This window comes from Agrobacterium sp. LEGMi-208b (assembly GCF_059511785.1).
The window spans coordinates 447,586-669,512 of the sequence record NZ_CM183445.1 but is presented as its reverse complement, the minus strand read 5'-3'; the positions used below and the strand labels follow the sequence as shown (position 1 = coordinate 669,512).

The following is a 221,927-nucleotide window of genomic DNA, read 5'->3' as shown; positions in this document are numbered from 1 at the left end:
CAAAGCGGGAGCACTGCAAAGCCCGGATTGCCAAGGGCGAACTGACATGGCGCATGGAAAAGCCGAAAAAAACCGGCGTCAAGAATATCCGCAAGACGTGCTGCAGGATTGCCGCGAGAAACGCGGCGGAAAGGCGCATGAATATGTCAACGACCGGCATAATACGGCCAAAAAGTGATATTGCAACGCGAAATGGCGCATCGCAGCCATGCGTTCGATTTTCGGAACATTTTTTCAGTTGACGTAATACATGAAATGTATTTGAGATTTACTCAAGTCTATTGTGATTTTTAGTAATGCGAAATAAAAATCCACACATCAGCAAAGTGAAGTTAAAAGAAAATCAAGCGATGCGTTTTTGTGGAAAAAATATTCAGAAAGAGGTTTTTTGAAGGTATTTTCATACTGTTTTGGTTCGGGCGGCGGCTCTGTCGCCGCCCGTTTCGCAATCAGGGTCTCACACGGCATCCCTGCCGGCCACCTTCAGCGCGAAGGCATATTCGAAGGCGATCTCTTCCAGCCGCTGGAAACGGCCGGACTTGCCGCCATGGCCCGCCGCCATGTTGGTTTTCAGCAGGATGGGCGCTTCCCCCGTCGTCTTTTCGCGCAGCTTCGCCACCCATTTGGTCGGCTCCCAATAGGTCACGCGCGGGTCGGTGAGACCGGATAGCGCCAGAATCGGCGGGTAGGGCTTCGCACCGACATTGTCATAGGGGCTATAGGCGGCGATCCACTGATATTCCTCCGCCGATTCCAGCGGGTTGCCCCATTCGGGCCATTCGGGCGGGGTGAGCGGCAGCGTGTCATCGAGCATGGTGGTCAGCACGTCCACGAAGGGAACGGCGGCGATGATGCCGGCGAATTTCTCCGGTGCCATATTGGCGACAGCCCCCATCAACATTCCGCCGGCCGAGCCGCCTTCGGCGATGATGCCCTGATAGGAGGTGAAGCCTTCCTGAACCAGATGATCGGCAGCGGCGATGAAATCCTTGAAGGTGTTCTGCTTGTGCTCCATCTTGCCGGTTTCGTACCATTCGAAACCCTTGTCCTTACCGCCGCGAATATGGGCGACGGCATAGACGAAACCACGGTCGGCGAGCGACAGCGTGGTGGTGGAGAAGGAGGCGGGGATGGTGATGCCGTAAGCGCCATAGCCATAAAGCAGGCAGGGGGCGGAACCGTCGAGCGCCACATCCTTGCGGTAGAGCAGGGAGACCGGCACCAGCTCACCATCATGGGCAGGCGCCATGATGCGGCGGGTGATGTAGTCATCCGGATTATGGCCGGACGGTACTTCCTGCGTCTTCAGAAGGGTGCGCTCGCGCGTCACCATGTCGTAATCGAACAATTGGCTCGGCGTCGTCATCGAGGAATAGGAGAAGCGGATGACATCGGTGTCATATTCCGCCGCACCATGCAGGCCGAGCGAATAGGCCTCTTCGGCAAAGGCGATGGAATGTTCCTCGCCCGAGCGGCGGTCGCGGATGACGATGCGCGGCAGGCCGTCACGGCGTTCCAGCCAGATCAGGTGGCGGGCATAGGCATCGACGGAAAGAATGAGACGGCCCGGCTCATGCGGCACGACTTCTTTCCAGTTTTCCTTGCCCGGTGCGGTGACCGGCGCTTCGACAATGCGGAAATCCTTGGCGTCGCCGTCATTGGTGAGGATGAAGAAGACATCGCCGCCTTCGCACATCGAATATTCGATGCCCTCTTCGCGTTCCGCCACCACCTTTGGCTCGGCCGTCAGGTCGCTGGTGGAGAGAATGCGATATTCGCTGGTCTCATGGTCGTGAATGTCGATGAAGATGAAATCGTCGAGCACCGACGCACCGACGCCCATGAAGAAGCCGGGGTCCTTTTCCTCATAAACCAGCCGGTCGGCCGATTGCGGCTCGCCGATAATGTGGTGAAAGACCTTCGAGGGGCGGTGGTTCTCGTCCTGCAGCGTATAGAAAAAGCTCTTGCCGTCCGGCGCCCAGGCACCGCCGCCGCCGGTATTTTCGACGATATCGGCAAGGTCCTCGCCGGTCTCAAGGTCGCGGATGCGCAGGGTGAAATATTCCGAACCCTTGTCGTCATAACCCCAGATGCCGTGACTGTGATCGGAAGATTGGTCGAGACCGGACAGGCGGAAATAATCCTTGCCCTCGGCTTCCTTGTCGCCGTTCAGCAGCACCTGTTTTTCGCCGCCATCGCGCGGCGTGCGGAAATAATGCGGCTGCTCGCCGCCGGTCACGAACAATGTGCCATAGGCATAGGGGCCGTCCCTGACCGGAACGGAGGAATCATCCTGCTTGATGCGGCCCTTCATTTCCTCGAACAGCTTTTCCTGAAGCGCCTTGGTGTCGCCCATAGCGGCTTCCATATAGGCGTTTTCCGCCTCCAGATGCGCGCGGATGGCGGGGTCGAGGATGGAGGTGTCCTTGAACATGGCCTGCCAGTTATCGGCCCGGAACCATGCGTAATCGTCGGTGCGGGTAATGCCGTGATGCGTGTCCTGAACGGGCCGTTTTTCGGCGGTCGGGGCAGCGGGGAGATTCTTGAAAATCGGCAAGGGAAACTCGCTTTCGTATGATGAGCGGCGCTAGGAAAGATTCGTCGGCAACGACCCTAACATTTTTTTGCACCCCGCCTCACCCTTCGATTGGTACTTGCCAGGTTTCGTGGTTGTGACTGATTTTCCAAGCCAGCAAGTGGTCAATTTCCCCGCAGAGTGGTTATTGAGTTCCCGCGATACACATCACGAGAATTTTAGCCTTCTTCGTGACCGGATCATACAGAGGAACAGGCTCTTCATACGGTTGTATCAAACCGTGCATCCCCGGGCACAGTCGCCGTGCTTTTACGTAGGAGTCAACCTGCTTGGAAACTCCCGCCTGTTTCGGATCTTTAGTATTCGGTTTTCGTTCGACGTTTTCTAACTCTATGATGTAATGTGATAATTTCGCGTAGGTTTTGTCAGTTGGTTTATGCGAGATCGGGTAGGTTGTCGCAGATACGTTCTGCGTAGCTTTTTCCCAAGCTTTTGCTTTATATTCTGCATCCGCAGCTGCCACCTGCATTGCGAGCTCTGGTCCCAAAGTCGCGTTGGCAAAAGAGTTTGAGAGTTTATATTTAAAGTTCTCCTCCTGTGTTTTGGTACATCCAGCCAAGAGGGTGGTAATTATTATTAAAGAAATAATTGATTTTTTCATAATTTACCTAAGTATAAATTAGTGTTTATGTTTTTTGATTGTTATCAATAGTTACGATTATGAATAATAATACAATGATTTGGCAAGTCCATTCAGCTTTTAAGGGCACGTGTTGAAAATCAAACCCGATCAGTGTGCTCTCCCAGCCGATCAAGTTTCAAATCTCCACAGGCGGAATGCAGCTCGGGCACAATTTCGTCAGCTTTCGATCACATTTTGGCAATATCCGGCAAATCAGCGATGATGGATGCAGGCCGTTCGGCCCGCCGCCCACCACAAGAACAAACGAAAAAACTGACAGGATCCCATGCGAAAGCTTCTTCCCGCTGCCCTTTCTGCCTTTTTCCTTGGCTTGCAGACCGTCACACCCGCTTTCGCGATCGATGCCAGCGTCATGCGGCAGTTGAACGCGCTTGCCCCCGAGGAGCGGCTGGAACAGCGCTGCGACATCGAGGCGATGGAAAGGATAGCGACCGAGCAGAAGGGCATGCGGCCGGACAAGGTCATCGCCTATACTTTTGGCGATCCCGAGGTGGGCAAGAACTCCATCAAGGCGCCGGGCGCGGTCTTCAGAAGTTCGGGCGAATGGTACAAGCTCAAATACAAGTGCCAGCTCAAGAGCGACAGTCTCAGCATCCAGTCCTTTGATTACCGCGTCGGCGACAGGATTCCCGAAGAGCAGTGGAAGAAGTTGTATCTTTATGACTGAGCACGGAATTTTTCGATTTCAGGCCGGCGTTTAGCCGCCGCTTTGTTGCCGCGCCATCAATGGCTCTGTAACCCTGACTTCCGATCGAAGTGAGGGACATAAACATGGCGACACGATTCAAGGGACTTTCTGCTTTTCCGATCACGCCGGCCGATGAGACCGGGCGGGTGGATGTTGAGGCTTTCTCCGCCCTGATCGAGCGGCTGGATGCGGCGGCGGTCGATTCCATCGGCATTCTCGGCAGCACCGGCATCTACATGTATCTCACGCGCGAAGAGCGGCGTCGCGCCGTCGAGGCAGCCGCCGCCATCCTCAAGGGCAGGCGCATTCTCATGGCTGGCGTCGGCGCGTTGCGCACCGATGAGGCCGTGGCGCTGGCGAAGGATGCGGAAGCGGCCGGCGCCGATGCGCTGTTGCTCGCGCCCGTCTCTTACACGCCGCTGACCCAGGAAGAGGCGTATCACCATTTCGCCGCCGTGGCGGGCGCAACGGCGCTGCCGCTTGCCATCTACAACAACCCGACGACCACCCGCTTTGCCTTCAGCGACGAGCTTCTGGTGCGGCTCGCCTATATCCCCAATATCCGCGCCATCAAGATGCCGCTGCCGGCCGATTCCGATTATGCGGGTGAGCTTGCACGGCTGCGCCCCAAGCTGTCGGATGATTTCGCCATTGGTTACAGCGGAGACTGGGGCTGCGCCGACGCCACGCTTGCCGGCGGCGACACCTGGTACAGCGTGGTTGCCGGCCTGCTGCCGGTTCCGGCCCTGCGGCTGATGCGGGCGGCTCAGGCCGGCAATGCGGAGGAGGTAAAAAGGCTCGATGCGGCCTTCCAGCCGCTCTGGACGCTGTTCAAGGAATTCGGCAGCATCCGGGTGGTTTATGCCGCCGCCAATATCCTGTCGCTCACCGTCAGCGAGCCGCCCCGGCCGATTCTGCCGCTTACCAGTGCGGAACGCCAGCGGGTGGAAGAGGCGCTGGAGGCGCTCTCCGCGCTGGAAACCGCGCCATAATTCGGGCGCTTTGCAGGCGGATTGCCACGTCCTTACACTTCGGAAAACCAAAAATGCTGCGTCGCCTGTTCATTGCCGCCCTGTTAGTCTCCGCCTCATCCGCCGCCTTTGCGGGAACGGGCCTTGTCGAGCCGTCGCTGAAAATGACGCCGCAGCATGACGGCAGGGTGCGGGTGGCGATGACGCTCGATGCCTGCATGGGCAAGACCGACCACCGCATTCTCGATACGCTGGTGCGTGAACGCATCCCCGCCACGATCTTCGTCACCGCCCGCTGGCTGAAGCACAATGGGGAGGCACTCGCCGTGCTGATGGCGCATCCGGATCTGTTCGAAATCGAAAACCACGGCGAAAACCATGTGCCGGCGGTGGACAAGCCGGTTTCCATCTATGGCATCGCGGCTGCCGGATCCGAAGCGGCGGTCGAGCAGGAGGTGGAAGGCGGCCGTCAGGCGATCGTCGCCGCCACCGGCCTCCAGCCGCAATGGTTCCGTGGTGCGACAGCCAAATACACCAAGTCATCCATGGCTACCATCAACCGGCTTGGCATGCGGGTGGCGGGTTATTCCGTCAATGGCGATGGCGGCTCGCTGCTGAGTGCGGCCGCGACGGCAAAACACATCGCGGCGGCGAAGGATGGCGATGTCATCATCTCTCACATCAACCAGCCCACCCATGAAGCGGGCGAGGGCGTGGTGAAGGGCCTTCTGGCGCTGAAGGCGCGCGGCGTAATTTTCGCACGGCTGGACGACCCTTCCTTCGCACCGCCGGGGAATTGAAGGGGAAACTTTCCTCATTCCTGTGCTTGTCACAGGAATCCAGCCAGCCCAAGTCCTTGGGCTGAAAGGACTCTCCCCGCCGCGCAGACGCGCGCCGGCTGGATTCCTGTGACAAGCACAGGAATGAGGGAAATGAGCCACATCCACGCCCGTTTTTCGGCGGCATGCCGCTCGAAATTGCGCTAGCATCCCCCCATGATGCTGTTCAAACGCCCCGACACCGAAACGCTCTATTCCGCCCTTGTGAACAAGGACCCCGCCTATGAAGGCGTGGCCTATGTCTGTGTGACCTCCACCAAGATATTTTGCCGCTTCACCTGCACGGCGCGCAAACCGAAGATCGAGAACTGCCGGTTTCGCGAGACCATCGCCGAATGCCTGGAGGCGGGTTTCCGCCCCTGCAAGCGCTGCAAGCCGATGTTGTCCTACGGCACCGCAGATGAAACCGTCACCTCACTGCTGACGGCGCTGGAAAACGACCCCGCCCGCCGCTGGCGCGAGGAGGATGTCGTGGCGCTCGGCCATGATCCATCCACCGTGCGCCGCACGTTCAAGCGCCGTTTCGGCATGAGCTTTCTGGAAATCGCCAGATTACGGCGGGTAGGCGGCGCTGCGGAAAGCATCGCTTCCGGCGAAGCGGTGATCGGCGCGCAGATCGATGCCGGCTACGAATCCGGCAGCGGCTTCCGCGCCGCCATCAACCAGTTCTTCGGTGCCTCGCCCGCCGCCATGAAAGGCAAGGGGTTTTTGAAGGGTGACTGGATCGATACGCCGATCGGCCCGATGCTTGCCGTCGCCGACGATCATGCCCTGCACCTCCTCGAATTCGCCGACCGGCCGGCGCTTGCCGCCGAACTGAAACGGCTGAAGACACGCACCGGCGCGGATATGGTGCTCGGCCGCACGGCGGTGACCGGCCAGATCGAAGCGGAACTCAGGGCCTATTTCGCCGGGCATTCGGCCGCCTTCGAAACCCGGCTTGCCGGTCACGGCACGCCCTTTGAGCGCGATGTCTGGAGGAACCTGCGGGAAATCCCGGCGGGCGAGATCGTCAGCTATTCCGCGCTCGCAACCTCCATGGAAAGACCGTCAGCCGTGCGTGCGGTGGCGCGCGCCAATGGCGCCAACCAGATCGCCATCGTCGTGCCGTGCCACCGCGTGCTGGGTGCGGATGGCAGCCTCACCGGCTATGGTGGAGGCCTGTGGCGGAAGAAATGGCTGATCGAGCACGAGCGCCGCATGGCGAGCGAGCAGGGGAGGAAGCTCGCTTCCTGAGCGGCCTGGCTGTTGGTTTTCAGGAGGGTGTTCATAGATAATGGGGCGGGGTGCTTGGGGCTTTACCCCCCTCTGCCCTGCCGGGCATCTCCCCCTCAAGGGGGGAGATCGACCTGCGGATAGGTTTCGCCCATCTCAACGTTTGCTAATGAAGCGGCGGTAGCGCCGCTTGCTGATCTCCCCCCTTGAGGGGGAGATGCCCGGCAGGGCAGAGGGGGGTAAACTCCACGCGCCCGCCGCCAAAGGACAATCCCCCAGGAGCTCAAACCCGGAGCGATTTCGCTTTTCTCCGAATCACGAAAATCCTCAAACTCCTCGTTTTTCCGGCCGGAAAGCCGGTGTTCAATCCGGCAGGTTGGGCACCACCCGGCGCGAGGGAAACAGCTCCCGCGTCACCGTCATGGCGATCAGCGAAAGCGGCAGCGCCAGCATGGCGCCCGCAGCGCCCCACATCCACGTCCAGAAGATGATCATCACGAAGACGAGGAAGGGGTTGATCTCCATGTTGCGGCCGACAACCGCCGGAAAGGCGAGGTTTTCCATCAGCAGGTGAATGGTGAAGAAAATCGCCGCCGGCAGAAGCGCCAGAATGATATTGTCATGGGTGATGATACCGGCCACCGTCAGCGAAATCGTCATGGCGGTGATGCCGAGAAACGGCACGAAGCTGGAGAGAAAGGCGAACAGCCCCCAAAGCAGCGGCATGGCGAGCCCGCCGAAATAGGCGATGACCACCATCGTCACGCCAAGCCCGGCATAGATCAGCGCCGCCGTGGCGAAATAGGTGCCGAGCACCTCTTCCACCGAGCCGATGATGCGAATGGTGCGAAGCCGCTGGTGGCGGGCCGGAAAGGCCATGATGATCGCCTTGCGCAGTCTTAAGCGGCTATAGAGAAACATCAGCAGGGCTGCGAGAAAGATCAGGCCCTGAATGACGGCCGGGGTGATGTTGGAGCCGAGCACGGAGATGATTTCGCCGCTGCGGGAAATCAGCGATTCCATCGACATCGACCCCATGCTGAAACTCGCCGCCGAAATATTCAGCCATCTGAGACTTTGCAGATAGGGCAGGAAACGGTCGATGCTGCGCTCCACCAGCGCCGGGCCTTCCGAAGCAAGGAGCGAGAGTGGTTCGGTGAGCGAATTGATGACGAAGAACATCACCGCCGCCACGAGGCTCGACAGAATGAGCGCGACGCCAAAACCGGGAATGCCATAGGAGCCGAGTTTTTCGGCGGCGATGCCGAGGATCATGCCGACCACGATGGCCATCACCACCGGAATGAGAATGAGCGACAATTCGTGGATGACCGCCATCAGCATGATGAGGAAGATACCGATCACCGACCAGGCGACGACCACATCGAGAGCTTCGCGGCCAAGCGGCTGCTGGCTGCGCGCATCGTCGCGGCGCGATGTGGATGGCGGGGCCTCCAGCGGGTCCGCCCTTTTTGCCTGAACGCTTCCGGTCGTGGCCCCGGCGGTGGCGGCCAAACTGCCGGTCTTGTCCGGTCTGGCATTTTCATTCATCGAACGGTCCCCCAATCAGGTGACAAACGTTCGAGAAATGTGGCGGTTCCGGGGCGGCAGAAATTTCTGCCGCCCCTTTTTGCGTTTATGCGGAAAGCTTTAGCCCGATACCCCATGGATCTTTGAGGACAATGCCGTCAGCCTGCCGTTCGGTGGCGATTTCCAGCCGGTCGAGTGCGGCAACCGCCTTGTCGAGCGCCGCCGCCTCGTTGAATGTCAACGAATAGCCGGAAAGGCCGGTCATATTGTCCTTGCGGGCCGCAGCGCCCCGGCTGTTCCAGATATTGGCGGCGACGTGGTGGTGATAGGCCCCGGAGCCGAAGAAGCTCGCACCCGGATAACGCGCCATGATCTTCAGCCCCAGCACATCCTGATAAAACTCATCCGCCTGCGGAATATTACCGACCTGCAGGTGGATATGGCCGATGGCCGTTCCTTCCGCCGCACCGGTAAAGGCCGTCTTCGGCGCGCTGTCGTAAAGCGCCTGAAGGTTGAGGCTAAGGGTGGCCATGTCAACCGTGCCATCGGGCTGGTAGGTCCATTCGTCAGGTGAACGGTCGCGATAGACCTCGATGCCGTTGCCTTCCGGGTCGGCGAGATAGATCGCCTCGCTCACCAGATGGTCGGATGCGCCCTGAAACTGGACATTGTTATGGGCGGCATGCGCCAGCCAATGGGCCAGGTCATCGCGGCTCGGCATCAGGAAGGCGGTGTGGAACAGGCCTGCCGCGTTGCGCGGCGCGCGTTCCGCCGTGTTGGACGTGGAGAGCGTCAGAAGCGGCTGGCCGCCAACCCCGAGCACTTCACCGCTCGGGCTCTTTTCAAGAACGGAAAGACCGATGATCTTCTGGTAGAAATCCGAAAGGCGCGGCAGATCGTGAACGACGAGATGCGCCTGGCCGACATAGGCCGGCCGCGTCAGGGCGAATTGTTTGATTTCACTCATCATGATCTCCATATTGAATCCGAGGCGCCCTGGGGCGGATCGGTCGCCGATGATATCGGCCGACGCCGCTTTGCGGCGTTTGTCGAAGGCGAATATGGGCTGGTTTCGTCGTTCAGCAAAGATCGTGGTCTGGCGATTGACTGTCCACTATTCGTTGACAATGCCCTGTTCCGGCCCGGCTCCGGCTTTGACTTCGATCAAGGTAAAGGCCGTGCCGACGGGGAAATATGAGCCTAGCCCGACACGCTAAACGGCGGATCAAGCCAAAGGAGACAGCCATGTACAAGAAGATCATCGTACCGGTAGACCTCAGCGCCACCGACAAGGGGGAAAAGATTCTCGAAAAGGCCAAGGCGCTGCTGGATCCCGATGGCGAGATCGTTCTCATCAACGTTGTCGAGGAACTGCCGGGCTATATGGCGATCGACCTGCCTGTCGACCTGATCGAAAACGCCATCAAGGACGCCAAGGCCAAGCTTTCCGACCTGAAGACCAAAGCGGGTTTCAAGGGCGGTCAGGAAATCAGAAGCGGCGCGCCCGCCCGCGAGATCATCGCCGCCGCCGAAGAGCACAAGGCCGACCTCATCATCATCGCGTCGCACACGCCTGACTTCAGCAATTATTTCATCGGCGCCACCGCCGATCGCGTGGTGCGCCACGCCAAATGCTCGGTGCTGGTGGATCGGTAAAAGCCTGAGATTTTAGGGTTGCGGGCGGGTTTTCCGCCCGTACCGGCTGGAGGAAAAGACCCATGAATATCGAAAGTTACGAGAAAATCCTGCGCGACCGCCAGCGCGAGCTTTATCGCCGCCTGCATAAAATCGAGGCCGATTTCGAGGAGCCTCGCAATCCCGATGACGAGGATCGCGCCACCGAACGCAGCAATGACGAGGTGCTGGACGAGCTGGGGCAGGTGGGTCAGGACGAGTTGCGCGCCATCGACGCAGCCCTTGACCGCGTCACGAGCGGCACTTTCGGCATCTGTGTCAAATGCGGCAAGAAGATTTCGGAGGATCGGCTGAAGGCGGTGCCCTATACGCCGTTTTGCCAGGAATGCGCTGCGGCTTTGTGAAATAATTTCGCGGTGACGCGTTGCGCTCACCCTTTTCACCCTCATCCCTGTGCTTGTCACAGGGATCCAGCCAGCCCAAGTCCTTGCGCTGAGAAGGGTCCTTTCGCCGCGCAGACGCGCGTCGGCTGGATTCCTGTGACAAGCACAGGAATGAGGGAAACAGTGGACCTCTCCTTTCGCAACAGCCTCGAACGCAATTTGATTGCCGTTAACCGGCTGCTGTCTTGTTCCTGTCTAATATTGTCTCCATGCTTTGTTGAAAGCACGCAGACGGGAATGAACCATGAGCGAGATGTGGCGGTTCGGGCGCCAGTATGATTTTCACGAGATTGTCGCCGATGGCATCGTCCACGGTGTCGGCATCGTATTTGCGCTTATCGGTGCCACGGCGCTGATTTTCTATGCGATGGTCTGGGGTACGCTCAGCGCAATCGCCGCCGCGTGGATTTACGGTCTCGGTCTCGTCGCCTGTCTCTCCGTGTCCTTCACCTATAATATCTGGCCGCACTCCAGGGTGAAATGGTTCCTGCGCCGGCTGGATCATTCGGCGATCTTCATCCTCATCGCCGCCACCTATACGCCCTTCCTGATGCGCGGCATCCACGATCCGCTGATCGCCGTCATGCTGGGGCTGATTTGGCTTGCGGCGCTGTGCGGTATTCTCCTCAAATGCCTGTTTCCCGGCCGTTACGACCGGGTCGCCATCGGCCTTTATCTCGCCATGGGCTGGAGCGGCGTGATGGTGGTCGGGCCGCTGTCGTCGCACTTAGCGCCCGTCACGCTCTGGCTGATCGTCGCCGGCGGCGTCATCTATTCGCTCGGCGTCATCTTCCATGTCTGGGAAAAGCTGCGCTTCCAGAATGCCATCTGGCACGCTTTCGTGGTCGCCGCGGCCGCCGTTCATTATTTTGCCGTGGTCACCTCCTTCAGCCTCGTGCCGCTGGCATCGTGAAGAATGCGTCCCGATGGCGCATGGGTACTGGACAGCCATTCGCATCATCGCCTAATCCTCCTGCTGAGGGCGGCCGAAAATACCGCCGCCGCAGGCAGGAAAAAGGGTGAACGACAATGAGCGTGCAACTGCGCGACGCGACCGTGGACGATCTCTCCGGCATCATGGAGATTTACAATGATGCGGTGGTGAACACGACGGCGATCTGGAACGATGTGTTGGTCGATCTGGAAAACCGCAAGGAGTGGTTCGCCGCCCGCAAGTCACGCGGTTTTCCGGTCATCGTCGCAATCCTGGACGGCAAGGTCGCGGGCTACGCTTCCTATGGCGACTGGCGCGCTTTCGACGGTTATCGCCACACCCGCGAACATTCGGTCTATGTGCATAAGGATGCGCGGGGCCACGGCATCGGCAAAAAGCTGATGCAGGCGCTGATCGATCATGCTTCCGGCAACGACGTGCATGTGCTGATCGCCGCCATCGAGGCGGAAAACACCGCCTCCATCCGCCTGCATGAAAGCCTCGGTTTCAGGGTCGTCGGCCGGTTTTCGGAAGTCGGCACCAAGTTCGGCCGCTGGCTGGATTTGACCTGCATGGAGCTGAAATTAGGCTAGCAGGCTGGCCGAGTTTCCTTCAGATGGGGCGCCGGGCGAAGGCAAGCATGACGCCGAAGGCCATCATCATGGAGCCGCTGATCCGGTTGACGCGCTTCAAGGCTCGCGCATTGCGCATGAGACCGGACAGTCGTGAGCCGACAAAGGCATAAACGGCAATCGCCACCACCTCGAGCAGAAGGAAAATCACGCCGAGCGTGGCGAAACTCTGCCAATAGGCGTCCTGCTGGATGAATTGCGGGAAAAAGGCCGTGAAGATCAAAATAGCCTTGGGATTGCCGGAGGCGACGAAAAATTCCTGCCGCAGATAGGTTTTGAGAACATTGCCGTTGGCCGAGGATACATCGGGGGCGGCAACCTCAGCCTTCGAGCGGATGAGCTTGAAGCCGATCCACAGCAGATAAACAACACCGATCCATTTGATCAGTGAGAACATCATCTCGGACGCCATCAAAAGTGCGCCGAGCCCGAGTGCCGCAATCGCGATCATACCCGCAAAAGCGACCAGCCTGCCGCTTGCCGCCATCACCGCCGTCGCCATGCCGTAGCGCGCGCCCACCGTCATCGACAGAAGATTGTTCGGCCCGAAGGCCATGTTCAGGGCAAAGCAGGCGGGAATGAAAATGAGGATGGTTTCGAGCGTCATGGCGATGATCCGAAAGGAGTGAGGCCGTGATGATCTCACTCTCCGGTCCGGCTGTCGAGACGGCCTTTTCTGCGATGAAGGCCGGCAGGCGCAGCCGGCGTTTCACCGCATCTTTCATCAAACCGGCTCGAACACCATCGAATGGCCGTTGATGCAATAACGCAGGCCAGTGGGCTTCGGGCCGTCCGGGAAGACGTGGCCGAGATGGCCGCCGCAATTGGCGCAGCGGATTTCCGTGCGCACCATGCCGTAGCTGGCGTCGCGATGTTCCGTCACGGCGCCCGGCTTTACCGGCTCGAAATAGCTCGGCCATCCGCAGCCGGCATCGAATTTCGTATCCGAGAGGAACAGCGGCTCGTCGCAGGCCGCGCAGCGATAGAGGCCTTTCTGGAATGTATCCCAATAGGGTCCGGTGAAGGCGCGCTCGGTGCCGTGTTCACGCAGGATGCGATATTGTTCCGGCGTCAGCTGCTCACGCCATTCGGCATCGCTCTTTTTGATTTTTGGGGATGTCAGATCGCTCATGGAATGATCCTTTCTGTTCCCGCCTCAAATAGTCATCGCCGTCGCCGATTGAAAGGGGCGACGCCTCATAACGCGTTCGTTATGGGCCGGGAGTACCGATTTGGGTTGAGATGGCTTTGTCTATGCCTTAGAGCATTTCCAGGAAAAGTGGAGCCCGGTTTTCCGTTCGGAAATGCGCTCTAACTGAAAAAACGATTTGAAGAAGAACGCCATTCATTGGCGCGCAGGGGTGGGGGACATCCCGGGAGATGTGAATGACATCCGATGTCACGCCGCTGACATTCCTGTCGCTGTTTCTGCCGTTTCTGGCAGCGCTTGCCGCACCCGTCCTGGTTAAAAGGTTCGGTCACAATGCGGCGTGGGTCCTGGCGATTGCGCCTGCGCTCGCCTTTGCGCATTTTGCGCTGATGCTGCCGCAGATTGCGGCGGGCGGCGTGGTGACCGGCGGTTATGCCTGGGTGCCGAGCTTCAATCTCAGCTTCTCCTGGTTCATCGACGGCCTGTCGCTGACCTTTGCGCTCTTGATCACCGGCATCGGCCTGCTGATCGTGCTTTATGCGGGCGGTTATATGAAAGGCCATCCGCAGCAGGGCCGGTTCCTGTCCTTCCTGCTGCTCTTCATGGGCGCGATGCTGGGTGTCGTCGTTTCCGACAGCCTGCTGATGCTGTTCGTTTTCTGGGAACTCACCTCCATCACCTCCTTCCTGCTGATCGGTTTCGACCATGAGCGCGCCGCCTCGCGCCGCGCCGCGCTGCAGGCGCTGGTGGTGACGGGCGGCGGTGGCCTGCTGCTGCTCGCCGGGCTGATCTTCATCTGGGACATCAGCGGCATGACGCAATTGTCGCTGCTGGTGCGCGGCGGCGATGTCCTGCGCGACAGCCCGTTTTATCTGGCCGCGCTGCTTCTTGTGCTCGGCGGCGCCTTCACCAAATCGGCGCAGTTTCCTTTCCATTTCTGGCTGCCCAACGCCATGGAAGCGCCAACGCCGGTCTCCGCCTATCTGCATTCGGCAACCATGGTGAAGGCCGGCGTCTATCTGCTGATGCGGCTCAACCCGGTTCTCGGCGATACCGCCGCCTGGCAGATCCTGTTGCCCTTCTTCGGTGGGCTGACCATGCTCACCGGCGCGCTGCTGGCGGTGCGCCAGACCGATCTCAAGCTGATGCTCGCCTATACGACGGTGTCGTCGCTCGGCCTGCTAGTCATGCTAACGGGTTTCGGCTCCGACCATGCCATCGAGGCGGCGGTGCTTTATCTGGTGGCGCATTCGCTGTTCAAGGGCGCGCTCTTCATGGTCGCCGGCATCATCGACCATGAGACCGGTACCCGCGACGTGACGAAGCTCGGCGGCCTGCGAAAAGCCATGCCGGTCACCTTCGCGGCGGCGCTGGCGGCTGCGATTTCCATGGCCGGCCTGCCGCCTTTCTTCGGTTTTCTCGCCAAGGAAGAGATTTATTACGCGCTGGCGCATGGCAATCCGCGTGCCGTGCTGTTCACCGGCATCGCCATCCTCGGCAACGGGCTGATGTTCGCCGTTGCCTTCGCAGTGGCGCTGAAACCCTTCCTCGGCAAGCCGGTAAAGACCCCGAAACACGCGCATGAAGGCCCGCTGCTGCTCTGGCTCGGCCCGGCGCTTCTGGCGCTGAAGGGGCTGACAATTGCGCTCTTCTCCGGCATCGCGCATGTCTACATCTCCACCCCGATGGCGAGCGCCATTGCCGGCGAGGTGCGCTCGGTGGAAATCTCGCTCATTCCCCATATTGGCGTGCCGCTCGGCCTGTCGCTGCTCACCATCGCGCTCGGCATTGTCCTCTACACGCAGCTTTCCGCCGTCCGTGGACTGATCGACCGCACCTTCAAGGCGCTGGGGGCAGGGCCGGACAGGGGCTTTGACGTCTTCATCGACATGCTGGTGAAAGTCTCGTTCCACATCACCCGGCTCATCCAGCCGGGCAGGCTGGAATTTTACGTCACCGCCACCTTCGCCGTCATCGCCGCCGTGCTGCTGGTGCCGCTGTTCCTTTGTGGCGAATTGCCGTCCATGCCGTCCTGGCCGCGCGATATGCCGGTCCATGAGCTGACTTTCATTGTCATTGCCGTGGCGGGCCTCATCGCAGTGCTGACGGCGTCGAGCCGGCTCACCGCCATCATCGCGCTCGGCATTCAGGGCTTTGCGGTGGCGGTCATCTTCCTGCTCTTCGGCGCGCCCGATCTGTCCTTCACGCAATTCATGGTCGAAACGCTGTCGGTGGTCATTCTGACGCTGGTGATGACGCGGCTTCGCCTGTCGCCGTCAGACCATCGCGGCCTTGGCCAGAAGCTGCTGGACAGCACCATCGCCATCGCCTGCGGAACCGGCTTCGCCTTGTTCCTGATGCGCGCGACGCAGGCGAGCTTCGACAATCGCCTGACGGATTTCTACAACACCTATTCCAAGGTCATCGCCCACGGCGCCAATGTGGTCAACGTCATCATCGTCGACTTCCGCGGCACGGATACGCTCGGTGAAATCGCGGTCGTGATGATAACGGGTCTTGCCATTCTCGCGCTGATCCGCATCCGCCCGGCCGCCGTCAAGGGGGTCGCCGTCAAGGGACCGGCCAAAACCGCGAAGAAGAAAGGAGCGCGGGCATGAATACGCTCATTCTGCGCACCGTCGCCCCTGTCGTCACCAGCCTCATGGTGCTGTTTTCCATCTTCGTGCTGCTGCGCGGCCATAACGAGCCCGGCGGCGGCTTCATCGGCGGCCTGATCGCGGTCTCGGCGCTGGCGATCTATGGCATCGCTTATGGCGTCACCGCAGTAAGGCGCGCCATCCTGTTTCATCCCCTTTCGATTGCCGGGGCGGGGCTGCTGCTGTCCATGCTCTCCGGCCTCGTTTCCATCGCCGCCGGCGTGCCCTTCATGACCGGGCTCTGGGTCTATCCGAGCCTGTTCGGTGTCGAAATACCGCTCTCCACCGTCATGTCCTTCGATATCGGTGTCTATCTCGTCGTGGTCGGCGCCATCACCTCCATTGCGCTGGCGCTGGAAGAAAGGGAAAGCGACTGATGGAAGCGGTCTTCTCCATTCTCGTCGGCATCTTCTTTTCGGTGGCGATCTATCTCATGCTGTCGCGCCACAGCATCCGCATGCTGCTCGGCATCGCCATTCTCGGCAATGCGGTGAACCTCTTGCTGTTCACGGCGGGCAGGCTGACGCGCGAAGTGCCGCCGATCATTCCGCCCGGCATGGATACGCTGCCCGCCGGCGCCGCCAATCCGCTGCCGCAGGCGCTCATCCTCACGGCGATCGTCATTTCCTTTTCCTTCTTCTGTTTCCTTCTGGTGCTGACCTGGCGTGCGTTTCAGGAACTGCAGACCGACGACACGGATGAAATGCGCACCGCAGAACCCGCAGGCGAGCCCTTGCCGCCGCTCGGTTATTGAGCGGCGAGGCTGAGACACCATGGCATCCTCCACCACCTCCGCAGTCACCGATCTTTCCGCAGCGCTCGTCATGACGCCCGTGCCGCTCGCCGACTGGCTGATCATTCTCCCCATCGCGCTCTGCATTGGCGCAGGCGCGGTGCTGATGATGATGCGCCACGCCATCCGCCACCACGCGGCCGTTGCCATCGCGGCGCTCTTCCTGCTGGTGCTGCTCGATGCCGCGCTTTTGTGGAATGTCGCCACTCATGGCCCGTTCACCATGGTCATGGGCCGCTGGCTGCCGCCCTTCGGCATTGCCTTTACCGCCGATCTCACGGGCGCGCTGCTGTCGCTCGCCGCCGCCATCGTGGCGCTTGCGGGCGCCATCCATGCCGGCGCGGATATCGACGCCAGCGGCAGGCGATACGGTTTTTATCCCTTCCTGATGCTCTTGATGGCCGGTGTCACCGGCGCTTTCCTGACCGGCGACATCTTCAACCTCTATGTCTGGTTCGAGGTGCTGCTGATCTCGTCCTTCGGCCTGATCGTGCTCGGCTCGACGCGCGAGCAGATCGATGGCGCGCTGAAATACGCCATTCTGAACCTCATCGGCACGACGCTGTTCCTGATCACCGTCGGTTACCTCTATGCCATCTTCGGCACGCTCAACATGGCCGATATCGCGCAGAAGGCGACCGGGCTGCGCGGCACGGCGCCGCTGATGACGCTGGCAAGCCTCTTCGCGCTCGCCTTCGCCATGAAAGCGGCGGCCTTTCCGGTGAACTTCTGGCTGCCCGCTTCCTATCATACCCCACGTATCGTCGTTTCCGCCCTGTTCGGCGGCTTGCTCACCAAGGTCGGCATCTATTCGCTGCTGCGCGTCATGGTCATGCTGTTTCCGGTCGAGCGGGAAGAACTCAGCATCGTCATCGCCATTTCGGCGGCGCTGACCATGGTGCTCGGGGCCATGGGCGCGCTCGCCCAGAACGATATCCGCCGCATGCTCGGCTACATCGTCATATCGGGCATCGGCTACATGATGGCCGGCATCGCCATCGGCACGCCGTCGGGCGTCACTGGCGCCATTTTCTACGCGCTGCATTCCATGGTGCTGATGACGGCGCTTTATCTCGCCGCCGGCCATGCGGCGCGCCTCGGCGGCGGTTTCAGCCTCACCTCACTCAGAGGCCTTTACCGGCAGGCTCCGTGGTTTTCGGCGCTGGCGCTGGCGCTGTTTTTCGCCGGTTCCGGCCTGCCGCCCTTTTCCGGCTTCTGGCCGAAGGCGGTTCTGGTCAAGTCGGCGATCGATATCGGCGCCTGGTGGCTCGCCGGTGCCATCCTCGCCTCCGGCTTCATCGCCACCATCGCTTTCGGGCGGATTTTCCTTTTATGTTTCTGGCGTCCGTTGGCGGCATCCCCCGGTCAGCCTTCCCTGCCGCAAGCGTCGCCCTCTGCAGCGCCGTCCTTCGCGCCGCTGGTGGGACTGACGTTGCTGGTGGTATTCTTCGGCCTGTTTCCGGAAAGCCTGCTCAATCTCAGCCAGCAGGCGGCCGCAGGCCTCGGTGACCCGCAGGCCTATATCCAGTCGGTCTTTTCCGAAGGGAGCAAACCATGAGCCTCTATCTCGTACAGTTGCTTTTCGTTGCCGTATGGCTCGCCGTGACCGGCAGCGTCACGCTCGCGAACATCATTTTCGCCCTTGTCGTTTCGACGCTGGCGCTCGGCATCATCCGCCACCAGCTTCCGGGCGGGCGTAACCACTGGCTCAGGCTTGCCCGTGTGCTGTCGCTGGTGCTGCTGTTCTTCAAGGAGCTGGCGCTCTCCGCCTGGAAGGTCGCCGTGCTGGTGACGCGGCCGAAGCTCGATGTGCAGCCCGGCATTTTCGCCTATCCGCTGACGGTGACGACGGATTTCCAGATCACGCTGCTCGCCAACCTCATCACGCTCACGCCGGGCACGCTCTCGGTCGATGTTTCCGCAGACAGGACAATGCTCTACGTGCACGCGATCGACTGCAGCGATATCGAGGCAACGAAAAACGACATCCGCAACGGTTTCGAAAGAAAGATCATGGAGGCGTTTCAGATATGACGCCGGAACAAATAGCTTCATTTGCAACTATACTTGCATCGGTTGTTCTGTCGGCCGCCTTTTTGCTGACAGTATATCGCGTCGTCGTCGGCCCCACCTTGCCGGACCGTATCGTTGCGCTCGACATGCTGGTCGGCATCGCCATCGGTTTCATCGCGGTCATCGCCATCCGCACCGGCTTCAATCTTTATATCGATATCGCCATTGCGCTCGGGCTGGTCGGTTTTCTGGCAACGGTGGCCTTCGCCCGCTTCGTTCTGTCGCGCGGCGCGGACGGCCGACGCAGGCCGGCGGCAGTTCTCGATGGCGAAAGGGCATCAGAAGCCATTGAAAAAACACCGAAAACAGGTGTCGCCAACAGAAAAGGAAAGGGCAGGGAATGATGGCTTGGATCGTGGCTATTCTCGTTGCGGCGCTGTTGGTCTCAGGCGCCCTTTTCTCGTTGATCGCGGCAATCGGGCTTAATCGGCTGCCGGATGTCTATACCCGCATGCATGCGGCCTCCAAGGCGGGAACGGTGGGGTCCGGCCTGCTGCTTCTGGCGGTCGGCATCCATTCCATGGAAATATCGACGCTGGCACGGGCGCTGGCCGGTTTCTTCTTCTTTGTCCTCACCGCGCCGGTCTCGGCACATCTTCTTGCCATGGCGGCACACAAGGCAGGTTATCCGCTGGCCGATAAATCGGTAGTTGATGACCTCAAGAAAATTTGAAGTTGAAAATCCCCCCAATAATTGGGGGTATTCATTTTCAATTACTACTTGGCATAGTATTTTATTACCCGTAATTTTTTGTATTCCGATTAGACTGTTTTGAACTGAAAAAATCACAATAGGAATTTGACTTTTGCTGTTTTGCTGTTATCCAAATTAAGTGTAAAGTTGCTAATCGCGATTTGCATCTAGCCTCTTCATAGTCGGCATAGGCATTTTATTAATGTCTAATCTATGGCCCATCGGACCATTGCTGCCCATGTCGCGGGCCATAAGTTGAATCTCGGACCAATTCGTTTCCGGTTTTCGCTCGAAATCTAGGGGTAGGTTTCACGTTGGTTTCAACAAGGCGAAGGTGGGGCACCGGGTAACTTCACATCGCTCGATGCGGCGTTCGTCCGCGTGAGGGGATCAATAAACAGGAGATACTTAAATGACGGAAACTGCATACGGTAACGCCCAGGATCTGCTGGTCGAACTGACTGCGGATATTGTGGCTGCCTATGTTAGCAACCACGTCGTTCCGGTAACAGACCTTCCCGGCCTTATTTCGGATGTTCACACGGCGCTCAGCGGAACATCGGCACCGGCATCGGTGGCGGTCAATGTCGAAAAGCAGAAGCCTGCCGTCTCTGTCCGCAAGTCGGTTCAGGACGATCACATCGTCTGTTTGGAATGCGGCGGCTCGTTCAAGTCGCTCAAGCGACATCTCACGACGCATCACAGCATGACGCCGGAAGAATATCGCGAAAAATGGGACCTGCCGGTCGACTATCCGATGGTTGCGCCCGCCTATGCCGAAGCCCGTTCGCGGCTCGCCAAGGAAATGGGTCTCGGTCAGCGCCGCAAGGCCAGCCGCTGATTTTAAAGACGGTCCGGCGGGGCCTGGTTCTTCTCCCCGCCGGGGAGAAGGCGGCCCGCAGGGTCGGATGAGGGGGCTAGCTCTCCGCATATTGCTACCCTCGCCCCCCTAACCCGCTGCCGCGACCTTCTCCCCGGTGGGGAGAAGGCGCAAGCCGAAGCCGATCGGTCCAGCCTTTGGCGATGCGGGAAGTGTCTGTTCCATTCAAATCTATGCCCAGCCGGTCCTTCGACCGGCTTTTTTATTGCCGCGCGGAATCTTTATCGAGGAAAAAAATCCTTAATCGCGCATATCGATTTTGCAAAAATAAAGCCGTATCAATCTCATAATTGTCCCATTCAAATTCGGGCTTCCCCATGTGGGCTCTCAGGTGTATGAATTAATTCCTATTCGTAGAGGAGTTGCATATGCCGTCGGATACTGTGTTTCTGTCTGCCGCCGCGCGGCCTTGCGTGCAGGTCGGTGATCGTTCTTTTCGTCATTGGCCGTCTGCGGCCGGGCGGGATGAAATTTCCCGTCTTTGCCGTCTGGTACGGCAGCTCACCGGCGAGATGGTGCAATTGACGGGGGACCGAACGCTGGTGCGCCGCGACAGCCGGCGCATGGAATGCCATATCCGCCAGATTGCCATGTATGTTTGCCATGTGCAGCTCGGCATTCCCATGTCGGATATCGGCCCCTGCTTCGGCAGGGACAGGACGACGGTGGGCCATGCCTGCCAGGTGGTCGAGGACCGGCGTGACGAACCGGCATTCGATGAGTTCGTCGCCGCGCTCGAGCGGCTTACCGGCAGTATTTTCAACGTCATGAAAGGGGCGAGGGATGAGTGAGATGAAACCCGTCCCGGCTGTTTCCCCCAATCCTCACCTCCTGCGGCTGTTGCGTTGCATTGCCTCGGGTGCGGTCGAGATTTCGCGGGACGGCAGCGATATTGTCCTTCACCGGGCGCGCGCAGGGCATCCCGCCCTCCGGTTTCCTGCTCTGACGGTAAGGCTTGCCGTGTCTTCCGGACTGATCGAGCAGCGGGAAAACAGCCTGTCCGCCGCGCCGCCGCTCGCCGCCTATCTGAAACGCGCAATGGCGAAAGACCGCGACGAGGTTTTTCAGGAACAGCACCGGCACATGCAGACGGTGGTTGTGGATGTCGGTGATGCGAAGCAGCCGGCGCGACGCAACCTCAACACGTCCCCCCTGACCAGCCTTGCACGGCTGAAGGAGCGGGACGGCGCGGCATTTTTCCCGGCGGATGCTCTGGAGGCGGGCGAGCGGCTCGCCGCCGATTTTCATCGCGGCCACCTCAACCCAAAGGTAACGGCGACATGGGAGCCAAGAATAGCGAACCGCACGAAAGGCGAGGCGGGAGGCGCGCTCGATCTCACCGAGGCGGCAATGGCGGCAAGAACGCGGTTTTCCCGCGCGGCCGATGCGATGGGGCCTGAACTGTCGGGCGTCGCCATCGATATCTGCTGCTTCGAAAAGGGGCTGGAGACGGTGGAGCGGGAAAGACAATGGCCGGCGCGTTCGGCAAAACTGCTGCTGCGCGCCGCACTGCTGGCGCTTGCCCGCCATTATGCGCCGCCTGCGGCCCGCGCCGGCAGGAAAGAACACCATTGGGGCGATGCAGATTATCGCCCGTCAATGATGAAATGAAGGTCAGGCGGCCAGCAGTCGGCCTTCCTCGCGGATGCGCTTGATCATCGAGCGCAGGCCGTTGGCGCGCTGCGACGACAGATGCTCCACCAGTCCGATCTTGTCGAACACTTCGATGGCGTCGAGACCGGCGATTTCGGAGGCTCTCTTGCCGGAATAGACGGCGAGCACGATAGCGACGAGGCCGCGCACGATATGCGCATCCGAATCGCCCTCGAAGGTCAGGCGAGGATCATCGGCGCCGTCGCTATGGCTGACGAGCCAGACCTGGCTTGCGCAGCCATGCACCTTGTTCTCGGGCGTGCGCTTGCTTTCCGGCAAATCGGGAAGCGCCTTGCCGAGTTCGATGACATAACGATAGCGATCCTCCCAGTCGTCGAGGAAGGCAAAGTCGTCAAGGATCGTTTCGAGAGAGGCCATTTGCGCGCCGTATCATCCGTTATTGCAGGTCTTTGTTAGGATATAGGCGAAGTGCGGGCCGTTTTGAACCATGGGCCACGAAAAAGCCCACGGAAAACGGGTTTCCGTGGGCAAGTCAGGCAGGCAGTCGGCAGCCGGATATCTTCGGCTGCAAAAAAGTCGCGGCGCGGTGGCCGGCAAGATCGGGGGCAGCAGGATCAGGGCGCGGGGCGCTTCTGCGGCAGGGGGATGACGGTGCCGGTCTTCAGCATGTCGGCATCCTTCGGAAATTCGACGCTGACGACCGGGGCTTCGGCCAGTTTTTCGGTCTCGGCCGCGAGTTCGGCGGCGGCGGCGGGCTTGTCACCGGAAGCAAGCTGCTTGTCCAGCAGCTCATAGGCGACCTTCGCGCCTTCCTTGGCCCGTTCGCCGAGCGCATGGAAGGTTTCGGCGCCCTTGACGCAGACGTCGGGCTTTTCGATGCAGATGGCGCTGACATAACGATAGGCTTCGCCGGCGGCCGAAACGGCGCTGGGAATATCGAAGGCCGAAGGTTCCTTGGCCGGATCGTTGCTGCTGCCGAAATAGGACAGCGCCACGAGCACCAGCGAAAACCAGAATGTTCCCTTGATCAGAAACCACATTGTCAGACACCCTGCCAGATGATCTTTGTTTTCTAAAGCCCCGCCCGGTTTCGGGTCATCGGCCTTTGTCCCGTTTTTCGGGCTTGTGAAGAAGCTACACGCGACCGGCGAACAGCCGATTGCAAAAAGCGACGCAATTTAATTCAAATTGTATCTATTCTCCTCGTATCGGGACGCCTGCCGAGAATTCATTCGCATTTTAACAGTCCATGTTAAGCATAATTGCGACAGAGGCCGCGCGTTCCGGGCGAAAGCGGCCGCCCGCTTTGCCACAAAGGTTAATACGATGGCAAAAATGAAGCGAAATCCGTCGCTTACCCGTCATTAACCATGATTGGCAAAGCTTCGAATAAATGCCCCGTAATGGGACTGCGGCGCATTTGAGAGGCTTTTGAGGCCATTCTTTTTATCCATTCCTTAAGCCGCCGCCTTCTATTGTCGGAGCCGTTGGAACCGCCTCAGGGATTCGGTGTTGGTATTGCGTAATATGAGAGAAAAAGCGGTCGCATTGGTCGACCATGCCGCGGGCAGATGGCTTGCGCGCATGGAAGAGGACGCCGAAAGGCGTGCCGGAACCGTTGCACGCCTGCGCCGGCTGATCGCCTTCAGCGCCGTCGGCCTTTTTGTTGTACCAGCCCTGTTCAGCCTCGTTTTCAGCCCGGCCATCGCGCTGCCCATCGGGGCTGCGCTGGTTGTGGCGCTGTTCCTGTCCGCCGCCGCGCTGATGATTGCCTTTTCGCGCCCGGCACGCGGCGCGTCCTCCTCTTCCGCCCCGTCTGGCGATAATGACCTGATCGCCGCTTCGCAGGTGCCGGGGCTCGTGCTCATGATCGGTGAAACCGGCGTCGTCGAACATGTCTCCGGCCGCGATCTCGCGACATTTCCGGCCGATCTTCAGGCCAGCAAGGGCCATATCCTCGTTGAATATGTCTATGTCTCCGACCGCCTCGAACTGATGCAGGCTTTCGACCTGCTGCGGCAGGGTGAAGACAGGGCATCGGCCGAGCTGCGGTTCGAAACGGGTGCGAAATCGCGCCAGGCGCAATTCATGCACGCCCGTATCGAAATGACCGCGATCCGCAGCGCCGGCGGCCGTCTGCGCCGCATCGCCGCCCAGCTCTCCGATGTCACCGAGATGGAACGCCTGCGCCGCGATGTCGCCCGCAAGGCGGCAGAGGCGGAATCGGCCAATGATGCCAAGTCGCGTTTTCTTGCCGCCGTCAGCCACGAGCTGCGCACGCCGCTCAACGCCGTTCTCGGTTTTTCCGATATTCTCGCCGGTGAATATTTCGGCCGGCTGGAAAACGATCGCCAGCGGGAATATGTCGGCCTTATCCGCCAGTCGGGCGCCCATCTTCTGTCCGTCGTCAACACCATGCTGGACATGAGCAAGCTGGAAGCCGGCCGTTACGAGCTGATGATGGAAAGCTTCCCGATTGCCGAGACGATCTCGTCCTGCGAAGCGATGCTCGGCCTGCAGGCGAAGGAAAAGGGCCTGACCCTGACCAGCCGCATCCAGCGCGGTATCGGCGAAATCTCGGCCGATCAGCGCGCCATCCGGCAGGTTCTCATCAATCTCGCCGGCAATGCCATAAAATTCACCGATGCCGGTGGTGTGGTGTCGATCGACGCCGCGCGCGAGGGTGCAATGCTGAAGCTGACGGTGAGCGATACCGGCATCGGCATCGCGTCCGACAAGATCGAACTCCTGGGCCAGCCCTTCATGCAGGTTCAGAATGAATATACCCGTCGCTATGAGGGCACGGGTCTGGGATTGTCCCTGGTCAAGGGGCTTGTGGCATTGCATGGCGGCACGTTCGCCATCGCCAGCGAGCCCGGCGAGGGAACGGTCGTAACGATCACCTTGCCTGCCGACGGCTCCGGCATGGCGGGTGAGGGCCAAAGCGCCGAAGCCGAAAGCACGGTGGAGTTTCCGCCGCGCATCCGGCAGCTCGGCGACATGGCTGCAATGATGAAAAAGGATGGTGACGATGGCCCCGCGAAAGCGAAAATCGCCTAAGAAAACAACGGCCCAGATTGGCGCCGGGCTTGTTTCCTTGGTGGTTTCGGCCATCGGGCGCGAAATCCTGCGCCATCCGAAACTGGTCGGCAGCTGCGGTGCCTTCGCGGTCGTCTTCGGTTTTGTCGCCGCCAACGCGCTCTGGTATCAGCCGGGCGTGCACCCTTCGCCTTTCCTGCGCACGCGCGATGCGGAAAACCCGAACGGCATTGCCGGTTATCGCCCGGCCGAGCCGCTCGGCACGCAGGGCAATGTCACCACTTTCCGCATTGAACGACCGGCCGAGACGCAAAACGCGCAGCAGCCTGCGGCCGAAACCCCGGCGCAACCCGTTGCCGAAGCCCAGAAGCCGCAGCAGATCGTTGCCGATATTCAGGCCGAGTTGAAGAAACGCGGGCTTTATGAAGGCGAGGCGGATGGCCGCATGGGGCCGAAGACTGCCGCCGCCATCATGTTCTTCGAAGAAACGCTGGGCATGGAACAGACCGGCGAACCGACGACCCGCGTGCTGGCGGCGCTCAGGATCGATGGCGCGACGGTTGCGGCGATCCCCCGGGACCGGCCCGCCGATAGCAGCGGCGGCGTCGAGATCGACCCGGTCGCGGCTGCCATCCGCAAGGCGGAAGCACCGCGCCCGAAGGCTGAGCCGGCTTCCCTCAACAGTGCCGCCAAACCGGCAAGCCGCGATCTCATCGCCAAGATCCAGCAGGGGCTGATCAATATCGCCTATGCCGACGTGAAGGTGGACGGCGTGGCCGGCCAGCAGACCCGCAACGCCATCCGCGCGTTTGAAAAACACTATCGCCTGCCGGAAACCGGCGAGCCGAGCGAGGCCGTGCTGAAGAAGCTGAAGTCGATCGGGGCGCTTTGAGGTTTGATTGACAGTGGACCGAAGGTGCTTGGGGCTTTACCCCCCTCTGCCCTGCCGGGCATCTCCCCCTCAAGGGGGGAGATCGATATGCGGCGAGGTCGCGCCCATCTCAACGTCAGCGAATGAAGTGGTGGTAGTGCCGCTTGCCGATCTCCCCCCTTGAGGGGGAGATGCCCGGCAGGGCAGAGGGGGGTAAAGCCCCAAGCACCTTCGGCAGCGTAAAATTGAAAGCACACCCATGCGCCTAAAATCCGAAATGTTCGTCTCCGCCCTCATCCGCCGCGTCTTCGCCGCCGGTGGATTTGCCGCTGTCGAAAAGAAGGGTGCGGAGGAGGCCGGCGCGATTTTCATCCGCCAGCGGCTGCGTGATGGCCGCGAAAACCTCTATGGACCCGCGCCGCAAAGTTTCGCCGATGAGGAGGAAATCCGCGCCGAGCGCCGTTTCGAAACGCGTCTTGCCGGTGCTGAAGGCGAGGAAAGTACCGCTCTTCTGGAAAGGGAGCGGCGTTTCGACAGCGACCTGTGGGTCGTGGAAATCGAAACCGACGAGATCGGAACATTGCTGACGCTGGTGGATCAGCCCAAAGCCTGGAACCAGGAAAAGTGAACCCCGGTTTTTCGTCCGCGAATGGCCCGCATCGGTGAAGACGCAAGGCCAGCCGCGCTTACCCTTACGTCCCGGTTCTCTGCGCAGCAGCCGGTGTGCCGTGGACCGGCCGTTCGCGGCCATGCGTATAGCTGTCGGCCCGCCGCCAGCTTTCCAGCCGCTCTTCGCATTCCACGATATCGAGACGGTCGAGCAGGGCTTCGGCACGGCTCATGTCGCCTTCGGCGGCGGAAAGATGCGGATAGAAGCATTGCAGCACGAAGGCCGCCTCGGAAAATTCCATGCCAAGGCCCGTCAGCGTCGTCGCAAGCTGCGCGCCTGATATATCGAGCATGATGCGCTCCGACAGCCAGTAGCTCGACGACAGCGAATCCGCCAGCGCCACCGCGAATTGCCGGGCATTGCGCTCGCGGGCGAAACGCACCAGCAGCGCTTCCTGCACGTCGCTCAGGCGGCGAAGGCCGAGAATGTCGCTTTCCGGGCGGTTGAGGTGATGCGCCATCTGCTTGATCCGCTGGCGCATTTCCTCTTCGAGCGCGGAAGCGGCGGCGATGTTGTCCGTCTTTTCTTCCGCTTTCGGCTCTTCGGCGCTGACCGCCGCCTGCGGTTCGGCAGCCGCCGTCTCTTCATCCGGCCGTTTCAGATCTTCCGCATGACGCAGCCCGACAAGCGCATCGATGACGGTGGGGGAGAGGTCCTCGCGGCGCACGATGGCGCGCGCATGCGCCGCGCCTTGCGTGCGGGCAATGGTGATCAGCGTGTCGTCATCGAGGCATTTCGACGAAATGAGAAAGGGCGCCGCAAGCGAAATCGGCTGGCAGGCGATGAAGAAGGCGACGGCCGAAGGCACGCTCGGATGCTGGGAGAGAGCGGCGATCGCCTCCCGCTTGGCTTCGTCGGTGGAGGCGTTGAAAAGCGGCATGAAAAGTTCGGCGAACTGCCGAAGGTCCGTTTTTGACGGATGGGAGACATTCTCGAAATTCGTCACCGTGGCCATCAGCACCACATCTTTCTTCCTAATGGCTCTTGGCCTCTCAAGTTCTCGAAACCGGTCGGTCAACGCACTACCCAACAAACGCAAACACAATATCGGCTCAAATTAGAGCAAATGCGTTGACGTCCTGTTAACTATGGGGGGTGGCAAGAGGGAAACTGCGTCTATCAACAAGGAAATTTTAAAACCTTGATGACGGACGAAATGCCGTGGAACTTTACCGCAGGGCCTTGGTTTTCAAGGGGTGCGGCTCCGGCAGGAATAAGTTGAGCCCCGGCAATTAAGGTTAACGGATCATTAACCTCTGTCTGTTTGTAATTTCATGGGCAGTATTAGGATTCCATGTTATTCTTATCGACGGAATAAATGCAAAAATGGCATGCGAAGCCTGAATCTGCGCACGATCGCCTTATAAGAATCGATTTAGATTTTTGGATCGTGCGAAAACCAGTCTGTGGACTGGCCTATGCGCAATGTGATGGTGATGACATTCCCGACGCAAGACGAGGCTTGCGCGGTTCCCATGGGCAACATTCACAATCATGTCCCGAAGAGGAGATGAGCATGGCAGAGATTATTCCAATCGGCGACGCCCGACGAAGCCTGCGCCCCGCTGGCGCGGTCGGACATGTTATCGGCCCGGCGAAAGTCGTGCTGTTTACCGGCGTGCGCTATGAAAAACGCGATACCGAGCCTTCAGGCAAAGTCGCGCGCAAGGGCAAATCCGCAGCGGAAACCGCCCTCAAATCCTGATTGCAGAGAATACCGACGTTATTTCCATGGCGTCGGCTGGCATTTCGCCTCGTTCAGGAACCGTTCCGCCTCTTCGCCGAAACTCGGCTGCGGCACCATGGTTCGCAACACCACATATCCTTCCGTCTGATCCGATTCCGCCAGAATGGCCTGTGAAAGCGCGGGCGGCTGCGCCTTGCGGATGGCGGCGATCTGCACTGCATCCGCCACCAGAATATCCATCACTCCGCCGGCGGATGTGCGGTCATTCATGCTGAACACCTCATTCGAGGCCTTGTCGTAAACCGCGACCGACCAGAAGGGCACGGCCCCGATGGCGGTCAGCCTCACCGGCTTGTCCTCGATATCGAAGGTGCAGACAGCAACCCGCATGAAGGGATCGCCGCTGCCAAGCGTCTTTTTCTCCGTCGTCTCTTCGAGCAGATGAAACAGATGCGGCTTTCCTTCAGCAACCGCGCGCGTATAGGCGTCGCGATTGCTGAAATGCGGTATCGCCAGAAGAATGATGACGTGAAGCACGGCTGCGCCGACGAGACCGGTGAGGATGGCGAGCAGGACCCTAAGCATTGCCACACCCCAGCTTGCGGATTTGCGGCATGGAGATATCGATCAGGCCGGAACTGCCGGCAACCGGCGTGTCGAGCAGGGTCATGACCAGCTTGAAGGTCTGGCCCTGCGGCACTGACAGCCAGTTATAGGTCTGGGCGTCCGCGGCGATGGTGATGTCGATGCCGCCATCGGCGCTGCGCAGAAGCGTGCGGGAATTCAGCGCGAAGGGCCGCCCGGCATCTTCGGCCAGCACATTGCCCTGCTGATCGGCGGTGTAGATCGTCCAGAAACGGGCGGGCGGCACGGCGCCCGCCAGCCGGTATCGGCACTCGCCGCTCAGGCGCTGGCCGTCGCTGTCGACGGAGGCGGTAAAAGCCAGCCCCTCGGCGGTTCCGTAAAGCAGCTTGCCGGCGTCGGCGCGGTGCGATTTGGCGTAAGGGTCGGCCTCGATCGTCTGCGCTTCGGGAAACGCATCCCAGGAGCCGATGCGGATCGATCCAAAGCCGGATGTCGCCTCAAGGGCTGCCAGCGTCGCGGCAATACCGCCGCCAAAGGCGATCAGAAGGGCGATGCCGACAAGGAATGGAACTCGGAACACGCTGTTTTCCCGTTTATGAACAGGTCGAGGACTATCACTGATTCCCTGTTTGGAAAATGGCGTGGCTTGTTTAGTCTTGGTGAAAATGATCACAACCGGGGATATTCCATCATGTCGCGACAATCCGCAATCGCCCGTGCCGCCGCCTGTTTCGACGATGGCAGCTTCGAGCGGGATCTGTCGCGCCGCGTTTTACGGCGGACCGAAAGCCAGAATGAGGAGCAGGGTGCGGAACTGACGCTTTATCTGGAACAGGAAATGTTGCCCGCTTTCGCCGCCATGGGGTTTTCCTGCACCATCCTGCGTGACCCGACGGCGGATTTGCCGTTTCTGCTCGCCGAGCGTTTCGAAGGCGACACGCTGCCGACCGTGCTGGGTTATGGCCACGGCGATGTGGTGCGCGGTCAGGACGAGGGCTGGGCCGAGGGTCTTTCGCCCTTTGTGATGTCCGAGCGCAATGGCCGGTGGTATGGGCGCGGCACCGCCGACAATAAGGGGCAGCATTCGGTCAATATGGCGGCGCTGAAAGCCGTGCTCGAGACACGCGGCAGGCTCGGTTTCAACGCCAAATATCTGATCGAGATGGGTGAGGAGAGGGGCTCACCCGGCCTGCGGGAGATTTGCCGGAACCATGGCGAGCGGCTGAAAGCCGATCTTCTGATCGCCTCCGATGGCCCGCGGCTGAATGCGGAGCGGCCGACGGTCTTTCTCGGCGCACGCGGTGGCATCACCTTCGATCTGGTGATCGAGGCGCGTGCGGGCGGCCATCATTCCGGCAATTGGGGCGGGGCGCTCTCCAATCCCGGCGTGCAACTGGCCCATGCCGTCGCAAGCCTCGTCGGCCCGACCGGCCAGATCCGCGTGCCGGAACTGGTGCCGGACGAGTTGCCACAGGCGGTGCGCGAGGCCCTTGCCGATTGCGAGATCGATGGCGGGCCGGACGGCCCGAAGATCGATCCGGACTGGGGTGAACCCGGCCTTTCCACCGCCGAGCGGGTTTTCGGCTGGTGCGCGCTGGAAGTGCTGGCTTTCGAGACCGGCAATCCGCGCGCGCCGGTCAACGCCATTCCGCCACGGGCATGGGCGCGGCTGCAATTGCGTTTCGTCGTCGGCATCGATCCGGACGCGGTTCTGCCCGCCGTGCGGCGTCACCTCGACCGGCAGGGTTTCGGCATGGTGGAAATCGCGCCTGCCGGCGACGAGATTTTCCGCGCCACCCGGCTCGATCCGCAGGACCCGTGGGTGGATTTCACGCTGCGCTCCATTGCCCGCACGACGGGCAGGAAACCGGCGCTTCTGCCCAATCTCGGTGGTTCGCTGCCCAACGATATCTTTGCCGATATCCTCAAACTGCGCACCATCTGGGTGCCGCATTCCTATCCCGGCTGCTCTCAGCATGCGCCGAACGAACATCTGCCGAAGGCGATCGCCCGCGAGGCGCTTACCCTTATGGCCGGACTTTATTGGGATATCGGAGAGGGGGATAGGCCGCCGCTTTAGGCGCCCATGACGAGCTTGAGGGCGATGGCCCACATGGTGACGGCGATGACGCCTTCGAGAATGCGCCAGGCGGAGGGTTTCTCGAAGATCGGCCGCAGCCAGCGCGCGCCGTAACCCAGCGAAAAGAAGAAGACCAGCGAGCCTGTGGCCGCGCCCGCCGCGAAAGTCTTTTCGAAGCCGGGAAACTGCGTGGAAATGGTGCCGAGCAGCACGACGGTATCGAGATAGACGTGCGGATTGAGGAAGGTCAGGGCAAGACAGATGGCGAGCGTCTGCCATAGGCTCGCCTCCTGCCGCTCGGCGACCGAAAGCGCCGCCGATGAACGCAATGCTGAATGCAGGCTTTTTGCCCCATACCAGATGAGGAAGGCGGCGCCCGCATAACGCATGATGGGATCGAGCGCCGGCATGATGGCGCTGATCCGCTGAAAACCGAAAACGCCGACGGTGATCAGCAGCGCATCGGCAATGGCGCAGGTGGCGCAGACGGCAAAGACATGCGAGCGCGCCAGACCCTGCTTCAGAACGAATGCATTCTGCGCGCCGATGGCGACGATGAGGCTGAGGCCCATCGTCAGGCCGGTGAAGAAGATCTGAATGTCCATGCGCGTCGCGGCCCCTGCCTCTGTCCATGTGGAGTGGCCGAAGGCGTTGCTTTCGGACCGAGTGCTTGGATATTTGGGAAGAATGGTTTAATCCAGTTAAATAAACTCAATCCAGATAAGTATTGCTAATGTCCTGTCATGTCATTTCGCAGACTGCTTTTCTGAGGCGCTGCCTCCCCTCAACCCTCATTCCTGTGCTTGTCACAGGAATCCAGCCAGCCCAAGTCCTTGGGCTGAAAAGACTCTTCCGCCGCGCAGACGCACGTCGACTGGATTCCTGTGACAAGCACAGGAATGAGGAGAGGAGAGCTCCGCACCAATGGTCTGTAGCGGCGCGCCAGCCGCATCAGTTCCAATCTCCTCAGCCGGTGTCCTAATGCTCGACTACCCCTCCATGCGGGCCGTGGCGCTCGTTGCCCAGACCGGCAGTTTCGAAAAGGCGGCGCAGGTGCTGTGCGTCACGCCTTCGGCCGTCTCCCAGCGCATCAAGCAACTGGAGGAGCGGCTGGGCGTGGTGCTGATCGTGCGCGGCAACCCCTGCGTGGCGACGGAAAAGGGCGAATGGCTCTGCCGGCATATGGACCATGTCGGCATGCTGGAAAGCGAATTGTTCCGCCAGCTTCCGGCATTGGCGCAAGCGGGATCGGCGCAGGAGCGTGTGACGCTCAACATCGCCACCAATGCCGACAGCCTCGGCACCTGGTTTCTGGACGCGGTGTCGAAATTCACCGGCGGCAGCGATTATCTCGTCAATATCGCTGTCGACGATCAGGATCACACCGTGGAATGGCTGCGCGGCGGCAGGGTGCTTGCCGCCGTCACCGCCCATGCCAAGCCCGTGCAGGGTTGCCGGGTCACAGCGCTCGGTGTGCTGCGTTATCACGCCACCGCCAGCCCGGATTTCATGGCCCGCCATTTCGCCGGCGGTGTGACACCCGCCGCCCTTGCCCGCGCGCCGGGGCTCACCTTCAACCAGAAGGACAGGCTGCAGGCGAGCTGGATCAGGCAGGCGCTGGGCGAGGAGGTCTCCTATCCCACCCACTGGCTGCCTTCGACGGACGGCTTCGTGAAGGCGAGCCTTTCCGGCATGGGCTGGGGGCTCAATCCGGTTCAGCTTGTGGGGGAACATTTGAGGGAAGGGCGGCTGGTGGAGGTCGTTCCCGGCACGCCGCTTGACATTCCGCTTTACTGGCAGGTGAACCGGCTTGCGGCGGAGCGGCTTGGTGGGCTTACGGCGGATGTGGTGGCGACGGCGAGGACGGTGTTGTTGCGCTAGGTTGTGGTTTGGAAAAGCGGTGGCGATGGAGTGCGGGGCTTTACCCCCCTCTGCCCTGCCGGGCATCTCCCCCTCAAGGGGGGAGATCGATCTGTGGCACGCTCTCGTCCATCTCAACGCTTGAGAATGAAGTTGTGGTAGCGCCTCTTGCCGATCTCCCCCCTTGAGGGGGAGATGCCCGGCAGGGCAGAGGGGGGTGAGCCCCGAACTCCGAAAGCACCCTCTACACGCCCCAACCTCACCGCCGCGCCGCATCCTCCGCGCCTTCCCGCAACGATGCATCCGCCACCTTCTGCGTCGTCACGCTAAGCGCCGAAGCATCCTTCATCTTCCTGGCGATGGAGCGGATCACACGCGTGGCTTCCGCCGAGAGCGAGCGCGGGCGGGTGAGCGCCGGCATGGCGGGTGTGTTGGCGGTGGCTGCTGCCACTTGCGCGGCGGGTTGCGGGCGCGCGCCCGTCGGCAGCGGGTTCTGGATGCCGGGAATCGGGCGCAGCTCCATGCCCTGATGGGCATAATCCATCAGCCGCTTGAAGGTCATGGCCGGAAGCGCGCCGCCGGTCATGTTGTTCATCGGCGTGAAATCGTCGTTCCCGAACCAGACGGCCGTGGTGTAGTTGCCGGTGAAACCCACATACCAGGCATCACGATAGGCCTGCGAGGTGCCGGTCTTGCCGCCGGAAACGATGCCGTTTTCCAGCGCGCCGCGCCGGGCCGTGCCCATGACCGGGATGGTCACCAGCATCTGGTTCATCTTCGAATTGGCGTCTTCGGAAAGCACCCGTTTGGCGGGCGGCTCGTTGTGGCTGAAATCGTAGAGAACATTGCCCTCGTAATCCAGCACCTGCTCGATGCCGTGGCGGCGGGACTGCATGCCGTCGGCCGGGAAAACGGCATAGGCGGTGGCCTGATCGAGAACCGTCACTTCTGATGTGCCGAGCGGAATGGTCTTGTCGCTGCGCAGCGGCGTGGCGACACCCATGGACTTGGCGGTATCGACGATGACCTGTGTGCCGAGCACGTCCTTCGCGAGCCGGACCGGCACGGTATTGTAGGACTTGGCGAGCGCCATCTGCAGGGTCACCTTGCCGGCATAGGAGCGGCCGTAATTCTGCGGCGACCAGCCGCGCCAGGTTACCGGCGCATCTGATATCAGCGTCTCGGGCTTCATGCCCTTTTCCATGGCGGCGGAGTAGGTGTAAACCTTGAAGGAGGAGCCCGGCTGGCGCAGCGCCGCCGTGGCGCGGTTGAACTGGCTTTCGCCATAATCACGCCCGCCGACCATGGCGCGCACGCCGCCGCCATTCTCGATCATCACCATCGCGCCCTGCTTGACGCGGTAACCTTCGCCGAATTCGCGCAGGCCCATTTCCATCGCCTGTTCGGCCGCCTGCTGCAGGCCGGTATCGATGGTGGTGCGCACGACGACGGTGTGATCCCTGAACTTGCCTTGCGCCGCCAGCCGCTGCACTTCGTCGAAAGCCCAGTCGAGGAAATAATCCGGCGCCTTCACATCGGCGCGGTCGATGACGGTGGCCGGGTTGCGCCTCGCGCCGATCACCTGGCCCTCGGTCATCAACCCGCTCTGTACCAGATTGGAAAGCACGGTGTTGGCGCGGGCGCGGGCCGCCGGCAGGTTGACATGCGGCGCATATTTGGCCGGCGCCTTGAACAGCCCGGCCAGAATGGCGGATTCAGCCAGCGTCACGTCGGTGAGGTTCTTGCCGAAATAAAATTGCGCCGCCGCAGCAGCGCCGAAGGTGCCGCCGCCCATATAGGCGCGGTCGAGATAAAGGCTGAGAATTTCCTTCTTCGACATGTTGGTCTCGAGCCACAGCGCGAGGAAGGCTTCCTTGATCTTGCGCTCCAGCGAGCGCTCATTGGTGAGAAACAGGTTCTTGGCGAGCTGCTGCGTCAGCGTCGAGCCGCCCTGCACCACGCCGCCGGCGCGGGCGTTTTCACTCATGGCGCGGGCAAGGCCAATGAAATCGATGCCGAAATGGTCGAAGAACCGCCGGTCCTCGGTCGCCAGAACCGCCTTGATGAAATGGTCAGGCATCTGGTCGATCGGCACGCTGTCCTCATGGATGATGCCGCGATGACCGATGGTATTGCCGTAGCGGTCGAGGAAGGTGACGGCGAAATCGCCGCGATAACGCCAGTCCTTCTTGGTTTCCTCGAAGGCGGGCATGGCGAGCGCGAGAAGCACGACGGATCCCGCCGTTCCGAAGGTCAGCGCGTCGCAGGTGAGGTTGACGAGAAGCTTCTTCCAGCCACGCACATGCAGCTTGCGGGAGGCGATGGTGACGTCTTCCCAGAAATCCACCAGCCGCGCCGCAGCCGTCCACAGACCGGAGTCGATGAAGCTATCGATCCGGAGCAGGATATGCCGTTTCTTACGGCCTTTTTTATCGTCTTTTTCTTCCTGCACCTGGCGATGTTTTCCTGTTCAACGCAACGCGGCCATCGAGATGTCTGCCCGATATTCTGTACTTCAACCTATTCCCGACGCAAAACCATGGCATGTCTGTGTCGGAATTGCTTGACGTGGTGGCTTCTTACGGGCCAATGACCCTCTGCCGCCCGCCAATCTCCATAAAATATCGTACAAACCAGCCCTTGGCGATACGATATAAAGGATTAGGGACCGGTTAAACACTCCCGTCCAAGAGATCAAAATGAAACGGAAATGTTAACGATGAATGACGCGCCGTTCTGGAAAACCAAATCACTCACGGAGATGACCGGCGAGGAATGGGAAAGCCTGTGCGACGGCTGCGGCCTCTGTTGTCTGAACAAGCTGGAGGACTGGGACACCGGCGAAGTGGTGTTCACCTCGGTCCGCTGCGTGCTGCTCGACGGCGAGAGCTGTCGATGCTCCGATTACGAAAACCGCCGCGCCACCGTGCCGGACTGTATCCAGCTCGACCTGAAGAAGGTGCATGAGATCGGCTGGCTGCCGCCCACCTGCGCTTATGCGCTGGTGCGCGACGGCAAGGATCTCTACTGGTGGCATTATCTCGTCTCCGGCGATACCGAGACGGTGCATGAGGCCGGCATTTCCGCACGCGGCCGCACCGTCAGCGAGGCCGACGTGGATGTTGACGACTTCGAGGATTATGTGGTCGACTGGCCTCTCACGGTGGGTGAGACGGTCGGCGCGAGGGCGGGCGAAAAGGAACGGACTTGATGGAGAGAGTCAATTTTCGGTTTGGTCCTATTCCTGCCCCATCGTTCCCTTAAGGCAGTGTCGCCCGAAAGCGTGTCACGGTTTCGGGGTACGACTTGTCTGAAATCAAAGACAGCTTCCGGCCATTCCGGCAAATGATCCGCAAAAGCGGACGAGGGACATCAAAACGCATGCGCTACCGGCTGCCCGCCATCGTTCTTTCATGCCTTGCCCTTCCGGGGCTCCTGCCGTTTTCCGCTGATGCCCAGCAACAGCCCCAGGCCTTTGAATGCACGCTGGTCACGTCCATCGAGACCGGCGCCATCATCAACCAGCAGGGCGCCTGCGACCAGCGCGTAGCGCCGGCCTCCACCTTCAAGGTGCCGCTGGCGCTGATCGGCTACGACGCCGGCATTCTTCAGGATGAAAAGACGCCCGCCTGGGACTGGAAACCCGGCACCGAGGCGCGCGCTTCCGACCGCAAGACGGTCGATCCGACGATCTGGGAGCAGGATTCGGTGCTGTGGTATTCGCGCGAAATCACCCGCCGCCTCGGTCCGGAAAAATTCGCCGCCTATGTGAAGCGCCTCGGTTACGGCAATGCCGATGTTTCCGGTGAGCCGGGCAAGAATAACGGGCTCACCCATTCCTGGCTCGGATCGTCGCTGACGGTCTCGCCGGTGGAACAGGTGGGCTTCCTCCGCCGCCTTCTGGCCGGCAATCTGCCGGTCTCGCGCGATGCGCAGGCCAAGACCAGGGCAATCGTACCGGTCTTCGATGCGCCGGAAAGCTGGGCCGTGCACGGCAAGACCGGCACCGGCTACATGCGTGACGAAAAGGGCAATCCCGACCGCAACCGCCCCTTCGGCTGGTTCGTCGGCTGGGCGGAGCGTGAAGGCCAGCACATCGTCTTTGCGAGACTGCGCGTTTCCGACAAACCATCCAACGAGCCGCTCGGCCCCGCCGTGCGCGATGCCTTCCTGCGCGATATTCCCCGGCTGGCCGTGCACCGGTAGTTGCGCAGCCGGTATGACCTTTGCCCGAAAAGGAAAAGCATATGCCGGATGCCTCTCGTGACGTCATCACGATCTACAATGAACACGGGGCCGATTTCGACAGGCAGCGTGGCCGCTCCCTTGCCGAAAAACCCTGGCTCGACAGGTTCATCTCGCTCTTGCCGAAGGGCGCGTCCATTCTCGATATTGGCTGCGGTGCCGGTGAGCCGATCGCCGGCTACTTCATCGCCAGCGGTTATGACGTCACGGGCATCGATGCGTCCCTGCCGCTGGTCGAGCTTTGCCGGAAGAGATTTCCCGGAAACCTCTGGGCGGTTGCGGATATGCGAAAGCTGGCCCTCGGCCGCCGCTTCGACGGGCTGATCGCGTGGCACAGTTTTTTCCATCTGACGGTGGGCGATCAGCGCCGCATGTTCGACATTTTCCACCAGCATGCCAATGACGGCGCGGCGTTGATGTTCACGTCCGGACCGGATCACGGGGAAGCCATCGGCACCTTTCAGGGTAGGCCGCTTTATCATGCGAGCCTCGCACGCGATGAATATGAAAGCCTGCTCGCCGGGCATGGTTTCCGGCTTCTCGATCATGCCGTCAACGATCCCGAATGCGGCGGCGCCACGGTTTATCTGGCGAGACGCGTCGCCCTCTGAACGCGCGCTTGGGAGGCCTCACCCGGTAGCGGGTCAACGGGGCCGCATGATCGCTGCGAACGCGATGTTTTACGGTGGGGGCCGCACTCACGATTGTGTGTTCAACAAAAACTTTGCGCTTCCCTTGACCTTCCCATCATGGGAATCTCTACATAGGGTCTCGAAAGGGGATTTCCCATGAACGAGACAGTCAAACACGCCCATCGACATGAACCGGTTTCCATTCCCGTGGAAGGCATGACCTGCGCCTCCTGCGTGCGGCGGGTGGAAACGGCCGCGGCCAAGGTGCCCGGTGTCGTCTCGAGTTCCGTGAACTTCGCCACGAAGAAGCTCACGGTTGAACCGGCCGAAGGTTTTTCGGCCAAAACGCTTGGCGCCGCCATCAAGAAGGTCGGTTACGATATCGCACCGGAACGGCAGGAATTTGCGGTGGAAGGCCTGCGGGGCGAGGCGGATGCCGAAAGGCTGAAGGCCGTTCTGGAAGCGGTCGCCACCACAATCGCCGTCAAGGTCGACGCGGCCTCCGGCAAGGCTTCCGTGGAGACGATTGGCGGCCGGCGTGAACGGGATGCGCTTGTGGAAACGGCAAAGCTCGCCGGTTTTCTGCTGAAGACGCCGGGACCGCGCGACCATTCCGCCCATCAAGGTCACGGCCAGCGCCACGGACATCATCAGGGCCACGGCCAGATGGCGGCGGCTGACGAAAGCGGCGGCCATGACCATATGCACCATGTGGGCGAGGAGGGCGCGCTGAAACGCGACCTGACGATCGCCGCGATCCTGACCGCACCGCTTTTCGTGCTGGAAATGGGCGGTCATCTCTATGAGCCGATGCATCACTGGCTGATGGGTATCATCGATACGCAGAACCTCTATTACATCTATTTCGTGCTGGCGACGGCGGTGATTTTCGGACCGGGCCTGCGCTTCCTCAAGACCGGTTTTCCAGCGCTGCTGCGCGGCGCGCCGGAAATGAATTCGCTGGTGGCGCTGGGCGTCACAGCGGCCTATCTTTATTCCGTCGTGGCGACCTTCGCGCCCGATCTGCTGCCGGCGGAGGCGCAGTTCGTCTATTATGAAGCGGCAACCGTCATCGTCACGCTGATCCTGACCGGACGGCTTCTCGAAGCCCGCGCCAGCGGCCGCACGGGAGACGCCATCCGCAAGCTGATGAGCCTGCAGGCGAAGACCGCCCGCGTGGAGCGCGACGGTGCCACCATCGATATTTCCCCCGAGGACCTTGTGGCCGGCGATATCGTCGTCATCCGCCCCGGCGAGAGGCTGGCGGTGGATGGCGAAGTTGTCGAAGGCTCGTCCTATGTCGATGAATCCATGATATCGGGTGAACCCGTGCCGGTGGAAAAGGCGGTCGGCGCAACTGTTGTCGGCGGCACCATCAACAAGACCGGCGCCTTCAAGTTCAAGGCAACCAAGGTCGGCGCGGATACCATGCTGTCGCAGATCATCCGCATGGTGGAGGAGGCGCAAGGCTCCAAGCTGCCGATCCAGCTGCTGGTGGACCGTGTCACCGCGCTCTTCGTGCCCGTCGTCATCGCTATTGCGGTGCTGACCTTCATTGTCTGGGCGATATTTGGTCCCGAGCCCGCCTATACTTTCGCGCTGGTCAATGCGGTGGCGGTGCTCATCATCGCCTGCCCCTGCGCCATGGGTCTCGCCACGCCGACATCCATCATGGTCGGCACCGGAAGGGCGGCGGAACTGGGTGTGTTGTTCCGCAAGGGACAGGCGCTGCAGGAACTGCGCTCGGCTGAGATCGTCGTGGTGGACAAGACCGGCACTGTCACCAAGGGCCGTCCGGAACTGACCGATCTGGTGGTTGCGGAAGGATTTGCCGACAATGAGGTGCTGAGGCTGGTCGCCGCCGTCGAGGGCCGCTCGGAACATCCGATTGCCGAAGCCATCGTCCGGGCTGCGGAAGAAAAGAAGGTGGTGGTCCCTGCAGGACTCGAACCTGCAACCGTGGAAAACTTCGAAAGCGTGACTGGCTACGGTATCGCCGCCACCGTCAATGGCCGCAGGGTCGAAGTCGGCGCGGATCGTTACATGGCCAAACTCGGCCATTCCGTGGATATCTTTGCCGACGCCGCCGCAAGGCTGGGCGACGAGGGCAAGACGCCGCTTTATGCCGCCATCGACGGCAGGCTGGCGGCTGCGATTGCCGTCGCCGATCCGCTGAAACCTTCGAGCGTCACCGCCATCCGGGCGCTGCAGGCCATGGGCATCGAAGTGGCCATGGTGACGGGCGACAATGCCCGCACGGCGAATGCAATCGCCCGGCAGGTCGGCATTTCCCGTGTGGTGGCCGAAGTGCTGCCCGAGGGCAAGGTGAAGGCGATCCACGAGATGCGCGAAGGCGGCAAGGTGCTGGCCTTCGTGGGTGACGGTATCAATGATGCGCCGGCGCTGGCCGAGGCCGATATCGGCATCGCCGTCGGCACCGGCACGGATGTCGCCATCGAAAGCGCCGATGTGGTGCTGGTCGGCGGCGATCTTCTGGGGGCGGTCAATGCGATCGAGATGAGCCGTGCGACCATGCGCAACATCAAGGAAAACCTGTTCTGGGCTTTCGGTTACAATGTGGCGCTGATACCGGTTGCGGCGGGCGTGCTTTATCCGGCCTTCGGCATCACGCTGTCGCCGATGATCGGCGCGGGCGCGATGGCGCTCTCCAGCGTCTTCGTTCTCGCCAATGCGCTGCGGTTGAAACGGGCGAAGGTGGCCCATCGGGAGGTGACGTCGTGAATATCGGCCAGGCATCGGAAGCATCGGGCGTTTCCGCCAAGATGATCCGTTATTACGAGCAGATCGGTCTCATCACCCCCGCCGCCCGCACCGGCAATAATTACCGGGTTTATGGCGAGCAGGACGTGCACAATCTGCGCTTCATCAAGCGGGCGCGCACGCTCGGTTTTTCGCTCGAAGAAACCGAGACGCTGCTGAAACTCTGGCAGGACAAGAGCCGCGAGAGTTCGGCGGTGAAGGAAATCGCGCTCGTCCACATCGCCGATCTCGAGCAGAAAATCGCCGAGATGAAGAGCATGGTGAAGACGCTGTCCCATCTCGCCCATTGCTGCGGCGGCGACCACCGGCCCGACTGCCCCATCCTCGACGATCTCGCGGGCGCCGATAAGACCGACGCCCGGCCCGCGAGAGCCCACTGACCTTTAATGACATCCGGCGCGGAAATAGTGGTGCCGGTCAAAAGGAGAAAACCATGAGCGCAACCACCTTCCTCATTCCTGATATGACCTGTGGCCATTGCGAAAAGACGCTGCGCGGCGCTCTCACGGAGGCGCTGCCCGGCGCGTCCGTCAGCATCGACCTCGATGCCCACAAGCTGACCGTGACAGGCGACGCCGCAACCGCGGAAGCGGCGATCCGCGAAGCCGGTTATTCGCCGGAACGGGCGGGTTGAGAGACGGCTTCCGTTTGCGCAGGTCCAAAAATGTGCTACATATGTTGCACAAAAATGGAGCGCAGACGGATGACCGTAACGACGAGAATAAGACGTCAGGGCGGTGCGGCGGTGATGACTATCCCGCCCGCTCTTTTGAAGATGCTGGGGCTGGAAATCGGTGAGCAACTGACGCTCGAGGTCGATAACGGCGCGCTGGTCGCCAGCCCGGTTCGGCAGGAAAAGAAGCGCTTCACGCTTGCCGAACTGCTGGAGGGTGCGGATGAAGTCGCTGCCCTCAATGCCAGTGCGCGGGAGTGGGACGAAGCGCCGCCAGTCGGCAAAGAAGCCCTTTGATGGTCCGCAGCCAGATTCCGAAACGTGGCGACGTTTATCTGGTCGACCTGAACCCTGTCATCGGCAGCGAAATCAGGGACGAGCATCGTTGTATCGTCATCACGCCGAAAGAAATCAATGCAGTTGGACTGTGCCTTGTCGTTCCCGTGACCACGGGCGGAGTATTCACACGCAGGGCAGGGCTTGCCGTGAACATATCGGGCCACAGGACAACCGGGGTTGCATTATGCAATCAGGTGAGAAGCATGGACATTGTTGCCCGTGCCGCCCAGAAGAAAGCGAAATATATCGAAACCCTTGACGATGCGACGATCGACGAAATCGCCGGTCGTGTCATCAGCATGATTGATCCCGCCTGAGAACGCCAATTGGAATAATAAGCGATATATGCTACTGAGTAGTATGATCTTTCCTGTCGAGGGAGTGCCACAATGTCCGTCAAGGCGTCAGTTTCCATCTCCGACCAGCAGGACAGTTTCGCCCGCAGGCTGGTGGAAGAGGGGCGTTATGCCAGCCTCAGTGCCGTCGTCCAGCGTGGGCTGGAACTGCTCCGGCAGGAAACGGAACTGAAGGACGCCGAACTTGCCGCGCTTCGTGATTTGCTGGCCGAGCGTGGGCAGGGCGACTTCGTCTCCCTGGAAGACGGCAAAGGCAGAACCGCAGCGATGATAGCAGCCAAAAAGGCTGATTATGGCCTTTAAGGTCGTGCGCTCTACCCAGACGGATCGGGACCTCGGCCTCATTCTCGACCATCTCATTCAGTCCTATCTCGACCTTGGTGACGCCTTGCCGGGGGCTTTCGCGCGCGCCGAACGACGCGTGGTGTCAATTGAAGCGGATATGGATGCGCTTCACAAATCGCCTTTTCAGGGCACATTATTGCCCGAAATATTGCCCGGCCTTCGCCGGGTAACGAAAAATCAGGCTGTCTTTTATTTCGATGTCGAGGAGGGTGAAAAGACCGTGCGTATTCTCGCGGTGTTTTTCGGCGGGCAGGACCACCTGCGCCATACGCTCACGCGCCTTGTCTCCCGTCGCGCCCCGGACCTTCCCTAAACCTCGTCGAAAGCCCCGCCTTCCCGCGAAGGATTGCGGTTGATCACCCGTTCCTCGGCATCGTCTGGCAGGGCCTCGTCGCTTTCCTGATAGGGATCGTCCTCGCTTTCGGCCTCTTCTTCCTCGATTTCCTGTTCGATGGATTGTGGAATTTCTCCCCTGGCGGGAAGGGCGTCGATGTCGAGATCGAGCAGGTCCTCGTCCATGGCGTCTTCGTTGCGGGGCATGATTTTCTCGCGGTCCATGACGGTATCCTTTCTGTCTGTTCATTCGACAAACGGCCCGGAGGGGCGGAGGGTTCCTGCTGCCGAAGAATTCCTTCAGGGCAAATGACGTGAAAAGGTGTCTTGACCTCAATGGCGCTTGAGGTTCTAGTTTGCCCGCCGTACCCGAAAAAATGGAAAGGATACGGCTTTGACGAGTATGGAAATGGCGGAAAAAAACGGCTGGGGCGAATTGCTGAGCGGGGCGAACCTCTCGCTTCTGACCGTCATCTCCGCCGGTATCGGCCTGCACGCCTTCAACCAGTTCGCGGTGGTGACGGCCTTGCCCGTCGCCGTCAACGACATCGGCGGCGCGGGTTTTTACAGCTGGGCCTATAGTCTTTATTTCGTCGGCTCCGTGGCGGGCGGCGTCACCGCCGTGCTGTTTCGCGAGCGTTTTGGCGCCCGCGCGGTGCTGCTTCTGTGCTGCCTGATCTTTTCCTTCGGTTCGGTCCTTTCGGCAATCGCCGGCGACTTTTTGTGGGTCGTCGTCGGCCGCGCGTTGCAGGGGCTGGCGGACGGGCTGATCGTCGCCGTATGCTACAGCCTCATTCCCGCCGGTTTCCGCTCCGGCCTGTTGCCGAAGGTCTTCGCCATCGAGGCGGCGATCTGGGCGGTCGCCTCCTTCATCGGCCCGCTGACCGGCGGTTTCGCCACCGAACATATCTCCTGGCGCGCCACCTTTCTGCTGTCGGCGCCGCTGATCCTGCTGCTGCTCGCCTATACTGTCGTTGCCGTTTCCGCCGAACGGCCGGTGGCGGCGACGCGCAAACCGCTGGTGCCGCTGCTGCTTTGCCTTGTCGGCGCATTGGCGTTTTCCGCGCCTTCCGCCTTCGAGGATGCGAGCCTGCGCGCCCTTTCCCTGCTCGTGGGGGCGGCGCTGCTGTGGGCTTCGCTGCGCGCGGGCATCCGGCCTTCCATCGGCCTTTTCCCGAAGGATTCCTTCCGGTTGAAGACGGTGCTCGGCAGCGGTTTCTGGGTGCTGTTCCTGATGTCCTATGCCCATGCGCTGGGCAGCGTCTATCTCGCTTATGTCGCCATCAATCTCTGGCGGCATGAACCGACCTTTGCCGGTTTCATCGTGGTGACGATGCCGCTTGCCTGGAGCTTCGTGGCGATGCTGATCGGCAGCCTGCGCTCGGCCCGTCTTCGGGAGATTTACCTGCATTACGGCCCTTACCAGATGGTGCCGGGCTGCGCGCTGCTCGGGCTTGGGCTTGCGACCGGCAACTGGGGAGAGATGCTCGTCGGGCAAATCCTGATCGGATCGGCCTTCGGCATGTCCTGGGCCGGCATCAGCCAGGCCGCCATGGAGGCGGCGCCGGAAGAGGAACGCAAGATGACGGGTGCGCTGCTGCCGACCGTCGCGACGCTGGGCGCCGCTGCCGGTGCCGGCGCCAGCGGCACAGTCGCCACTGCCACCGATCTGGTGGCGCAGATCGAGCGTGCGGATGTGACGATGCCGATGGTTTATCTTTATGGGCTGGGCGTGGTCGTGTCGCTGCTGGCGATCATGACCGCCAGCGGCTTACGCGGCGAACGGCGCTAAGGTGCGCGCGTGCCGCGGTCAGGACTGGGTTGTGGCGATGGTGATCGCCGCCAGGTAAACGACGAAGGACATGATCGCGATCGCGCCGATGATGATGACGATGCCCTTGCCGGCGCGTTTTTTCTCGGCCTTGTTTTCATTGGCTTCTGTCGGAAACAGGATCGGATCGCTGGTGTCGCGGATTTTCGTCATGCCGGTTCTCCTTTCGACGGATGTGTCGGGCGGTTTCGGTCTATCAACCGCCCAATCCGCCAAAAGGTTCCTCACGGTTTCAGCGCCCAGCTGGTGGCATGCACCACCGCGCCGGGTGCGGCCTTCAGAAGCGCCGAGCGCACGGGCTCGAAACCTTCAATACGCTTGGTGCCCACATATCGGCCGCGATTGGCGAAGACTTCGATGGAGCCATAATCGAGGAAGATGCGGATGCGGGATGCCTTCGCTCCCTTGGCGATATAATGCGGCGAGGGGCCGTCACGCCCGTCTTCGTGGCGGATCCACAGCCCCTCTTCATCGGAAACGACGCCCAGCCTGACCGCCGGATGATCGAGCGCCAGTTCGAAGGGCGCGCCGGGCGAGGCAAGCTCGAACAATATTTCCACCGCCCCGTTGATGAAGGTGACGCGTTCGCCGGCGGCAAGCCGCGTGCGGTCCAGAATATGACTGCGCAGGCTTTCCGCCGCACCGATGGGCGGGGTCAGAAGTTCGCCATTCACATAATGCAGGCGGCGCGGCAGCGTCATCGAGGTCGGAAAATCGATCTCCGGATTGGCGTCCGCCCAATTGGCCAGCCAGCCCATGCCGATGATGCTGTCGCCATCCAGAAAGGCCTGGAAGGCATAATTATCGGTGCCGAAATCCAGCTCCTGCCCGGTCTCCTTGGTGAAGACCTTGCCGTCGAACCAGCCGACATCGGCCATGGTGAGGTTCTTGCGGCCGGTTTCCGGGTCTTCCGAATGCATCAGACCGTAGACCAGCACCCAGCGGGTGGAGCGGGCATTGGCCGGGCCATCGAGCGGCAGCAGGCAGGGGCATTCGATGGCCGTGGTTTTATAGCGCGTTTCCACCCACAGCTTGCCCACATAGGTCCAGCCCGATGCGGCGGTGGGATCCAGCGTCTCGTAAAGCAGGATGACGCCGCCGCCATCGCTCTGGCTGCCGAGCACCATTTTCCACAGGCCATCGGGACCGCGAAAGACGTAAGGATCGCGGAAATCCGGCGTCAGCCCCTGTCCGTCCGGGCGGTGGCCCAGAATGACCTCGGCCTGTCCGGCCATGATGAGATCGGAAGAGGTGGCGGTGAGCTGGATCTGCTGTTCGGGAATGCGGTCCTGCACCTGCTCGGTGAAGAAGACGCGGATGCCCGTGCCTTCCACCAGCGGAATGGTGGAGCCGGAATAGGCACCGCCGCGCTTGTCCGGCCGTGTCGTCAGATCCTCCGACGGGAAGAGGAAGATCGGCAGGTGCCGCCAGCGCAGATAATCCGACGAGACGGCATGGCCCCAATGCATGGTGTTCCAGCGCAGCCCGTGCGAATAATGCTGATAGAACAGATGCGGCCGCCCCTCGAAACGGCCGAAACCGTTGGGGTCGTTCATCCAGCCGAAGGGCGGGCGGAAGTGATAGCTGCCGGGAAGTTCGGGTGCGGCATTGTCCGGTTTGGTATGGACGACGGTGATGCCGGTTTCGAGCACATCCGACGCTGTGAACCAGTAGATGACGGAAACGGCTGTTGTGACCGTGTCGTAACTCAGCTCCACATGGCCGCCGCCGAAAACCTGATAGATTCGAAAACCGAACTCTTCCGTGTTGACGCTTGAAACTTCGGCGAATTTTCCGTTCTGATTGGAAAAGGACACAGCGCCGGGCTCGGCATCTTTCTTCGCCTTCAGCCAGACATGGAAGGTGGCGTTGACCGGCAGGTCGGTGTGGAGGGTGCGGATGGCGCTTTCCGGCTCGGCGGTTACGGCTTCAACGACGGTCATTCCCGTTCCTTTCGTTGCGGCTATTTTCGTTCAGGAAACGCAACGAATGGGACGAAAGAAAGTTCAACCGCCGCAGCTTTCACTCAAGCCCGCCGTCCGGCCTATTCCTGTGCCGCAGTTTCGTATTTGCCGTCCAGTTCGAACACCAGCCCGTCCGGATGGTAGAAGGTGCGGCCCTCGCCGGAAAAATAGGCCGCGACGATCTGGTTGGTCAGGCGCGAGCCGAAGCCCGTGCGTTTCGGCGCGCTCACCGGCGGGCCGCCCGTTTCGCGCCAGCGCAGTTCGAAACGGTCGTCGCCGTCCAATGTCCAGCGAATGTCCACCCTGCCGCTTTCATTTGAAAGCGCACCGTATTTCAGGGCATTGGTGGCCAGTTCGTAAACCGCCAGCGACAGGCCGAGCGCCTGTTGCGGGGCAATCTCCACGTCCGGACCGGAAATCGTCACCCGTGCCCTGTCATCGAGATGCGGATAGACGGAATCGCAGACGAGGGCGATGATGCCGGCGCCTTTGCCCGAAGCATGCATGAGGTTCTGGGCGTTGCCCAGCGCGGCGATACGTTTCTTTATGGTGTCGCGTGCCTCTTCCAGCGTCTGCGAATGGCGCATGGTGGCGCTGACGACGGCGGTGGTGATCGCCATGGTATTCTTGACCCGGTGGACGAGTTCCCGCCGCAACAGCTCTTCCCGCTTGCGGCTTTCCACCGTCGCCGTCGTTTCGATCGTGATGTTGATCAACCCGGCGACCTTGCCGTTATCGTCATAAAGCGGGCTGTAGGAAAATGTCCAGTAGGTGTCTTCCGGATAGCCGTTGCGATCCATGATGAGATGCAGGTCTTCGGCAAATGTGCCCTTGCCGGACAAGGCGGTCTCCACAAAGTGCTTCACATCGTCCCAGACATCGGACCAGATGACATGGAAAGGCTTGCCGAGCGCCTCCCGTTCCTTGAGGCCCAGAAACGGCCGGTAGGCATCGTTATAGATGATGTTGAGGTCCGGCCCCCAGAACAGGCAGATCGCGTGGCCCTGCTTGAGCATGGTCTGCACCGTGGTTTTCAGCGCAACCGGCCATGTGTCCGTGGGTCCCGCCGCCGTCGATGCCCAGTCAAAAAGCCGGATGGCTTTGCCCATTTCACTATCGTCATCGGGGAAATGCGGCACGAACTCATCCTGTAGCACGGGGCTGATTACTGCATCTATGTAGGGACTAATACCCCCCGAGTTCAAACTGAATTTCTCTAAAGCTTGGCGCGGCCTGTCGAATTTGCCGCTGGCACCCTCGCAACCGGGCGCAAAAACCGCCATATCAGGCAAAAGCAGGGAGTTTAACCGTGATCAGATTCGACAATTCCTATGCCCGCCTGCCGGAACGGTTCAGCGCCGCCGTGCTGCCGACGCCGGTGAAGGCGCCGCGCCTCATCGCCTTCAATCGCCCGCTGGCCGATGAACTCCTTCTCGATGTGGCCGGCCTTGACGATGAAAGGCTGGCGGCGATCTTTTCCGGCAATGTCGTGCCGCAGGGGGCAGAACCACTGGCCATGGCCTATGCCGGCCACCAGTTCGGCGGTTTCGTGCCGCAGCTCGGCGATGGCCGCGCCATTCTGCTCGGCGAGGTGATCGACAAAAACGGCAAACGCCGCGATATCCAGCTCAAGGGCTCCGGCCCCACGCCGTTTTCGCGCAGGGGCGACGGGCGTGCGGCGCTTGGCCCCGTGCTGCGCGAATATATCGTGTCGGAGGCGATGTACGCGCTCGGCATTCCCGCCACGCGGGCGCTGGCGGCCGTTCTCTCCGGCGAAAGGGTACAGCGTGAAGTCGGCCTGCCGGGCGGCGTCTTCACCCGTGTTGCGGCAAGCCATATCCGTGTCGGCACCTTCCAGTTCTTCGCGGCGCGCGAGGATGACGAGGCGATCAGGAACCTCGCGGATTATGTGATCGACCGCCATTATCCCGAGGCGAAAGGCGCCGATAATCCCTACCTCGCCTTGCTGCGCGGCATCGCTGACAGGCAATGCGACCTCATTGCCCGCTGGATGATGGTGGGCTTCATCCATGGCGTGATGAATACCGACAATATGGCGGTTTCCGGCGAGACCATCGATTTCGGCCCCTGCGCCTTCCTCGATGAATACCACCCCAACAAGGTCTTCTCTTCCATCGATGCGCAGGGCCGTTACGCCTTCAACAATCAACCCGGCATCGCGCAATGGAACATCGCCAGGCTGGCGGAATGCCTGTTGCCGCTGCTCGATCCGCAAGTGGAAAAAGCCGCCGAACGCGCCAATGCCGTTCTGGCCGATTTCGCCGCCGCCTTTCCCAAACGCTGGCTCACCGGCATGCGCGAAAAGCTTGGCCTGACGACAGAGGAAGAGGGCGACATCGATCTGGTGCAGGCGCTGCTGGCGCTGATGCAGGCATCGGAAGCGGATTATACGCTGACCTTCCGGCGCCTCTCCCATGCGGCAAATGGCGATGCCGAGCCGTTTCGCGGCATGTTCATCGATATTGCCGGAGCGGATGAATTTCTGGCGCGCTGGCGGGAGAGAGCCGGGCGTGAAGAACTCTCCGATGCCGACAGGTCAAAGGCAATGCTTGCCGTCAACCCGGCCATTATCCCGCGCAACCACCGTATCGAGGAACTGATCGAAGCGGCGGTGGAAGAGGATGATTTCGAACCCTTCCATGCCATGCTGGCGGCACTGGCGACGCCCTTCGAGGAGCGGCCGGACAATTTCGTCTATATGCAGCCGCCGATGAGCCATGAGCGTGTGTTCCGGACGTTTTGCGGGACATGAGCGCAAACTGGTCCGCTGCTTTCGAACGAGCGGGCGCCTCCTTCGCCTTCTCCCCGCCGGGGAGAAGGTCGCGGCAGCGGGATGAGGGGGTGAGGGTAGAGATATCAGGAGAGCTAGCCCCCTCATCCGACCCTTCGGGCCACCTTCTCCCCGGCGGGGAGAAGAAACCAGAGGCGATGCTGTGTCCTTAAATCACCCAACCTTGGCCAGCGGCTCATGCGAGCCATAATACCGGCCAAACCGGTTCTCGAGGAATTTCGGCAGGGCCACTTCCTCCTGCCGCACAAAACCCTTCTGCGGCAGGGTGCCTTCGGCCAGCAGATCGAGAACCGTGCAGATGCCGGCGGCGGTGGTGATCTGGATGGCGCTCATCATCCGGCCGGAAACCGGGCCGGCATAGACCTTGTTGGCGTAGGTTTCCTGCAGGAAGCGGCCGTTGCGGGTGCCGCAGACGGTGACGAAGACGATGACCACGTCCTGCATGGTGCCGGGCAGGGCGTTTTCGAACAGGTCCTTCAGCACGTCGCGACGGTTGCGCAGGTTGAGGTCGTTCAGAAGTGCCTTCATGATCGCCACATGGCCGGGATAACGGATGGTGCGGTAATTCATCGTCCGCACCTTGCCCTCCAGCGTGGCGCAGAGTGTGCCGAGGCCGCCTGACGTGTTGAAGGCCTCGTAGGTCACGCCGTCGAGCGAAAATTCCTCGCGCTCCTCCAGCGCCGGAACGGCGGTGAGGCGGCCTTCGACGATGGCTTCGCAGGGCTCGATATATTCGTTGATCAGCCCGTCCGTGCTCCAGGTGAGGTTGTAGTTGAGCGCGTTGGACGGATATTGCGGCAGAGCGCCGACGCGCATCCTGACGCTGTCCAGCTTGTCGAACTTGGCGGCGAGATCGGCGGCGACGATGGAGATGAAGCCGGGCGCGAGACCGCATTGCGGAATGAGCGCCGTCTGCGCCGTTTCCGAGAGCGCCTTGACCTTGCGGGTGGATTCCACGTCTTCGGTCAGATCGAGATAATGGGTGCCGACGGCGACGGCCGCCTCCGCAATGCCCGCCGTCAGGTGGAAGGGGGCGGCGGAGAGCACGGCGAACTTGCCCTTCAACAGTGCTTCCAGAGCGGGACGGTCGGTGATGTCGACGATTTCGGTATCGACGCGTTCATGCGCCGGCACATTCGCCAGCTGATCGGCCGAACGGTCGGCGACCGTGATGCGATAATCGCCCGATGCGGCCAGCATCCAGGCGATGGCCGAACCGATATTGCCCGCGCCGATGACGACAATGTTTTTCATGTTTTTGTTCCCCGCAGTAAATTCGCATGTGTCTGCGCAACGAATGCGCTTCAAAGACAGAATGCCAGCTTTTATTGACGATTCGCAGCTTCATTATGCGCAGATGGTGGTCTATTATTGAACAGTTAGACGACAGGATTGGTCACTATGACGATCGCCGACAAGGACCGGGCGCTGCTCGCCCTGCTTTCCGAAAATGCCCGCATGCCGGTGGCGGAACTGGCGCGCAAACTTGGCCTTTCCCGCACCACCGTGCAGGCCCGCATCGAGCGGCTGGAGGCCGACGGGGTGATCGCCGGTTATGGTCTGAGGCTTTCGGAAAGCTATCTTTCCGGGCTGGTGCGCGCCCATGTGCTGATCACCATCGCACCCAAGGCGCTGCCCGGCGTGACGGCCGCACTTGCCGCCATCAAGGAGGTGACGACGCTGCATTCGGTGAGCGGCACGTTCGATCTGATCGCGATTTTGGCCGCCCCCTCGATCCTCGATCTCGACCGGTTGATCGACCGCATCGGTGCCTTGGACGGCGTGGAGCGCACGCTGTCGTCGATCATTCTGTCGACGCGGATTTCGCGGTAGGGGATTTTGGGTGTGCGGCAGGCGCAGCGCTGGCTGTTACTCCGGGCGCTCTCTTCCTCCTCATCCCTGTGCTTGTCACAGGGATCCAGCCGACGCGCGTCTGCGCGGCGGAGAGAGTCCTTTCAGCCCAAGGACTTGGGCTGGCTGGATTCCTGTGACATCCTCGGGCTCGTTCCGGGGAACAGGAATGAGGGACGTATCGGTAGCCGCGCCTCCATTTAAGCCACCGCCCGCTCATCATAGGCCTTCTGCGCCGCCAGCACCGCGTCCATATTGCCCTCCGCCCAATGGGCAATCGCCGCGACCGTGTCGGTCAGCGTCCGCCCCAGCGGCGTCAGCGAATATTCCACCGTCACCGGCACGGTCGGGAAAACCTGCCGGGAAATCAGGCCGTCGCGCTCCAGTTTCTTCAGCGTCTGCGAGAGCACCTTCTGCGAAATGCCCTTGATCTCCCGCCGCAGCAGGTTGAAGCGCACGGCGTCCACCCGCAACCGGTCGAGGATCAAAAGCGCCCATTTGTCGGCGATCCTGTCCAGCACCATGCGGGTGGGGCAGCGGTCTTCATAAACGTCATAGATGCGTTCCATGGTCTCGTTCCGTTGTTTCAGGGCATCCTTCGGGAGAAAGCCGGTTTCCGCAAGGATACCAGATAACCGAAAAGTGCTCTCTTTTCATGATTTCTCCAACGCAGTATCTGTGTTTTCGAAACATGGTTTCCATTAGATACTAAGGAGATTTGAGATGACAGGCAAGATACTCGTAATCGGTTCCACCGGCACCATCGGCACACCGCTGGTGAAAACGCTCCTTTCCAGGGGCGAAAGCGTGAAGGCGGCCTCGCGCAGTGGCAACGCCACGGGCGGCGCGGAAGGCCTGCGCTTCGATTATACCGACCGCGCCACCTACGCTGACGCCTTTGACGGCGTTGACCGTCTGTTTCTGATCCTGGCGGGCGGACGTCTGGATGCCATCGATGCGCTGACGCCGGTGGTCGAGGAGGCCGCGCGCCGTAAGGTGAAGATCGTCTTCCTCAGCGTCCTCGGCGTCGATGCCGACGATTCCATTCCCTATCGCCAGATCGAGCTGAAGATCATCGCTTCGGGCACGTCTTACGTCATCCTGCGCCCCAACTGGTTCGCCGATAATTTCCACAGCTACTGGAAGGCCGGCATCGACCACGGCCAGATCGCCGTTCCCGCCGGCGAGGGCAAATCAAGCTTTATCGATGTGCGCGATATCGCCGACAGCGCTGCCGCGGCGCTGACCTCTGACGCCTTTAATGGCAAGGCCTTCAACCTGACCGGTCCGAAAGCCTTCGGTTACGGCGAGGCAGCCGCGATCATTTCAACGGCGATCGGCAAGCCGGTGTCTTACGCCGCCGTTTCGGATGAGGTCTTTATCGGCATTCTCACCGGTGCGGGCGTGCCGAAGGATTATGCCTCTTTCCTGGCCTCGATCTTTTATCCCGTGCGCGAAGGCTGGACGGCGGTGGTGACCGGCGATGTCGAAACACTGACCGGCCATGCGCCGCGTTCGCTGGACACCTATATCGCCGATAATCTGGACCGGCTGAAGGGCTGAGGCTCAAGGCAGGCCCGCCGCGCTCACGCCGGATCGGTGGAGCCGCGGCGGGCCTTGAAGAACATCTTCAGCCGCTGGATCTCCTCGGGGCTCCAGCCGCCCGGCGCGGTCACTTCGGTCCATGCATCGATATAATGTTCCGGTGCATAGACATGGCCATAGCCTATCGGCGCCGTGGTGGCGGCGGCGACATCGAGGCCGAGCTGCAGCAGGGTGACGACCGGGAACCAGCGGAAGGATGTGGAAACGTCGGGCCCGTGATGCGCCATCCATTGCGGCCGCCGGTAAAGCGAGGCGGCCTCGAAGAAGGTGATCGGGTCGCTCGCATATTGCAGATAGACGATCCGCATCGGCCCCCACGCCGCATCGGGCATATGGGCGGTCGTATATTGGTTGGCGAAGCGGATGACGGAGGAATCGCGGAAACGCGGCAGCCATTCCGGCGTGCCCTTCACCCGGCCATTGGTGGCCATGCGCCATGTCGGGCTGGAAAAGGGCGGGCCGCTCCACAAAGCGCCCTGGAAGGGGTCGGAGAGCACATCGTAAAGATCGGAGGATTTCTGCGAATTGAGCGAACCGAGGCTGAGGCCATGCAGGTAAAGCTTCGGCCGCGTTTCCTTCGGCAGGGTGGTCCAGTAGCCGTAAACCGCCTCGAACAAAGCGCGCGCCGTCTCGACACCGTAATCCGGCTCGGTCAGCAGTGCGATCCAGCTGGAGAGATAGGAATATTGCACGGCGACGCTGGCGATATCGCCGTCATGCAGATATTCGACCGTATCCAGCGCTTCCGGGTCGATCCAGCCGGTGCCGGTGGGAATGACCACCAGCAGCACCTTACGCTCGAAACCGCCGACCCGTTTCAGCTCCTCCAGCGCCAGGGCCGCCCTTGCTTCCGGTGTCGAAGCCGAGTTGAGGCCGGCATAGACCCTGAGCGGCTCCTTTGCCGGACGATGGGTGAAGGCGGATATCTCTGTGCCATCAGGGCCTTCGGCGACGAATTCACGCCCGCGCCGACCGAGCGATTCCCATGTCATCAGTGAGGCGCTGCTGCCGGTTTTGAGCGCATCCGAGGGACGCGGCACGTCGGGCTCGATCAGCGCATCCACCTGTTTCAGCGAGGAATCGGCAAATCTGAGGCCGATATCGAAAATCAGCCCATTGAGCAGCATCCATGAGAGTATGATTGCCACCGCGATACCGAGCACATTGGCGAGCCGGCGCGGCAGGAAATGGCGGCTGCGCGCGGCAAAAAAGCGGCGGATAAGCTGGAACAGCCGGCCCGCACCGATAAGGATCGCGGCGACCAGCACCGCAAGGCCGCCGGTCTTGGTGGGATGGGCGCTGGGCAGCGGATCGAGTTCCATCAGCACGCGGATGGAATTCTGCCAGTCCTTCGCCTGCCACAAAAATGCAATCGCGGTGATGGCGGCGGCAAGCGCGATGAGAAAACGAATGCCGCGGACATTGTGACGCGAGGGTTCGGGCAGTTCCAGATAGGTCCAGAGTGCGTGCAGGGCGACGCCGATCAGATAGCCGATGGCAAACGAAAATCCGCACAACACGCCCTGCATCAGCCATGTGCGCGGCAGCAGCGAGGGGGTGAGCGAGGCGCAGAACAGAATAGTGCCGAAGACGATACCGGTTGCCGAAAGACCCGCAAACAACCGCTCAACCCATTGTTTCACCAACTTGACTCGCCCCTTCTATCCACCGCTTGCGGCGCGAGTGTAATATGTGGCGGGGAAGGGTGCAAATCCTGTGAGAAGGATAAAAATCACAATCATAGGAAAATAATCCTTTACACCGTGACGGTGATTTGATAGTGTTTGGTTACGGTCGGAGATTTGCGGCTGAACGGTGATGGTTGTCCTTGGATTGCCTGTGGCGCTTTCTTCACCACCTCATTCCTGTGCTTGTCACAGGAATCCAGCCAGCCCAAGTCTTTGGGCTGAAAGAAAGTCCCTCCGTCGCGCAGACGCGCGCCGACTGGATTCCTGTGACAAGCACAGGAATGAGGGTGAGTGAGGTGCATGCAAATGTGCCTTGTGCCCACGCTCCTCTTTATCTGCTCTTTCTCTCGCAGGCCAATCCCATGACAATGTCCAACAATTGCGATCCGGCGCTCTACGGCGTCTGGCCGGAAACGCCCGCCTATGCGGGTGAGGACATGCCGGAAGCCGCGCCCGAGACCAAATCGCGGGCCGACAGGCAGGCCGCCGAAGATGCGGCGCGCAACGGCAGCCTGCGACAGTTGCTGAACGAGCTGACGGAGGAGATGCGCGATCAAGTCTGCATGTATCGCAATCTTCGGCAGTCGGGCGAGGCAGGGCTTCTGCCTGATGCCGACGATACGGACGCCAAGCAGGCCCGTACCGATGTGAAAGTCGCGACGGATCAGCTGTCGCTCATCGTCCGCACGCTGGAACGAATCGACGCCCTGCAACGGGTGCTGGCGGAGGAGAGGCAGGCGCTTATGGGCGAGGATGAAACCCGGACGCAGGATTACGAGGCGGCGGTGGCGCATTTCCTCAGCCGCATCGATGAACTGGCCGAGCAGAAATGCCGCGAGAGGCTGGAGGCGATGGCTGCGTCCGACACTGGGGCGGGGGTCTGACTGAAGCATGGCCGAAGTTTTGACCGAAGCGCGCCTTCAGGCGCAGGTCTTCAACCTCCTGCGCGACTGGCGTTTCATCGGCAACCTGCCGCAGCAGCCGCCGGAGGGCGACTGGCGGACGTGGCTGCTGATCGGCGGGCGCGGTTCCGGCAAGACCCGCGCTGGAGCGGAATGGGTGCATCATGTCGCTTCCACGGGCAAGCAGTCGGATCTGCGCATCGCGCTCGTTGCGGAAACGCTGGGCGACGCCCGCGAGGTGATGATCGACGGCATTTCCGGCATCTGTCGCATCGCCCGCCGCTGCCGTCCCGCCTTCGAGGTGTCGCGCCGGCGGCTCCTCTGGCCGAATGGTGCGTTGGCGCAGGTATTTTCCTCGGAAGACCCGGAAAGCCTGCGCGGCCCGCAGTTCCACATGGCCTGGGCGGATGAGTTGGGCAAATGGAAATATCCGCAGGAAACCTGGGACATGCTGCAATTCGGCCTGCGTCTGGGTGAGATGCCCCGGCAACTGGTGACAACCACGCCACGGCCCATTCCGCTTTTAAAGGCGCTTCTTGCCGATCCCTCGACGCGCGTGGCACGGATGCCGACGGCTATCAATGCACGCAATCTCTCGCCCGGATTCCTCAAGGCCATGCAGGACCGTTACGGCGGCACGCGGCTGGGGCGTCAGGAAATCGGCGGTGAACTGATTGACGAGCGCGACGGCGCGCTGTGGAAGCGCGCCGATCTGGAAGCGATCATCGAGGCCGCACATGAACCGCTGGCGCGGATCGTGGTGGCGGTAGACCCGCCGGCAGGCGTCGGTGAACATTCCTGCTGCGGCATTGTCGTGGCAGGGCTCGGCATGTCCGGGCGTCTGACGGTGCTTGCGGATTGTTCGGTGGAAGGCGAAACGCCGGCCGGCTGGGCCCGGGCCGTGGTTGCCGCCTTTCGTCGCCACGAGGCGGACCGGGTGGTGGCTGAAGTCAATCAGGGCGGCGAAATGGTGCGTGCCATGCTGCAGAGCATCGACGCCAACCTGCCGCTGACCCTGGTGCGCGCCAGCCGCGGCAAATTCACCCGCGCCGAGCCGGTCGCCGTACTTTACGAACAGGGCAGGGTGCGCCACGCCGCACGGTTTGAAAAACTCGAAGACCAGATGACGGATTTCGGGCCGGATGGTCTTTCGTCGGGGCGTTCGCCGGACCGGCTGGATGCGCTCGTCTGGGCGATAACGGCGCTGACGACGATGGTGGTGAGTGAACCGAAGGTGCGGGGGATGTGAGGTCGGTGATTATTGGCTCCCGCGAATGAGAGCCAATGACCGGTCGAGCGGATGCCCCCTGTTTCTTCTCCCCGCCGGGGAGAAGGTGGCGCGCAGCGCCGGATGAGGGGCCACGGTCAATATATGCGGAGACAGTAGAGATATCTGGAGATGTTGCCCCCTCATCTGACCCTTCGGGCCATCTTCTCCCCGGCGGGGAGAAGAAAAGTGAGGCACCGTCATTGCCCGAATTCGGACGCCTGACGGGTCTTATTTCTTCGGAGACTGCGCCGGCTTCGGCTGGGAGCCGGTCTCACGCATCTGGCGCCACTCGTTTTCGAGACGGTCATAAACGGTCTGGGGGATTGTCGCTGTCATGGTGGCATTCCTCCTTGAATGGTTAACGCTGCGGAATTGCGCGGTGAATGGAGTTAGCGCGCTAAGGTTCCGGAATTCAAGGAATTTTTTACCCCAAAACCCCGGCCTGCGGATTAAAATCGATTAAGGTTTTTTCAAATCGATTTAGTTCCGGCGGCCCGGATGTGGAAAAACCGGGCGTCATATCGCCCATCATTTTCAGGAGCTGTCATGGCCTATGACGAGGCGCGATTCTTCGCGTCGGCGCGGATTTCCATTTTCGGCGGTCGCCTGCGCGTGGCCCAGCTTGCCGGCACGAAAACGATGCTGGCAGGGTTCGAAAAGGCGATGCCGGGCGGCGATCCGCGCTGGCTCGCCTATATGCTGGCGACGGCCTTTCACGAGACGGCGGCGACCATGCAGCCGGTGCGCGAGACATTGGCGGCAAGCGATGCCGAGGCGATGGCAAGGCTCGACCGCGCCTTTGCGGCGGGCAGGCTGCCCATGGTGCGCAAGCCCTATTGGCGGCCGGACACGGAGGGGAAAAGCTGGCTGGGGCGCGGCTTCGTGCAGCTGACCCATCGGCGCAATTACGAGGCCATGTCGGTGCTGACAGGCGTTGACCTTCTGGAACGTCCCGAGCGGGCCATGGAGGCGGAGGTGGCCACCGCGATCCTGATCCACGGCATGGCGGGTGGCGGCTTCACCGGCCGCAGGCTCTCCGATTTCTTCGGTGACAGGCGCGAGGATTGGGACGGTGCACGCGCCATCATCAATGGCTGCGACCGGGCGCGGCTGGTGGGCGGTTACGGGCGCGCATTTCATCATGCGCTTGTCGCGGCGCGGATTGAACCCGGGCGGGCCAGATGATAACCCGTTACACGGTGCCGAAAGGCCGTCTTCGAAGTTTGCATGACAGGTGACACCGTGATCCGCCATATCGTCTTTTTCACCGTTCCCGAGGAAAACCGCGACGCCGTGCGCAGGGGGCTTTCCGGCCTGACCGCGATACCGCATTCGCTGAAACTTGAAATCGGCGAGAACGTGAAGAAGGACCAATGGGGCAACTCGGTCGATTTCATCGTCTATGGCGAGTTTGAAAACGAGGCGGCGCTGGCGGCCTATAAGGCCGACCCCGCCTATGATCTTTCGACCCGCACGGTAAAGCCCCTGCGCGAAACCCGCGTTGCCGCCGATTTCGACAGCGATACGGCGGTGAAAGCGCCGATCCGGTAAACGTCCGGTTTCGCCGAAGTCGGCGCGAGATATTGCCGCTGTGCGGACAGGGTGCCTTACGCGCGACGTCATCCTTGGGCTTGTCCCAAGGATCTGATCACGTCCAATAAAATCGAGACGTTGCAGATGCTCGGGAAAGGCCCGAGCATGACGAAAGAGAGCTTTCAGGGCTTCGTCAGAAATTTCGGGGTCTAGCCTGTCGGTGAAAACCCCACACGGGCGACGCCGCAGGACTCGACGCCGCGCGCCATCAAAAAAAGGACAACCCAATGCGATTTCCCTTCTCCCTGCCGCGCAAGCGCCCGGCGGATGGCAGAGCCGTGCCTGAAGGCCGGAAAATGGCCGAAGGCTTCATGGCGGTTGCGGTGCAGGGCGGGCAGGCCTTCTGGTCCGGCCGGTCCTATGCCGCGCTTGCCCGCGAAGGCTTCATGAAAAACCCGGTCGCGCACCGCGCCGCCCGCATGGTGGCGGAGACCTCGGCTTCCGTCAGCTGGCTGCTTTATGATGGCGAAGAGGAACTGGCCGACCACCCGCTGCTGGCGCTGCTTTTAAAACCGAGCGCCCATATGGGCGGGCCGGATTTTTTCGAGGCGCTTTACGGCCACCTCATGCTGGCCGGAAATGCCTATATCGAGCCGCTGACGGTGGGCGGGCGGCTGCGCGAGCTGCATCTCCTGCGGCCCGACCGGGTGAGCATCGTCGAAGGATCGGATGGCTGGCCGGTGGCCTATGATTACCGCGCCGAGGGCCGCGCCTTGCGCCGCATCGCCGCCGAGCGCGACGGGCTGGGGCTGCTGCATCTGAAACTTTTCCATCCGCTGGATGACCGGGCGGGTTTTGCGCCGCTCGCCTCTGCCGGTGCCGCTCTCGATCTGCACAATGCCGCAAGCCAGTGGAACAAGCGCCTGCTCGATAATTCCGCCCGGCCCTCCGGCGCGCTTGTCTATCAGCCGAAGGAGGGCGGCAATCTGTCCACCGAACAATATGAGCGGCTGAAGCGCGAGCTGGAGGAGGGCTATCAGGGGGCGATGAATGCCGGCCGGCCGCTGCTTCTGGAAGGCGGGCTGGACTGGAAGGCCATGGGTCTTTCACCGCGCGACATGGATTTTCTGGAGGCACGCAACGGGGCTGCCCGCGATATCGCGCTGGCGCTCGGCGTGCCGCCAATGCTGATCGGCATTCCCGGCGACAATACCTATGCGAATTACCAGGAAGCGAACCGCGCCTTTTATCGCCTCACCGTCCTGCCGCTCGTTTATCGCACGGCGGCGAGGTTGTGCGGCTGGCTTTCTCCGGTCTTCGGTTCTGGGCTGAGGCTCGAACCCGATCTCGACAGGATCGCCGGGCTTTCCGGTGAGCGCGATGCGCTCTGGGCACGCATCGGCACGGCCTCGTTCCTCAGCGACGAGGAAAAACGCGAAGCCGTCGGTTATTGAGCGGGCGAAACCGCGCCCTCAAAGCGGGTTGCGTCTGCTCAATCATTTTCTGAAGAAGCGGACTCTCCTTGTGAGCTCTTCCGCCCAAGCGATTCCGAAGATTCGCAAAAACACCCATCGCAGGCGCGCAAGAAGCGCCTGCGGGCGGCGCGGTGCGTGCGCCCGGTTTCAACATTCTAGAACGGAATGATTACCCATGTCTGAATTCGCCAATGAGGCCGGCATCTGGGCCGCCCGCATCACCGGCGCCGTGGCGGGTGCCGGCGTATCGCTCGTTTATCTCCTGCCGAAAAGCAAACGCGAGGCCGCGAGCCGTTTTATCACCGGGGTTTCCTGCGGCATGATCTTCGGCGGGCCGATCGGCCTGTGGATCGTGCAGCAGCTCGATATTGCCGGCGCGCTGTCGGGCCGGGAAATCATGGTGGCAGGCTCCGCCGCCGCCAGCATGGGCGCCTGGTGGGGGCTGGGCGTGCTGGTGCGCATCGCCGACCGCTACGGTGCGCGCCCGCGCGCCTGATACTTCCTTCACATCGCAGGAGTTTTCCATGCACGTTTATCGCGGGCCGCGTCCCGCCACGCGCAAATTCGCCAATCTGGAGCTGCGCGGCATCGCCAGCGACGGCACCTTTTCCGGTTATGCCAGCGTCTTCGGCGAGGTCGATCTCGGTCAGGATGTCATCGAGCGCGGCGCTTTCCGCCGCTCCATCGAGGAGCGCGGCGCGGCCGGTATCCGCATGCTTTACCAGCACGATCCCACGGAACCGATCGGCGCCTGGCGCACCATCCGCGAGGATGAGCGCGGCCTTTATGTCGAGGGTGTTCTGGCACCGGGCGTCGCCCGGTCGCGGGAGGTGCATTCGCTGATGAAGACCGGCGCACTGGACGGACTGTCAATCGGCTTTCGCACGGTGCGTTCCAGTAAAGAGGGGCGTTCCGGTAAGGAGGCGCGCTCCGGCAAGGCGGCCGGCTCAGGTGTCCGGCGCATCCTGGAAGCCGACCTCTGGGAAATCTCGGTCGTGACCTTTCCGATGCTGCCTTCGGCGCGGGTCTCCGATGTCAAACACGCCCGCTTATTCCGCGACCGCGAGACCGAGCTGGTGCGCAGCATGCGCCGCGCCGCCCGCTCGCTGTTCGAAACGACATTCAAACGCTGACTTCCGGACAATCACCCACAAGGAAACGATATGACAGAGCAGATGACGAAACCCGCCCCGATGACCGTCGCGCCGCAGGTGAAGGCCGTGCCCGATACGGTGACGGCCGCCTTCGACGAATTCATGGAGGCCTTCGAGGCCTTCCGCGAGACCAATGACCAGCGGCTTGCCGATATCGAGCGCAAGATGGGGGCGGATGTCGTGACCCGCGACAAGCTCGACCGCATCGACAGGGCGCTCGACGATAACCGCAGGATCATGGACGATCTCGCGCTCAAAAAGGCGCGCCCGGCGCTCGGGAAAAAGGCGGCGCTCTCGCAGGATGCCGAGGAGCACAAGGCGGCTTTCGAGGCTTATATCCGCCGCGGCGAGGAGAGCGCGCTGCGTGATCTGGAGGCCAAGGCCTTCGCCGGTTCGACCGGAGCCGGGACCGATGGCGGCTTTCTGCTGCCGAACGAGACGGATGGCGAGATCGGCCGGCGCATGACGGCGATTTCGCCGATCCGGGCGCTCGCCACCGTGCGGCAGGTTTCCGCCGCCGTGCTGAAAAAACCCTTCGCCGCCGGCGGTCTCGCCACCGGCTGGGTCTCCGAAACGGCGGCGCGCCCCGAAACGGCGACGCCCAAGCTTTCCGAACTGACCTTCCCGACCATGGAACTCTACGCCATGCCCGCCGCCACCCAGGGCCTGCTGGACGATGCCGCAGTCGATATCGAGGCGTGGATCGCCTCCGAGGTGGATATCGCCTTTGCCGAACAGGAGGCCGCCGCCTTCATCGCCGGTGACGGCGTCAACAAGCCCAAGGGTTTCCTTTCCTATACCGCCGTCGCCAATGATGGCTGGAACTGGGGCAATATCGGTTATGTCGCAACCGGCGTCTCGGCCGGTTTCGCCTCGGCCGGGCCGATGGACGTGCTGCTAGACGCCGTTTATGCGCTGAAGGCCGGCCATCGCCAGAACGGCACCTTCCTGATGAACCGCAAGACGCAAGGGGCGCTGCGCCGCTTCAAGGATACCAGCGGCGCCTATCTCTGGCACCCGCCGGCCGCCGCCGGCCAGCCCGCCTCGCTGATGGGCTTTCCGGTGACGGAGGCGGAAGACATGCCGAATTTGGCGGCCAACAGCTTCGCCATCGCCTTTGGCGATTTCCGCGCCGGTTATCTCGTCGTCGATCGCACCGGCGTGCGTATCCTGCGCGATCCCTATTCGGCCAAACCCTATGTGCTGTTCTACACCACCAAACGCGTGGGCGGCGGCGTGCAGAATTTCGAGGCGATCAAGCTGGTGAAATTCGGGGTGAATTGACCGCAGGCCTTGCGGCCCTTTCTTCTCCCCGCCGGGGAGAAGGTGGCCCGAAGGGCCGGATGAGGGGGCTAGCTCGCCGCATATCTCTACCGTCGCCCCCTCATCCCGCTGCCGCGGACTTCTCCCCCTCGGGGAGAAGAAACAAGCGGCACCCGCTCGCTAATGCGACTACCTTTCTTCCGGAGACCCCATGACCTATGCCCTCATTCATCCGCCGCTGACGGAGCCGCCAACGGAGCCACTGACGCTCGCCGAGGTGAAGGCGCATCTGCGTCTCGACGATGGCGATGAGGACGTGCTTCTTGCCGCGCTCATCCGCACCGCCCGCGAGCATCTGGAACGCACGACCGGGCTTTGCCTCATCCGCCAGACCTGGCGGCTCTATCTCGACCGATGGCCTGAGAACGGCGTGATTCTGATTGGCAAGACGCCGGTGCAAGCCATCGAAACGATTCTGGTTTTTGACGGTGAGGGGCGCCCCTCAGATATCACCGCCGGGGAGAAATTGCTCGACGGGGCAGCGCGCCCGGCAAGGCTGTGGCTGCGCGATCCGCCGGCCCCCGGACGGGCGATAAACGGCATCGAGATCGATTTCATTGCCGGTTTTGGCGAAGCCGCAACGGATGTGCCGGACACGCTGAAACGCGCCATGCTGATCCATGTGGCGCAGATGTTCGCCTTTCGCGGCGTAGTCGCCCCGGAAAACCAGCCTGCCGCCATTCCCGCCGGTTACGAGCGGCTGGTGGCGCCCTTCTGCCGTCTGGGGCTCTGAGACATGAACCTGGTTTTTCTCGATCCCGGCAAGCTGACGGCACGGCTGGAACTGGAAGTAAGGGCCGACACCTCGGACGGGCAGGGCGGCGCGAAGGAAAGCTGGAATTTCCTGCGGTCGCTCTGGGCTGCGATCGAACCCGTTTCGGAGGCGTCGCATGAACGGGCCTCGGCCGAGGGCGTAACGATCACACATCGCGTCTGGCTGGCTTATCGCGGTGACATCACCGCCGGCATGCGTTTTTGCAAGGGCCGCCGCATTCTGGCGATCCGGGCGGTGATGGACCCGGATGAGACCCGCCGCTTCATCGTCTGCCGCTGCGAGGAGGAAAGCCGATGAGCGCCGCCAACCCGCTTCTGCAGGCGATTTTCGCAAGGCTTGGCAGCGATGCGGCGCTGATGGCGCTCATCCCCGGCGGCATCGTCGACCGGCTCCTGCCACGCGCGGTGTTGCCCTGCATCGTCTTCGGCGACCTAGAAAGCCGTGACTATTCCACGGCGACGGAAAAGGCCGAGGAGCATTTTCTGTCACTGCAGATATGGAGCGATGCCAATGGCCGCAGGCGCGCAGGCGAAATCCTCGAACGGGTGAAGAACCTGCTCGATGATGCGGCGCTGCCGCTTGCCGGCGTCTCTCTTGTCAATCTGCATCTTCTCTCCAGCCGCTCGCGGCGCGAGGCGAAGACCCGGAATTTTATCGCGGAAATGCGCTTCAGGGCGGTGACGGAGTAGCGCCTTTTCAGGAACCCTGTCTGCGCACGGTTCGCCACAGAACGATGAGCAGCAGAAACGAAATGCCGATCAGCACGGAGGCGATGGTGAGCATGGCGGATACGCCGCCGCGATCGAGCGCCAGCGTAAAAATAACCGGCGCAACGGCAATGGCGAGGTTCTGTGGCAGAGAGATACGCGCGGCCTGAAGCCCATAGTCTTCCGGGGAAAATACCGCCAGCGGCAATACGGCCCGGCTGACGGTGAGCACACCCGCACCAAAACCGAAGAAAACGATGAAACCGATGAAGGCCGGCATGGCCGGGGCAAAAACGAGCAACAGCAGCAGGGAGAACAGCAGCAGACAGAAGCCGATCATGGCGGTGAGGAAGGGATTTCCATGTTTCCCGAGCAGGAAATCCAGCCCGCGCGCCGTAATCGCAAGGACGCTGCGTGCGGATGCCAGCTGCACCGCAAGCGACTGTGTTGCGCCGGCCTGAACCAGAAGCAGCGGCAGGAGCGGTGAGAGGCCGAAGGTGGTAAAGGCGCTGATCGTCGTCATAGCGGCCAGCAGCACGAAGGCGCGCCGTGTATCGATCGGGGAGGGCGATATCGCGGCCGCTTCTTTCGGCATCACCGCTTTTCGGGCCGGACGGCCGGGAAGCACGAAGAGATAGAGCGGCAGCAGGATGAAGATTTGCAGACAGGCATAAGCGGCAAGCGTGCCGCGCCAGCCGAGATACTGATCGGCAAGTGTGGTGACCGGCAGAAAAACCGCCGCCGAAAGCCCGGTGAACAGCATCAGCAGCGTCAGCAGCCGGCCGCTTTCCGCGCCCACACGTTCCACCACGGCCGCATGGGCCGCCGTCGTCAGGCCGCAGGTCGCGGCAAAACCCATCACGGCCCAGCCGAAGAGATAGCTCACTGTCCCGCCCGCAAAGGCGAGCACGACAAAACCGGCCGAGAAGAACACGGAGCCGGCCGCCAGCACCGGCGCCGCGCCGTGGCGCATCAACATTCTTCCAAGCAGCGGGCCGCACAGGGCGCTGATGGTCATCATGATCGTGAGGCCGGCGAAAACCACGCCGTTGGTGATGGCCAGTTCCTTGCCGATCCGTGGTCCGAGCACGGCCAGCATATCGAAACCACTGCCCCAGCTCACGATCTGCCCGACCGCAAGCACGCCGATAAGGCGCGCGCGGGACGTCAGGGCGGTGGCGTCGGACATGGTGAGATCGCGGGGTGCGAGGTGCAGGAATGCTTTTGGTAGCAGGCGCATCGTGGCCCCGCAACAGCAATCGAGACGAAAGGAAACATCATGGTGGCGCAGAAGGGCAAGGACCTGCTGCTGAAGATCGACAATGCCGGTTCCCCCGCGACCGTCGCGGGGCTGCGAACAAAGCGGTTGGCCTTTAATGCGCAGGCCGTCGATGTGACGGATGCCGAAAGCGCCGGGCGCTGGCGCGAGCTTCTGTCCGGCGCCGGCGTGCAGCGGGCATCGCTGACGGCCTCCGGCATCTTCAAGGATCAGGCGAGCGATGCGCTGGTGCGCGGCGCGTTCTTCGCCGGGACCATTCCGGGCTGGCAGATCGTCATTCCCGGTTTCGGCACGATAACCGGGCCGTTCCAGATCGTGGCGCTCGAATATTCCGGCCGCCACGATGGCGAGGTGCAATTCGAGATCGCGCTGGAATCGGCCGGTCTCCTCACATTCGGAGCGCTGTGATGGCTGAGCGTTTGCGTTACGGGCGGGCGAACCGCCATCGCGGCGAGATCGAGGCGCTGATCGACGGCGAAAGGCGCATTCTGTGCCTGACGCTCGGGGCTCTCGCCGAACTCGAAACCGCCTTTGCAGCCGATGATCTGACCGCGCTCGCCCAACGTTTCGCGAGCGGCCGCATGAAGTCGGCCGATATGATCCGGGTGATCGGCGCGGGCCTGCGCGGCGCGGGCAACGTCTTTTCCGACGAGGATGTGGCCGCCGCCACGGTGGAGGGCGGCATTGCCGGCCACGCCGCCATCGTCGCCGATCTTCTGACCGCCACCTTCGGCGGGTTGAAAGGCGAGACGCCGCCGGACCCTTGAGCGCCGCAGCAGGCGAAGCGACGCCGCGCCCGTTCCCCTGGGCGGCGGTGATCCATGCCGGCTTCTGCCTGCTGCGGCTTTCTCCTGAAACCTTCTGGCTGATGACCCCGAGGGAATTCTTCGCGATGACGGGCGGCAACACCGTTCCCCGCGGCCCGGACCGTCAGGCGATGGAAGCGATGATGCGGCGGTTTCCGGATGGATAACGACGTCAGGGCATTTTTCGCGGACGGCCGCCCTTCGCGCCGTTCGCCCGACTGGCTGCCGTCTTGGCCGGAGAGCGGGATTGCCCGCCCTTTCGCTGCGTTTCCATGAATGTGCGACTGCCGAAAATACCGTTCATCAGGCCGCTGATCGTATAGTCGACATCGAGGGTTTCCCAATGCAGGCCCGTCTCGCCGAGCAGCTCGACATCGGAAAGCTGTTCGGCGGTCGCGTCTTGCAAGCCTTCGACCGCTCGTGCGGGAAACATGAAGCAGGCGCCGTTGGCGAAATCGACGATGATACGAGCCGAGGCCGTTTCGAAACGCACGGAAACCGGAATGGGACGCCCGGCGCGCTCATTTTGCCAGCGTTCCCTGGCGGCGGCGAGTTCGGCGTCGCTGATCTCAACCATGATATCGTCTCCAGGTTTCCATAAACAGCATCCGGTTTTCCTCGATGACGGCGACGGCGCGTCGCACATCCCGGTCCGACATGCCGCCCTGCGTGAGAACGGTGAGGCTGACGATGTCGATACGGGCTTCACCCTCTCCATAATAGACATGGGCATGCGGCGGCTCGTGATCGGCCGTGTAGATGACAAAACGCATGCCATGCTGGCGCAGAACCGTGACCATGAGAACCATAACCCAAGAAGTTGGGTTTTAAAAGAGTGTGGGTTGAAACAGCGGTTTTTGAGAGCTGTTTCAGCACCATGCATTCCCCAGTTGAATCAGAAAGGCAAGCGCGATGGCGGGCGAAAGATCGATGGCGGAGAGCCGGGAAGAGGCGGAGGCGCTTTCCGAGGTGATGGGGGATCTGGAACGGCGCTCCGAGCGATTTGGTGCTGCCTTGACCTCGGCCCTGCAGGCGGCCGCGATGGGCGGCAAGGGGCTGGACGATGTGTTGCGCGGGCTTGGGCAGCGATTGTCGGGCATCGCGCTTTCGGCCGGGTTGAAGCCGCTGGAGAGCATGATCGGCAACGCCGTCGGCGGGCTGCTGAATGGCGGCGGTTCGCTGTTCGCCTTCGCCGATGGTGGGGTGCCGGGACGTGGCATCACGCCTTTTGCCGATGGCGGCGTGGTCTCCAGCCCCGCCTTTTTTCCGATGGGCGGCGGGCTTGGCCTGATGGGGGAGGCGGGGGCGGAAGCGATCCTGCCGCTGAAGCGCGGTTCTGATGGCGCTCTCGGCGTTGCCGCACCGTCCGGCGGCGGCGGGGCGCAGATCGTTTTTAACGTGACGGCGACGGATGCTGCAAGCTTTCGGAAAAGCGAGGGCCAGATCGCCGCCATGCTGGCGCGCAGCGTCGGGCGTGGCCAGCGGGGATTGTGACGCACGCGCTCCCTCCCGCTTTTCAGGACCATCGAAAAGAATCCAGGAACAACGACATGGCGGCATTTCATGAAGTGCGGTTTCCGCTGCGGCTCGCGCTTGGCATAAGCGGCGGGCCGGTGAGGCGGACGGATATCGTCAACCTCTCCAATGGCCGGGAGAGCCGCAACCAGCGCTGGCGGAACGCCAGACGCAGCTATGATGCCGGATCCGGTATCCGCTCCGTCGCCGATCTTTATGAGGTGCTCGCCTTTTTCGAGGCGCGGCGCGGCGAGCTTTACGGTTTTCGTTTTCGCGATCCCGTGGATTGCAAATCCTGCCCGCCGGGAGAGACGCCCGCCGCGACCGATCAGAGGATCGGCACCGGTGACGGGGTGACGGTGGGTTTTCAGTTGCTGAAGACCTATGCCGATGCGGGCGGCGCGTTCTCGCGCCGGATTGAGAAGCCGGTCGAAGGCTCCGTCATGGTTTCGGTCGAGGGGGTGAAGGTCGAAGCGGCCGATGTGGCGGTCGATCCTGTTACCGGCATGGTCGCGTTCCGTGCGGGGCGGGCGCCGCCCGCCGGCGCCGCGATCCGCGCCGGTTTTGAATTCGACGTGCCTGTTCGTTTCGGGATCGACCGTATCGATGTGAACCTGACCGCTTTCGAGGCGGGCCGCATTCCCTCCATTCCACTGATGGAAATCCTGCCATGAAAACCATTCCTGCCGCCCTTGCCGGGCATCTCAGGCAAGATGCGACGACCACATGCCATTGCTGGAAGGTGACACTGAAGGACGGCGTGGTGATCGGCTTTACCGATCATGACCAGGCGATATCCTTTGCCGGCACGTCCTACCTTGCCGCCAGCGGCTTTATGGCCAGCGATAGCGACGGCGAAACAGGGCTGGGCGCAGGCGCCGGGGAGGTGACCGGCGGTTTTTCGAACGAGGCGATTGCGGAGGGGGATCTCGCCGCCGGGCGTTTCGATGGCGCAAGGGTGGAGCTTTTCCTCGTCAACTGGCAGGCGCCTGAGCAGCATGTGCTGCTGAACAGGCGCGAGATTGGCGAGGTGACGCGGGCCGGCGGGTCGTTTCGCGCCGAACTCCGCAGCCTTGCCCATCGCCTCGGCCAGCCGCAGGGCAGGGTCTATGGGCGACGCTGCGACGCGGCACTGGGTGACCGGCGTTGCGGTGTCGCTCTGGCGCGGTTTACCCACCATGGCAGCGTTACGGCGGTGGGTGCCCCGGGCGATCTGTTCGTCTCCGGGCTCGATGCTTTTGCCGATGGTTACTTCAGTCGGGGGAAGCTGCATTTTCTGACCGGCCTGCTTGCGGGCAAGGGGTTTGATCTCGACGGGCATGCCCGGCGTGACGGCGGTGTGCTTCTGTCCTTCTGGCTGATGCCGGAACAGATGCCTTCGCCGGGAGACAGGTTTTCCATCACCGCCGGTTGCGACAAGAGTTTCGCCGCTTGCCGGGAAAAATTCACCAATCATCCGAATTTTCGCGGCTTTCCGCATCTGCCCGGGGCGGATTTCGCCTATTCCTATGCGAGCGGCGGCCAGAGCCATGACGGTGGAGCGCTGTTCCATGATTGACACCGGAGAAAGGGTGCTGGCGCTGGCCGAAGACTGGATCGGCACGCCCTATCGGCATCAGGCCTCGTTGAAGGGGGTCGGTTGCGATTGCCTTGGTCTCATCCGCGGCATCTGGCGCGACCTTTACGGTCACGAACCGGAATCGCCGCCGCCTTACGCGCCCGATTGGGCCGAACGGGGCGGGGAGGACCGGCTGATGGCTGCCGCCCAACGGCATTTTCTGATGGTTCCGGGCATGGAAGCGGCAAGGTCGGGAGACCTGCTTTTGTTTCGCTGGCGGGCCGATGCGGCCGCCAAACATCTCGGCATCCTGGCCGGCCCGCAGCATTTCATCCATGCCTATGAACAGGCGGCGGTGGTGCGTTCCGCGCTGGTGCCGGGCTGGCGGCGGCGCATTGCCGGGACTTTTCGTTTTCCCGATCCCTGATTTTTCGAGGCAGGCATGGCGACAATTGTTTTTCAGGCGGCGGGCGCAGCACTCGGCGGCATGTTCGGCCCTTTGGGCGCAATGATCGGCCGGGCGGCCGGGGCGCTGGCGGGTAACGCCATCGACCGCACGCTGCTTTCGAACGGACGAACGGTCGCGGGCGCGCGGCTTTCGACGGCGCGTATTCCGGGGGCGGAGGAGGGCGCGGCGATCAACCGGCTTTACGGCACCGCAAGGATCGGCGGCACCTTGATCTGGGCGACGCGTTTCGAAGAAAGCGTCGAGGTGGAACGGCGTGGCGGCAAGGGCAATCGCGGCCCGAAAGTGGAGAGTTTTCGATACTTTGCCAACCTCGCCATCGGCCTATCCGAAGGTGAGGCGGCCATGGTGCGGCGTGTCTGGGCCGATGGGCGGGAACTGGACCTGAGCGCCATCGAGATGCGCTTTTATCCCGGCAGCGAAACGCAATTGCCCGATCCCTTGATCGAGGCGAAGCAGGGGGCGGGCAAAGCGCCCGCCTTTCGCGGACTGGCCTATGTGGTCTTCGAACGCCTGCCGCTCGACGGCTTCGGCAACCGCATCCCGCTCATGCAGTTTGAAGTGGTGCGGCCGGTCGGCCGGCTGGAAAAATCCATCCGCGCCATCACCGTCATTCCCGGCGCCACGGAACACGGTTACGCCACCGCGCAGATTTCCGAGCGGATGGGGGTCGGCCAAAGCCGCATCATGAACCGCAACGGTCTGACCGCCGCAACCGACTGGCAGGCGGCAATCGACGAATTGCAGGCGCTGTGCCCTAATCTTGAGAGCGTGGCGCTGGTGGTAAGCTGGTTCGGCACCGACATGCGGGCGGGTGAATGCCGCATTCTGCCGGGCGTGGAAGTGGCCGGCCGGGATGGGGAAACCACGCCATGGTCCGTCGCCGGTGTTTCGCGCGGCGCGGCGCATCTCGTCAGCCATCATGGCGGTGGCCCGGCCTATGGCGGTACGCCGAACAACGAGAGCGTGCTGCAGGCCATAGCCGATCTCAAGAGCCGGGGTCTGCGGGTGTGCCTTTATCCCTTCGTGATGATGGATGTGCCGATCGGCAACGGCCTGCCGGACCCCTATGGCAAAAGCGAGCAGGACGCCTATGCCTGGCGCGGGCGCATCACCTGTTTTCCCGCACCCGGCAGGGCCGGCTCTCTGGATCGCAGCGCGGGCGCACGGGCGCAGGTCTTCGCCTTCTGCAACCGCGATGAAGGCTATCGCCGCATGGTGCTGCATTATGCGGCGCTGGCGGCCCGGGCGGGTGGGGTGGATGCTTTCCTGATCGGCTCGGAACTGCGCGGGCTGACGTCGCTCAGGGACCAGCACGATGCCTTTCCCTTCGTTGAGGAGCTGGTGCGGCTGGCGGGCGATGTGCGCACTATCCTGGGGCCGGCGGTGAAACTGACCTATGCGGCGGACTGGAGCGAGTATTTCGGCCACCAGCCGGCAGACGGTTCGGGCGATGTGTTCTTCCATCTCGATCCGCTCTGGGCGAGCCCCGATATCGACGCCATCGGCATCGACAATTACATGCCGCTGTCCGACTGGCGCGACGAGGATGCCGCAAAGGGCAATCCGGATGGCATGACCGGCCCGGACGATGTGAGCGCCTTCCGCCGCGCCATTACCGCAGGGGAAGGCTTTGACTGGTTTTATGCCAGCGATGCGGACCGCGCCGCGCGCAGGCGCACGCCCATTACCGACGGGCTGAAGGCCAAGCCGTGGGTGTTCCGCTACAAGGACTTGCGCAACTGGTGGGGAAACCTGCACTACGACCGGGTGCGGGGACAGGAGAAAGCCACGCCGACGGCATGGGTGCCGCGCTCGAAGCCGGTCTGGTTCACCGAACTCGGCTGCCCGGCGGTGGACAAGAGTGCGACGCGCCCCAATGTCTTTCCCGACCCGAAATCGGCGGAAAACGCCTTTCCCTATTTTTCCCGCCGCAACCGCGCCGACAGCCAGCAGCGACGGTTTCTGGAGGCGCATCTCGAGCATTGGCGGGATGGCGATGCGGCGATGGTCGAGGCAGGCCGGGTGTATCTCTGGACCTGGGATGCACGGCCTTTTCCGGCCTTTCCGCAGAATGGCGCGGCATGGAGCGATAGCGGCAACTGGCGCACCGGCCACTGGCTGAACGGGAGGCTGGGTACGGCAACGCTCGCCGATGCCATCGCCGCCATCCTCACCGATCACGGCTTTTCCGACTTCGACGTTTCCGCCGTCAGCGGCGATCTGGGAGGTTATGTGCAGGGCGACGTGACCTCGGCCCGCAACCTGCTGGAACCGCTGATGGCGGCGTTTCAGGTGGATGTGGCGGAGGATGGCGGAACCCTGCGCTTCCGCTCCCGCAACACGGCGGTCTTGCCGGTCCGGGATATTGCCGTGCTGGCGGATCTGGAGGACCAGCCGCTCTGGTCGGAACATCGCGGCCATGACAGCGATTTCGCCGCTGAAGCCGTGCTGACGTCTTTCAACCCGGCGCTGGATTACGAGCAGGCAAGTGTACGGTCGCGCCGCATCGACAATGCCGGCAGCCGGGTGATGTGGCTCGATCTCAACGCCGCCCTGCCTGCGGAAACGGCGGAAGCCGCTGTCGAGGCGTTGTTGCGCGACAACCGGCAGGCGCGGCGCAGCCTGCGCTTTGCTCTGCCGCCTTCCGATATCGCCCTTGAACCGGGTGATTGTATCCGCCTGGCGGAAAGCGCCTTTCCGCAGGCGCCGGCAGGGCGGTTTCTGGTCAGCCGGATCGAGGACGGCGCGGTGCGGCAGGTGGAGGCGCGGGCCTTTTTCGCCGCCTTTCCGGCTTTCGCGGGCGGTGCGGAGGCGCGGCGCAGCAGCGGCGCAAGCGGTGCCGAAGGTTTCGCCCCGGAGGTACTGTTTCTCGATCTGCCCTATCATGACGGCACCGCACCGGAGGATTCGGCGCGGATTGCCGCCCTTGCAAAGCCCTGGCGGCCCATCGTCGTTTCTTCATCGCCCGGCACAGAAGGTTACCGGCAGCGCGTGCTGCTGGACCGGCCCGCAATGATCGGCACGCTGGCGATGCCGTTGACATCAGGCCCTTCCGGCCGTTTCGACCGGCAAAACACCATCCTCGTCGATCTGCCCTTCGGCGAGGTGTCATCGACCGTGGAGCTCTCGGTGCTGAACGGTGAGAACCGTCTTGCCATCAAGGCGGCGAACGGGGTCTGGGAAATCGTTGCCTTTGCCAGGGCCGAGGAAATCGCACCCTCGCGCTGGCGGCTTTCCGCTCTTTTGCGGGGACTGGCCGGCACCGAAGACGCGCTCGCCGCAGGCGCGCCGAAAGGCGCACCGGTGGTGGTTCTGGATGCGGCGGTGCGGCCGCTCGGTCTTGTCGCGAGTGAGCGCGGGCGACGCCTGAACTGGATCGTGGAAGCCGCGGGAATGGCGGGCGCGCCGAGCGGCCCCTTTGCCTTCGAGGGCGGCCTGCGGGCGCTGACACCGCTCGCGCCGGCGCATCTTGCCGCCGAGCGGCGCAGGGACGGCGTTTTCATCAGATGGAAACGCCGGGGCCGGGTGGAGGCCGATGGCTGGGATGCGAGCGATATCCCGCTTGAGGAACCCTTCGAGCTTTATCGCGTCGAGGTGCTGGATGGCGAGGCCGTGCGGCGTATGGCGGAGGTTTCGCAACCCTTCTGGTTTTACCCCGCCGCGGATGAACTCACAGATTTCCCGGCATTGCGGGATCACATTTCCGTGCGTGTCCGCCAGCTCGGCCGCGCGGTGCCCTCGGGTGTGGTGGCGCAGGCCACCCTCCCGATATGACATGTGCCTGAAAAACAACGCAAAGGATGAGATTATGGACAGCACCAAAGCATGGTATCAATCGCGCACGATCTGGGGTGCCCTGGTCGCGGTTTTCGCACCGCTTTTCAGCATCGCCGGCCTTGAACTGCCCGCCGGTCTGCAAGGAGAACTTGCGGACGGGCTGGTGACGGTTGCGGGCGGAATCGGTGGCCTGGTCGCACTTTACGGCCGCCTTTCGGCGACCAGCGCCATTCGCTGGCAGCCCCCGAGACGACGCCGTTCCCGCCTCGCGCCCATGCGGCGGGGGCGGCATTCATTTGCCATTCAGACGCTTTGCGCTACATATTCGGTCACAATACGGTTCGACACGCACCCGGTTTTTTGGAAGTTTGTGCAATGGCATCACCTCTCATCATCGCGACGCTTGCAGCCGGGCTTTCCGGTTTCACGGCGCCCGAGGCTGATCTGCAGGGCCATTACATTCTGGCGGCGAGCGATTGCGGCGCAGCCGTCGCCCGCGTGGTGCGTGAAACCGGCGGTCAGCTGCTTTCGGTCTATCCTTCCGGTGACGGTCAGTCCTGTGTCGTCACCGTTCTCGTCCAGGGCAATGGCGAGCGCCCGCGCAAGGTAACGATGCGCGTGCCGATGTAGCTTGCCCGCATCGCCGAAATATCGGAAAACAATCCGACACATGCAGCATGACCGGCCACGCGCGCGGGCCGGGGACACAGGAAAGGGCGGACAATGCGTATTCTCGTTGTTGAGGACGATGCCAATCTCAATCGTCAGCTGACCGATGCTCTCAAAGAGGCCGGTTATGTGGTCGATCAGGCATTCGACGGCGAGGAAGGCCATTATCTCGGCGATACCGAGCCCTATGACGCCATCGTTCTCGATATCGGCCTGCCGCAGCTCGACGGTATCACCGTCGTTGAAAAATGGCGTGCGGCCGGCAAGGCCATGCCCGTCCTCATCCTGACTGCCCGCGACCGCTGGAGCGACAAGGTGGCGGGCATCGACGCCGGCGCCGATGATTATGTGACGAAGCCTTTCCATGTCGAGGAAGTGCTTGCCCGCGTGCGCGCGCTCATCCGCCGCGCCGCCGGCCATGCGTCTTCCGAACTGGTGTGCGGCCCGGTCCGGCTCGACACCAAATCCTCCAAGGCGACCGTCAACGGCACGACGCTGAAACTCACCTCACACGAGTTCCGGCTCCTGTCCTATCTGATGCATCACATGGGCGAGGTGGTTTCGCGCACCGAGCTGGTCGAACATATGTACGATCAGGATTTCGACCGCGATTCCAACACGATAGAGGTCTTTGTTGGCCGCCTGCGCAAGAAGCTCGGGGTTGATCTGATCGAGACGATCCGCGGTCTCGGTTACCGGATGCAAGCGCCGGCAGATGCGAAGTAATTCCCTCACCGCCCGCGTTCTGCTGCTCGCCTCGCTCTGGTCGGTGCTGGCGCTGGTGGTGATCGCCGTCGTCATTTCGACGCTTTACCGGCAGGGAGTGGAGCGCAGCTTCACCGATCTCCTCAGGGCGCAGCTCTATAACGTCATCAATTCCGTGACGATTTCCAACGAGAATACGCTGGCCGGCAGCCCGCAGCTCGGCGATCTCCGGTTCTCGCAGCCCGATACCGGCTGGTACTGGGTGGTGGAGCCGCTCGGCAATTTCCAGACCGCGCCGCTGGTTTCCTCCTCGCTCGGCGTCTCGACGCTGCCGGTGCCGAGCATTCTCGATGCCCCCTTTGACAACAGATACGAGCGTTTTTACGCCGTCACCGATGAGGCCGGCAACAAGGTGCGGGTGGCGGAAACCGAAGTCGTGCTTGACGGTGAGGGGCGCGCAGCGCGATTTCGTGTTTCCGGCAATCTGAACGTCGTGGAAGACGATGTTCGCGATTTCTCCAACAGCCTTTATCTGGCGCTGGCCGTCTTCGGTGTCGGCAGTCTGGTCGTCAACGGTCTTGCCATTCTCTACAGTCTGCGGCCGCTCGATCAGGCGCGTGTCGCGCTTGGCAAGATCAGGGGCGGGGAGGCGGAAAGCCTCGAAGGCGAATTCCCGCGTGAAATCCAGCCGCTCGCCAATGAGGTCAATGCGCTGATCGACAGCAATCGCCGCCTCGTGGAGCGCGCCCGCATGCAGGTGGGCAATCTTGCGCATTCGCTGAAAACGCCGATCGCCGTTCTTCTCAACGAAGCCCGCACGCTGGAGCCGCAACATGGCGATCTGGTGCGCGCGCAGGCCGACGCCATGCAGGCGCAGGTGCAATCCTATCTCTCCCGCGCCCGCATCGCCGCGCAGCGCGGCTCTATCCTTGCGCGCGTGGAAGCGGAACCGGCGCTGGAACGGCTTGTGCGGGTGATGCGCCGCCTGAACCCCGACAAGCAGTTCGTGCTGAATTTCGAGCAACCCGGCGCCGTACTCGGCATGGAACAGCAGGATCTGGAGGAGGTCGTCGGCAATCTTCTCGAAAATGCGGCGCGTTTTGCCCAGACGCGCGTGGTCGTCACGCTTGCGACCGGCACCCACCCGTCTTCCGATGCGGAAATTGCCCGTCGTTCTTGGGTGGAGCTGACGGTGGAAGACGATGGGCCGGGGCTTGAGCCGGAACAGATCAGCGAAGCAATGAAGCGCGGGCGGCGGCTGGACGAGAGCCGGCCGGGCACGGGCCTCGGATTGTCGATCGTTTCCGAGGTGGTGTCAGAGTACCATGGCCGGTTTTCGCTGTCGCGCAGCGCCATCGGCGGGCTGAAAGCCGATCTGATTTTGCCGGGCCTCTCGAAAGAGCTTGCGTGAAGCAAGAAAAAAGGCAAGAAATTCAACGGCGCCATATTAGAGCATTTCCAGGAAAAGTGGATTCCGGTTTTCCGTCCGGAAATGCGAAAACGCTCTAGGTGCAATGCGGTAGGAAAGAGGACAGGGTTTGGTTGACGTGTATGATGGCTGCCGCTCCGTGACAATGCGTTCGCTGGTGTCACGCCCGGCACTTCTCTCGATCCTGTGCGTTTCGATGCTGAGCGCCTGCACCACCACGGGCACCCGCCCCGCGGGTGGCGGCCTCTTTGGCCGTTCGTCACAGCCCTCGACACCTTTCCTTGCCAATCTGGAAGGCGGCATTGTCGGGCGAAGTGGCGTTGAGCTCGGCAGGGGTGACCAGACCAAGGCGCTGGAAGCCGAATACAAGGCGCTGGAAACGGCTCCGGTTGGCACGCCTGTGTCCTGGACCGGCGATGACGCCAAGGGCCAGGTGGTCGCCAATGCGCCCTATCAGGTCGGCAACCAGAACTGCCGGCAATATTCCCATACCCTGACTGTCGATGGGCGCGAAACCAGGGTGCGTGGTGCGGCCTGCCGCAATGCCGATGGCAGCTGGTCGCCGCTGACATAAAAAGTTTGACGTAAATCAAGGTCGCGGGCCTTTTGCAGTGACAGAAAGAGGCACGGCGGAACAGCCGAACAGGGCCTGGGGTGCGGCGCGATGTCTCAAATTCGCGTCATCCCCTTGCTTCATGTTTCCATGTGCCGCGCATTCGAGTAATTGAGCCTTATGTTCTGGATTGTCGTTGCGATATTGACGGCGGCTGTTGCCATCGTCCTGATGTACCCGCTGATGCGGAAGACCGAGGCGCCGCAGACGCGCCGCGACGGTGAGGTTGCCGTTTATCGCGACCAGCTGGCCGAACTGGACCGCGAGCGCGCCGCCGGCCTGATCGGCGAGACCGAGGCGGACTATGCCCGCGCCGAAATCGGCCGCCGGCTGCTGGCCGCCGCCGAGGCGGAAGAGGTGACGGCCAGGGAGGCCCGGCCGCGCCGGCACAATATCGCCGCCAGCCTCATCACCATTCTCCTGCCCGCGCTTGGCCTCTGTCTTTACATCTGGAACGGCAGTCCGGACACGCCGGACATGCCGCTCGAGGCACGCCTTGAAAACCCCGGCAACGACATGAACCTGCTGGTCGCGCGGGCTGAAAGGCACCTGGCGCAGAACCCGGATGACGGTGGCGGCTGGGATGTTCTTGCTCCGATCTATTTCAAGACGCTGCGGCTCGGTGATGCCGAACTTGCCTATCGCAACGCGCTGCGTATTCTCGGACCAAGCGCCGAACGGCTGACGGGCCTTGGCGAAACGCTGGTGGCCGGCAATGACGGCATCGTCATCGAGGCCGCGCGGGATGCGTTTGCTGAGGCCGAAAAGCTGAAACCCGGCAATCCGCGCACCCGCTTTTATCTGGCGCTGGCGCTGGAGCAGGCGGGCAAGGCGGAGGAGGCTCGCGCAGCCTTTGCCGCGCTGGCGGCCGATGCGCCGGCCGGCGCGCCGTGGCTGCCGCTGGTTCAGGAGCATATTGCCCGCACCGGGGGTGCTGCGAGCCCTGCCGCGCCCGGCCCGACCGCCGAGGATATGGCGGCGGCGAATGACATGACGGCGACGGACCGGCAGGCTATGATCGAGGGCATGGTGGCGAGCCTCGACGCCAAGCTGAAGGAAAACCCGGCCGATTTCGAAGGGTGGATGCGGCTTGTCCGCGCCTATTCCGTGCTGAAGAACGAAGCAAAGGCCGGAGAGGCCCTGCGGGCGGGCCTGAAGGCTTTTCCGCCCGAGGGGGAGCAGGGCAGGCAGCTTCTGGCGCTGGCGAAGGAACTGGGCGTTTCCGCCGGGCCGATCCGCATGAACGGGCAACCGGATGCCGCGCCGCAGGGAGTGACGCAATGACCCGCAAACAGAAACGTCTGGCGATCATCGGCGGCGGCATGAGCTTCATCGTTGCAGCCGTGCTGCTCGTCATGTTCGCCTTCGGCCAGTCCATCGCCTATTTCTACATGCCGGCCGATCTGGAGAAAACGCCCGTCAATCCCGGCACCCGCATCCGCCTGGGCGGGCTGGTGGCGGAAGGCTCGATCAAGCGCGGCGAGGGCCGCACGGTGAGCTTCACGGTGACGGATGGCGAGGCCAATGTGCCGGTCAGCTATACCGGTATCCTGCCCGATCTTTTCCGCGAAGGGCAAGGTGTGGTGACCGAAGGTATGTTCGACGCCGCCACCCATGGTTTCGTCGCCGACAGCGTTCTGGCCAAGCATGACGAGAACTACATGCCGAAGGAAGTGGCCGACCGGCTGAAGGACAAGGGCCTGTGGCAGCACGGCGGAGAGGGTGAGGAACCCGCCGCCGCAACGCCATCGGCCAGCGCGGCGTCGGCCGACAAGACCGGAGCAACGAAATGATCAACGAGATCGGCCATTATGTTCTGGTTCTCGCGCTCGGCGTGGGGCTGATCGTTTCGACGCTGCCGGTCATCGGCGCGCGCCGCAACGACCGGGCGCTGATGGATGTCGCCTCGCTCGGTTCCGTCCTGATGTTCCTGCTGGTCGGCTTTTCCTTCGCGGCGCTGACACGGGCCTATGCCGTCTCGGATTTTTCCGTGCGCAATGTCTGGGAAAATTCCCATTCGCTGATGCCGATGATCTACAAGCTGACCGGCGTGTGGGGCAATCACGAAGGCTCGATGCTGCTGTGGCTGCTCATTCTGGTGTTTTTCAGCGCGCTGGTCGCCGCCTTCGGCCGCAACCTGCCGGAAACGCTCAAAGCCAATGTTCTGGCTGTGCAGGCATGGATTTCCGTCGCCTTCCTGCTGTTCATCCTGCTCACCTCAAATCCGTTCCTGCGGCTGGAGCGGGTGCCGGCCGAAGGGCAGGACCTCAATCCGATCCTGCAGGATTTCGGTCTCGCCATCCATCCGCCGCTGCTCTATCTCGGTTATGTCGGCTTTTCCGTCTGTTTCTCCTTCGCCGTCGCAGCACTTCTGGAAGGACGCATCGACGCCGCCTGGGCCCGCTGGGTAAGGCCATGGACACTCGCCGCCTGGACCTTTTTGACAGCCGGCATCTCCATGGGCTCCTACTGGGCCTATTATGAACTCGGCTGGGGCGGCTGGTGGTTCTGGGATCCGGTGGAAAACGCCTCTTTCATGCCCTGGCTTGCCGGAACCGCGCTGCTGCATTCGGCGCTCGTCATGGAAAAGCGCGAGGCGCTGAAAATCTGGACCGTGCTTCTGGCGATCATGACCTTTTCGCTGTCGCTGCTCGGCACCTTCCTCGTGCGCTCCGGCGTGCTCACCTCGGTGCATGCCTTCGCCACCGATCCGAGCCGCGGCATCTTCATTCTCGGCATTCTGACCGTCTTCATCGGCGGGGCCTTCGCGCTCTTCGCATGGCGGGCACCGGCGCTCAAGGCCGGCGGCCTGTTCGCGCCGATCTCGCGCGAGGGGGCGCTTGTTCTCAACAACCTCATCCTGACGGTTTCGACCGCAACCGTGCTGATCGGCACGCTTTACCCGCTCATTCTCGAAACGCTGACAGGCGAAAAAATCTCGGTCGGCGCGCCTTTCTTCAACCTCACCTTCGGCCTGCTGATGATCCCGATCCTGATCGTCACGCCGTTTGGGCCAATGCTCGCCTGGAAACGCGGCGATCTTCTCGGCGCCTTCCAGCGGCTTTATGTGGCGGCAGCGCTTGCAGCCTTTGCCGGCCTGACGCTCTGGTACATTGAAAATGGCGGCCCGGTGCTGGCCGCACTCGGCATCGCTGCCGGTTTCTGGCTGATCTTCGGCGCTTTGGCCGATCTCTGGTATCGCGCCAATTTCGGTAAACTCGCCTTCGGTATCGCGTTCCGCCGCCTGAAAGGCCTGCCGCGTTCCGCCTTCGGCACGGCGCTGGCGCATATGGGTCTCGGCATCACGGTGCTCGGCATCGTCATCGTCACCACTTTCGAGACAGAGACGGTCTTGGAAATGAAAGAGGGCATGGTGGCGGAAGCGGGCGGTTACAGCCTGACCTTCGATGGCGTTCGCCACGCCGTCGGCCCGAATTTCACCGAGGATCGCGGCCATTTCACCGTTCGCAAGGCGGGTGTGGAGGTGGCCGATGTCTGGTCGTCCAAGCGGCTCTATACCGCGCGGCGCATGCCGACGACGGAAGCCGGCATCCTGACCTTCGGCCTCAGCCAGCTTTATGTCTCGCTGGGTGACCCGATGGCTGATGGCGGCATGGTAGTGCGCATCTGGTGGAAACCCTTCATCCTGTGCATCTGGGGCGGCACGCTGTTCATGATGGCGGGCGGTTTCATCTCGCTCTCGGACAGGCGGTTGCGGGTAGGGGCGCCGACCCGCAAGGCGAAGCCGGTGCGGACGGTGATGCCGGAGGCGGCGGAATGATATCTGCGTTCTCTTCCTCATTCCTGTGCCTGTCACAGGAATCCAGCCGACACGCGTCTGCGTGGCGAAAGAGTTTTTTCAGCCCAAGGACTTGGGCTGGCTGGATTCCTGTGACGAGCACAGGAATGAGGGAGGTTGTGGCGGGGCTCACGCTCCTTCTCGTCCTCATGTTTACGTCATGGCCGGCCTTCGCCTTCAACCCGGACGAAGTCCTCAAGGACCCCGTGCTGGAGCAGCGCGCCCGCAATCTCACGTCTCAGCTCCGCTGCATGGTCTGCCAGAACCAGTCCATCGACGACAGCAATGCGGAGCTCGCGCGTGACCTGCGCGTTCTCGTGCGCGAGCGGCTGGTCGAGGGTGACAGCGACAAGGCCGTCATCGATTATGTCGTGTCGCGTTACGGCGAGTTCGTGCTGCTGAAACCGCGTCTCAGCCTGCGCACCGTGCTTTTGTGGGGCGCGCCCATCGGTCTCACCCTTGCCGGGATTTTCGCTGTCTTCGTCTTTTCCCGCCGCCGCGCCACTCAGGAACGCCCACAAAAACTGAGTGCGGAAGAAGAAGAGAGAATTCGCAATCTCATTGAAAAATAACCGGTTTTCATTTCTGTCCCGGGTTCTTTCTCAACATTACGGATTTTTCATTCCGCAGACACTTCGCCGTAAGGTGTTGCCTCCTATATCTTCATCATCCACCGCTTCCCCGGTCATACGGGTTCCAGTCTGAATGAAGAAAGAAGGTACACCATGTCTCATTCGCAAAACGGCCATTCCTCGCTGAAGACGGCCCTGAAGGCCACGACCGTTGGCGGCCTCGCGGCCCTGATGCTTTCGACCGGCCTCGCCGCACCGATCCTCCACTCCTTTGCCGCCCCCGTCGAGGTCACCGCGCCGCAGGTTCCGAGCTTCGCCAATGTGGTCGATGCGGTGTCGCCCGCCGTCGTCTCCGTTCGCGTGCAGTCGAACGTGCAGCCCGCTTCCGACGATTCCAGCAATTTTTCCTTCAACTTCGGTGGCCGTGGCCTCGACCAGCTGCCGGATGACCATCCGCTGAAGCGCTTCTTCAAGGAATTCGGCGGCCCGAACCAGGATCGCTCCGACCGTGGCCCGAACCGCCACCGTGACGGCAAGGGTCCGCTGCGCCCCGTCGCTCAGGGCTCCGGCTTCTTCATTTCCGAAGACGGTTATATCGTCACCAACAACCACGTCGTCGATGACGGCTCCGCCTATACGATCGTGATGAATGACGGCACCGAACTCGACGCCAAGCTGGTTGGCCGCGACCCGCGCACCGATCTCGCGCTGCTGAAGGTCGATGTGAACCGCAAGTTCACCTATGTGAAATTCGCCGATGACAGCAAGATCCGCGTCGGTGACTGGGTCGTCGCCGTCGGCAACCCCTTCGGCCTTGGCGGCACGGTGACATCGGGCATCATTTCGGCCCGTGGCCGCGATATCGGCTCCGGCCCCTATGACGACTACCTGCAGATCGACGCTGCCGTAAACCGGGGTAACTCTGGCGGTCCCGCCTTCAACCTCAACGGTGAAGTGGTCGGCATCAACACCGCCATCTTCTCGCCGTCCGGCGGCAATGTCGGCATCGCCTTCGCCATTCCGGCCTCGGTCGCCAAGGACGTGATCGCCGACCTGCAGAAGGACGGCAAGGTGGAACGCGGCTGGCTTGGCGTGCAGATCCAGCCCGTCAGCAAGGATATCGCCGAATCGCTCGGCCTTTCCGAAGCCAGCGGCGCGCTGGTCGTCTCGCCGCAGTCCGGCTCGCCGGGCGACAAGGCCGGCATCAAGCAGGGCGACATCATCACCGCCGTCAACGGCGAGCCCGTCAAGGATGCCCGCGACCTGTCGCGCCGTATCGGCGGCATGGCCCCCAACAGCAAGGTTGAAATCTCGCTGTGGCGTGGCGGCAAGTCGCAGTCGGTCACCGTAACGCTCGGTGATCTCGCCAGCGACGATGCTTCCAAGGCGACGCCTGCCCAGAACGACGACAAGGGCGGCCAGTCCTCCAGCGAGAAGGTGCTGTCCAGCCTCGGCCTGACGGTTTCGCCCGCCGATGACGGCAATGGCCTTGCCATCACCGATGTCGACCCCGACAGCGATGCCGCTGCCCGTGGCCTGAAGACGGGTGAGAAGATCACCTCGGTCAACAACCAGCAGGTCGCTTCCGCCGCCGATATCGAGAAGATTCTCGAACAGGCCAAGAAGGACGGACGCTCCAAGGCGCTGTTCCAGATCCAGACGGACGATGGCAGCCGCTTCATCGCTCTGGATATCGACCAGGGTTGATGGATTGACAGGCGATGCCGGTTCTTTCTGGAGCCGGCATCGTATTACGCTCTTCAGATGGGGCGGTTGAGTATGGCAGGGCGTTTCAGCCCGTTTCTTCTCCCCGAGGGGGAGAAGGTGGCCCGAAGGGTCGGATGAGGGGGCTAGCCCTCGGTTTATCTTGACCCTTGCCCCCTCATCCCGCTGCCGCGACCTTCTCCCCGGCGGGGAGAAGAAACAAGCAGCGCCCGCCTGATCCATAGGCGATTGTTCCGCTTTGAAGCGCGATGGTGCTTTAAGGCCATGTCTTCGGAGGAAACCTCATGGAAAACAAGGTTCAGGAAATGTCTGTCGCATCTGTTTCCGGTTGTGCGGAAAAGGGCGAGGGCGCTATTGTCCCGCACATGAAGATTCTTGTCATTGAAGACGACCTCGAGGCCGCGGCCTATATGACCAAGGCGTTCCGCGAAGCCGGGATCGTCGCCGATCATGCGAGCGACGGTGAGAGCGGCCTGTTCATGGGCTGCGAGAACGCTTACGACGTGATGGTGATCGACCGCATGCTGCCGCGCCGCGATGGGCTTTCCGTCATCAGCGAGCTGCGCCGCCGCGGCATCGAGACGCCCGTTCTGATCCTTTCCGCGCTGGGGCAGGTGGATGACCGCGTGACCGGCCTGCGCGCCGGCGGCGACGATTATCTGCCGAAGCCCTATGCCTTTTCCGAACTGCTCGCCCGTATCGAGGTGCTGGGCCGCCGCAAGGGCAAGCCCGAGCAGGACATGATCTACCGGGTCGGCGATCTCGAACTCGACCGGCTGTCCCACGATGTCCGCCGCAACGGCAAGGAAATCCTGCTGCAGCCGCGCGAATTCCGCCTGCTGGAATATCTGATGAAGAATGCCGGCCAGGTCGTGACCCGCACCATGCTTCTCGAAAACGTCTGGGATTATCATTTCGACCCGCAGACCAATGTCATCGATGTGCATGTGTCCCGCCTGCGCTCGAAGATCGAGAAGGACTTCGAGAAGCCGCTTTTGAAGACCATTCGCGGCGCCGGTTACATGATGAAGGACGAGGGCTGATTGGCGAAAATGGCCCGCCTCAGAATAGTGTTCAGATCGACGGCGGTGCGCCTTTCGGCGCTCTATATCCTGCTGTTCGCGCTCTGCGCCGCCTTCCTCGTCTTTTACGTCACCGCCCTTTCCGAACGGCTGTTGAACCAGCAGACGCGCGATGCCGTTCTGCAGGAAGTCTCGGATGTGCAGCGCATCTATAATCGCGGCGGCATCAACCCGCTGCTGAGGATGATGGAGCGCCGCGCCCGCCAGCCGGGGGCGAGCCTTTACGTCATCGCCGGGCCGAATGGCGAAATCCTTGCCGGCAACGTCGCCTCGGTGCAGCCGGGCGTCTTCGACAAGGAGGGCTGGACCGGTTTCCCCTTCCGTTACGAGCGTTATTCCGAAAGCGGCGACAGCGTGCAGCATCTCGCCACCGCCAATGTCTTCATGCTGGATAACGGCCTGCGCATCCTGATCGGCCGCGACCTCGGCGAACCCACCAAGTTCCGGGCGCTGGTGCGCAATGCGCTGATGGTGGCGCTCGCCATCATGGGCGGCGGCGCGCTGCTCATCTGGTTCGGCATCGGCCGCAACGCGCTGAAACGCATCGACCGCATGTCGGCGGCGACCAAGAAGATCATGGCCGGCGACCTTTCGCAGCGCCTGCCGCAGGGCCGCTCCGGCGACGAATTCGACCGGCTTTCCGGCTCGCTCAACGCCATGCTCGGCCGCATCGAGAAGCTGAACGAGGGCCTGCGACAGGTCTCCGACAATATCGCCCACGATCTGAAGACGCCGCTGACGCGGCTGCGCAACAAGGCGGCCGCAGCGCTTGACGACAATGACGAGTCGAGGCGGCGTGCAGCGCTTGAAGGCATCATCGCCGAATCCGACCAGCTTATCCGCACCTTCAACGCGCTGCTGATGATTTCCCGCGTTGAGGCCGGCTCGATCGCCGCGGAAATGACCGATGTGGACGTCTCGGCGATTGCCGCCGACAGCGCCGAACTTTATGAACCTGTGGCCGAGGATGCCGGTCTGGCTCTGGAAGCCGAAATCGAGCAGGGCCTTGTCGTCAAGGGCAACCGCGAACTGATCGGCCAGGCGCTCTCCAACCTCATCGACAACGCCATGAAATATGCCTGCGAGGGCGAAGGCGACAAAAAACTCGTCGTGCGCCTGGCAAAGGAACCGGAAGCCATCGTGCTCTCCGTCGCCGATCACGGCCCCGGCATTCCCGCCGACAAACGCGGCGAGGTGCTGAAACGCTTCGTCAGGCTGGATGAAAGCCGTTCCAAGCCCGGAACCGGGCTCGGCCTGTCGCTTGTTGAGGCCGTGATGGAGCTGCATGGCGGATCGCTCATACTTTCGGACACGGATGCCACCAATGCCGCCTGTCCGGGGCTGACCGTTTCGATGGTTTTCCCCGTCTCGAAGACGTAGGCACCGCTTCCTGACGCTGTCAGAGACATCCATACCGGCGAGATTCGGCATATCACCGGGATGTGCGCGGAAAGTCTTCTCCATCCGGAAACTGACTGTTTTTCACGATTGTATTGCAAGATGATCTGAAGAATAGTGGCGCCGATTTACTCAAATGGTTCTGTTCGGAAATCGCGCGCGATGGACGAAAGGATGGGTGACGGGTGGCAAATACGGTTCCCTTGACCGACGATGGGCGTGGTCCGATCATTCTGTTCGATGCGGAATGTGTGTTGTGTTCCGTCAATGCGCAATTCGTGCTGCGGCATGACAGGGCCGGATATTTCCGCCTGGCATCCATGCAGGGCGATATCGGCGCGGAGATTTACCGGCGTTACGGCATGGACCCGAAAGATCCGGTCAGCATGCTGGTCGTGGAAGGCGGCCGGGTGCGGCAGGACAGCGATGCCGTGCTGAGCATATATGAGGCGCTGGGCATGCCCTGGCGGCTGGTGAGCGTATTACGCATCATTCCCGCATTTCTGCGCGATCCGGTCTACCGCCTTGTCGCCCGCAATCGCTACCGCTGGTTCGGAAAACGTCAGGAATGCTGGGTGGCGCCACCGGAATACAGGGACAGGATACTGTAAGCATGGCGATCCCAGTGAAACGCCTTGCGGCGCTTCACTGGGCGAGGAGGCGTGAGGGCAGGGTCGCCTTCCTCATGGGGACGTGCGGCGGTTTGCGGCCGCGGCCGCGCATTTCTCCGGCTTGCGGCTCAGAAGGTGTAGGCCGCGCCGATCATCGCAAAGGGTTGAATATCCTTCTTCGACAGCGGGCTATCCTTGGCGTCGCCCAGCAGGAAACCGACGCCGCCCGCGCCGGTGATCGACCAGTTCTCGGTCAGCAGGTAAGTGACGGAGGCGCTGGCGTCGACGCGCTTGAAGCCCGATTTCGCGTCGAAGCGGCGCAGGCCCGAGCGGGCGGACTGGGCCGAGGTGACGCCGAAATAGGATTTCATGTGCTTGTCGTCCGCCCAGGTGGCGGAGAGGTCGGCGCCCAGGATGAACTGGTCGATTTTGTGCGAGACGCTGGCGCCGACGGTCGCGGTCAGGCCTTCGCTGCCGTCAATGGTCTTGTCCACCTTGGCGTAGATTTCGAAGGGATCCACACCATAGGCGATAACGCCGCCGATGACGCCGCCCGCCTTGATATCGCCCATTCCGCGCAGGTTTTTCCTGTCGTCCTTTTCCTTGCGCCCAGCTTCCCAGCCGCCCTTCACACCCAGCCTGAAGCCATTCTGGTTCAAAAGGTTGACGGTGACACCGCTGAAATCGATGCTCAGCGTATCTCCATACGCGATGGAAACCAACGGAACGGCGCCTGCTTCCAGCTTGTCCGAACCCTCATATTTCGGAGCATAGGCAGCGCCTGCGCCAAGCGTGATCTTCCAGTCGCTGGAACTGCTGATCCGGGCATTGTCGAAATTGCCGGGATCAGCCACCCTGTCCGATTTGCCGATATCGGCGGCGAAGACAGGCGTGCAGACAGCCTGCGCAACAGGCAGCGTCGCCAGGCAAAGGGCCATCGCGCGCAGGTTCTTTTGCAATTTCATTGTAAAAATCTGTTTCATAATCCTATCCGTTGCAGCGTCGAGCCGTGGAAAACCGGGGAGTCGGGTTTCGTTGAGGATGACGCTACGCGGGCATAATTGCGGAGACATTACGTGGTGCGGCGCGTTGGAAAACATCGTCACGGGTGGTTTTCTGATCGCAAAGCGACCCGCATTTGTTACAACGCCATATGCGGGCGCCGGGAGGCTTCGCACAGGTGCGGCGGCAGGAGGGTTTCGGGTGCGGCGCATCCGGTCCTGAAAGCCGGGCACGGTCGAAGAGCGGCGAGAGGATAGCCGGAAGAGGGAGAGAGACAGTGACGAAACGGGAAACCGCCGAAAGGCGGCTGAGCGAGGTGCTGCCGGGCGTGATCCGCCCCTATACGCAGACGGAGCTGAAATCCGTTCTTTCGACGTTGAAGGATATCGGCAAGGCAGAGCCGGCGGTGGCCGCGTTGATGTCAGGCGAAAGCCCGCTGAAGGATTTCATCGCCGCTGCTTTCACCCTGTCCCCCTACCTGCGCGATATGGCATCGGCGGATGAGGGGCTGTTGTCTCTGGCGATTTCGAAGCCACTTGAGCCGTTGCTGAGCGGTCTTGTCCATGAGGCGCGCGATTGCTGGAAGCCCGCTGAGGGCGCTATGCCCGTCGAAAACGAGGTGATGTCGCGGCTGCGAGTTGCCAAGCGGCGGCTTTCCTTCGTTGCGGCCCTTGCCGATCTCGCCCGCATCTTCACCGCCCGCGATACGACGCGCTGGCTGAGCGACATGGCGGATGCCTCGCTCTCCGCCGCCATCGACCACCTGCTGCTATCGGCCCATGAGAGCGGCAAGCTGAAGCTGAAGAACGTTGCCGCACCCAGCGAAGGGTCCGGCCTGATCGTGCTCGGCATGGGCAAGCTCGGCGCGCGCGAACTCAACTATTCCTCCGATATCGATGCCGTCGTGTTCTTCGAACCTTCGGCGGGCATCATGGACGATCCCTATGATGCCACGGAGAATTTCGGCCGCATGATGCGCCGTCTCGTGCGCATCATGCAGGAGCGCACCGCCGATGGTTATGTCTTCCGCACCGATCTGCGGCTGCGGCCAGACCCCGGCTCGACGCCGCTCGCCATCCCCGTGGAGGCGGCGTTGCTTTATTACGAGGGCAGGGGCCAGAACTGGGAACGCGCCGCCTATATCAAGGCCCGGCCGGTGGCGGGCGATATCAAGGCGGGCGAGAACTTCCTGCGTGAGCTGACGCCCTTCATCTTCCGCAAATATCTCGATTATGCGGCGATTGCCGATATCCACTCCATCAAGCGGCAGATCCATGCGCATAAGGGCCATGGCGCCATTGCGGTGAAGGGCCACAATGTCAAACTCGGGCGCGGCGGCATCCGCGAGATCGAGTTCTTCGCCCAGACGCAGCAGCTGATCGCCGGCGGCCGCATGCCGCCACTGCGCGTGCGGGCGACCGAGGAGGCGCTGGCGGCGTTGACCGAGGCGCAATGGATCGACGCCGAGACGCGCGACAGCCTGACGGAAGCCTACTGGTTCCTGCGCGAGGTGGAACATCGCATCCAGATGGTGCGCGACGAGCAGACCCATGTGCTGCCCGACACCGAAGCCGAATTGAAGCGCATCGCCTTCATGCTCGGTTTCGAGGACACAAAGGCTTTTTCGGAAAAGCTGGAAGGGGTGCTGCGGCTGGTGGAGCGGCGATATTCGGCGCTGTTCGAGCAGGAGGTGAAACTGTCAGGCGAGGCCGGCAATCTGGTCTTCACCGGCCAGAAGGACGATCCCGATACGCTGAAGACGCTCTCCACGCTTGGTTTTCAGCGGCCGGAGGATATTTCCCGCGTCATCCGCACCTGGCACAATGGGCGTTACCGGGCAACCCAATCGGTCGAGGCGCGCGAGCGGCTGACGGAGCTGACGCCGGACCTGCTGCGCGCCTTTGGCGAGAGCAAGCGGGCGGACGAGGCGCTGCTGCGGTTCGATAATTTCCTCTCGGGCCTGCCGGCTGGCATTCAGCTCTTCTCGCTGCTCGGCAACAATCCGGCGCTGCTCGATCTCCTGGTGACGATCATGTCATCTGCGCCGCGCCTTGCCGAAATCATCGCCGCCCGCCCGCATGTCTTCGATGGCATGCTCGACCCGGCGCTGATGAGCGACGTGCCGACCCGCGATTATCTCGCCCACCGCATGGGCAATTTCCTCTCCAACGCCCGCCATTACGAGGATATTCTCGACCGGCTGCGCATCTTCGCCGCCGAACAGCGTTTCCTCATCGGCGTCAGGCTGCTGACCGGCGCGATCCGCGGCGAGGTCGCCGCCCGCGCCTTCACCCACCTTGCCGATCTGGTGATAGAGGCGGCGCTGAATGCCGTCCTTTCGGAGATGGAGGCGGCGCATGGGCCTTATCCCGGCGGTCGTGTGGCCGTCATGGGCATGGGCAAGCTCGGCTCCTTCGAGCTGACCGCGGGTTCGGATGTCGATCTCATCCTGCTTTACGATTATGACGATAGCGCCCATGAATCCACCGGTGCGAAACCGCTCGATGTGGTGCGTTATTTCACCCGCGTCACCCAGCGGCTGATCGCTGCCCTGTCAGCCCCGACGGCGGAAGGCGTGCTCTACGAGGTCGACATGCGGCTGCGCCCCTCCGGTAACAAGGGGCCGGTGGCGACGCGTATTTCCGCCTTCGAGAAATACCAGCGCGAGGAAGCCTGGACCTGGGAGCACATGGCGCTGTCGCGCGCCCGGCTCATTTGCGGCGATGATTCGCTGATGGAGGATGCACGCCGCATCATCGCCTCCATCCTGTCGCAGAAACGCGATGTGGCGAAGGTTTCCGCCGATGTGCTGGAAATGCGCAGCCTCATCGAGCAGGAAAAGCCGCCGGAAAACAACTGGGATTTCAAGCTTATCAATGGCGGGCTGATCGACCTCGAATTCATCGCCCAATATCTGGCGCTGGTCGGGCCGGTGAAGGGCCTTACCGTGCACGAACCCGGCCGCAACACGGCGGAAGCACTGCAGGCGCTCGCCGCACCGGTGATGGAGCCGCAGGCTTTTGATGACTGCATGGCGGCGATGGGGCTCTATACGGAAATATCGCAGATCGTGCGGTTATGCATCGATGGCGCCTTCAATCCGAAGGAAGCGCCGGCTGGATTGATCGATCTTGTGTGCCGCGCGGGGGATTGCCCTGATATTCCGACGCTTGAGGGCGAAGTGAAGCGGTTGTCGAAGGCGGTGCGGAAGGCGTTTGTGGCGGTGGTGAAGAATGGGGGGTGAGGCTTCACCCCCCTCTGTCCTGCCGGACATCTCCCCCACAAGGGGGGAGATCGATATGCGGCGAGGTTTTGCCCATCTCGACGTTGGAGAATGAGTGGCGACAGCGCGTCTTGCCGATCTCCCTCCTTGTGGGGGAGATGCCCGGCAGGGCAGAGGGGGGTAAACCACGCCCACCAAGCTTCAATGCACCGTCCCACAAACCCCCGCCGCATGCGGAATGATAATCGTCACCACCGTACCGCGGCCCTCACATGAGCGGATCTTCATCGTCCCCCCATGCAGCTTCACCAGCGAGCGGGAAATCGCCAGCCCGAGGCCGGAGCCGCCCTGGCTCTTGGCATATTGGCTCTGCACCTGTTCAAAGGGCTGGCCGATCTTTTCCAGTGCCTGCGCGGGAATGCCGATGCCGGTGTCTGCTATGGTAAGGATCATGGCGGCCTGATGCACATGGGTGCGCAGCGCGATGCGGCCGCCATCACCGGTGAATTTCACGGCGTTCGACAGAAGGTTGAGCATGATCTGCTTCATGGCCCGGCGGTCACCCTGCATGGTCAGCCCGGCGCAGACCTTCTGCTGCACGGTGATGTTCTTCTGTTCCGCCTGAATGGCGGTGAGCCGCAGCGTTTCCTCGATCAGCGGCGCGAGATCGATGGTCTCGCGGTTGATGCGCATATGGCCGGCTTCAATTTTCGACATGTCGAGAATGTCGTTGATGACGTTGAGCAGGTGTTTGCCGCTATCATGGATATCACGGGCATATTCGGAATATTTCGGCGAACCGACCGGCCCGAACATCTCGTTTTGCAGGATGTCGGAAAAGCCGAGAATGGCGTTGAGCGGTGTGCGCAGCTCATGGCTCATATTGGCGAGGAATTCGGATTTCGCCCGGTTGGCGGCCTGGGCGCGCTCTTTTTCGGCGAGGTAGTTGGCGTTGGCGTCGGAAAGCTCGGTCTTCTGCCGCTCCAGCTTGTGCTGCGAGGCCGAGAGATCGCCGATGGTCGCCATCAGCCGGCGCTCGGAATCGCGCAGCCGTTCCTGATGCCGCTTCAGAAGCGTGATATCGGTGCCGACGGAAACGAGGCCGCCATCGCGGGTGCGGCGTTCGTTGATCTGCAGCCAGCGGTCATCGGCAAGCTGCACTTCCGTCGTGCGCGACAGGCCGGACTGGTCCGGATCGGCAACGCGCCGTTCCACGACCGGGCGGGCGGCTGCGGCATAAATCGTGCTTTTTTCCGTGCCGGCCACCAGCACGCTGTCGGGCAGGCCATAGGCCTTCTGGTAATGGGTGTTGCACATCACGAGGCGATCGTTCTTGTCCCAGAGAACAAAGGCTTCCGAGGTGGATTCGATGGCGTCGGCAAGGCGCTGGTCGGCCTCGGCATAACGCTGGGCAAGACGATGCTGCTCGGTGACATCCATGGCGATGCCGATGACGCGGGGGCCGTTATTGGTGCGGATGACCTGGGCGCGGGCGCGAAGCCAGACATAATGACCCTTGGCATGGCGCATGCGGAAAATCTGGTCGATCTGGCGCAGGTTGCCGCAGCCGACGGCGCGGGCAAGCTCATAGAGATTGCCGTCTTCGGAATGCATCATCCGGGCCGCGTCGGAAAAGGAAAGCGGCGCGGCCTTCGGCGGCAAGCCCAGAATTTCATAAAGCGAACCGGACCAGAACATGCGCCGGCTGGAAAGGTCGAAATCCCACAGGCCGCAGCGGCCGCGCGACAGCGCCGTCTCGACCCGCAGGTTGGATTCGGCGAAGATGTCGTCGGCGTCGCGGGCCCGCTTCACCTGCATGTAATAGGCATAGAGCACGACCAGCAGGATGGAGGAGATGCCGGCGAACAGCGTCACGTTCATGGCGATTTCGCTGCGCCAGAAGGAGCGGATCGGCTGCAGCGAACGCGCCGCGATCACCATAGCGCCGTCATCGCCGAAGGGGATCATCGTCGCATAATGCTGCTGGCCATCGATATTGGTCTCGATGGTGCCGGGCGCACCGGGGAAACGCTGCACGATGGCGATCTCGGGAAGCAGGGCCGGCAGCGAGGTGCCGATATAAAGCGTGGCTTCCTTGCCGGCGCCCGCGAAGATGCGGCCATTGCTGCCGGAGAGCAGCACCATGGTGCCATCAGCAAGGCTGCCCGACGGCAAAGCGGCAACAAGGTTCGCCTCGGCGCGGGTGCGATCCTGCGCGGTGAAGATCGTATCATTGTTGAGAAGTGCCGCCTTGGCGGTGAGCGCCGTCAGCGCGGTGGAGTGGCGGGCGGCCTCTTCCATGCGGCCATATTCTGCGGCGATGCCCAGCATGCGCGAGGCCGCGACAACGACGAGGAAGGCGAGGATGAGAATAGGGATCAGGCGCTTCAGCAGGGTCTCGACCTGCGGCATCGGGCGGTCGGAGCCATTCATCAAACCCATCAGGTCGCTGGAAAGCCTTTCGCCCCAGGCCGCAAGATCAGAAAATTTGGCATACGGCCGCTCATCGCCCGCAGTCGCCCGCCGCACGTTCGTCATTGTCCCGCCTTTTAGAAGTCCCCACTGATTCGAAGCGCCGCCGCTCGAATATGTCTAATGAATCAAATGCGATTCGCCGTGTCCAGAGGCAAAAGTTAAAAGAATTTTAACCCCTTGAACCGACTCCGTATTTTTTCGGGACGGTACAGGATGCAAGGACTTCTGGTGTCGTTACACCCACATTTCCTCATTCCTGTGCTTGTCACAGGAATCCAGCCGACACGCGTCTGCGTGGCGAGAAGAGTCCTTTCAGCCCAAGGACTTGGGCTGGCTAGATTCCTGTGACAAGCACAGGAATGAGGGTTGTAGAGCACTCCGGCAGTCCGTTTCGAACTGCCGGAAAAGTGAGGGAAATCAGCCCTTCAGTATGCGCCCGACAATATCGCTCACATCCGTCGACAGGCCCTTCGCCTCGGCAATCGTCGAAAGCGCGGCTTTCGCGTGTTCGGCCCGGCGTGCCTCCAGCGACCGCCAGGAGCGCATGGAGGTGAGGATGCGGGCGGCAAGCTGCGGATTGCGCTTGTCGATGGCGATGATCTGTTCGGCGAGGAAACGATAGGCCGCGCCATCCGCACGGTGGAAACCGGTGGGGTTGGAGAAGGCGAGCGTGCCCACCAGCGAGCGCACCCGGTTCGGATTGGTGGCGATGAAATGTTTCGATTTCATCAGCGTCTTGATGCGGTCGAGAGCGCCTTCGCCGGGAATGGCGGCCTGCAGCGAGAACCACTTGTCGAGAACGAGCGCATTGTCGGCAAAGCGCGTTTCGAAGGCGGCAAGTGCTTCCTTCGTCTCGGTGCTATCTGGGAAACGCTGGGTCAGGACACTGAGCGCATGCGCAAGATCGGTCATGTTGGTAGCGTCGGCATAGGCCTTCGCCGCCCGCTCCGGTGTTCCCTCGGCAAAAGCGAGGAAGCTCAGGGCGCCGTTTCGCAGCGAACGGCGTCCTGCGCTGTCGGCGTCTGGGCTGTAGGCCTCGCCATTGGCAGCACTGTCGGCAAGGCGCCGCAGCGTTTCGAGGCCGTCCGTGGCAATCGCCGTGATGGTGGCGTTGCGCGCCTTGTGGATGGCGTCGGGATCGGTGTTGCCGCCGAGTTCGCGGGCGATATCCGTCTCGCTCGGCAGAGCCAGCGCCTGCGCCCGGAATGCGGGCTCAAGCGTGTCGTCGCCGATGATTTCGATAAGCGTGGCGGAGAGATCTGCATCCGTGCGGATTTCTTCGCCATTCTGCACCGCCCTGGTGGCGGCAATCAGTGCCGGCAGGGCAAGATCGGTCAGCGCCTGGAAACGGGCGAACATGTCGGTTTCATGCCGGGCGATCTGCACCAGATCATCAGCATTCTGTTCGAAATCCAGATTGATCGGTGCCGAGAAGCTGCGATTGATCGACAGCACCGGCCGCGAGGAAATACCGGAGAAGGAGAAGGTCTGGTTGCGTTCGGTCAGATGCAGCACGCCATCGCGATACTCGCCGCCTTCGACGGCCTGCGGCTCGGCGATCTGGCCGTTATCGAGGATCAACGCCAGCGATAGCGGAATGTGGCGCGGCTGCTTCACCGGCTGGCCGGGCGTCGGCGCCACGGTCTGTTCCAGCGTCAGCTTGAAGGCGGCATTACCGGCATCATAAGCGCAGGAGACGGAGACGAGCGGCGTGCCCGCTTCCGTGTACCACAGCGAAAACTGCGACAGATCGCGGCCGCTGGCATCGGCAAAACTCTTGACGAAATCCTCGACGGTTGCCGCGTCGCCGTCATGGCGCTCGAAATAGAGGTCCATGCCCTTCTTGAAATCGTCAGCACCGAGAATGGTGGCGATCATGCGGGTGACTTCGGCGCCCTTTTCATAAACGGTCGTCGTGTAGAAGTTATTGATTTCACGGTAGCTATCCGGGCGTGGTGGATGCGCCAGCGGGCCGGAATCTTCCGGGAACTGCTCCGACTTCAGATGCCGCACATCGGCAATGCGCTTGACCGGGCGCGAGCGCATGTCCGAAGAAAATTCCTGATCGCGATAGACCGTCAGGCCTTCCTTCAGGCAGAGCTGGAACCAGTCGCGGCAGGTGATGCGGTTGCCCGTCCAGTTGTGGAAATATTCATGCGCGATGATGCGCTCGATATTGGCGTAGTCAGCGTCAGAGGCGGTTTCCGGGTCGGCCAGCACGAATTTGTCGTTGAAGACGTTGAGACCCTTGTTCTCCATCGCGCCCATGTTGAAATCGGACACGGCGACGATCATGAAGATATCGAGGTCATATTCGCGGCCGAAGCGCTCTTCGTCCCACTTCATCGAACGTTTCAGCGCATCCATGGCATAGGCCGCGCGCGGCTCCTTGCCGTGCTCGACGTAAATCTTCAGGGCCACTTCGCGACCGGACATGGTGGTGAACGTGTCTTCCACCACGCCGAGATCACCGGCGACGAGCGCAAAGAGATAGCTGGGCTTCGGATGCGGATCGAACCAGGCCGCGAAATGACGGCCTTCGTCGTAATTGCCGCCGCCGAGGAAGTTGCCGTTCGAGAGCAGCAGCGGATTGCCTTCCTTCGTCGCGATGATTGTCACGGTATAGGGCGCCAGAACATCCGGGCGGTCTGGGAAATAGGTGATGCGTCGGAAACCTTCCGCCTCGCATTGCGTGCAATAAACGCCATTGGTGCGGTAAAGCCCCATCAGCTGCGTATTGACCTGCGGATTGATGTAATTGGTGACACAGATCTCGAAGGGAGATTCGGCCGGCAGGTCGCGGATGGTCAGGCTATCAGGTGTTGCCTCATATTGGCCGGCGGGAAGCTCCACCTGGTCGAGCAGCAGGCTGGAAAGCGTCAGCTCGTCGCCATCGAGAACCAGCGGGGCCTGACTGTCGGCGCCTTCGCGCCGGTGAAAGATCAGACGGGCTTCGACCTTGGTATTCTTGGGGTCGAGTTCGAAGGTGAGATCCACCCGCTCCAGAACGAAATCGGTGGGGCGGTAATCTGCCAGGTGAACGATCTGGCCCGTGTCTGTTCGCATGACTATCCCTGAATAACTTGGCGTGGTCTCCCGGCATCATGTCGTCATAAGGCCCGGATGTAAAATGGGTAGAATATTCGTCACGTTCATGTGCGCGTCGGAGGACGTTCTGTCCCGCCATGGAAGGCTTGCCGGCCGTGCAGACGATCCTCCCGCCGCCGGACCCACGGACCATCGCAGCAAATGTTGAACGATTGCTGAAATTATATTTTATTTTCTTCAAATTTTAGCGCGCGTCGCTTTTGGTCTGGTTCTTTCGCCGCGCCGGGCTGGATCCGGCATCCAGCCGATGCGCCTTTGCGCGGCGGCGTGAGTGTCTTCAGCCGGGGACCTGGGCTGGCCTGAGGCGGGAATGACGGAAGGGAAGGCGACGGCCTTGAACAATCTCCCGCCAGATCAACCGAATTCATGGGTAAATAATATTTTTTGTTGTAAAGCCGCCGGGGAATGCTCTAGCCTTGCGTAAATCCAATTCCCCTGCGTCGTCCTCCCCGCATGAAAAATCCCCTGATGGCGTGTTTGCGCAGCCGATATGAGTAACTGCCGATGAACGCCGAACCGACCAATCCCTTTCGCGGGATCAGCATGAAGCTGGTTTCGGTCGGCTTTTTTCTGGTCATGCAGACCTGTATCAAGACCGCCGGCGATGTGCCGGCCGGCCAGATCACCTTCTTCCGCTCCGCCTTCGCCATTATCCCGATCGTCGTCTATCTCGCCTGGCTGCATGCGCTGGCAAGCGCGCTGCACACAAACAATCTCCTTGGCCATTTCAAGCGCGGTTTTCTCGGCATTCTCTCCATGGCCTGCGGTTTTTACGGGCTGACCATGCTGCCGCTGCCGGAATTCATCGCCATTGGTTATGCCTCGCCGCTGCTCGCCGTCGTTTTTGCCGCCTTCATCCTGCATGAAAAAGTGCGCATCTATCGCTGGAGCGCGGTCTTCGTCGGCATGATGGGCGTGCTGGTCATTCTGTGGCCAAAAATGACGCTTCTGAGGGAAGGCGGCTTTGCCGCGGGTGAGGGGCTGGGCGCCATTGCCGTTTTGTGCGGCGCGGCGCTGGGCGGCTTGGCGATGATCCAGGTGCGGCAACTGGTGGAAACGGAAAAGACGCCGACCATCGTGCTTTATTTTTCGCTGACCGCCACTTTGTTATCGCTCATCAGCGTGCCTTTCGGCTGGAGCGCGCTGACGATGACGCAGGCCATGCTCCTGATCACCAGTGGCATCTGCGGCGGCGTCGCACAGATTTTCCTGACGGAGAGCTATCGCCATGCCGAAGTCTCCGTCATCGCCCCCTTTGAATACAGTTCCATCATCTTCGGAATCGCGGTTTCCTACATTCTGTTCGGCGATATTCCCACGGTGACGATGCTGATCGGCACGGCGATCGTCATCCTCGCCGGCATCTTCATCATCTTTCGCGAGCATCAGCTGGGTCTGGCGAGACGGGCGGCGCGCAAGGCTTCGACGCCGCAGGGGTGATGGACATTTCCCTTGGGTATGCCAGCACTGGCCGAATTGTCTTTCCGTCATTCCGGCCTTGAGCCGGAATCCAGCCGACGCGCGTCTGCGCGGCGAGAAGAGTCTTTTCAGCCCAAGGACTTGGGCTGGCTGGATGCCGGATCAAGTCCGGCATGACGGAGACCTATGATCGTTATAAACCACAAAAGCAAAAGGCGCCTTCCCGAAGAAAGACGCCAGCGCGCAATCATATCTATGGACCAGCGTTACACTGGCCTGAGTGCTTCTCAGCGCTCGCGGAAATCCGCGAAGACTGCCGAAGGACGCGTCACGCGGACCTGCTGCATGGCAGCGCGTGCGGTCATCTGTTCGTTTGCGGCAGCGCCGAAACGATGGTAACCCTGACTGGAGCGGGCACCGAGGCCTGCCAGGCGGAGCGTTTCAAAGCCGGAATGTACCGGACGGAAGCGAGTGGTCATTGCCTTGGTTCCTTAAACCGAAATTCCTCCCAAGACATGTTCGCTATATCGCAGCGCAGCATGGATTCGGCAAGCCGGCCAAATGCGCCGCTGTTATGCGTAATGCGCATGGCTTTTTTCATAATTCATTTACATTGATCAGGAATGAGGCAATCAGCCTTGTGTGACCTTTGCCTGAAAAGCCAATAAATCCTGCCATGCCAAGGACTTGCTGGCTGGCGCGTTCAACAGTTCCTGCGGATGCAGGCTTGCGAGCGCCGGCAGAATCAGGTGTCCGGCTGCGACATCACGCCACTGTCCGCGCAGCGTATGGATGGTGCCGGTGCCGCCAAAGAAGAAACGTGCGGTGAAGTTGCCGAGAAGCAACAGGTGTTTCGGCTCCGCCAGCGCAATCTGGCGTTCGATGAACGGCCGGCAGATATCCATTTCAGCCTGAGTTGGCGGGCGGTTGCCCGGCGGCCGCCACGGCACGACATTGCCGAGCATGATGGCGCTGCGTTCAAGGCCGATGGCCGCCAGCATGCGCTCGAGCAGCAGGCCGGTCTTGCCGGCAAAGGGCAGGCCCTCGCGGTCGTCATCGGCGTCGGGCATCGGGCCGACGACCATGATGGCGGAGGCGGGATCGCCTTCGGTGAAGATCGTATTGCGCGCGCTGTTCTTGAGGTTGCAGCCGCTGAAACCTTCGAGCGCGGTTTTCAGCTCGGCAAGCGAGCGCGCGCTTTCCGCCGCAAAACGCGCGGCCGCCACGGCCTGCTCGTCCGGCATGGCGACATTCTGCTGGATGGCGGGGGCTGCCGGTGCACCGCGCGCCGGAGCGCTCCGGCCCGGCGCCTGCCGTTGAGGCGCATCGGCACGGTGATTGACCGGGCTCTCCGCCTGCCTTGCGGGTGCGGCCGCATCCTGTCCCGGCTCCCGTCCCGGCACCGGGCGGGCAGGGCGGGCGGCGGCGAATTCGGCGAAACGGTCGACCGGGCTCTCTTCCAGCATCCAGTCCACGCCCGCATCCGCATGGAAATGCAGGAGGGCGGCAAGTTCGGCCGGGGAAAGGTCGTGGGCGGCGATCATGGGCGGAAATTACCCCATGTTCCCCGCCCGGGAAACCCGTAAATCATGCTGTCCAGCGCTGAATATCGCCGCTTTCGCCGATCATGGCGAGACCATGGGCGATCGAGAGCAGCTCGCCGCCGCTTTCGATCTTGTCCGCGTCGAAACGGCGGGTGAAAAGCTCCCGCACCGCCGGCACGAAGGAGGTGCCGCCGGTGAGGAACACCTTGTCGATCGCTTCTGGTGCAACTTTCGTCTTCTCCAGAACCTCGTCCAGCGCGCCCTCGATCTTGGCCAGATCTTCGGCGATCCACGCGTTGAAATCGCTGCGCTTCACCATCTTGCGCCCGGCCTTGCCGAGCGGCGCGAAGTTGAATTCCGCCTCCTCGGCCGAAGACAGCGCCATCTTGGTGGCGGAGATCGACTGATAGAGCGGATAGCCCTCGTCATGTTCGACGAGATCGATGAAGAGTTCCAGCTTTTCCGGCTCCAGCGCCGAGCGCACCAGCGATTTGAGGTCGGTGAATTCCTTCGAGGTCTTGAAGATCGACAGCTGGTTCCAGCGGCCGAAATTCACGTAATAACCCGAAGGCACGTCCAACACCTTGTCGAAACTCTTGAATTTGCTGCCCTTGCCGATTTCCGGCGAGACGAGGTTATCGATCATGCGGAAGTCGAAATGATCGCCCGCAACGCCGACGCCGGAATGGCCGATGGGGGTGGCGGAAAGCTTGCCGGCATGGGTCTCGAAACGGATCAGCGAATAGTCTGTCGTGCCGCCGCCGAAATCCGCCACCAGCACGTTGGCGTCCTTCTTCAGGCTCTGGGCGAAATAATAGGCGGCCGCCACGGGCTCATAGACATAGTGGATTTCCGGGAAACCGGCGCGGCTCAGCGCTTCATTATACCGGGCAAGCGCGAGCGTCTCGTCGGGATTGCTGCCGGCGAAACGCACCGGCCGGCCGGCGATGACGGTCGACACATCGTCCGGCCATTCGGCGCCGGCATAGGTCTTCAGCTTGCGCAGGAACACATCCATCAGATCTTCGAAGCTCTGGCGCTTGGCGAAGATCAGCGTGCCCTGAAACAGCGGCGAGGCCGCAAATGTCTTGATCGACTGCAGGAAACGACAGTCGCCGGCATTGTCGATGAATTGCCGGATGGCGGCGTGTCCCGCTTCCACATGCAGGGCGGCCGCACCGAGGCCCCCATCCTTCATGAAGGAAAGCGCCGTGCGCATGCTGTCATCCGTGCCGGCGCTGCTGGTAAAGCGCATGGAACGGCTTTCGCCGCCCGTGTCGGAAAGAGCCATGACCGTGTTGGTCGTGCCGAAATCGAGGCCGAGAGCCCGCTTTTGCGTCATCACCATATCCTTGTGCCGATAGAAGAACCCGCCCGGCCCTTGGGCGGCCCGGCGTGAAGATAAGGGATGCCTTTGGCACCCCGATGTCAGAGGAGGGCGGTTGATTGCACAGGGCAGGCGGAATGGCAAGCGCCGCCCATTGCTTTTTCAGCCATGCGCCGCATGCCCCAGGGGCCCTGGCGGAAGACCGCGGGGTGAATGGTAAACGATTTGATGATGCCCTCATGAAAGAGCGCGGCAGTTTTATGCAATATTCTTAGGGGTTTGCTGTTAGCGTCGAGCGCATATGAAGTAGTCATGATCGAAATCATGCCTGATCTCGGCTGCTTTAAATATTCTTGTAATCATAGGATGTATTGCTAGGCGAATTGATCGCCTGTTGTTTTCGTAGCCTGGGAAATTCAATGCCCCGCAAGACGGCCCGTCCCACCCTTAAAGAAGTGCCGCTGCACCATTCCGGCGTCGTTCGGGGCGATCCGGGTATGTTCAACCGCCAGCTCATGCACCTCCTGGAGGCCTCGCAGCAGGGTTATGCCCTGTTTGATGGCGAAGATAGATTGCGCTTTGCCAATGCCGCCTTCCGCAAGGCGCTGGATGTGGCTGATGACGGGTTTCCGAGCTGGCTGGAGCTTATGCGCAACGGTTATCGCAACGCCACCGGCACCGCCATTGAAACCACCGATTTCGAATTGTGGCTGCGCTCCGCCAAAACGCGGCGCGGCAAGTTGCCCTTCCGCACCATAGAGACCAGCCTTAATGACGGGCGCTGGATGTTGACGACCGAAACGACATTGCCGGGCGGCTGGATGCTGTGCGTCGTTACCGATGTTTCCGAACTCGGGGTCGAATTGCGCGATCTCAGACAGGAGCGGGACAGGGCGCTGAAATCGGCCTTGAGCGACGAGCTGACCGGCCTCGGCAACCGCCGCTACGTGATGGACAGTCTCAACCAGATGCTCGGCCCCAACAAGGCCCAGGCGCTTGCCGTCACCATCATCGACATAGATCATTTCAAGGCGGTGAACGACCGTTTCGGGCACGCCTGCGGTGATATGGTCCTCAAGGATTTCGCCGCCCGGCTTTCCGCCGCAGCATGTCGGGACGACCTTGTGGGCCGGATCGGTGGAGAAGAATTTCTGCTGGTGCTCGGCGGCTCGCGAATGCTGGGCGTCGAGGCCGTCATGCAGGGATTGCTGTCGTCGCTGGCGCAGGCGTCACCGCTCGGGGATATGCCGGATTTCCGCTACAGCTGCTCGGCCGGCATTGCCTTCGCAAATCCCGGGGAGAGCGCCAGCGACGTGCTGCGCCGCGCCGATGTGGCGCTTTACGAAGCCAAGAACACGGGGAGAAACCGCTTCGTGATCCATGAAGCGGCTTCCTGATGAGCCCTTTTCTGTCCGGCGTCAGTTCGACTTCGCCGCACCGCCATCCACGCGCAGCATCGTGCCGGTGATATAGCTCGCCGGCGCCGAGCAGAGGAAAGCGCCGGCGGCGGCGAATTCCTCCACCGTGCCGAGGCGGCCGGCGGGAATGCTCTTGACGGAGGCCTCACGGATTTCCTCGACGCTTTTGCCGAGACGCTTGGCGTTGGCGCCATCCAGTTCGTCGATGCGGTCGGTGTGAATGCGGCCGGGCAGGAGCAGGTTTGAGGTGATGCCGAAGGAGGCCACTTCGGTGGACAGCGTCTTGCTCCAGCCCACCAGCGCGCCACGCAAGGTGTTGGACAGCGCCAGATTGGCGATCGGTTCGAACACGCCCGAGGAAGCGACGGTCAGGATGCGGCCGAAACCCTGTTCCTTCATCTGCGGCAGCAACGCGTTGGTGAGCGTGATGACGCGCAGCACCATGGACTGGAAGAAAGTGTCGAGCTTGTCGGCCGTTATCTCCTGCGCGAGGCCGGGCGTCGGACCACCGGTATTGTTGACGAGAATATCGATGCCGCCGAGCTTGTCCTTGACGGCCTGAACCATGGCCTCGACGAAATTGTCCTCGGCAAGATCGCCCCAGACCCAGTCGGCCTTGCCCTTGCCGAGCGCGTTGATCGCCTTGCAATTCGCCTCCAGCTTTTCGCCGCTTCTGCCGACGAGAAGGACATGCGCGCCTTCTTTCGCCAGCGCCGTGGCGATGCCCAGCCCAAGGCCGCGAGAGGAGGCGAGAACGAGGGCGCGTTTGCCGGAAATGCCGAGATCCATGGGTTTTGTCCTGTCTTGTGAGTGCGGTATGTGCTGTTTATAGAGCATTTCCAGGAAAAGTGGACCCCGGTTTTCTGTCCGGAAATGCGAGAAAACAAAGAGTTAGAGTGTTTTCGCGATTCGAGGAAAAGCGGAAGCCCTTTAGGGAGACAGCGTCCGGTTTTGAAGGTTAGATACACGTCATGACAGAACAATCCCTGCTCAAATTCTCCATTGCCGTCACGGTTCTCCTGGCGCTCTTCGGTATCGGCGCAGGCCTGTTCTCGGGCTCCTTCGCGGTGGTCTTCGATGGTGTTTATGCGCTGACGGACGCTTTCATGACGGTGCTGGCGCTGCTGGTCGCGCGGCTGATCGCCGCCTCCGCCGCGCCGAAGCCGGGCGGGCGGCTGGTGGAACGCTTCACCATGGGTTTCTGGCATCTGGAGCCGATGGTGCTTGGCCTCAACGGCACGCTGTTGATGGGGGCGGCGATCTATGCGCTCATCAATGCCATCGACAGCCTGATGGATGGTGGCAGATCGATCGAGTTCGACTATGCCATCATCGTCACTTTCGTCAGCTTCGCCGTTTCGCTGGCCATGGCATGGTTCGTCAAAAGACAGAACCGCCGGCTGAAATCGGCCTTCGTGGCGCTGGACGCCAAAAGCTGGCTGATGAGTGCGCTCTTGAGCATGGCGCTCTTTCTCGCCTTCGCCGTGGGTTATGGGCTCACGGGAACGTCGCAGGCCTGGCTTTCGCCCTATATCGACCCGGCCGTTCTGGCGCTCGTCTGCCTTGTCATCATCCCCATGCCGCTCGGCAATGTGAAACAGGCGCTCGCGGACATACTTCTGGTGACACCACTGGAATTCAAGCAGCATGTGGACAGGGTGGCCGCCGAGACGGTGGAGAAATTCGGCTTCGCCTCACACTATTCCTATGTCGCCCGTGTCGGCCGTGGCCGTCAGATCGAACTCTTCTTCATCGTACCGAAAAACTGGCCGCCCCGGCGGCTTGAGGAATGGGACGCGATCCGCGACGAAATCGGCGATGCACTGGGCGGCGAGGGGAGTGACCGCTGGCTGACGATCGTGTTTACGACGGATGAGGAATGGGCGGTTTGACTGGGGTGATTTTAGTTAAGGCCGTTTCTAGCCCTTAGCGGCCATAAATGCGTCAGGAACCTAGTGCCTTGAGAGCCAGCGCAATAGCTTCTTGACACGAAATTGTATGGGGCTGTCGAAGGCGCATACGGGAATTGCGCTCGGTACCGCCAAGCCTTTAGCGTAATCGACCCTACTGAACCCCATCTTCGTTGGTGCGAATTTTTCCAACGTATCAGCCATATTGGCTATCTCAGAAACGAGTGGGCGAGAAAGTTTTGCCATCTCTCGCGCAAAGACGCTGCAGGTGACACAGTTCGCACGCTGCGGCGCTGTCTGCATATTGAGGGCGACGTATGTTTCGGGAAACTCCAACTCGCCTGTGGTCGAAAGATCCACCAGTGCAGCTTTTATCCCTCCCAGTAAATGCAGACGCACTGTAGTTGTTGCCGATTGCGCCCAATTTTCAGATTTAAAACACTCGACGAGATTTGTCCCACCCACCAGCGCGAGCCGTTCAAAGAAACTCGGATATCGTGAGCCTTCGACAGCAAGAGGAGATGATCGCGCCAACAGGAATACGGTCAGCGCATATCCGAACCGTTTGGCGAGCCGAGTTACGTCATTGACGGTTGATGTTTCCCCGATCAAAGGAGCAAGGAGCGCCATGCGGGTATAAAAGATTGCATTGTAATCGGCGACGAGTTCGAGCGAACGGATTACTTGAGGAGTGAGGACAGAATCGTGCTTGAGCTTGTGATGCCCTCCTCTGGCATGCGAAAGCTCGTGTTCGATGAGGAAATTCATCAAAAGGCCGGCCGTCCTGATGATGTCCGCGAGTTCCTGCTGAGATGGCGCTGCAACTATCGCTCGATTATAGGTCGAACTGAGTTCGATTCCGTTTTTTAATGCTGCGAGACTCTCTGTAAACGAACTTGGATTGCTAGCGGCTGCCGCAATACACTTCATCTGCGTTTGGACATCGATTGCAATGAAGAGTGTTGCGCCTCGTAGTATGACTCGAGCAGGGGATGTCGCGTCCTCAACAAACCCGCATATAGCCGAAGTAAACGGTAAGTCGTGATTTCTGGTATGCACAGCGAAGTTGAGGTCGACGTAACGAAAGCCGATCCAAGCAAGTTGCGAATGATCAGCCTCCCAAATTTCTGGAGACATCCATGTTTGAAATGGCCAATCTATGGGCTGGATGGTGGGAAAATGCAGCGCCTCGAAATCATGCTTTAATTTTTTGGTCATCGATTTCGCACCATCCCGCAACAACCCGTCGGGCTGCAATCGTTGCCGCGTAAGTGACAATTCCCACACCGAACTTGGCACCGAGCAGGGTAAATACTGCTTGGACGATGTCTTTTACGGCGGCACTCGATGCATCTTTTTCGCCGGCAACCCGACATACCAGCTTCTTGATTTCGCCAGCATGATCAGTCCACCAATCGAGCCCCGATCGCTTTCGGCTCTCAAACGGAATTTCTTCAAAGCCGAGATCGTCCGACGTATTGCTACCGAGATCAGCTAACAGTTGGTCTTCTGACGCATCGGATTCAAAGAGTTCTAATGCCTGCGCAACACCATTTTCCATCGAGATCCCCCTCTTTGCATAGATAGTATGTCGATTGAATATCGCGGACAAGTTGAAAAATTATACTTGAGTTCGATGATATTTCAATGACCGATTCTGGAGGAGAAGCGGAGATGTAGCCACCGATGAAGTTAGCCGAAATGCTGTTTCAGTTGCGGGGATAAGCGGTAGAACTGTCGCAAAAGCGAACTACCCTTGACGCCTATACGTCTTACCTTTATTTTTTCTTACGTGAACGTAAAAGTAATAAAAGCAATCATCAGGTTGTCTGACAATTGACTGGCGTGCGACATGTTTTGCCGCTATAGACGCTCGACAAAGGCGTCCTGCTTTGCGAAGACAGGTGCTGGTGAATGCGGTGTCGCGGATGGCTTTTTGTCCGGCGCAGGCGATGCGCCGATAATGCCGGGAAGCGGATATATAATAACAGCCGGATGGGACCGGCGATCTGAGAGGATGAGATGACGGAAGCGATGGAACTGCCCGAACGCGAAGCGATGGAATTCGACGTTGTGATCGTCGGCGCGGGTCCTGCGGGTCTTGCCGCGGCGATCCGTCTGAAGCAGGTGGAGCCGGAGCTTTCGGTCGTCGTTCTCGAAAAGGGTGCCGAAGTCGGCGCGCATATCCTCTCGGGCGCAGTGGTCGATCCGATCGGCATCGACCGGCTGCTGCCGGGCTGGCGCGAGGAGGAGGGGCATCCCTTCAAGACCGAGGTCAAGGACGACCAGTTCCTGTTTTTGGGCCCGGCCGGCGGGATCCGTCTGCCGAATTTCATGATGCCGCCCCTGATGAACAATCACGGCAATTACATCGTCTCGCTTGGGCTGGTCTGTCGATGGCTGGCGGAAAAGGCCGAAGCGCTCGGCGTCGAGATCTATCCGGGCTTTGCCGCAACCGAAGTGCTTTATAATGATGAAGGCGCGGTCATCGGTGTCGCCACCGGCGATATGGGCATCGAGAAGAACGGCGAGCCGGGTCCGAACTTCACCCGCGGCATGGAGCTGCACGGCAAATATGTGCTGATCGGCGAAGGCGTACGCGGGTCGCTCGCCAAGCAGCTGATTTCCAAATTCGACCTGTCCAGGGATCGCGAGCCGCAGAAATTCGGCATCGGCATCAAGGAACTCTGGCAGGTCAAGCCGGAGAAGCACAGGCAGGGTCTGGTGCAGCACTCCTTCGGCTGGCCGCTCGGCTTCAAGACCGGCGGCGGCTCGTTCCTCTATCATCTCGAGGACAATCTCGTTGCCGTCGGCTTCGTCGTCCACCTCAATTACAAGAACCCCTATCTTTATCCCTTCGAGGAATTCCAGCGCTTCAAGACGCATCCGACAATCCGCGATACCTTCGAGGGCGGCAAGCGCATTTCCTATGGCGCGCGCGCCATCACCGAAGGTGGTTACCAGTCGGTGCCGAAGCTCACTTTCCCGGGCGGGGCGCTGATCGGCTGTTCCGCCGGTTTCGTCAATGTGCCGCGCATCAAGGGCAGCCATAATGCGGTGCTGTCGGGCATGCTGGCGGCGGACAAGGTTGCGGCAGCGATTGCGGCCGGTCGCGCCCATGACGAGGTGGCGGAGATCGAGGCCGAATGGCGCGACGGTGATATCGGCAAGGATCTGAAGCGGGTCAGAAACGTCAAGCCGCTGTGGTCGAAATTTGGCACGCTGGTTGGCGTCGGGCTCGGCGGTCTCGACATGTGGACGAACCAGCTGTTCGGCTTCTCCTTCTTCGGCACGCTGAAGCACGGCAAGACGGATGCTGAGAGCCTTGAACCGGCTTCGAAGCACAAGCCGATCGCCTATCCGAAGCCGGATGGCGTTTTGACCTTCGACCGTCTGTCCTCGGTATTCCTGTCCTCGACCAACCATGAGGAGGACCAGCCGGTGCATCTTCAGGTGAAGGACATGGCGTTGCAGAAGCGCTCCGAACACGACGTTTTTGCCGGTCCCTCGACGCGTTATTGTCCGGCAGGCGTTTACGAATGGGTGGAGAAGGACGGCAGGCAAGTCTACGTCATCAACGCCCAGAACTGCGTGCATTGCAAGACCTGCGATATCAAGGATCCCAACCAGAACATCAACTGGGTGCCGCCGCAGGGGGGTGAGGGGCCGGTTTACGCCAATATGTGATGGCGCAGCTTAAACTCTCTCTCGTCATGCTCGGGCTCGTCCCGAGCATCTGCAACGGATTGATTTTACGAGACGTGGATGGATCCTCGGGACAGGCCCGAGGATGACGTCGAGCGTGTTGGGACCGGTTGCGAGGCCGGGTCCCGTCCGGCATGATCGGCGTCTACGGCCCGCTCCCCCTCAGTATTTGTGGATTGCCCTTCGATTTCTTACATATAGGATGTTGGAGTGTTGTAGCATCGCGTCGCCCGTGGATTGCGGGCCGTGAATGCGGTAACGCCTTGAATGTGCATATGGTCCTTGGGCTGGCTCAGGAGCTGTTGCGTTTGCGCCGTCGCCCGACGACAGGGAGTGGAAGAATGTCCGGCTTTCAAAGGCTGAATATCGTGCGGAAGACAGGGTGCGTTGCCGGTGTGGCGGCGCTTGCGATGATTGCCGTTTCTTTCAGCGGCGGCCCGCTGGTGGCCGCAAGCTGCCGCACCGACGCCATGGCCGGCATCGACTGGCGCGAATGCAACAAGCGCCTTCTGATGCTCGGCGGCAGCAATCTCGATTCGGCGATGCTCTACGGCACGGATTTCACCTATACGGACCTGCGCGGCTCCTCGCTGAAGGGGGCGAATCTCGAAAAGGCCAAGCTTATCCGCACGGCGCTGGGTGAGGCGAACCTTCAGGGCGCCAATCTGACAAAGGTGGAGGCCTATCGCAGCGATTTTTCCGCCGCCGACGCCACCAATGCCAAATTCATCAATGCCGAAATGCAGCGAACCAAATTTGAGAAGACCAAGCTCGACGGCACGGATTTCACCAAGGCCGAACTCGGGCGCGCCGATTTCGAGGGCGCATCGCTGAACGGCTCGAAATTCTCTTTGACCAACCTGTCGCGGGCCCGCTTTGGCGGCGCGAAACTCGGCGGCCCGGTGGATTTCACCAGCGCCTTCCTGCTCCTGACGCGGATCGAAGGGGTCGATCTTTCCATGGCCACCGGCCTTGATCAGAAGCAGATCGACATTGCCTGCGGTGACGCCAAGACCAAATTGCCGAATGGCCTCACCGCGCCGGCCTCCTGGCCATGCCCGGAAGATCCGGACGACGATTGATGGAATGGCCGCGCGGTTTTCGCGCGCGGCACAGATATTCCCCATAGGACGGAAGCGTCCGCGATGCGGACGCCGCACCTTCGATCAGAAGCCTGAAAGCACGATCTTGCCCTTGGCCTTGTTGCTCTCGATCAGCGCATGCGCCTTGATGAGATTTGCGGCATTGATGGTGCCGAAAACCTCGGTCAGCGTCGTCTTGATCTTGCCGCCATCGACCAGTTTTGCAACGTGGTTCAGCAGCTTGTGCTGTTCGATCATGTCAGGTGTCTCAAAAACCGCGCGGGCGAACATCATTTCCCAATGGATCGAGACACATTTGCGCTTGAAGGCCATGACGTCGAAACCGCCGGCGGGATCGTCGATCAGCGCGAAGCGGCCCTGCGGCGCGATGGTCGCCACGCTGTCGGCGGCATGGATGTCGCTATGGGTGGTGGAGAAGACGAAGCCCGGCGCACCAAGCCCGAGCGCCTCCACCTGCGGCGCGATCGGCTTGCTGTGATCGATGACGTGATGCGCGCCGAGCTCCTTCACCCAGGCAATCGTTTCAGGCCGTGATGCGGTGGCGATGACGGTGAGGTCGGTCAGCGCCCGCAGAAGCTGGACGGCGACGGAGCCGACGCCGCCCGCGCCGCCGATGACGAGAATGGCGTTGGCCGCGCCGGGAACCGGCTCCTTCACCCGCAGCCGGTCGAACAGCGTCTCGTAAGCGGTGATGGCGGTCAGCGGCAGGGCGGCGGCTTCCTCGAAATTCAGGGATTTCGGCTTTGCGCCGACGATGCGCTCATCGACCAGATGGAATTCGCTGTTGGAGCCCGGACGATTGATGACGCCGGCGTAAAACACCTCGTCACCCGGCTTGAACAGCGAGACCTTGTCACCCACGGCCCTCACCACACCCGAAGCGTCGAAACCCAGCACGCGGGTGGCGCCACTTTCCGGCGACTGGTTGCGGCGCACCTTGGTGTCCACAGGGTTCACCGAAACCGCCTTCACCTCCACCAGAATATCGTGTCCCTTCGCTTCCGGCTGGGGCAGGTCGATGTCGACAAGGGCATCTTTCGCAGTGATGGGCTGGCTGGTCCTGTAACCGATGGCGCGCATGAACAGTCTCCTTTGCTTGTTTGCGTGCCTCTTATTTGATACATATGAACATCGATCGCAAGAATGCACATTTTGTGATGATACATACAAAAAGGATACTGTGATGTCGCGACCGCGCGCCAAGCTCACCGGCAATTTTCCCGGCTGCCCGGTGGAATCGACCCTAAGTTTTCTCGACGGAAAATGGAAAGGCGTGATCCTTTATCACCTCATCAATGAGGGCACCCTGCGCTTCAACGAGCTGCGCCGCCATATTCCCAGCGTCACCCAGCGCATGCTTACCAAGCAGCTGCGCGAGCTGGAAGAGGCCGGCCTGATTTCCCGCACCGTCTTTCCGGTGGTGCCGCCGCGCGTGGATTATGCGCTGACGCCGCTTGGCGAGACCATGAAGCCGGTGATCTCGGCGCTGAAAAGCTGGGGCGACGCCCATGTCGTGTGCAAGAACGGCGCGAAATATACCCGTCTTCCGGCGGCTGCGGGGAAGGCGGCCTGAATATCGCGCGGCGCGACGGGGATTGTTCTGGAGCAGAGGGTGCGGCACAGGTCCCGCACCATCCGGTTGGGATCGGCGATGCTTACCGGCTAGAGGCCATCGGCGTACCGGCTGGCAATGATTCCCTCAGGGCTGCCTCAATCTCTGCCGTGTCGAAATAGAACGGCGTTCCTTCGATGAGCAGCCCGTCACGGAACCGCAGAATCTGCGCGAATGGCTGTCTGATCTCCACCCCTGTGGTGCGGCTTGTCATATGCAGGAAACAGGAGACGTGAAGCTTTTCGGCAGAGCCGGAGCAGCTCAGATCTTCAACCGCCATTTTGCTAAATGTCTGGCTCATTGCTCGCATCAATGCAGCGATGCCCGGCAGGCCTTTCCAGTCACCCGAATACGGCAAAGATGTTGGTTCGTGAATCACGACATCCGGGTGAAAGGCTTTCGCCAGTATCGCGATATCGCGCGATTCCGATTGCATGAAAGACATTTCCACTTCAAACATTCTTTGAAGCATCTTCAGGGGTGGGAGCGTTTCTGGCTGAGGCGTCATGTTGTCCTCGGTGTTTCGGGCAATGACGCGATCTTATTTGAGCGGCCCAGAGGCCGGCCACCCGTTTCCTGCCATGCGGCACAAACAAGGCCGGCGGCAGGCTGAAAAACCATCCATTAAAACACGCCAGCCTTCACTATTTTCATGGTGCAATGCAACACGGATTTGCCCCGATTGATGCATAATGCTGCCATCTCGATTCGCAGCAGGGACATCAGGACACATGAGCATCGGTTGGTTGGAGGCCGCATTTCTCGGCCTTTTGCAAGGGCTTACGGAATTTCTTCCGATTTCTTCAAGCGCGCATCTGAGGATCGCCGGGGAGTTCCTGCCCTCCGGCGCGGATCCGGGTGCCGCCTTCACCGCGATTACGCAGATCGGCACCGAAGCGGCCGTGCTGGTTTATTTCTGGTCGGATATCATGCGCATTGCCGTGGCCTGGCTCCGGCAGAACCTGCGCCTCGGCGAGTATAACAAGGCCGATGCCCGGCTCGGCTGGCTCATCATCATCGGCTCGGTGCCGATCGTATTTCTTGGCCTGTTTTTCAAGGATGCCATCGAGCACTCGTTGCGCAACCTTTACATCACCGCCGTGATGCTGATCGTCTTCGGCATCGTTCTCGGCATTGCCGACAGGATCGGTGAGAAGCGTTACAAGCTGAACCAGCTTATCTGGCGCGATGGCATCCTGTTCGGTTTCGCGCAGGCCATGGCGCTCATCCCCGGCGTCTCGCGCTCGGGCGGCACCATCAGCGCCGGCCTGCTTTTAGGTTATACCCGCGAGGCGGCGGCGCGTTATTCCTTCCTGCTCGCCGTTCCCGCCGTCTTCGGCTCCGGTTTCTACCAGCTCTTCAAGAGCATCGGCGAGGACAATCCGGTCGGCTGGGGTCCGACGGGGCTCGCGACACTGATCGCCTTCGTGGTGGGTTATGCCGTGATCGTCGTGTTCCTCAAGCTGGTCTCGACCAAGAGCTACATGCCCTTCGTCTGGTACCGCGTGGTCATTGGCTTTATTTTGCTTGGACTGCTGGGAACGGGCGTGATCAACGCGGGTGGGTGATTAGGGCTTTGTCGATTGAAACGACGCTTTTGGCAAAGTTACATCATCCGCACTCCGTCACCCCGGTCCCCGGAACAAGTCCGAGGATGATTCGGGGTCCAGCGCGATCAAGTCTTTGATCGCAATAGACTCTCTTCACGGCGCAGACGCGCCGTGGCTGGATGCCGGATCAAGTCCGGCATGACGGAGGAGGGATTATTCTGTGCCCTAAAAAGTTGAAGGCCCGCTCCTCCGAGCGGGCCTTTCGTCTTTTAGAGCAACGTGCCGCTCAAGATCACCAGCGCCACCGAGAAGTAGATGATCAGCCCGCTGACATCCACCAGCGTCGCGACGAAGGGGGCAGACGCGCTGGCGGGGTCGAGCCGCAGGCGCTGCAGCAGGAAGGGCAGCATGGAGCCGGCCAGCGAACCGAAGGTGACGATGCCGACGAGGGCCGCAAAGACCGTTGCGCCGACCAGCAGCCAGTGTTCGCCGTAATCGTAGAAACCCGCCTGCTGCCAGAGGCTGAGCCGCAGGAAGCCGATGGCGCCCAGAATGCAGCCAAGCGTCAGGCCGGTCGGGATTTCCCGCAGCAGCACCCGCCACCAGTCGGAAAGCTTCAGTTCGCCGAGCGCCAGCGCCCGGATGATGAGCGAGGTGGCCTGCGAACCGGAGTTACCGCCGGACGACATGATCAGCGGAATGAACAGCGTCAGCACCACGGCCTTTTCCAGCTCGCCCTCGAAATGCTGCATGGCGCTGGCCGTCAGCATTTCACCGAGGAAGAGTGCTGCGAGCCAGCCGGCGCGCTTGCGGATCATGTCCGGAAAACCGATCGTCATATAGGGCTTGCCCAGCGCTTCCATACCACCGAACTTGTGGGCGTCTTCCGTCGTGTCGGCGATCATGGTGTCGATCACGTCATCAACGGTGACGATGCCGAGAATATGCGAGTGGTCATCGACGACGGGCAGCGCCAGAAGATCGTGCTTGCGGATCAGCCGGGCCACATCCTCCTGCGACATCAGCGGGCTTGCATAGGCAATGCCTTCCTTCGACGCGACGGAAAGGATGGAAGCGCCGGGCTCCCCGGTCAGCAGACGACGCAATGTCACGACGGTGGAAAGCGTTCCGTCCTCGGCCAGCACATAGATGGCATAGACCGTTTCACGCGACCGCTCGACGACGCGGATGTGCGAAAGGGTCTGTTCCACCGTCCAATTGTCCGGCACGCTGACGAATTCCGTGGTCATGATCGAGCCGGCGGTGCGCGGCGGATACCCCATCAGGTGCTGGATGGAGAGCGCCGTCGTGCGGTCCAGCCGGGAAAACAGCTTTGCCCGCGGCTCTTCGGCCATTTCCGCCAGGACGTCGGCGACGCGGTCGTCGGACATCAGATTGACGAGGCGGGCGGCCTGTTCAACCGGAATATTGGCGATGATGGCGGCGGCGCCATGCAGTTCCGGCCGGTCGAGAATGGCGACGGCCTTTGCCTGCGGCATGGCGAGAAGGGCGGTTACGGCATCGCCGACATCGAGCGTGTTGAGGTGCTCGACACGTTCGGCAATGGTGGTGGAGCCGGCGTTTCCGCTACGAAGAAGACGTGCGGCCTTGCTGGCCCTCTGGGAGAGGTTGTGGAAGTTCATGATTGCTCACCTTTCCGTCGATTCGCCGATAACGGCGAACGCGGTGGTGAGCCGACAGCGGTCGGATCAGTTCACGTTCGCCGGTCTCGGCAAAGGCAATCGACTGCTACTGTCGCTAGACATCCAATGATGCTCCGTTGAAATCCGCGCCGTGCTGATTGGCCTGCGCGTAAGGCCGTGTTGCGCCTGAAACCGGAAAGAGTCAAGCGCCCGATTGTGAAATTTCCGCAAGGTTCTGCACCGCGGCGAGGGGCAGCGGTGCTGGCTGTAAAAAAGGCGACGTCACGCCGCCTTTTCGCGCCGCTCGACGGAGACGGAAACAAGGAAAACGCCAAGCCCGAGAAGGGACAGAACCGCGCCGACATAACCTGTCGAGGCGTAACCGAAACCCATGGCGATGACGAGGCCGCCGAGCCAGGCGCCGAGCGCATTGGCGATGTTGAAGGCGGAATGGTTGGAGGCGGCGGCCAGCGTCTGCGCATCCTGCGCCACATCCATCAGCCGCGTCTGCACGGCCGGACAGGCGGCGAAACCGCAGCCGATCAGGAAGACGCAGAGGCAGAGCATGAACGGATCGTCCGCCGTCATGCCGAATACGGTCATGACCAGCACGTTGAAGGCGAGCATGCCGCCAATCGTGCCGTTGAGCGAGATATCGGCGAGCCGCGAACCGACCACATTGCCGACATTCATGCCGATGCCGAACAGCGCCAGCACCATCGAAACGGTGGAGACCGGCATCATCGCCACGTCGGTGGTGGTCTTGGCGATATAGCTGAAGACCGAGAACATGCCGCCGAAACCGACGGCGGCGATGGCGAGCGTCAGCCACACCTGCACACGGCGGAAAGCGCCGAGTTCGCGCCACACGCTGGCGCCTTCCTCCACCTTGTCCCGCGGCTGGAAGAACCAGAGCAGGGCGACGGTCAAAAGCGCGATGCCGCCCACCAGCATGAAGGCCGCGCGCCAGGAAAGCAGCTGGCCGAAGAAGGTGGCGAGCGGCGTGCCGAGCAGGGTGGCGATGGTGAGGCCGAGCATGACGCGGCCCACGGCGCGGGCGCGCTTGTGGATCGGCGCCATGGAGGCCGCCACCAGTGCCGCGACGCCGAAATAGGCGCCATGCGGCAGGCCGGTGATGAAGCGCAGCACGGTGAAACTCAGGAAATCCGGCGCGATGGCGCTCAGGATATTGCCGGCTGCAAAAAGACCCATCAGGCCGAGAAGCAGGGTGCGCCGCGTCATGCGTGCGGCAAGAACCGCAATGATCGGCGCGCCGATGACGACACCGAGAGCATAGGCCGTGATCACATAACCCGCCTGCGGCACCGTCACGCCATAGGTCGTGGCAACGTCAGGCAGGAGGCCCATGATGGCGAATTCGCCGGTGCCGATGCCGAAGCCGCCGGCGGACAGCGCCAGCTCGATGAGCGCGATGGCAAGCGGCGACAGGGCCACGGCAGGCGCTGCCGTGTAAACGGTTTCACTCGCCGCGTCAGGGCGGGCTTCGGAAATATTCGAGTGGCTCATCGTGACCTGAAAAGCGGGAAGGGCCCACAGAAAAAAGGGCAAGACCGTATGGGAGCGGTCTGCCCTGACTGGAGATGTGCGGTCATGAAAATGACCTTAAGTGATCCCTAACATGAAATGATGCGTTGCGGTAGAGCGATTCTCGGCAAAAGAGTATCTTCACGCGATGGTGTTCGGAACTCTACTGGACGACAGGCATTTACGCGCGGCTGCCTTACTGGATCGGGTTGGAAACATGAAGCTCATCGCAATTTTCAATCGTGACGGCGGCACGTTTCGCACCACCGACATGGAGGCGTATTGCGACCATGCCCGCGAGGTCTTCACCCGCGCCGGCCACGCGATCGATTGCCGTCTGGTCTCCGGAAAGGATGTCGTCGAGGAAATGGAACGCGCCGCCGACGAACCGGGCATTGAAGGCATCATTGCCGGCGGCGGTGACGGCACGATTTCCGCAGCGGCGGCCATTGCCTGGAAACATCGCATCGCGCTCGGCATCGTTCCGGCCGGCACCATGAACCTGTTCGCCCGCTCGCTGAAGCTGCCGCTCGATATTCGCCAGGTGCTGGAAACGCTGGCGCATGGCGAAATTGCCAGCGTCGATATCGCCAGCGCCAATGGCCGCCTTTTTGTGCACCAGTTTTCCGCCGGCCTGCATTCGCGCATGGTGCGTTATCGCAACAATCTCGCTTTTGCCTCCCGGCTCGGCAAGATCAAGGCGAGCATCCGCGCCGCCATCAACGTCATCCTCAATCCGCCGGTCTTTGAGGTGGAATATACCGTCAATGGCGTAACCCAGCACCGCAAGGTTTCGGCCATTTCCGTTTCCAACAACGAGTTTGGCCAAAGCTCGCTGCTGGTGGCGGATAATCTCTCGGGCGGCCATCTCGGCTTTTATCTCACCGATCCGCTGCGCCCCACGGGCGTCGCAAAACTCGCCTTTGACATTCTGCGCGGCAAGCTCAAGGAAAATGCCGCCGTGACGGCCATGACCGTGACGGATGTGGAACTGCATTTTCCGAAGAAACGCCACGACCTGCGCTGCGTCATCGATGGCGAATTGCTGCCCATGGAGCGCGACGTGGCGCTCGAAGTCCATGCCGGCGAATTGAAGGTGCTGGTGGGGCGGGCGTTTTTCGCATGAGGTGTGGCTGAAGAACAGAGCGAATGCCGCTTGTTTCTTCTCCCCGCCGGGGAGAAGTCCGCGGCAGCGGGATGAGGGGGCAAGCTCTCCGTATATCTCCGCGCTTTCCCCCCCTCATCCGACCCTTCGGGCCACCTTCTCCCCGGCGGGGAGAAGAAACAAGCAGCCACGCCGCGCCAATCAATGCCCCCTAAAAACCACCAGCCTTGCCAAATCGAGGCCGCCCGGCCATGTTCGGCGGGCGCGGTGGCGTGAGCGCCGTTGCCTTTATGGGAGTGCGATCTGTCATGAATGAAGTCTCCAAGCCGATGTCCAATCTCGCCGCCATCGATGCCGCCCATCACCTTCACCCCTTTTCCGATATGGGCAAGCTGAACGCCGCCGGCACCCGCATCATCGAACGCGCGGAAGGGGTGTTCATCTATGACAGCACCGGCAAGAAATATCTCGACGCCTTTGCCGGCCTCTGGTGCGTGAATATCGGTTACGGCCGCCGCGAGATCGCCGATGTCGTGCAGCGGCAGATGAATGAACTGCCCTATTACAATGCGTTTTTTGGCACCACCACGCCGCCCGCGACACTTCTGGCGCAGAAGATCGCCTCGCGCGCCGGGCCGAAGATGAACCATGTGTTCTTCACCAATTCCGGTTCGGAAGCCACCGACACCTGGTTCCGCATGGCGCGCGTCTACTGGAAGGCACTCGGCCATCCCACGAAGACCAGGGTGATCGCAAGGCGTAACGGCTATCACGGCTCGACGGTCGCCGGGGCTTCGCTCGGCGGCATGAAGTGGATGCACGAGCAGGGCAACCTGCCGATCGAGGGCGTCGCCCATATCGGCCAGCCCTATTGGTATGCCGAGGGTGGCGATCTCTCGCCGGCCGAATTCGGCCTGAAGGTCGCTCGCGAACTGGATGCGAAAATCGATGAACTCGGCGAGGAAAATGTCGCCGCTTTCGTGGCCGAACCCATTCAGGGGGCAGGCGGCGTCATCGTGCCGCCGGAGACCTATTGGCCGGAAATCGCCCGCATCTGCAAGGCGCGCAACATCCTGCTCGTCTCCGATGAGGTGATCTGCGGTTTCGGCCGTCTCGGCTCCTGGTTCGGTTATCAGCATTTCGGCGTGGAACCGGATTTCGCACCCGTGGCCAAAGGACTGTCATCAGGTTATCTGCCGATCGGCGGTGTCATCGTCTCCGACCGGGTGGCGGAAGTGATGTTGTCGGAGGTCGGTGATTTCAACCACGGTTTCACCTATTCCGGCCATCCTGTCTGCGCCGCCGCAGCACTCGAAAACCTCCGCATCATCGAGGAGGACGGGTTGGTGGAGCGGGTGCGCGACGATATCGGCCCCTATTTCTCCGAGGGCTGGAAAAGCCTTGTTGATCATGAACTGGTCGGCGAAGCTGTCAATGTCGGCCTGATGGGCGGCCTGCAGATAACGGCCGACAAGGCGACGCGCAGGCGTTTTGCCAAGCCGGACGACATCGGAACCGCCGTACGCAACCATTGCCTGGCAAACGGTCTCGTCATGCGCGCCACCGGCGACCGCATGCTGGCCTCGCCGGCTTTGACCATCAGCCGGTCGGAGGTGGACCAGATCATTGAGACGCTGCGCAAGGGGCTCGACCACCTGCGCGATACGCGAGAGCATTTTTAGGAAAATTGGACACCGGTTTCCGTTAGAAAATGCGAAAAAAGATTCCAAGGGAGGAATAATCACATGGCAGGACAGGAACATCATTACGCCGTGCAGGTGAAGTGGACCGGCAATCGCGGCAAGGGCACCTCGGGCTACCGCGATTATGAACGCGACTACACGATTTCCACGGCGGGCAAGGCCGATATTGCCGGCTCCTCCGACCCCGCCTTCCGCGGCGATCCCGCCCGATGGAACCCGGAAGACCTGCTCGTCGCCTCGCTCTCGGCCTGCCACAAGCTCTGGTACCTGCACTTCTGCTCGGTCAACGGCATCATCGTCGAAGACTATGTCGATAATGCCGAAGGCACGCTTGTCATGGAAAAGGATGGTGCGGGGCAATTCAGCGAAGTGGTGCTGAAACCGGTCATCACCATATCGAAGGGGGATGCCGCCCGGGCGGACGAACTGCACCATGATGCGCATGACAAATGCTTCATTGCGCGGTCGGTGAATTTTCCGGTGCGGGTGGAAGGGACGGTGAAGGTGGTTTGAGGTTCAGGCGAATTGCAGGCCGAGATGATCGGCCATCGGCTGAAAGTCCCGGTCATTATGCAGTAATTTATGTCCGTGCTCGATGCAGTAGGTGCCGATGATGAGGTCGTTGCTTTTCCGGATCGTATGGCCGCGACCGCGCAGAAAGCGGTAATTTGCGGCAGCCTTGATGGCGAGTTGGGGAGACATCATCGCAATGCAGGGAAATTCGCTCATCATCTGTTCAAGGTGGCGCGCATGATGACCATCGCGCGCACCTCTCAGCACCTCGAGAAGAATGATGTCGCCGATCAGAACTTCGCCCTGCGCCATAAGGGCGCGGAACTTGGCGGAAAGGGCAGGGGCGTCTTTTCGAATGAACGAAATCCAGGCAGAGGTATCTGCGACGATCATTTGGCGTTCTTCACGTCCCAATCCGTATCGGCATCCCAATCCGTCCGCATTTCATCCAGATCGCCTTCCCAGCCCATGCTTTCCAATGCATCGAGGGCGCGCATCTGGCGATGAATGCGCACGAGATCGCGCAACGCCTTTTCAACGGTCGCCTTCTTGGTGGACAGACCAGTGATTTCCATTGCTTCGGCGATCAAAGCGTCATCAAGTTCGATGTTCGTACGCATATAGAGATCCTTGGTGTATCGATTTTCGAAATCATACACCAAGGGCGCTTCGTAGGATACAGATTTTACTGGAACGCCGTCTCGTAAAAGCTTCTGAGCTTACGCGAATGCAGCGTTTCGGTCGGCATGGCGGCAAGCTTCTGCACGGCGCGGATGCCGATCTGCAGATGCTGGGCAACCTGTGTGCGATAAAACTCCGTCGCCATGCCCGGCAGCTTCAATTCGCCGTGCAGCGGCTTGTCGGAGACGCAGAGCAGGGTGCCGTAGGGCACGCGGAAGCGGAAGCCATTGGCCGCGATGGTGGCCGATTCCATGTCGAGCGCGATGGCGCGCGACTGCGACAGGCGCTTGACCGGACCGGCCTGATCGCGAAGTTCCCAGTTGCGGTTGTCGATGGTGGCGACGGTGCCGGTGCGCATGATGCGCTTCAGCTCGAAACCTTCGTAACCCGTAACTTCGGCGACAGCGCCTTCCAGCGCCAGCTGCACTTCGGCAAGGGCCGGGATCGGCACCCAGACCGGCAAGTCGTCATCGAGAACGTGATCCTCGCGCACATAGGCGTGCGCCAGAACATAGTCGCCCAGCCGCTGGCTGTTGCGCAGGCCGGCGCAGTGGCCGACCATCAGCCAGGCGTGCGGGCGCAGCACGGCGATGTGGTCGGTGATCGTCTTGGCGTTCGAGGGGCCGACGCCGATATTGACCAGCGTAATGCCGGCATGGCCCTTCTTTTTCAGGTGATAGGCCGGCATCTGCGGCAGGCGCGCGAGAACGGCGTCCGTCTCCGGCTTGTCGGAGCCCGCATGGGTGACGATGTTGCCGGGTTCCACGAAGGCGGTGTAGCCTTCGCCGCCATTCTTCATCAGCTGCCGCGCCCAGGCCGCGAATTCGTCGATATAGAACTGGTAGTTGGTGAACAGCACGAAGTTCTGGAAATGGCTGGCGCTCGTCGCCGTATAGTGGCTGAGGCGGGCCAGCGAATAATCGATGCGCTGCGCGGTGAAGGGCGCAAGCGGTGCGGGTTCGCCCGGCACCTGGTCATATTCGCCATTGGCGATGAGATCGTCGGTATTGTTGAGATCGGGCGTATCGAACAGATCGCGCAGCGGCACGTCGGAGAGCGACGAAGCCGCCGCCGCCTCGACATAGGCGCCTTCGCCGAAAGCGAAATGCAGCGGAATGGGCGTGGCCGATTCCGCCACCGTTACCGGAACGCCGTGGTTCTTCATCAGAAGCCCCAGCTGCTCTTTCAGGTAATGGCGGAACAATTCCGGCCGGGTGATTGTCGTCGTATAGACGCCGGGTGCGGTGACATGGCCGTAGGAGAGGCGTGAATCGACATGGCCGAAGGTTGCGGTCTCAAGGCTCACCTGCGGGTAGCAGGCGCGGTAACGGCCGGCAATCGGCGCGCCCTTGGCAAGGTCGGTGAAGGAATTGATCAGGAACGCCGTATTGCGTTCGTAAAGCGCGGTCAAAGCCGCCACAGCTTCTTTCGGGTCCGTGAATGTCTGCGGCGCGAAAGGCTCGGGGCTGATGAAGGTGAAGGGCGGAATCGTTGGTTTTGCTATTGTCATGGCCCATTATAAGAGGCCAATTTCGACAGGCAAGCGACAGAAATACGAAGAAACTGAAAAGAAACGGAAAAAGCTGCTGGATCGATAAAAGGCGCGCGAAACCTCAGCCGAGCGCGCCGCGCTGCAGGCTCATCAGGAGCACGAAACCGGCGCCCTTCGAGGCCGGGCGGGGATCCGCCTTGTAAACCGCAAGTCCGGCCACCGGGCCGAGAAAGATCGAGGCCATCAGCACCAGCCGCAGGGCGGAGAACAGGCCGTTGGAAAAGCTTGTCGTCATCATCATCAGGTCCTCAGAGTACGACGGGGCAATTGGCGGCGGGCGAAGGGCTGTGCTGGCAGGCGATTGCCGCGCCCGCATTCACCCGCTGGAAACTGCGGTTCGGATTAACGACGAGCGAGGCGAAGGACATGGCGAAGATCGCCATGAGAAACGCGAAGATTGCCAGTCGGCTGATCAGCTTTGCCATGTCCATTCCCCTTTATTGAAGTTGATGGACAGAGTTTTGCCACAGTCGGACTGAACGGACCCTGAGACCCCGGTTCATATGGTGTTCAGGGATGTTAACGGGCGGTGACATGGCGGATTGATGCCGCGATGGCGCCGAGATCGCGTGCACCGACCGCTTTTCGATCAGGACAGGGAGGTTTCCGCGCGCGCCGCAAGATCGCTCGCGAGGCTCTCGAACGCATCTGCCTTGCTGACATCGACAGTCGGAACGCGGTGTTCCCGCGCAGACGCCAGCATCTCGGTATTTTCCCGCAGCGAGCGTTCGATGAAAGCGTCCATGATCCGCCGCTGGCCGGCCGTTGCATCTTCATATCGCGCGTGAGAGCGCATTCTCTCGAGAAGGAAATCATTGTCGGCATGAAGAAAAACGCCGGCAACCGTGCCGCCGAGCAGGGGCGATATGAATTCCGGCCGCAAGGCCGCGCCCTCGAAGATGGCGGGATTGCCGGTGCCCGAACTGCTGTCGATCATCGTGCGGATCAGCGGCCAGATGTTCTGGTGATGTATCTTCAGAAACCAGTGGATCGTTTCCGCCGAGAGCTGTGCGTAATATTCCTCCACCGGCGCCGGAATGGCCGGCCATGGCCTTCCCGGATGGCGGGCGAGACTGTCGGTCGATATTGCCTCGCAGCGCAGCCTTTCGCTCAACAGGCCGGCAAGGGTGCTTTTGCCGACATGGGATGTGCCTGCAATCAGGATTGTCGAAAGGGTGGGGCGCATGCGTCGCTCTCGTGGTGTCCGGCTGGGTGCGACGATACAGCAACGGATATGTGGCTTCCATGCGGCGTGCGTCCGCGGTCTCGGACGCAATCATTGGGCTGGACATAGCGCCGTCGGGCGCTGGTCTGCGGGCGGGAGGATAAAACCCCGCCCGCCGCCTTTTCGATTAAAGCCGCGTCCAGGTCTGCGATTTGCACAGAACCTTCAGCACGCAGCCCTTCATGCTCAGCGAGTTGCCGGAAACGGTGCCGGAGCCGCTATAGGTCTTGTCGTTCGCGGGGTCGGTGATGTCGCCGACATAGGTGCCACCGGTACCGGAAAGCTTGCCAATTTGTCTTCCGGCATGGGCGCCGGTTTTAACCACGATGCAGAAAGACTGTCCGCAGCGGGCGATAGTCGCCGTTTCGCCGCTCGCCGTCTTCCAATTGCCTTCGATTGCCTCGCCGGCAAAGGCAAGGTTGCCGCTCATCATGAGGGCGGCGGCAATCGTCATGATACGCTTCATAAAATTCCTCCCGAAATTCGCGCAGGCTTTCCTGAGCCGGATGGGCCCGAAGGCGCGATGCGCAGATCAAACCCTTTGAGCGTGCAATGCGCCGTTTCTGGCCCAAAGCCACCCTGCGGTGCAACGATTGCTCTTTACTCCGCGATATCCTGTGCCCGTTTCATCCTCATGACGGGCAGGCGGATAGTATTTGACGTTCACGTAAAAGGAAACAGAAATTTGCGGCTGCGGCGCGGCATTTGCTTCGTCGGGAAGAGAAGAGGAGAGCGATTTTGAAAATCGCTGTTTTGATCGTGGTGAAGGAAGGGTTTAAATCCAATTGTAAAGCTTTCGTAAAATTCGCCGCAAAGTCCTTAATTTCCGCGGCCCGTGATATTTAACAAAAACCCAATTTTACCAATCGTTTGCAGTTTGTTTGCGCCGCATTAATCATGCCTTTTAAGCGAGCGTTGAAAGCCCGGTGGCATAGTGAAGTCATCAAAAGCGCAGGGAAAACCTGCCGGACGGAAGGACAAAAAAGCCGCAGAAGACGGCGGGTCCGGACGATAGCCTCGACAAGAAGGCACATGACGAAACAGGCGAGAAGACAGGGATAAAAAAATGGCACGCTTTGAAATCCGCGATATCGAAATGGCTGCCGGTGGCGAAACCCGCGCCGACACTCTTTGCAATCTCGGCCTGGTCTATGCGACCGGCCGGGGCTGCAAGGTGGACCTGATTGCGGCCCATAAATGGCTCAACATCGCCGCGATCCGCGGATCGGAAAGAGCCGCCTCGCTGCGCGCCGATCTTGCCCGCAACATGACGAAGTCGGAACTGGCCGAGGCGCTGCGCGCCGCCCGCGACTGGATGACGATGCACTGATTTACCCTAGATATCATTGAGATTTCCGGTCCGGTTCCCTCCAGTCCCGATGACCGGTGCAAAGGAAAGTAAACCCGAAGGGGAACGCGGCGAGGGCCTTGAAAAGGGCTTTTGCGCTGACACATCAAACCGCGACCGGCAGGAACAAGGCCGGCGCGGTTTTCTTATGTCTGGTGATGCGGAAAATGATTCTCGAACAGGGGGTTGGGGGAGGGTGTTGAATCGATGCTCGCAATGCGCGGTCTCGGATCATATGCCGCCAAGCCCGACACCCTCATCCCTGTGCTTGTCACAGGGATCCAGCCAGCCCAAGTCCTTGGGCTGAGAGGAGTCTTTCCGCCGCGTGAGAGCCGCATCGGCTGGATTCCTGTGACAAGCACAGGAATGAGGTTGGGGGGAATTTAGCCGATCGCCTTGAGAACCTTCGGCAACGCCTGCTCGAAAAGATCGAGCTTGTCGGCGGTGCCGGCGCTCACACGAATGCAGCGGTTGAGCGGGGCAACGCCCGGCATGCGGATGAAGACACCATGCTCCATCAGCCCGTCAACGATGGCCCGGGCATAAGCGCCGTCGCGGTGGCAATCGATGGTGACGAAATTGGTGGCCGACGGCAGGGGGGAAAAGCCGTTATTGCGGGCGATCGCGGAAATGCGTTCGCGGGCATCGGAAATCTTGCCAACCACCTCATGCAGATAGGCCTGATCCTTCAATGCCGCCAAGGCGCCGGCGACCGAAATGCGCGCCATGCCGAAATGATTGCGGATCTTGTCGAAGGCTTCGACATTGCCGAGCGTGCCGATGGCATAACCCACACGCGCGCCGGCCAGCCCATAGGCTTTCGAGAAGGTGCGCATGCGCAGGATGTTCGGCTGGCCGATCAGCGCATCGATGGCCGGCACGGCGCTGGCGGGCGCGGTTTCGCAATAGGCCTCGTCCAGAATGAGCAGGCAGGTTTCCGGCAGCGCACGGGCAAAGGCGACGACTTCGCTCGCCTCCCACCAGCTTCCCATCGGATTATCAGGGTTGGCGAAATAGACGAGCGGCGCATTTTCCCTGTGAACGAGATCGAGAAGGCCGTCGAGGTCTTCGTGATCGTCGACATAGGGCGTGGTCACGAGTTTGCCGCCGAAACCGTTCACATGGTAATTGAAGGTGGGGTAGCCGCCAAAGGAAGTGACCACGGGCGTGCCTGGCTCGACGATCAGCCTGGCGATCTCACCCAGCAAGCCATCAACCCCGCCGCCGATGGCAATGTTGCCGCGCGCAACGCCGTGGTGGATGGCAAGCGCTTCCTTCAGCTCGAAATTTTCCGGATCGCTGTACATCCAGGTCTCCGCCGCCGCATCCCGCATGGCCAGCAGCACGGATGGGGCGGGGCCGAAGCCGCTTTCGTTGGCGCCGATTCGCGCCTCCACCTTCAGGCCGCGGTTCCGCTCGATGGCTTCCGGGCCAACGAAGGGAACGGTGGAAGGAAGCGAGACGGCGAGCGGCGTGAGGCGTGAAAAAGCGGACATTGGCTGAAAGTTCCGGTACCTGTGTGTGAAAACCCGGCTCACAATAGGTACAAAAAAACCGGACGCAAGGCGCGGCCGGTTACGGCATGACTGTTTTGGAACAGAATTTTACGTCCCAGGCATGGGGATGGAAAAACCATCGGCCGATCGCGACAGATCAGGCGCTGGTCTCGAAACTCAGCCGGCGGACATGGTGCAGGAATTCGGCATCGATCAGCATGTTGAAGCCGATCGTGACCTTTTCTTCCTCCCGGCGGATCAGCGTGCAGCCGATCTCGTCGCGAATGCCGAGAATCTCCAGATAGAAATTGGCCGGCATTTCCAGCTCGGGGCTCACATCCAGTTCCGCGCCGTAAAGCGATATGGTGCGCACCAGGCAGCGCATGGTGTCTTTGGCGCTGAGATGATGCCCGATGAAGGTGATCTTGCCGGGCCGGTCGATCTGAAATTTCTCGTACATCTCGTCCTGGGGGACGTTCTGACTGATATCCATATGTAGAGCCATGACAACCTCCCGGATTGCCTCTTCTGGTGCCGATTTTAACGCCGCTTCCTTGCCAGGGCATGAAGGAAATATGCGCAATTGTCTCTTCTCTGTCCCGATCTCGACCAGCCTTCCTTTCGGAAGCCGATGTTTCCACTATGGAAATGCGCTGGCTCCCATCAGGTTGCAGCCGTGCCGCAGCCTGTGCTGATAATCTGTCACGCTTGCACCGGGCTGGCGCTGCCGGGCGGTTGACTGGAACCGTACTTGGCGTTACGCCTGATCCGGCAATATGGCTTCGCGACGGTCGGCAGGATCGGCGCTGCGTGATTCTTCTGGGAGTGGACTGTGACGGGAAGGCTGGTAATCGTCGGGGCGGGGCAGGCCGCTTTCGCGCTGGCGTCGAAGCTTCGGGCGCTGAAGGACGAGCGCCCCATCACCATCATCGGCTCCGAGGATGTCTATCCATACCAGCGGCCGCCGCTCTCCAAAAAATACCTTCTCGGCGAGATGAGCTTCGACCGGCTGATGTTCCGGCCGGCGGAATGGTACGCCGAAAACAATGTCGATATCCGGCTTTCCACCTGGGTGGAGGAGATTGACCGCGCAGCCAGAACCGTACGCATGCAGGACGGCAGCACGCTTGTCTATGATCGGCTGGTGCTGGCGACCGGGGCGGCGCCTCGCCTGCTGCCCGCCAGCATCGGCGGCGATCTGGAAGGCGTCCTGACCGTTCGCGACAAGCGCGATGCCGACCGGCTGATGGAGGAGATGAAGCCGGGCCGCAGGCTGCTGGTGATCGGTGGCGGTTATATCGGCCTTGAGGCGGCCGCGGTCGCCCGCAAGCTCGGCCTTGAGGTGACGCTGATCGAAATGGCCGACCGCATTCTCCAGCGTGTGGCGGCAAAGGAAACCGCCGATATCATGCGCGGCATCCATCAGGCCCACGGCGTTTCCATCCGCGAAAAGACCGGTCTCGTGCGCCTTGTCGGCATGGACGGCCGGGTGGCCGCCGCCGAACTCTCCGACGGCTCGACGCTGGACGTCGATTTTGTCATCGTCGGCATCGGCGTGACGCCGAATGACCGCCTTGCCCGCGAATCGGGCCTCAATGTCGGCAATGGCATCGTGGTGGACGACCATACCCGCACATCCGACGGCGCCATTCATGCGGTGGGCGATTGTGCGCTGCTGCCCTGGCGCGGCCAGCATGTGCGTCTCGAATCGGTACAGAATGCGGTCGATCAGGCAGAGGCGGCCGCCGCCGTGCTCACCGGGGCTGAAACTCCCTATGATCCGAAGCCGTGGTTCTGGTCGGATCAATATGACGCCAAGCTGCAGATCGCCGGCTTCAATCTGGGTTACGACGAGACGTTGCTCCGGCCCGGTGCGCGCGAGGGCAGCTGGTCCGTCTGGTATTTCCGCGAGGGACGATTCGTTGCGGTGGATGCCGTCAATGACGCCAAGGCCTATGTCGCGGGCAAGAAACTGCTCGATACCGGTGCCGAGCCCGATCGCGCCATCCTGGCGGACCCCTCCGCCGATCTGAAATTACTGCTTTCCTGAGGACATCATGCCAGCTCCCGAAAACCGTTTCAAAACCGCCATCCACGCGGGCAAGCCGCAGATCGGCCTCTGGCTCGATATGGGCGAGGCCATCACGGCGGAAATCGCCGGTACGGCGGGGTTCGATTGGCTGGTGATCGATGGTGAGCACGGGCCGAACGATCTGCGCAGCATCATCGACCAGCTGCGGGCGCTCGCCACATCGCCTGCCGAGCCGGTGGTGCGTGTGCCCGTCGGCGAAAGCTGGATGATCAAGCAGCTGCTGGATGCCGGTGCGCGCACGCTTCTCGTGCCGATGGTCGATTCGGCCGATCAGGCGGAAAATCTGGTCAGCGCCATGCATTACCCGCCGCGCGGCATTCGCGGCATGGGGGCTGCCGTGGCCCGTGCGTCGGCTTTTAATACGATCACCGATTACGCCGACAGCGCTTCCGATGGCGTTTGCCTGCTGGTGCAGGCCGAAACGCGGGCGGCGATCGACGATCTCGACAATATTCTCGCGGTTGAGGGCGTCGACGGCGTCTTCATCGGCCCGGCGGATCTGGCCGCCGATATGGGGTATCTCGGCAGGATAGACGAGCCGGACGTGCAGGCGGTGATCGAGGCGGCCATCGTCAAGATCGTCAAGGCGGGCAAGGCCGCCGGCATTCTCACCTTCAATGAAACCTATAATCGCCGTTATCTCGAACTCGGCGCATCCTTCGTCGCCGTCGGTGCGGATGTCACGGAATTTGCCAGCACCCTGCGTGCGCTCTCGGTCCGTTACAAGGGCGGGGCAGCGCCGGCGCCATCCCGGTCTGGCTATTAGTTCAGTCGTCGTTGCTGGCGTTCAGCTTTTCCGGCGGAATGCCTTCTTCGCCGGAAGCGAGATAACCGGTATTGATAAGGGCGGCGCGAATGATGCGCTGGATGGCCTCATCCCTGTCGATGCCGTGATCCCTCGCAAAATCCGACAAGGCCGCTTCAAGATCGTCGCTGAACCGCATATCCGCCCCCATTCATCCCATTTCAAACCAATACGGAAAGGCAAGGCAGGGTTGACCCGCCTTGCCCGAATTTTAAGTCGATGCGGCGATCAGCGCCAGCGATAAAGGCTGCTGTTCGACGAGTTCTGCTGCGTGCTTGTGCCGACCGCATAACCGATGGCAAAACCGAGTGCGCCAACGATCGTCAGCAGGGAGGTTGCCGTGCCGGGATTTTCCTTGACGGCTTCCACTACATTCTGGCCCTGGGCGCGGACATTATGCGCAGCCTTGCGAACCCGGCCGCGCGCCTCGTCCAGAAATTCGGAGGCATCCTCGCTCACCCCTTCCGCGCGGGCGGAGACGGATTTGGAGAGGGATGCGATTTGCGAGCGCAGCTCCGCAATCTGGTTTTCGATCGTGTCTTCGACAACATTCAGTTTGGTCTGAGCCATTAGAACACCTCTTTTGTTACCGAAGGCAGAACGTGCCGGCCTGCAAGAAGTTCCCGAAAGGCCCGCAAAGTTTCGCAGCGGGATGTTCAGCCAACAGGTTTTTGTGCTTCTTGGCGAAAAAGCCTTGCAATCATTTTTTTTACGCAATAATCAGGCCGCACCGGAGAGGTGGCCGAGTGGTCGAAGGCGCTCCCCTGCTAAGGGAGTATACGTCAAAAGCGTATCGTGGGTTCGAATCCCATCCTCTCCGCCATCAATTTCTGCCAAAAATCTAATATTGTGAAGCAAAACGAGCCGCTGGCTTGTTGTTGCATTTTATTCCCCCTTGCAGGCCGAATGGCTGTGAACCTTGGCGACAAGCACGGACTGTATCAGCCGAATCCCGCTTTGATATTCCTGGCAAGGGTCCGCCCTTTCGAAATCGGATCCGTCATTTATTAGCCAGCGTCGTCCCGCCTCTTGCATCGCTGCTCTATCCGCTCCTGTCGGGAATCGGAACCCGGCGGGTGATATTGCAATTGCGTGCAGCAATATTCCCAAAGAATGGCGCAGGCGGGCCGCGTGGATCGATCACGCATATTTTAGAAATTCGATCAGGTCTTTTGCGCCGATGATCCTGGACGCATCTCGTTCTTTGAAAAAGAGCGCCTATCTAAATTCTGACGCAGACAAAGGAGATTTGATGATCGACGAATATGGCCCGCACGCGCAGATGGGCACGCTTGCAGAGCAGATGGCCTCTCACTACCAGATGGACGCGAATCTCGATCTGGGTGCGCACCTGTCGCACTATATGGACGAGGTTGAGGTCAACATATCCGCCGACAGCTTTGATCATGTGGGATTCATGAACAGGATTAGCGCGCGGCTGACAATGGCGCTGGCAAAAACCACCGCGCCTCGGCGTCGGGAATTCCTGCAAGCCGTTGTGGCCGCGCTTCACGAGCGCATCGATCGGTATTCACTCGACGTGGCCCTGGGCGGCACTTGAGTGCTGCTCCCCCGGCGAGCGCTGGGGGGCAAACAAACCTCATCGTTGGCGGCGGCGTTCGTGTCCCGCGGGATGATGGTTTGGTGCGTCAGCATCCATCTTCGTGATGATTTTGGAGCCCGGGCCAGTTCTCAAACGCGCCCGACGCACGCAAGCGGATGCGCCGCGTCAGAGCGCGCAGCCCGGGCCGAAGGCAAGCCGGCTAGCTTGACCGCATATGCTCAGCCCGTCGAATCGTTGTCCGATGAATCAGTCTTGGGCCGGGTGGTGTTCTCCCGCTTCCCCCATGCGCACCGGTGGCGGGCTCCGGAACGGGGCCGCTCGAAGCAAAAAATCCCAACATCCAGTACCGGCAGAGCAGGGAATAGCGGAAAAGGCTCGTAGTTTAGAAAGACCTTGTTAACTTCGCTAACTAACAGATTTTCAAGGAAATTCTTAACGTACTGTAAAAGCGATAAACGGCCCGCTACGCACTGTGTGTTGTTTCCGCAACAAACCGAAATGAAGCATATACGTAAATGCTATTTATCGGATGTTGGCGATTGCAAGCGGCGAAACCTTTTGTATTTTCACCACCAGAAGCGAGGCGGTGGATCGTTTGGCTTCTAAGAACACGGGAATGGGGCAGGGAATGCTGTCCTTCAGCGAAAGTACCCAGACCCACTTAAAAACTTTGACTGGAGGTCAACCATGAACATCAAGAGCCTTCTGATCGGCTCCGCTGCGGCTCTCGCAGCAGTATCCGGCGCCCAGGCTGCTGACGCTATCGTCGCTGCTGAGCCTGAGCCCCTCGAATACGTTCGCGTTTGCGACGCTTTCGGCACCGGCTTCTTCTACATCCCCGGCACCGAAACCTGCCTCAAGTTCGACGGCTACATCCGTTTCCAGACCGACTTCGGCCGCAACAAGTCCGGCACGTCTGACTGGAACTCGTTCACGCGCGCTCAGTTCAACATCGACACCCGCACCGACACCGAGCTCGGCGCTCTGCGCGGCTACATCGGTTTCCGTGGCGAAGCCAACAACGACAGCGCTCGTGGCGTTGTTGTCGACCAGGCTTTCATCGAGCTCGGCGGCCTGAAGGTTGGTTACTACTACAACTGGTGGGATGACGGTCTGTCTGGTGAAGTTGACCAGCTTTCCTCGAACGCTACGCGTCTGAACGCCATCCGTTACACCTACGACGCTGGCTCCTTCTACGCTGGTGTTGCAGTTGAAGAACTCGAGCGCGTTGTTGCTGGTAACGGCACGACCGTTGACGGTGGTCTGAACCTCACCAACAACCTCGGCGTTTCGCAGCTGAACTGGACTGTTCTGAACGGTCAGCGCGACAACAACGTTGGTATCAGCGCCATCATCGGCGGTAACTTCGGCGCTGTTAAGGCTAACCTGCTTGGCGGTTACGACACCGACGCTGAAAACGGTGCAATCCGTGCAATCGTCACGGCTGACATCGGCCCCGGCACCCTCGGCCTCTCCGGCGTATGGGCTTCTGGCGCTAACGCTTACTACGAAGAATCCGAGTGGACGGTTGCTGCTGAATACGCAATCAAGGCAACCGAAAAGCTGACCATCACCCCCGGCTTCCAGTACTTCCGTACGCTGGACATCGGCACCGATGGCGACTTCACCGGCGACCGCGATGCATGGCGCGCTGGCGTAGCTGTTGGCTACAAGATCACCTCTGGTCTCTCGACGCTCGTTTCGGTTAACTACCAGGACGTCGACGGCACCGAAGGTGTTAACGGCGGTGGCGACAGCTGGACCGGTTTCGTTCGCCTTCAGCGTTCGTTCTAATCTGATCTGACATTGTCAGTGATGGAAACCCCGGCAGAAATGCCGGGTTTTTTCGTTTAATTATGCATTGGAGAGTGAGGGCCACTTGTTTCCTGACAAAGTGCGGTATCGGTTCATCGGTTGATGTGTCGGCTCGCTTGTGAGGGTAGCTGCTGTGCCTTGCGCGATTCGCCTGCATCGATTTTCGTGCGTGTCTAAACAGAAGGCTGCGAGGGTTGCTTCTCGTGCGCGGGAGAGGCTGATTCTCGGCCGCGGCAATCGTCTTTTGGACATTTTCCGATGGCCCGGTTGTGTCAGGATTTTGGAGGCCTTGGTGGATTTTATCTCGTAGGAACAACCTTTGTCCTTGTTAAGTGTTTGAAAAGCATAATTTATTAACTGATTTTTAAGAAATGGCCCCTGTCCATTAGAATTGTAGCTATTTAGCAACAATGAAAAACTAAGGACACCTTACTGTCTTCCTTCTGTCATGATTACGATTGCCTCCCCCGGCGGTTTTGGCTCTAATCATCTCCATAAGCGGCACGCATTTCTGATGTGCATTCCCACCCGCTGCTTAGAAGATTAAGCGTTTGACTGGAGGTCAACCATGAACATTAAGAGCCTTCTCATCGGCTCCGCTGCAGCTCTCGCAGCAGTATCCGGCGCACAGGCCGCTGACGCTATCGTCGCTGCCGAGCCCGAGCCCCTGGAATATGTTCGCGTTTGCGACGCTTTCGGCACCGGCTTCTTCTACATCCCCGGCACCGAGACCTGCCTGAAGTTCGGCGGTTACATCCGTTTCCAGACCGACTTCGGTCGTAACGAATCCGGCACGTCTGACTGGGATTCGTTCACGCGCGCTCAGTTCGAAATCGACACCCGCACCGACACCGAGCTCGGCGCCCTGCGCGGCTTCATCGGTTTCCGTGGCGAAGCTGACAATGACAGCAACCGTGGCGTCAATGTCGACCAGGCTTTCATCGAACTCGGCGGCCTGAAGGTCGGTTACATGTACACCTGGTGGGATGACGATCTCTCCGGTGAAACCGACATCCTGTCTTCGAACTCCACCCGTGCAAACGCTCTGCGTTACACCTACGACGCTGGCTCCTTCTACGCTGGTATTTCGGTTGAAGAACTTGAAACCCCGCTTGACGCCGACTCGAACCTCGGCATCACCAAGGGCGGCTTCATCGAAGGCCCGAACAACGTTGGTATCAGCGGTATCATCGGTGCCAAGTTCGGCGCTGTTAGCGCAAACCTGCTCGGCTCCTACGACACCGACCAGGAAAACGGTGCAATCCGTGCAATCGTCACGGCTGACATCGGTCCGGGCACGTTCGGTCTCTCCGGCGCATGGGCTTCCGGTGCGAACTCTTACTACGAAGAGTCCGAGTGGACGGTTGCTGCTGAATACGCCATCAAGGCAACTGACAAGCTGACCATCACCCCCGGCGCTCAGTACTTCGGTACGGTTGATATCGGTGCTGACAACGACTTCACCGGCGATCGTGACGCATGGCGCGCTGGTGTAACGTTCGACTACCAGATCACGCAGGGCCTCGCCACCAAGGTTGCTGTTAACTACCAGGACGTTGATGGCACCGAAGGTGTTGACAACGGCGCTGGCGACCAGTGGACCGGTTTCGTTCGCCTTCAGCGTTCGTTCTAATCTGATCTGACATTGTCAGTGATGGAAACCCCGGCAGAAATGCCGGGGTTTTTCGTTTTCATGGCTGGGTGAAAATAGATGTCGTTCGGGCAAAGCGAGCATCGACCAGCCGGCGCCCGCTTTTGACGAATTTGCCCAAAGACAATCGACGCATCTTCGGATCTGTACCGAAGAACTAATCACATTGAATAAAATCAATAGGTTGTAGACATTCGGGGCAGGCCGGGGATGATGCCGGCGCAACTGGATCGACCGGCAATCCGTGCAGTGGCGCCAGTGGAGTACCCGCCGCCCGTGCCGGAGCGCGCAGAGATGGAATAGCTGGCGGCTCCGCCTTATCCCGCCCGCCCATGGCGCAGGTCGTCAACGATATCGGCCTGTTGCCCGAGCCTCGTCTTGTAGACCTGATAATTCTCCATCACCCGCTGCACGTAATTGCGCGTTTCGGGGAAGGGGATGCGTTCGATCCAGTCGACCACCTCGTCGATCGGCTTGCCGCGCGGGTCGCCATAGCGGGCGATCCATTCCGGCACGCGCTTCGGCCCGGCATTATAGGCGATAAAGGTGAGGATATAGGAGCCGCCGAAGCTGTCGATCTGCTCACCGAGATAATGCGCGCCGAGCGTGGCGTTATAGCCCGCATCGGTGGTCAGGCGCGCCTGGGTGTAGGGCAGGCCGTGGCGTCCGGCCACGCCCTTGGCCGTTCCGGGTAGAAGCTGCAGCAGGCCGCGGGCATTGGCGGCGGAGACGGCGGCCGGGTTGAAGGCGCTTTCCTGCCGGGCGATGGCGTAAGCAAGCGCCTTGCCGGAGCCGGCAATATTGGCGCTGGCGGGAATGACGCCGAGCGGATAGGCAAGTGCGGCCGCATCGATGCCGCGGCTGAAGGCCGTCTTGCCGATCTGCAGCGAGACCTGATGATTGCCGTTGCCCTCCGCCCTTGCTGCCAGAATGGCAAGCTCGCCGGGACTGTCGAGCTGTTCCGCAAGCGACCGATAGAGACTGTCGGCTCGCCAGCCGTAACCCGTGGTCTCCAGCCGGTCGATGGCGCGCACGGCCTCGCGGCCGGCGAAACGTTCGCGGTCGCCACTGCTGGGGTTGGGATAGGTGACGTTCAGTGTCTTGGCGCCGATTCGCGCAGCGGCAAGCTGGCCGTAAAACGTGCCGGGATGAGCGGCGGCTTTGGTGAAGAAGTCACGGGCATCGCCCGGTCCGCCAGCCTCCGCCGCCCGTCCGAGCCAATAATAAGCGCGCGAGGCGGAAAGCGGCCGGTTGGACGTCTGGAGCAGCGTGGTGAAGTGACGCGAAGCCGTCGCCGGATCGCGCAGCGCTCGCAGCGCATACCAGCCGGCATGGAACTCGGCATCGGCGGTGTCGACGGCGGAGGTGGCCGAGTGATTGGCGACAATGCGATAGGCCTCGGCGAAATCGCCGAGATCGGCCACACCGCGGGCGATGATGCGCCGTTCGTTCCACCATTCGCCGGGATTGACGAGCTTGGCCGTTTCCTTCGGGGCCTGCCGCAGAAGCACGGCGGCTTCGGGATATTTCTGCTGGTTGCGCAGGTTTTCCACCCGCGCGAAAAGATAGGCGGGGTCGCTGCGCCAGGAGGCGTCGACCTTGCCGAGCAGTGCGGTCGCCGTGGCGGATCGCTGCAGCACGGCAGCCCAGGCATTATAAAGCGACTGCGCCTTGCCGAGATCGCCAAAACGCTTCGCCTGGCTGATGCGGCTGCGATACATCAGATAGTCCATGCGCGCCTTGTGATCGGCAGGGGTCAGATAGGCAGGAAATTCGGCAAGCACACGGTCTTCCATGTCCGTGTCCATGCCTTCGCTGACCCAAAGCTGGCGGATGAGGTTCTGGGATTCGGCCGTTTTGCCGGAGGAGGCGAGCGCCTTGGCAAGCACGACCGTCCCTTCCGCGGTTTCCGGCCGGCTATTGGCGAAGGCGGCGAGCACTTCGGGCGCCGGAGGATCTTCGCGGTAAAGCGCTTTTTCGGAATTGGCGCGCAGGGTGGCGGCACCCGGCCAGCCGGAGAGCTCGCGCTGGGCGGCGGCGATCTCGGCGGAAGCGACGTCCTTCTGGCCGGAAACAGCGATTGCCCAGGTGAGAATATGCCGGTCTAGGCTGCCGGTCGGCATGGTGTTGCGCAACGCAATCGCCCGTGCCGCATCGCGGCTGGAAAGCGCGTCGAGGCCTGCCTTCAGCTGGCTGGTATCGTCGGGACGGTTGAGGCGCGGTATGGCGCCGGTGATTTCAGGCGAGGCCGGCATGAAGGCCGGAACGGTCGGCGCATTCGGTTTGACATAGGGAAGGGGTGCCGCACCTTCCGGCAGCGGCCCGGCCAATGCGTTCCACACGGTTGCGGCAAGGCCTGCCGCCATCAATCCCCAGACTGTCTTTTTCATGCCGTTCTTCATCGTGTAACGGAGTTGCCGACTTTCTTCCAGAGCACGTCCTGTTTAACGGAATCGTTCGACATGCTCTGGCTCTTTGTTTTTCCGCATTTTCCGGACGTAAAACCGCTACGCACTTTTACTGGAAATGCTCTAATATTGCTACATTGCAGCGGGATTGCCGAAAACGGTCTGATGTCCCTCCTCGAAATCTTGGGATTTCAGGCTTAATGAAATGTTAATCGCCGCCCTGCAATTCAATCAACTTTTATTCACCGCCCCGCGAGCGGCGTCTCTTTTCGGCACCTGCTTTTCAGGCTTGCCGATCACGGCCCGGAGACTGTCACACTTCCGACAATTTCGGGCAAAATAGGCTGCCTTTGCGCTTGTCGGCGCCAAGGGCTGGCACTAATGTGTGCCGGTTTTAACCATCGAATGCGGCCGAAGCATGAACCGGCTCGGCGCCAGGAGCTTTGCATGTTCAAGGGATCAATTCCCGCCCTCATTACCCCGTTCACGGACAATGGCGCCGTGGACGAACAGGCCTTTGCCGCCCATGTGGAATGGCAGATCGCCGAAGGCAGCAGCGGACTTGTGCCGGTGGGCACGACGGGGGAATCTCCAACCCTCTCCCACGACGAGCACAAACGTGTCGTCGAGCTGTGCATCGAGGTAGCGGCGAAACGGGTTCCGGTCATTGCGGGCGCAGGCTCCAACAATACCGATGAAGCAATCGAGCTTGCGCTGCACGCGCAGGAAGCCGGCGCGGATGCGCTGCTGGTGGTCACGCCCTATTACAACAAGCCGACGCAGAAGGGTCTGTTCGCCCATTTCTCCGCCGTTGCCGAAGCGGTGAAGCTGCCGATCGTCATCTACAACATCCCGCCGCGCTCGGTGGTGGATATGTCGCCGGAAACCATGGGTGCGCTGGTCAAGGCGCATAAGAACATCGTCGGCGTCAAGGATGCGACGGGCAAGCTCGACCGCGTCTCCGAACAGCGCATTTCCTGCGGCAAGGATTTCATCCAGCTTTCGGGTGAGGATGGCACGGCGCTCGGTTTCAACGCCCATGGCGGCGTCGGCTGCATTTCGGTCACCGCCAATGTCGCCCCGCGCCTCTGTTCGGAATTCCAGGCGGCAATGCTTGCGGGTGATTATGCCAAGGCGCTGGACTATCAGGACCGCCTGATGCCGCTGCACAAGGCGATCTTCATGGAGCCCGGCGTCTGCGGCACGAAATATGCGCTGTCGAAGACGCGCGGCGGCAATCGCCGGGTTCGTTCGCCCTTGATGAGCACGCTGGAACCGGCGACGGAAGCGGCCATCGATGCGGCGCTGAAGCATGCCGGCCTGATGAACTGAGCCACGTCTTAAAAGCCTGAAGGCGCGCCATGGACCGCTTCGAAACAGAAGCCGTTCGGCGCGCCTTTTCTTTTTGCGGCGACAACATTAAATAGAGGTTCGAAAACCGCTCTCGGCGGTAAGCCGAAGGCGCAATAAGAAAAACAAGGGATTGAAATATCATGGCCCCCAAAGGCAGCCAGCGCGTTGTGAACAAGATCGTTGCGGAAAACCGCAAGGCCCGTTTCAACTACGAAATCATCGACACCTATGAGGCAGGGCTGGTGCTGACCGGCACCGAGGTCAAGTCGCTGCGCGAAGGCAAGGCGAATATCGCCGAATCCTATGCCTCGGACGAGGGCGATGAAATCTGGCTGATCAATTCCCACCTGCCGGAATATCTGCAGGCCAACCGCTTCAACCACGAGCCGCGTCGCCGCCGCAAACTGCTTTTGAACAAGCGGGAGATCAACCGCCTGCGCGCCGGCATCAACCGCGAAGGCATGACGCTGGTGCCGCTGAAGGTCTACTTCAACGACAAGGGCCGCGCGAAGCTGGAACTGGCGCTCGCCAAGGGCAAGAAGCTGCATGACAAGCGCGAGACCGAGAAGGAACGCGACTGGAACCGGCAGAAGTCTCGGTTGCTGAAGGGCGGGGCGGCCTAAAGCCCACAGCCCTCATTCCTGTGCTCGTCACAGGAATCCAGCCGACGCGCGTCTGCGCGGCGAGAAGAGTCTTTTCAGCCCAAGGACTTGGGCTGGCTAGATTCCTGTGACGAGCACAGGAATGAGGAGGGGAGAAGGCTGTCGTCCCTGAAATCGATGGTTTTCAAGCAGCCCGATAAGTCCGCTCTACATGCGCCCTCGAAGCCGAAACGCTGAATCGGCTCACAAGCGCCGCCAGATTGGCGCTGACATCGCTCAGATTATGCGTGGCCGCATTGGTTTCTTCCACCATGGCCGCATTCTTCTGGGTCAGATTATCCATGCTGTTGATCGCGGCGTTGATTTCCTGGATGCCGGCGGACTGCTCCTGCGCCGCCTTGGTCAGCGACACGATATGCTCCTGAATATGATCAACCTTGTTGCCGATGGTATTCAGGGATTCACCCGTCTTGTTGACCAGCGAAACGCCCTGCATCACATCCTCGGAAGACTTGGCGATCAGCGTCTTGATTTCCTTGGCGGCGGTGGCGGAGCGCTGCGCGAGCTCCCGCACTTCCTGGGCAACAACGGCAAAACCCTTGCCGGCTTCGCCCGCGCGTGCGGCCTCAACGCCGGCATTCAGCGCCAGAAGGTTGGTCTGGAATGAAATCTCGTCGATGACGGAAATGATTTGGGTGATCTTCTGGGACGATTCCTCGATCGCCCCCATGGCTTTCACCGCATCCGTCACCACATCGCGCGAGCGCGCCGCCTCAATCGCCGAGCTTTCAACGATGGCCTTGGCCTCTTCGGAGCGCTGCGCCGAGAGTTTGGAGATGGTGGTGATTTCCTCCACCGCGGCGGCCGTTTCCTCCAGCGCGGCGGCCTGCTGCTCCGTGCGGCGGGCCATGTCGTCGGTTGCCGAGGTCAGTTCACGCGTATTGCCGGAAATCTTGTTCGCCTCTTCGACGATCTGCGAAAACGCACCGGAGAGATTGCCGACCGCGGCGTTGAAATTGGCGATCAGCCCTTCGAATTGCGGCGCGGTCTTTTCGCCGATGCTGGACGTGAGGTCGCCATTGGCCAGCCTGTCGAGGGCGTTGTTGAGCAGGTCGAGGACATGATCCTGTTCCTTCTTCATCTGCGCCTGCTCGGCCTCCACCTTCTGTCGCTCGGCAGCGAGCACGTCGAGATAGACGGAGATCGAATAATCCATGTCGAGAAGGGCGGCCTTGATGGTGGCGGACAAGGCGTCCTTCACCTTCCTGGCCTTCTTTTCCATAAAGAGGCCCTTCAACTCGGACTCGATCACCGCCTTGACGATACCGTCGAGCATCAGCGCGTAACCGCCGATATACCATCTCGGCTCCAGCCCCAGCCTTGCATGGGTCCGGCCGATGGCGGTCACGGCATTGGTGTAGTCGTCGTTGAAGGTGCCGGAAGCGATCCGCTCCCAATGTTTGAGTTGCATGCCCTTGGCGTGCTGCACATGCGCTTCACTGGAGAAAAACTTCGCCGTCTCCGGCACTGCGCGAACCTTCGTATAAAAACGATCGAGCGACGCATCGAGAGAGCCGGCAATGACGCCCTTCATGTCTGAAAGATTTTGCCTCTCACCGGGGCCGAGCCCCAGAAAATTCAATCTTTCATCGAGCTGTCGGTCGTTTTTGGCTTGGCCGTGCATGTCTTCTTATCCTGCTTTGGCACCCAAATCATGTCTCTGGCGCCGTTGCGTGATTTAGACACGTCTAAAATTAACCAAGATATAATTTCGATTGGCTGGATTTGACGGTTGTTAATTTAAAGGGCGATTTTCCGGCAAGGAGCGGCATGCGCTCAAACAAAACGCGCCCGTCTTTTGGACGGACGCGTTCTTGTCATGTCGGTGGGTAAAGCCGGATCAGACCGTTTCAGGGCCTTCGGCGTGACGCACCGGGCGCTCGTTCGGGTCACGCCCGATTTCGGCCTTCAGCGTCATCAGATCGATGAAGTGGTCGGCCTGGCGACGCAGGTCGTCGGCGATCATGGCGGGCTGGGTGGCCATGGTGGAGACCACGGAAACCTTGCGGCCCTTGCGCTGCAGCGCGTCCACCAGTGTGGTGAAGTCGCCGTCGCCGGAGAACAGAACCAGATGATCGACCGTCTCGGACTGTTCCATGGCATCGACTGCCAGTTCGATGTCCATGTTGCCCTTGATCTTGCGGCGGCCGAGCGCGTCGGTGAACTCCTTAGCCGGCTTCGTCACGACCTTGTAGCCGTTATAATCCAGCCAGTCGATCAGCGGACGGATCGAGGAATATTCCTGATCCTCGATCAACGCGGTGTAATAATAGGCGCGCAGCAGATATCCACGCTTTTGAAAGGCCTTCAGAAGCTTGCGGTAGTCGATATCGAATCCCAGGCTTTTCGATGCTGCATAAAGATTGGCTCCGTCTATGAAGAGCGCAATTTTCTCCCGTGGATCGAACATTCCATCCCATTCCTTTTTTTGGAAAGGCCATTATCTGGCTTTTATATCCGGTCGATAACGCGAAAAATCATTGTCGTATCAACGAATTTCGCGCAAAGCCGTTGCGTTTTAAGTAAGCTACCTTCCCCCGTATTCCAAGACAATTCTTCTAGACATTTTATTCATCAGACGCCAAACATGGGCGATAAGGTGCCAAAAGACGCCAAAGACAGGAAAAACTTGAATTCTGCGGCCAATGGCTGTATCGGAAGCCGGAAAGCTTCGTCGCGAGAGATCGCAAGCGTTTTCCGCAAGGCACGAAGCGCAGATTCAATAGGTTAGAGCAACCCTTGTGCATCCTGAAGACTGCACGGCGCTTTGATCCACGAACATTACGACCCGCAAAGGACAGGCAATGGCCCGCGTCACAGTTGAAGATTGCATTGATAAAGTAGACAACCGTTTCGAGCTGGTGCTTCTCGCCAGCCACCGTGCGCGCCAGATTTCTCAAGGGTCCTCCATCACGGTTGACCGTGACAACGACAAGAACCCGGTTGTGGCGCTGCGTGAAATCGCCGACGAGACCCTGTCTCCCGACGATCTGAAGGAAGACCTCATCCATTCGCTGCAGAAGCATGTGGAAGTGGACGAGCCCGAGCCCGATCCGGTCACGCTCGCCGCCTCCGCCATTGCCGATGGCGAAGACGACGACCAGCCGGAAACCGTCACTTTCGACCAGATGTCGGAAGAAGAACTGCTGGCCGGTATCGAAGGCCTTGTGCCGCCGGAAAAAAATGACGATTATTGATAGGATTTTATGATGCCTTTGGCAGGCGGTGGTTACCGTCTGTCAATAGTTGCCGTCATAATCTGATCCCTATTGATGCAGCATTGTGCGCCGACCCCATGGTTGGCGCGCTTTCTTTTTGTGGAATATCGCATGATGCGGCAATACGAACTCGTCGAGCGGGTTCAAAAATATAAACCGGATGCGAATGAGGCCCTGCTGAACAAGGCCTATGTTTACGCGATGCAGAAACATGGCCAGCAGAAGCGGGCCAATGGCGACCCCTATATCTCGCATCCGCTGGAAGTTGCCGCCATCCTCACTGAAATGCATCTCGACGAATCGACCATTGCAGTCGCGCTGCTGCACGATACGATCGAGGACACCACCGCCACCCGCGCCGAAATCGACGAACTCTTCGGCGAAGACATCGGCCGGCTGGTGGAAGGGCTGACCAAGCTCAAGAAGCTCGACCTCGTCACCCGCAAGGCCAAGCAGGCGGAAAACCTGCGCAAGCTGCTGCTCGCCATTTCCGACGACGTGCGCGTCCTCCTGGTCAAGCTCGCCGACCGCCTGCACAATATGCGCACCATGGAATATATGCCGGCCGACAAGCGCAGCCGCATTTCCGAAGAGACCATGGAAATCTATGCGCCGCTTGCCGGCCGCATGGGCATGCAGGACATGCGCGACGAGCTGGAGGACCTGTCCTTCCGTTATCTCAACCCGGAAGCCTATGAGACGGTGACCAACCGCCTGCAGGAGCTGGAAACGCGCAATGAAGGCCTGATCAAGAAGATCGAGGACGAGTTGCGCGAACTGCTGGTGGCCAACGGTCTGCTTGGCGCCAATGTCAAGGGACGGCAGAAGAAGCCCTATTCGGTATTCCGCAAGATGCAGTCGAAGTCGCTCTCCTTCGAGCAGCTGTCCGACGTCTATGGTTTCCGCATTCTGGTGGATGACATTCCCTCCTGCTACCGGGCGCTCGGCATCGTGCACACCCGCTGGCGCGTGGTGCCCGGTCGCTTCAAGGACTATATTTCCACCCCGAAGCAGAACGATTATCGCTCCATCCACACCACCATCGTCGGCCCGTCGCGCCAGCGTATCGAGCTGCAGATCCGCACCAAGCGCATGCACGAGATTGCCGAATTCGGCATTGCCGCCCATGCGCTCTACAAGGATGGTGAGAACGGGGAGGGCGATCTGCTCTCGCCGGAATCGAACGCCTATTCCTGGCTGCGCCACACCATCGAATCGCTGGCCGAGGGCGACAGCCCGGAAGAATTCCTCGAGCACACCAAGCTCGAACTCTTCCAGGATCAGGTGTTCTGCTTCACGCCCAAGGGCAAGCTGATTGCCCTGCCGCGCGGCGCCACCCCCATCGATTTCGCCTATGCGGTGCATACCAATATCGGCGACACCACCGTGGGCGCGAAGATCAACGGCCGCATCATGCCGCTCGTCACCCGGCTCAACAATGGCGACGAGGTGGAAATCATCCGCTCCGGCGTGCAGGTGCCTCCGGCCGCATGGGAAGAGGTGGTGGTGACGGGCAAGGCCCGTTCGGCCATTCGCCGCGCCACCCGCATGGCCATCCGCAAGCAATATTCCGGCCTCGGTTATCGCATTCTCGAGCGTACCTTCGAGCGCGCCGGCAAAGCCTTCTCCCGGGAAGCGCTGAAGCCCGTGCTGCATCGTCTGGCGCAGAAGGATGTCGAGGACGCCATCGCCGCCGTCGGCCGCGGCGAGGTTTCGTCGCTCGATGTGCTGCGCGCGGTCTATCCCGACTATCAGGATGAGCGCGTCACGGTGAAGATGACCGGCGATGATGGCTGGTTCAACATGCGCAGCGCCTCCGGCATGGTCTTCAAGATCCCCGGCAAATCGCGCTCCGTTCTTGAGGACGATGGCGCGGCCGAAATGCTTGACGGGCCGGACCCGCTGCCCATCCGTGGCCTTTCCGGCAATGTCGACGTGCATTTCGGTGCCGCCGGCGCCGTTCCGGGAGATCGCATCGTCGGCATCATGGAAAAGGGCAAGGGCATCACCATCTATCCTATTCAGGCGCCGGCGCTGCAGCGCTTCGACGATGAACCGGAACGCTGGATCGATGTGCGCTGGGACCTCGATGAGGCGAACAAGTCGCGCTTCATGGCGCGGGTGATGATCAATGCGCTGAACGAGCCGGGCACGCTCGCTTCCGTGGCGCAGTCGATCGCGACGCTGGATGTCAATATCCGCGGTCTCAACATGGTCCGCATCGGTACTGACTTCTCCGAGCTGGCGCTGGATGTCGAAGTCTGGGATCTCAGGCAGCTGAACCAGCTTCTGTCGCAGCTCAAGGATCTCGATTGCGTATCGACGGTGACGCGTGCCTTCGATTGAGGCATTTTTGATCCTTCGCAAATAATGAGAGGCCGTTGCTATGCGCTTAATGCATGGCAGCGGCCTTTTCCTGTCTCTGGTGGTTAATGTGGTTTGCGACTATTTTCTTCTCAGAAATTGAAGAGAAGGAAACGCGGCGTGCCGGTGGATGAACACCGATGAGAAACGCCAGTTCCAAACCGAAAGGACCGAAAATCATGTTTACTCCGCTTCGCAAGATCGCCCGCGCCGTTCGTGGCAAGACGACCCAGGAACGCGAATTCGAATATCTCAGCGGCTCGGTATCGAATGTCGACCTCGAGTTCCGCCAGCGCGAAATCGACCGCGGCCTGTTTCGCCGGTAATGCACTCAGCGCATGGCAGCCCTTCGCCATGCGTATGAGACTCGGAGGGTGTGCGGCAGTTGTTGGCACGCTCGCCCCTGTATCTTGCAAAACTATGTGAATGCGCGCTTCAAGCGATTGTCCCAAACTGGTTGACCAATAGGCCGCAAAAAATCCCGGTTCAGTCCCCTGTCGCAATAGACGACACTAAATTGGGACTGATATTGAAGGCTCGATATTCACTGTATTCGTGACATCCCGCGTCCGTCATGCCGGACTTGATCCGGCATCCAGCCAGCCCAAGTCCTTGGGCTGGAAAGAGTCTTCTCGCCGCGCAGACGCGCGTCGGCTGGATTCCGGCTCAAGGCCGGAATGACGGAAGCGGAGAATACACCTGCAAAAGATCCCTGCGTCGTCTACGATGCTCTTGGCGCGGCCCGGGGGATGAAATAAACTCCCCTCCATGCCGTTTCGCCGCCGTGAACCCGTTGGTTTTTCAGAGAAGATTCGCGACCTCTTCTGGCCGCGCACGGGTTTTTCCCGTTCGCTGCGCTACATGAAGCTGCGTCTGCTCAGGCTTTCCGCCTCTCCGCATTCGGTGGCCGCCGGTGTTGCCCTTGGTGTCGGCGTGGCGTGGACGCCGTTTCTCGGCGTTCATATCATCATCGCCATGGCGCTCGGATTTCTCCTGCGCGTCAATCTCGTGGCGGCCGCGCTCGGCACCACCTTCGCTAATCCGCTGACATTCCCCTTCATCTGGGCATCCACCTGGGAACTGGGGCATTTCATCCTTGGCCGGCAGAAGACGGCAAGTGCGGCGCATGTGGATTTCGTGGCACTGTTCAGCCATCTCGAATTCCGGCAGATATGGACGCCGGTTCTGGAACCCATGACCATCGGTGCACTTCTTCCTGCCGTCATCAGCGCCGTCATTATCTATATTGCCGTCTACGGCCTCATCAGCGGTTTCCAGCGGCGCAAGATGGAAAATCTTGCCCACCGCGCCGCCAATAAGAATGCTTCTCTGGAGATGTTGAAATGATCATTGGATTGGGCAGCGACCTGATCGACATTCGCCGCGTCGAAAAATCGATCGAGCGCTTCGGCGAGCGTTTCACCCATCGCTGTTTCACCGATATTGAACGCGCCAAATCCGATGGCCGCAAGAACCGCGCCGCTTCCTATGCCAAGCGTTTCGCCGCCAAGGAAGCCTGCTCCAAGGCGCTTGGAACCGGCCTTGCGAACGGCGTTTTCTGGAGGGATATGGGCGTCGTCAACCTGCCGGGCGGCAAGCCGACCATGATCCTGACCAATGGGGCAGGGGAGAGGCTGGCGGCCATGCTGCCTGCCGGCCACCGCGCCAATATCCATCTGACGATCACGGATGATTTCCCTTACGCTCAGGCATTTGTGATTATCGAAGCGGTTCCCGTGAACGGGTAAGACCCGGTGAAGCCGCATTGGCGTCCTATTTGCGGACGTGTCACAGAAGCGCTTCCCTTCGGGCTGGAAAGGTTCTAGAGAAGTCGCAGAAATATGAAAGCGTTGCCGGCTGCGTGAAACCGCTTCACCCGCCGCAGGCGCGACAAACAACGGCCCGGAAGCCTTCGTGAAGCCGAAGAAGCCGGGAAACAATCAGGCAGGTCTTTAAGTGTCGGAAAAAGCTGAAAAGAAGCAGAATGCCCTCTGGGAGAACGTCAAGGTCATCATTCAGGCGCTGCTGTTGGCCATGGTCATCCGCACCGTGCTGTTTCAGCCCTTCACGATCCCGTCCGGCTCGATGATGCCGACACTTCTGGTTGGCGACTATCTTTTCGTCAACAAGTTCTCCTACGGCTATTCGAAATATTCGCTGCCCTTTTCGCCGAACCTGTTTTCGGGCCGCATTCTCGAATTCAGCAAGCCGAAGCGCGGCGATGTCGTGGTCTTCCGCCTGCCGCCCAATCCTGAAGTCGATTACATCAAGCGTCTCGTGGGCTTACCCGGTGATCGCATCCAGGTGACCAACGGCGTGCTGTTCATCAACGGCCAGCCGGTGCCGAAACAGCCCGATGGCACCTTCACCTCCGACTACCGCGCCGATCCGGGCGCCAATGTGCCTGTTTTCCGCGAAACGCTGGAGAATGGCGTCACCTATGACACGCTCGATCAGTCGCCTGACTCTCGCGGCGACAACACGCGCGAATTCGTGGTGCCGGAAGGCCATTATTTCATGATGGGCGACAACAGAGACAATTCGCTCGACAGCCGCTTCGATGTCGGTTTTGTACCGGAAGAAAACCTGATCGGCCGCGCCAGCGTCATCTTCTTCTCGCTGGGCAACGACACGCCGTTCAGCCGCATTTGGGAATGGCCTGCCAACATGCGTTGGGACCGCCTCTTCAAGGTTGTGGAATGAGCAAGAGCAAGCCGCTTTCGGCGGACGAGATTTCCCGTCTGGAAGCATTGATCGGATATGAGTTCAAGGAAAAGGCCCGGCTCGACCGGGCCTTGACCCATGCCAGCGCCCGCTCCGCCGCGGCCGGCAATTATGAGCGTCTGGAATTTTTAGGGGACCGCGTTCTCGGCCTCTGCGTCGCCGAATTGCTGTTCTCCACCTTCCGCAACGCCACCGAAGGCGAACTCTCCGTCCGTCTGAACCAGCTCGTCAGCGCTGAATCCTGCGCCGCGATCGGTGATGAGATGGGCCTGCATAATTTCATCCGCACGGGATCGGACGTGAAGAAACTGACCGGCAAGGCGATGCTCAACGTGCGCGCCGATGTGGTCGAAAGCCTGATCGCCACCATCTATCTGGATGGCGGGCTGGAAGCATCCCGCAAATTCATTCTGAAATATTGGCAGGGCCGCGCGACCAGCGTGGATGCCGGGCGACGCGACGCCAAGACCGAGCTGCAGGAATGGGCGCATGCCAGATTTGCGACCACGCCCTCTTACCGGGTTGACGATCGCTCCGGACCGGATCACGATCCCCGCTTTACGGTGACTGTCGAAATTCCCGGCGTAAAGCCGGAAACCGGCGTCGAGCGCTCCAAGCGCGCGGCCGAACAGGTGGCGGCAACACGATTGCTGGAACGCGAAGGCGTCTGGCAGAAGACCTCCACCCGGAACTGAGCGCCCGGCGAACCGGGTGCTGAACATCGAGCGCATGGCGGACCCTTTGGCCGCATGTTGAATACCTCTGACCTTGAATGGATATCATGACCGATCACGAAAACCCCGCCATGACTGGCGAAGACAATGCCCTTCCGACCCGCTCCGGCTTCGTCGCCCTCATCGGCCCGACCAATGCCGGCAAGTCGACGCTGGTGAACCGGCTGGTGGGCGCCAAGGTTTCGATCGTCAGCCACAAGGTGCAGACGACGCGCGCGGTGATGCGCGGCATCGCCATTCACGATAATGCCCAGATCGTTTTCATGGATACGCCCGGCATCTTCAAGCCGCGCCGCCGGCTGGACCGCGCCATGGTCACCTCCGCCTGGGGCGGAGCGAAGGATGCCGATCTCATCCTGCTGCTGATCGACAGCGAACGCGGCCTCAAAGGCGATGCGGAAACCATCCTCGAAGGTCTGAAGGACGTTCCGCAGAAGAAGATCCTCTGCCTCAACAAGATCGACCAGGTGAAGCGCGAAGACCTTCTGAAGCTCGCCGCCGCCGCCAATGAAACGGTTGGCTTCGACCGCACCTTCATGATTTCGGCCACCAATGGTTCGGGCTGCGAAGATCTGATGAATTATCTGGCCGCCGAACTGCCGGAAGGCCCCTGGTATTATCCGGAAGACCAGATTTCCGATCTGCCGATGCGCCAGCTCGCCGCCGAAATCACCCGCGAAAAGCTGTTCCTGCGCCTGCATCAGGAACTGCCCTATGCCTCGCATGTCGAGACGGAAAAGTGGGAAGAACGCAAGGACGGCTCGGTTCGCATCGAGCAGGTGATCTATGTCGAGCGCGACAGCCAGAAGAAGATTGCGCTCGGCAAGAACGGCGATGCGATCAAGGCCATCTCCACCGCCTCGCGCAAGGAACTGTCGGAAATCCTCGAGCAGCCGGTGCATCTCTTCCTGTTCGTCAAGGTGCGCGAGAACTGGGGCGACGACCCGGAGCGCTTCCGTGAAATGGGGCTGGAGTTCCCGCGGGGGTAACCCGCAGGCGCGATATGCGCGACGCGAAAACACACCCGCTTCCGTCATTCCGGCCTTGAGCCGGAATCCAGCCAGCCCAAGTCCTTGGGCTGAAAGAAGTCCTTCTCGCCGCGCAGACGCGCGTCGACTGGATTCCGGCTCAAGGCCGGAATGACGGGCGGGAAATGTTGCGAACCAACGCGAACGTCGAGATTGCCCAAACCCTTCGCTTTTGAGTGTTTGAGGGGGGGCGCGACGCAATCCTTGAACGAACTGAATATCTTCACCCACCATCGGGAACCGAATACGCTCGGGCGGGTTGTTCCAAAACAATTGGGCGCAACCTTTTTCGATGATGGATATTCATGTCGCCAAAAAAACCGAACGGAATTTCCACCACCCCGTGCCAGCAATGTCCCCTGCGCGATCTGCCGCATTTCCGGGATTTTTCCTCTTCCGAACTGGATTTCGTCTCGCGGTTCAAGACGGGGGAGCTGGCGGTGGAAGGCGGCTCCGTCATCCTGATGGAAGGCTCGCATAGCGCCCATCTTTACACCGTTCTGCAGGGCTGGGCTTTCCGTTACAAGACGCTGGAAGACGGCAGGCGGCAGATCCTCAACTATGTCATGCCCGGCGATCTCGTCGGCCTGCAGGGCACGGTGATGGGGGAAATGCAGCATTCGGTGGAAGCGCTGTCGCCGGTCACGCTCTGTGTCTTCGAGCGGTCGCGCCTCAACAACCTCTTCACCGATCACCCGACACTTGCCTATGACCTGACCTGGATCGCGGCGAGTGAGGAACGCATGCTCGACAGCCACCTCCTCAGCATCGGCCGTCGCACCGCGCTGGAACGTGCCGCCTATCTGATCGCGTTTCTTTATCGCAAGGCGAAAGCGGTCAATCTCATTCCCGGCGAAACGCCAATCCCGGTCACCCAGCAACACGTTGCCGACACGCTTGGCCTTTCCATCGTTCACACCAACAAGACCTTGAGAAAGCTGGTCGATCGCGGTCTCATCCGCTGGACGGACAAGGGCTGTATGGTGCTTGACGATGCTGGATTGACCCATGTGGCCGGCTGGGAAAGCGAAGAGAAGCGGCAAAGACCCTTCATCTGATCTTCTTTCGACATGTCTTTTTTAAATGACGATGGAGCCGTAATTTGCGACTCCTGTCCTGATATCTCACGGGAGAATCTTGTCGGAGACCGTGGCTTCGAGCCTTGCGGCCGTCTTTTTTAGGAAGAAGAAAACATATGGTGCCACAACGGGTTATCATCGTTGAGGATGAATATCTGGTGGCGCTCGATGTCGAAGCGGTTCTCCAGTCCATGGGGGTGGACATCGTCGTCATCGCCACCACGCTTGCCCAGGCGCGGCAGGCTGTCGAAGAGGACGGTGCCGATTGCGTGCTTCTCGATGTCAGCCTCACCGACGGCAAGAGTTATGATTTTGCGCGGCGGTTGCGCGAGGCCGGCATTCCCTTCGGTTTCGTCAGCGGTTATGGCGATACGACCGGCTTTCCGGATGATCTCATGCACGCGCCTTTGCTCGGCAAGCCCTTCGGGGAAAACGAAATCGTCGATTTCGTCCTCAACCTGGTCGGCGCGGTCGACGATGCCGTAAAAGAATAACCTTTTGCCGTCAGATCGGCTATGATCGGGCCTGAATCGAAATCCTCTATAGAAGTTCGGACGCGTTTCATGCAGTGGCAGGAAGAGGCAATCATTCTTGGCGTCAAACGCCATGGCGAGACGAGTGTCATCGCCGAGGTGATGACCCCTTCGCGTGGTCGCCATCTGGGGCTGGTGCGTTCCGGCCGTTCCCGCAGCATGCAGCCGGTGCTGCAGGCGGGCAACCGGGGGGATGTCATCTGGCGGGCGCGCCTTCACGATCATTTGGGTGAATTCCGCATCGAGCCGCTGCAATTGCGCGCCGCGCAGCTGATGGAGACGGCGACCGCCGTTTACGGTGTGCAGGCCATGGGCGCGTTGCTCAGGCTTCTGCCGGAGCGCGATCCGCACCCGCATCTCTATCAGGCGCTCGATATCATTCTCGACAATCTCCACGATCCGGTCGATGCCGGGGAATTGTTCGTCCGCTTCGAACTGGCGGTGCTGAACGAACTCGGTTTCGGGCTCGATCTGACCGAATGCGCGGCGACGGGGCTGCGCACCGACCTTATCTATGTATCGCCGAAAACGGGCAGGGCGGTGTGCCGCACGGCCGGTGCGCCCTATGCGGAACGGATGCTGTCGCTGCCGGCTTTCTTAAGCGAAGGCCAGTCGAAAGCCGCCGATCCTGACAGCCTTGCGGCGGCTTTCCGCCTCACCGCCCATTTCCTCAACCGGCATGTCTACGATCCGCGTGGCCTCAACGAAAACGCCGCCCGCGACGGTTTCGTGCAGGCGGCGCTGAAGGCGCTTGAGAGCCGGGGGATTGAGGGCAGGTCGATAACGCCCGCCCTCGTCGATAAAGCCGTATAGTCTCAGGCCATTGCTGGCCGCGGGGCCGGTCGCTCCTGAATGGGCCAATGCACGATGGCCGCAAAAACCCCCATGCCGACGCCCAGCCACCAGACGAGATCATAGGAACCCAGCCTGTCGTAAAGGAAGCCGCCCAGCCAGACGCCGAGGAACGAGCCGATCTGGTGCGACAGGAACACGACACCGCCGAGCATGCCGAGGTGGCGCGTGCCGAACATGATCGCCACCAGCGCATTGGTGGGCGGCACGGTGGAAAGCCAGAGAATGCCCATCACGGCCGCAAAGATGACGACCGAAAGCGGCGATTGCGGCAGAAGCAGGAAAGCGGTGACGGCAACCGAACGGGCGAGATAGATATAGGCGAGCAGATAGGGTTTCGAATAACGCTGGGCGATGACGCCGGCGGCAAGCGACCCGATGATGTTGAAGAAGCCGATCAGCGCCATGGCGATGACGGCGTAGCGCGGTTCGATGCCGATATCGCCGAGATAGGCCGGGAAATGCGCGGTGATGAAGGCCACCTGAAAACCGCAGACGAAAAAGCCCGTGGTCAAAAGCAGATAGCTTTTATGGCCCAGCGCTTCCTTCAGCGCCTCGCCCGCCGTCTGCTGGAACTGCGCCTGCGACTGGCTGCCGGAAGAGGAGTTGCCGCGCATGGGAAAGGCGAGCAGCGGCACGAGCATCATCATCGCGGCAAGCCAGACCAGGCTGTCCGACCAGCCATAGGTGGAAATCAGGCCCTGGCTGATCGGCGCGAACAGGAACATGCCGGCCGAACCCGCTGCCGTGCCGATGCCGAAGGCGAGCGAACGCTGCTGCGGCGTCACATGGCGCGCAAAGGCCGAAAGGATGACGCTGAAGGAACCGGCGGCAATGCCGAGCCCGACCAGCACGCCGCCGCCGAAATGCAGCCAGAAGGGCGAGGTGCCGAAGGACATGCAGATGAGGCCGGCAGCATAAAGCAGTCCGGAAAGCACGAGCACGCGGCCCGTGCCGTATTTATCGGCGATGGCGCCGAAGAAGGGCTGGCCGAGACCCCAGAAGAGGTTCTGCAGGGCCATGGCGAGACCGAAGGTCGAACGGTCCCAGCCCGTATCGGCGAGCATCGGCAACTGGAAAAAGCCCATGGCCGAGCGCGGCCCGAAGGTCATGACCGCGATCAGCGACCCGGCGGCGATAATCAGCCAGGGCATGGTCTGGCGTGTGGCTTGCGACATGAATATTCCCCCATCGCGGCGCCTCGTCCCCCCAGAAAAGGGACATGGCTTGCCGCGGATTCCGCTATGATGGGATGAATATTATCTTTTGTCAGCCGGTCTCACTAGCGACTTTTCTTGACGGCCACTATTCATGCCATTGATGGAATGCCCCACATGCCGGCCACCGGAGAGACGACGATGAAACAGAATATCTACGACGATCTTGGGTTTTTCGAGCGCTACAGCGCCATGCCGCGCTCCGTGGAAGGTCTGCGTCAGGCCGGCGAGTGGCACGAATTGCGCGCCATGCTTCCGCCCTTGAAAGACAGGACCCTTCTTGATCTTGGTTGTGGTTTCGGCTGGCATTGTCGTTATGCCGCAGAGCAGGGGGCGGCCCATGTCGTTGGCGTCGACCTCTCCGAAAACATGCTGCGCCGCGCCGCCGAAATAAATGGCGGGCCCGGCATCGAATACCGCCGCGCCGCAATCGAAGACATCGATTTTCCGCCGGAAAGTTTCGATGTGGTGCTGAGTTCTCTCGCCCTGCATTACGTCCGCGATCTCGACGGGGCATTCGCGAAGGTTTTCGCCGTGCTGAAATCCGGTGGCGATTTCGTCTTTTCCATCGAGCATCCGGTATTCACCGCGCTGGAAAAACAGGACTGGTTTTATGGTGAGGATGGTGAAATCCTGCACTGGCCGCTCGACAACTACCAGAACGAGGGCGTGCGCCACTCCAACTGGATGGCGGATGATGTGGTCAAATATCATCGCACGGTGTCTGGCATTCTCAACTGCTTGCTGTCGGCCGGTTTTGCCCTGACGCATTTGGCGGAACCGCGGCCTGATCCGGCTCTGATGGCCGAGCGGCCGGAACTGAAGCACGAGGATCGCCGGCCGATCTTTCTGATCGTCGGGGCGAAGAAGCCGTGAGGCGATGACCCCTCCGTCTCCTCATCCCTGTGCTTGTCACAGGGATCCAGCCAGCCCAAGTCCTTGGGCTGAAAGGACTCTTTCGCCGCGCAGACGCGCGTCGGCTAAATTCCTGTGACAAGCACAGGAATGAGGGAGAGAGGGTGCTCCAGCCTATAAAAACATTGCACCGTGGCTATGAAGTTCGGTTTGACCGAACCGCCGGCCTACCGCCGCTTGATCGCCCAACCCTCCGGCCTTTCCTCGACCACCTTGGCCACATCACCGACGGACAGCCTGCCTTCCCCGCGCGGCGTCACGTTCCAGCCGAACAGCGGGCCGGGCACGCGCCGGTCTCCGGACATGCGGATGCGGCCCATGGCCTTCATGGGCGAGGGCACGTCGCGGGCGCCGGTTATCTGGTCCTGCGTGGTCATGATGCAGCGGGCGCAGGGTTTGACGAGATCGAAACGAATGCCGCCGATCTCGATGGCCGCCCAGCGGTCCTCCGCCCATGGCTCATCCGTGTCAAGCACGATATTGGGCCTGAAACGCTCCATGCCGACCGCATCCTCGCCATTGGCGCGCATATTGTCGTTCAGCGCGGCAAGAGAGGCGGTGGTGGTGACGAGGATCTGGTAACCATCCGCAAAGGTGACGGGGGTTTCGTTGCCGGTCCATTCAAGGCTGGCAATGCGTTTCGAGGCGTCGTCGAAGAACACCAGCTTCACCTCGCGCCCCAGCCATGCCGAGAGCGTATCGTTGGTTTCGCTATCGGCGATATTGGCGCTGACGATCGATTTCCACACCGCCACATCCATGCGCTCTCCGGAAGGCCGCGCGAAAATCTCACCATCCGCTTCCCGCGAAAGCGCCATGCCGCCATCCTCATGCCGCGCCAGAACCGTGGCAATGGCAGGCAATTCGCGCTGGGTGATGAAATGACCGGAAGGATCGGTCAGCATGGCGCGGCGGTCGCCCGGCAGGCCCTCGGCAGACACAATGCTTTCGGAGAGGGGAATGCCGCGCGCGCTTTTCAGCGGATAGATGTTGAGTTCGGTCACACGCATATCGGGTCTCCTCAAATCTCGTCGAGAAACAGGTCCAGCACCTGTTTCAGCCGCTCATGGCGGGCCTTGGCCATCTGCCGCCCCGTTTCGGTGCGAAAGCCGTCGGCCAGTTTGAACAGCTTTGTTTCGAAATGGTCGATGGCGAAAGCGCGGTCGTCAAGCGGCCGCTGCTTGGCCAGCGGATCGACCGGGTCGTAAAGCGCCGAGCCCATGCGCCCGGCAATATAAAAGCAGCGCGCCGCCCCCACCATGCCGATGGCGTCCAGCCGGTCGGCATCCTGAAGGATTTTTGCCTCCAGTGTCTGCGGCTCGATATTGGCGGAAAAGCTGTGGGTGGTGATGGCATGGGCGGCGGCGTCGATATCCGTCTGCCGCCAGCCGAGCGCTTCAAGAATGCCAGAGGCTTTTTCCGCCGCCAGCCGTGAGGCCTGCGCGCGCAGCGGCGAGTTCTTCTCCACCGCCACGCAATCATGCAACAGCACGCTGGCCGCCAGCACGGTGCCATTCCCGCCTTCGTCCGCATGGATGCGCATGGCATTGCGGAAGACGCGGTGAATATGGGCAAGATCATGCGAGCCGTCGCGGGTATCGGCGGCGTGCGGTATCAGCTCCTGCGCAAGCGCCGCATAGGGCGCGAAAGCCTCGGCCGCGATCATGCCTGCGGCTTCCGGGTGAGGATTTTCTGGTAGAACAGGCCAATGCCGATCAGCACCGCGCCGAGCCCGATGAAGGACAGGGCTCTCAGCACCCCTTCGAGGTTGCTCATGTCGATCAGGAAGGCCTTGGCAACCGAAATCAGCACGAAGGCGGCCGATGCCAGACGCAGGCTGCGGGCATTAAAGCGCGAGCCGAGCACGAGCAGCAACACGCCGATCAGCAGCCAGACCACCGAATAGCTGTAGGTCTCGCCCTGCAGGAAACCCTTCCAGTCGGCGATGTTTTCGCCCTGCCAGAAACGGCGCACCGAAAGGGTTGCCCAGGCAAAACCGAGTGCCGCACCCGCCACCGCCAGCATGCTGACATAGGGCGGCGGACGTTTTCCCCGCGCATAATAAGCAAGCCCACCATAGGCGAGCGCCGGCAACAGGTAACCGATCAGCAGCAGGTTGAGGAACGGGATGCTGCCGGTATTTTCGCCGGTGAAATAGGGGTTGAGGGTGAAGAAATGCATCGTCAGCACATTGATGACGGCAATCACCCCGGCAATCATCGAACCGTATCGGAAGACGGGGCTGGGGCTCTTCAGATCCAGCGTCATCAAGACGCCCGAGAAGCCGATGGTCAGCAGCGTGTAGATCGACTGTTCGCCAAGCGTCGGCACGCTCTCATCCAGCGTGCCGCCATTCATCGCGTGGCGGATGAGGATGGCGACGGCCAGAAGCCCCATGACGCTGGCAATCGCCTGCAGGAAGTTCTTCGCCCTGACCCCCGGCCAGTCGCGCAGCAGCCATGCCGAGGCGACGGCCAGCAGCGCCGGAATGCCATAACCCGGCAGAAGCGCATTGAAGACCGGCGTTGTGCCAAGGTTCTGCGGGCCGACAATGGTAGGTTCCCAGGCGATGCGGCCGAGAACGGCAACGCTTGCCACCGCCATCACCCAGGGCAGCACATCCCAGTTGCGGTGGCGTGTCGCCAGCACATAAACGAAGCCGATGGCGGAAAGCAGCACGGTTGTCATGAGCCCCTCCGTCAGCGTGTGCAGGCAGAGAGCGAAGGCGGCGAAGGAGCCGAGCACGAGAATGTTCAGCGGCTTGCGATAGGCCTCGTTGTTCTGCCGGTGCAGCCATTCGGCGCCTGCAATCAGCACCAGTCCAAGGCCGAGGCCATAGGCCGCGTGCAGCCAGTCACGGCCGAGATTGCCGTATTCGACAAAGCTCGCCGTCGCGAGCCAGACCGGGAAGAGCGCAGCGATGCCGGCCCAAAGCTGTGCGAAATCCGCATCGTCAGCGCCTTTGCGTTTCAGGAAGGAGAAGGCGCACAGCACGAAGACGGCCCCGAGGCCGAGCGCCATGGCGATTTCCGCCGTGTAGCCGACCGACACCGGCGGAAGGGAAACGGACGTATCGTTGATGAGGCCGATGAAGTCGATGCCCTGCCGCGACATCAGCGACACGGCAGCCTGTGCGCCAAGTGCTGCGATAATGGCGGGCCAGACCGCATAATGGCGGGCGGCGCCAAGGGCCGCCAGGGCGGCGATGAGCGCTGAGACGATGAGCGCCGGATGGGTGTCGATCCTGCCGTCGGCAAAGAGGAAGCCGATTGCCGGCAGGATCACGGCCATCGATACGGTGAGATTGAGGGCAAGCGACGGGCGCAGCAGAAGCCGCATGGCGCGGATGGCGCGCCGCTCGGGAGCGGCGGTTTCGCCGGTCTCGGCAGGCGGCGCGTCGAGCGTCTTTCCGGGCCAGAGGAATATGGTTCCCGCCAGCATGACGAGCAGGGCAAGCGTTGGCGGTTCGGCGCTGATCGTTTCGGAAAAGCCGATATAACCGAGCGCCCATAGGCCAAGGCCGGCATTGGCAAGCGATGGAACCACGGTCCAGCCCTGCCTGCGCGCCGCTGCCGCCGTCGCCAGCCAGGAGACGGTGAGGAAAACGAAGAGCGCCCAGATATTCGGCGTTTCGGTGGAAATCAGCGCCGGTGTCAGCATCGAACCGAGAAGGCCGAGACCGGCCAGCGCCTGTCCGTGCAGCAGCGAAAGGCCGATGGTGGCGAAGGCGACGAGCCCAAGCAGGCCAAAAGCCGTTCCAGGGCCGATATAGCCGTAAATGCCATAGGCCGCGTAAACCACACCGAACAGCGTCAATGCGCCGGCCGCCGTCAGCACGCCGGGTATCATGGCGTTGGAATAGGTGGTGGCAATGCCCGGAACCGCCTTGCGGCGGACAGCCTCGCCGGCAAGCCCGAGAACGAGGCCGAAAATGGCGGCGAGCGAAAGCCTGACCGCCGGGCTGAGCAGCCCCGATTCGATCGAATATTTGACGAGGAAAATACCGCCGAGCGCCAGCGCCAGCCCACCGGCCCAGACGGCCCAACGGGCGCCGAGCAGGCTTTCGAAGCTTTCCTTCGTCGCCGGTGCGGATGCCGCCTCACTGGCGGGAGCTGCGGGTGCTTCCTCGCGGACGGCGTCTTCCGCTTGCGCCATGGCGGCGGCTTCCTGCTGCTCGGATGCGTATTCAGCCTGGGAGGCTGCGTCTTCCGCAGGCGTCCTGCTTTCCTCTTCCGCCTCGAAATCCGGTTTTGCCGTGGATTCCGCGCTCTCTACCTGCGCCGCCACGGGAGAGGTCACGCCCGCAGCCATCAGCCGTTTGAGGCTGAGAACCTCCCCTTCCAGCGACTTGATTCGACTTGAATTGCGGATGCTCGCGACCAGCGTGTAGATGAAGGCCGCGACGAGGGCGAGGATAAACAGCGGGATGTCCAAACGGATTCTCCAATTACCAAGCTGTTTTTAAAGCCCTTTTGGTCAATTTATGCAAGGCCCGGTTGATGGATGATATGGGTGGCGAAGGAGCGGGCGTGTGCCGCCTGTTTCTTCTCCCCGCCGGGGAGAAGTCCGCGGCAGCGGGATGAGGGGGTGAGGGTGGAGACAGGCCGAGAGCTTGCCCCCTCATCCGACCCTTCGGGCCACCTTCTCCCCGGCGGGGAGAAGAAATAGGTGGCACACGCACCGCCTCAAATCAGGAAACATCCGCCAGCCAGCGCCGCGCCGCTTCGATATCGGCAAGCCCGAGTTCGTGCCCGTCCTCAACCGTTTCCATCTCGGCACTTGCGCCGCTCGTGGCCAGCTGGCCCTGCAGTTCATGCGCCCTGTCGAGATATTTGTCCCGTTCTCCCGCCAAAAGCAGGAAATTGCGGCCGGAAAGATCGGTCTGCGGCCATGTTTCCAGAACCGGCATCGGGCGATAGAGCAGCGCATCTCCGGCAAGTTCGGGATAAAGCGCGGCAAAGGCCGCATAGAAATTTGCGCCATTGGAATGGCCGATAAACCGCAGTTTCGAACGGTCGAGACCATAGGACCGTATCGCCGCCTCCACGAAGGCGGCGAAGGCTTCCGCTTCCGAGACGATATCCTTCTGGTCGAAGCTGAAATCGGGATTACGGCGGAACCAGCGGGCGATCTCTTCTTCCGTGCTGCGGCCGCGCACGCCGAGAAGCGTTGCGCGGGGCGCTGCCCGGTGCGCGAGCGGCATCAGGCTCGTTTCGCTGCCACCGGAACCGTGCAGCAGGATGATGGTGCTGCCATCAGGCTCCTCGGGCGTGTAGAAACGGTGCACGAAGGGCAGGTCGCGATAGACGACGCGCTCTTCGCCCGGCATTGCAAATTGCGGCAGGGCGACACGCACATCCGCCTCGTCCTTCATGAAGAGCGGCGGGATGAACAGTTTTTCGCCGAGCGATTCCAGCGGTTCATCCACCGTCATGCCCGGACCGTCGGTCGCCATTTCGATCAGCACGCCGCCCGGTTCACGGACATAAAGCGAGTGGAAATATTTGCGGTCATGGGCGTTGGTGGTGCTGGAATTCAGCGATTTCAGCCCCGTGAGAACCGTGTTCAGCTCATCCATGTCCTTCGCGCGGAAGGCGATATGGTCGACCGTGCCGGTGCCGGGCGCGCTGGACCAGAATCCGGTCGCGTCGCGCACGTCGATAATGTCGCCGCTGTCGGAGACGAGCCGGCGGATCGCGCCCGCCTGGCTTTCCTGCCGGTAACCGAAATGTTTCTCCAGAAACGCCACGGTTTCTTCCGGCACCTCGCTCAGCACCGTCGCGCCATAGATTCGGCGAATGGCATCTTCTGCGGAAATATCGTTCGTCACATGCGGCGTGGCATCGGCAAAGGCATGGGTGCCGACCAGCTTGACGATCAGGCCGTCAGGATCTTTCAGCCGGATCACCGGAGCGCCGAATTCATCGGTGGGACCTTCCGCCCGGATGCCAAACTTCAATGCGCGTGTCAGCCAGAAGCCGATTGCGGCGGGATCGATGGCCACGGAAATTTCCAGCGTCTGGCCGTAACCGACGCGGCCCTGGCCGCCATCTTCCCAGACGAGAAATGTCAGAAGGGAGCCGGGCGAGGCGATGTCGTCGCCATAGAGCAGGTGAAGCTGCATGGCGTCTTCGAAACCGGCCGTGCGCTTGGCCAGCCGCAAGCCCAGAAAGCCGGCGTAAAAATCCACATTCGCCTGCACCTTCCGGGTAATCATGGTGATGTGGTGTATGCCCAGTGCAGAATTCATCTTGCCGTCCCGCTGTTTCGCCTGCTGTTCGTGGCCCTATTTGTCGCACGCTGCCCCTGATCCGCAACCCCGGCAAATGAGAACGCTGTGTTCTCTGCGTGAACGATGCTGCTTTCACTTCGTTGCATGCGCGATGGGCAGAATGCCGGCTTTTTACCTGTCTTGTAGGCTTTTGTGCATATAAAATAAGCATACAAAATAACGGCTATTTTGTATGCAATTTTATCTTGCCTTGAGGGCTGGAATTGGGTCTTATGCAACCAATCCAACAAAACCATCAGGGGGAATAGATGATTTTAACGCGCAGGTTGTTGGGCAGGGCCCTCGCCATTACCGCCATCGGTGTATCTGCCGGCTTTTCGCTGCCGGCGGTGGAGGCGCAGGCTGAAACGCCGGTGAAATTCACGCTCGACTGGAAGTTCGAAGGCCCCGCCGCCGGTTTTCTGCTGGCGCTCGACAAGGGTTACTTCAAGGCTGAAGGGCTCGATGTCACCATCGATAGCGGCAACGGCTCGGTGGAAGCCATTCCGCGCGTGGCGACCGGCGCCTATCAGATGGGTTTCGGCGATATCAACTCGGTAATGAAGTTCCTCGACGAGGATCCGAGCCAGAAGATCAAGGCCGTTTATATGGTCTATGAACGGCCGACTTTCGCCGTGGTCGGCCGCAAGTCGCTCGGTGTTACCGGCGATCCGAAGTCGCTGGAAGGCAAGAAGCTCGGCGCGCCGCCGCCGGATGGCGCTTTTGCGCAATGGCCTGCGTTTAAACAGGTGGCAGGTCTCGATGACAGCAAGATCAAGATCGAATCGATCGGTTTTCCGGTGCGTGAACCCATGCTCGCCAAGGGCGATGTCGACGCCGTTTTCGGCTTTGCCTTTTCGGTGATCCTCAACCTCAAGAAACAGGGCATCGCCGATGACGATATCTCGACCATACTGATGGCCGAGCACGGCTTGAATCTCTATGGCAATGCGGTGCTGGTAAATACTGATTTTGCAGAGAAAAACCCGGATGCCGTGAAGGGCTTCCTGAAGGCGCTGGCCAAGGGCTTCGCCGATTCCGTCAAGAACCCGGAAGAGGGCGTGGCGGCTGTTCTCAAGCGCAACGAGACGCTCGACAGCGCCATCGAGCTTGAACGCCTCAACATGGCCAACAGCATGAACATCAAGACGCCCTATGTGGTGGAGAACGGCATGGGCGGCGTCGATCCGGCCCGGCTTTCCGCCTCCATCGAGACGCTGAAGGTCTCCCTTGGCCTGAAGGGCAACGTCAAGGCGGAGCAGGTGTTTGATGCGACCTATCTGCCGGCCAGGGAAGAGCGCATGCTTCCGTAATGGGCGGCGTGAGCGGGTGCGGCCTGCTTCTTCTCCCCGCCGGGGAGAAGTCCGCGGCAGCGGGATGAGGGGGCAAGCTCTCCGGATATCTCTGCGCTTGCCCCCTCATCCGACCCTTCGGGCCACCTTCTCCCCGGCGGGGAGAAGAAACAAGCGGCGATGCTTCGGGCTGCCATGGCCCATCATTTAACTCAAAACGGGAACAGCAATGTCACATCTCGTGGAAATAGACGGCGTGGACATGCGCTATGGCGGCTCGTCCGGCACGCTTGCGGTCTCCGGCCTGAACCTGACGGTCGACAAGGGTGAGTTCGCGGCCGTGGTCGGCCCATCCGGCTGCGGCAAGTCCACCCTGATGAAGCTGGTGACGGGGCTGCATATTCCGCAGAAGGGCAATGTCATCGTTGCCGGGCGGCAGGTCACGGAGCCGGTCTCCATTGTCGGCATGGCGTTTCAGAACCCGACGATGCTGCCCTGGCGCACGACGCTTGAGAACATCCTGCTGCCGCTGGAGATCGTCGAGAAACATCGCCGTCGCCTGCGCGCCCACAGGGCCGAATATGTCGCCAAAGCCGAGCGACTGCTGGAAATCGTCGGCCTGAAGGGTTTTGGTTCGAAATATCCGTGGCAGCTTTCCGGCGGCATGCAGCAGCGCGCCAATCTTTGCCGGGCCCTGATCCACGAACCGGAACTGCTGATGCTGGACGAGCCTTTCGGCGCGCTCGACGCCTTCACCCGCGAGGAATTGTGGTGCGTCATCCGCGACCTGCACGCCGCACAGCGTGTCACCATCATCCTCGTGACCCATGATCTGCGCGAGGCGACATTTCTGGCCGACAAGATTTTCGTGATGAGCGCAAGGCCCGGCCGCGTGCTCGCGGAACATCGTGTTCCCTTTGCCCGCCCGCGCCAGCTCGACATCATGTATGACAAGGGTTTCAACGACATGGTGCAGGAACTGCATGGCGAGATCGCCCAGGCGAGGGTGGCGGCATGAGCGCGATCGTGGAAGGCACCGTTGCGGCCGAGCCGCGCAAGCCGCTGATTGCCCGCGTCAACTGGGTGAAAGCCGCCCCGTGGCTTTATACGCTGGCGCTTTTCGTGTTGTGGGAACTGTTGGTCTACGCGCTGAAAATGCCGCCCACCATTCTGCCGTCGCCGGTAAGGGTCGGACAGGCCATCGTGCAATATTGGTCGCCGATCTGGAAAAATTCGCTGCAGACGCTGTATACCACGACGCTGGGTTTCGCCATTGCGGTGGCCGCCGGTCTCGCCATCGGTCTGTTCATCGGCTGGTCCAAAACCATCTATGCCGGACTTTATCCGCTGATGATCGGCTTCAACGCCATCCCGAAAGTGGCGCTGGTGCCGATCCTCGTCATCTGGTTCGGCATCGGCACGGTACCCGCGGTGTTGACCGCCTTCCTGATCTCTTTCTTCCCCATCGTCGTCAACGTCGCGACCGGGCTCGCCACCATAGAGCCGGAAACGGAAGATGTGCTGCGCGCGCTTGGCGCAAAGAAGATGGACATCATGCTGAAGGTCGGCATTCCGCGCTCCATGCCCTATTTCTTCGGCTCGCTGAAAATCGCCATCACGCTTGCCTTTGTCGGTTCGGTGGTGTCGGAGACCGTCGCTTCCAATTACGGCCTCGGCAATATGATGAGTTCCGCGCAGAGCCAGTTCAATGTGCCGCTGGTCTTTGCCGGCCTGCTGATGCTCGCGGTGGAGGGCATCGCCATGTATGCGATCATGGCGTGGCTTGAAAAGCGCATGACCGGCTGGGCGCATCGTTCAACCATGGGGCAGTGAGCCTTTCTTCTCCCCGCCGGGGAGAAGATGCCCCGAAGGGGCAATGAGGGGGAAAGCTCTCCGCATATCTCTACCGTCGCCCCCTCATCCCGCTGCCGCTACCTTCTCCCCCTCGGGGAGAAGGCGACAAGCCGCAACCGCCTGCGTCATTTACGCATGCTGCGGAAGACCGCAAATTTGCGCTCTCAATGCGCGGCCATTTCTTCCACGATATCCGCGCCGTCCATCATGAACGGGTAATAGGTCGGCCAATTGGTGACTTCGTCCAGCAATGCCTTTCGGTCATTGCCCCAATATAGATGGTAATGGCCCGCCTTGACCGGGGCGATGGAGTGATCGCTGAACTGGATGAATTGCGGCGCCGCCTCATCGCCGCCGGTTTTCTTGAAGATGTACCGGACACCGCGATTGCCCTTCTTGTAGGTCAGGATTTCATGGCCATCGCTGACATAGGTGCCTTCAGCGGGCTTGCCGTCCTTATAAAACGCCACGCTGTCGCTCTTGATGACGATGCGGTTCACATCGGTCTTGTAACCGATCTCGTAATAGGCGCGATATTCGGCAGCGGTCTTGTCGCCGTGGGCTGCCTTTTCGGCCATGACGGAATCGAGCGAGCCGTTCAGCAGATAGGGATAGACCGACTGCCAGTCGCCTTCCCAGTCGGAAAGCGTGCGCGGCTTCACCTGGGCGTCCTCGAAATAACCCTTGTAAATCTGCTTTTCCGCTTCGGTCATCTGGTGGCCGTGATCGTGGCTGTGGCTGTGGGCGGCGGATTTGTCGCCGCCGGCAGCCATTGCCACGGTTGCCGCCAGCAGCATGGAGCCAAGTGCGACCGCGCCGGTGACGCGTGGAAGTGTCTTCTGCATCGTTTTGCCCTCTTGTATTCGCAATAGGAAGGTTACGTAATAACATTACAAACTGAGCTATAGAGGTGTCTCTCGCATCACGCAAGGGTGCAGACGGACACGCCATAATGAAAAAGCGCGGCGGCCGTCATGGCCACCGCGCTCAAGAGGAAACGGGAATGAGACCGTCAGGTCTCAGGCGGGCTGCGCAGAAACCTCCGCCTTGCGCTCGTCGAAGGCGAGTTTCATGGCTTTCGTCACATCGCGGGTCGTGGCGAAATAACTGTCGCTGCGCACCCAATAACGCAACTTGACGGTGGCGCTGTCGGCGCTGATCGAATCGACGAAGGTGACGGGGGCGGGGTCCAGCAGAACCCGGCTTTCCGAGCGCACGACGTTCATCAGCATATCCTGTGCCGCCGCCAGATCCTCGTCATTCTTGACCGTCAGGCTCAGTTCGTGGCGGCGCGAGGGAAAGCGGCTGTAATTGGTGATCGGCACGTTCCAAAGGGTGGAATTGGGCGCGAGACGATAGAGACCATCGCTGGTCTTGAGTTCGGTCGCAAAGAGCCCGATTTCGATCACGGTGCCGCTGACCGTGCTCGTCTCGATATATTCGCCGACCCGGAAGGGGCGCAATACAAGCAGCATGATGCCGGCGGCAATATTCTGCAGCGTGCCCTGTAGCGCCAGACCGATGGCCAGACCGGCGGCGCCAAGGGCGGCGAGAATGGAGGCCGTCTGCACCCCGAACTGGCCAAGCACCATGACCAGCACCAGAATGAGAACCACATAGCGGATGGCGCCCGCGAAGAAGCCGGCAAGCGTCGCGTCAAAGCCGCGAATGCGCGACAGGCCCTGAAAGGCCCAGCGTTGCAGGAAGGTGGCGGCCAGCCAGCCGATGATCAGCAGCAGAAGCGCGCCGACTACCGAGAAGGAATATTGCACCGCAAGCGCGCTCGCCTGCTGCAACGCCGCCTGCGATGCGACGATGATATCCGTTGCCTGTTGTTCCATGAATTATCCCGTGATTTTCATTGCTGTTCAGGGTTGGTAACGAATGGATGCCGTGAGGGTTCCGCCAAAACGGCCTCAGTTGCCGAGCGGCAGCACGAAGGGCACGTTACCATCCGTATCCGCACCCCGGCCGATTTTTTTGATCGCCGCCACCAGCCGGCCATCGCGCCCGAGCAGACGGTCGCCAATGGCGATGATGCGGGCATTGGGCGTGGCATAGGGCGAGACGGCGCGCAGGCGCAGCGCGATCTCCATCTCATCCTGGTCCGGATAAAGGCTGAGCGCGGCGATGACGGCGGCGGCGGGCGAGCGCGAAACGCCCATCCAGCAATGGATGAGCAGCGGCGCGGACTGGTCCCATTCGCGGGCGAAATCGATCAGCTTCAGCACATGCGCATCGTCAGGCGCGATAAGATCGGCGGTGCCCTTGAATGCGATGTCGTTCATGGCAAGCGTCAGATGCCGGTCTGCCGCAATGACGGCGGGGCGGTGAAAGGACTGCTCTTTGGCGATCAGCGTCACCATTTCGCGGGCCTTGTGTTTGACGGCCATTTCCGCGATCCGGGACAGCGGCGATACGACAATGGCCGTCATGGCGTGCTCCCCGTCTTGACCGCACGCAGCGCCTCGATCGCTTCGAAACGGTCGATGAACAGCTTCTGCGCTTCGGTTGAGGGCAGGGGCGTCATGTCGAACATGTCGCGGGTGATGCCGCGCGGCAGGCCGAAGAATTTCTGCGCCTCGGCGGTGGAAAACCCGGCAAGCTCCGTCGCCTCGAAAAAGGCGGCGACCGTATCGGCCTTCTTGATGCGGTCCTTCAAGTCGCGCGATGCATGCGGCGGCAGGCCGAAACGCAGATGCACGGCGGCTTCCAGCCGTTTTTCCACGGTCTTGTAACCGCCGCCCACCACGGATTTGAACGGCGAGATCATGTCGCCGATCACATATTCCGGCGCATCGTGCAGAAGCGCCATCTGCATGTCATCAGGCGTCGCGCCCGCGCACATGCGGCAGAAGATGGCCTCGACGATGAGGCAATGCTGGGCGACGGAAAAGGCGTGGTCGCCGCGCGTCTGGCCGTTCCAGCGGGCGACACGGGCAAGGCCATGGGCGATATCGGCGATTTCCACATCGAGCGGCGAAGGGTCGAGCAGATCGAGCCGCCGGCCGGACAGCATGCGCTGCCAGGCGCGCGGGCTTTTTGCGGGCGCCACTCTCAGTCCTCCGCCCGCGCCGCCGGATCGGCCGCCGGGAAGGAGAGGCCGCTCCAGACCGGCAGGGCCACGGTCACGGGAACAGTCTCCGCCAGAAGCGGCGTGCCGGATGCGAGCGCATCGGCAATGCGGTCGATCCGCACGATGGCAAGCGCCCTCTTGCCGCAAACGGTTCCAAGCGTGCCGACCGGTTTTCCACCGGCGGTAATCTCCGTCCCGCTGGCGGGAAGCGCGCTTTCGGCCGAAACGGTGACGACGCGGCGTCTTGCCGTGCCGCGATGTTTCATGCGCGAGACGACTTCCTGGCCGACGAAGCAGCCCTTCCTGAAGGAAACGCCGTCATTCACATCCATCAGCACATCATGCGGAAAAGCATCCTGCAGCGCATAGTCCCGGCCGGATTCGGCAATGCCATGCTCGATACGGAGCGCATCATAGGTCGCGATATCGCCGGATGCCGATGCACCCGGTATACGGAAAAGATCGATGCCGGCTTTGGCGAAACGGCCATCCCTGACGCCAGCCGCTGCGGCAGCCTCGTTCCAGAAAACGCTCACGCCTTCCACTGTCTCGGCTTTGAGGTCGACTGGCGCACGCAGCTTGTACATGGTCAGACGGCGCAGCAGCGCGTCCTGTTCGGCAGCGCCCGTTTCGATCAGATAATCGCCACCATCGCGCCAGATCAGGAAATCGAACAGGATCTTGCCCTGCGGTGTCAGAAGGGCTGCGGCCCGGGCTTCGCCTTGCGGCAGGTTTTCGACATCTGCGGTGATGAGGTTGTTCAGAAATTCCTCGGCGCCGGTGCCGGAAACCCGGATCAGGCGGCGGTCGGCAAGAAAGGCGGAAGGCATGGCGTCACCGTTCGGTTCGTCGAGACTCTGTGATGTCAGGCAAAAGCAGATGCGCTTTGCCGGAATGCTCATTCCGCACAGTTAGGATTTTTGTCAGAGAACGGCAAGCACCGCGATGCGATCAATCGCCGGCGGTGAAGAACTTCCACTTGCCGTCGGGCGAAATGCCGACCCGGTAGAAGCTGTAGTTGCCATATTCCTGCATGTCCGCCAGATCGCCCGCCGTAATGATGCGCAGAAGCTCCACCTTTTCCGGCGCGGTCAGCGTGTTCAGCGGCTTTCCGGCGAAATAGGGGAAAACATAGGCTTCGTCGGGCGTGCCGGCATCGATATGGGCATAACCGGTCGACAGCAGATCGATGATGATCGCCAGCACTTCCAGCCCGTCAGGATCGCCGGAATAGCTTTTCAACGCCGCGATCGGGTCTTCGCCGTCATTGCCGTCGATGCGGAATTCCTTCTGGCCGGCAGCGATGAAGGGCCGCAGCTTTTCGATGTCGCCTGACGCGGCGGCGTCGATGATTTGATGGCGCAGCTTGCGCACGGGTTCCGGCGCCTTGGAAATGTCGTGCTCGATCACAACAGACATTTCAGGCGTGTTGTCGGGCTTGGAGGATTGCTGGTTCGCCTTGCCGGCGGAACGGTCCACCAGAGGGTCGGGCAGGGGAATGCCTTCCGAATCGCCTTCGATCTCGTCCGGCTCCGCAGGCTGGGCCTGCTGCGGCTCACCGCCATTCTCCGCCTTCGGCTCGCTTTCGGTACTCTGCGCCGGCTTCAGCTCGGAAAGGGCAAAGGCGCGGCCTGGCAGGCCAATCGGCCCGACGGTCAGGGCAAGCAGGATGGACAGCAGGGCGGAAGAGCGCAAAAGCCCCTTGCTCAGGCAAGACATGATAGACCCCGGCTTTACTGTATTACCCGCTGCGGCGAAAATTCACCCTGAAGCATGCGCTGGCGCAGCGATTCCAGCATTGCTTCAGCGCCGGCCTCGCCATGAATACGGATGGTTTCGCGCATGGCCAGAGCGATGGCGGCATCGGCGATGATCTCCGGCTCGATGCCGTCGGCCATGCCGTCAGCCCATGCCTCGTTCTGGTGTTCCAGAGCGACCTGCATCTTTTCATGCACGATCATATCGTCGATTTCGTTTCGGCTTGTCTGCATCTTTCATCCTCGACAGGGCGGGCAAGTCCTTACCACCCTGTTAACAACACTAGCAGCCTTTTATCAAAACGGCACGGCCTGCGGCGAAAAGAGGTTAATAATCCTCTAATTTCCGAACCGGGACGCGATTTCCTGCGCGAGTGTTGCCCCTTCGTTACGGTAGTTCTCTTCTGCCATGATGGCGGCGCGTGTGCAACTGGTGTGGATGGCCGCAAAGGAGCGGTATCCACGGTTGAATGCAGCCGTCATGCGCTGACGTCGTTCAGGTTCGTTGGCCGTGTCCGCAGCCAGAAGATCGCTCATCGATCTGCGCCAGTCTTCCGGTCCGGAAGAAGGGCACAGGGTTCTCAGATATTGCACCGCGCCCAATATTTCCGACAGCCGCGCCAGCTTGTCGTCATAGGGAGCGGGTTTGGGCGGCGCGGCTTCCGCCGGACGCGCCTCCGAACCGGGTTTTGAAGGCTGCGCATGAGCGACGCCCTCTTGCCCTGATATGGCAAGCATTGTCAGAAAAAGAGACAGGAAGATGGTTGGTCGTATCAAAATTCTATTCTGCCCCACACATACGCGTGAACTGTTGGCTCGTGACCATCCGGCGGGCGGATCAGCCCTAGATAATAGCGATTCTGGCTGGCTGGCAATCATGCAAGCAGGCGCTCGGCGCATTCGACGACGCTTTCGGGCGCCGGCAGGAGACGGATTTCCGCCAATGTATACCAGCCCGCATCCGCCGCATCGTCACCGACAGTCACCAGCGGATCGGCATCCGTTTCCACGGTGAAGACCGACAGGAAATAATGGCTCGTCAGCACCCCTTCAGCGTCACGGGAGGGAAGATCGTAGGTCGCGAAAAGTTGCGGCCTGCGCGCCACGATGCCGGTTTCCTCGTGCAACTCGCGCAGCGCCGTTTCCGCCGGCGTTTCGCCGTCTTCACCGCGCCCGCCCGGAAAGGCGAACATGTCCTTGGAAGGCGGGTTAATGCGGCGCACGAGAAGCAGCCGGTCTCCGTTCCTGACGATGGCGGAGGAGGCGGCGCGGGGCTTGATACGAAGGGTCATGAATGGTTTCGCTTGTTTCGGCCGTCTCCGGCCTGTCTATAGTGGTATCGTGATCCCGAAAATCGATTCCGGTTTCCGAGGTGATGTTATAGTTCGGAACCGGCACGATTGTGCATGTTAAAGACGGTGAAATGAAGGTCTATCTTATCTACGTCCTGGCGGCCGTTGCCGAAATTGCCGGCTGCTTCTCCTTCTGGGCCTGGCTGAAACTCGGCAAGACCGGGTGGATATTGCTGCCCGGCATGGTGGCGCTGGCCGCTTTTGCCTGGCTTCTGACGCTGGTGCCGACGGAAGCGGCGGGCAGGGCCTATGCCGCCTATGGCGGGATCTATATTGCCGCTTCGCTTTTCTGGCTCTGGAGCGTGGAAGGGCACGCACCGGATAAATGGGATATTGCCGGCGGCGTCGTCTGCCTTGCCGGCACCGCCATCATTCTGTTCGGACCAAGGGCCTAGAACATTTCAACGCATTGTCCAGACGTAAAAGCGATTCCGCTTTTACTGGACATGCTCAAGGAGAAGTCCATGTGCGGACGTTTCGTGCTGAAGGCGACGCCGGAGGAGATCGCCGATTATCTCGATCTGATCGGCCTTGAGGATTTCCCCGCCCGTTTCAACATCGCGCCGACGCAGCCCATTTTGATCGTGATGGAGGGCGAGCGGCAGGAGCGCGGCAGCAACCTGCCCAATCGCCGGGCCGTGCTGGTCCGCTGGGGTTTCCTGCCCGGCTGGGTGAAGGATCCGAAGGATTTTCCGCTTCTCATCAACGCCCGTTCGGAAACCGCCATCGGCAAGGCCTCCTTCCGCGCCGCCATGCGCCATCGTCGCGTGCTGGTGCCCGCCACCGGCTTTTACGAATGGCGACGCCCGCCAAAGGAGGAGGGCGGCAAACCCCAGCCCTACTTCATCCGCCCGAAGAACGGCGGCATCGTCACCTTCGCCGGCCTGATGGAAACCTGGTCTTCTGCCGATGGTTCGGAGGTCGATACCGGCGCAATCCTCACCACCGCCGCCAATGCCGCGATCGGCCGCATTCACGACCGTATGCCCGTGGTCATTGCGCCAGAGGATTTCAGCCGCTGGCTGGATTGCAAGACCCAGGAACCGCGCGAGGTGGCCGATCTGATGCGGCCGGTTCAGGATGATTTTTTCGAGATGATCCCGGTCTCGGACAAGGTCAACAAGGTCGCCAATGTCGGCGCCGATCTCATCGAGCCGGTGCCGGAAAGCGCGCCGCTGGCAAAGATCAAGCCGGCGAAGGATGAAGGGCAGATGTCGCTGTTCTGACAAGTAGCCTGCGCATTTGCGCATAATCGCTTCAGCGGGAGGTCGCCGCTTGTTTCTTCTCCCCGCCGGGGAGAAGATGGCCCGAAGGGTCAGATGAGGGGCTACGGAACAGATATGCGGAGAGTTCGCCCCCTCATCCCGCTGCCGCGACCTTCTCCCCGGCGGGGAGAAGAGACAAGCGGCAAGCGCTCACTCCCCTGACTATGCACGGCCTCAGCCGTTCCGCCCGATCTTCTGCAGGCCTTCCTGGATCATGATGTCGGAATAGACGCGGTTGCGGCCATTCGCCTTGGCGAGATAGAGCAGTTGATCCGCCGCATTCAGCTGGTTGTCGAAGGGTTCGCCCTTTTCGATCTCCACGACGCCGAGCGAAATTGTAAGCGCGAGGCTGCTGCCGCTGAGCTGCCGGCCGTTCTTTTCCACCTGTCCGCGCAGCTCCTCGCAGAACTGATAGGCGGCCCGCGCATCCAGTCCGCGCAGGAACACGGCAAATTCCTCGCCGCCGAGGCGCGCGGGAATATGGCGTTGCTCGTCGCACATGCCATGCAGCAGTTCGGCCAGCTTTTTCAGCGCCCTGTCGCCGGCATCGTGGCCCAGCGTGTCGTTGATCTTCTTGAAATGATCGATGTCGAGAATGGCGACGGCGCCGCTCTCGTCATTGCCGTTGATGACATCCATCAGCGCCCGCGTGCGCTCGAAGAAGGAGCGGCGATTGGGCAGGCCGGTGAGGTGATCCCGCTCCGCCAGCTCGCGCAGGCGCTTGAGCTGTTTCAACGTCTCGATATTGTTGTCGATGCGGCACTGCAATTCTTCCGGCACGAAGGGGCGATAGACGAAATCCGAGGCGCCCGCCTTGAGAAAACTTGCCGAAAGCAGCCGGTCTGTGGAGGAGGATATGCCGATCACCCGCAGGTCTTCGGATGAGCGGCTGTCGCGGATGCGGCGCGTCAGCTCATAGCCGTCCATATCAGGCATATGGTAGTCGGTGATGACGAGCTGGATCGTCGGATCCTGCGACAGTATTTCCAGCGCCTGCTTGCCCGAATGGGCCTCGCTGACCCGAAAATTCTGCCGCTCCAGTATTTCCACGAGACCGGAACGCGCCGTGCGCACGTCATCGACCACCAGGACCGAAAAAAGCTTGTTGCTCAAAATCCGCTGGACCGTTCTGACCACCGCGTCGACGGTGCGATGGCCATCCTTGACGATGTAGTCGATGATCTTCTTTTCGGCGTAGCGCTTGCGCGCCTCGTCATCCACCGTGGCGGTGAAAACGATCGCCGGCACCTTGCGCTCGGACAGGAGCGCGAGAATCTCGCCCTTCGGCGCATCGGGCAGGTTGAGGCCTGTCAGCGCCAGCGTGAAATCATGGGCCTGCATGAGGGTATCGGCGGCGGCCATGCTGTCGCAATGCACGACTTCGGCTTCCGTTTCTTCCGAAAGCCGCGTCTTCAGCAGCATGGAAAGAGCAACGGAATCTTCAATCAGAAGGATTTTATCCTGCATGGCCGTCCCAAGCCCCCCTGGCCTGTCTTCACAATTTTCCCTCAACGCCGAATATTCGTCATCCGCGTGTCCGCGGATTCGAAAGCCGGCTTATGCATTGTTGTGGAAAAAAATGCGGAATAGAAAAGTTCTTTTGTATTCTCTAATCTATACGTTGGTATCCGTATAGCCTTCTTGTCGAAGGCGAGCTTTTTACTACACCTTCGTTGCAGCTTCGTTACAGAAAACTGCCAGTTTTGTGAATAATTGACGATCCGCAGTATCGCGGTGCGCCGGAAATAAAAACGGCGCCTCGAAAAGGCGCCGCGTGCTTGTTGATTTTCCGTCAGGAATTCGCCGTTTTCCGGAGAGCCTGAAAAACCCGGTAAAATCAAAAAAAGCGAATATTTTCAGGCGGTTTTGGCGGCGGGCTTGCGCTTCAGCATCAGGGCTGCGGCCGCGACGGCCTTCAGTCCGAGCGGGCGGTAGTGGCTGTTGAGGTCGGGCTTCGCCTGCGGCTGTGCCTTCGTCTCGTTCGTCATTTTCTCTCTCTCCACAATTCACGCCAATCGCCGTTGCGATGCGTGTGAGCCACTTCTTTCGCGGCTAATCTTGACGGATTCGAGGCGAAGAAAAACGAAGCCGGCTTTTCAGGCTGCGACATTTTGCGTCACATCCTGCGCCGGCTTGCGTGAGAAAAAATAAACCTGTGGTTTTAAATACCGCGGTCGAGGCCATTGCCGCCATTGGCGTCGTCATGTGCGTCTTCCTCGATTGTCAGCGTGCCGTAGCGGCGGTGCCAGAGGCGGGCGCTGATGGGAATGAAGACGAGATAGGCGGCAACCGTCAGGACCAGCACTTCCCAGGTGAAACTCATCAGCATTGCCACATAGAGCACGACAACGAGGATCATCGGCAGCACCAGATCGCGGCGGATGCGGCTGGTGCCCGATTTCCCCGACCAGACCGGCAGGCGGCTGATGAGGAGATAACCGATCAGCACGGTATAGGCGGCGGCGACATAGGCGAAGGGCTTGTCCGGTTCCACGCCGAGGAAGCCGAGATAAACCGGCAGCAGCACCAGCATGGCGCCCATCGGGGCGGGAACGCCCACGAAGAACTCGTTCTGCCAGGGCGCCTTCACCGGCCGCTCGATCATGACGTTGAAACGCGCCAGACGCAGGCCGGCGGCGATGACGTAGATAAGGGCGGCGATCCAGCCGATGGAGCGCGCCTGGTCGAGAAGATAGGCATAGACCACGAGGGCAGGGGCGACACCGAAATTGACGATATCGGCGAGCGAATCCATCTGCTCGCCGAATTTGGACGTCGCCTTCATCATGCGGGCGATGCGCCCGTCTATGCCGTCGAGAAAGGCGGCCAGCAGCACCATGCCGACGGCCAGTTCGAAGCGGCCCTCAATGGCAAGGCGCACACCGCTCAATCCCGCGCAGATGGCCAGAACGGTGATGAGATTGGGAACGACGAGGCGAAAGGGAATTTCCCTCAGCCGGGGTCCACGGCCGCTGTCGCTGCGGCCCTCGGGTTTGCCGTTCTGTTGCGGCTCGGCGATCGGCGTTTCCATGCGCATGCCCTTCCTGTTTCCGTCAGCCGCGGCGGCTGACGACCGGACCCTTGGCGGAGCCGAATTCGGCAAGCACGGTTTCACCGGCAATCGCCGTCTGGCCGACCGATACACGCGGCTCGAAACCTGCGGGAAGGAAGATATCGAGGCGCGAACCGAAACGGATAAGACCGAAACGCTCACCGGCATCGACTGGTTCATTCGGTTTTACCCAGCAGACGATGCGGCGTGCAACCATGCCGGCGATCTGCACCACGCCGACCTTGCCATGCGACGTCTCGATGACGAGGCCGTTGCGCTCATTGTCTTCGGAAGCCTTGTCGACTTCGGCATTGAGGAACAGGCCAGGACGGTAAGCGACGTTGACGATGCGGCCGCGCACCGGCGAACGGTTCACATGGCAGTTGAACACGTTCATGAACACCGAGATGCGCACCAGCGGTTCCTTGCCGAGTTCCAGCTCCAGCGGCGGAACGACGCTCTGCACGGCGGAAACCTTGCCATCGGCCGGGCTGATGATGAGGTCGTCATCCTGCGGCGTGACGCGCTCGGGATCGCGGAAGAAATAGGCGCACCAGGCCGTCAGCACCAGGCCGACCCAGAACAGCGGTTCGGCGATCCAGCCGAGCACCAGCGATGCGACGAAGAAGGCCGCCACAAAGACATAACCTTCCCTGTGGATCGGGACGATGGTGTTGCGAATGGTGTCGAACAGATTCATGAGATTCCTTGCTCCGGTTTCCGTCTGTCGCGTCTATATGGGTCGTGATACGACACGATCCACACGGCAATGCGACAAATTTTGCCTGATGCATATCGTGTGAAAAGGGTTCACGCGATATGCATCAGGTCTTTATTTGTGCATGTCGTTATCCCCGAAACCGCTCTCACACTTTCGGGCGACATGCATGCTGGTTACAGCCAAACGCCCCGCGCGGCAATGGCGGGGTTCGTCTGTCGGCCCTGTTACCCCGGCTATATCGGTCAATGGGCGGGTTCCCCGCGGTCGATGACACCCAGATCGTCGGTTTCGCGCACATGGCGCAGCATTTCCTCCGCCCGGATCGCCTCGCGCTGGCGGCTCCACATCGAAGCGTAGAGGCCGTTCTGCCCCATCAGCGAGCCGTGCGTGCCGCGTTCGGCGATCTGCCCTTCCTTCAGCACGATGATCTCATCCGCGCCGATGACGGTGGAAAGGCGGTGGGCGATGACCAGCGTGGTGCGGTTCTTCGAGACGATATCGAGCGCGCTCTGGATTTCCTGTTCCGTATGCGTATCGAGCGCCGAGGTGGCCTCGTCGAGAATGAGGATCGGCGGCGCCTTTAGGATGGTGCGGGCGATTGCCACGCGCTGCTTTTCCCCGCCGGAAAGCTTCAGGCCGCGTTCGCCGACCATGGTGGCGTAACCCTCCGGCAGTTTGCCGATGAAGGCGCTGATCTGCGCCGCATCCGCCGCAGCCCTCAGTTCCTCGTCGGTGGCGGAGGGACGGCCATAACGGATGTTATAGGCGAGCGTATCGTTGAAAAGCACCGTATCCTGCGGCACCATGCCGATCACCGAGCGCAGGCTCTTCTGCGTCACATCGCGAATGTCCTGCCCGTCGACGGTGACGGCGCCTTCCTGAATATCGTAGAAACGATAAAGCAGCCGCGAGATGGTCGATTTTCCCGCACCCGAGGGACCGACGATGGCCACCGTCTTGCCGGCCGGCACATCGAAGGAAACGCCCTTCAGGATCGGCCTTTCGGGATCATAGGCGAAATGCACGTCGCGGAAGGAGATCGCGCCCGGTCCGCCGGCGAGCGGTTTTGCATCCGGCCTGTCGGTGACTTCCGCCTCCACCTCCAGAAGATCGAACATCTGTTCGATATCGGTCAGGCCCTGGCGGATTTCGCGATAAACGAAGCCGATGAAGTTGAGCGGCACCGAAAGCTGCAGCAGCAGCGCATTGACGAAGACGAAATCGCCGATGGTCTGTTCGCCGCGCTGAACGGCCAGCGCCGACATCACCATCATGACGGTGGAGCCGATGCCGAAGATCACGCCCTGGCCGAAGTTCAGCCAGCCGAGCGAGGTCCAGATCGAGATCGCCGATTTTTCGTAACGCTCCATGGCGACGTCGAAACGCCGCGCCTCCATCTCCTCATTGCCGAAATATTTGACGGTCTCGAAATTCAAAAGCGAGTCGATCGCCTTGGTATTGGCGTCGGTATCGCTGTCGTTCATGGCGCGGCGGATGGAGATGCGCCAGTTGCTGGCCCGCACCGTGAACCAGATATAGGCCCAGACCGTGATGACCGTGACAAGCACATAGGAAAAACCGTAGGAGGCCCAGAAGATGATCGCCGTCAGCAGGAACTCGATGAAAGTCGGCGCGGTATTGAGAATGGTGAAGCGAACAATGGTTTCGATGCCCTTGGTGCCACGCTCGATGACCCGCGACAGCCCGCCGGTCTTGCGCTCCAGATGGAACCGCAGCGAAAGCCGGTGCATGTGCACGAAGGTCCTGTAGGCGAGCTGGCGCACGGCATGCTGGCCGACGCTGGCGAAAAGCGAATCGCGCAGCTGGTTGAGCCCCACCTGTATCAGCCGCGTCAGATTATAGGCGATAACAAGCGCGACGGCGCCGAGCAGGAAGGCGGGAACAAGCCCGGCCATATCCAGCCGGCCGTTCAGCGCATCGGTCGCCCATTTGAAGAAATAGGGAACGGAGATCAGCACCAGCTTGGCGACGACCAGATACACGGTGGCCCAGATAACCCGCATCTTCAGGTCCCACCGCCCCTCCGGCCACATATAGGGCCAGAGATTGATCAGCGTCTGGGTGGGATTGCTGGAATCCGCCGAAATGGTTTTTTTCTTCGTGGCCATCATTCGCTCCGGTCACTGCCGGAAGCCGACAGCAGGGCGGCGGCTTTGGTCAAGCCGCCGCGCGTGTCACAGATAGGGTCGTCGCGGGTTCACCGCAACGCTTCAAATGCTCAGGAGCCGCCCTTCAGCCGCTTGCGGTGGAGTTCTTCCGCATTCGGCAGCGCGTCTTTCGGCACGCCGAAAATCTGGCCGGGCTCGATCAGATCGGGGTTTTTGATCTGATCTTCGTTGGCGAGGTAGATCGTCGTATAACGCACGCCCTGACCATAAACGCGACGGGAAATCTGCCACAGCGTATCGCCACGGCGGATGATGACGCTGTTCTGGCTTTCGGCCAGCGGCGCCTGCTCGAAGGTCTGCGGACCGGCGGGCGCCTGTGGCGCGGGAGCAGGAGGAGCGGTGATGTGGAGTTCGGCAAGGCGGCTTGCCAGCGAGGCGATGCCCTTGCCGATTGCCGCCACATCGTTCGGCCATGCTTCAACCGATGCCAGCAGCTGGCGCGCCTTGGCGGTAATGTCACCCGCAAAGGCGGTGAAGGCCGGTTCGGTCGCGGCCGCGGTGCGGAATTCCGAAAGCGACTTGAGGCCGATGACGACGGCGGAGCGGCCGGCAATGGCCTGATCGAGCGCCGGCGTGGCCTGATCCTTGTAGAGATTGGAAAGAATGCCGAAGGCCTTGGCGACATCGGTGCGCAGCTTTTCGAAAGCGGCGCGATCACTTGCCGTGCTCTGGTTTTCAGCCGGCGTTGTAGTCGTGGGCGCCGACGACGAAGCGGACGGCGTCTGCATGGCGACGGTTGCCTGGTCGGTCTGCGGCCGCTCAAACGGAACGCGCACGCGCACCTTCGCGGTACCGTCGGTATTCAGTTCCTCAACGGTGATGATATGGCTGCCGACGGCAAGATCGACATCGCCTTCGACGACGAAATGGCCGGAGGCTTCCGTGATGCTCTTGCCGATTTCCCTGTCATCGACCAGCGCGCGCACGGTCGAACCGGCGGGCGCGGAACCCGCGACGAAAATCTTCGATCCCTCGAATTCGACGGCGGTGACCTGAACGCTCGAGGTGAGCGGAGCACCTGACGCGGACGGAGCCGCAGTACCGGCGAGCGGCGCGGATGCGGTATTGGCGCTGGTTTCGGACGTTGCCGCAGGCTGCTGCGATGGCGCGGCTTGCGGCTGAAGCGCCGGAGGAGCCGCCTCCGGCATGGCCAGCACGCGGCTTGCCTTGCCGGGCTTGGAAACCATGGCGAGAAGCTCGCCCGCCTTGCCATCAGGCACGGAAACCGTCGCCACTTCCTCGGATTGCGTCGCCTTGCCGTTGGCGTCAGTCGAGCGCAGCACCAGCTCGTGATCGCCGGGGGGCAGGGGATTGTCGAAAACGGCGGCGAAATCGCCGGTGCCGTCAATGGTCGTCTGGGCGACCACCTTGCCGTTGCTCAGAATTTCGAGCTTTGCGCCGGGCTGTGCCTTGCCGGCAATGACGGCCGAACCATCCGGCTCGACACGCAGCACGTCGAAAGTCGGCGTGCCGGAAGACGACTGTGCCGCATCGGCGGGTGCTGCGGCCGGCGCTGAGGCCGGTGTTGCCGGCTGGGGTGCGCCATCGTCGGTGCCGGCGAAGACGCCCGCCAGACGACGAACCTGCGCCGCCGCTGCCGCCGCATTGTCGGGCAGGCCGCGCAGGAACGCCGTGGCGCGTTCGGCCGCCGTGCGGGCCGTGGTGATGAGCCGCGACGTCGTCTCGTCCAGCGACTCCGGAATTTCGATATTCGTCAGCTCCTTGAGCGAGGTCTCGACCTTCTTGCGCGCCGCTGCGAAATCGGCGTCGGAGGGAACCTTGCTATCGGCGAAAAGCGTGGTCAGGTCCTTGATCGACTGGGTGGCGGAAGCCGCGAGACGCCCGACCTTGTCGGCGATATTGGCGGTTTCCTCGGCCGCGTCGGAGAGGATGTCGCCCGCCTTGTCGCTGCCCATTTCAACGCTGTTCTTCACGGCATTGCCGGCCTCGTTGATGGCGTCGCCGATCGGTTTGCCGTCGTTTGAAATCCGCGGCAGGACGAAAAAGATCATGAGCAGGGACGCAATCCCCAGCACGATCAGCGCCAGCAAACCGGCCTTATTGTTTTTCATCCTGATGCTCCGGGTATTTCAAGCTTTTCACACGAGTTGAGATTGCTAGCGTCTTACCTTCTCCCAGACAAGCGGCGAGTGGCCAAAAGGCCATATTTGCAAGGGATTTCCCAAATTTTCTTGACGTGCCGCATCGCACATTGTTCCTTCCCTTCATGACGGACAAAAATACAGCGATTCGATCCATCTGCGTTTATTGCGGCTCCCAGCCCGGACGTGATCCGGCTCACATGGAAGCAGGCCGCGCGCTTGGGAAATCCATTGCCGAAAACGGCATTCGCCTCGTCTACGGCGGCGGCACCAAGGGCATCATGGGCGCGGTCGCCAGCGGCGTTCTTTCCAACGGCGGCGAAGTGACCGGCATCATACCGGAATTTCTGGTCGATATGGAGGCAACACGCCATTCTCTCGGACAATTGAACGAGCTTGTCATCACCAAGGACATGCATGAGCGCAAACATATGATGTTCGAGCGCTCGGATGCCTTCGTGACCCTGCCGGGCGGTGTCGGCACGCTTGAGGAGATCGTCGAGATCATGACCTGGGCGCAGCTCGGCCGTCACGCCAAGCCGATGGTCTTCGCCAATATCAACGGTTTCTGGAACCCGATGCTGGAACTGGTGCAGCACATGCGCGACCAGGGCTTCATCCATCGCGCCCATCTTTTGAACCCGCTTGTCGTCGACGAGGTGAAGGACATCGTGCCCGCCATCATCGACCGGGCGCTGGCGCAGCAGAACCCGGAGGGTGATCCCTCGGTGATTTCCCGCCTCTAATGCAGGCTGCCCGAAGACGCGCTGCGTTTCGGGATGGCGGCGTAGATCCGGCATCTGAAAACCGTTAATGAACCGCCCTGCGGTTCGTTACGATTTTAAATGTATATTAATACAGATTTAACAGCGGCATCGTTCCGACCGCTCTTTTCATGGCCCCACGACTGATCCTGTGCCAGCCTCACCAGGGCGTTGGCTGTCGCGGAATTTATTTCGCCGCCATGGGAATGGGTGCATCGGGAAATGATAGCTTTTGTGGTGCGGCTCAAAAGCCGGGCGCATTTCATTATCAAGAGAAAATCCGTGCAGGGCAGGGAGGCGCTCCTCGGTTCCGCCGCTCGCCGCAGGGTCGATGCGCGCATGAGGCTCGGCATCCTGATCGCCGTCTTCGCTGTCATCTATGGCGTCGTCGCCGCGCGTCTCGTGCAATATGGCCTTGCCGAACCGGTGGCGACAGCGTGGATCAATACCGGCGCCACCGCCGTCGCGTCGCGGCCGGATATTGTCGACCGCAACGGCACATTGCTGGCCACCGATCTCAACATGGTCTCGCTTTATGCGGATCCGCGCAGGATCGTCGATCCGGACGAGGTGGTGGAGAAGCTCGCCACCGTTATTCCCAATCTCGACTGGCGTGAAACGCACCGCCGGTTACGTTCGGACACCGGCTTCCAGTGGCTGCGACGCCAGCTGACGCCCCGGCAGCAGGCGGATATTCTCAACCTCGGCATACCCGGCATCGGCTTCCGGCCGGAAAAGCGTCGGTTTTATCCGGGTGGTCCCACCGCTTCGCATATTATCGGCCACGTCAATGTCGATAATCAGGGCCTTGCCGGCATGGAGCGTTACCTCGACCAGCAGGGGCTGGCCGATCTGCGCGCCGTGGGTCTTGCCAGCGGCGCGCCGCTGGAGCCGGTGCGGCTTTCGATCGATCTCAGGGTACAGAACATCGTCCGCGAAGTGGTCGTGAAGGCAAAAAGCGCCTATCAGGCCGAAGCGGCGGGTTCGGTGATCCTCGATGTGGAGACGGGCGAGGTGCTGGCCATGGCCTCCGTGCCGGACTACGATCCGAACGAGCCTTCCCGCAGCCTTGCCGATGGCAGCATCGACAAGGAATATGAAAAGGGCTGGTTCAACCGGATGAGCAACGCCACCTTCGAGATGGGCTCCACCTTCAAGAGCTTCACTCTCGCCATGGGGCTGGATGCCGGGGCGATCACGCTGGGTTCGGTGGTCGATGCTTCGCGGCCGATCCGCATGGGCGGCTTCACCATCAAGGATTTCAAGGGCCGGAACCGGCCGCTTTCCATTCCGGAAGTGTTTCAATATTCATCGAATATCGGCACGGCGGCGGTGGCCGACAAGGTCGGCGTCGAAGGCCATCAGCAGTTCCTGACCAAACTCGGGCTGCTCACCAGAATGGACACGGAAATGCCGGGCGTGGCGACGCCCACCCAGCCGAGAAGCTGGAAGAAGATCAATTCCGTCACCATCTCCTTCGGCCATGGCGTCGCCACCACCCCGCTGCAGACGGCGGTGGCCGCCGCAGCTCTCATCAATGGCGGCAACCTGATTTCACCGACCTTCCTGCCGCGTTCGAAAGAGACTGCCGCATCGCTTGCGCAGACCGTCATCAACGGCAAGACCAGTGCGGATATGCGTTATCTGTTCAACTGGAACGGCATCAAGGGTTCCGGCCGCGGCGCGCAGGTGGAAGGATTTCATGTGGGCGGAAAGACCGGCACTGCCGATAAGGTGATCAATGGCCGTTATGCCAAGGATATCAATTTTAACGCCTTCGTGGCCGGTTTCCCCATGCACAAACCGAAATATGTCGTGCTGACGATGATCGATGCTCCGAGGGCCGGCGTGAACGGCGGGCGTACGGCGGCCTCGACGGCAGCCCCGATGACGCGCGAAATCATTGCCCAGACGGCAGGCCTTCTCGGCGTCAAACCGCGTTTCGGTTATGATGCGAACCCGCAATTGCTGGTGGATTATTGACTTCTACTTCCCTCATTTCTGCGACACGCACAGGAATAAGGGAGAGAACTCTTAGCCGGCCTTACTCTTGAGCCGCAGCAGGCTGGAGCCGGTATAGATCGCCAGCGCCACCCAGATCATCGCAAAGGCGGCCATGCGCACCATGTCGAAGGGTTCCTTGAAGATGAAGATGGCGATGAGGAAGATCATCGTCGGCGCGATATATTGCATGATGCCGATGGTCGACAGCCGCAGCAGTTTGGCGCCGTTGCCATAGAGGATGAGCGGAACGGCGGTGACGAGGCCGCTTGCCGCCAGAAGCCAGGTATCGGCGGAATTGCCGCCCATGAAATGCGCCTCTCCGCTGAAGGCAAGCCAGATCATGACCAGCACGGCGGGGATGGACAGGAGCATGACTTCCAAGAGGAAACCCTGCGTCGCGCCGATCGGCAATGTCTTGCGGAAAAAGGCGTAAAAACCCCATGATACGGTGAGCGCGATGGACACCCATGGCAGGCTGCCCGCATGCCAGGTGAGGATCGCGACCGCAAGCGCCACAAGGCCGATGGCGGCGATCTGCGCCGGATAGAGCTTTTCCTTGAGAAGAACCGCGCCGAGAAAGATGCTGAACAGCGGATTGATGAAATAGCCAAGCGCGGCATCGAGCGCGCGGCCTGCGCCGATCGCCCAGATATAGACGCCCCAGTTGATGCTGATGAGAGCCGCCGTGAGGCTCGCCATGGCCAGCATTTTCGGGGTTTTAAGTGCCGTTCTTATTTCCACCGTGCGCCCGAGCGCGATCAGCACGACCGCCGCAATCGGCACCGACCAGATGACACGATGCACGATGACCTCGATCGGCGAAATATGCGCAACGGCCTTCATGTAAAAGGGAAGAACGCCCCAAAGCAGATAAGCGGAAAGCGCGAAAGCAAAACCGCGCGCGCTGTCGCCGCCCTCCTGGGCCGGGAGCGATTTGTCGAGTGCCATGGGGAGTACCGCCAATTGTTCGGATAGCGATTTATAACGGATCGCCAAAGTGGCGGCCAATTCATTTCCGTGAAGGGTTCATGAGAAAAACTGCATGAATAAAAGGCGCTCTGCCCTTGAAATGTGCTGGTCCGCCACGGGATGCGTGATCCCCGCAGGAAACCCTGCGTGAATCACTGTCTTATCCGGCCGTTGCAAGATGCTGAAACGACTGGTTATTTCCCGGCAAAACGGTCATTGGCGCGGATCAGTTGATCAAGAATGCCCGGCTCGCTCATCGCGTGTCCTGCCGCCTCGATGATGTGGAAATCCGCCTTTGGCCAAGCCTTGGCGAGCTGCCACGCATATTTCAGCGGGCAGGGCATGTCATAACGCCCATGCACGATGACGCCGGGAATATCCCTGAGCTTGCCGGCGTCGCGCAGCAATTGCCCTTCCTCCAGCCAGCCGCCATTGACGAAGAAGTGGTTTTCAATGCGCGCGAAGGCGATGGCATATTTATCCTCGCCGAAATCCTCAACACGGTCGGCATCGGTAACGAGCGCGATGGTCGCACCTTCCCACTGGCTCCAGGCCTTGGCGCATTCGAGCTTCTTTGCCTCGTCGGTGCCGGTGAGATAGCGGTTATAGGCCAACATCATCTCGCCGCGTTCGGCTTCCGGGATAGGCGCGATGAAATTTTCCCAGCGGTCGGGATAGATTTCGGAAACGCCGAACTGATAATACCAGTCCAGCTCCGGCCTGGTGACGGTGTAGATGCCGCGCAGAACCAGTTCGCTGACGCGGTCCGGATGGGTCTCGGCATAAGCGAGCGCCAGCGTCGAACCCCAGGAACCACCGAAAACCAGCCATTTTTCGAAGCCGCAAAGCGTGCGCAGCCTCTCGATATCGGCAACCAGATGCCATGTGGTGTTGGCTTCCAGCTCCGCATGCGGCGTGGAACGGCCGCAGCCGCGCTGATCGAACAGAATGACGTCGTAAAGTGCGGGATCAAAAACGCGGCGATGCGTGGGGTTCACCCCGCCGCCGGGGCCGCCATGCAGGAAAACCGCCGGTTTTGCGCCGCGTGTGCCCACCCTTTCCCAATAGATCGTGTGGCCGTCGCCGACATCGAGCATGCCGGTCTCGAAAGATTCGATCTCAGGGTAAAAGCCGCGCAATTCTTCTGTCATGGGTCATTGTCCTTCGCTGGCCATTCGGCCGTATCATGGTCTGGGTGCTGGCAATTGTTCACCCGAGGGCGAGGGCTATCCGTTGCAGGTTCCGGCTCGACCGGCAAGCCGTCAAGCTCGGCGAACCAGTGCATCTTGCTGGCAAGATTGGACTGCGCCTCGGGTTTGATCCGCTGCGGCTCGTCCAGCGAACCGAGGGTGATGTTGATGAAATCGGCCCCCGGCATGTCGTAGAAAAGCGGTGTGCCACAACGGCCACAAAAACCGCGACGCACGTGATCGGAGGACTGGAACCATGATGCCTCGCCGCGGATCATCTCAAACTGCATGAGGGTGCTTGCGGCAAGCGGCATGAAATAATTGCCCGATGCCTTCTGGCACATGCGGCAATGGCACAGATGCGGATAACGCAGCCCGCCCTCGATCCGGTAACGCACTGCGCCGCACTGGCATCCGCCGCTGAAACTCTCAGGTCCGCTCATGCGCGGCCGTCTTCCGGCGGCCAGATCTGCGTGTCGTGATCCGGGTGCTGATAGGACGTGATCTCCGCCTCATCCACGCCCTGTTCCACCGCCGGCTTGCCGAAGAGCTGCTCTATCCACGGCATGCGGCTATGGAAATTGACCTGCACCTGCGGCTCGATCCGTTCCGGCTCATCGAAAGCGCCGATGGCGATCTCCACGCCGCCGGGATAATGATAGGTCAGCGGCGTGCCGCATTTATTGCAGAAACCGCGATGGATTTTTGCCGAGGAGCGGAAGAGGGAAGGCTGGCCGCGTGTCCAGGTCAAATGCGCCTGATCGGCGCTGACCAGCGCGCCGAAGAAATTGCCGAAATGTTTCTGGCACATGCGGCAGTGGCAGATGGAGGCCCGGCCGAGCTTGCCCGCATGAAAACGCACGGCGCCGCACTGGCAACCGCCTGAAAATCCCGCTTCGCTCATGACCTGTTCTCCGGTGGCCAGTTTTCCGTGTCGTGGTCGGGATGCTGATAGGAAACGAGATCGGCGAGATAGTCCACCTGCGTCAGGTCGTCCTCTGTGGCGACGGCTGGCAGCGTGTGAAGGCTGTCGACGAAATCGATCTTGCGTTCCACGCCCCACTGAATGGTCGGCGGCAGCGCGGCGGGATCGTCGAAGGCCCCGGCCGCCACCGCCACGCCATCCGGCGCCTCATAGGTCAGCGGCGTTCCGCATTCGGGGCAGAAACCGCGCTTGACGACGCTGGAGGACTGGAAGCGTTTCGGCTCTCCCCGTGTCCATTCAAATTCCACGCCGCGCACCGAAACCAGCGGCGCATAATAGGCCCCGAAAGCCTTCTGGCACATGCGGCAATGGCAGATGGAACTGTCTTTCAGGTCTCCGCTGGCGCGAAAACGGATCGCGCCGCACTGGCATCCGCCGGTATGGACGGTCATGGTTGGTTCTCCTTTACCGTTCGGATAATGTGGAGACAGACATTGTCGATGTCTCTGAGGATATCCTCGTTCCAGAAACGGAGGACTGTCCAGCCAAGTTCCTCAAACATCCGTGTTCTCTGCTGGTCATAGGCCGCCGCAGTCTCTTCCCCGTGCTGAAACCCATCCAGCTCGATGATGATCTTATGCGAGGGGCAGGCGAAATCAACGATATATCCGGTGACCGGCAGCTGGCGTCTGAAAGCCAGGCCGTCAAGACGATGAGCACGGACAGCGTTCCAGAGCTTCAGCTCTGCATCGGTCATAGCCTTTCGCATCTGCCGGGCATATTCCCGATGTTTTGGCTCAACCTTGGCATGGGGCATTGAGATGCTCGCGGCTTAAAGGGATGCTGCGAGATTGGAATATGGTGTGGGCGAAAGCAAGGTCCTGTCGTGTGGCTTTACCCCCCTCTGCCCTGCCGGGCATCTCCCCCTCAAGGGGGGAGATCGATCTGCGGCGAGGCCTCGCCCATCTCGAAGCTTGAGAGTGGAGTAAGGCAGAGCGTCTTGCCGATCTCCCCCCTTGAGGGGGAGATGCCCGGCAGGGCAGAGGGGGGTAAGCCTCTAGCCGCGACGGTAAATTACCGCTTCAACTCCCACGTCGTCATCCGCTCCCCGGTCTCCTTGTCCTTGCCATCCTTCAACTGAATGCCCTTTTCCGAAAGCTCATCGCGCAACCGGTCCGCCTCAGCAAAGTTCTTCGCCTTCAGCATTTCCAGACGCAGCTGCACCAGGGCATCGACGGCCGAAACGATGGCCTCGTCCATTTCCGTTTTCTTCGGCAAAACACCGAGCAATGCGGCGCTGGCCGCAAAGGCGGGCAGCCTGGATGGATCGGTATTGGCGGCATGCGCCAGCGCATGCAGCGCCTGCACGGCGGCAACGGTGTTGAGATCGTCGGCAAGCGCCTCGAGCACGGTTTCGTCCGGTGCGGCATCGGAGGCTTCGGCTGCCGGCCATTTGGAAAGCAGACGTTCGGCCTCTTCCAGACGCTTCACCGAGAAATCGATCGGCTCGCGATAATGCGTCATCAGCATGGCGAGGCGCAAAACCTCGCCCGGCCATTGGCGGCCGCCGAATTTGTCCGTGTGCAGCAATTCGTAGATCGTCACGAAGTTGCCTTCGGACTTCGACATCTTGCGGCCTTCCACCTGCACGAAACCGTTATGCATCCACACATTCGCCATGACATGCGTGCCATTGGCGCAACGCGATTGCGCTATTTCGTTTTCATGGTGCGGGAAGATGAGGTCGAGTCCGCCGCCGTGAATGTCGAACACTTCACCGAGGTAACGACCGGCCATGGCCGAGCATTCGATATGCCAGCCCGGACGGCCGCGGCCCCAGGGGCTTTCCCAGCCGGGCTCGTTATGCGAGGAAAGTTTCCACAGCACGAAATCGCCGGGGTTTTTCTTGTGGGCTTCCACCGCCACGCGCGCCCCGGCCTGCTGTTCGTCCAGCGGCCGCTTGGAAAGCTGGCCGTAATCGGCCATCGAGCGGGTGTCGAACAGCACCTCGCCGCCGGCCGTATAGGCATGGCCGCGCGCGATCAGCCTCTCGATGAGGTCAATCATCTCGGCTATATAGTCGGTGGCGCGCGGTTCGACGGTCGGCGGAAGGCAGCCGAGCGTGGCCACATCCTCATGGAACTGGTTGGCGGTCTTTTTCGTGACCGCGTGGATGGCGTCGTTCAGCGGCAGATGCGGATAATCCCTCAGCGCCCGTGCGTTGATCTTGTCATCGAGATCGGTGATGTTGCGGGCATAGGTCACATGGTCTTCGCCAAAGACATGGCGCAGCAGCCGGTAGAGGACATCGAACACGATGACCGGGCGCGCATTGCCGATATGGGCGAAATCATAAACGGTCGGACCGCAGACATACATGCGCACATTGTCCGCATCGATCGGCGCAAATTCCGCTTTTTCGCGTGTGAGTGTATTGTGAAATTTCAGGCGCAAGGACATGCGGCATTTCCCTCAAGGCAGTCAGTTGTCCTGACCGGACCGTTTGTCTGTTGGACCTTGCGGGGAGACGAAAACGATCTGGCCGGTGGCGAACCAGCAAAATTATTTCAGCAGCAGGTGCAGATCGTCGTTTTCATGACTTGCGTTATGGCGCGGGGCAGGCCGTTGGTCAAGAGCCTGCCCGGCCGTGTCAGGCGGGCTTGCGGCCGATGCCGTTTCTCGCCACGGTAACCAGAAAGATCAGCATGGATATGACGGTGAGGATCGAACCGGTCGCCACGAGAACCCGTGCGCCGCTGGTCACGACGATGATGATGCCGGGCACGAGACAGAGAATGCCGGCAAGGGCGACGGCGAGATGCGCCTTCGAAAGCATCGTGCCATCGGCCTCCGGCGTCACGCTGTAATAAAGGCCGAACAGGCCAAGCGTCGTCCAGCCGACGAGGTTGAGATGGGCATGGGCCATGGACAGCGAATGGTCTTCGGAAGCGGACATCTGGATGCCCCAGATCATTCCGGCCGTTGCACAGAGCACGGCTGCTGCGAAAAAATAGAAAGCAACATTTTTCATCCGGATATTCCCTCTCGAAAGAGACCCGAAAAATAATGTCGGGTCAGCAGCATCGTGCGAACAAAAGCTTCGGAATGCGGAAGTACGGCCATGAACAATAGGCTTGCTGAGCGAAATATTTGTCCAAAGTAAAAATATTTGTCTGGAAATAGCGCTGGTTTATTCATCGCGGGCAAAAGCGATCCCGCTCTTCGTAGCAGAGCTATACGAAGCTTTTACATCATGGGGTGTCAGCCGAGCGAAACGGCCTCTTCGCACAGACAGGAAGGGCAGGGCTCCAGGCTTTTCGGCCAGCGATTTGTCCAAGCCCGGCAGTAATTATTCCGGCTGGCGGTAATCCACGAATTTTCCCTCGCGCACGAGGAAGAGCTTGCCGGTTTCGGTCAGATCGGGCGAGGCGAGCGGAAGAATGGCCGCGGCCACCTCTGACGGATGCGGCACGGTGGCCGGATCTTCGCCGGGCATGGCCTGCGCACGCATCGCCGTGCGTGTGGCGCCGGGATTGATGCTGTTGACCCGAAGCGCGCTCTTCTGTGTTTCCGCAGCCCAGGTGCGGGCGAGCGCTTCCACGGCGGCCTTTGAGGTGGAATAGACACCCCAGAAGGGGCGACAGCTGTGCGCAGCACCGGAAGACAGGATCAGTGCGCGGCCGGCATCCGACTTCAGAAGCAGCGGCTCGACCGAGCGGATCAGCCGCCATGTGGCGGTGACGTTGATGTTCATGACCCTTTCGAAGACCTTCGCTTCGATATGGCCAACCGGCGAGATCACGCCGAGAACGCCGGCATTGGCGACGAGAATATCGAGCTTGCCCCAGCGCTCGAAAATATTGGCGCCCAGCGCATCGATGGCTTTCATGTCGGAGAGATCGAAGGGAACGAGCGTCGCGGTGCCGCCGACGGCCTTGATGGCGTCGTCCAGTTCCTCAAGGCCGCCCACCGTGCGGGCGCAGGCAATGACATGCGCGCCGGCCTTGGCGAGTTCCAGCGCCGTGAAATAGCCGATGCCGCGCGAAGCGCCGGTGACGAGAGCGATGCGGCCCTTGAGATCGATAGTCATGGTCTCCCCCGAAATGATTGCGCTTCCTTCTACGAAGCGCCAGCGGCCTTTCGCAAGCGATCATATCGTCGCATGCGAAGGCTTGAACAAAAGACAAGAAAAAAGCGGCCCCGGAAGCCGGATGGCCGCTTTGCCTGAGGCGTATCAGCCGTTGCTGGCCAGCATGGAAATCTTGCTGCCCATGGCCTCGCCGTTCTGGTCGAGAAGGCGGGTCGGATAATCGCCGGTGAAATAATGGTCCGTGAACTGCGGCCGAGCATGGTTGCGGTTCTCGCCACCGACGGCGCGGTAAAGCCCGTCGATGGACAGGAAGGCCAGCGAATCGGCACCGATGAACTTCGCCATCGCTTCGACATCGGCATATTGGTTGGCGAGCAGCTTGTCAGCGTCAGGCGTGTCGATGCCGTAGAAATCCGGATGGAAGATCATCGGGCTGGCAACGCGGATATGCACTTCCTTGGCGCCTGCTTCGCGGATCATCTGCACGATTTTCACCGAGGTCGTGCCGCGCACGATGGAATCGTCCACCAGTACCACGCGCTTGCCTTCGATCATCGCCCGGTTGGCGGAATGCTTGAGCTTGACGCCGAAAGCGCGAATTTGCTGCGTCGGCTCGATGAAGGTGCGGCCGACATAATGGTTGCGGATGATGCCGTATTCGAAGGGAATACCGCTTTCCTGTGCAAAACCGAGCGCTGCCGGCGTGCCGCCATCGGGAACCGGAACAACCACGTCGGCTTCGAGCGGCGCTTCCTTGGCAAGGTTCATGCCCATGTTCTTGCGTGTCGTATAGACGTTGCGGCCGCCCACGACGGAATCGGGACGGGCGAAATAGACATATTCGAACAGGCAGAGACGCTCCGGCTGCGGCTTCGAGGGCTTCCGCGCATCGATGGTGATCGAACCGTCAGGCTGGATTTCGCAGATGATGACTTCGCCGTTTTCAACGTCGCGCACGAATTTCGCGCCGATGATGTCGAGAGCGCAGGTTTCCGAGCAGAAGATCGGCTTGCCATCAAGCTCGCCCATGACCAGCGGGCGGATGCCGATGGGATCACGCGCGGCGATCAGCTTGGTGCGCGTCATCGCCAGCATCGAATAACCGCCTTCCATCTGCCTGATAGCGTCGATGAAACGATCGGCGGTGGAGGAGTGGCGCGAACGGGCGATGAGGTGAAGAACGACTTCGGTATCCGAGGTCGACTGACAGATGGCGCCGGTGGCGATGATCTGGCGGCGCAGCGTCAGGCCGTTGGTGAAGTTGCCGTTATGGGCAATGGAAATGCCGCCTTCTTCCAGCTCGGCAAACAGCGGCTGCACGTTGCGCATCGCCACTTCGCCTGTCGTGGAATAACGGGTGTGGCCAATCGCGATGGAGCCGGGCAGGCGGGCAAGGGTTGCGGGATCGGTATAATGATCGCCGACGAGGCCCATATGGCGTTCCTGATGGAAGCGCTTGCCATCGAAGGAGACGATGCCGGCCGCTTCCTGACCGCGATGCTGGAGCGCATGCAGGCCGAGCGCGGTCAGCGCCGAGGCGTCGGCATGGCCAAGAATGCCGAACACGCCGCATTCTTCATGCAGCGTGTCGCCGTCGATCTCTTCCTTGAAAGTGGCCCCATGGAAACTGGAATGCGAAAGCGGCTCAATCATCCGGCTTGCCCTTGCTCTCTACCGAGAAAAAAGAAAGACCTCTCCGGTGAGTATTTCCCCCGGTCGGCCCATCTGTGTCGTGCTTGATATTTAGCACAAATAGCGCGCCTTGCATGCATTGCAAGGCGCACCCTCGTGTCAATTATTCGTTGCCGGCGGATTTGTTGCCGGCACATCTTCCGCAGGCGCCTGCGTCGTTGTCGGTTCCTGTGGTTTTCCAAGGATACGGGCGCGGATCTGCGGTTCGATATCGTCAGGCAGAACCGCTTCCAGCTTGCCCACCAGCCCGTCGAGGAAGGGCTTGGACTTGGCCTGCGTCACCCATTCCGGCTGGGTCTTCACATCCACCAGCCAGTTCCAGAAGGCGACCGCAACGACCAGAAGCAGAATGCCGCGCGCCGCGCCGAACAGGAAACCGAGCGTGCGATCCAGCGCGCCGATGCGGCTGTCGATGATGAAATCGGCAATGCGCGAGGTGATGAAGGAAATCACGATCAGCGAAACGAGGAAAACGACGCCGGCCGAACCGGCAATGGCGATCTTGTCGTCATCGGTATAGTTGCGCGCATAGGGCAGCAGGACCGGATAGAGATAATAGGCGGCGGCGACCGAACCGGCCCAGCTCGCGATCGACAGGATTTCGCGGGAGAAGCCGCGGACCATCGCGAGAATGGCGGAGAAAAGAACAACGGCGATGACGATGCCGTCGAAAATTGTAATGGGCATATACCAACTCCGGAGGTGCGACGCCTTGTCAGACGCTGCCTTGCCAATTGTGCGATCCTCTTACACCACTGTTCCCCTTGGCGAAAGGATCAATATTCGTCGTCCTCAACCTGTTTGAACCGGTTGCCGGAGCCGGCGATGCGGGCCACCAGGTCCGGAAGGCTTTCGATTTCCGTCCAGCGCCCCTTGCCGCCTTTCGGCAATTCAGCCGAAGCAGAAGGCAGAAGTGCGGCGGAAAAACCGAGTTTTTCAGCTTCTTTCAATCGCTGGCCGGTATGCGAGACCGGCCGCACCGCGCCCGACAGGCTGATTTCGCCGAAATAGACGCAATCGGCGGGCAGGGCAAGGCCGGCAAGTGACGAAACCAGCGCCGAGGCAATCGCCATATCCGCCGCCGGTTCGGAAATGCGGTAGCCGCCGGCGACATTGAGATAGACGTCATGCTGGCCGAGCTTCACCCCGCAATGGGCCTCCAGCACGGCAAGAATCATGGCAAGGCGTGAGCTGTCCCAGCCGACCACGGCGCGGCGCGGTGTACCGAGCGACGTGGGCGCGACCAACGCCTGCACTTCGACAAGCACGGGACGCGTGCCCTCTATGCCGGCAAAAACCGCCGCACCCGGCGATTTTTCGTTGCGCTCGCCGAGAAACAGTTCGGAAGGGTTGGAGACTTCCCGCAGGCCGCGATCCGACATTTCAAACACGCCGATCTCATCGGTCGGCCCGAAGCGGTTCTTGACGGTGCGCAGGATGCGATAGTGATGGCCGCGGTCGCCTTCGAAATAAAGCACGGCATCGACCATGTGCTCGACCACGCGCGGACCGGCGATCTGGCCTTCTTTCGTGACATGGCCAACAAGCACCATGGTCGCGCCCGTCTGCTTGGCAAACCGGATCATCGCCTGCACGCCGGTGCGCACCTGCGTCACCGTGCCGGGGGCCGAATCAGCCGTATCGCTCCACAGCGTCTGGATGGAATCGATGATGACGAGATCCGGCCGTTTGCCCTCGGAGATCGTGGCCAGAATGTCCTCGACATTGGTTTCGGCGGCCAGCAGCACGTCGGTTTCCGCCGCCCCGAGACGCTGGGCGCGCAGACGCACCTGTGCCACCGCCTCTTCGCCCGAGACATAGACGATGCGATGCCCGCGCCGCGACAGGGCAGCGGCCGCCTGCATCAGCAGCGTCGATTTGCCGATACCGGGATCACCGCCAATCAGGACGGCCGAACCGCGCACGAAACCGCCGCCCGTCGCGCGGTCGAGTTCGCTGATGCCGGTCGGGATGCGCGGGGCTTCCTCGATTTCACCGGAAAGCGAGGTGAGCGTCACTGGGCGACCCTTCTTCGGTGCCTTGCCGGGCCCGGAGCCGATGCCGCCCATCGGGTCTTCTTCGACGATGGTATTCCATTCGCCGCAGCCTTCGCATTTTCCCGCCCAGCGGGTGTGAACCGTGCCGCAGTTCTGGCACACGAATTGGGTCTTGGCTTTGGCCATCTATGTCAGTTTTCTTCTTGTTTGAAATCGTCAGCGGAGATGTCCTGATGGCCATGCAGCACGCGCAGAACGGTAAGCTCATTCTCGTCGAGACGAAAGAAAATGACGCGCTCACGATAAGCGATGCTGCGAAGCCCGGCTCCATATCCGCTTCTTGAGACACCGGATAAGCCCAGTGCCGCTATCGATTCGATTTTATTGAAGATATCGAGGGCGAAGCGATCAGCAGCAAGGGGATTTTCAGCCTCGATATAGGCGTGGTCTTCGGCAAGGTCGCGCCTTGCGCGCGTGGTCAAGGTTGGAGTCCGGATTTTAATGGCCGGACCCCGCTTTTTGCTGCGCGGAAACTCTTTTGATATCGCTCAGAAACTCGTCCTGTGAGGCATAACGGTGGACCCGGCCCGCCTCGGCGTCGTCGATGCCCTCCTGGATCAGCAACTGAAGCGCGGCTCGTTTACCTTCGTCACTGCTCAGCAATCGCAGGCTCGCATGAATAACGGCATCCGCATCGCTGTAGATACCTGCCGCAACCTGCTCCTCGATGAACTTCTCGTCCTGCTCGCTCAAATGGATTTCGGGCATTTCGATCTCCTTTTGTTCTCTTTTAACACAGGTCGCGTCGGCTTTCCAAGTGCTAAAGGCGTGCCTCAGTCGTCGGCCATCAGATATTGCCGCTCGTAGCGCAGGCCAAGCCCCGTCAGCATTTCGTAACCGATGGTGCCGGCGGCCCGTGCCGTCTCATCGACCGGCACGTTGGGGCCAAAAAGCTCGATATAGTCGCCGGCACGGATGGCATTGGCCGGAGCATCCGTCACGTCAAATATGGTGAGGTCCATGGTCACGCGGCCGGCTACCGGCACCTTGTAGCCGTTGACGACGCCATAGGCGCCGCCATGGCCCATTTCACGCAGCGGAATGCCGGAGCCGGAAAGCGAACGCTGATATCCATCGGCGTAACCGACGGCTGCAATGGCAAGCCGGCTCGCGCGCTTCAGCAGGAAGGTGCCGCCATAGCTGACAGTCTGGCCTTCGCCGGCCTCGCGAATCTGGAGGATCCGCGCCTCGGCCGTGGCCACAGGCCGCATCGGATTGGCCGCGCCGTTGACCGCTTCGCCGCCATAAAGGGCGATGCCGGGGCGGGTGAGGTCGAAATGATAATCTGACCCCAGAAAAATCCCGGCAGAAGCCGAAAGGCTTGATTCGATACCTTCGAAAGCCGCGCTAAGCTTCCGGAATGATTCGAGCTGGACCCCGTTCATCGGCGAAGAGGGCGTGTCGGCGCAGGCGAGGTGCGACAGCACCAGAACCGGATCGAAACTCGCGGGCCTCGTCACGTCGTCGGCAAGAAACAGCGCGTCGTCGAGGGGCAGACCGAGGCGATTGAAGCCGGTATCCACATGCAGCGCGCAAGGGTGATCGCCGCGCTCGGCAACCGTCGCCATCCAGAAGGACAGCTGCTCTTCGGAGGCCAGAACCGGCACAAGATCGTTGTCGAAGACCTGCCGTTCCTGACCCTGCCAGACGCCGGAAAGCACGTAGATACGCGCCTCCGGGGCATAGGAGCGCAAAGTTGCACCCTCGGCCACCGTGGCCACGAAGAAATCCCGCGCACCGGCATGGTAGAGGGTGGCGCCGCAATCCTCGATCCCGAGACCATAGGCATCGGCCTTGACGACCGCCGCCGTTCGCGCCTTGCCGGAACGCCTCTTCATGTCCCGCCAATTATCGGCCAGAGCGCCGAGATCGACGGTGAGCCTCAGGGGTGCGTGATCGAAAATGTCGGTTTCGGCGAAAGTATCTTCGAAGTCGTCTGTCATGCCATGCGTCCGGTTGATGGGAACTGCCGGACCCTAGCACTTTTGTTCAAGACGGTAAGGACGGAATGTTCTAAACTTCGCTCATGCACAATGTTTCGCAGGAACAGGCCCTGGATGTCATGCCCGTTGCCACGACGGAAACCACGCGTTTCTGGCGTGACCGGCGTTTTGGCGGCATGGAATGCCTGAGCGCGACGTTTCTCACCCATGAATATTCGCCGCATGCGCATGACACGTTTTCCATCGGCGCCATCGAAAGCGGCTCGCAGATTTCCACCATTCAGGGCACCACCGAGCAGACGGGGCCGGGGCATCTTTATCTCATCAACCCGGATGAGGTTCACGATGGCGCACCGGGCGGCGGCGGTTATCGCTACCGGATGATCTATCCCGATATCGCCTTGCTGCGCGATATTATTGAGGATGTGACGGGCAGGGCCTTTCACGGCACGCCGTCCTTTCCAAGATTCCTGCCGCGCGATCCGCAGATGGCGGTCGCCTTCCAGATGGCGCACCGGCGGCTGGAGGCGAAATCCGGCGCTCTGGAGGCGGATGAGGGCATGTTCTCGGTTCTCGCCGCCCTGTTCGGCCGGCACGGCAGCGCCATCGTCCTGCCCGTCGAAACCCGTGAGAAAACGGCGGTTTATACCGCCCGCGACTATCTTTCCGACAATTACGAAACCGATATCGGCCTTGAGGAACTGGCCTCCATCGCCGGTCTCAGCCGTGCGCACCTCATCCGCGCTTTCAGGAAAGAGTTTCACATCACCCCGCATGCCTATCTGACGGATGTGCGTATCCGCCGGGCGCGCCAGCTTCTGCGCGCCGGCGAAATGCCGGCCGAGGTGGCGGCGATGTGCGGTTTTGCCGATCAGGCGCATTTCACCCGGCATTTCAAGGCCCGTACCGGTGTAACGCCGGGGCAGTTCCGGGTGGCGTGATTCCGCGTGCCTTTTTTTCCCGACGTCACTTTCGTTCAAGACCGTAAGGCGTCCCGGGCGTAATCGCTCTCTTCTGAACGGGAGAATGCGATGTCCATATCGGAAAAACGCGCGGAGTTTAGCGCAGGATTGCGGGTTGCCGCCCCATTGCTGGTCGCCATGGTGCCGATCGGCGTGGTGTTTGGTGCGGTTGCCATCGGCAAGGGCCTGTCGCCGCTGGAAGCCTCGCTGATGTCGCTGCTGGTCTTTGCCGGCGGCTCGCAATTCGTGGCCATGGATCTATGGACCCATCCGGCAAGCTGGAGCGCGCTCGGCTTTGCGGCGCTGCTGGTCAATCTGCGCCATGTGCTGATGAGCGCCTCCATCGCCGGCAAGCTGGATGATTTCAGGGGCTGGCGGAAATACGCCGCCATGCTGGTGCTGACGGATGAATCCTGGGCATTGTCAGAATTTCGTGTCATCGCCGGCAGGCTGACGGCGGCCTTCTTCGCCGGGGCCGCATTGTCGATCTATCTCGTCTGGAACCTCGCAACCCTTGCCGGCGCGCTGCTCGGTTCGATAGTTGGCGACATGTCGGTCATTGGTCTGGATTTCGCCTTTCCCGCCGTCTTCATCGTGCTTCTCATGGGCTTCTGGAAGGGCAGGGAAACCGGCTTCGTGCTTCTGGCAAGTGCGGCCGCCGCCTGTCTCACCCATGCGCTGGTTCCCGGCGCCTGGTATATCGCCGCCGGCGCGCTCGCCGGACTTGCTGTCGCCGCTTTCAGCCACGAGGAGCCGGCGGAGCAGCCGGCATGACGCTCGACCCGAATACACTTCTGACAATCCTCGCCATGATGGCGGCAACAGTCGCCACGCGCCTTGGCGGCCTGCTGCTGGTCAGTCATTTTACACTGACACCGCGTCTGAAGAAGGCGCTCGGTGTGGTGCCGCCCGCCGTCCTGATGGCCGTGGTTACGCCGACGGCACTCGCCAGCGGGCTGGCGGAAACCATCGCCTGCGCAATCACCGCCATCGCCGCGCTGCGCCTCAGCCTGCTGCCGGCGGCCGCACTGGGCGTTGCGTCCGTGGCGTTGCTGCGCGGAATCGGATTGTGAGACAATGCTGTCAAAGCGTTGAAAAGATTCCGCCTTGGGGAACAGAACGGGGCGCGCAAATTCATTCCATGCGGAATGTTGAATGTGAACGGATGACAATAATCCCGACTTGAGCAAGCGCCTCCAAGCCGTTATCCAATGCCTGCCGTATCTTTCAAGCAGCGCCGGGCGGGAGAGAGTGATGACAGGCAATCGTGAAGTTGCATTCGGACCGCTTTCCCGAATCTATGCGGAAGACCTGAAGACGTCATGGCCGTCCATCACCTTTTTGCTGCTGACGATCCTGCTCGGGTCTGTTCTGGCCACCGCCGGTCCATATGTGTTTTCCCGCCTGATCGACGATCTGCCGGACGCGCCGCTGCAATGGATGCTCGGTTTTTCGCTCTATGCGGGCCTGACGGCGCTGGCGACGGGTATTCAGCGCTCCACGCAATATATGTCTGTCATCCATTCGGAGCGGCTGGAATATGTCGCGACGACACGCTTCTTCGAGCGTATCGTCCATAAAAAACCATCGTTCTTCAGCGATCACAACCCGGCAGAGATTCAGGCTGCGCAGACGAGGGGAGCCTCGGCCGCCTCGGCGATCATGCAGATCGGCCTTATTTATTTCGTGCCGGGCATCGCCACGTTTCTGTTCAGCACCCTGTTGCTGGGAGCGGTCCTCAGTGCGGATCTGGTCGCTATCGTCATTCTTTATGGCGCGGCTTTCATCGCGCTTACGCTTGCTTCTAACCGACTGACCACGCCTTTTCTGGAAAAGGCCATCGAAGCCGGGCAGGAGAATGCCGGTTTTATCGGAAACGCCATCGGCATGATCGAGCCTTTACGGCACACGGGCAGCACGGCGTGGATGAAGCGTCGCTTTGCGGAAAATGCGGAGTCGATCTATCGGAACTGGCGGCTTTATTCCCTGCGGCGGATCGGCTTCGTCTTCACCATCTCGCTTGCACTCGCCGTGCAGATGGTCGTCGGCTTTTATCTGCTGTTGCCGCGTTACGAGGCGGGAGATCTCTCGATAGGCGATATCGTTCTCTTCAACACGCTTCTGCTTCAGCTCAACATGCCTTTCGAACTGATCGGGCAATCGATCAGCGAGGCGGTACGATCCTTCGCCCAATTCGCGCCCTATGCCCGCATGTGGAATGAGCCAGCAGAAGAAGAACCTCCGAATGCCCGCCCGCTGCAGCTGTCGGGAAAAGTGATAGAGTTTGATCAGGTGGGTTTTCGCTACGAAAACGGTCGCGGTGTTGAAGGTGTTTCCTTCACGGCGGCGCCGGGACGTCTGACCTTCATCACCGGCGAGACCGGCTCCGGAAAATCGACATTGTTCAGGCTTCTGCAGAAAACCATGGCACCGCAATTGGGTCGCATCACGGTCGATGGCATCGATCTGACCGCCATCGGCCGGGACGACTGGTTTACTGCCGCCGGCATCGTTCCGCAGGAGGTGCAATTGCTGAACGATACGTTGCGCAGCAATGTCGTGCTCGGGCGGGTGCTGGATGAGGAAAAACTGCGCCGCTCGGCTGAGCGTGCCGCGATACTCGACCGGATAGAGGCAATGCCGGAAGGTTTCGATACGATTGTCGGTGAAAGGGGGCTGAAGCTCTCCGGCGGCGAGCGCCAGCGGGTTGCGATTGCCCGCGCGCTTTATGGCGAACCATCCATTCTGCTGCTCGATGAGGCAAGCTCGGCGCTGGACGAGGAGACGGAGCGGGAAATCATGGACCAGTTAAGACGGGTCGACAGCGATATCACCATCATCGCCATCACCCACCGCCAGAGCAGCATCCGCGCCGGAGATCAGGTCATTGCATTGCCGAGCGGTACTATCGATGAATCGGCTTCTGAGGTGTCAGTCCCAAGCCATTGAAAATATTTCGCCCCATCCTGAAGCAGGACGGGGCGTTTTATCGATAACCGGGGTGGCTGCGCCTCAATGCTCTTCGTACTGGCTGAAGCTCGGATCGGCCAGATCGGTAAAGCGGGTGAATTCGGACTGGAAGGCGAGTTTCACCGTGCCGGTCGGTCCGTGACGCTGCTTGGCGATGATAACGTCAGCCGTACCCTTCACCTTGTCGAACAGGGCCTCCCATTCGGCATATTTGGGATCGGAAATATCGCGCGGCTCCATGTTCTTGACGTAATATTCCTCACGGAACACGAAGAGCACGACGTCGGCGTCCTGCTCGATGGAGCCGGATTCACGCAGGTCGGAAAGCTGCGGACGCTTGTCTTCGCGGCTTTCCACCGCACGGGAGAGCTGTGACAGCGCGATGATCGGAACGTTGAGTTCCTTGCCGAGCGCCTTGAGGCCGGTGGTGATCTGGGTAATTTCCTGCACGCGGTTTTCGCCGCTCTTGCCGGAGCCGGTCATCAGCTGAACGTAGTCGACCACCAGAACGTCGAGGCCGCGCTGGCGCTTCAGGCGGCGGGCGCGGGCGGAAAGCTGGGCAATCGAGATACCACCGGTCTGGTCGATGTAAAGCGGCACCTTCTGCATCATCTGGGAGCAGGCGACGAGCTTTTCGAAATCGGCCTCGGTGATGTCACCGCGGCGGATTTTCGAGGAAGACACTTCCGTCTGCTCGGAAATGATACGGGTCGCCAGCTGTTCGGACGACATTTCGAGCGAGTAGAAGCCGACGACGCCGCCATTCTTCGCCTTGTACGACCCGTCCGGCTGTACTTCCTGCTCATAGGATGCAGCGATATTATAGGCGATGTTGGTCGCAAGCGAGGTCTTGCCCATACCCGGACGACCCGCAAGCACGATAAGGTCGGAACGCTGCAACCCGCCCATGCGGGCGTCGAGCGAATGAATGCCGGTGGAAATACCGGAGAGATTGCCGTCGCGTTCGAAGGCCGCCCCCGCCATGTCGATCGCCAGCGCCACGGCATCGTTGAACGACTGGAAGCCGCCGTCGTAACGACCGGTTTCCGCCAGTTCGAACAGGCGGCGCTCGGTGTCCTCGATCTGTGCCTGCGGCGGCATGTCGAGCGGCGCATCATAGGCGATGTTAACGACATCCTCGCCGATCTGGATCAGCGCGCGGCGCAGCGCCAGATCATAGATCGCGCGGCCGTAGTCTTCCGCGTTGATGATCGATACGGCTTCCGCTGCCAGACGCGCGAGATACTGCGCCACCGTCAGATCGCCGATCTTGTCGTCGGCGGGCAGGAAGGTCTTGATCGTCACCGGATTGGCGGTCTTGCCCATGCGGATGATATCGCCCGCAACTTCAAAAATCTTGCGATGCAGCGGTTCGTAAAGATGCACCGGCTTCAGGAAGTCCGACACGCGGTAATAAGCGTCGTTATTGACGAGGATGGCGCCGAGCAGCGCCTGTTCCGCCTCGATATTGTTCGGCGCTTCGCGGTAGTGCGGTTCCGCCGGTTGCGCGGGGGTGATCTTTCTCACAGCGTCGTTCATGGTTTGCGCGATCTCCCTTTGCCTTTGTCCTTAAACCTCGGGTTTGGCTTTCTGGGGCATGGCAGTCAATGATAATGTTGCAACACTCTATGGCAGGCTGACGTCTGCTCTGCGAAGCTTGATCACATCTTCAGTTGTCCCCAGCAATCCACAGGCGGGTTGGGAACAAGGGGCCGGATCCTTCCGGCAAGGTGATTCGCTGCCATGAGTTTATCGCATGGCAGACCCGGCGTGAAAGAAACTTGAAAATCGTCAGTCTTACGAATAAATAGGCAGAAAATAAGTAGTGTGCTAATTATAAGGCTTGCTGACATGTCCCGCGAGACCGACAAGGAACAGCTTCTGGATGAAGTCTCCGCTTTCACCCGAAAACTGCGTGCGTTTTTCGATGCGCGGGTGGGGGAGAGCGGGCTGACGCTTGCACGGGCGCGAGCGCTTTTTGCGCTGTCGCGGCGTGGGCCGTTGACGCAGACGGAGCTTGCCGAGGAAATGGAAATCGAAACGCCGACGCTGGTGCGGGTGCTTGACGGCATGGAGAAACAGAACCTCATCGAGCGCCGTTCGGATGAGAACGACCGCCGCGCCAAACGCATCCACATGACGGCGGAAGGTGAAAAAACCTCCGAGACGGTGCAGGCGATGGCAAAGTCGCTGCGTTCCGAGATTGCCGCCGACATTTCCTCGCAGGAACTGGCCCTGGCGCTTGATGTCATGCGCAGGCTTTCGGCCAATCTGCAAAATCTCGCGGCCGGGAGGGTGCAATCGTGAGCACCCCAGTGCCGCAAACCGCTGACGGGGCCGCCTCGCAGAATCCCGAAGCGACGGCCAAACCCGCCGACCTTCCGGAAGACGCAGCCACGCCGATGGGTGCTTCCGGCACGGACGAAACCGTACCGGAACCCGCGGCCGCTGCCGCTCCGCAGCCGGTCGAGCGGCCGCTCTGGCTGCGGTTGTGCTTCATCTTCGCGGGCCTGTCGTTCTTCATCACGCAAGGTCTGGGCATGAACCTCGTCATGGCCAATATCTACCAGCTGCAGGGCGAATTTTCCGCCACCGTGGCCGAGGTCGCCTGGCTTTCCGCCGCCTATATGGCGCCTTACGCCACGTTTTCCATCGCGCTGTTCAAGGTCCGGGCGCAATATGGCCTGCGGCCCTTTGCCGAAGTCTCGATTATCGTGTTTGTCGTCGCTTCCTGTCTCAACCTGTTCGTGACCGACCTGCATTCGGCCATCGTCATCCGCTTTGTCAGCGGCATGGCCGCCGCGCCGATCTCGTCGCTCGGCTTTCTCTATATTCTGGAAGCCTTCCCGCCGGCGCGGAAATTCTCGCTCGGTTTCAGCATCGCGCTGACGGGCACGTTGCTGTCGGCGCCGCTCGCGCGCATCGTCTCGCCATCCCTCTTGGAAATCGATGGCTGGAACGCGCTCTATTCCATGGAAGTGGGATTCGCGCTGATCGCTTTCGCCATGATCTATGTGCTGAAAGTCACCCCGCCGCCACGGGCGAAAGTCATCGAGCGCATGGATATTCTGAGCTATCTTCTGTTTGCGGGTGGTCTTGGCTGTCTTGCCGTCATGCTCACGCTCGGCCGGTTCTACTGGTGGTTCGAAACATGGTGGCTGGGTGTCCTTCTGGCGACCTCCATCGCACTTCTGACCCTCATGGCTTTCATCGAATTGCCGCGGAAGAACCCGTTGCTCGATCTGCGCTGGATTTTTTCGAAGACCAACCTGCACATTATTGCGGTACTGCTTGTCTACCGTGCGGTCTCTTCCGAGCAATCGTCGACGGCGGTCAGCTTTTACCAACAGCTCGGCCTGTTGAACGAGCAGACGACGACGCTTTATGCACTTGTGCTGTTGGCAACCATTCTCGGCGGTGCGGCCTGTGCCTGGCTAATGCTCACGAAATACGTCGATACCGCCCATGTGATTGCGCTGACGCTGATCGCTGCCGGTTCCTTCATGGACAGCCAGTCCAGCAATCTGACGCGGCCGGGTGAGATGTATCTCAGCCAGATGATGATCGCCTTCGGCGCGGCCATGTTCCTGCCACCCGTCATGGCCAAGGGATTTGCCGCAGCGCTTGCCAGGGGCGCGCCCTATCTGGTGAATTTCATCACCATTTTCCTGTTCACGCAGATCACGGGTTCGATGCTGATGACCGGCCTGCTCGGCAGTTTCGTAACGCTGCGGGAGAAATTCCACTCCAATATTCTGGTGGAAAATATCCTGCTCACCAATCCCATGGTCGCGCAGCGCGTCTCGCAGCTTTCCAGCGCCTACGGCCATGTCATCACCGATCCGGCATTGCTGAAGGCCGAGGGGCTGTCGCTGCTCGGCCAACAGGTCAGCAAGGAAGCGTATGTGCTTGCTTACAATGACACGTTCCTGCTGATTTCCGTCGTTTCCGCGCTGGCGCTGGCCACGCTTTTGATCCACCTTGCATGGCTGCGCATCCGTCCTTTCCTTTTCCGGGAAGAAATCGATGCCGCACCGGCACCACAGTCTTGAACATTCCAAGAGTGACAAAATGCTGAAGAAGTTTTTTACCCCCGTTTCCATTCTCGTGCTGCTCGGCGGTCTCGCCGGCGTGGCGCTGGTGCTTTACGCCTGGCGGCTGCCGCCGTTCCTGTCCACCGTCGAAATGACCGACAACGCCTTCGTGCGTGGTTATGTCACGACGATGAGCCCGCAGGTGAGCGGTTATGTCGTGGATGTGCCGGTGAAGGATTATCAGGAAGTCAGGCAGGGCGCGCTGCTGGCGAAGATCGATGACCGCATCTACCGCCAGAAGCAGGCGCAGGCGGAAGCAACGCTCGATACGCAAAAGGCGGCGCTCGATAATTCCCGCCAGCAGGAAAATGCCGCCAATGCCAATATTCTCTCCAGCCAGGCGGCTGTCGACAGCGCGCAGGCCTCGCTGAAACAGGCGCAGCTCGCATCCGACCGTCAGGACAATCTCATCAAGAGCGGTGCGGGAACCTCCAGCCTGCAGGAAGAGGCCCACGCCGCGCTTGAAAAGGCCCGCGCATCACTTTCGCAGGCCAAGGCCGCACTCGAAGTCTCCCGACAGGATCTGCAGACCATCATCGTCAATCGCAGCTCGCTGCAGGCCGCTGTCGCCAATGCCGAGGCCGCCGTCGAGCTCGCCCGGATCGATCTCTCCAACACCGAAATCCACGCGCCCGTGGATGGCAGGCTCGGCGAAGTCGGCGTGCGCACCGGCCAGTATGTGACCGCCGGAACGCAGCTGATGGCCGTCGTGCCGCATGATGTCTGGGTCATCGCCAATTTCAAGGAAACCCAGCTTGCCGGCATGCAGGTCGGCCAGCCGGTGACGATTTCGGTCGATGCCCTGCATCGCCGCAAGCTCACCGGCCATGTGGAGCGCTTCTCGCCCGCGACGGGGTCGGAATTCGCCGTCATCAAGCCCGACAATGCGACGGGCAATTTCGTGAAGATCGCCCAGCGCCTCGGCGTGCGGATCGTGATCGATGCGGATCAGCCGCTCGCGGCGGAGCTTTCGCCGGGCATGTCGGTGGTGGTGCATGTGGATAAGAGCGTGGCGCCTGACGGGGCGGAGGCGGCGGCGAGGTAGTCTCGCTCTGGAGTGTGTCGAGAGGCACCCCCCTCTGCCCTGCCGGGCATCTCCCCCTCAAGGGGGGAGATCGGCAGGGCGCGCTACCTCAACTTCATTCTCTGAATTGTGAGATGGGCGAGACCTTGCCGCAAATCGATCTCCCCCCTTGAGGGGGAGATGCCCGGCAGGGCAGAGGGGGGTAACCTCTCCGCGTATTCGCCGCGATCCAACAAACAAAAAACCCCGGATGTCGCCGTCCGGGGTTTTCTTATGGCCGTAAGGGCCAAATCTTATTCGTCGTCGCCGTCGCGATCAGCTTCCGGATCGAAGAAGTCTTCCGGACGCAGTGCGTCTTCGTCAACGCCGTAGATGGCGTCAGCGGAGGTGAGGCTTTCGCCCTTGGCCTGACGCTCTGCTTCTTCGGCCGAACGGGCAACGTTCAGCTCGACCTGCAGCTCGACTTCGGCATGCAGGTGCAGGGTGACGTTGTGCAGACCGATGGTCTTGATCGGCGTGTTCAGCTCAACCTGGTTACGGCCGATGTTGAAGCCTTCTGCGCCGAGGATTTCAACGACGTCGCGGGCAGCGACAGAACCGTAGAGCTGGCCGGTTTCGCCAGCCGAACGGACGACGATGAAGGACTTGCCTTCGAGAGCCTCGGCAACCTTCTGGGCTTCCGACTTGCGCTCGAGGTTACGGGCTTCGAGCGTTGCGCGCTCGGTTTCGAAACGGGCCTTGTTGGCGGCGTTGGCGCGCAGCGCCTTGCCCTGCGGCAGCAGGAAGTTACGGGCGTAGCCGTCGCGAACCTTTACGGTTTCGCCCATCTGGCCGAGCTTGTTGATGCGTTCGAGAAGAATGACGTCCATCTTCTTGATCCTTTCTATGGTTTGGTTTCGTTCGTATTGTCGGTTTTCCGCGTCGGAGTAAGAGAGATCGTGCTGCGCACGTCGCTCAGGCCGAACACGAGAATGATGAACAGCGGAAAGACAAAGACCGCCGAGAGATAAGCGAGGATAAGAACCGGCAGCCGCCAGTCCTTGCCGCGGGCGCGCTTGTGCAGAGAGGCGTAACCCGCCATCAGGAAGCCCGCGCCGAAGGTGCCGCAGATGACCGCGCCGACCATGGCCGCGACGCCGCCGAGGAACATGGCGACGATGCCGGCCAGAAAAATGAAGATGGCGTTGCGGTGCATGCGCAGCGCGGACGCAATGTCCTCACGCGGGCGAAGGCCCTTGCCGAAGGTGCCGACCAGCCGCGTCGCGAAATAATAGGCGGCAAACAGCAGGATGACCCAGAGGCCGCCCTGAACGATCGGCAGCATCAACACCAGCAGGGACTTCGTCTGTGCCAGCGCCTCGGCATTGGGTTCGAACAAGGGTTCGCGATTCTGCACCGAGGTCATCATGATATCGACCATGCGGGCGACGAGATCGGGGCCGTAACCGATCATCCAGCCGAGAATGACGACGGCGATGGAGACCAGAATGCAGAGATGCAGGACGATGCCGGAAAGCGGATACCAGGCAAGCAGATCGTCCGGGCCGCCGAGTTCGGAAGCCGGACGCGCCAGATTGGCAAGATGCGAAAGATAGCCCGCCGGGATCAGCGTGAAGATCGCAATGGTCAGCGCGAAAAGCGGCGACATGACCAGTGCGCCAATGATGGCCGTGGTGATGATCGCGATAATGGCGGCGCGGTTGCCCCAGCCCATGCCGGCGATGAAGATGGGCATGGCCGAACCGGCATAGAGCAGGAAAGAAAGCGACGACTGTGCCGTTGCGCCAAGCGTTAAAAACGCGGCGCATATGCCGGCGAGGACGCCGGTGATCAGCACTGTCTGGTTCAACTTCTGCACTTCGCTGTCCTGCTGAAACTAAAGCAGTTAGAGGATCGCTCCTTGGAGCCTCATCCCCAACATGGGTTTTATGGTATCGATCCGCGCCCAACGCGGAAGGATGAGTATTTCTCGACCCGCTGATTAAGAGTCAGCTGCTTCGAGGAAAAAACGAGGCCGCGCCAAGACGCAGCCTCGCTTCAATTCATTACGCTACGACGTAGGGCAGCAGGCCGAGGAAACGGGCGCGCTTGATCGCCTGGGCGAGTTCGCGCTGCTTCTTCTGGGAAACGGCCGTGATGCGGGAAGGAACGATCTTGCCGCGCTCGGAAATGTAGCGCTGCAGGAGACGAACGTCCTTGTAGTCGATCTTCGGAGCGTTGGCGCCGGAGAAGGGGCACGTCTTGCGACGGCGGTGGAACGGGCGGCGTGCCTGGGAAGAGGATGCGTCAGCCATTGGTCAAAACTCCTTCTTATGCACGGTCTTCGCGCGGACGGCGCGGACGGTCTTCGCGGTCGCCGAAGCCACCTTCGCGCGGTGCGCGGGGACCACGATCTTCACGCGGGCCACGGTCCGGACGATCGCCATCGCGGCGCGGGCGGTCGTCACGGTCGCGCTTCTGCATCATCGCGGACGGGCCTTCTTCGTGGGCTTCGACGGCGATGGTCATGTAGCGAAGAACGTCTTCGTTGATGCGCATCTGGCGCTCGACTTCATGGATGGCGGCCGCCGGAGCGTCGATGTCCATGAGAGCGTAGTGAGCCTTGCGGTTCTTCTTGATGCGGTAGGTGAGGGACTTCAGACCCCAGTTCTCGATGCGTCCGACTTTGCCGCCGAACGATTCGATAACGCCCTTGTACTGCTCGACAAGTGCGTCGACCTGCTGGGCAGAAATATCCTGCCGGGCAAGGAAGATGTGTTCGTAAAGAGCCATTTAAGCTTTGCCTTTCTTGCGTTTCGTCCTTCACCCGGCAACGGCGCTAAGCCTCAACGACTGCTCCTGAAAAGGCGTTGAGCCTTTAAGCAAGAAAAGCGTTGTTCGAGACGGTCGAGAGCGGAGACACGGGAGGCCGGAAAAACCTTATGGTTCCTGCTGTTCCGTTGTCGGAACCAGCCCTCCGTTCAGCCACCAGCCAATTGGACCGGGTGTTGTGAACAGCGCGCTTATACGGATTTTTGCCCGGAATGCAAGGGCAGTCACGAAAAAGCGCGCTGTGATCCCGTCAGATCGCCATAGGATATTGCCGGTGGATCGCCGCGATACCTTTCAGCACCTCTTCCGACAGCGTCACATTCGCCGCCGCAATATCCACCTTCAGCTGTTCGATCGTCGTCGCGCCGATGATGGCCGAGGCCATGAAGGGGCGTGTCAGGCAGAAGGCGATGGCGAGTTGCGCCGGGTCGATCCCGTGCTCTTCGGCAAGCTCCAGATAGGCCTTGACCGGTGCTTCCTGATGCGGTTGCAGGCGGCCGCCGAGGTCGTGGTTGATGCTGCCGCGGGAACCTGCGGGGCGGGCGCCGTTCTGGTATTTGCCGGTCAGCAGCCCGGCCGCCAGCGGCGAATAGGCGAGCAGGCCGACATCTTCGTGATGCGCGACTTCCGCCATGTCGAGATCGAAACTGCGGTAGAGCAGGTTATATTCGTTCTGGATGGTGGCGACGCGGGGCAGGCCCCTGGCTTCTGCTATGTCGATATATTTCTGCGTGCCCCAGGCGCTTTCGTTGGAAAGGCCGATGGCGCGGATCTTGCCGGCCTTCACCAGTTCGCCGAGCGTCTCAAGCTTTTCAGTGATTTCCACAAGCGTGCGCGCCTTGTCCTGGCCGGAAGCGTCGAAGCTCCAGGCGCCGCGGAAATGATAGGTGCCGCGATTCGGCCAGTGCACCTGATAGAGGTCGATATAGTCGGTCTTCAGCCGCTTGAGGCTGGTATCGACAGCCTCGCGGATGGCGGAGGCGTCGATATCGCGGCCGCCGCGAATGTAATCGCGTCCGGAGCCGGCGACCTTGGTGGCGAGCACGACCTGATCGCGCCTGCCGGTCTTTTCGAACCAGCTGCCGATATATTCTTCGGTCCGGCCCTGCGTTTCGGCGGAGACGGGGGTGGTGGGATAAAGCTCGGCCGTATCGAAGAAGTTGACGCCGTTTTCGATGGCATAGTCCATCTGCTGATGCGCTTCGGCTTCGCTGTTCTGCGTGCCCCACGTCATGGTGCCGAGGCAGATTTCGGACACGGAGATGCCCGTGCGTCCCAGTAGATTCTGTTTCATGGAGAGGTCCCGGTGCTTTGGCGAGTTTTGGAAGGTGGGGTGAAAGTAATGGGGATTTGCCGCAGTGCAAGAAAAAATATGATGAAAAGAAAGGGGAAAACAGGTCGGCAAAACCCCTCGCAAAGGCCTGCCGCAGGCCTTCAAGCCTTGACTTCGCTGGCGGGAATGTGAATGGAAGTCCGAAAGAATAAAGGCAAGGCCAGACAAGAAGGACGACATCCCATGGGTATTGCATTCACATTTCCCGGTCAGGGAAGCCAGGCCGTCGGCATGGGCAAGGAGCTGGCGGATACCTATCCGGAAGCACGCGCCGTGTTTCAGGAAGTCGACGAGGCGCTCGACCAGAAGCTTTCCGACATCATGTGGAACGGCCCGGAAGAGACGCTGACGCTGACCGCCAACGCCCAGCCGGCCCTCATGGCGGTGTCAATGGCGGTCATGCGGGTTCTCGAAGCGCGCGGCTTCAAGCTGTCCGATACGGTTTCTTATGTGGCCGGTCATTCGCTCGGCGAATATTCGGCGCTCTGTGCCGCCGGCACCTTCTCGGTTGCCGATACCGCCCGTCTTCTGCGCATCCGCGGCAACGCCATGCAGGCCGCCGTGCCGGTGGGTGAGGGCGCCATGGCGGCGATCATCGGGCTTGAGCATGACGCCGTTTCGGCAATCTGCGAAGAAGCGGCCATTCTCGGCGTCTGCCAGATCGCCAACGACAATGGCGGCGGCCAGCTCGTCATCTCCGGCTCCAAGGCTGCCGTCGAAAAGGCCGCGGCGGTCGCTTCCGAAAAGGGCGCCAAGCGCGCGATCATGCTGCCGGTTTCCGCACCCTTCCATTCCGCGCTGATGGCGCCGGCGGCGGAAGCCATGCGCGAGGCGCTGGCGAAAGTCGAAAAACACAACCCGGTTGTGCCTGTCATCGCCAACGTGCGCGCCGCCCCCGTTTCCGATGCCAATGAGATCGCCGCCCTGCTGGTCGAGCAGGTGACGGGCCAGGTGCGCTGGCGCGAGACGGTGGAATGGTTCGCCGCCAACAATGTCACGCAGCTTTACGAGATCGGCTCCGGCAAGGTGCTGACGGGCCTTGCCCGCCGCATCGACAAGACGGTGAACGGCGTTGCCGTCAACGGTGCTGCCGATATCGACCAGCTTCTGGCCACCCTCATCGGCTGAGACGGGATACTCCGGCTACCGCATTCATCAAGCGCAACAGCGCTGAACATTTTCAGTCCGAAGCTCTAAAGAAGGAATAGGACATGTTTGATCTGACAGGCCGCAAGGCTCTCGTAACCGGCGCGACCGGCGGCATCGGCGAAGAAATCGCCCGCACCCTGCACGCCCAGGGCGCAACCGTCGGCCTGCACGGCACCCGCGTTGAAAAGCTCGAGGCGCTGGCGGCGGAACTTGGCGATCGCGTCAAGATTTTCCCGGCCAACCTTTCCGACCGCGCCGAGGTCAAGGCGCTCGGTGAAAAGGCCGAGGCCGAACTGGAAGGCGTCGATATTCTCGTCAACAATGCTGGCATCACCAAGGACGGCCTTTTCGTGCGCATGAGCGACGAGGACTGGGACAACGTCATCGAAGTGAACCTGACGGCGATGTTCCGCCTGACGCGCGAGCTGACGCATCCGATGATGCGCCGCCGTTTCGGCCGCATCATCAACATCACCTCCATCGTCGGCGTTACCGGCAATCCCGGCCAGGCCAATTATTGCGCCTCCAAGGCCGGCATGATCGGTTTTTCGAAGTCGCTGGCGCAGGAAATCGCCACCCGCAACGTCACCGTCAACTGCGTGGCTCCGGGCTTCATCGAAAGCGCCATGACCGGCAAGCTGAACGAGAAGCAGAAAGAAGCCATCATGGGCGCCATTCCCATGAAGCGCATGGGAACCGGCGCGGAAATCGCTTCGGCCGTGCTGTACCTCGCTTCCAACGAGGCGGGCTACATGACGGGCCAGACGCTGCACGTCAATGGCGGCATGGCGATGATCTGACGGCCCTCCAGGCCGTCGTGAAAAGGATTGCGGCGCTGTTTAAGCTCCTTCTTGGGTAGCTTGCGCCGCAAGGCCCCGCTTGCCGGTTTCCGGCGAAATTGCCTGTCATACGCTGTGCTTAGCGCGTTTTCAGGCTTTTCGACCGATTGAAACCATGTTAAGCGGGCCAAGACTGTGAACAGTCGTCCCGGAGAGACAGGAAGCCGTTGCGATTTTGTGTGACGATGTCTAGCTTGGACCGGGTTGAACGGGTTTGCCAGCGGTGCCGGATTTGAACGGCGCATGAGGGCTTCTAACAGGGCAGGGTGCCGCAAGGCATTCCCTTCAAAATAAAGGTCGAGGAAACCGACATGAGCGATATCGCAGAACGCGTAAAGAAAATTGTAATTGATCATCTTGGCGTTGACGCCGACAAGGTTGTCGAAGGCGCCAGCTTCATTGACGATCTGGGCGCTGATTCGCTCGACACCGTTGAACTGGTCATGGCTTTCGAAGAAGAATTCGGCGTTGAAATCCCCGACGACGCAGCTGACTCGATCCTGACCGTCGGCGACGCCGTAAAGTTCATCGAGAAGGCCCAGGCCTGATCGACCTTGATGGGGGAGGTGCAATATCCTCCCGTCCTTGGCCCGGCTCGTCCGGGCCAATGTTTTATAGGCAGACGGCAACATGCCCCCTGGCGGTGCGTGTTCCGGGCAATGCATGGGGTCAAGCGCCGGAAATGGTGCCCACAACCCTCATGCTGACATATCGAAATACTGCAGCATCCGATGAACATCTCGCGATGTCCGGCGTTGCATGAAGACCGATGATTTGGATAAGGGCGGAGCATTGGCGATGAGGCGTGTCGTTATCACCGGTACCGGCATGGTATCTCCTCTTGGATGTGGGACGGAAGTGACCTGGGAGCGGCTTTTGGCCGGCCAGAACGGCGCCCGTCTCGTGACTGAATTCGAAGTCGATGACCTTCCGGCAAAGATCGCCTGCCGTATTCCCGTGGGCGATGGTTCCAACGGCACCTTCAATGCCGATGACTGGATGGAACCCAAGGAACAGCGCAAGATCGATCCTTTCATCCTCTACGGCATGGCCGCCGCCGACATGGCGCTTGCCGACGCGGACTGGCATCCGGAAACGGACGAGGACCAGATCGCCACCGGCGTTCTGATCGGCTCCGGCATCGGCGGCCTGGAAGGCATTGTCGAGGCGGGCTATACGCTGCGCGACAAGGGCCCGCGGCGCATTTCTCCATTCTTCATTCCCGGCCGTCTGATCAACCTCGTATCCGGCCAGGTTTCCATCCGCCACAAGCTGCGCGGCCCGAACCATGCCGTGGTGACGGCCTGCTCGACCGGTGCGCACGCCATTGGCGACGCGGCCCGTCTGATCGCGCTCGGCGATGCCGACGTCATGGTCGCCGGCGGCGCCGAATCGCCGGTCTGCCGCATCGCGCTTGCCGGTTTTGCCGCCTGCAAGGCGCTTTCCACCCAGCACAATGACGACCCGCAGAAGGCTTCGCGCCCTTATGATCGCGATCGCGACGGTTTCGTCATGGGTGAGGGCGCGGGCATCGTCGTTCTGGAAGAGCTGGAACATGCCAAGGCGCGCGGCGCGAAGATTTACGCCGAAGTCGTCGGTTATGGCCTCTCCGGCGATGCATATCACATCACCGCGCCGTCCGAGGACGGTGAAGGCGCCTATCGCTGCATGTCGATGGCGCTGAAGCGCGCAGGCCTCACGCCTGACGATATCGACTACATCAACGCCCATGGCACCTCGACCATGGCCGATACCATCGAGCTTGGCGCGGTCGAGCGCCTGGTCGGCGAATCGGCCGCGAAGATTTCGATGTCGTCTACCAAGTCGGCCACCGGCCATCTTCTCGGTGCGGCGGGCGCCATCGAGGCGATTTTCGCCACGCTTGCGATCCGCGACAACATCGTTCCGCCGACGCTGAACCTCGACAATCCCGATGTCGAGACGAAGATCGACCTTGTGCCGCACAAGGCGCGCAAGCGGCAGGTCGATGTGGCGCTCTCGAACTCCTTCGGCTTCGGCGGCACCAACGCCTCCCTCGTGCTGCGTCGTTACGAAGCATAATCGCCGCGGCGGTTCTGCCGCCGCGCTGGCGCCCTCCCACCGGGTGCTGACAAAGGACGTTCTTTCCCTTGAAGAACGCATTGCGGCTTGCGAAAGCCATTCCGGTTTTCGCGCCGATATTGTAGTCGTTTATGGGAAGCGTTTGCCGGTTCGGGGTGATTTCCGGCCGCAGGCTGCTTCCTCCATCGGCTTTGTCCGAAACGATGTTCGTGAAGCGGAATAGCAAGGCTTCACGATATCTCTATGTGGTGCAGGAAGACATTCCGAACCTGTTTTTGCCGCATTACCTGCGCAAAAAGCGCTGACAACGCCGAACTGAAAAGGACCGACGGTGAGCGACACGAACCAGAACAGCCAGGGACCATACGGCCAGAACGGCGCGGGCGAAGGCAATCGCGGCCCGATCATTCCGAAATCCCCGACGGAAGCCCTGCGGCCGGAAAAAGTGCCAGCGCCGCCCAAGTGCTCCCGCAAGGCCCATGGCCAGCTTGTGATCTTCCTGAATTTTCTGATGACGCTTGCGGTTGCCGTCTGTGTGCTGGCCATTGCCGCTTTCTATTACATGATCAATGCGTTCCAGGAGCCCGGTCCGCTTCAGACGAACACGCATTTCACGGTGCGCAACGGCGCCGGCATCATCGAGATCGCCAATAATCTCGAGCGTAACGAGGTCATCTCCAACGCCCGTGTCTTCCGCCTGATGACCGGCAGCTACCTGCAAAAGGACCAGACGCTGAAGGCCGGCGAATATGAGATCAAGGCCGGCGCATCGATGAAGGACATCATGATGCTGCTGGAGTCCGGCAAGTCGATCCTTTATTCCGTGTCGCTGCCGGAAGGTCTGACGGTGAAGCAGATGTTTGCGCGTCTTGGAGCGGATGACGTGCTGGACGGCGAATTGCCCTCGGCCCTGCCGCCGGAAGGCAGCCTGCGCCCCGATACCTACCGCTTCACCCGCGGCACCAAGCGCGAAGAAATCATCAACCAGATGAGTGCGGCGCAGGACAAGCTGATCGACATGATCTGGGAACGGCGCGATCCCGACCTGCCGATCAAGACCATCGAGGAATTCGTGACGCTTGCCTCGATCGTCGAGAAGGAAACCGGCAAGGATGACGAGCGCGCCCACGTCGCTTCCGTGTTCTACAACCGTCTGAAGAAGGGCATGCGCCTGCAATCCGATCCGACGATCATCTACGGCCTGTTCGGTGGCGACGGCAAACCGTCCGACCGCCCGATCTACCAGTCGGACCTGCAGAAGCAGACGCCGTTCAACACCTATGTCATCAAGGGCCTGCCGCCGTCTCCCATCGCCAATCCGGGCCGGGCGGCGCTTGAGGCCGTGGCCAATCCATGGCGCACGGATGACCTTTATTTCGTTGCCGATGGCACCGGTGGCCACGTCTTTGCGAAGACGCTCGAAGAGCATAACGCCAATGTGCGCCGCTGGCGCAAGATAGAGGCCGAAAAGGCGGCCTCCGGCGCCAATCCCGATGTTGTCGTGGATGGTCAGCCGGGCGGGGCCGAGGCGGAAAAGCCGGCCAACAACTGATAATCCTGACCGGGCCCTGCGATCCGCATGGCCCGGTTTTGCACGGCATGACGGGGGGCTTCCAGATATGACATTGCAATCGATGACCGGTTTCGCACGCAGCGAAGGAACCTCCGGCCGGTACCGCTGGGCGTGGGAATTGCGCTCGGTGAACGGCAAGGGGCTCGATGTGCGGCTGCGTCTGCCGACCGGTCTTGAAGCGCTGGAAACGGCCCTGCGCGAAATCGCAGGCGAGCATCTTTCCCGCGGCAACATTCAGGCGGGCCTGACGCTGGCGATTGCGGAAAATCGGCTGGAGGCGGTAGTCAACCGCGATGCCCTGGCGGCGGTTCTGGCACTCAAGAAGGAGCTTGGCGATGTCGTGGAAGACAAGCCGCTGAGCTTCGACACGCTGCTCACGCTGCGCGGGCTCGTCGATTTTCGTGAGGCGGAAGATGACGCGGAGGCCCAGGCCGCGCGTAATAGCGATGTGCTTGCCGGCTTCGCAGCCGCGGTCGAGAAGCTGAAGGATATGCGCGAGCGGGAAGGGGCGTCGCTGTTTGCCATCCTGTCCGGTCATATCAACCGGATAGAGCAGCTCGCGGACATCATTGAAAGCGATCCGTCCCGCCATCCGGAGCAGATCGCGGCACGGCTCGCCCAGCAGATAGCCCTCATCGGTGACGGCTTGCATGGTCTCGACCGTGACCGGCTGCATGCCGAGGCGGCGCTGATCGCCACCAAGGCGGATCTGCGCGAAGAGATCGACCGGCTGCACGCCCATGTTCAGGCGTCGCGGGAGCTTTTGGCCAATGGCGGGCCGGTAGGGCGCAAGCTCGATTTTCTTGCACAGGAATTTAACCGCGAGTCGAATACAATCTGTTCCAAATCGAACGCCAGTGCGGTAACCGCAGCAGGCATAGAGCTGAAAGTGGTGATCGACCAGTTCCGCGAGCAGGTCCAAAATCTGGAGTAGACCCCATGGTCCCGGTGAATAATTCTCCCGTCACGATTGCCCGCAGAGGGTTGATGCTGGTGATTTCTTCGCCATCGGGCGCAGGCAAATCCACGATTGCGCGCAACCTGCTCGACAAGGACAAGAATATCGGCCTGTCCGTCAGCGTCACGACGCGCCCGCGCCGCCAGAGCGAGATTGACGGCATCCACTACCATTTCATTTCCACGCGTGAATTCGAGCGCCTGCGGGATAGCGATGCGCTGCTGGAATGGGCGGAGGTTCACGGCAATTTTTACGGCACGCCGCGTGGGCCGGTGGAAGATGCCATGGCTGCCGGTCGCGACATGTTGTTCGATATCGACTGGCAGGGCGCCGAGCAGCTGCAGGACAAGATGAAAGCGGACGTCGTTTCGATCTTCATCCTGCCGCCGACCATGACCGAACTTCAATCGCGCCTGCATCGCCGCGCCGAGGATACCGAAGAGGTCATCAAGACCCGGCTTCTCAATTCCCGTGCCGAGATCGAACACTGGCGCGACTATGACTATGTCATCCTCAATGACGACCTGCAGGCCGCCTTCGAAGCCGTCGAAGCCATCGTGAAGGCCGAACGCGTCCGCCGCGACCGCCGCCATGGTATGTTCGATTTCGTGCGGGCATTGCTCGAAGAAGAGCCGAAGCTCTGACAGGCAAGCAGAGGCCAGCGTTTTGATTTTGGGCCGGGTTGTCGCTGCCACGACGATATCTGCGCTCTGATGGCCGACTACCGGGCAAAGACCTTGAAGCGGAGTGAAGGGAGGGTTATGTATATCCTGATGGGATATACGAGGCTTCGTCAATGGCTACGTCTACAGTTTTCATAACTAATCGCAGTCAAGCCGTCAGGTTACCAAAGACTGTGGCTTTTCCGGACGATGTGCATAAGGTCGACGTTTTGAAAGTTGGTCTTACGCGCGTTATCGTGCCACATGGCAAGCGCTGGAATGATCTCTTCTTGACTGGTCCGCGCGTGACGGATGATTTTCTATCCGATCGCGAAGAGCCAACATCGGAGGAGCGAGAGTCCTTCTGATGCTCACATATATGCTCGACACCAATATATGCATCTATGTGATGAAGACTTATCCTCCAGCTTTACTGGAAAAATTCAATAGTTCAGCGGATCAACTCTGTATTTCGAGTATTACGCTTGGCGAACTCCACTATGGTGCGGAGAAATCTGCCCGGCGTCAGGAAAATCTCAATGCCATAGAGAATTTCACTGCCCGCCTTGAGGTTCTGCCCTTCGCCGATAAAGGTGCTGCGCATTACGGGCAGATCAGAGCCGAACTTGTCCGGGTCGGAACGCCCTGCGGCGTTCACGATATGCAGATTGGTGGCCATGCTCGAAGCGAAGGGCTCGTTGTCGTGACCAACAATATGCGTGAGTTTGTCCGAATGCCCGGCTTGCGAGTTGAGAACTGGGTTTAATTTTCGATGCCGTTGCTACGCGATGGACCAGCGTGCCAGCCATTGGCGGGATAATTGCTCGTCTGCTGCGTCTTCCGCCCAGCCGTGGCCCGTGTTGATTGTTTCCAGAACGGTATCAGCGCCGGCTGACCTCAGTTGCTCGGCCAAATGCGGCCCATCGGAGGGGTGACGCCGTTCGTCGTCGACGCCGGCCAGCAGCAGTGCCGGATACCCCGCAAGGTTCGGAAGAGATTGATCCTTCCTTGGAGATAGCGGGCGAAGCAGGATGGCGCCTTTCGACAGATGACGGTCCTGACATATCGTTTCAGCCGCCACGATCGCACCGTTCGAATATCCGACGAGAAAGGGTCTTTGCCCCGTCTGCTGAAAGACCATGGTGATAAACCGGCATAGTCTGGCGGCCTGATGTTTCAGATCGTCAATATCGAGCTGTCTGTCGGGTTTTCTGCGAAAAAATGCGAAGCCATTCTCCCAGGGAACAGCGCCTCTCGGCGCGTATAAGGCACCCTTGGGAAAGACGGCGCGGCCAAACGAAATAAGGTCGTCTTCCGTTCGTCCTGATCCATGCAACAAGACAACTGCGCAATCAGGTCGTTCGGCGGGAATGTCGAGCTTGTAGTGAAAACCGGCACTTTCCACGCGCTTGTTCCTTTATTCGCGGCGTCCACGAACCCGTGTCCCGCCGTTTGGAATCGCACATCACATGGCGGGACTTACAGGCAATTCGCCAAAGTGACGAATTCCTCCACCGACAGCGTCTCCGCTCGCCGTGTGGGATCGATCCCCGCTTTTTCCAGCAGCACCTCGCCGCCAAGGCTTTTCACGCTCTGGCGCAGCATCTTGCGGCGCTGGCCGAAGGCGGCTTCCGTGACCTTTTCAAGCTTGGCGACATCGCAGGGCAGCGGCTTGTTCTTCGGCAGCAGATGCACGACGGTGGAGGTCACCTTCGGCGGCGGGCTGAAGGCCTGTGGCGGGACGTCGAAAGCCATCTCGGCGACCGTGCGCCAGCCGGCGAGAACGCCCAGCCGGCCATAATGATTGTCACCTTCTTTCGCCACGATGCGCTGCCCGACTTCTTTCTGGAACATCAGCGTCATGGACAGCCAGAAGGGTGGCCATTCCCTCGGCAGCAGCCAGTTGACCAGCAATTGCGTGCCGACATTGTATGGCAGGTTGGCGATGATCCGCACCGGTTCGCCGGCGGGAACTAGAGCCTCGAAATCGGTCTTGAGAGCGTCGCCCTCGATGACTTCGAGCCGTCCGGGATAATGCGCTTCGATTTCGGCCAGCGCCGGCAGGCAGCGGCTGTCGCGTTCGACGGCTATGACCTTTTTCGCCCCAAGCGAAAGAATGGCGCGGGTGAGGCCGCCAGGCCCCGGGCCGACCTCGATCACCGTCACGCCGTCCAGCGGCCCTGCCGTCCTGGCGATCTTCTGGGTGAGGTTGAGGTCGAACAGGAAGTTCTGGCCGAGCGATTTCTTCGCGTCGAGCCCGTGGCGCTCTATGACATCACGCAGCGGCGGCAGTCCGTCGATGGCCGCCATTATGCGTTCGCCCGGCTGCGGAGGGAGATTTCCGCCGCCATCTTCAGCGCCGCCACAAGGCTCGCCTCATTGGCTATGCCCTGGCCGGCAATGCCGAAGGCGGTGCCATGGTCGGGCGAGGTGCGGATGAAGGGCAGGCCGAGCGTGACATTGACGGAATCGTCGAAGCCGAGCGCCTTGGCCGGAATGAGCGCCTGATCGTGATACATGCACACCGCCACGTCATAACGCTTGCGGGCGGCATCGTGGAACATGGTGTCGGCGGGCAGGGGGCCGAAAGCATCGATCCCGTCCTTCCGCAACCGCATGGTCGCCGGGTGAACGATATCGCGATCCTCGGTGCCCAGTGCGCCATCTTCACCCGCATGCGGGTTGAGGCCGGCAACCGCCAGACGCGGCGCCTCGATGCCGAATTTCTGCCGGAGATCGGCATCGATGATCCGGCAGGTCGTGACGATCAACTCTTCGGTGAGAGCGGTCGGCACGTCTTTTACGGGGATATGGATCGTCACCGGGACGACACGGACCTTGGGTCCGGCAATCATCATGACCGGGATGACGTGCTCGCCGGTCTGTCGCAAGGCGAGATCGGCCAGAAATTCCGTATGACCGGGGAAGCCGAAACCCGCTTCGTAAAGTACGGATTTCGCGATCGGATTGGTAACGACAGCCGCAGCCTTGCCCTCGACCGTCAGGGAAACGGCGGTCTCGATGGCCTTGATCGTCGCATGCGCCGCTCCGACATGCGGCTGACCCGCCTGCACCTCGAAACCGACAGGAAGAGGAAGGACGGGGAAAGCGCGTTCGAACAGGCCGACGGCACTTTCCGCATCGCAGGTCTCGATATTGACCGGGACACCGATCAGCGCCGCACGGCTCGCCACCACATCGGGGTCGCCGATGAAAATGAACGGCGGCACGCCGTTCTCCCGGCGCTTTGCCCAGGCGGTGATGGCGATGTCGGGGCCGATACCGGCTGGATCTCCCTGTGTCAGGGCAAGCGGCAGGGATGCATATGTCACGGAAAGACCCGGCTCTTTTATCAATATCAGGTGTTGACGATCTGCGCCTTCTTGCGCAGCTCATCCATATATTTCTTTTCGTTCGGGTTTTCGCCGTCCTTGGCCTTCATCAGGTCCTCGGACTTGAATACCATTTCAGCCGCATAGTCGTCGGACACCTGTCGCTGCTTGCAGATGGCCAGATATTCGACGCCCTTTTCGGTCACACGCGTACCGGTGGTGCCGCCTTCCTTGGTCTTTTCCACCAGCGCCTTCCAGTCTTCCGGCAGCTCTGGCGCCAGAATGCGGCCGAGATCCTTGATCGCCACGTCGCGCATGGTCGCGGCGAAGCTCATGGCCTGGTCACAGCCGGGGTAACGCTTGCGCGAGGCTTCAGCCTCGGCCTTGCGCTTGCCGGTAATGGCGTTGCGTTTCGATTCCGGGACAACGAAGATGATCTGCTGCAGGAAATATTCCGTGGTGACGGGCTTGTCGCCGCGTTCCTTCAGGCGGGTAACGAGATCCTGCGTCGACATCTTGCCGCGTGCGCCATAACGGGCGTTGACAAGGCGTGGCCAGCTCATCTGAACGGCGATGAAGGCCTTGAAATGGTCGGCTCCGACACCCGCCTGCGAAAGCACCTTCGTCAATTGCTGCGGCGTCATCTTGTTGTTGCCGGCGAAGCGCGCGAAGGCCGCATCGACATCGTCGGTGCTGACCGACATTTTCACGCGGCCGATTTCTTCGCGTTTCAGCGCCTCATCGACCAGCTGCTCACGCGCCTTTTCATTGAGGTTGCCGGACTGGCGCTGCAGCTTCAGAAACGCGACGCGCCTGGCAATATCATCATTGGTGATGGGGGTCTTGTTGACGACGATCTTGACGGTGCTGTCGGCGAAGGCCTGGCCGGCATAGGGCACAACGGCCATGGGAACGGCGAATATCGCAAAGGCGAAAGCAGCGCCACGCAAAGCCGTCTTTCCGAAATTCATCATATCCTTCTCCCTTTCGTCGGGCAGGGTCCTGTTGCCCTGTCCCGCCAATCTGTTCTGCCTGATGGGGGGAATATAGAACTCTCCCGCTTTTCAGACCTGCCCTTTTGCATCCGCACCGCGAATTTGCCACGTATATATCATCGCGATCCGCAAGACGGCAATGTGTCGGTTTGTTGAAAGAAAACCCGATAGGTTCCATGCGCGGCCGACATTGGCGTGTTGTTGCGGCGAAACCGTGGCTTTACTGGCCAAATGGTAAAAAGGCAGGCCACGATGCTGCGTGACCTGCCTCTAAACTCAATAGTTGTTTGGCTTCCAGCCAATATCCATGTCGTTCCAGTCCTCATTGGCGGAGCCGACGCTGATATCGCCGAGCGTACGGAAGGCCAGGCGAGCATTGATCGACCAGTCATTGGCGGCCTGGCGGCTGGAGTTGATATTGCCTTCGTCAGAGTAGCTGACCGTCAAGATCGTGCACTCATCCTGATAGGCAATGCCGATGCGGCGTTCAGCGGCAAACTTGCCGTTCAGATCGTAGTTGATCGAGCCGAACAGCGACCAGTTGTCGTCCATGCGCAGCGTACCGGACGCCTGGATGATATCGCGGTCTTCATTATAGCCGTATTTCGGCTGCGCCTTGACCTGCGTATAGCTGAGCTTGCCGGTAAGGCGGCGGTCCGAGTAGCTGATGCCGGTCTCCGAGCGGTTGATGTCGAAATCGTCCTTGTCGAGACGCAGGCTCGACGACAGCGAAAGACCGATCGGCGCATCGAAAGCAGCCATGGCGACGTAGTCCGAACGGTCGGATTCAAGGCCGGAATTGGCGCCTGCATTGACGAGATCGTAGGAGGCGAAGGAATTGTCGCCCGCCAGATGGAAGGATTGACCGGCAATGGCGCGAACGCCGTAGCCGTTGTCGAACGTACCGTTATAACGGAAGCCGATATTGGCGCGCGTGCCGCCTTCGATCCGGTCGTAACCGGAGAATTTGTCGCGTTCGAACAGATTGGTCGCGTCGAAGACGAAGGCCTGTGCGTCCTCGTTCGGAAGACGGCCGGCATATTGTTCGTTCGGACGCACGAAAATCTGCGCAATCGGCTCGATCACGTGGCTGCTGTTGAGCGCCGTGAACAGCCAGGGATAACGCACTTCCAGACCACCGGTGACCATGCCGCGGAAAGCCGCGCCGTCATTCATCATGCCCTCATAGGCATAGGAGGTGCCGCCCGAGGTGAAGGCCGCAGGGGACATGTCCGACCAGAGCGCGTCGCCGCGCGCGGCAAGGATCGGCGTGATCTGCAGGCCACTGTCCATCGTGAAGGTACGCTTCCACTCGGCTTCGGTGGAAAGGCGCGTATAGTCACCCTCAAGTCCGCTGAAACGCGGATAACCGCCGAGCGCGTAAGCATCCTGCCTCAGGCGCGTGATGCTCGTCAGATTGGTGGTCAGCGAAAGTTCGCCGCCATAAACCGGATCGGGTACGAAATAGCGATAGTCGACAACCGGATGGACGATTGCCTGCTTGCGTTCCTTGGCTTCGGTATTGTCCGTATCCTGAACGTTGAAATAATAGCCGCGGGCTTCGAAGCTGTTACGCTCACTCGCACCGGTCAGATAAATCTGGTTGGTCTGGACGTCGTTTTTATAACCCTTCAGCCCATAGGTGCGCGAAAAGTTATTGTCGGTCTGCACCATGGCATCCCAGCCGAAGGCCCAGCGCGGGTTGATCGAGAAATCACCCTTGCTTGCGATCATGCCGCGATTGTCGTTGAGGGCATCGCTGGTGCCGGCCGTGAAGGTTTCGGACTTCTGCTGGCTGATGCCGGCGATCGTGACCGTGTGCATGCCGGTTTCGAAGCGCTGGCGCAATTCCGCCTGCAAAAGCAGACCCTGCGTCGTGTAATAGGTCGGCGTGACGGTCACGTCCGATGTGTCGGACAGAACCTGGAAATAGGGGACGCCGATACCGAAACCGAGATTGTCGGTAATGCTCATCTGCGGGAACAGGAAGCCGGATTTGCGCTTAACCGTATTGTCCGGAACCGTAAGGAACGGCAGATAGGCGATCGAATGGCCGAAAAGCTGGAGGCGGGCCTTTTCCAGCCGCACCGTATGGGTCTTGCCGTCCTGAATGACGCGCTCGGCCTTGACCTGCCACAGCGGCGCCTTTTCGGGCCGCTCGGCGCAGGGCAGACACGCGGTGTAGACACCGTTGTTAAGCACCATCATGTCGCCTTCGAGACGCTCGGCGCTTTCACCCGCAATACGGGTATTGTCCGTGGTCTCGACGCGCAGCGCGTTGACGAAGCCCTGACCGAAATCGTCAGTGACGTCCATCTCGTCGGCATAGATCTTGTTGCCGCCCGGCTCGATCAGCTCGATGTTGCCATGGGCAATCACGCGGCCGGTCTGCTGGTTGTATTCCACTTGCTGGGCCACCATGCGGTAGCCCGAATATTTCATGCGAACCACGCCCTTCGCGATCACGCGCTGGGAATCGCGATTATAGGTCAGTTCATTTGCTGTAAGCAGGAGTTTCGAATCGTCTTGGCTTGCCGACGCAAGCAGTCCATCCTGGCCGAAAGCGACCGGGCTGGATGCCAAATACGCGCACACAGCGGCACCTGTCAGAAGGGCCGTCCAAAGCCGCCTGATATTCCCGCGGTCAATTACCGCCACTTAGCCGTCCTCCTGATGAAGCAGAATGGTTGCCCCCAAAGCCAACGCCACGATGACTGGAACCCAGACCGCGACGGTGGGAGGGACAACACCACCACTCCCGAATGCCCTTACGAGCACGGTTACTACATAAAGCACGAAGCCGGAAACGATTCCACCCAGAATCACGGAGCGCGATTGGGCGAAGCGGCTGAACTTTAATGAAACGGTCGCGGCGATCAAGGTCATCGCGACCAGAAGCAGGGGCGTCGATAGCAGGAAATGATACTGCGTCTCAAGCGCCTTCGAAGATAGTCCAAAGGACTTTGCAACTTCGATCTTGTGAGAAAGGTCAAAGAAAGCAACGGTTTCCGTCTGCGTCATGCGCTCCTGGACGAATTCCCGTCTCAGATTGGTACTGATCCGCATGCTCTCTTGCCGAACTGGCACATGGCCGGCGCGCGTTTCCGTAACGCCGTTAAGAAGCCAGTAACCATCTTCCAATTTAGCCGACTTCGCATCCTTCCGCGAGACGATGTTTCCGCCCTTGTCGAGGTCGATGAGAACCACGTCGAGAAGCATCGTTCCGTTGTCTTCGAAGCTCTTGGCGCCGATGATCGTATCCTGGCCGCCGCTCGACTGGCGCATCCACGGAACGATCTCCTGCTGGCGGCCGCCACCTGCCTCGTTGCGCAGGCCGGCTTCCATCGCCAGCGACTTGTTCTGACCCCATGCCGCGATGGGGTTCAGTATCGTGACCGACAGGATACCGATGAAAACCGCGCCGAGCACGAAGGGAAGGATGAACTGCCAGGCGGAAATGCCGGCGGCGCGCGTCACCACCAGTTCGTAACGGCGGTTGAGCGAGATCAGCGTCGTCATGCCGACGAAAAGCGCGATGAAGGGCACGGTCTGCTGCAGGATCAACGGCAGGCGGAGCGCCGTCAGGCCAAGGGCGGCCGGAACCGAGTAGCCGGGCAGGCCGGACATGCGCCGTGCCGTTTCGCTGAAATCGGCAAGGTAAATGATCGAGGATACGCCGAGCACGAACCAGATGGCGGTGATCAGATATCGTTTCAGGAAATACCGGGAGAGCGTGTTGAAAATCATGCGTTGCCGCTCCCAGGGTTTTTCGCCATCCGGCTGGAGAAGAGACGGCGCAGGCGACCCATCGTATCGGCGATGACTTTCGGCATTTTCGGCTTGCGGCCGGTCAGCAGAATGAAGGCGGCGGCGCCGCCGCTGAGGCCCGGCACGGCATAGACCAGCGGAATGAAAGCCGCGCTCTGCTTGATCTGATTGGTGACGTAAAAACCAAGCCAGCGCAGCATGAAGGCCGTCACCAGTGCGGCGACCATTGGATGCAGGCGCGCCTCGCGGTGAGAACGGGCATCGGCGGCGATGACCAGTGAAATCAGCGCGAAGGAGAAGGCGAACATCCAGTCCGACAGGCGCTTGTGCAGCTCGCTGCGGAAATTCTCCGGTGAGCGCTTGTAGCTCGCATTGTTCTCGTCCGGGGAAAGAAGGAAGCCGAGGCTTGCATCACCGGGGGAAAGCGAGGGTTCCGAATCCTGCTTTTCCGACATGGTCGAGAGGTCGAAGGCATAGGACAGGAACTTGACGATCGAGACCTTGCCGTCCGGCGTCTTCTGCTGCACTTCGCCGTCGCGCATGGTGAGAGACGTGCCGCTCTCGTCGATCATGCCTTCCTTGGCATAATAGATGAGGTCGAAATTCGGATCGCGGCGGTCGGCGACGAACAGGCCCTTGAGGATACGGCCCTGCCGCTGGGCGATCTGCACGTAAAGGCCGTCCTGAATGGTGCGGAAGGTCTTTTCCTCGATCACCGAGGACAGAAGGTCGGCATAGGCGGCGGCCACCATCTGCCGGGCCGAGCTGCGGGCGGGCGGCTCGATGAAATTGGTGATGGTGAAGGAAAGCGCGCTCAGAACGGCGGCCAGAATGAGAACCGGGCGATACATCACCGAACGCGGCGCTCCGGCCGCATCGATGATGGCAAGCTCGGAATCATTGTTCATCGTCGTGAAGATCTGGGTGATGCCGATGACGAGCGCAAAAGGCAGGACCACGGGAATGAGCGTCGGCAGGATCATCGTCGCGAGCGCCATGAAGGAACCCATCGACTGGCCCGTATCGGTCACGAGGTTGATTCTCTGGAGAACCTGGATGGTCCAGATGATGGCCAGCACCGGCAGCAGCGCGACCAGAAACATCTGCGTTGTCCGCCGCAGGATATAGTTCTCGAGAAGCTTCATACGGCCCTGTTCGACATTGTTTTTCCGTGCGATCGCTCGCCGAATTTTCGCCTATCTAATCGCATCGTTGGCAATTGGCTATTCCGGCATGCTCACAAATATGTTTTGCGCGACGATTTTTCCATCGCCTGTGTCTTTTTGTGGAACAAGCTGTCGGTTTCATGACGTGATTTCGCATTCCACAAAAATGCCTTTCCTTTAACGACTGTAGGCCGTTAAAGAATGCGGGGTTGCGCCCGGGGCCGAAAAGGCCATGATCATCCGCATCGTGCAAGTCGTAGAAGAAGAGCAGGAAAACATGTCCGCCAAATTCGATATTTCTTTCGCCAATTCCGCCGTACTGGAAAATGCCCTGGCCATCGTGCTGCAGGCCTCGGGTGACGCACAGGCCGTCGCCGGTGCTTCCGAGGCCGATCCGGGCGGGGTGATCGAGAGGGCGGCGAAGATTTCCGGCTTTTCCGCAAAATCCATGGCGACGCTCGACGTCATCGCACCGCAGGGTTCGGCCGCTGACCGGCTGCTCGTCATCGGGCTGGGCAAGCCGTCGAAACTGGTCGCCCATGACTGGCTACGCGCCGGCGGCACCGCGGCCGCTCATTTCAAAAAGGCGGACAAGGTCGTCATCTATCTCGATGCCCCGGGCGTTGAGGCGAGTGCCGAGGCGGCCGCGGACTTCGCGCTTGGCCTGCTGCTGCGCGCCTATAGTTTCGATGCCTACAAGACCAAGAAAAAGTCCGATGAGGAAAAGACGCCGAAGAAAGTCGACGTCACCATCGTAACCGCCGCCCACAAGGACGCGGAAAAGGCCTTTGCCGTGTCGGAAGCCGTTGCCGGCGGCGTGGTTCTGGCGCGTGATCTCGTTAACCTGCCACCGAACGTGCTTGGCCCCGTTGAGTTCGCCGAAAAGGCGGAGGAACTGCGCAAGCTCGGCGTCGATGTCGAAATCCTCGGCGAGAAGGAACTGAAGAAGCTCGGCATGAATGCGCTTCTCGGCGTGGCGCAGGGCTCGGCGCGTCCGCCACGGCTTGCGGTCATGCAGTGGAACGGTGGTTCGAAGAAAGATGAACCCATTGCCTTTGTCGGCA

225 protein-coding genes, 1 tRNA gene and 1 pseudogene (1 of these 227 running past the window's edge) are annotated in these 221,927 nt (G+C 60.9%); 127 read left to right on the top strand and 100 right to left on the bottom strand.

From position 1 onward, the window contains the following. Positions 1-457: 457 nt before the first annotated feature. Both AC5YUO_RS03345 and AC5YUO_RS03340 read right to left on the bottom strand, forming a co-directional pair. Positions 458-2,557, bottom strand: coding sequence for a S9 family peptidase (locus AC5YUO_RS03345; RefSeq protein WP_400811576.1), 2,100 nt, complete (start codon positions 2,555-2,557; stop codon positions 458-460). Between the two features lie 163 nt (positions 2,558-2,720). Next, a complete protein-coding gene (locus tag AC5YUO_RS03340) occupies positions 2,721-3,197 on the bottom strand; it encodes a hypothetical protein (protein ID WP_496154243.1) in 477 nt (158 codons plus the stop codon). A gap of 307 nt (positions 3,198-3,504) precedes the next feature. Between AC5YUO_RS03340 and AC5YUO_RS03335 the strand changes: the two genes are divergently transcribed. From AC5YUO_RS03335 to AC5YUO_RS03320, 4 genes are all read left to right on the top strand, one after another. Next, complete coding sequence (locus AC5YUO_RS03335; RefSeq protein ID WP_400811578.1) at positions 3,505-3,906, top strand: DUF930 domain-containing protein; 402 nt, start codon at positions 3,505-3,507, stop codon at positions 3,904-3,906. 104 nt (positions 3,907-4,010) lie between these two features. Next, the gene (locus AC5YUO_RS03330) at positions 4,011-4,919 is read left to right on the top strand and encodes a dihydrodipicolinate synthase family protein (protein WP_496154242.1); all 909 of its coding nucleotides are present in this window, start codon (positions 4,011-4,013) and stop codon (positions 4,917-4,919) included. Between the two features lie 53 nt (positions 4,920-4,972). After that, positions 4,973-5,698, top strand: coding sequence for a polysaccharide deacetylase family protein (locus tag AC5YUO_RS03325; protein WP_496154241.1), 726 nt, complete (start codon positions 4,973-4,975; stop codon positions 5,696-5,698). A gap of 195 nt (positions 5,699-5,893) precedes the next feature. After that, entirely contained in the window at positions 5,894-6,973 is a 1,080-nt protein-coding gene (locus AC5YUO_RS03320; protein ID WP_496154240.1) for a bifunctional transcriptional activator/DNA repair enzyme AdaA, read from the top strand. Between the two features lie 342 nt (positions 6,974-7,315). On the opposite strand, the gene AC5YUO_RS03315 is transcribed toward AC5YUO_RS03320, so the two are convergent. Continuing rightward, entirely contained in the window at positions 7,316-8,503 is a 1,188-nt protein-coding gene (locus tag AC5YUO_RS03315; RefSeq protein WP_496154239.1) for an AI-2E family transporter, read from the bottom strand. An 85-nt stretch (positions 8,504-8,588) separates the two neighbouring features. Continuing rightward, a complete protein-coding gene (locus AC5YUO_RS03310) occupies positions 8,589-9,449 on the bottom strand; it encodes a VOC family protein (protein ID WP_496154238.1) in 861 nt (286 codons plus the stop codon). Between AC5YUO_RS03310 and AC5YUO_RS03305 the strand changes: the two genes are divergently transcribed. From AC5YUO_RS03305 to AC5YUO_RS03285, 5 genes are all read left to right on the top strand, one after another. Beyond that, on the top strand, positions 9,432-9,680 hold the full coding sequence (locus AC5YUO_RS03305) for a hypothetical protein (RefSeq protein ID WP_496154237.1): 249 nt from the start codon (positions 9,432-9,434) through the stop codon (positions 9,678-9,680). The genes AC5YUO_RS03310 and AC5YUO_RS03305 overlap by 18 nt on opposite strands. Before the next feature lie 47 nt (positions 9,681-9,727). After that, the gene (locus AC5YUO_RS03300; RefSeq protein WP_400811598.1) at positions 9,728-10,138 is read left to right on the top strand and encodes a universal stress protein; all 411 of its coding nucleotides are present in this window, start codon (positions 9,728-9,730) and stop codon (positions 10,136-10,138) included. 62 nt (positions 10,139-10,200) lie between these two features. Then, positions 10,201-10,521 carry a TraR/DksA family transcriptional regulator gene (locus AC5YUO_RS03295; RefSeq protein ID WP_496154236.1) on the top strand — a complete coding sequence of 107 codons (321 nt, stop codon included), beginning with the start codon at positions 10,201-10,203 and terminating at the stop codon, positions 10,519-10,521. Between the two features lie 283 nt (positions 10,522-10,804). Further along, positions 10,805-11,473 carry a PAQR family membrane homeostasis protein TrhA gene (trhA, locus tag AC5YUO_RS03290; RefSeq protein WP_496154235.1) on the top strand — a complete coding sequence of 223 codons (669 nt, stop codon included), beginning with the start codon at positions 10,805-10,807 and terminating at the stop codon, positions 11,471-11,473. Positions 11,474-11,589: 116 nt separating this feature from the next. Next, positions 11,590-12,087 carry a GNAT family N-acetyltransferase gene (locus tag AC5YUO_RS03285; RefSeq protein WP_496154234.1) on the top strand — a complete coding sequence of 166 codons (498 nt, stop codon included), beginning with the start codon at positions 11,590-11,592 and terminating at the stop codon, positions 12,085-12,087. A gap of 19 nt (positions 12,088-12,106) precedes the next feature. On the opposite strand, the gene AC5YUO_RS03280 is transcribed toward AC5YUO_RS03285, so the two are convergent. Together AC5YUO_RS03280 and msrB are read right to left on the bottom strand one after the other, a co-directional pair. Then, complete coding sequence (locus AC5YUO_RS03280; RefSeq protein WP_496154233.1) at positions 12,107-12,733, bottom strand: LysE family translocator; 627 nt, start codon at positions 12,731-12,733, stop codon at positions 12,107-12,109. A gap of 117 nt (positions 12,734-12,850) precedes the next feature. Further along, positions 12,851-13,258 (bottom strand): peptide-methionine (R)-S-oxide reductase MsrB, encoded by a 408-nt coding sequence (gene msrB, locus AC5YUO_RS03275; RefSeq protein ID WP_003522288.1) that lies wholly within the window; start codon positions 13,256-13,258, stop codon positions 12,851-12,853. Positions 13,259-13,512: 254 nt separating this feature from the next. Between msrB and AC5YUO_RS03270 the strand changes: the two genes are divergently transcribed. The 10 genes from AC5YUO_RS03270 (at position 13,513) to AC5YUO_RS03225 (ending at position 21,984) form a co-directional block, all read left to right on the top strand. Beyond that, complete coding sequence (locus AC5YUO_RS03270) at positions 13,513-15,894, top strand: putative monovalent cation/H+ antiporter subunit A (RefSeq protein WP_496154232.1); 2,382 nt, start codon at positions 13,513-13,515, stop codon at positions 15,892-15,894. Then, entirely contained in the window at positions 15,891-16,310 is a 420-nt protein-coding gene (locus AC5YUO_RS03265) for a Na(+)/H(+) antiporter subunit B (RefSeq protein ID WP_496154231.1), read from the top strand. Before AC5YUO_RS03270 ends, AC5YUO_RS03265 begins: the two co-directional genes overlap by 4 nt. Beyond that, positions 16,310-16,687, top strand: coding sequence for a Na+/H+ antiporter subunit C (locus AC5YUO_RS03260; RefSeq protein ID WP_003509263.1), 378 nt, complete (start codon positions 16,310-16,312; stop codon positions 16,685-16,687). Before AC5YUO_RS03265 ends, AC5YUO_RS03260 begins: the two co-directional genes overlap by 1 nt. A gap of 19 nt (positions 16,688-16,706) precedes the next feature. After that, positions 16,707-18,284: a Na+/H+ antiporter subunit D gene (locus AC5YUO_RS03255; RefSeq protein WP_496154230.1), complete on the top strand. Its 1,578-nt coding sequence runs from the start codon at positions 16,707-16,709 to the stop codon at positions 18,282-18,284. Continuing rightward, entirely contained in the window at positions 18,281-18,760 is a 480-nt protein-coding gene (locus AC5YUO_RS03250) for a Na+/H+ antiporter subunit E (protein ID WP_400811620.1), read from the top strand. The genes AC5YUO_RS03255 and AC5YUO_RS03250 overlap by 4 nt, the downstream gene beginning before the upstream one ends. Continuing rightward, on the top strand, positions 18,757-19,143 hold the full coding sequence (locus AC5YUO_RS03245; protein WP_496154229.1) for a cation:proton antiporter: 387 nt from the start codon (positions 18,757-18,759) through the stop codon (positions 19,141-19,143). Before AC5YUO_RS03250 ends, AC5YUO_RS03245 begins: the two co-directional genes overlap by 4 nt. Next, the gene (gene mnhG / locus AC5YUO_RS03240) at positions 19,140-19,472 is read left to right on the top strand and encodes a monovalent cation/H(+) antiporter subunit G (RefSeq protein ID WP_400811624.1); all 333 of its coding nucleotides are present in this window, start codon (positions 19,140-19,142) and stop codon (positions 19,470-19,472) included. Before AC5YUO_RS03245 ends, mnhG begins: the two co-directional genes overlap by 4 nt. Before the next feature lie 433 nt (positions 19,473-19,905). Further along, entirely contained in the window at positions 19,906-20,334 is a 429-nt protein-coding gene (gene ros / locus AC5YUO_RS03235; RefSeq protein ID WP_003497181.1) for a MucR family transcriptional regulator Ros, read from the top strand. A gap of 407 nt (positions 20,335-20,741) precedes the next feature. Then, positions 20,742-21,164: a helix-turn-helix domain-containing protein gene (locus AC5YUO_RS03230; protein ID WP_400811628.1), complete on the top strand. Its 423-nt coding sequence runs from the start codon at positions 20,742-20,744 to the stop codon at positions 21,162-21,164. Then, complete coding sequence (locus AC5YUO_RS03225; protein WP_496154228.1) at positions 21,157-21,984, top strand: DUF6456 domain-containing protein; 828 nt, start codon at positions 21,157-21,159, stop codon at positions 21,982-21,984. Before AC5YUO_RS03230 ends, AC5YUO_RS03225 begins: the two co-directional genes overlap by 8 nt. 3 nt (positions 21,985-21,987) lie before the next feature. On the opposite strand, the gene AC5YUO_RS03220 is transcribed toward AC5YUO_RS03225, so the two are convergent. Further along, positions 21,988-22,404, bottom strand: coding sequence for a SufE family protein (locus AC5YUO_RS03220; protein ID WP_496154227.1), 417 nt, complete (start codon positions 22,402-22,404; stop codon positions 21,988-21,990). A gap of 197 nt (positions 22,405-22,601) precedes the next feature. Further along, positions 22,602-23,027, bottom strand: a complete 426-nt coding sequence (locus AC5YUO_RS03215) for a DUF5330 domain-containing protein (RefSeq protein WP_496154226.1) — start codon at positions 23,025-23,027, stop codon at positions 22,602-22,604. A 487-nt stretch (positions 23,028-23,514) separates the two neighbouring features. Here AC5YUO_RS03215 and AC5YUO_RS03210 point away from each other — a divergent pair, with 487 nt between their 5' ends. From AC5YUO_RS03210 to AC5YUO_RS03200, 3 genes are all read left to right on the top strand, one after another. Then, entirely contained in the window at positions 23,515-25,047 is a 1,533-nt protein-coding gene (locus AC5YUO_RS03210) for a sensor histidine kinase (RefSeq protein WP_496154225.1), read from the top strand. Beyond that, on the top strand, positions 25,019-25,918 hold the full coding sequence (locus AC5YUO_RS03205; protein ID WP_496154224.1) for a peptidoglycan-binding domain-containing protein: 900 nt from the start codon (positions 25,019-25,021) through the stop codon (positions 25,916-25,918). The genes AC5YUO_RS03210 and AC5YUO_RS03205 overlap by 29 nt, the downstream gene beginning before the upstream one ends. Before the next feature lie 238 nt (positions 25,919-26,156). Beyond that, a complete protein-coding gene (locus tag AC5YUO_RS03200) occupies positions 26,157-26,525 on the top strand; it encodes a DUF1491 family protein (protein WP_496154223.1) in 369 nt (122 codons plus the stop codon). 64 nt (positions 26,526-26,589) lie between these two features. Here the strand turns inward: AC5YUO_RS03200 and AC5YUO_RS03195 are convergent, their stop codons facing one another. Then, a complete protein-coding gene (locus AC5YUO_RS03195) occupies positions 26,590-27,522 on the bottom strand; it encodes a DUF2336 domain-containing protein (protein WP_496154901.1) in 933 nt (310 codons plus the stop codon). Between the two features lie 561 nt (positions 27,523-28,083). Here AC5YUO_RS03195 and AC5YUO_RS03190 point away from each other — a divergent pair. Next, entirely contained in the window at positions 28,084-28,272 is a 189-nt protein-coding gene (locus AC5YUO_RS03190) for a hypothetical protein (protein ID WP_400811640.1), read from the top strand. Positions 28,273-28,290: 18 nt separating this feature from the next. Here AC5YUO_RS03190 and AC5YUO_RS03185 read toward each other — a convergent pair whose 3' ends face one another. Further along, positions 28,291-28,839: a DUF1254 domain-containing protein gene (locus AC5YUO_RS03185; protein WP_400811643.1), complete on the bottom strand. Its 549-nt coding sequence runs from the start codon at positions 28,837-28,839 to the stop codon at positions 28,291-28,293. Beyond that, a complete protein-coding gene (locus AC5YUO_RS03180; protein WP_400811646.1) occupies positions 28,832-29,419 on the bottom strand; it encodes a DUF1214 domain-containing protein in 588 nt (195 codons plus the stop codon). The genes AC5YUO_RS03185 and AC5YUO_RS03180 overlap by 8 nt, the downstream gene beginning before the upstream one ends. 111 nt (positions 29,420-29,530) lie before the next feature. Here AC5YUO_RS03180 and AC5YUO_RS03175 point away from each other — a divergent pair, with 111 nt between their 5' ends. Beyond that, positions 29,531-30,919 carry a M20 family metallopeptidase gene (locus tag AC5YUO_RS03175; protein WP_496154222.1) on the top strand — a complete coding sequence of 463 codons (1,389 nt, stop codon included), beginning with the start codon at positions 29,531-29,533 and terminating at the stop codon, positions 30,917-30,919. Here the strand turns inward: AC5YUO_RS03175 and AC5YUO_RS03170 are convergent. After that, entirely contained in the window at positions 30,916-31,524 is a 609-nt protein-coding gene (locus AC5YUO_RS03170; protein WP_496154221.1) for a LysE/ArgO family amino acid transporter, read from the bottom strand. The two genes, AC5YUO_RS03175 and AC5YUO_RS03170, sit on opposite strands and share 4 nt — an antisense overlap. 376 nt (positions 31,525-31,900) lie before the next feature. On the opposite strand from AC5YUO_RS03170, the gene AC5YUO_RS03165 reads away from it, so the two are divergent. After that, on the top strand, positions 31,901-32,800 hold the full coding sequence (locus AC5YUO_RS03165) for a LysR family transcriptional regulator ArgP (RefSeq protein ID WP_496154220.1): 900 nt from the start codon (positions 31,901-31,903) through the stop codon (positions 32,798-32,800). A 238-nt stretch (positions 32,801-33,038) separates the two neighbouring features. Here AC5YUO_RS03165 and AC5YUO_RS03160 read toward each other — a convergent pair whose 3' ends face one another. Continuing rightward, positions 33,039-35,231, bottom strand: coding sequence for a transglycosylase domain-containing protein (locus tag AC5YUO_RS03160; RefSeq protein WP_496154219.1), 2,193 nt, complete (start codon positions 35,229-35,231; stop codon positions 33,039-33,041). A 267-nt stretch (positions 35,232-35,498) separates the two neighbouring features. Between AC5YUO_RS03160 and AC5YUO_RS03155 the strand changes: the two genes are divergently transcribed. The 10 genes from AC5YUO_RS03155 to AC5YUO_RS03110 all read left to right on the top strand — a co-directional run bounded on the left by AC5YUO_RS03155 (position 35,499) and on the right by AC5YUO_RS03110 (position 42,463). Continuing rightward, positions 35,499-35,990 carry a YcgN family cysteine cluster protein gene (locus AC5YUO_RS03155; RefSeq protein ID WP_496154218.1) on the top strand — a complete coding sequence of 164 codons (492 nt, stop codon included), beginning with the start codon at positions 35,499-35,501 and terminating at the stop codon, positions 35,988-35,990. Between the two features lie 170 nt (positions 35,991-36,160). Next, complete coding sequence (blaOXA, locus tag AC5YUO_RS03150) at positions 36,161-36,985, top strand: class D beta-lactamase (RefSeq protein ID WP_400811659.1); 825 nt, start codon at positions 36,161-36,163, stop codon at positions 36,983-36,985. 41 nt (positions 36,986-37,026) lie between these two features. Next, complete coding sequence (locus AC5YUO_RS03145; protein WP_496154217.1) at positions 37,027-37,635, top strand: class I SAM-dependent DNA methyltransferase; 609 nt, start codon at positions 37,027-37,029, stop codon at positions 37,633-37,635. A gap of 177 nt (positions 37,636-37,812) precedes the next feature. After that, entirely contained in the window at positions 37,813-40,398 is a 2,586-nt protein-coding gene (locus AC5YUO_RS03140) for a heavy metal translocating P-type ATPase (protein ID WP_496154216.1), read from the top strand. Beyond that, positions 40,395-40,817: a Cu(I)-responsive transcriptional regulator gene (cueR, locus tag AC5YUO_RS03135; protein WP_496154215.1), complete on the top strand. Its 423-nt coding sequence runs from the start codon at positions 40,395-40,397 to the stop codon at positions 40,815-40,817. The genes AC5YUO_RS03140 and cueR overlap by 4 nt, the downstream gene beginning before the upstream one ends. 53 nt (positions 40,818-40,870) lie before the next feature. Continuing rightward, positions 40,871-41,071, top strand: coding sequence for a heavy-metal-associated domain-containing protein (locus AC5YUO_RS03130; protein ID WP_496154214.1), 201 nt, complete (start codon positions 40,871-40,873; stop codon positions 41,069-41,071). Positions 41,072-41,140: 69 nt separating this feature from the next. Further along, positions 41,141-41,407 carry a type II toxin-antitoxin system antitoxin MazE gene (gene mazE, locus AC5YUO_RS03125; protein WP_059753836.1) on the top strand — a complete coding sequence of 89 codons (267 nt, stop codon included), beginning with the start codon at positions 41,141-41,143 and terminating at the stop codon, positions 41,405-41,407. Continuing rightward, a complete protein-coding gene (mazF, locus tag AC5YUO_RS03120; RefSeq protein ID WP_496154213.1) occupies positions 41,407-41,766 on the top strand; it encodes a type II toxin-antitoxin system toxin MazF in 360 nt (119 codons plus the stop codon). Before mazE ends, mazF begins: the two co-directional genes overlap by 1 nt. Positions 41,767-41,838: 72 nt before the next feature. Beyond that, on the top strand, positions 41,839-42,108 hold the full coding sequence (locus AC5YUO_RS03115) for a ribbon-helix-helix domain-containing protein (RefSeq protein WP_496154212.1): 270 nt from the start codon (positions 41,839-41,841) through the stop codon (positions 42,106-42,108). Further along, positions 42,098-42,463, top strand: a complete 366-nt coding sequence (locus tag AC5YUO_RS03110) for a type II toxin-antitoxin system RelE/ParE family toxin (protein ID WP_496154211.1) — start codon at positions 42,098-42,100, stop codon at positions 42,461-42,463. Before AC5YUO_RS03115 ends, AC5YUO_RS03110 begins: the two co-directional genes overlap by 11 nt. Here the strand turns inward: AC5YUO_RS03110 and AC5YUO_RS03105 are convergent. Next, positions 42,460-42,708 (bottom strand): hypothetical protein, encoded by a 249-nt coding sequence (locus AC5YUO_RS03105; protein ID WP_496154210.1) that lies wholly within the window; start codon positions 42,706-42,708, stop codon positions 42,460-42,462. The two genes, AC5YUO_RS03110 and AC5YUO_RS03105, sit on opposite strands and share 4 nt — an antisense overlap. 178 nt (positions 42,709-42,886) lie before the next feature. Here AC5YUO_RS03105 and AC5YUO_RS03100 point away from each other — a divergent pair, with 178 nt between their 5' ends. Beyond that, entirely contained in the window at positions 42,887-44,275 is a 1,389-nt protein-coding gene (locus AC5YUO_RS03100; RefSeq protein WP_496154900.1) for an MFS transporter, read from the top strand. Positions 44,276-44,293: 18 nt separating this feature from the next. Here AC5YUO_RS03100 and AC5YUO_RS03095 read toward each other — a convergent pair whose 3' ends face one another. The 3 genes from AC5YUO_RS03095 to AC5YUO_RS03085 form a co-directional block, all read right to left on the bottom strand. Further along, a complete protein-coding gene (locus AC5YUO_RS03095) occupies positions 44,294-44,467 on the bottom strand; it encodes a hypothetical protein (protein WP_400811684.1) in 174 nt (57 codons plus the stop codon). A 71-nt stretch (positions 44,468-44,538) separates the two neighbouring features. After that, positions 44,539-46,257: a glycoside hydrolase family 32 protein gene (locus AC5YUO_RS03090; RefSeq protein WP_496154209.1), complete on the bottom strand. Its 1,719-nt coding sequence runs from the start codon at positions 46,255-46,257 to the stop codon at positions 44,539-44,541. 101 nt (positions 46,258-46,358) lie between these two features. Then, complete coding sequence (locus tag AC5YUO_RS03085; protein ID WP_496154208.1) at positions 46,359-47,417, bottom strand: sensor histidine kinase; 1,059 nt, start codon at positions 47,415-47,417, stop codon at positions 46,359-46,361. Between the two features lie 173 nt (positions 47,418-47,590). Here AC5YUO_RS03085 and AC5YUO_RS03080 point away from each other — a divergent pair, with 173 nt between their 5' ends. Further along, positions 47,591-49,051 (top strand): protein adenylyltransferase SelO, encoded by a 1,461-nt coding sequence (locus AC5YUO_RS03080; protein WP_496154899.1) that lies wholly within the window; start codon positions 47,591-47,593, stop codon positions 49,049-49,051. A gap of 192 nt (positions 49,052-49,243) precedes the next feature. On the opposite strand, the gene AC5YUO_RS03075 is transcribed toward AC5YUO_RS03080, so the two are convergent. Then, positions 49,244-50,344: a saccharopine dehydrogenase family protein gene (locus AC5YUO_RS03075; RefSeq protein ID WP_400811690.1), complete on the bottom strand. Its 1,101-nt coding sequence runs from the start codon at positions 50,342-50,344 to the stop codon at positions 49,244-49,246. A 147-nt stretch (positions 50,345-50,491) separates the two neighbouring features. On the opposite strand from AC5YUO_RS03075, the gene AC5YUO_RS03070 reads away from it, so the two are divergent. Then, positions 50,492-50,923: an Lrp/AsnC family transcriptional regulator gene (locus AC5YUO_RS03070; protein WP_052817598.1), complete on the top strand. Its 432-nt coding sequence runs from the start codon at positions 50,492-50,494 to the stop codon at positions 50,921-50,923. A gap of 218 nt (positions 50,924-51,141) precedes the next feature. On the opposite strand, the gene AC5YUO_RS03065 is transcribed toward AC5YUO_RS03070, so the two are convergent. After that, complete coding sequence (locus AC5YUO_RS03065) at positions 51,142-51,510, bottom strand: winged helix-turn-helix transcriptional regulator (RefSeq protein WP_400811694.1); 369 nt, start codon at positions 51,508-51,510, stop codon at positions 51,142-51,144. Between the two features lie 154 nt (positions 51,511-51,664). On the opposite strand from AC5YUO_RS03065, the gene AC5YUO_RS03060 reads away from it, so the two are divergent. Further along, on the top strand, positions 51,665-52,504 hold the full coding sequence (locus AC5YUO_RS03060; RefSeq protein WP_496154207.1) for an SDR family oxidoreductase: 840 nt from the start codon (positions 51,665-51,667) through the stop codon (positions 52,502-52,504). Positions 52,505-52,527: 23 nt separating this feature from the next. Here the strand turns inward: AC5YUO_RS03060 and AC5YUO_RS03055 are convergent, their stop codons facing one another. Further along, positions 52,528-54,168, bottom strand: a complete 1,641-nt coding sequence (locus AC5YUO_RS03055; RefSeq protein WP_496154898.1) for an alpha/beta hydrolase — start codon at positions 54,166-54,168, stop codon at positions 52,528-52,530. Between the two features lie 428 nt (positions 54,169-54,596). On the opposite strand from AC5YUO_RS03055, the gene AC5YUO_RS03050 reads away from it, so the two are divergent. From AC5YUO_RS03050 to AC5YUO_RS03000, 11 genes are all read left to right on the top strand, one after another. Then, a complete protein-coding gene (locus tag AC5YUO_RS03050; RefSeq protein WP_496154206.1) occupies positions 54,597-55,118 on the top strand; it encodes a hypothetical protein in 522 nt (173 codons plus the stop codon). 7 nt (positions 55,119-55,125) lie between these two features. Next, on the top strand, positions 55,126-56,385 hold the full coding sequence (locus AC5YUO_RS03045; RefSeq protein WP_496154205.1) for a DNA-packaging protein: 1,260 nt from the start codon (positions 55,126-55,128) through the stop codon (positions 56,383-56,385). Positions 56,386-56,952: 567 nt separating this feature from the next. Beyond that, the gene (locus AC5YUO_RS03040) at positions 56,953-57,591 is read left to right on the top strand and encodes a hypothetical protein (RefSeq protein ID WP_496154204.1); all 639 of its coding nucleotides are present in this window, start codon (positions 56,953-56,955) and stop codon (positions 57,589-57,591) included. A gap of 57 nt (positions 57,592-57,648) precedes the next feature. Then, positions 57,649-57,957: a Dabb family protein gene (locus tag AC5YUO_RS03035; RefSeq protein ID WP_003522330.1), complete on the top strand. Its 309-nt coding sequence runs from the start codon at positions 57,649-57,651 to the stop codon at positions 57,955-57,957. A 269-nt stretch (positions 57,958-58,226) separates the two neighbouring features. Next, positions 58,227-59,393: a phage portal protein gene (locus tag AC5YUO_RS03030; RefSeq protein WP_496154203.1), complete on the top strand. Its 1,167-nt coding sequence runs from the start codon at positions 58,227-58,229 to the stop codon at positions 59,391-59,393. A gap of 196 nt (positions 59,394-59,589) precedes the next feature. Continuing rightward, positions 59,590-59,910, top strand: coding sequence for a DUF6107 family protein (locus AC5YUO_RS03025; protein WP_020808622.1), 321 nt, complete (start codon positions 59,590-59,592; stop codon positions 59,908-59,910). Between the two features lie 28 nt (positions 59,911-59,938). Continuing rightward, complete coding sequence (locus AC5YUO_RS03020) at positions 59,939-60,547, top strand: HK97 family phage prohead protease (protein ID WP_496154202.1); 609 nt, start codon at positions 59,939-59,941, stop codon at positions 60,545-60,547. Between the two features lie 30 nt (positions 60,548-60,577). After that, positions 60,578-61,852, top strand: a complete 1,275-nt coding sequence (locus tag AC5YUO_RS03015) for a phage major capsid protein (RefSeq protein WP_496154201.1) — start codon at positions 60,578-60,580, stop codon at positions 61,850-61,852. A gap of 190 nt (positions 61,853-62,042) precedes the next feature. Then, entirely contained in the window at positions 62,043-62,624 is a 582-nt protein-coding gene (locus AC5YUO_RS03010) for a head-tail connector protein (RefSeq protein ID WP_496154200.1), read from the top strand. A gap of 3 nt (positions 62,625-62,627) precedes the next feature. Next, entirely contained in the window at positions 62,628-62,963 is a 336-nt protein-coding gene (locus tag AC5YUO_RS03005; RefSeq protein ID WP_496154199.1) for a phage head closure protein, read from the top strand. Then, positions 62,960-63,355: a DUF3168 domain-containing protein gene (locus AC5YUO_RS03000; RefSeq protein WP_496154198.1), complete on the top strand. Its 396-nt coding sequence runs from the start codon at positions 62,960-62,962 to the stop codon at positions 63,353-63,355. The genes AC5YUO_RS03005 and AC5YUO_RS03000 overlap by 4 nt, the downstream gene beginning before the upstream one ends. Before the next feature lie 7 nt (positions 63,356-63,362). Here AC5YUO_RS03000 and AC5YUO_RS02995 read toward each other — a convergent pair whose 3' ends face one another. After that, the gene (locus AC5YUO_RS02995) at positions 63,363-64,562 is read right to left on the bottom strand and encodes an MFS transporter (protein ID WP_496154897.1); all 1,200 of its coding nucleotides are present in this window, start codon (positions 64,560-64,562) and stop codon (positions 63,363-63,365) included. Between the two features lie 90 nt (positions 64,563-64,652). Between AC5YUO_RS02995 and AC5YUO_RS02990 the strand changes: the two genes are divergently transcribed. From AC5YUO_RS02990 to AC5YUO_RS02980, 3 genes are read left to right on the top strand one after another with little or no spacing between them, the layout of a single operon-like run. Then, complete coding sequence (locus AC5YUO_RS02990; protein WP_496154197.1) at positions 64,653-65,060, top strand: phage major tail protein, TP901-1 family; 408 nt, start codon at positions 64,653-64,655, stop codon at positions 65,058-65,060. After that, positions 65,060-65,419 carry a gene transfer agent family protein gene (locus tag AC5YUO_RS02985; protein ID WP_496154196.1) on the top strand — a complete coding sequence of 120 codons (360 nt, stop codon included), beginning with the start codon at positions 65,060-65,062 and terminating at the stop codon, positions 65,417-65,419. Before AC5YUO_RS02990 ends, AC5YUO_RS02985 begins: the two co-directional genes overlap by 1 nt. Continuing rightward, positions 65,416-65,625, top strand: coding sequence for a rcc01693 family protein (locus tag AC5YUO_RS02980; RefSeq protein ID WP_400811731.1), 210 nt, complete (start codon positions 65,416-65,418; stop codon positions 65,623-65,625). Before AC5YUO_RS02985 ends, AC5YUO_RS02980 begins: the two co-directional genes overlap by 4 nt. Before the next feature lie 5 nt (positions 65,626-65,630). Here the strand turns inward: AC5YUO_RS02980 and AC5YUO_RS02975 are convergent, their stop codons facing one another. Together AC5YUO_RS02975 and AC5YUO_RS02970 are read right to left on the bottom strand one after the other, a co-directional pair. After that, a complete protein-coding gene (locus AC5YUO_RS02975) occupies positions 65,631-66,035 on the bottom strand; it encodes a DUF2442 domain-containing protein (RefSeq protein ID WP_496154195.1) in 405 nt (134 codons plus the stop codon). Further along, positions 66,028-66,258 (bottom strand): DUF4160 domain-containing protein, encoded by a 231-nt coding sequence (locus AC5YUO_RS02970; RefSeq protein WP_496154194.1) that lies wholly within the window; start codon positions 66,256-66,258, stop codon positions 66,028-66,030. Before AC5YUO_RS02970 ends, AC5YUO_RS02975 begins: the two co-directional genes overlap by 8 nt. Before the next feature lie 112 nt (positions 66,259-66,370). On the opposite strand from AC5YUO_RS02970, the gene AC5YUO_RS02965 reads away from it, so the two are divergent. From AC5YUO_RS02965 to AC5YUO_RS02880, 18 genes and pseudogenes are all read left to right on the top strand, one after another. After that, positions 66,371-66,952: a phage tail tape measure protein gene (locus tag AC5YUO_RS02965; RefSeq protein ID WP_496154193.1), complete on the top strand. Its 582-nt coding sequence runs from the start codon at positions 66,371-66,373 to the stop codon at positions 66,950-66,952. A 56-nt stretch (positions 66,953-67,008) separates the two neighbouring features. Next, positions 67,009-67,647: a phage distal tail protein, Rcc01695 family gene (locus AC5YUO_RS02960; protein WP_496154192.1), complete on the top strand. Its 639-nt coding sequence runs from the start codon at positions 67,009-67,011 to the stop codon at positions 67,645-67,647. Further along, complete coding sequence (locus AC5YUO_RS02955; protein ID WP_496154191.1) at positions 67,644-68,531, top strand: phage/gene transfer agent baseplate hub protein; 888 nt, start codon at positions 67,644-67,646, stop codon at positions 68,529-68,531. The genes AC5YUO_RS02960 and AC5YUO_RS02955 overlap by 4 nt, the downstream gene beginning before the upstream one ends. Then, positions 68,524-68,958, top strand: a complete 435-nt coding sequence (locus AC5YUO_RS02950; protein ID WP_496154190.1) for a C40 family peptidase — start codon at positions 68,524-68,526, stop codon at positions 68,956-68,958. Before AC5YUO_RS02955 ends, AC5YUO_RS02950 begins: the two co-directional genes overlap by 8 nt. A 15-nt stretch (positions 68,959-68,973) precedes the next feature. Next, positions 68,974-72,774 (top strand): baseplate multidomain protein megatron, encoded by a 3,801-nt coding sequence (locus AC5YUO_RS02945; protein ID WP_496154189.1) that lies wholly within the window; start codon positions 68,974-68,976, stop codon positions 72,772-72,774. Positions 72,775-72,808: 34 nt separating this feature from the next. Further along, a pseudogene (locus AC5YUO_RS02940) lies at positions 72,809-73,012 on the top strand (hypothetical protein); the annotation flags it as partial. 140 nt (positions 73,013-73,152) lie between these two features. Further along, positions 73,153-73,407, top strand: coding sequence for a hypothetical protein (locus AC5YUO_RS02935; RefSeq protein ID WP_003497070.1), 255 nt, complete (start codon positions 73,153-73,155; stop codon positions 73,405-73,407). Positions 73,408-73,500: 93 nt separating this feature from the next. After that, positions 73,501-74,172, top strand: a complete 672-nt coding sequence (locus AC5YUO_RS02930) for a response regulator transcription factor (protein WP_003509815.1) — start codon at positions 73,501-73,503, stop codon at positions 74,170-74,172. Then, positions 74,162-75,562, top strand: coding sequence for an ATP-binding protein (locus AC5YUO_RS02925; protein WP_496154188.1), 1,401 nt, complete (start codon positions 74,162-74,164; stop codon positions 75,560-75,562). The genes AC5YUO_RS02930 and AC5YUO_RS02925 overlap by 11 nt, the downstream gene beginning before the upstream one ends. 163 nt (positions 75,563-75,725) lie before the next feature. Further along, the gene (locus tag AC5YUO_RS02920; protein WP_496154896.1) at positions 75,726-76,154 is read left to right on the top strand and encodes an RT0821/Lpp0805 family surface protein; all 429 of its coding nucleotides are present in this window, start codon (positions 75,726-75,728) and stop codon (positions 76,152-76,154) included. Between the two features lie 159 nt (positions 76,155-76,313). Then, positions 76,314-77,477: a c-type cytochrome biogenesis protein CcmI gene (gene ccmI, locus AC5YUO_RS02915; protein ID WP_496154187.1), complete on the top strand. Its 1,164-nt coding sequence runs from the start codon at positions 76,314-76,316 to the stop codon at positions 77,475-77,477. Continuing rightward, positions 77,474-77,986 (top strand): cytochrome c maturation protein CcmE, encoded by a 513-nt coding sequence (ccmE, locus tag AC5YUO_RS02910; RefSeq protein ID WP_496154186.1) that lies wholly within the window; start codon positions 77,474-77,476, stop codon positions 77,984-77,986. The genes ccmI and ccmE overlap by 4 nt, the downstream gene beginning before the upstream one ends. Next, positions 77,983-79,974, top strand: coding sequence for a heme lyase CcmF/NrfE family subunit (locus AC5YUO_RS02905; RefSeq protein WP_496154185.1), 1,992 nt, complete (start codon positions 77,983-77,985; stop codon positions 79,972-79,974). Before ccmE ends, AC5YUO_RS02905 begins: the two co-directional genes overlap by 4 nt. A 125-nt stretch (positions 79,975-80,099) precedes the next feature. Continuing rightward, positions 80,100-80,564, top strand: coding sequence for a cytochrome c-type biogenesis protein (locus AC5YUO_RS02900; protein ID WP_496154184.1), 465 nt, complete (start codon positions 80,100-80,102; stop codon positions 80,562-80,564). A gap of 153 nt (positions 80,565-80,717) precedes the next feature. After that, positions 80,718-82,271: a Do family serine endopeptidase gene (locus AC5YUO_RS02895; RefSeq protein WP_496154183.1), complete on the top strand. Its 1,554-nt coding sequence runs from the start codon at positions 80,718-80,720 to the stop codon at positions 82,269-82,271. A gap of 302 nt (positions 82,272-82,573) precedes the next feature. Beyond that, positions 82,574-83,332 (top strand): response regulator transcription factor, encoded by a 759-nt coding sequence (locus AC5YUO_RS02890; RefSeq protein ID WP_031233368.1) that lies wholly within the window; start codon positions 82,574-82,576, stop codon positions 83,330-83,332. A 9-nt stretch (positions 83,333-83,341) separates the two neighbouring features. Further along, positions 83,342-84,751, top strand: coding sequence for a sensor histidine kinase (locus tag AC5YUO_RS02885; protein WP_496154895.1), 1,410 nt, complete (start codon positions 83,342-83,344; stop codon positions 84,749-84,751). Positions 84,752-84,954: 203 nt separating this feature from the next. Continuing rightward, positions 84,955-85,380: a thiol-disulfide oxidoreductase DCC family protein gene (locus AC5YUO_RS02880; protein ID WP_496154182.1), complete on the top strand. Its 426-nt coding sequence runs from the start codon at positions 84,955-84,957 to the stop codon at positions 85,378-85,380. 128 nt (positions 85,381-85,508) lie between these two features. Here AC5YUO_RS02880 and AC5YUO_RS02875 read toward each other — a convergent pair whose 3' ends face one another. Beyond that, entirely contained in the window at positions 85,509-86,363 is an 855-nt protein-coding gene (locus AC5YUO_RS02875; protein WP_496154181.1) for a MipA/OmpV family protein, read from the bottom strand. Between the two features lie 326 nt (positions 86,364-86,689). On the opposite strand from AC5YUO_RS02875, the gene AC5YUO_RS02870 reads away from it, so the two are divergent. Next, a complete protein-coding gene (locus tag AC5YUO_RS02870; protein WP_496154894.1) occupies positions 86,690-89,626 on the top strand; it encodes a bifunctional [glutamine synthetase] adenylyltransferase/[glutamine synthetase]-adenylyl-L-tyrosine phosphorylase in 2,937 nt (978 codons plus the stop codon). Positions 89,627-89,806: 180 nt separating this feature from the next. Here the strand turns inward: AC5YUO_RS02870 and AC5YUO_RS02865 are convergent, their stop codons facing one another. Together AC5YUO_RS02865 and pepN are read right to left on the bottom strand one after the other, a co-directional pair. Beyond that, entirely contained in the window at positions 89,807-92,143 is a 2,337-nt protein-coding gene (locus AC5YUO_RS02865; RefSeq protein ID WP_496154180.1) for a PAS domain-containing sensor histidine kinase, read from the bottom strand. 354 nt (positions 92,144-92,497) lie between these two features. Continuing rightward, positions 92,498-95,146 (bottom strand): aminopeptidase N, encoded by a 2,649-nt coding sequence (gene pepN / locus AC5YUO_RS02860; RefSeq protein WP_496154179.1) that lies wholly within the window; start codon positions 95,144-95,146, stop codon positions 92,498-92,500. Positions 95,147-95,692: 546 nt separating this feature from the next. On the opposite strand from pepN, the gene AC5YUO_RS02855 reads away from it, so the two are divergent. Then, positions 95,693-96,628 carry a DMT family transporter gene (locus tag AC5YUO_RS02855; RefSeq protein WP_496154178.1) on the top strand — a complete coding sequence of 312 codons (936 nt, stop codon included), beginning with the start codon at positions 95,693-95,695 and terminating at the stop codon, positions 96,626-96,628. A 266-nt stretch (positions 96,629-96,894) separates the two neighbouring features. Here AC5YUO_RS02855 and AC5YUO_RS02850 read toward each other — a convergent pair whose 3' ends face one another. From AC5YUO_RS02850 to AC5YUO_RS02835, 4 genes are all read right to left on the bottom strand, one after another. Then, positions 96,895-97,086, bottom strand: coding sequence for a hypothetical protein (locus AC5YUO_RS02850; RefSeq protein ID WP_063950983.1), 192 nt, complete (start codon positions 97,084-97,086; stop codon positions 96,895-96,897). Between the two features lie 153 nt (positions 97,087-97,239). Then, on the bottom strand, positions 97,240-98,151 hold the full coding sequence (locus tag AC5YUO_RS02845; RefSeq protein WP_496154176.1) for a uracil-DNA glycosylase: 912 nt from the start codon (positions 98,149-98,151) through the stop codon (positions 97,240-97,242). A gap of 43 nt (positions 98,152-98,194) precedes the next feature. Further along, positions 98,195-99,493, bottom strand: coding sequence for an Hsp70 family protein (locus AC5YUO_RS02840; protein WP_496154175.1), 1,299 nt, complete (start codon positions 99,491-99,493; stop codon positions 98,195-98,197). Between the two features lie 86 nt (positions 99,494-99,579). Beyond that, the gene (locus AC5YUO_RS02835) at positions 99,580-99,804 is read right to left on the bottom strand and encodes a hypothetical protein (RefSeq protein WP_496154174.1); all 225 of its coding nucleotides are present in this window, start codon (positions 99,802-99,804) and stop codon (positions 99,580-99,582) included. A 93-nt stretch (positions 99,805-99,897) separates the two neighbouring features. Here AC5YUO_RS02835 and AC5YUO_RS02830 point away from each other — a divergent pair, with 93 nt between their 5' ends. Then, positions 99,898-100,875, top strand: coding sequence for a sensor domain-containing diguanylate cyclase (locus AC5YUO_RS02830; RefSeq protein ID WP_496154173.1), 978 nt, complete (start codon positions 99,898-99,900; stop codon positions 100,873-100,875). 21 nt (positions 100,876-100,896) lie between these two features. Here AC5YUO_RS02830 and AC5YUO_RS02825 read toward each other — a convergent pair whose 3' ends face one another. Further along, positions 100,897-101,685: an SDR family oxidoreductase gene (locus tag AC5YUO_RS02825; protein WP_496154172.1), complete on the bottom strand. Its 789-nt coding sequence runs from the start codon at positions 101,683-101,685 to the stop codon at positions 100,897-100,899. Between the two features lie 182 nt (positions 101,686-101,867). Between AC5YUO_RS02825 and AC5YUO_RS02820 the strand changes: the two genes are divergently transcribed. Beyond that, positions 101,868-102,788, top strand: coding sequence for a cation diffusion facilitator family transporter (locus tag AC5YUO_RS02820; RefSeq protein ID WP_400811802.1), 921 nt, complete (start codon positions 101,868-101,870; stop codon positions 102,786-102,788). A gap of 60 nt (positions 102,789-102,848) precedes the next feature. Here the strand turns inward: AC5YUO_RS02820 and AC5YUO_RS02815 are convergent, their stop codons facing one another. Together AC5YUO_RS02815 and AC5YUO_RS02810 are read right to left on the bottom strand one after the other, a co-directional pair. Next, a complete protein-coding gene (locus AC5YUO_RS02815) occupies positions 102,849-104,024 on the bottom strand; it encodes a hypothetical protein (RefSeq protein ID WP_496154171.1) in 1,176 nt (391 codons plus the stop codon). Then, positions 104,002-104,367 (bottom strand): hypothetical protein, encoded by a 366-nt coding sequence (locus tag AC5YUO_RS02810; protein ID WP_496154170.1) that lies wholly within the window; start codon positions 104,365-104,367, stop codon positions 104,002-104,004. Before AC5YUO_RS02810 ends, AC5YUO_RS02815 begins: the two co-directional genes overlap by 23 nt. Positions 104,368-104,828: 461 nt before the next feature. Between AC5YUO_RS02810 and AC5YUO_RS02805 the strand changes: the two genes are divergently transcribed. Together AC5YUO_RS02805 and AC5YUO_RS02800 are read left to right on the top strand one after the other, a co-directional pair. Then, on the top strand, positions 104,829-106,493 hold the full coding sequence (locus AC5YUO_RS02805; protein ID WP_496154169.1) for an electron transfer flavoprotein-ubiquinone oxidoreductase: 1,665 nt from the start codon (positions 104,829-104,831) through the stop codon (positions 106,491-106,493). Between the two features lie 359 nt (positions 106,494-106,852). Continuing rightward, positions 106,853-107,593 (top strand): pentapeptide repeat-containing protein, encoded by a 741-nt coding sequence (locus AC5YUO_RS02800; protein WP_496154168.1) that lies wholly within the window; start codon positions 106,853-106,855, stop codon positions 107,591-107,593. Between the two features lie 84 nt (positions 107,594-107,677). Here AC5YUO_RS02800 and AC5YUO_RS02795 read toward each other — a convergent pair whose 3' ends face one another. After that, positions 107,678-108,694, bottom strand: a complete 1,017-nt coding sequence (locus AC5YUO_RS02795) for a zinc-binding alcohol dehydrogenase family protein (protein ID WP_496154167.1) — start codon at positions 108,692-108,694, stop codon at positions 107,678-107,680. A 103-nt stretch (positions 108,695-108,797) separates the two neighbouring features. Between AC5YUO_RS02795 and AC5YUO_RS02790 the strand changes: the two genes are divergently transcribed. Beyond that, the gene (locus tag AC5YUO_RS02790; RefSeq protein WP_496154166.1) at positions 108,798-109,187 is read left to right on the top strand and encodes a winged helix-turn-helix transcriptional regulator; all 390 of its coding nucleotides are present in this window, start codon (positions 108,798-108,800) and stop codon (positions 109,185-109,187) included. Positions 109,188-109,269: 82 nt separating this feature from the next. Here the strand turns inward: AC5YUO_RS02790 and AC5YUO_RS02785 are convergent, their stop codons facing one another. After that, positions 109,270-109,686, bottom strand: coding sequence for a nuclear transport factor 2 family protein (locus tag AC5YUO_RS02785; protein WP_496154165.1), 417 nt, complete (start codon positions 109,684-109,686; stop codon positions 109,270-109,272). A gap of 271 nt (positions 109,687-109,957) precedes the next feature. Between AC5YUO_RS02785 and AC5YUO_RS02780 the strand changes: the two genes are divergently transcribed. Further along, positions 109,958-110,794: an undecaprenyl-diphosphate phosphatase gene (locus AC5YUO_RS02780; RefSeq protein WP_496154164.1), complete on the top strand. Its 837-nt coding sequence runs from the start codon at positions 109,958-109,960 to the stop codon at positions 110,792-110,794. 251 nt (positions 110,795-111,045) lie between these two features. Here the strand turns inward: AC5YUO_RS02780 and mgtE are convergent, their stop codons facing one another. Together mgtE and AC5YUO_RS02770 are read right to left on the bottom strand one after the other, a co-directional pair. Continuing rightward, positions 111,046-112,419 (bottom strand): magnesium transporter, encoded by a 1,374-nt coding sequence (mgtE, locus tag AC5YUO_RS02775; RefSeq protein ID WP_496154163.1) that lies wholly within the window; start codon positions 112,417-112,419, stop codon positions 111,046-111,048. A gap of 282 nt (positions 112,420-112,701) precedes the next feature. Next, positions 112,702-113,946, bottom strand: coding sequence for an MFS transporter (locus tag AC5YUO_RS02770; protein WP_496154162.1), 1,245 nt, complete (start codon positions 113,944-113,946; stop codon positions 112,702-112,704). A gap of 235 nt (positions 113,947-114,181) precedes the next feature. On the opposite strand from AC5YUO_RS02770, the gene AC5YUO_RS02765 reads away from it, so the two are divergent. The 3 genes from AC5YUO_RS02765 (at position 114,182) to AC5YUO_RS02755 (ending at position 117,285) form a co-directional block, all read left to right on the top strand. Continuing rightward, a complete protein-coding gene (locus AC5YUO_RS02765; protein WP_496154161.1) occupies positions 114,182-115,090 on the top strand; it encodes a diacylglycerol/lipid kinase family protein in 909 nt (302 codons plus the stop codon). Between the two features lie 287 nt (positions 115,091-115,377). Next, entirely contained in the window at positions 115,378-116,751 is a 1,374-nt protein-coding gene (locus AC5YUO_RS02760; protein WP_496154160.1) for an aspartate aminotransferase family protein, read from the top strand. Positions 116,752-116,814: 63 nt separating this feature from the next. Then, positions 116,815-117,285, top strand: a complete 471-nt coding sequence (locus AC5YUO_RS02755) for an OsmC family protein (RefSeq protein WP_496154159.1) — start codon at positions 116,815-116,817, stop codon at positions 117,283-117,285. A gap of 3 nt (positions 117,286-117,288) precedes the next feature. Here AC5YUO_RS02755 and vapC (AC5YUO_RS02750) read toward each other — a convergent pair whose 3' ends face one another. From vapC (AC5YUO_RS02750) to AC5YUO_RS02720, 7 genes are all read right to left on the bottom strand, one after another. Continuing rightward, the gene (gene vapC / locus AC5YUO_RS02750; RefSeq protein ID WP_496154158.1) at positions 117,289-117,678 is read right to left on the bottom strand and encodes a type II toxin-antitoxin system VapC family toxin; all 390 of its coding nucleotides are present in this window, start codon (positions 117,676-117,678) and stop codon (positions 117,289-117,291) included. Further along, complete coding sequence (locus AC5YUO_RS02745) at positions 117,675-117,905, bottom strand: type II toxin-antitoxin system VapB family antitoxin (RefSeq protein WP_496154157.1); 231 nt, start codon at positions 117,903-117,905, stop codon at positions 117,675-117,677. The genes vapC (AC5YUO_RS02750) and AC5YUO_RS02745 overlap by 4 nt, the downstream gene beginning before the upstream one ends. A 65-nt stretch (positions 117,906-117,970) precedes the next feature. After that, positions 117,971-119,476, bottom strand: coding sequence for an AMP nucleosidase (gene amn, locus AC5YUO_RS02740; protein WP_400811830.1), 1,506 nt, complete (start codon positions 119,474-119,476; stop codon positions 117,971-117,973). A gap of 103 nt (positions 119,477-119,579) precedes the next feature. Next, positions 119,580-119,759, bottom strand: coding sequence for a hypothetical protein (locus tag AC5YUO_RS02735; RefSeq protein ID WP_400812516.1), 180 nt, complete (start codon positions 119,757-119,759; stop codon positions 119,580-119,582). Between the two features lie 7 nt (positions 119,760-119,766). Then, entirely contained in the window at positions 119,767-119,949 is a 183-nt protein-coding gene (locus AC5YUO_RS02730) for a hypothetical protein (RefSeq protein WP_020809511.1), read from the bottom strand. Between the two features lie 158 nt (positions 119,950-120,107). Continuing rightward, positions 120,108-120,704, bottom strand: a complete 597-nt coding sequence (locus AC5YUO_RS02725) for an AAA family ATPase (protein WP_496154156.1) — start codon at positions 120,702-120,704, stop codon at positions 120,108-120,110. Positions 120,705-120,870: 166 nt separating this feature from the next. Beyond that, on the bottom strand, positions 120,871-121,209 hold the full coding sequence (locus AC5YUO_RS02720) for a DUF2147 domain-containing protein (RefSeq protein ID WP_496154155.1): 339 nt from the start codon (positions 121,207-121,209) through the stop codon (positions 120,871-120,873). 600 nt (positions 121,210-121,809) lie between these two features. Here AC5YUO_RS02720 and AC5YUO_RS02715 point away from each other — a divergent pair. After that, positions 121,810-122,073, top strand: coding sequence for an SEL1-like repeat protein (locus tag AC5YUO_RS02715; protein WP_003524109.1), 264 nt, complete (start codon positions 121,810-121,812; stop codon positions 122,071-122,073). Between the two features lie 401 nt (positions 122,074-122,474). On the opposite strand, the gene AC5YUO_RS02710 is transcribed toward AC5YUO_RS02715, so the two are convergent. After that, a complete protein-coding gene (locus AC5YUO_RS02710; protein ID WP_496154154.1) occupies positions 122,475-123,587 on the bottom strand; it encodes a pyridoxal phosphate-dependent aminotransferase in 1,113 nt (370 codons plus the stop codon). A 157-nt stretch (positions 123,588-123,744) separates the two neighbouring features. Further along, a complete protein-coding gene (locus AC5YUO_RS02705; RefSeq protein ID WP_400811836.1) occupies positions 123,745-124,092 on the bottom strand; it encodes a hypothetical protein in 348 nt (115 codons plus the stop codon). Positions 124,093-124,419: 327 nt separating this feature from the next. Here AC5YUO_RS02705 and AC5YUO_RS02700 point away from each other — a divergent pair, with 327 nt between their 5' ends. Further along, positions 124,420-125,637, top strand: coding sequence for an NAD(P)/FAD-dependent oxidoreductase (locus AC5YUO_RS02700; RefSeq protein ID WP_496154153.1), 1,218 nt, complete (start codon positions 124,420-124,422; stop codon positions 125,635-125,637). Between the two features lie 7 nt (positions 125,638-125,644). Further along, on the top strand, positions 125,645-126,445 hold the full coding sequence (locus tag AC5YUO_RS02695; RefSeq protein ID WP_496154152.1) for an aldolase/citrate lyase family protein: 801 nt from the start codon (positions 125,645-125,647) through the stop codon (positions 126,443-126,445). A 1-nt stretch (position 126,446) separates the two neighbouring features. On the opposite strand, the gene AC5YUO_RS02690 is transcribed toward AC5YUO_RS02695, so the two are convergent. Both AC5YUO_RS02690 and AC5YUO_RS02685 read right to left on the bottom strand, forming a co-directional pair. Further along, entirely contained in the window at positions 126,447-126,623 is a 177-nt protein-coding gene (locus AC5YUO_RS02690; protein ID WP_170985745.1) for a hypothetical protein, read from the bottom strand. An 89-nt stretch (positions 126,624-126,712) separates the two neighbouring features. Then, entirely contained in the window at positions 126,713-127,054 is a 342-nt protein-coding gene (locus AC5YUO_RS02685) for a hypothetical protein (RefSeq protein ID WP_003509967.1), read from the bottom strand. A gap of 162 nt (positions 127,055-127,216) precedes the next feature. Between AC5YUO_RS02685 and AC5YUO_RS02680 the strand changes: the two genes are divergently transcribed. From AC5YUO_RS02680 to AC5YUO_RS02665, 4 genes are all read left to right on the top strand, one after another. Next, positions 127,217-127,307 (top strand) — tRNA-Ser (locus tag AC5YUO_RS02680). Between the two features lie 429 nt (positions 127,308-127,736). After that, positions 127,737-128,045 (top strand): hypothetical protein, encoded by a 309-nt coding sequence (locus tag AC5YUO_RS02675; RefSeq protein WP_496154151.1) that lies wholly within the window; start codon positions 127,737-127,739, stop codon positions 128,043-128,045. A gap of 690 nt (positions 128,046-128,735) precedes the next feature. Beyond that, on the top strand, positions 128,736-129,842 hold the full coding sequence (locus AC5YUO_RS02670) for a porin (protein ID WP_496154150.1): 1,107 nt from the start codon (positions 128,736-128,738) through the stop codon (positions 129,840-129,842). A gap of 589 nt (positions 129,843-130,431) precedes the next feature. Beyond that, positions 130,432-131,496, top strand: coding sequence for a porin (locus AC5YUO_RS02665; protein WP_496154149.1), 1,065 nt, complete (start codon positions 130,432-130,434; stop codon positions 131,494-131,496). A gap of 335 nt (positions 131,497-131,831) precedes the next feature. Here the strand turns inward: AC5YUO_RS02665 and AC5YUO_RS02660 are convergent, their stop codons facing one another. Beyond that, complete coding sequence (locus tag AC5YUO_RS02660) at positions 131,832-133,904, bottom strand: lytic transglycosylase domain-containing protein (protein WP_496154148.1); 2,073 nt, start codon at positions 133,902-133,904, stop codon at positions 131,832-131,834. A 465-nt stretch (positions 133,905-134,369) separates the two neighbouring features. On the opposite strand from AC5YUO_RS02660, the gene dapA reads away from it, so the two are divergent. Beyond that, the gene (dapA, locus tag AC5YUO_RS02655; protein ID WP_496154147.1) at positions 134,370-135,254 is read left to right on the top strand and encodes a 4-hydroxy-tetrahydrodipicolinate synthase; all 885 of its coding nucleotides are present in this window, start codon (positions 134,370-134,372) and stop codon (positions 135,252-135,254) included. Between the two features lie 161 nt (positions 135,255-135,415). After that, positions 135,416-135,898 carry an SsrA-binding protein SmpB gene (gene smpB, locus AC5YUO_RS02650; RefSeq protein ID WP_269344152.1) on the top strand — a complete coding sequence of 161 codons (483 nt, stop codon included), beginning with the start codon at positions 135,416-135,418 and terminating at the stop codon, positions 135,896-135,898. A gap of 163 nt (positions 135,899-136,061) precedes the next feature. Here smpB and AC5YUO_RS02645 read toward each other — a convergent pair whose 3' ends face one another. Beyond that, the gene (locus tag AC5YUO_RS02645) at positions 136,062-137,561 is read right to left on the bottom strand and encodes a methyl-accepting chemotaxis protein (protein WP_496154146.1); all 1,500 of its coding nucleotides are present in this window, start codon (positions 137,559-137,561) and stop codon (positions 136,062-136,064) included. Between the two features lie 216 nt (positions 137,562-137,777). Next, a complete protein-coding gene (locus tag AC5YUO_RS02640; protein ID WP_003509957.1) occupies positions 137,778-138,347 on the bottom strand; it encodes a LabA-like NYN domain-containing protein in 570 nt (189 codons plus the stop codon). 394 nt (positions 138,348-138,741) lie between these two features. Here AC5YUO_RS02640 and rpoZ point away from each other — a divergent pair, with 394 nt between their 5' ends. The 8 genes from rpoZ (at position 138,742) to era (ending at position 145,966) form a co-directional block, all read left to right on the top strand. Continuing rightward, positions 138,742-139,134, top strand: coding sequence for a DNA-directed RNA polymerase subunit omega (gene rpoZ, locus AC5YUO_RS02635; protein WP_020009554.1), 393 nt, complete (start codon positions 138,742-138,744; stop codon positions 139,132-139,134). 132 nt (positions 139,135-139,266) lie between these two features. After that, on the top strand, positions 139,267-141,501 hold the full coding sequence (locus AC5YUO_RS02630) for a RelA/SpoT family protein (protein WP_400811867.1): 2,235 nt from the start codon (positions 139,267-139,269) through the stop codon (positions 141,499-141,501). A 197-nt stretch (positions 141,502-141,698) separates the two neighbouring features. Next, a complete protein-coding gene (locus tag AC5YUO_RS02625; protein WP_003496944.1) occupies positions 141,699-141,845 on the top strand; it encodes a hypothetical protein in 147 nt (48 codons plus the stop codon). 442 nt (positions 141,846-142,287) lie between these two features. Then, positions 142,288-142,866: a DUF2062 domain-containing protein gene (locus AC5YUO_RS02620; RefSeq protein WP_400811870.1), complete on the top strand. Its 579-nt coding sequence runs from the start codon at positions 142,288-142,290 to the stop codon at positions 142,864-142,866. After that, on the top strand, positions 142,863-143,267 hold the full coding sequence (gene acpS / locus AC5YUO_RS02615; protein ID WP_496154145.1) for a holo-ACP synthase: 405 nt from the start codon (positions 142,863-142,865) through the stop codon (positions 143,265-143,267). The genes AC5YUO_RS02620 and acpS overlap by 4 nt, the downstream gene beginning before the upstream one ends. 208 nt (positions 143,268-143,475) lie before the next feature. Continuing rightward, entirely contained in the window at positions 143,476-144,222 is a 747-nt protein-coding gene (gene lepB, locus AC5YUO_RS02610) for a signal peptidase I (protein WP_400811874.1), read from the top strand. Continuing rightward, entirely contained in the window at positions 144,219-144,938 is a 720-nt protein-coding gene (rnc, locus tag AC5YUO_RS02605) for a ribonuclease III (protein ID WP_400811875.1), read from the top strand. Before lepB ends, rnc begins: the two co-directional genes overlap by 4 nt. A 77-nt stretch (positions 144,939-145,015) precedes the next feature. Further along, positions 145,016-145,966, top strand: a complete 951-nt coding sequence (era, locus tag AC5YUO_RS02600) for a GTPase Era (RefSeq protein WP_496154144.1) — start codon at positions 145,016-145,018, stop codon at positions 145,964-145,966. Between the two features lie 44 nt (positions 145,967-146,010). Here era and AC5YUO_RS02595 read toward each other — a convergent pair whose 3' ends face one another. After that, positions 146,011-146,232, bottom strand: coding sequence for a hypothetical protein (locus AC5YUO_RS02595; RefSeq protein WP_496154143.1), 222 nt, complete (start codon positions 146,230-146,232; stop codon positions 146,011-146,013). A gap of 78 nt (positions 146,233-146,310) precedes the next feature. On the opposite strand from AC5YUO_RS02595, the gene AC5YUO_RS02590 reads away from it, so the two are divergent. The 3 genes from AC5YUO_RS02590 to recO all read left to right on the top strand — a co-directional run bounded on the left by AC5YUO_RS02590 (position 146,311) and on the right by recO (position 148,430). Next, positions 146,311-147,063 (top strand): Crp/Fnr family transcriptional regulator, encoded by a 753-nt coding sequence (locus AC5YUO_RS02590; protein WP_496154142.1) that lies wholly within the window; start codon positions 146,311-146,313, stop codon positions 147,061-147,063. 137 nt (positions 147,064-147,200) lie between these two features. Next, the gene (locus AC5YUO_RS02585) at positions 147,201-147,578 is read left to right on the top strand and encodes a response regulator (protein WP_400811880.1); all 378 of its coding nucleotides are present in this window, start codon (positions 147,201-147,203) and stop codon (positions 147,576-147,578) included. A 69-nt stretch (positions 147,579-147,647) separates the two neighbouring features. Beyond that, positions 147,648-148,430 carry a DNA repair protein RecO gene (gene recO, locus AC5YUO_RS02580; protein WP_496154141.1) on the top strand — a complete coding sequence of 261 codons (783 nt, stop codon included), beginning with the start codon at positions 147,648-147,650 and terminating at the stop codon, positions 148,428-148,430. Between the two features lie 2 nt (positions 148,431-148,432). Here recO and AC5YUO_RS02575 read toward each other — a convergent pair whose 3' ends face one another. Then, positions 148,433-149,647, bottom strand: a complete 1,215-nt coding sequence (locus AC5YUO_RS02575; protein ID WP_496154140.1) for an MFS transporter — start codon at positions 149,645-149,647, stop codon at positions 148,433-148,435. 180 nt (positions 149,648-149,827) lie between these two features. Here AC5YUO_RS02575 and AC5YUO_RS02570 point away from each other — a divergent pair, with 180 nt between their 5' ends. Continuing rightward, entirely contained in the window at positions 149,828-150,562 is a 735-nt protein-coding gene (locus AC5YUO_RS02570) for a class I SAM-dependent methyltransferase (RefSeq protein WP_496154139.1), read from the top strand. Between the two features lie 206 nt (positions 150,563-150,768). On the opposite strand, the gene AC5YUO_RS02565 is transcribed toward AC5YUO_RS02570, so the two are convergent. The 4 genes from AC5YUO_RS02565 to AC5YUO_RS02550 all read right to left on the bottom strand — a co-directional run bounded on the left by AC5YUO_RS02565 (position 150,769) and on the right by AC5YUO_RS02550 (position 156,851). Continuing rightward, positions 150,769-151,611: an MOSC domain-containing protein gene (locus AC5YUO_RS02565; protein WP_496154138.1), complete on the bottom strand. Its 843-nt coding sequence runs from the start codon at positions 151,609-151,611 to the stop codon at positions 150,769-150,771. Positions 151,612-151,622: 11 nt separating this feature from the next. Continuing rightward, positions 151,623-152,267 carry an HD domain-containing protein gene (locus tag AC5YUO_RS02560; RefSeq protein WP_496154137.1) on the bottom strand — a complete coding sequence of 215 codons (645 nt, stop codon included), beginning with the start codon at positions 152,265-152,267 and terminating at the stop codon, positions 151,623-151,625. After that, complete coding sequence (locus AC5YUO_RS02555; protein ID WP_496154136.1) at positions 152,264-155,035, bottom strand: DUF2339 domain-containing protein; 2,772 nt, start codon at positions 155,033-155,035, stop codon at positions 152,264-152,266. Before AC5YUO_RS02555 ends, AC5YUO_RS02560 begins: the two co-directional genes overlap by 4 nt. A gap of 256 nt (positions 155,036-155,291) precedes the next feature. Next, a complete protein-coding gene (locus tag AC5YUO_RS02550; protein WP_496154135.1) occupies positions 155,292-156,851 on the bottom strand; it encodes a VOC family protein in 1,560 nt (519 codons plus the stop codon). Between the two features lie 290 nt (positions 156,852-157,141). Between AC5YUO_RS02550 and AC5YUO_RS02545 the strand changes: the two genes are divergently transcribed. From AC5YUO_RS02545 to AC5YUO_RS02535, 3 genes are all read left to right on the top strand, one after another. Continuing rightward, positions 157,142-158,185, top strand: a complete 1,044-nt coding sequence (locus AC5YUO_RS02545) for an ABC transporter substrate-binding protein (RefSeq protein WP_496154134.1) — start codon at positions 157,142-157,144, stop codon at positions 158,183-158,185. A 208-nt stretch (positions 158,186-158,393) separates the two neighbouring features. Beyond that, a complete protein-coding gene (locus AC5YUO_RS02540) occupies positions 158,394-159,182 on the top strand; it encodes an ABC transporter ATP-binding protein (RefSeq protein ID WP_496154133.1) in 789 nt (262 codons plus the stop codon). Next, positions 159,179-159,997, top strand: a complete 819-nt coding sequence (locus tag AC5YUO_RS02535) for an ABC transporter permease (protein ID WP_496154132.1) — start codon at positions 159,179-159,181, stop codon at positions 159,995-159,997. The genes AC5YUO_RS02540 and AC5YUO_RS02535 overlap by 4 nt, the downstream gene beginning before the upstream one ends. Positions 159,998-160,182: 185 nt before the next feature. On the opposite strand, the gene AC5YUO_RS02530 is transcribed toward AC5YUO_RS02535, so the two are convergent. The 9 genes from AC5YUO_RS02530 to AC5YUO_RS02490 all read right to left on the bottom strand — a co-directional run bounded on the left by AC5YUO_RS02530 (position 160,183) and on the right by AC5YUO_RS02490 (position 166,143). Continuing rightward, complete coding sequence (locus AC5YUO_RS02530; protein ID WP_496154131.1) at positions 160,183-160,863, bottom strand: ZinT family metal-binding protein; 681 nt, start codon at positions 160,861-160,863, stop codon at positions 160,183-160,185. A 174-nt stretch (positions 160,864-161,037) separates the two neighbouring features. After that, entirely contained in the window at positions 161,038-161,859 is an 822-nt protein-coding gene (locus tag AC5YUO_RS02525) for a mechanosensitive ion channel family protein (RefSeq protein ID WP_496154130.1), read from the bottom strand. A gap of 75 nt (positions 161,860-161,934) precedes the next feature. Further along, positions 161,935-162,453, bottom strand: a complete 519-nt coding sequence (locus AC5YUO_RS02520; protein WP_496154129.1) for a tyrosine phosphatase family protein — start codon at positions 162,451-162,453, stop codon at positions 161,935-161,937. Then, positions 162,450-163,073, bottom strand: a complete 624-nt coding sequence (locus AC5YUO_RS02515) for an HD domain-containing protein (protein ID WP_496154128.1) — start codon at positions 163,071-163,073, stop codon at positions 162,450-162,452. The genes AC5YUO_RS02520 and AC5YUO_RS02515 overlap by 4 nt, the downstream gene beginning before the upstream one ends. A gap of 2 nt (positions 163,074-163,075) precedes the next feature. Continuing rightward, positions 163,076-163,924 carry a CAF17-like 4Fe-4S cluster assembly/insertion protein YgfZ gene (gene ygfZ / locus AC5YUO_RS02510; protein WP_496154893.1) on the bottom strand — a complete coding sequence of 283 codons (849 nt, stop codon included), beginning with the start codon at positions 163,922-163,924 and terminating at the stop codon, positions 163,076-163,078. 121 nt (positions 163,925-164,045) lie between these two features. Further along, positions 164,046-164,813 (bottom strand): hypothetical protein, encoded by a 768-nt coding sequence (locus AC5YUO_RS02505; protein ID WP_496154127.1) that lies wholly within the window; start codon positions 164,811-164,813, stop codon positions 164,046-164,048. Between the two features lie 14 nt (positions 164,814-164,827). Further along, positions 164,828-165,085 (bottom strand): hypothetical protein, encoded by a 258-nt coding sequence (locus AC5YUO_RS02500; protein WP_003501987.1) that lies wholly within the window; start codon positions 165,083-165,085, stop codon positions 164,828-164,830. A gap of 105 nt (positions 165,086-165,190) precedes the next feature. Then, the gene (locus AC5YUO_RS02495) at positions 165,191-165,628 is read right to left on the bottom strand and encodes a TIGR02301 family protein (RefSeq protein ID WP_400811909.1); all 438 of its coding nucleotides are present in this window, start codon (positions 165,626-165,628) and stop codon (positions 165,191-165,193) included. A 98-nt stretch (positions 165,629-165,726) separates the two neighbouring features. Then, positions 165,727-166,143, bottom strand: a complete 417-nt coding sequence (locus AC5YUO_RS02490) for an NUDIX hydrolase (protein WP_400811911.1) — start codon at positions 166,141-166,143, stop codon at positions 165,727-165,729. Positions 166,144-166,274: 131 nt separating this feature from the next. Here AC5YUO_RS02490 and AC5YUO_RS02485 point away from each other — a divergent pair, with 131 nt between their 5' ends. Both AC5YUO_RS02485 and AC5YUO_RS02480 read left to right on the top strand, forming a co-directional pair. Next, entirely contained in the window at positions 166,275-166,598 is a 324-nt protein-coding gene (locus AC5YUO_RS02485) for a YnfA family protein (RefSeq protein WP_496154126.1), read from the top strand. 69 nt (positions 166,599-166,667) lie between these two features. Further along, entirely contained in the window at positions 166,668-167,429 is a 762-nt protein-coding gene (locus AC5YUO_RS02480) for an SOS response-associated peptidase (protein WP_496154125.1), read from the top strand. 213 nt (positions 167,430-167,642) lie between these two features. Here the strand turns inward: AC5YUO_RS02480 and AC5YUO_RS02475 are convergent, their stop codons facing one another. The 6 genes from AC5YUO_RS02475 to AC5YUO_RS02450 form a co-directional block, all read right to left on the bottom strand. After that, on the bottom strand, positions 167,643-168,935 hold the full coding sequence (locus AC5YUO_RS02475; RefSeq protein ID WP_400811915.1) for a GGDEF domain-containing response regulator: 1,293 nt from the start codon (positions 168,933-168,935) through the stop codon (positions 167,643-167,645). 389 nt (positions 168,936-169,324) lie between these two features. After that, entirely contained in the window at positions 169,325-169,456 is a 132-nt protein-coding gene (locus AC5YUO_RS02470) for a hypothetical protein (RefSeq protein WP_003496883.1), read from the bottom strand. Between the two features lie 173 nt (positions 169,457-169,629). Beyond that, positions 169,630-170,499: a CDP-diacylglycerol--serine O-phosphatidyltransferase gene (gene pssA, locus AC5YUO_RS02465; RefSeq protein WP_020009523.1), complete on the bottom strand. Its 870-nt coding sequence runs from the start codon at positions 170,497-170,499 to the stop codon at positions 169,630-169,632. Positions 170,500-170,521: 22 nt separating this feature from the next. After that, positions 170,522-171,220, bottom strand: a complete 699-nt coding sequence (locus tag AC5YUO_RS02460) for a phosphatidylserine decarboxylase (RefSeq protein WP_496154124.1) — start codon at positions 171,218-171,220, stop codon at positions 170,522-170,524. Positions 171,221-171,483: 263 nt separating this feature from the next. Beyond that, a complete protein-coding gene (locus AC5YUO_RS02455; protein WP_496154123.1) occupies positions 171,484-173,370 on the bottom strand; it encodes an ABCB family ABC transporter ATP-binding protein/permease in 1,887 nt (628 codons plus the stop codon). A 110-nt stretch (positions 173,371-173,480) separates the two neighbouring features. After that, a complete protein-coding gene (locus tag AC5YUO_RS02450; RefSeq protein WP_496154122.1) occupies positions 173,481-175,502 on the bottom strand; it encodes a LysM peptidoglycan-binding domain-containing protein in 2,022 nt (673 codons plus the stop codon). Between the two features lie 155 nt (positions 175,503-175,657). Here AC5YUO_RS02450 and AC5YUO_RS02445 point away from each other — a divergent pair, with 155 nt between their 5' ends. After that, the gene (locus AC5YUO_RS02445; protein ID WP_496154121.1) at positions 175,658-176,278 is read left to right on the top strand and encodes an LOG family protein; all 621 of its coding nucleotides are present in this window, start codon (positions 175,658-175,660) and stop codon (positions 176,276-176,278) included. A gap of 240 nt (positions 176,279-176,518) precedes the next feature. Further along, the gene (locus AC5YUO_RS02440) at positions 176,519-178,279 is read left to right on the top strand and encodes a peptidoglycan D,D-transpeptidase FtsI family protein (RefSeq protein WP_496154120.1); all 1,761 of its coding nucleotides are present in this window, start codon (positions 176,519-176,521) and stop codon (positions 178,277-178,279) included. Between the two features lie 51 nt (positions 178,280-178,330). Here the strand turns inward: AC5YUO_RS02440 and rarD are convergent, their stop codons facing one another. The 15 genes from rarD to alr form a co-directional block, all read right to left on the bottom strand. Then, positions 178,331-179,248 carry an EamA family transporter RarD gene (gene rarD / locus AC5YUO_RS02435; RefSeq protein WP_496154119.1) on the bottom strand — a complete coding sequence of 306 codons (918 nt, stop codon included), beginning with the start codon at positions 179,246-179,248 and terminating at the stop codon, positions 178,331-178,333. Between the two features lie 215 nt (positions 179,249-179,463). Beyond that, positions 179,464-180,420 carry a prolyl aminopeptidase gene (gene pip, locus AC5YUO_RS02430; protein WP_496154118.1) on the bottom strand — a complete coding sequence of 319 codons (957 nt, stop codon included), beginning with the start codon at positions 180,418-180,420 and terminating at the stop codon, positions 179,464-179,466. Next, entirely contained in the window at positions 180,417-180,902 is a 486-nt protein-coding gene (locus AC5YUO_RS02425; protein WP_496154117.1) for a GFA family protein, read from the bottom strand. The genes pip and AC5YUO_RS02425 overlap by 4 nt, the downstream gene beginning before the upstream one ends. Then, on the bottom strand, positions 180,899-181,363 hold the full coding sequence (locus AC5YUO_RS02420; protein WP_496154116.1) for a GFA family protein: 465 nt from the start codon (positions 181,361-181,363) through the stop codon (positions 180,899-180,901). Before AC5YUO_RS02420 ends, AC5YUO_RS02425 begins: the two co-directional genes overlap by 4 nt. Beyond that, positions 181,360-181,836 carry a GFA family protein gene (locus AC5YUO_RS02415; RefSeq protein WP_400811934.1) on the bottom strand — a complete coding sequence of 159 codons (477 nt, stop codon included), beginning with the start codon at positions 181,834-181,836 and terminating at the stop codon, positions 181,360-181,362. Before AC5YUO_RS02415 ends, AC5YUO_RS02420 begins: the two co-directional genes overlap by 4 nt. Beyond that, the gene (locus tag AC5YUO_RS02410; protein WP_496154115.1) at positions 181,833-182,201 is read right to left on the bottom strand and encodes an endonuclease domain-containing protein; all 369 of its coding nucleotides are present in this window, start codon (positions 182,199-182,201) and stop codon (positions 181,833-181,835) included. Before AC5YUO_RS02410 ends, AC5YUO_RS02415 begins: the two co-directional genes overlap by 4 nt. 257 nt (positions 182,202-182,458) lie before the next feature. After that, positions 182,459-183,844, bottom strand: a complete 1,386-nt coding sequence (gene cysS / locus AC5YUO_RS02405; protein WP_496154114.1) for a cysteine--tRNA ligase — start codon at positions 183,842-183,844, stop codon at positions 182,459-182,461. A 190-nt stretch (positions 183,845-184,034) separates the two neighbouring features. Then, positions 184,035-184,415, bottom strand: coding sequence for a hypothetical protein (locus tag AC5YUO_RS02400; protein ID WP_496154113.1), 381 nt, complete (start codon positions 184,413-184,415; stop codon positions 184,035-184,037). A 318-nt stretch (positions 184,416-184,733) separates the two neighbouring features. Beyond that, positions 184,734-185,474 carry an SDR family NAD(P)-dependent oxidoreductase gene (locus tag AC5YUO_RS02395; RefSeq protein WP_059752394.1) on the bottom strand — a complete coding sequence of 247 codons (741 nt, stop codon included), beginning with the start codon at positions 185,472-185,474 and terminating at the stop codon, positions 184,734-184,736. Between the two features lie 144 nt (positions 185,475-185,618). Then, on the bottom strand, positions 185,619-187,127 hold the full coding sequence (purF, locus tag AC5YUO_RS02390; protein WP_400811941.1) for an amidophosphoribosyltransferase: 1,509 nt from the start codon (positions 187,125-187,127) through the stop codon (positions 185,619-185,621). Between the two features lie 138 nt (positions 187,128-187,265). Next, a complete protein-coding gene (locus AC5YUO_RS02385; RefSeq protein WP_003502039.1) occupies positions 187,266-187,853 on the bottom strand; it encodes a CvpA family protein in 588 nt (195 codons plus the stop codon). Positions 187,854-187,942: 89 nt separating this feature from the next. Next, positions 187,943-189,349, bottom strand: a complete 1,407-nt coding sequence (radA, locus tag AC5YUO_RS02380) for a DNA repair protein RadA (RefSeq protein ID WP_400811943.1) — start codon at positions 189,347-189,349, stop codon at positions 187,943-187,945. Positions 189,350-189,354: 5 nt separating this feature from the next. After that, entirely contained in the window at positions 189,355-189,645 is a 291-nt protein-coding gene (locus tag AC5YUO_RS02375) for a type II toxin-antitoxin system RelE/ParE family toxin (RefSeq protein WP_496154112.1), read from the bottom strand. A 16-nt stretch (positions 189,646-189,661) separates the two neighbouring features. Further along, positions 189,662-189,931, bottom strand: a complete 270-nt coding sequence (locus tag AC5YUO_RS02370; protein ID WP_496154111.1) for a type II toxin-antitoxin system ParD family antitoxin — start codon at positions 189,929-189,931, stop codon at positions 189,662-189,664. Positions 189,932-189,996: 65 nt separating this feature from the next. Then, positions 189,997-191,166, bottom strand: coding sequence for an alanine racemase (alr, locus tag AC5YUO_RS02365; RefSeq protein WP_496154110.1), 1,170 nt, complete (start codon positions 191,164-191,166; stop codon positions 189,997-189,999). Positions 191,167-191,249: 83 nt separating this feature from the next. Here alr and AC5YUO_RS02360 point away from each other — a divergent pair, with 83 nt between their 5' ends. The 4 genes from AC5YUO_RS02360 to AC5YUO_RS02345 all read left to right on the top strand — a co-directional run bounded on the left by AC5YUO_RS02360 (position 191,250) and on the right by AC5YUO_RS02345 (position 195,077). After that, the gene (locus AC5YUO_RS02360) at positions 191,250-192,107 is read left to right on the top strand and encodes an AraC family transcriptional regulator (RefSeq protein ID WP_400811951.1); all 858 of its coding nucleotides are present in this window, start codon (positions 191,250-191,252) and stop codon (positions 192,105-192,107) included. Between the two features lie 90 nt (positions 192,108-192,197). Further along, positions 192,198-192,902: an AzlC family ABC transporter permease gene (locus AC5YUO_RS02355; protein ID WP_496154109.1), complete on the top strand. Its 705-nt coding sequence runs from the start codon at positions 192,198-192,200 to the stop codon at positions 192,900-192,902. Further along, positions 192,899-193,201: an AzlD family protein gene (locus AC5YUO_RS02350; RefSeq protein WP_400811955.1), complete on the top strand. Its 303-nt coding sequence runs from the start codon at positions 192,899-192,901 to the stop codon at positions 193,199-193,201. The genes AC5YUO_RS02355 and AC5YUO_RS02350 overlap by 4 nt, the downstream gene beginning before the upstream one ends. Before the next feature lie 181 nt (positions 193,202-193,382). Then, the gene (locus AC5YUO_RS02345) at positions 193,383-195,077 is read left to right on the top strand and encodes an ABC transporter ATP-binding protein (protein ID WP_496154108.1); all 1,695 of its coding nucleotides are present in this window, start codon (positions 193,383-193,385) and stop codon (positions 195,075-195,077) included. Between the two features lie 63 nt (positions 195,078-195,140). Here the strand turns inward: AC5YUO_RS02345 and AC5YUO_RS02340 are convergent, their stop codons facing one another. After that, complete coding sequence (locus AC5YUO_RS02340; protein WP_003520716.1) at positions 195,141-196,637, bottom strand: replicative DNA helicase; 1,497 nt, start codon at positions 196,635-196,637, stop codon at positions 195,141-195,143. A gap of 312 nt (positions 196,638-196,949) precedes the next feature. Between AC5YUO_RS02340 and AC5YUO_RS02335 the strand changes: the two genes are divergently transcribed. From AC5YUO_RS02335 to AC5YUO_RS02325, 3 genes are read left to right on the top strand one after another with little or no spacing between them, the layout of a single operon-like run. Continuing rightward, complete coding sequence (locus AC5YUO_RS02335) at positions 196,950-197,405, top strand: MarR family winged helix-turn-helix transcriptional regulator (RefSeq protein ID WP_496154107.1); 456 nt, start codon at positions 196,950-196,952, stop codon at positions 197,403-197,405. After that, on the top strand, positions 197,402-199,150 hold the full coding sequence (locus AC5YUO_RS02330; RefSeq protein ID WP_496154106.1) for an MFS transporter: 1,749 nt from the start codon (positions 197,402-197,404) through the stop codon (positions 199,148-199,150). Before AC5YUO_RS02335 ends, AC5YUO_RS02330 begins: the two co-directional genes overlap by 4 nt. A gap of 19 nt (positions 199,151-199,169) precedes the next feature. Further along, entirely contained in the window at positions 199,170-200,237 is a 1,068-nt protein-coding gene (locus AC5YUO_RS02325; RefSeq protein WP_496154105.1) for an HlyD family secretion protein, read from the top strand. Between the two features lie 272 nt (positions 200,238-200,509). Here the strand turns inward: AC5YUO_RS02325 and rplI are convergent, their stop codons facing one another. The 5 genes from rplI to AC5YUO_RS02300 form a co-directional block, all read right to left on the bottom strand. Next, positions 200,510-201,085 (bottom strand): 50S ribosomal protein L9, encoded by a 576-nt coding sequence (gene rplI / locus AC5YUO_RS02320; protein ID WP_003520720.1) that lies wholly within the window; start codon positions 201,083-201,085, stop codon positions 200,510-200,512. A 14-nt stretch (positions 201,086-201,099) separates the two neighbouring features. Next, positions 201,100-202,074 (bottom strand): DUF2232 domain-containing protein, encoded by a 975-nt coding sequence (locus tag AC5YUO_RS02315; RefSeq protein ID WP_400811961.1) that lies wholly within the window; start codon positions 202,072-202,074, stop codon positions 201,100-201,102. 187 nt (positions 202,075-202,261) lie between these two features. Next, positions 202,262-202,510, bottom strand: coding sequence for a 30S ribosomal protein S18 (gene rpsR, locus AC5YUO_RS02310; RefSeq protein ID WP_003502063.1), 249 nt, complete (start codon positions 202,508-202,510; stop codon positions 202,262-202,264). Between the two features lie 16 nt (positions 202,511-202,526). Continuing rightward, positions 202,527-202,988 (bottom strand): 30S ribosomal protein S6, encoded by a 462-nt coding sequence (gene rpsF, locus AC5YUO_RS02305; protein WP_003520723.1) that lies wholly within the window; start codon positions 202,986-202,988, stop codon positions 202,527-202,529. Positions 202,989-203,277: 289 nt separating this feature from the next. Next, on the bottom strand, positions 203,278-204,321 hold the full coding sequence (locus AC5YUO_RS02300; protein WP_496154104.1) for an aldo/keto reductase: 1,044 nt from the start codon (positions 204,319-204,321) through the stop codon (positions 203,278-203,280). A 222-nt stretch (positions 204,322-204,543) separates the two neighbouring features. Between AC5YUO_RS02300 and fabD the strand changes: the two genes are divergently transcribed. The 9 genes from fabD to vapC (AC5YUO_RS02255) all read left to right on the top strand — a co-directional run bounded on the left by fabD (position 204,544) and on the right by vapC (AC5YUO_RS02255) (position 212,368). Next, positions 204,544-205,488 carry an ACP S-malonyltransferase gene (fabD, locus tag AC5YUO_RS02295; protein ID WP_496154103.1) on the top strand — a complete coding sequence of 315 codons (945 nt, stop codon included), beginning with the start codon at positions 204,544-204,546 and terminating at the stop codon, positions 205,486-205,488. 83 nt (positions 205,489-205,571) lie between these two features. Further along, positions 205,572-206,309, top strand: coding sequence for a 3-oxoacyl-[acyl-carrier-protein] reductase (gene fabG, locus AC5YUO_RS02290; protein WP_496154102.1), 738 nt, complete (start codon positions 205,572-205,574; stop codon positions 206,307-206,309). Positions 206,310-206,659: 350 nt separating this feature from the next. Beyond that, entirely contained in the window at positions 206,660-206,896 is a 237-nt protein-coding gene (locus AC5YUO_RS02285; RefSeq protein WP_003502080.1) for an acyl carrier protein, read from the top strand. Between the two features lie 250 nt (positions 206,897-207,146). Continuing rightward, positions 207,147-208,409: a beta-ketoacyl-ACP synthase II gene (gene fabF, locus AC5YUO_RS02280; RefSeq protein WP_496154101.1), complete on the top strand. Its 1,263-nt coding sequence runs from the start codon at positions 207,147-207,149 to the stop codon at positions 208,407-208,409. A gap of 331 nt (positions 208,410-208,740) precedes the next feature. Then, entirely contained in the window at positions 208,741-209,961 is a 1,221-nt protein-coding gene (gene mltG / locus AC5YUO_RS02275; RefSeq protein WP_496154100.1) for an endolytic transglycosylase MltG, read from the top strand. A gap of 67 nt (positions 209,962-210,028) precedes the next feature. After that, entirely contained in the window at positions 210,029-210,916 is an 888-nt protein-coding gene (locus AC5YUO_RS02270; protein ID WP_496154099.1) for a YicC/YloC family endoribonuclease, read from the top strand. Positions 210,917-210,921: 5 nt separating this feature from the next. Next, entirely contained in the window at positions 210,922-211,584 is a 663-nt protein-coding gene (gene gmk, locus AC5YUO_RS02265) for a guanylate kinase (RefSeq protein ID WP_080817281.1), read from the top strand. Between the two features lie 152 nt (positions 211,585-211,736). Continuing rightward, positions 211,737-211,970, top strand: coding sequence for a type II toxin-antitoxin system VapB family antitoxin (vapB, locus tag AC5YUO_RS02260; protein ID WP_400811978.1), 234 nt, complete (start codon positions 211,737-211,739; stop codon positions 211,968-211,970). Next, positions 211,970-212,368, top strand: coding sequence for a type II toxin-antitoxin system tRNA(fMet)-specific endonuclease VapC (gene vapC, locus AC5YUO_RS02255; RefSeq protein ID WP_496154098.1), 399 nt, complete (start codon positions 211,970-211,972; stop codon positions 212,366-212,368). Before vapB ends, vapC (AC5YUO_RS02255) begins: the two co-directional genes overlap by 1 nt. A gap of 15 nt (positions 212,369-212,383) precedes the next feature. Here vapC (AC5YUO_RS02255) and AC5YUO_RS02250 read toward each other — a convergent pair whose 3' ends face one another. The 7 genes from AC5YUO_RS02250 to AC5YUO_RS02220 form a co-directional block, all read right to left on the bottom strand. Beyond that, entirely contained in the window at positions 212,384-213,007 is a 624-nt protein-coding gene (locus AC5YUO_RS02250) for an alpha/beta hydrolase (protein ID WP_496154097.1), read from the bottom strand. A gap of 74 nt (positions 213,008-213,081) precedes the next feature. Beyond that, positions 213,082-213,912 carry a 16S rRNA (adenine(1518)-N(6)/adenine(1519)-N(6))-dimethyltransferase RsmA gene (rsmA, locus tag AC5YUO_RS02245; protein ID WP_496154096.1) on the bottom strand — a complete coding sequence of 277 codons (831 nt, stop codon included), beginning with the start codon at positions 213,910-213,912 and terminating at the stop codon, positions 213,082-213,084. After that, positions 213,912-214,934 (bottom strand): 4-hydroxythreonine-4-phosphate dehydrogenase PdxA, encoded by a 1,023-nt coding sequence (gene pdxA / locus AC5YUO_RS02240; RefSeq protein ID WP_496154095.1) that lies wholly within the window; start codon positions 214,932-214,934, stop codon positions 213,912-213,914. The genes rsmA and pdxA overlap by 1 nt, the downstream gene beginning before the upstream one ends. Before the next feature lie 26 nt (positions 214,935-214,960). Beyond that, positions 214,961-215,908: a SurA N-terminal domain-containing protein gene (locus tag AC5YUO_RS02235; RefSeq protein ID WP_400811988.1), complete on the bottom strand. Its 948-nt coding sequence runs from the start codon at positions 215,906-215,908 to the stop codon at positions 214,961-214,963. 297 nt (positions 215,909-216,205) lie between these two features. Beyond that, complete coding sequence (locus tag AC5YUO_RS02230) at positions 216,206-218,587, bottom strand: LPS-assembly protein LptD (protein WP_496154094.1); 2,382 nt, start codon at positions 218,585-218,587, stop codon at positions 216,206-216,208. Then, positions 218,588-219,676 (bottom strand): LPS export ABC transporter permease LptG, encoded by a 1,089-nt coding sequence (lptG, locus tag AC5YUO_RS02225; RefSeq protein ID WP_400811991.1) that lies wholly within the window; start codon positions 219,674-219,676, stop codon positions 218,588-218,590. Next, positions 219,673-220,842, bottom strand: a complete 1,170-nt coding sequence (locus AC5YUO_RS02220) for an LptF/LptG family permease (RefSeq protein WP_400811992.1) — start codon at positions 220,840-220,842, stop codon at positions 219,673-219,675. The genes lptG and AC5YUO_RS02220 overlap by 4 nt, the downstream gene beginning before the upstream one ends. 298 nt (positions 220,843-221,140) lie before the next feature. Here AC5YUO_RS02220 and AC5YUO_RS02215 point away from each other — a divergent pair, with 298 nt between their 5' ends. Continuing rightward, positions 221,141-221,927, top strand: the 5' portion of a protein-coding gene (locus AC5YUO_RS02215) for a leucyl aminopeptidase (RefSeq protein ID WP_496154892.1). Its footprint extends 707 nt past the window's final position; the window shows 787 of its 1,494 coding nt (coding positions 1-787); the start codon lies at positions 221,141-221,143; its stop codon lies off the right edge, out of view.

Coding starts and splice junctions, on each gene's coding strand:
- AC5YUO_RS03340 (WP_496154243.1), bottom strand. CDS start 3,197: ATGAAAAAATCAATTATTTCTTTAATAATAATTACCACCCTCTTGGCT.
- AC5YUO_RS03335 (WP_400811578.1), top strand. CDS start 3,505: ATGCGAAAGCTTCTTCCCGCTGCCCTTTCTGCCTTTTTCCTTGGCTTG.
- AC5YUO_RS03330 (WP_496154242.1), top strand. CDS start 4,011: ATGGCGACACGATTCAAGGGACTTTCTGCTTTTCCGATCACGCCGGCC.
- AC5YUO_RS03325 (WP_496154241.1), top strand. CDS start 4,973: ATGCTGCGTCGCCTGTTCATTGCCGCCCTGTTAGTCTCCGCCTCATCC.
- AC5YUO_RS03320 (WP_496154240.1), top strand. CDS start 5,894: ATGATGCTGTTCAAACGCCCCGACACCGAAACGCTCTATTCCGCCCTT.
- AC5YUO_RS03315 (WP_496154239.1), bottom strand. CDS start 8,503: ATGAATGAAAATGCCAGACCGGACAAGACCGGCAGTTTGGCCGCCACC.
- AC5YUO_RS03310 (WP_496154238.1), bottom strand. CDS start 9,449: ATGAGTGAAATCAAACAATTCGCCCTGACGCGGCCGGCCTATGTCGGC.
- AC5YUO_RS03300 (WP_400811598.1), top strand. CDS start 9,728: ATGTACAAGAAGATCATCGTACCGGTAGACCTCAGCGCCACCGACAAG.
- AC5YUO_RS03295 (WP_496154236.1), top strand. CDS start 10,201: ATGAATATCGAAAGTTACGAGAAAATCCTGCGCGACCGCCAGCGCGAG.
- trhA (WP_496154235.1), top strand. CDS start 10,805: ATGAGCGAGATGTGGCGGTTCGGGCGCCAGTATGATTTTCACGAGATT.
- AC5YUO_RS03285 (WP_496154234.1), top strand. CDS start 11,590: ATGAGCGTGCAACTGCGCGACGCGACCGTGGACGATCTCTCCGGCATC.
- AC5YUO_RS03280 (WP_496154233.1), bottom strand. CDS start 12,733: ATGACGCTCGAAACCATCCTCATTTTCATTCCCGCCTGCTTTGCCCTG.
- msrB (WP_003522288.1), bottom strand. CDS start 13,258: ATGAGCGATCTGACATCCCCAAAAATCAAAAAGAGCGATGCCGAATGG.
- AC5YUO_RS03270 (WP_496154232.1), top strand. CDS start 13,513: ATGACATCCGATGTCACGCCGCTGACATTCCTGTCGCTGTTTCTGCCG.
- AC5YUO_RS03265 (WP_496154231.1), top strand. CDS start 15,891: ATGAATACGCTCATTCTGCGCACCGTCGCCCCTGTCGTCACCAGCCTC.
- AC5YUO_RS03260 (WP_003509263.1), top strand. CDS start 16,310: ATGGAAGCGGTCTTCTCCATTCTCGTCGGCATCTTCTTTTCGGTGGCG.
- AC5YUO_RS03255 (WP_496154230.1), top strand. CDS start 16,707: ATGGCATCCTCCACCACCTCCGCAGTCACCGATCTTTCCGCAGCGCTC.
- AC5YUO_RS03250 (WP_400811620.1), top strand. CDS start 18,281: ATGAGCCTCTATCTCGTACAGTTGCTTTTCGTTGCCGTATGGCTCGCC.
- AC5YUO_RS03245 (WP_496154229.1), top strand. CDS start 18,757: ATGACGCCGGAACAAATAGCTTCATTTGCAACTATACTTGCATCGGTT.
- mnhG (WP_400811624.1), top strand. CDS start 19,140: ATGATGGCTTGGATCGTGGCTATTCTCGTTGCGGCGCTGTTGGTCTCA.
- ros (WP_003497181.1), top strand. CDS start 19,906: ATGACGGAAACTGCATACGGTAACGCCCAGGATCTGCTGGTCGAACTG.
- AC5YUO_RS03230 (WP_400811628.1), top strand. CDS start 20,742: ATGCCGTCGGATACTGTGTTTCTGTCTGCCGCCGCGCGGCCTTGCGTG.
- AC5YUO_RS03225 (WP_496154228.1), top strand. CDS start 21,157: ATGAGTGAGATGAAACCCGTCCCGGCTGTTTCCCCCAATCCTCACCTC.
- AC5YUO_RS03220 (WP_496154227.1), bottom strand. CDS start 22,404: ATGGCCTCTCTCGAAACGATCCTTGACGACTTTGCCTTCCTCGACGAC.
- AC5YUO_RS03215 (WP_496154226.1), bottom strand. CDS start 23,027: ATGTGGTTTCTGATCAAGGGAACATTCTGGTTTTCGCTGGTGCTCGTG.
- AC5YUO_RS03210 (WP_496154225.1), top strand. CDS start 23,515: ATGAGAGAAAAAGCGGTCGCATTGGTCGACCATGCCGCGGGCAGATGG.
- AC5YUO_RS03205 (WP_496154224.1), top strand. CDS start 25,019: ATGGCCCCGCGAAAGCGAAAATCGCCTAAGAAAACAACGGCCCAGATT.
- AC5YUO_RS03200 (WP_496154223.1), top strand. CDS start 26,157: ATGCGCCTAAAATCCGAAATGTTCGTCTCCGCCCTCATCCGCCGCGTC.
- AC5YUO_RS03195 (WP_496154901.1), bottom strand. CDS start 27,522: ATGGCCACGGTGACGAATTTCGAGAATGTCTCCCATCCGTCAAAAACG.
- AC5YUO_RS03190 (WP_400811640.1), top strand. CDS start 28,084: ATGGCAGAGATTATTCCAATCGGCGACGCCCGACGAAGCCTGCGCCCC.
- AC5YUO_RS03185 (WP_400811643.1), bottom strand. CDS start 28,839: ATGCTTAGGGTCCTGCTCGCCATCCTCACCGGTCTCGTCGGCGCAGCC.
- AC5YUO_RS03175 (WP_496154222.1), top strand. CDS start 29,531: ATGTCGCGACAATCCGCAATCGCCCGTGCCGCCGCCTGTTTCGACGAT.
- AC5YUO_RS03170 (WP_496154221.1), bottom strand. CDS start 31,524: ATGGACATTCAGATCTTCTTCACCGGCCTGACGATGGGCCTCAGCCTC.
- AC5YUO_RS03165 (WP_496154220.1), top strand. CDS start 31,901: ATGCTCGACTACCCCTCCATGCGGGCCGTGGCGCTCGTTGCCCAGACC.
- AC5YUO_RS03155 (WP_496154218.1), top strand. CDS start 35,499: ATGAATGACGCGCCGTTCTGGAAAACCAAATCACTCACGGAGATGACC.
- blaOXA (WP_400811659.1), top strand. CDS start 36,161: ATGCGCTACCGGCTGCCCGCCATCGTTCTTTCATGCCTTGCCCTTCCG.
- AC5YUO_RS03145 (WP_496154217.1), top strand. CDS start 37,027: ATGCCGGATGCCTCTCGTGACGTCATCACGATCTACAATGAACACGGG.
- AC5YUO_RS03140 (WP_496154216.1), top strand. CDS start 37,813: ATGAACGAGACAGTCAAACACGCCCATCGACATGAACCGGTTTCCATT.
- AC5YUO_RS03130 (WP_496154214.1), top strand. CDS start 40,871: ATGAGCGCAACCACCTTCCTCATTCCTGATATGACCTGTGGCCATTGC.
- mazE (WP_059753836.1), top strand. CDS start 41,141: ATGACCGTAACGACGAGAATAAGACGTCAGGGCGGTGCGGCGGTGATG.
- mazF (WP_496154213.1), top strand. CDS start 41,407: ATGGTCCGCAGCCAGATTCCGAAACGTGGCGACGTTTATCTGGTCGAC.
- AC5YUO_RS03115 (WP_496154212.1), top strand. CDS start 41,839: ATGTCCGTCAAGGCGTCAGTTTCCATCTCCGACCAGCAGGACAGTTTC.
- AC5YUO_RS03110 (WP_496154211.1), top strand. CDS start 42,098: ATGGCCTTTAAGGTCGTGCGCTCTACCCAGACGGATCGGGACCTCGGC.
- AC5YUO_RS03105 (WP_496154210.1), bottom strand. CDS start 42,708: ATGGACCGCGAGAAAATCATGCCCCGCAACGAAGACGCCATGGACGAG.
- AC5YUO_RS03100 (WP_496154900.1), top strand. CDS start 42,887: ATGGAAATGGCGGAAAAAAACGGCTGGGGCGAATTGCTGAGCGGGGCG.
- AC5YUO_RS03095 (WP_400811684.1), bottom strand. CDS start 44,467: ATGACGAAAATCCGCGACACCAGCGATCCGATCCTGTTTCCGACAGAA.
- AC5YUO_RS03090 (WP_496154209.1), bottom strand. CDS start 46,257: ATGACCGTCGTTGAAGCCGTAACCGCCGAGCCGGAAAGCGCCATCCGC.
- AC5YUO_RS03075 (WP_400811690.1), bottom strand. CDS start 50,344: ATGAAAAACATTGTCGTCATCGGCGCGGGCAATATCGGTTCGGCCATC.
- AC5YUO_RS03070 (WP_052817598.1), top strand. CDS start 50,492: ATGACGATCGCCGACAAGGACCGGGCGCTGCTCGCCCTGCTTTCCGAA.
- AC5YUO_RS03065 (WP_400811694.1), bottom strand. CDS start 51,510: ATGGAACGCATCTATGACGTTTATGAAGACCGCTGCCCCACCCGCATG.
- AC5YUO_RS03060 (WP_496154207.1), top strand. CDS start 51,665: ATGACAGGCAAGATACTCGTAATCGGTTCCACCGGCACCATCGGCACA.
- AC5YUO_RS03050 (WP_496154206.1), top strand. CDS start 54,597: ATGACAATGTCCAACAATTGCGATCCGGCGCTCTACGGCGTCTGGCCG.
- AC5YUO_RS03045 (WP_496154205.1), top strand. CDS start 55,126: ATGGCCGAAGTTTTGACCGAAGCGCGCCTTCAGGCGCAGGTCTTCAAC.
- AC5YUO_RS03040 (WP_496154204.1), top strand. CDS start 56,953: ATGGCCTATGACGAGGCGCGATTCTTCGCGTCGGCGCGGATTTCCATT.
- AC5YUO_RS03030 (WP_496154203.1), top strand. CDS start 58,227: ATGCGATTTCCCTTCTCCCTGCCGCGCAAGCGCCCGGCGGATGGCAGA.
- AC5YUO_RS03025 (WP_020808622.1), top strand. CDS start 59,590: ATGTCTGAATTCGCCAATGAGGCCGGCATCTGGGCCGCCCGCATCACC.
- AC5YUO_RS03020 (WP_496154202.1), top strand. CDS start 59,939: ATGCACGTTTATCGCGGGCCGCGTCCCGCCACGCGCAAATTCGCCAAT.
- AC5YUO_RS03015 (WP_496154201.1), top strand. CDS start 60,578: ATGACAGAGCAGATGACGAAACCCGCCCCGATGACCGTCGCGCCGCAG.
- AC5YUO_RS03010 (WP_496154200.1), top strand. CDS start 62,043: ATGACCTATGCCCTCATTCATCCGCCGCTGACGGAGCCGCCAACGGAG.
- AC5YUO_RS03005 (WP_496154199.1), top strand. CDS start 62,628: ATGAACCTGGTTTTTCTCGATCCCGGCAAGCTGACGGCACGGCTGGAA.
- AC5YUO_RS03000 (WP_496154198.1), top strand. CDS start 62,960: ATGAGCGCCGCCAACCCGCTTCTGCAGGCGATTTTCGCAAGGCTTGGC.
- AC5YUO_RS02995 (WP_496154897.1), bottom strand. CDS start 64,562: ATGTCCGACGCCACCGCCCTGACGTCCCGCGCGCGCCTTATCGGCGTG.
- AC5YUO_RS02990 (WP_496154197.1), top strand. CDS start 64,653: ATGGTGGCGCAGAAGGGCAAGGACCTGCTGCTGAAGATCGACAATGCC.
- AC5YUO_RS02985 (WP_496154196.1), top strand. CDS start 65,060: ATGGCTGAGCGTTTGCGTTACGGGCGGGCGAACCGCCATCGCGGCGAG.
- AC5YUO_RS02975 (WP_496154195.1), bottom strand. CDS start 66,035: ATGGTTGAGATCAGCGACGCCGAACTCGCCGCCGCCAGGGAACGCTGG.
- AC5YUO_RS02970 (WP_496154194.1), bottom strand. CDS start 66,258: ATGGTCACGGTTCTGCGCCAGCATGGCATGCGTTTTGTCATCTACACG.
- AC5YUO_RS02965 (WP_496154193.1), top strand. CDS start 66,371: ATGGCGGGCGAAAGATCGATGGCGGAGAGCCGGGAAGAGGCGGAGGCG.
- AC5YUO_RS02960 (WP_496154192.1), top strand. CDS start 67,009: ATGGCGGCATTTCATGAAGTGCGGTTTCCGCTGCGGCTCGCGCTTGGC.
- AC5YUO_RS02955 (WP_496154191.1), top strand. CDS start 67,644: ATGAAAACCATTCCTGCCGCCCTTGCCGGGCATCTCAGGCAAGATGCG.
- AC5YUO_RS02950 (WP_496154190.1), top strand. CDS start 68,524: ATGATTGACACCGGAGAAAGGGTGCTGGCGCTGGCCGAAGACTGGATC.
- AC5YUO_RS02945 (WP_496154189.1), top strand. CDS start 68,974: ATGGCGACAATTGTTTTTCAGGCGGCGGGCGCAGCACTCGGCGGCATG.
- AC5YUO_RS02935 (WP_003497070.1), top strand. CDS start 73,153: ATGGCATCACCTCTCATCATCGCGACGCTTGCAGCCGGGCTTTCCGGT.
- AC5YUO_RS02930 (WP_003509815.1), top strand. CDS start 73,501: ATGCGTATTCTCGTTGTTGAGGACGATGCCAATCTCAATCGTCAGCTG.
- AC5YUO_RS02925 (WP_496154188.1), top strand. CDS start 74,162: ATGCGAAGTAATTCCCTCACCGCCCGCGTTCTGCTGCTCGCCTCGCTC.
- AC5YUO_RS02920 (WP_496154896.1), top strand. CDS start 75,726: ATGCGTTCGCTGGTGTCACGCCCGGCACTTCTCTCGATCCTGTGCGTT.
- ccmI (WP_496154187.1), top strand. CDS start 76,314: ATGTTCTGGATTGTCGTTGCGATATTGACGGCGGCTGTTGCCATCGTC.
- ccmE (WP_496154186.1), top strand. CDS start 77,474: ATGACCCGCAAACAGAAACGTCTGGCGATCATCGGCGGCGGCATGAGC.
- AC5YUO_RS02905 (WP_496154185.1), top strand. CDS start 77,983: ATGATCAACGAGATCGGCCATTATGTTCTGGTTCTCGCGCTCGGCGTG.
- AC5YUO_RS02900 (WP_496154184.1), top strand. CDS start 80,100: ATGAGGGAGGTTGTGGCGGGGCTCACGCTCCTTCTCGTCCTCATGTTT.
- AC5YUO_RS02895 (WP_496154183.1), top strand. CDS start 80,718: ATGTCTCATTCGCAAAACGGCCATTCCTCGCTGAAGACGGCCCTGAAG.
- AC5YUO_RS02890 (WP_031233368.1), top strand. CDS start 82,574: ATGGAAAACAAGGTTCAGGAAATGTCTGTCGCATCTGTTTCCGGTTGT.
- AC5YUO_RS02885 (WP_496154895.1), top strand. CDS start 83,342: ATGGCCCGCCTCAGAATAGTGTTCAGATCGACGGCGGTGCGCCTTTCG.
- AC5YUO_RS02875 (WP_496154181.1), bottom strand. CDS start 86,363: ATGAAACAGATTTTTACAATGAAATTGCAAAAGAACCTGCGCGCGATG.
- AC5YUO_RS02865 (WP_496154180.1), bottom strand. CDS start 92,143: ATGACGAACGTGCGGCGGGCGACTGCGGGCGATGAGCGGCCGTATGCC.
- pepN (WP_496154179.1), bottom strand. CDS start 95,146: ATGCGAACAGACACGGGCCAGATCGTTCACCTGGCAGATTACCGCCCC.
- AC5YUO_RS02855 (WP_496154178.1), top strand. CDS start 95,693: ATGAACGCCGAACCGACCAATCCCTTTCGCGGGATCAGCATGAAGCTG.
- AC5YUO_RS02850 (WP_063950983.1), bottom strand. CDS start 97,086: ATGACCACTCGCTTCCGTCCGGTACATTCCGGCTTTGAAACGCTCCGC.
- AC5YUO_RS02845 (WP_496154176.1), bottom strand. CDS start 98,151: ATGATCGCCGCCCACGACCTTTCCCCGGCCGAACTTGCCGCCCTCCTG.
- AC5YUO_RS02840 (WP_496154175.1), bottom strand. CDS start 99,493: ATGACGCAAAAGCGGGCTCTCGGCCTCGATTTCGGCACGACCAACACG.
- AC5YUO_RS02835 (WP_496154174.1), bottom strand. CDS start 99,804: ATGATTTCGATCATGACTACTTCATATGCGCTCGACGCTAACAGCAAA.
- AC5YUO_RS02830 (WP_496154173.1), top strand. CDS start 99,898: ATGCCCCGCAAGACGGCCCGTCCCACCCTTAAAGAAGTGCCGCTGCAC.
- AC5YUO_RS02825 (WP_496154172.1), bottom strand. CDS start 101,685: ATGGATCTCGGCATTTCCGGCAAACGCGCCCTCGTTCTCGCCTCCTCT.
- AC5YUO_RS02820 (WP_400811802.1), top strand. CDS start 101,868: ATGACAGAACAATCCCTGCTCAAATTCTCCATTGCCGTCACGGTTCTC.
- AC5YUO_RS02815 (WP_496154171.1), bottom strand. CDS start 104,024: ATGACCAAAAAATTAAAGCATGATTTCGAGGCGCTGCATTTTCCCACC.
- AC5YUO_RS02810 (WP_496154170.1), bottom strand. CDS start 104,367: ATGGAAAATGGTGTTGCGCAGGCATTAGAACTCTTTGAATCCGATGCG.
- AC5YUO_RS02805 (WP_496154169.1), top strand. CDS start 104,829: ATGACGGAAGCGATGGAACTGCCCGAACGCGAAGCGATGGAATTCGAC.
- AC5YUO_RS02800 (WP_496154168.1), top strand. CDS start 106,853: ATGTCCGGCTTTCAAAGGCTGAATATCGTGCGGAAGACAGGGTGCGTT.
- AC5YUO_RS02795 (WP_496154167.1), bottom strand. CDS start 108,694: ATGCGCGCCATCGGTTACAGGACCAGCCAGCCCATCACTGCGAAAGAT.
- AC5YUO_RS02790 (WP_496154166.1), top strand. CDS start 108,798: ATGTCGCGACCGCGCGCCAAGCTCACCGGCAATTTTCCCGGCTGCCCG.
- AC5YUO_RS02785 (WP_496154165.1), bottom strand. CDS start 109,686: ATGTTTGAAGTGGAAATGTCTTTCATGCAATCGGAATCGCGCGATATC.
- AC5YUO_RS02780 (WP_496154164.1), top strand. CDS start 109,958: ATGAGCATCGGTTGGTTGGAGGCCGCATTTCTCGGCCTTTTGCAAGGG.
- mgtE (WP_496154163.1), bottom strand. CDS start 112,419: ATGAACTTCCACAACCTCTCCCAGAGGGCCAGCAAGGCCGCACGTCTT.
- AC5YUO_RS02770 (WP_496154162.1), bottom strand. CDS start 113,946: ATGAGCCACTCGAATATTTCCGAAGCCCGCCCTGACGCGGCGAGTGAA.
- AC5YUO_RS02765 (WP_496154161.1), top strand. CDS start 114,182: ATGAAGCTCATCGCAATTTTCAATCGTGACGGCGGCACGTTTCGCACC.
- AC5YUO_RS02760 (WP_496154160.1), top strand. CDS start 115,378: ATGAATGAAGTCTCCAAGCCGATGTCCAATCTCGCCGCCATCGATGCC.
- AC5YUO_RS02755 (WP_496154159.1), top strand. CDS start 116,815: ATGGCAGGACAGGAACATCATTACGCCGTGCAGGTGAAGTGGACCGGC.
- vapC (WP_496154158.1), bottom strand. CDS start 117,678: ATGATCGTCGCAGATACCTCTGCCTGGATTTCGTTCATTCGAAAAGAC.
- AC5YUO_RS02745 (WP_496154157.1), bottom strand. CDS start 117,905: ATGCGTACGAACATCGAACTTGATGACGCTTTGATCGCCGAAGCAATG.
- amn (WP_400811830.1), bottom strand. CDS start 119,476: ATGACAATAGCAAAACCAACGATTCCGCCCTTCACCTTCATCAGCCCC.
- AC5YUO_RS02735 (WP_400812516.1), bottom strand. CDS start 119,759: ATGATGATGACGACAAGCTTTTCCAACGGCCTGTTCTCCGCCCTGCGG.
- AC5YUO_RS02730 (WP_020809511.1), bottom strand. CDS start 119,949: ATGGACATGGCAAAGCTGATCAGCCGACTGGCAATCTTCGCGTTTCTC.
- AC5YUO_RS02725 (WP_496154156.1), bottom strand. CDS start 120,704: ATGCGCCCCACCCTTTCGACAATCCTGATTGCAGGCACATCCCATGTC.
- AC5YUO_RS02720 (WP_496154155.1), bottom strand. CDS start 121,209: ATGAAGCGTATCATGACGATTGCCGCCGCCCTCATGATGAGCGGCAAC.
- AC5YUO_RS02715 (WP_003524109.1), top strand. CDS start 121,810: ATGGCACGCTTTGAAATCCGCGATATCGAAATGGCTGCCGGTGGCGAA.
- AC5YUO_RS02710 (WP_496154154.1), bottom strand. CDS start 123,587: ATGTCCGCTTTTTCACGCCTCACGCCGCTCGCCGTCTCGCTTCCTTCC.
- AC5YUO_RS02705 (WP_400811836.1), bottom strand. CDS start 124,092: ATGGCTCTACATATGGATATCAGTCAGAACGTCCCCCAGGACGAGATG.
- AC5YUO_RS02695 (WP_496154152.1), top strand. CDS start 125,645: ATGCCAGCTCCCGAAAACCGTTTCAAAACCGCCATCCACGCGGGCAAG.
- AC5YUO_RS02690 (WP_170985745.1), bottom strand. CDS start 126,623: ATGCGGTTCAGCGACGATCTTGAAGCGGCCTTGTCGGATTTTGCGAGG.
- AC5YUO_RS02685 (WP_003509967.1), bottom strand. CDS start 127,054: ATGGCTCAGACCAAACTGAATGTTGTCGAAGACACGATCGAAAACCAG.
- AC5YUO_RS02675 (WP_496154151.1), top strand. CDS start 127,737: ATGATCGACGAATATGGCCCGCACGCGCAGATGGGCACGCTTGCAGAG.
- AC5YUO_RS02670 (WP_496154150.1), top strand. CDS start 128,736: ATGAACATCAAGAGCCTTCTGATCGGCTCCGCTGCGGCTCTCGCAGCA.
- AC5YUO_RS02665 (WP_496154149.1), top strand. CDS start 130,432: ATGAACATTAAGAGCCTTCTCATCGGCTCCGCTGCAGCTCTCGCAGCA.
- AC5YUO_RS02660 (WP_496154148.1), bottom strand. CDS start 133,904: ATGAAAAAGACAGTCTGGGGATTGATGGCGGCAGGCCTTGCCGCAACC.
- dapA (WP_496154147.1), top strand. CDS start 134,370: ATGTTCAAGGGATCAATTCCCGCCCTCATTACCCCGTTCACGGACAAT.
- smpB (WP_269344152.1), top strand. CDS start 135,416: ATGGCCCCCAAAGGCAGCCAGCGCGTTGTGAACAAGATCGTTGCGGAA.
- AC5YUO_RS02645 (WP_496154146.1), bottom strand. CDS start 137,561: ATGCACGGCCAAGCCAAAAACGACCGACAGCTCGATGAAAGATTGAAT.
- AC5YUO_RS02640 (WP_003509957.1), bottom strand. CDS start 138,347: ATGTTCGATCCACGGGAGAAAATTGCGCTCTTCATAGACGGAGCCAAT.
- rpoZ (WP_020009554.1), top strand. CDS start 138,742: ATGGCCCGCGTCACAGTTGAAGATTGCATTGATAAAGTAGACAACCGT.
- AC5YUO_RS02630 (WP_400811867.1), top strand. CDS start 139,267: ATGATGCGGCAATACGAACTCGTCGAGCGGGTTCAAAAATATAAACCG.
- AC5YUO_RS02625 (WP_003496944.1), top strand. CDS start 141,699: ATGTTTACTCCGCTTCGCAAGATCGCCCGCGCCGTTCGTGGCAAGACG.
- AC5YUO_RS02620 (WP_400811870.1), top strand. CDS start 142,288: ATGCCGTTTCGCCGCCGTGAACCCGTTGGTTTTTCAGAGAAGATTCGC.
- acpS (WP_496154145.1), top strand. CDS start 142,863: ATGATCATTGGATTGGGCAGCGACCTGATCGACATTCGCCGCGTCGAA.
- rnc (WP_400811875.1), top strand. CDS start 144,219: ATGAGCAAGAGCAAGCCGCTTTCGGCGGACGAGATTTCCCGTCTGGAA.
- era (WP_496154144.1), top strand. CDS start 145,016: ATGGATATCATGACCGATCACGAAAACCCCGCCATGACTGGCGAAGAC.
- AC5YUO_RS02590 (WP_496154142.1), top strand. CDS start 146,311: ATGTCGCCAAAAAAACCGAACGGAATTTCCACCACCCCGTGCCAGCAA.
- AC5YUO_RS02585 (WP_400811880.1), top strand. CDS start 147,201: ATGGTGCCACAACGGGTTATCATCGTTGAGGATGAATATCTGGTGGCG.
- recO (WP_496154141.1), top strand. CDS start 147,648: ATGCAGTGGCAGGAAGAGGCAATCATTCTTGGCGTCAAACGCCATGGC.
- AC5YUO_RS02575 (WP_496154140.1), bottom strand. CDS start 149,647: ATGTCGCAAGCCACACGCCAGACCATGCCCTGGCTGATTATCGCCGCC.
- AC5YUO_RS02570 (WP_496154139.1), top strand. CDS start 149,828: ATGAAACAGAATATCTACGACGATCTTGGGTTTTTCGAGCGCTACAGC.
- AC5YUO_RS02565 (WP_496154138.1), bottom strand. CDS start 151,611: ATGCGTGTGACCGAACTCAACATCTATCCGCTGAAAAGCGCGCGCGGC.
- AC5YUO_RS02560 (WP_496154137.1), bottom strand. CDS start 152,267: ATGATCGCGGCCGAGGCTTTCGCGCCCTATGCGGCGCTTGCGCAGGAG.
- AC5YUO_RS02550 (WP_496154135.1), bottom strand. CDS start 156,851: ATGAATTCTGCACTGGGCATACACCACATCACCATGATTACCCGGAAG.
- AC5YUO_RS02545 (WP_496154134.1), top strand. CDS start 157,142: ATGATTTTAACGCGCAGGTTGTTGGGCAGGGCCCTCGCCATTACCGCC.
- AC5YUO_RS02540 (WP_496154133.1), top strand. CDS start 158,394: ATGTCACATCTCGTGGAAATAGACGGCGTGGACATGCGCTATGGCGGC.
- AC5YUO_RS02535 (WP_496154132.1), top strand. CDS start 159,179: ATGAGCGCGATCGTGGAAGGCACCGTTGCGGCCGAGCCGCGCAAGCCG.
- AC5YUO_RS02530 (WP_496154131.1), bottom strand. CDS start 160,863: ATGCAGAAGACACTTCCACGCGTCACCGGCGCGGTCGCACTTGGCTCC.
- AC5YUO_RS02525 (WP_496154130.1), bottom strand. CDS start 161,859: ATGGAACAACAGGCAACGGATATCATCGTCGCATCGCAGGCGGCGTTG.
- AC5YUO_RS02520 (WP_496154129.1), bottom strand. CDS start 162,453: ATGACGGCCATTGTCGTATCGCCGCTGTCCCGGATCGCGGAAATGGCC.
- ygfZ (WP_496154893.1), bottom strand. CDS start 163,924: ATGCCTTCCGCCTTTCTTGCCGACCGCCGCCTGATCCGGGTTTCCGGC.
- AC5YUO_RS02505 (WP_496154127.1), bottom strand. CDS start 164,813: ATGTCTTGCCTGAGCAAGGGGCTTTTGCGCTCTTCCGCCCTGCTGTCC.
- AC5YUO_RS02500 (WP_003501987.1), bottom strand. CDS start 165,085: ATGCAGACAAGCCGAAACGAAATCGACGATATGATCGTGCATGAAAAG.
- AC5YUO_RS02490 (WP_400811911.1), bottom strand. CDS start 166,143: ATGACCCTTCGTATCAAGCCCCGCGCCGCCTCCTCCGCCATCGTCAGG.
- AC5YUO_RS02485 (WP_496154126.1), top strand. CDS start 166,275: ATGAAGGTCTATCTTATCTACGTCCTGGCGGCCGTTGCCGAAATTGCC.
- AC5YUO_RS02480 (WP_496154125.1), top strand. CDS start 166,668: ATGTGCGGACGTTTCGTGCTGAAGGCGACGCCGGAGGAGATCGCCGAT.
- AC5YUO_RS02475 (WP_400811915.1), bottom strand. CDS start 168,935: ATGCAGGATAAAATCCTTCTGATTGAAGATTCCGTTGCTCTTTCCATG.
- AC5YUO_RS02470 (WP_003496883.1), bottom strand. CDS start 169,456: ATGACGAACGAGACGAAGGCACAGCCGCAGGCGAAGCCCGACCTCAAC.
- pssA (WP_020009523.1), bottom strand. CDS start 170,499: ATGGAAACGCCGATCGCCGAGCCGCAACAGAACGGCAAACCCGAGGGC.
- AC5YUO_RS02460 (WP_496154124.1), bottom strand. CDS start 171,220: ATGAATCTGTTCGACACCATTCGCAACACCATCGTCCCGATCCACAGG.
- AC5YUO_RS02455 (WP_496154123.1), bottom strand. CDS start 173,370: ATGGCCACGAAGAAAAAAACCATTTCGGCGGATTCCAGCAATCCCACC.
- AC5YUO_RS02450 (WP_496154122.1), bottom strand. CDS start 175,502: ATGAAAAACAATAAGGCCGGTTTGCTGGCGCTGATCGTGCTGGGGATT.
- AC5YUO_RS02445 (WP_496154121.1), top strand. CDS start 175,658: ATGACGGACAAAAATACAGCGATTCGATCCATCTGCGTTTATTGCGGC.
- AC5YUO_RS02440 (WP_496154120.1), top strand. CDS start 176,519: ATGATAGCTTTTGTGGTGCGGCTCAAAAGCCGGGCGCATTTCATTATC.
- rarD (WP_496154119.1), bottom strand. CDS start 179,248: ATGGCACTCGACAAATCGCTCCCGGCCCAGGAGGGCGGCGACAGCGCG.
- pip (WP_496154118.1), bottom strand. CDS start 180,420: ATGACAGAAGAATTGCGCGGCTTTTACCCTGAGATCGAATCTTTCGAG.
- AC5YUO_RS02425 (WP_496154117.1), bottom strand. CDS start 180,902: ATGAGCGGACCTGAGAGTTTCAGCGGCGGATGCCAGTGCGGCGCAGTG.
- AC5YUO_RS02420 (WP_496154116.1), bottom strand. CDS start 181,363: ATGAGCGAAGCGGGATTTTCAGGCGGTTGCCAGTGCGGCGCCGTGCGT.
- AC5YUO_RS02415 (WP_400811934.1), bottom strand. CDS start 181,836: ATGACCGTCCATACCGGCGGATGCCAGTGCGGCGCGATCCGTTTTCGC.
- AC5YUO_RS02410 (WP_496154115.1), bottom strand. CDS start 182,201: ATGCCCCATGCCAAGGTTGAGCCAAAACATCGGGAATATGCCCGGCAG.
- cysS (WP_496154114.1), bottom strand. CDS start 183,844: ATGTCCTTGCGCCTGAAATTTCACAATACACTCACACGCGAAAAAGCG.
- AC5YUO_RS02400 (WP_496154113.1), bottom strand. CDS start 184,415: ATGAAAAATGTTGCTTTCTATTTTTTCGCAGCAGCCGTGCTCTGTGCA.
- AC5YUO_RS02395 (WP_059752394.1), bottom strand. CDS start 185,474: ATGACTATCGATCTCAAGGGCCGCATCGCTCTCGTCACCGGCGCTTCG.
- purF (WP_400811941.1), bottom strand. CDS start 187,127: ATGATTGAGCCGCTTTCGCATTCCAGTTTCCATGGGGCCACTTTCAAG.
- AC5YUO_RS02385 (WP_003502039.1), bottom strand. CDS start 187,853: ATGCCCATTACAATTTTCGACGGCATCGTCATCGCCGTTGTTCTTTTC.
- radA (WP_400811943.1), bottom strand. CDS start 189,349: ATGGCCAAAGCCAAGACCCAATTCGTGTGCCAGAACTGCGGCACGGTT.
- AC5YUO_RS02370 (WP_496154111.1), bottom strand. CDS start 189,931: ATGCCCGAAATCCATTTGAGCGAGCAGGACGAGAAGTTCATCGAGGAG.
- alr (WP_496154110.1), bottom strand. CDS start 191,166: ATGACAGACGACTTCGAAGATACTTTCGCCGAAACCGACATTTTCGAT.
- AC5YUO_RS02360 (WP_400811951.1), top strand. CDS start 191,250: ATGCACAATGTTTCGCAGGAACAGGCCCTGGATGTCATGCCCGTTGCC.
- AC5YUO_RS02355 (WP_496154109.1), top strand. CDS start 192,198: ATGTCCATATCGGAAAAACGCGCGGAGTTTAGCGCAGGATTGCGGGTT.
- AC5YUO_RS02350 (WP_400811955.1), top strand. CDS start 192,899: ATGACGCTCGACCCGAATACACTTCTGACAATCCTCGCCATGATGGCG.
- AC5YUO_RS02345 (WP_496154108.1), top strand. CDS start 193,383: ATGACAGGCAATCGTGAAGTTGCATTCGGACCGCTTTCCCGAATCTAT.
- AC5YUO_RS02340 (WP_003520716.1), bottom strand. CDS start 196,637: ATGAACGACGCTGTGAGAAAGATCACCCCCGCGCAACCGGCGGAACCG.
- AC5YUO_RS02335 (WP_496154107.1), top strand. CDS start 196,950: ATGTCCCGCGAGACCGACAAGGAACAGCTTCTGGATGAAGTCTCCGCT.
- AC5YUO_RS02325 (WP_496154105.1), top strand. CDS start 199,170: ATGCTGAAGAAGTTTTTTACCCCCGTTTCCATTCTCGTGCTGCTCGGC.
- rplI (WP_003520720.1), bottom strand. CDS start 201,085: ATGGACGTCATTCTTCTCGAACGCATCAACAAGCTCGGCCAGATGGGC.
- rpsR (WP_003502063.1), bottom strand. CDS start 202,510: ATGGCTGACGCATCCTCTTCCCAGGCACGCCGCCCGTTCCACCGCCGT.
- rpsF (WP_003520723.1), bottom strand. CDS start 202,988: ATGGCTCTTTACGAACACATCTTCCTTGCCCGGCAGGATATTTCTGCC.
- AC5YUO_RS02300 (WP_496154104.1), bottom strand. CDS start 204,321: ATGAAACAGAATCTACTGGGACGCACGGGCATCTCCGTGTCCGAAATC.
- fabD (WP_496154103.1), top strand. CDS start 204,544: ATGGGTATTGCATTCACATTTCCCGGTCAGGGAAGCCAGGCCGTCGGC.
- fabG (WP_496154102.1), top strand. CDS start 205,572: ATGTTTGATCTGACAGGCCGCAAGGCTCTCGTAACCGGCGCGACCGGC.
- AC5YUO_RS02285 (WP_003502080.1), top strand. CDS start 206,660: ATGAGCGATATCGCAGAACGCGTAAAGAAAATTGTAATTGATCATCTT.
- fabF (WP_496154101.1), top strand. CDS start 207,147: ATGAGGCGTGTCGTTATCACCGGTACCGGCATGGTATCTCCTCTTGGA.
- AC5YUO_RS02270 (WP_496154099.1), top strand. CDS start 210,029: ATGACATTGCAATCGATGACCGGTTTCGCACGCAGCGAAGGAACCTCC.
- gmk (WP_080817281.1), top strand. CDS start 210,922: ATGGTCCCGGTGAATAATTCTCCCGTCACGATTGCCCGCAGAGGGTTG.
- vapB (WP_400811978.1), top strand. CDS start 211,737: ATGGCTACGTCTACAGTTTTCATAACTAATCGCAGTCAAGCCGTCAGG.
- vapC (WP_496154098.1), top strand. CDS start 211,970: ATGCTCACATATATGCTCGACACCAATATATGCATCTATGTGATGAAG.
- rsmA (WP_496154096.1), bottom strand. CDS start 213,912: ATGGCGGCCATCGACGGACTGCCGCCGCTGCGTGATGTCATAGAGCGC.
- AC5YUO_RS02235 (WP_400811988.1), bottom strand. CDS start 215,908: ATGATGAATTTCGGAAAGACGGCTTTGCGTGGCGCTGCTTTCGCCTTT.
- lptG (WP_400811991.1), bottom strand. CDS start 219,676: ATGATTTTCAACACGCTCTCCCGGTATTTCCTGAAACGATATCTGATC.
- AC5YUO_RS02220 (WP_400811992.1), bottom strand. CDS start 220,842: ATGAAGCTTCTCGAGAACTATATCCTGCGGCGGACAACGCAGATGTTT.